General features: G+C 63.8%; 195 protein-coding genes, 9 tRNA genes, 6 other RNA genes, 12 pseudogenes and 1 riboswitch (2 of these 223 running past the window's edge). Of the genes and pseudogenes, 127 read left to right on the top strand and 95 right to left on the bottom strand.

The genetic code is table 11. The features are described 5' to 3' along the window. The 7 genes from ACCQ06_RS12545 to ACCQ06_RS12515 form a co-directional block, all read left to right on the top strand. A protein-coding gene (locus ACCQ06_RS12545; RefSeq protein WP_316686013.1) for a TonB-dependent receptor crosses the window boundary here: on the top strand, positions 1–2,076 show its 3' portion. Its footprint begins 903 nt before the window's first position; the window shows 2,076 of its 2,979 coding nt (coding positions 904–2,979); the start codon falls outside the window, past its left edge; the stop codon is at positions 2,074–2,076. A gap of 102 nt (positions 2,077–2,178) precedes the next feature. After that, positions 2,179–3,798: a glucoamylase family protein gene (locus ACCQ06_RS12540; RefSeq protein ID WP_104614623.1), complete on the top strand. Its 1,620-nt coding sequence runs from the start codon at positions 2,179–2,181 to the stop codon at positions 3,796–3,798. 3 nt (positions 3,799–3,801) lie between these two features. Further along, positions 3,802–5,166, top strand: a complete 1,365-nt coding sequence (locus ACCQ06_RS12535) for a sugar ABC transporter substrate-binding protein (protein ID WP_104614622.1) — start codon at positions 3,802–3,804, stop codon at positions 5,164–5,166. Then, entirely contained in the window at positions 5,163–6,047 is an 885-nt protein-coding gene (locus ACCQ06_RS12530) for a carbohydrate ABC transporter permease (RefSeq protein WP_104614621.1), read from the top strand. The genes ACCQ06_RS12535 and ACCQ06_RS12530 overlap by 4 nt, the downstream gene beginning before the upstream one ends. Continuing rightward, positions 6,044–6,880, top strand: coding sequence for a carbohydrate ABC transporter permease (locus tag ACCQ06_RS12525; RefSeq protein ID WP_005992271.1), 837 nt, complete (start codon positions 6,044–6,046; stop codon positions 6,878–6,880). Before ACCQ06_RS12530 ends, ACCQ06_RS12525 begins: the two co-directional genes overlap by 4 nt. 26 nt (positions 6,881–6,906) lie before the next feature. Continuing rightward, complete coding sequence (locus tag ACCQ06_RS12520; protein ID WP_316686006.1) at positions 6,907–10,044, top strand: discoidin domain-containing protein; 3,138 nt, start codon at positions 6,907–6,909, stop codon at positions 10,042–10,044. Positions 10,045–10,184: 140 nt separating this feature from the next. Next, positions 10,185–11,024, top strand: a complete 840-nt coding sequence (locus ACCQ06_RS12515) for an endonuclease/exonuclease/phosphatase family protein (RefSeq protein ID WP_372364370.1) — start codon at positions 10,185–10,187, stop codon at positions 11,022–11,024. Positions 11,025–11,141: 117 nt separating this feature from the next. Here ACCQ06_RS12515 and ACCQ06_RS12510 read toward each other — a convergent pair whose 3' ends face one another. From ACCQ06_RS12510 to ykgO, 6 genes are all read right to left on the bottom strand, one after another. Further along, on the bottom strand, positions 11,142–12,374 hold the full coding sequence (locus tag ACCQ06_RS12510) for a TraB/GumN family protein (RefSeq protein ID WP_372364369.1): 1,233 nt from the start codon (positions 12,372–12,374) through the stop codon (positions 11,142–11,144). Then, on the bottom strand, positions 12,367–12,894 hold the full coding sequence (locus tag ACCQ06_RS12505) for a GNAT family N-acetyltransferase (protein WP_104614618.1): 528 nt from the start codon (positions 12,892–12,894) through the stop codon (positions 12,367–12,369). The genes ACCQ06_RS12510 and ACCQ06_RS12505 overlap by 8 nt, the downstream gene beginning before the upstream one ends. A gap of 4 nt (positions 12,895–12,898) precedes the next feature. Continuing rightward, positions 12,899–13,783, bottom strand: coding sequence for a carbon-nitrogen hydrolase (locus ACCQ06_RS12500; protein WP_316685998.1), 885 nt, complete (start codon positions 13,781–13,783; stop codon positions 12,899–12,901). A gap of 114 nt (positions 13,784–13,897) precedes the next feature. After that, positions 13,898–14,932, bottom strand: coding sequence for an agmatine deiminase family protein (locus ACCQ06_RS12495; RefSeq protein ID WP_316685996.1), 1,035 nt, complete (start codon positions 14,930–14,932; stop codon positions 13,898–13,900). 229 nt (positions 14,933–15,161) lie between these two features. After that, entirely contained in the window at positions 15,162–15,503 is a 342-nt protein-coding gene (locus tag ACCQ06_RS12490) for a hypothetical protein (protein WP_316692588.1), read from the bottom strand. A 211-nt stretch (positions 15,504–15,714) separates the two neighbouring features. After that, positions 15,715–15,840: a type B 50S ribosomal protein L36 gene (ykgO, locus tag ACCQ06_RS12485; protein ID WP_005913193.1), complete on the bottom strand. Its 126-nt coding sequence runs from the start codon at positions 15,838–15,840 to the stop codon at positions 15,715–15,717. A gap of 172 nt (positions 15,841–16,012) precedes the next feature. Here ykgO and cmk point away from each other — a divergent pair, with 172 nt between their 5' ends. From cmk to ACCQ06_RS12435, 10 genes and pseudogenes are all read left to right on the top strand, one after another. Beyond that, complete coding sequence (gene cmk / locus ACCQ06_RS12480) at positions 16,013–16,696, top strand: (d)CMP kinase (RefSeq protein ID WP_316685871.1); 684 nt, start codon at positions 16,013–16,015, stop codon at positions 16,694–16,696. A 184-nt stretch (positions 16,697–16,880) separates the two neighbouring features. Then, the gene (rpsA, locus tag ACCQ06_RS12475) at positions 16,881–18,566 is read left to right on the top strand and encodes a 30S ribosomal protein S1 (protein WP_104614613.1); all 1,686 of its coding nucleotides are present in this window, start codon (positions 16,881–16,883) and stop codon (positions 18,564–18,566) included. A gap of 86 nt (positions 18,567–18,652) precedes the next feature. Next, positions 18,653–18,964, top strand: coding sequence for an integration host factor subunit beta (locus ACCQ06_RS12470; RefSeq protein WP_046962676.1), 312 nt, complete (start codon positions 18,653–18,655; stop codon positions 18,962–18,964). 67 nt (positions 18,965–19,031) lie between these two features. Next, positions 19,032–19,337, top strand: coding sequence for a lipopolysaccharide assembly protein LapA domain-containing protein (locus tag ACCQ06_RS12465; RefSeq protein WP_104614612.1), 306 nt, complete (start codon positions 19,032–19,034; stop codon positions 19,335–19,337). 6 nt (positions 19,338–19,343) lie between these two features. After that, positions 19,344–20,522 (top strand): lipopolysaccharide assembly protein LapB, encoded by a 1,179-nt coding sequence (lapB, locus tag ACCQ06_RS12460; protein ID WP_039409755.1) that lies wholly within the window; start codon positions 19,344–19,346, stop codon positions 20,520–20,522. Between the two features lie 266 nt (positions 20,523–20,788). Continuing rightward, entirely contained in the window at positions 20,789–21,763 is a 975-nt protein-coding gene (locus tag ACCQ06_RS12455; protein WP_316685870.1) for an MraY family glycosyltransferase, read from the top strand. A gap of 13 nt (positions 21,764–21,776) precedes the next feature. Then, positions 21,777–23,684: a polysaccharide biosynthesis protein gene (locus ACCQ06_RS12450; protein ID WP_228325539.1), complete on the top strand. Its 1,908-nt coding sequence runs from the start codon at positions 21,777–21,779 to the stop codon at positions 23,682–23,684. Next, positions 23,684–24,577 carry a UTP--glucose-1-phosphate uridylyltransferase GalU gene (gene galU, locus ACCQ06_RS12445; RefSeq protein WP_104614610.1) on the top strand — a complete coding sequence of 298 codons (894 nt, stop codon included), beginning with the start codon at positions 23,684–23,686 and terminating at the stop codon, positions 24,575–24,577. The genes ACCQ06_RS12450 and galU overlap by 1 nt, the downstream gene beginning before the upstream one ends. A gap of 168 nt (positions 24,578–24,745) precedes the next feature. Continuing rightward, a pseudogene (locus ACCQ06_RS12440) lies at positions 24,746–26,098 on the top strand (cation:proton antiporter domain-containing protein); the annotation flags it as partial. A gap of 818 nt (positions 26,099–26,916) precedes the next feature. Further along, positions 26,917–27,840: an IS110 family RNA-guided transposase gene (locus ACCQ06_RS12435; RefSeq protein ID WP_316685869.1), complete on the top strand. Its 924-nt coding sequence runs from the start codon at positions 26,917–26,919 to the stop codon at positions 27,838–27,840. Positions 27,841–28,286: 446 nt separating this feature from the next. On the opposite strand, the gene ACCQ06_RS12430 is transcribed toward ACCQ06_RS12435, so the two are convergent. Then, positions 28,287–28,607, bottom strand: a complete 321-nt coding sequence (locus tag ACCQ06_RS12430) for a DUF1244 domain-containing protein (protein ID WP_228324824.1) — start codon at positions 28,605–28,607, stop codon at positions 28,287–28,289. A gap of 49 nt (positions 28,608–28,656) precedes the next feature. Between ACCQ06_RS12430 and folD the strand changes: the two genes are divergently transcribed. From folD to guaA, 3 genes are all read left to right on the top strand, one after another. Continuing rightward, positions 28,657–29,541 (top strand): bifunctional methylenetetrahydrofolate dehydrogenase/methenyltetrahydrofolate cyclohydrolase FolD, encoded by an 885-nt coding sequence (gene folD / locus ACCQ06_RS12425; RefSeq protein WP_104615598.1) that lies wholly within the window; start codon positions 28,657–28,659, stop codon positions 29,539–29,541. Positions 29,542–29,633: 92 nt separating this feature from the next. Then, positions 29,634–31,091: an IMP dehydrogenase gene (gene guaB, locus ACCQ06_RS12420; RefSeq protein WP_104615599.1), complete on the top strand. Its 1,458-nt coding sequence runs from the start codon at positions 29,634–29,636 to the stop codon at positions 31,089–31,091. Between the two features lie 121 nt (positions 31,092–31,212). Then, positions 31,213–32,778 carry a glutamine-hydrolyzing GMP synthase gene (gene guaA, locus ACCQ06_RS12415; RefSeq protein WP_104615600.1) on the top strand — a complete coding sequence of 522 codons (1,566 nt, stop codon included), beginning with the start codon at positions 31,213–31,215 and terminating at the stop codon, positions 32,776–32,778. On the opposite strand, the gene ACCQ06_RS12410 is transcribed toward guaA, so the two are convergent. Continuing rightward, entirely contained in the window at positions 32,702–33,025 is a 324-nt protein-coding gene (locus tag ACCQ06_RS12410) for a hypothetical protein (protein WP_372364368.1), read from the bottom strand. The two genes, guaA and ACCQ06_RS12410, sit on opposite strands and share 77 nt — an antisense overlap. A gap of 85 nt (positions 33,026–33,110) precedes the next feature. Next, complete coding sequence (locus ACCQ06_RS12405; protein ID WP_316685868.1) at positions 33,111–33,752, bottom strand: TetR/AcrR family transcriptional regulator; 642 nt, start codon at positions 33,750–33,752, stop codon at positions 33,111–33,113. A 143-nt stretch (positions 33,753–33,895) separates the two neighbouring features. Here ACCQ06_RS12405 and ACCQ06_RS12400 point away from each other — a divergent pair, with 143 nt between their 5' ends. Beyond that, on the top strand, positions 33,896–34,705 hold the full coding sequence (locus ACCQ06_RS12400; RefSeq protein ID WP_316685867.1) for a glutathione S-transferase family protein: 810 nt from the start codon (positions 33,896–33,898) through the stop codon (positions 34,703–34,705). Positions 34,706–35,201: 496 nt separating this feature from the next. Further along, positions 35,202–35,765 carry a thioesterase family protein gene (locus tag ACCQ06_RS12395; protein ID WP_104615603.1) on the top strand — a complete coding sequence of 188 codons (564 nt, stop codon included), beginning with the start codon at positions 35,202–35,204 and terminating at the stop codon, positions 35,763–35,765. A 123-nt stretch (positions 35,766–35,888) separates the two neighbouring features. Here the strand turns inward: ACCQ06_RS12395 and ACCQ06_RS12390 are convergent, their stop codons facing one another. The 5 genes from ACCQ06_RS12390 to ACCQ06_RS12370 all read right to left on the bottom strand — a co-directional run bounded on the left by ACCQ06_RS12390 (position 35,889) and on the right by ACCQ06_RS12370 (position 42,044). Further along, complete coding sequence (locus ACCQ06_RS12390) at positions 35,889–36,059, bottom strand: hypothetical protein (RefSeq protein WP_316685866.1); 171 nt, start codon at positions 36,057–36,059, stop codon at positions 35,889–35,891. A gap of 65 nt (positions 36,060–36,124) precedes the next feature. Next, entirely contained in the window at positions 36,125–36,757 is a 633-nt protein-coding gene (locus tag ACCQ06_RS12385) for a DUF8082 domain-containing protein (RefSeq protein ID WP_104615605.1), read from the bottom strand. Positions 36,758–36,801: 44 nt separating this feature from the next. Further along, on the bottom strand, positions 36,802–37,929 hold the full coding sequence (locus ACCQ06_RS12380; protein ID WP_316685865.1) for a Cache 3/Cache 2 fusion domain-containing protein: 1,128 nt from the start codon (positions 37,927–37,929) through the stop codon (positions 36,802–36,804). Positions 37,930–38,317: 388 nt separating this feature from the next. After that, complete coding sequence (locus tag ACCQ06_RS12375) at positions 38,318–38,959, bottom strand: response regulator (RefSeq protein WP_104615607.1); 642 nt, start codon at positions 38,957–38,959, stop codon at positions 38,318–38,320. Continuing rightward, positions 38,952–42,044 (bottom strand): sensor histidine kinase, encoded by a 3,093-nt coding sequence (locus tag ACCQ06_RS12370; RefSeq protein ID WP_316692586.1) that lies wholly within the window; start codon positions 42,042–42,044, stop codon positions 38,952–38,954. Before ACCQ06_RS12370 ends, ACCQ06_RS12375 begins: the two co-directional genes overlap by 8 nt. A 462-nt stretch (positions 42,045–42,506) precedes the next feature. On the opposite strand from ACCQ06_RS12370, the gene ACCQ06_RS12365 reads away from it, so the two are divergent. The 6 genes and pseudogenes from ACCQ06_RS12365 to ACCQ06_RS12340 all read left to right on the top strand — a co-directional run. After that, on the top strand, positions 42,507–42,989 hold the full coding sequence (locus ACCQ06_RS12365; RefSeq protein WP_316685864.1) for a helix-turn-helix transcriptional regulator: 483 nt from the start codon (positions 42,507–42,509) through the stop codon (positions 42,987–42,989). Then, on the top strand, positions 42,986–43,642 hold the full coding sequence (locus ACCQ06_RS12360; RefSeq protein WP_104615610.1) for a hydrolase: 657 nt from the start codon (positions 42,986–42,988) through the stop codon (positions 43,640–43,642). Before ACCQ06_RS12365 ends, ACCQ06_RS12360 begins: the two co-directional genes overlap by 4 nt. Further along, positions 43,639–44,076, top strand: a complete 438-nt coding sequence (locus ACCQ06_RS12355; RefSeq protein WP_170068603.1) for a DoxX family protein — start codon at positions 43,639–43,641, stop codon at positions 44,074–44,076. Before ACCQ06_RS12360 ends, ACCQ06_RS12355 begins: the two co-directional genes overlap by 4 nt. 113 nt (positions 44,077–44,189) lie before the next feature. Further along, the gene (locus ACCQ06_RS12350; RefSeq protein ID WP_316685863.1) at positions 44,190–46,037 is read left to right on the top strand and encodes an amidohydrolase; all 1,848 of its coding nucleotides are present in this window, start codon (positions 44,190–44,192) and stop codon (positions 46,035–46,037) included. A gap of 85 nt (positions 46,038–46,122) precedes the next feature. Continuing rightward, entirely contained in the window at positions 46,123–47,751 is a 1,629-nt protein-coding gene (locus tag ACCQ06_RS12345) for an MFS transporter (RefSeq protein WP_316685862.1), read from the top strand. Between the two features lie 249 nt (positions 47,752–48,000). After that, positions 48,001–48,081, top strand: a pseudogene (locus ACCQ06_RS12340) (xapx domain-containing protein); the annotation flags it as partial. Between the two features lie 66 nt (positions 48,082–48,147). Here ACCQ06_RS12340 and ACCQ06_RS12335 read toward each other — a convergent pair. Together ACCQ06_RS12335 and ACCQ06_RS12330 are read right to left on the bottom strand one after the other, a co-directional pair. After that, positions 48,148–48,972: an alpha/beta fold hydrolase gene (locus ACCQ06_RS12335; protein WP_316692584.1), complete on the bottom strand. Its 825-nt coding sequence runs from the start codon at positions 48,970–48,972 to the stop codon at positions 48,148–48,150. 527 nt (positions 48,973–49,499) lie between these two features. Further along, complete coding sequence (locus ACCQ06_RS12330) at positions 49,500–50,834, bottom strand: Nramp family divalent metal transporter (protein ID WP_228324816.1); 1,335 nt, start codon at positions 50,832–50,834, stop codon at positions 49,500–49,502. A gap of 145 nt (positions 50,835–50,979) precedes the next feature. Here ACCQ06_RS12330 and mntR point away from each other — a divergent pair, with 145 nt between their 5' ends. From mntR to orn, 3 genes are all read left to right on the top strand, one after another. Then, complete coding sequence (gene mntR, locus ACCQ06_RS12325; RefSeq protein WP_039424111.1) at positions 50,980–51,447, top strand: manganese-binding transcriptional regulator MntR; 468 nt, start codon at positions 50,980–50,982, stop codon at positions 51,445–51,447. A gap of 56 nt (positions 51,448–51,503) precedes the next feature. Further along, on the top strand, positions 51,504–51,959 hold the full coding sequence (gene tadA / locus ACCQ06_RS12320; protein WP_211287682.1) for a tRNA adenosine(34) deaminase TadA: 456 nt from the start codon (positions 51,504–51,506) through the stop codon (positions 51,957–51,959). Between the two features lie 71 nt (positions 51,960–52,030). Then, positions 52,031–52,615: an oligoribonuclease gene (orn, locus tag ACCQ06_RS12315; protein ID WP_316685861.1), complete on the top strand. Its 585-nt coding sequence runs from the start codon at positions 52,031–52,033 to the stop codon at positions 52,613–52,615. Between the two features lie 171 nt (positions 52,616–52,786). On the opposite strand, the gene ACCQ06_RS12310 is transcribed toward orn, so the two are convergent. Together ACCQ06_RS12310 and ppsA are read right to left on the bottom strand one after the other, a co-directional pair. Further along, positions 52,787–53,755, bottom strand: a complete 969-nt coding sequence (locus ACCQ06_RS12310) for a mechanosensitive ion channel family protein (RefSeq protein ID WP_316685860.1) — start codon at positions 53,753–53,755, stop codon at positions 52,787–52,789. Continuing rightward, positions 53,755–56,133 (bottom strand): phosphoenolpyruvate synthase, encoded by a 2,379-nt coding sequence (ppsA, locus tag ACCQ06_RS12305; protein ID WP_316685859.1) that lies wholly within the window; start codon positions 56,131–56,133, stop codon positions 53,755–53,757. The genes ACCQ06_RS12310 and ppsA overlap by 1 nt, the downstream gene beginning before the upstream one ends. Positions 56,134–56,275: 142 nt before the next feature. On the opposite strand from ppsA, the gene ppsR reads away from it, so the two are divergent. From ppsR to ACCQ06_RS12290, 3 genes are all read left to right on the top strand, one after another. Continuing rightward, positions 56,276–57,097 (top strand): posphoenolpyruvate synthetase regulatory kinase/phosphorylase PpsR, encoded by an 822-nt coding sequence (gene ppsR, locus ACCQ06_RS12300; protein WP_104615680.1) that lies wholly within the window; start codon positions 56,276–56,278, stop codon positions 57,095–57,097. Positions 57,098–57,299: 202 nt separating this feature from the next. Beyond that, entirely contained in the window at positions 57,300–57,809 is a 510-nt protein-coding gene (locus ACCQ06_RS12295; protein WP_104615619.1) for a DUF1249 domain-containing protein, read from the top strand. 217 nt (positions 57,810–58,026) lie between these two features. Continuing rightward, on the top strand, positions 58,027–58,515 hold the full coding sequence (locus tag ACCQ06_RS12290; protein WP_228324812.1) for an NUDIX hydrolase: 489 nt from the start codon (positions 58,027–58,029) through the stop codon (positions 58,513–58,515). A 221-nt stretch (positions 58,516–58,736) separates the two neighbouring features. On the opposite strand, the gene ACCQ06_RS12285 is transcribed toward ACCQ06_RS12290, so the two are convergent. Next, complete coding sequence (locus ACCQ06_RS12285; protein WP_316685858.1) at positions 58,737–59,495, bottom strand: 3-hydroxybutyrate dehydrogenase; 759 nt, start codon at positions 59,493–59,495, stop codon at positions 58,737–58,739. Between the two features lie 83 nt (positions 59,496–59,578). Here ACCQ06_RS12285 and ACCQ06_RS12280 point away from each other — a divergent pair, with 83 nt between their 5' ends. The 5 genes from ACCQ06_RS12280 to ACCQ06_RS12260 all read left to right on the top strand — a co-directional run bounded on the left by ACCQ06_RS12280 (position 59,579) and on the right by ACCQ06_RS12260 (position 63,330). After that, positions 59,579–60,241, top strand: coding sequence for a CDP-alcohol phosphatidyltransferase family protein (locus ACCQ06_RS12280; RefSeq protein ID WP_316685857.1), 663 nt, complete (start codon positions 59,579–59,581; stop codon positions 60,239–60,241). A gap of 55 nt (positions 60,242–60,296) precedes the next feature. Then, on the top strand, positions 60,297–61,508 hold the full coding sequence (gene phaE, locus ACCQ06_RS12275; RefSeq protein WP_316685856.1) for a class III poly(R)-hydroxyalkanoic acid synthase subunit PhaE: 1,212 nt from the start codon (positions 60,297–60,299) through the stop codon (positions 61,506–61,508). Next, on the top strand, positions 61,505–62,581 hold the full coding sequence (locus ACCQ06_RS12270) for a class III poly(R)-hydroxyalkanoic acid synthase subunit PhaC (protein ID WP_316685855.1): 1,077 nt from the start codon (positions 61,505–61,507) through the stop codon (positions 62,579–62,581). The genes phaE and ACCQ06_RS12270 overlap by 4 nt, the downstream gene beginning before the upstream one ends. Positions 62,582–62,686: 105 nt before the next feature. Further along, positions 62,687–62,884, top strand: coding sequence for a PspC domain-containing protein (locus ACCQ06_RS12265; protein WP_029219975.1), 198 nt, complete (start codon positions 62,687–62,689; stop codon positions 62,882–62,884). Positions 62,885–62,889: 5 nt separating this feature from the next. Then, positions 62,890–63,330: a hypothetical protein gene (locus tag ACCQ06_RS12260; protein ID WP_316685854.1), complete on the top strand. Its 441-nt coding sequence runs from the start codon at positions 62,890–62,892 to the stop codon at positions 63,328–63,330. A gap of 193 nt (positions 63,331–63,523) precedes the next feature. Here ACCQ06_RS12260 and ACCQ06_RS12255 read toward each other — a convergent pair whose 3' ends face one another. Continuing rightward, entirely contained in the window at positions 63,524–64,735 is a 1,212-nt protein-coding gene (locus ACCQ06_RS12255; protein WP_228324808.1) for an NAD(P)/FAD-dependent oxidoreductase, read from the bottom strand. Between the two features lie 194 nt (positions 64,736–64,929). Here ACCQ06_RS12255 and ACCQ06_RS12250 point away from each other — a divergent pair, with 194 nt between their 5' ends. Then, positions 64,930–65,157, top strand: coding sequence for a hypothetical protein (locus ACCQ06_RS12250; protein ID WP_055854106.1), 228 nt, complete (start codon positions 64,930–64,932; stop codon positions 65,155–65,157). Between the two features lie 102 nt (positions 65,158–65,259). Next, entirely contained in the window at positions 65,260–67,623 is a 2,364-nt protein-coding gene (locus ACCQ06_RS12245) for a Tex family protein (RefSeq protein ID WP_316685853.1), read from the top strand. 559 nt (positions 67,624–68,182) lie between these two features. On the opposite strand, the gene ACCQ06_RS12240 is transcribed toward ACCQ06_RS12245, so the two are convergent. Both ACCQ06_RS12240 and ACCQ06_RS12235 read right to left on the bottom strand, forming a co-directional pair. After that, the gene (locus ACCQ06_RS12240) at positions 68,183–71,887 is read right to left on the bottom strand and encodes a PAS domain S-box protein (protein WP_372365808.1); all 3,705 of its coding nucleotides are present in this window, start codon (positions 71,885–71,887) and stop codon (positions 68,183–68,185) included. Positions 71,888–72,058: 171 nt separating this feature from the next. Beyond that, positions 72,059–72,439 carry a response regulator gene (locus tag ACCQ06_RS12235; RefSeq protein ID WP_228324805.1) on the bottom strand — a complete coding sequence of 127 codons (381 nt, stop codon included), beginning with the start codon at positions 72,437–72,439 and terminating at the stop codon, positions 72,059–72,061. A 138-nt stretch (positions 72,440–72,577) separates the two neighbouring features. Between ACCQ06_RS12235 and ACCQ06_RS12230 the strand changes: the two genes are divergently transcribed. Then, positions 72,578–72,664, top strand: a tRNA-Leu gene (locus ACCQ06_RS12230). Between the two features lie 333 nt (positions 72,665–72,997). Then, positions 72,998–73,174, top strand: a complete 177-nt coding sequence (locus tag ACCQ06_RS12225) for a hypothetical protein (RefSeq protein ID WP_228324804.1) — start codon at positions 72,998–73,000, stop codon at positions 73,172–73,174. A gap of 221 nt (positions 73,175–73,395) precedes the next feature. Here the strand turns inward: ACCQ06_RS12225 and ACCQ06_RS12220 are convergent. From ACCQ06_RS12220 to ACCQ06_RS12195, 6 genes are all read right to left on the bottom strand, one after another. Beyond that, positions 73,396–73,471: transfer RNA gene (locus tag ACCQ06_RS12220), tRNA-Glu, on the bottom strand. Positions 73,472–73,518: 47 nt separating this feature from the next. Beyond that, a tRNA-Ala gene (locus ACCQ06_RS12215) sits at positions 73,519–73,594 on the bottom strand. 690 nt (positions 73,595–74,284) lie between these two features. Then, positions 74,285–74,360: transfer RNA gene (locus ACCQ06_RS12210), tRNA-Glu, on the bottom strand. Between the two features lie 47 nt (positions 74,361–74,407). After that, positions 74,408–74,483 (bottom strand) — tRNA-Ala (locus ACCQ06_RS12205). Positions 74,484–74,584: 101 nt separating this feature from the next. Further along, positions 74,585–75,046, bottom strand: a complete 462-nt coding sequence (locus ACCQ06_RS12200) for a c-type cytochrome (protein ID WP_170068606.1) — start codon at positions 75,044–75,046, stop codon at positions 74,585–74,587. Between the two features lie 8 nt (positions 75,047–75,054). Continuing rightward, the gene (locus ACCQ06_RS12195) at positions 75,055–75,456 is read right to left on the bottom strand and encodes a c-type cytochrome (RefSeq protein WP_104615630.1); all 402 of its coding nucleotides are present in this window, start codon (positions 75,454–75,456) and stop codon (positions 75,055–75,057) included. Between the two features lie 204 nt (positions 75,457–75,660). On the opposite strand from ACCQ06_RS12195, the gene ACCQ06_RS12190 reads away from it, so the two are divergent. From ACCQ06_RS12190 to ACCQ06_RS12180, 3 genes are read left to right on the top strand one after another with little or no spacing between them, the layout of a single operon-like run. Then, positions 75,661–76,788 (top strand): efflux RND transporter periplasmic adaptor subunit, encoded by a 1,128-nt coding sequence (locus ACCQ06_RS12190; RefSeq protein WP_316685850.1) that lies wholly within the window; start codon positions 75,661–75,663, stop codon positions 76,786–76,788. Further along, positions 76,785–80,294, top strand: a complete 3,510-nt coding sequence (locus ACCQ06_RS12185; protein ID WP_316685849.1) for an efflux RND transporter permease subunit — start codon at positions 76,785–76,787, stop codon at positions 80,292–80,294. The genes ACCQ06_RS12190 and ACCQ06_RS12185 overlap by 4 nt, the downstream gene beginning before the upstream one ends. Further along, entirely contained in the window at positions 80,291–83,377 is a 3,087-nt protein-coding gene (locus tag ACCQ06_RS12180; RefSeq protein ID WP_228324801.1) for an efflux RND transporter permease subunit, read from the top strand. The genes ACCQ06_RS12185 and ACCQ06_RS12180 overlap by 4 nt, the downstream gene beginning before the upstream one ends. A gap of 1,007 nt (positions 83,378–84,384) precedes the next feature. On the opposite strand, the gene ACCQ06_RS12175 is transcribed toward ACCQ06_RS12180, so the two are convergent. The 5 genes from ACCQ06_RS12175 to zwf form a co-directional block, all read right to left on the bottom strand. Then, a complete protein-coding gene (locus tag ACCQ06_RS12175) occupies positions 84,385–85,044 on the bottom strand; it encodes a bifunctional 4-hydroxy-2-oxoglutarate aldolase/2-dehydro-3-deoxy-phosphogluconate aldolase (RefSeq protein ID WP_316685848.1) in 660 nt (219 codons plus the stop codon). 52 nt (positions 85,045–85,096) lie between these two features. Continuing rightward, complete coding sequence (gene edd / locus ACCQ06_RS12170; RefSeq protein ID WP_316685847.1) at positions 85,097–87,013, bottom strand: phosphogluconate dehydratase; 1,917 nt, start codon at positions 87,011–87,013, stop codon at positions 85,097–85,099. 226 nt (positions 87,014–87,239) lie between these two features. After that, positions 87,240–87,959 (bottom strand): 6-phosphogluconolactonase, encoded by a 720-nt coding sequence (pgl, locus tag ACCQ06_RS12165; RefSeq protein ID WP_115513088.1) that lies wholly within the window; start codon positions 87,957–87,959, stop codon positions 87,240–87,242. Next, positions 87,956–88,963 (bottom strand): glucokinase, encoded by a 1,008-nt coding sequence (gene glk, locus ACCQ06_RS12160; RefSeq protein WP_104615636.1) that lies wholly within the window; start codon positions 88,961–88,963, stop codon positions 87,956–87,958. The genes pgl and glk overlap by 4 nt, the downstream gene beginning before the upstream one ends. Beyond that, positions 88,960–90,390 (bottom strand): glucose-6-phosphate dehydrogenase, encoded by a 1,431-nt coding sequence (zwf, locus tag ACCQ06_RS12155; protein ID WP_316685846.1) that lies wholly within the window; start codon positions 90,388–90,390, stop codon positions 88,960–88,962. Before zwf ends, glk begins: the two co-directional genes overlap by 4 nt. 421 nt (positions 90,391–90,811) lie before the next feature. Between zwf and ACCQ06_RS12150 the strand changes: the two genes are divergently transcribed. Then, positions 90,812–91,900: an ABC transporter ATP-binding protein gene (locus tag ACCQ06_RS12150; protein ID WP_228324798.1), complete on the top strand. Its 1,089-nt coding sequence runs from the start codon at positions 90,812–90,814 to the stop codon at positions 91,898–91,900. On the opposite strand, the gene ygfZ is transcribed toward ACCQ06_RS12150, so the two are convergent. Continuing rightward, positions 91,897–92,769 (bottom strand): CAF17-like 4Fe-4S cluster assembly/insertion protein YgfZ, encoded by an 873-nt coding sequence (ygfZ, locus tag ACCQ06_RS12145; RefSeq protein WP_316685845.1) that lies wholly within the window; start codon positions 92,767–92,769, stop codon positions 91,897–91,899. The genes ACCQ06_RS12150 and ygfZ overlap by 4 nt on opposite strands. Between ygfZ and ACCQ06_RS12140 the strand changes: the two genes are divergently transcribed. From ACCQ06_RS12140 to lolD, 10 genes are all read left to right on the top strand, one after another. Beyond that, positions 92,671–92,979: a DUF1674 domain-containing protein gene (locus ACCQ06_RS12140; RefSeq protein ID WP_228324796.1), complete on the top strand. Its 309-nt coding sequence runs from the start codon at positions 92,671–92,673 to the stop codon at positions 92,977–92,979. The two genes, ygfZ and ACCQ06_RS12140, sit on opposite strands and share 99 nt — an antisense overlap. A gap of 56 nt (positions 92,980–93,035) precedes the next feature. After that, positions 93,036–93,428, top strand: coding sequence for a succinate dehydrogenase, cytochrome b556 subunit (gene sdhC / locus ACCQ06_RS12135; protein WP_104615640.1), 393 nt, complete (start codon positions 93,036–93,038; stop codon positions 93,426–93,428). Continuing rightward, positions 93,425–93,811, top strand: a complete 387-nt coding sequence (gene sdhD / locus ACCQ06_RS12130) for a succinate dehydrogenase, hydrophobic membrane anchor protein (RefSeq protein ID WP_316685844.1) — start codon at positions 93,425–93,427, stop codon at positions 93,809–93,811. Before sdhC ends, sdhD begins: the two co-directional genes overlap by 4 nt. Positions 93,812–93,845: 34 nt before the next feature. Then, on the top strand, positions 93,846–95,636 hold the full coding sequence (sdhA, locus tag ACCQ06_RS12125) for a succinate dehydrogenase flavoprotein subunit (protein WP_316685843.1): 1,791 nt from the start codon (positions 93,846–93,848) through the stop codon (positions 95,634–95,636). 9 nt (positions 95,637–95,645) lie between these two features. Continuing rightward, positions 95,646–95,849: a hypothetical protein gene (locus tag ACCQ06_RS12120; protein ID WP_211287678.1), complete on the top strand. Its 204-nt coding sequence runs from the start codon at positions 95,646–95,648 to the stop codon at positions 95,847–95,849. Positions 95,850–95,865: 16 nt separating this feature from the next. Beyond that, positions 95,866–96,648, top strand: coding sequence for a succinate dehydrogenase iron-sulfur subunit (locus tag ACCQ06_RS12115; protein ID WP_104615644.1), 783 nt, complete (start codon positions 95,866–95,868; stop codon positions 96,646–96,648). Between the two features lie 113 nt (positions 96,649–96,761). Then, complete coding sequence (locus tag ACCQ06_RS12110) at positions 96,762–97,010, top strand: FAD assembly factor SdhE (RefSeq protein ID WP_055854170.1); 249 nt, start codon at positions 96,762–96,764, stop codon at positions 97,008–97,010. Beyond that, the gene (locus ACCQ06_RS12105) at positions 96,961–97,413 is read left to right on the top strand and encodes a hypothetical protein (RefSeq protein ID WP_316685842.1); all 453 of its coding nucleotides are present in this window, start codon (positions 96,961–96,963) and stop codon (positions 97,411–97,413) included. Before ACCQ06_RS12110 ends, ACCQ06_RS12105 begins: the two co-directional genes overlap by 50 nt. A 23-nt stretch (positions 97,414–97,436) precedes the next feature. After that, complete coding sequence (locus ACCQ06_RS12100) at positions 97,437–98,678, top strand: lipoprotein-releasing ABC transporter permease subunit (RefSeq protein WP_316685841.1); 1,242 nt, start codon at positions 97,437–97,439, stop codon at positions 98,676–98,678. Then, positions 98,671–99,405 carry a lipoprotein-releasing ABC transporter ATP-binding protein LolD gene (gene lolD, locus ACCQ06_RS12095; protein WP_228324792.1) on the top strand — a complete coding sequence of 245 codons (735 nt, stop codon included), beginning with the start codon at positions 98,671–98,673 and terminating at the stop codon, positions 99,403–99,405. The genes ACCQ06_RS12100 and lolD overlap by 8 nt, the downstream gene beginning before the upstream one ends. 203 nt (positions 99,406–99,608) lie before the next feature. Here the strand turns inward: lolD and ACCQ06_RS12090 are convergent, their stop codons facing one another. After that, on the bottom strand, positions 99,609–100,673 hold the full coding sequence (locus ACCQ06_RS12090; RefSeq protein ID WP_316685840.1) for an SDR family oxidoreductase: 1,065 nt from the start codon (positions 100,671–100,673) through the stop codon (positions 99,609–99,611). A gap of 381 nt (positions 100,674–101,054) precedes the next feature. Here ACCQ06_RS12090 and ACCQ06_RS12085 point away from each other — a divergent pair. The 5 genes and pseudogenes from ACCQ06_RS12085 to lpxK all read left to right on the top strand — a co-directional run. After that, positions 101,055–103,586 (top strand): annotated as a pseudogene (locus tag ACCQ06_RS12085) (DNA internalization-related competence protein ComEC/Rec2); the annotation flags it as partial. Then, positions 103,480–104,142 (top strand): MotA/TolQ/ExbB proton channel family protein, encoded by a 663-nt coding sequence (locus ACCQ06_RS12080; protein WP_316685839.1) that lies wholly within the window; start codon positions 103,480–103,482, stop codon positions 104,140–104,142. The pseudogene ACCQ06_RS12085 and the gene ACCQ06_RS12080, both read left to right, overlap by 107 nt. A gap of 3 nt (positions 104,143–104,145) precedes the next feature. Continuing rightward, positions 104,146–104,601, top strand: a complete 456-nt coding sequence (locus tag ACCQ06_RS12075; protein ID WP_228324788.1) for an ExbD/TolR family protein — start codon at positions 104,146–104,148, stop codon at positions 104,599–104,601. Next, positions 104,598–106,367, top strand: a complete 1,770-nt coding sequence (gene msbA, locus ACCQ06_RS12070) for a lipid A export permease/ATP-binding protein MsbA (protein WP_316685838.1) — start codon at positions 104,598–104,600, stop codon at positions 106,365–106,367. The genes ACCQ06_RS12075 and msbA overlap by 4 nt, the downstream gene beginning before the upstream one ends. Next, positions 106,364–107,401 (top strand): tetraacyldisaccharide 4'-kinase, encoded by a 1,038-nt coding sequence (lpxK, locus tag ACCQ06_RS12065; RefSeq protein WP_055854190.1) that lies wholly within the window; start codon positions 106,364–106,366, stop codon positions 107,399–107,401. The genes msbA and lpxK overlap by 4 nt, the downstream gene beginning before the upstream one ends. A 147-nt stretch (positions 107,402–107,548) precedes the next feature. Here lpxK and ACCQ06_RS12060 read toward each other — a convergent pair. Then, positions 107,549–107,624: non-coding RNA, sX9 sRNA (locus ACCQ06_RS12060), on the bottom strand. Between the two features lie 264 nt (positions 107,625–107,888). On the opposite strand from ACCQ06_RS12060, the gene kdsB reads away from it, so the two are divergent. From kdsB to ACCQ06_RS12020, 8 genes are all read left to right on the top strand, one after another. Then, positions 107,889–108,668, top strand: coding sequence for a 3-deoxy-manno-octulosonate cytidylyltransferase (gene kdsB, locus ACCQ06_RS12055; RefSeq protein WP_316685837.1), 780 nt, complete (start codon positions 107,889–107,891; stop codon positions 108,666–108,668). Beyond that, a complete protein-coding gene (locus tag ACCQ06_RS12050; protein WP_316685836.1) occupies positions 108,665–109,129 on the top strand; it encodes a low molecular weight protein-tyrosine-phosphatase in 465 nt (154 codons plus the stop codon). The genes kdsB and ACCQ06_RS12050 overlap by 4 nt, the downstream gene beginning before the upstream one ends. A gap of 23 nt (positions 109,130–109,152) precedes the next feature. Beyond that, the gene (locus tag ACCQ06_RS12045; RefSeq protein ID WP_316685835.1) at positions 109,153–110,571 is read left to right on the top strand and encodes a hypothetical protein; all 1,419 of its coding nucleotides are present in this window, start codon (positions 109,153–109,155) and stop codon (positions 110,569–110,571) included. Beyond that, the gene (uvrC, locus tag ACCQ06_RS12040) at positions 110,568–112,424 is read left to right on the top strand and encodes an excinuclease ABC subunit UvrC (protein ID WP_316685834.1); all 1,857 of its coding nucleotides are present in this window, start codon (positions 110,568–110,570) and stop codon (positions 112,422–112,424) included. The genes ACCQ06_RS12045 and uvrC overlap by 4 nt, the downstream gene beginning before the upstream one ends. After that, on the top strand, positions 112,424–113,056 hold the full coding sequence (gene pgsA, locus ACCQ06_RS12035) for a CDP-diacylglycerol--glycerol-3-phosphate 3-phosphatidyltransferase (protein ID WP_046964068.1): 633 nt from the start codon (positions 112,424–112,426) through the stop codon (positions 113,054–113,056). Before uvrC ends, pgsA begins: the two co-directional genes overlap by 1 nt. 36 nt (positions 113,057–113,092) lie before the next feature. Beyond that, positions 113,093–113,168: transfer RNA gene (locus tag ACCQ06_RS12030), tRNA-Gly, on the top strand. A 68-nt stretch (positions 113,169–113,236) separates the two neighbouring features. Next, positions 113,237–113,310: transfer RNA gene (locus ACCQ06_RS12025), tRNA-Cys, on the top strand. Positions 113,311–113,388: 78 nt separating this feature from the next. Further along, positions 113,389–113,464 (top strand) — tRNA-Gly (locus ACCQ06_RS12020). Between the two features lie 538 nt (positions 113,465–114,002). Here ACCQ06_RS12020 and ACCQ06_RS12015 read toward each other — a convergent pair. Further along, a tRNA-Leu gene (locus ACCQ06_RS12015) sits at positions 114,003–114,086 on the bottom strand. Between the two features lie 140 nt (positions 114,087–114,226). On the opposite strand from ACCQ06_RS12015, the gene ACCQ06_RS12010 reads away from it, so the two are divergent. Continuing rightward, entirely contained in the window at positions 114,227–115,519 is a 1,293-nt protein-coding gene (locus tag ACCQ06_RS12010) for a nucleotide sugar dehydrogenase (RefSeq protein ID WP_316685833.1), read from the top strand. Here the strand turns inward: ACCQ06_RS12010 and ACCQ06_RS12005 are convergent. Together ACCQ06_RS12005 and ACCQ06_RS12000 are read right to left on the bottom strand one after the other, a co-directional pair. Continuing rightward, positions 115,503–116,765, bottom strand: a complete 1,263-nt coding sequence (locus ACCQ06_RS12005; protein ID WP_316685832.1) for a TIGR03862 family flavoprotein — start codon at positions 116,763–116,765, stop codon at positions 115,503–115,505. The two genes, ACCQ06_RS12010 and ACCQ06_RS12005, sit on opposite strands and share 17 nt — an antisense overlap. An 11-nt stretch (positions 116,766–116,776) precedes the next feature. Next, positions 116,777–117,208 carry an FKBP-type peptidyl-prolyl cis-trans isomerase gene (locus ACCQ06_RS12000; RefSeq protein WP_316685831.1) on the bottom strand — a complete coding sequence of 144 codons (432 nt, stop codon included), beginning with the start codon at positions 117,206–117,208 and terminating at the stop codon, positions 116,777–116,779. 59 nt (positions 117,209–117,267) lie between these two features. Here ACCQ06_RS12000 and ACCQ06_RS11995 point away from each other — a divergent pair, with 59 nt between their 5' ends. The 3 genes from ACCQ06_RS11995 to ACCQ06_RS11985 all read left to right on the top strand — a co-directional run bounded on the left by ACCQ06_RS11995 (position 117,268) and on the right by ACCQ06_RS11985 (position 119,415). After that, entirely contained in the window at positions 117,268–117,633 is a 366-nt protein-coding gene (locus ACCQ06_RS11995) for a DUF6164 family protein (protein ID WP_316685830.1), read from the top strand. 166 nt (positions 117,634–117,799) lie between these two features. Further along, a complete protein-coding gene (locus ACCQ06_RS11990; protein WP_316685829.1) occupies positions 117,800–118,561 on the top strand; it encodes a sulfurtransferase in 762 nt (253 codons plus the stop codon). A gap of 206 nt (positions 118,562–118,767) precedes the next feature. Further along, on the top strand, positions 118,768–119,415 hold the full coding sequence (locus ACCQ06_RS11985) for a response regulator (protein ID WP_104615660.1): 648 nt from the start codon (positions 118,768–118,770) through the stop codon (positions 119,413–119,415). Between the two features lie 767 nt (positions 119,416–120,182). Here ACCQ06_RS11985 and ACCQ06_RS11980 read toward each other — a convergent pair. Then, complete coding sequence (locus ACCQ06_RS11980; protein ID WP_316692583.1) at positions 120,183–123,932, bottom strand: Rne/Rng family ribonuclease; 3,750 nt, start codon at positions 123,930–123,932, stop codon at positions 120,183–120,185. A gap of 411 nt (positions 123,933–124,343) precedes the next feature. Here ACCQ06_RS11980 and ACCQ06_RS11975 point away from each other — a divergent pair, with 411 nt between their 5' ends. After that, on the top strand, positions 124,344–125,330 hold the full coding sequence (locus ACCQ06_RS11975; protein ID WP_055854226.1) for an RluA family pseudouridine synthase: 987 nt from the start codon (positions 124,344–124,346) through the stop codon (positions 125,328–125,330). A 162-nt stretch (positions 125,331–125,492) separates the two neighbouring features. On the opposite strand, the gene ACCQ06_RS11970 is transcribed toward ACCQ06_RS11975, so the two are convergent. From ACCQ06_RS11970 to ACCQ06_RS11955, 4 genes are all read right to left on the bottom strand, one after another. Continuing rightward, the gene (locus ACCQ06_RS11970; protein WP_316685828.1) at positions 125,493–127,304 is read right to left on the bottom strand and encodes a DUF3300 domain-containing protein; all 1,812 of its coding nucleotides are present in this window, start codon (positions 127,302–127,304) and stop codon (positions 125,493–125,495) included. A gap of 305 nt (positions 127,305–127,609) precedes the next feature. After that, on the bottom strand, positions 127,610–128,428 hold the full coding sequence (zupT, locus tag ACCQ06_RS11965) for a zinc transporter ZupT (RefSeq protein ID WP_228324777.1): 819 nt from the start codon (positions 128,426–128,428) through the stop codon (positions 127,610–127,612). Between the two features lie 239 nt (positions 128,429–128,667). Beyond that, positions 128,668–129,090 (bottom strand): energy transducer TonB, encoded by a 423-nt coding sequence (locus ACCQ06_RS11960; RefSeq protein WP_228324776.1) that lies wholly within the window; start codon positions 129,088–129,090, stop codon positions 128,668–128,670. Next, a complete protein-coding gene (locus tag ACCQ06_RS11955) occupies positions 129,087–129,443 on the bottom strand; it encodes a 4a-hydroxytetrahydrobiopterin dehydratase (RefSeq protein ID WP_228324775.1) in 357 nt (118 codons plus the stop codon). Before ACCQ06_RS11955 ends, ACCQ06_RS11960 begins: the two co-directional genes overlap by 4 nt. Before the next feature lie 88 nt (positions 129,444–129,531). On the opposite strand from ACCQ06_RS11955, the gene ACCQ06_RS11950 reads away from it, so the two are divergent. Then, positions 129,532–130,131 (top strand): NfuA family Fe-S biogenesis protein, encoded by a 600-nt coding sequence (locus ACCQ06_RS11950; protein ID WP_228324774.1) that lies wholly within the window; start codon positions 129,532–129,534, stop codon positions 130,129–130,131. A 13-nt stretch (positions 130,132–130,144) separates the two neighbouring features. Beyond that, a complete protein-coding gene (locus ACCQ06_RS11945) occupies positions 130,145–131,989 on the top strand; it encodes a transmembrane repetitive protein (protein WP_316685827.1) in 1,845 nt (614 codons plus the stop codon). Positions 131,990–132,326: 337 nt separating this feature from the next. Here the strand turns inward: ACCQ06_RS11945 and ACCQ06_RS11940 are convergent, their stop codons facing one another. Next, positions 132,327–132,812: a hypothetical protein gene (locus ACCQ06_RS11940; RefSeq protein ID WP_316685826.1), complete on the bottom strand. Its 486-nt coding sequence runs from the start codon at positions 132,810–132,812 to the stop codon at positions 132,327–132,329. 39 nt (positions 132,813–132,851) lie between these two features. Continuing rightward, a pseudogene (locus tag ACCQ06_RS11935) lies at positions 132,852–133,254 on the bottom strand (Tn3 family transposase); the annotation flags it as partial. Positions 133,255–133,440: 186 nt separating this feature from the next. On the opposite strand from ACCQ06_RS11935, the pseudogene ACCQ06_RS11930 reads away from it, so the two are divergent. Then, positions 133,441–133,714 (top strand): annotated as a pseudogene (locus tag ACCQ06_RS11930) (helix-turn-helix domain-containing protein); the annotation flags it as partial. A gap of 130 nt (positions 133,715–133,844) precedes the next feature. Here ACCQ06_RS11930 and xopAG read toward each other — a convergent pair. Then, positions 133,845–135,209, bottom strand: a complete 1,365-nt coding sequence (gene xopAG / locus ACCQ06_RS11925) for a XopAG/AvrGf1 family type III secretion system effector (RefSeq protein WP_316685825.1) — start codon at positions 135,207–135,209, stop codon at positions 133,845–133,847. Positions 135,210–135,453: 244 nt separating this feature from the next. On the opposite strand from xopAG, the pseudogene ACCQ06_RS11920 reads away from it, so the two are divergent. From ACCQ06_RS11920 to ACCQ06_RS11910, 3 genes and pseudogenes are all read left to right on the top strand, one after another. Further along, positions 135,454–135,546 (top strand): annotated as a pseudogene (locus tag ACCQ06_RS11920) (IS5/IS1182 family transposase); the annotation flags it as partial. A gap of 282 nt (positions 135,547–135,828) precedes the next feature. Beyond that, positions 135,829–136,916 (top strand): IS3 family transposase gene (locus ACCQ06_RS11915; RefSeq protein WP_316685824.1). Its coding sequence is split into 2 segments (ribosomal slippage): positions 135,829–136,069 and positions 136,069–136,916, totalling 1,089 coding nucleotides; the frame shifts between segments, so codons are not numbered across the junction. A gap of 74 nt (positions 136,917–136,990) precedes the next feature. Further along, positions 136,991–137,668: a peptidoglycan-binding domain-containing protein gene (locus ACCQ06_RS11910; protein ID WP_316685823.1), complete on the top strand. Its 678-nt coding sequence runs from the start codon at positions 136,991–136,993 to the stop codon at positions 137,666–137,668. Here the strand turns inward: ACCQ06_RS11910 and ACCQ06_RS11905 are convergent. Both ACCQ06_RS11905 and ACCQ06_RS11900 read right to left on the bottom strand, forming a co-directional pair. Then, complete coding sequence (locus ACCQ06_RS11905) at positions 137,657–138,481, bottom strand: IS3 family transposase (RefSeq protein ID WP_316685822.1); 825 nt, start codon at positions 138,479–138,481, stop codon at positions 137,657–137,659. The genes ACCQ06_RS11910 and ACCQ06_RS11905 overlap by 12 nt on opposite strands. After that, complete coding sequence (locus tag ACCQ06_RS11900; protein ID WP_316685821.1) at positions 138,481–138,798, bottom strand: DUF1153 domain-containing protein; 318 nt, start codon at positions 138,796–138,798, stop codon at positions 138,481–138,483. The genes ACCQ06_RS11905 and ACCQ06_RS11900 overlap by 1 nt, the downstream gene beginning before the upstream one ends. A gap of 40 nt (positions 138,799–138,838) precedes the next feature. Between ACCQ06_RS11900 and ACCQ06_RS11895 the strand changes: the two genes are divergently transcribed. Further along, positions 138,839–139,027 carry a hypothetical protein gene (locus ACCQ06_RS11895; protein WP_316685820.1) on the top strand — a complete coding sequence of 63 codons (189 nt, stop codon included), beginning with the start codon at positions 138,839–138,841 and terminating at the stop codon, positions 139,025–139,027. 206 nt (positions 139,028–139,233) lie between these two features. On the opposite strand, the gene ACCQ06_RS11890 is transcribed toward ACCQ06_RS11895, so the two are convergent. Next, entirely contained in the window at positions 139,234–140,190 is a 957-nt protein-coding gene (locus ACCQ06_RS11890) for a LysR family transcriptional regulator (RefSeq protein WP_316685819.1), read from the bottom strand. 113 nt (positions 140,191–140,303) lie between these two features. On the opposite strand from ACCQ06_RS11890, the gene ACCQ06_RS11885 reads away from it, so the two are divergent. From ACCQ06_RS11885 to ACCQ06_RS11860, 6 genes and pseudogenes are all read left to right on the top strand, one after another. Beyond that, positions 140,304–140,927 carry a flavodoxin family protein gene (locus ACCQ06_RS11885; protein ID WP_228325484.1) on the top strand — a complete coding sequence of 208 codons (624 nt, stop codon included), beginning with the start codon at positions 140,304–140,306 and terminating at the stop codon, positions 140,925–140,927. 33 nt (positions 140,928–140,960) lie between these two features. Beyond that, positions 140,961–141,296, top strand: a complete 336-nt coding sequence (locus ACCQ06_RS11880) for a superoxide dismutase (RefSeq protein ID WP_228325485.1) — start codon at positions 140,961–140,963, stop codon at positions 141,294–141,296. Positions 141,297–141,599: 303 nt separating this feature from the next. Beyond that, complete coding sequence (locus ACCQ06_RS11875; protein ID WP_316685818.1) at positions 141,600–142,340, top strand: type 1 glutamine amidotransferase domain-containing protein; 741 nt, start codon at positions 141,600–141,602, stop codon at positions 142,338–142,340. 106 nt (positions 142,341–142,446) lie between these two features. Continuing rightward, the gene (locus ACCQ06_RS11870; RefSeq protein ID WP_316685817.1) at positions 142,447–143,478 is read left to right on the top strand and encodes an amidohydrolase family protein; all 1,032 of its coding nucleotides are present in this window, start codon (positions 142,447–142,449) and stop codon (positions 143,476–143,478) included. A 332-nt stretch (positions 143,479–143,810) separates the two neighbouring features. Then, positions 143,811–144,521, top strand: coding sequence for a putative quinol monooxygenase (locus tag ACCQ06_RS11865; RefSeq protein ID WP_316685816.1), 711 nt, complete (start codon positions 143,811–143,813; stop codon positions 144,519–144,521). 57 nt (positions 144,522–144,578) lie between these two features. Continuing rightward, positions 144,579–144,872, top strand: a pseudogene (locus ACCQ06_RS11860) (IS481 family transposase); the annotation flags it as partial. Between the two features lie 44 nt (positions 144,873–144,916). Here ACCQ06_RS11860 and ACCQ06_RS11855 read toward each other — a convergent pair. Then, positions 144,917–145,234: a hypothetical protein gene (locus ACCQ06_RS11855; protein ID WP_316685815.1), complete on the bottom strand. Its 318-nt coding sequence runs from the start codon at positions 145,232–145,234 to the stop codon at positions 144,917–144,919. 466 nt (positions 145,235–145,700) lie between these two features. On the opposite strand from ACCQ06_RS11855, the gene ACCQ06_RS11850 reads away from it, so the two are divergent. From ACCQ06_RS11850 to ACCQ06_RS11835, 4 genes are all read left to right on the top strand, one after another. Beyond that, positions 145,701–146,006 carry a XapX domain-containing protein gene (locus tag ACCQ06_RS11850; RefSeq protein WP_316685814.1) on the top strand — a complete coding sequence of 102 codons (306 nt, stop codon included), beginning with the start codon at positions 145,701–145,703 and terminating at the stop codon, positions 146,004–146,006. A 296-nt stretch (positions 146,007–146,302) separates the two neighbouring features. Next, positions 146,303–147,193, top strand: coding sequence for a glyoxalase (locus ACCQ06_RS11845; protein WP_316685813.1), 891 nt, complete (start codon positions 146,303–146,305; stop codon positions 147,191–147,193). A 6-nt stretch (positions 147,194–147,199) separates the two neighbouring features. Continuing rightward, complete coding sequence (locus ACCQ06_RS11840; RefSeq protein ID WP_316685812.1) at positions 147,200–148,597, top strand: alginate export family protein; 1,398 nt, start codon at positions 147,200–147,202, stop codon at positions 148,595–148,597. Between the two features lie 221 nt (positions 148,598–148,818). Further along, on the top strand, positions 148,819–149,565 hold the full coding sequence (locus ACCQ06_RS11835) for an SDR family oxidoreductase (RefSeq protein WP_228325492.1): 747 nt from the start codon (positions 148,819–148,821) through the stop codon (positions 149,563–149,565). A 124-nt stretch (positions 149,566–149,689) separates the two neighbouring features. Here ACCQ06_RS11835 and ACCQ06_RS11830 read toward each other — a convergent pair whose 3' ends face one another. The 3 genes from ACCQ06_RS11830 to ACCQ06_RS11820 form a co-directional block, all read right to left on the bottom strand. Further along, positions 149,690–150,835: an MFS transporter gene (locus ACCQ06_RS11830; RefSeq protein WP_316685811.1), complete on the bottom strand. Its 1,146-nt coding sequence runs from the start codon at positions 150,833–150,835 to the stop codon at positions 149,690–149,692. A gap of 64 nt (positions 150,836–150,899) precedes the next feature. After that, a non-coding RNA gene (locus ACCQ06_RS11825) (sX9 sRNA) lies at positions 150,900–150,976 on the bottom strand. 203 nt (positions 150,977–151,179) lie between these two features. Further along, a complete protein-coding gene (locus ACCQ06_RS11820; RefSeq protein WP_211287734.1) occupies positions 151,180–151,791 on the bottom strand; it encodes a DUF1349 domain-containing protein in 612 nt (203 codons plus the stop codon). An 89-nt stretch (positions 151,792–151,880) separates the two neighbouring features. On the opposite strand from ACCQ06_RS11820, the gene ACCQ06_RS11815 reads away from it, so the two are divergent. The 3 genes from ACCQ06_RS11815 to ACCQ06_RS11805 all read left to right on the top strand — a co-directional run bounded on the left by ACCQ06_RS11815 (position 151,881) and on the right by ACCQ06_RS11805 (position 153,605). Further along, entirely contained in the window at positions 151,881–152,558 is a 678-nt protein-coding gene (locus tag ACCQ06_RS11815) for a TetR/AcrR family transcriptional regulator (protein ID WP_244907852.1), read from the top strand. A 200-nt stretch (positions 152,559–152,758) separates the two neighbouring features. After that, the gene (locus ACCQ06_RS11810) at positions 152,759–153,184 is read left to right on the top strand and encodes a YqaA family protein (protein ID WP_228325495.1); all 426 of its coding nucleotides are present in this window, start codon (positions 152,759–152,761) and stop codon (positions 153,182–153,184) included. Between the two features lie 145 nt (positions 153,185–153,329). Continuing rightward, a complete protein-coding gene (locus ACCQ06_RS11805; protein ID WP_228325496.1) occupies positions 153,330–153,605 on the top strand; it encodes a hypothetical protein in 276 nt (91 codons plus the stop codon). Between the two features lie 218 nt (positions 153,606–153,823). On the opposite strand, the gene ACCQ06_RS11800 is transcribed toward ACCQ06_RS11805, so the two are convergent. From ACCQ06_RS11800 to ACCQ06_RS11780, 5 genes are all read right to left on the bottom strand, one after another. Next, positions 153,824–153,899, bottom strand: a non-coding RNA gene (locus ACCQ06_RS11800) — sX9 sRNA. Positions 153,900–154,062: 163 nt separating this feature from the next. Further along, complete coding sequence (locus ACCQ06_RS11795; protein ID WP_316685810.1) at positions 154,063–155,124, bottom strand: Gfo/Idh/MocA family protein; 1,062 nt, start codon at positions 155,122–155,124, stop codon at positions 154,063–154,065. 168 nt (positions 155,125–155,292) lie between these two features. Next, positions 155,293–155,982, bottom strand: a complete 690-nt coding sequence (locus ACCQ06_RS11790; protein ID WP_316685809.1) for a thermonuclease family protein — start codon at positions 155,980–155,982, stop codon at positions 155,293–155,295. A 407-nt stretch (positions 155,983–156,389) separates the two neighbouring features. After that, positions 156,390–157,724 (bottom strand): PQQ-dependent sugar dehydrogenase, encoded by a 1,335-nt coding sequence (locus tag ACCQ06_RS11785; RefSeq protein ID WP_316685808.1) that lies wholly within the window; start codon positions 157,722–157,724, stop codon positions 156,390–156,392. Continuing rightward, a complete protein-coding gene (locus ACCQ06_RS11780; RefSeq protein ID WP_316685807.1) occupies positions 157,721–158,137 on the bottom strand; it encodes a hypothetical protein in 417 nt (138 codons plus the stop codon). The genes ACCQ06_RS11785 and ACCQ06_RS11780 overlap by 4 nt, the downstream gene beginning before the upstream one ends. Positions 158,138–158,647: 510 nt before the next feature. On the opposite strand from ACCQ06_RS11780, the gene ACCQ06_RS11775 reads away from it, so the two are divergent. From ACCQ06_RS11775 to ACCQ06_RS11765, 3 genes are all read left to right on the top strand, one after another. Then, positions 158,648–158,723: non-coding RNA, sX9 sRNA (locus tag ACCQ06_RS11775), on the top strand. Positions 158,724–158,743: 20 nt separating this feature from the next. Continuing rightward, positions 158,744–159,541 carry a carboxymuconolactone decarboxylase family protein gene (locus ACCQ06_RS11770; RefSeq protein ID WP_316685806.1) on the top strand — a complete coding sequence of 266 codons (798 nt, stop codon included), beginning with the start codon at positions 158,744–158,746 and terminating at the stop codon, positions 159,539–159,541. Between the two features lie 796 nt (positions 159,542–160,337). Then, positions 160,338–162,149 carry an EAL domain-containing protein gene (locus ACCQ06_RS11765; protein ID WP_316685805.1) on the top strand — a complete coding sequence of 604 codons (1,812 nt, stop codon included), beginning with the start codon at positions 160,338–160,340 and terminating at the stop codon, positions 162,147–162,149. Between the two features lie 109 nt (positions 162,150–162,258). Here the strand turns inward: ACCQ06_RS11765 and ACCQ06_RS11760 are convergent, their stop codons facing one another. The 4 genes and pseudogenes from ACCQ06_RS11760 to ACCQ06_RS11745 all read right to left on the bottom strand — a co-directional run. Beyond that, positions 162,259–163,179 carry a M14 family metallopeptidase gene (locus ACCQ06_RS11760; protein WP_316685804.1) on the bottom strand — a complete coding sequence of 307 codons (921 nt, stop codon included), beginning with the start codon at positions 163,177–163,179 and terminating at the stop codon, positions 162,259–162,261. A gap of 110 nt (positions 163,180–163,289) precedes the next feature. Then, a pseudogene (locus tag ACCQ06_RS11755) lies at positions 163,290–163,547 on the bottom strand (DUF892 family protein); the annotation flags it as partial. Positions 163,548–164,102: 555 nt separating this feature from the next. Further along, a complete protein-coding gene (locus ACCQ06_RS11750) occupies positions 164,103–164,360 on the bottom strand; it encodes a KGG domain-containing protein (protein WP_005990975.1) in 258 nt (85 codons plus the stop codon). Positions 164,361–164,871: 511 nt separating this feature from the next. Then, positions 164,872–165,087: pseudogene (locus ACCQ06_RS11745) on the bottom strand (ANTAR domain-containing response regulator); the annotation flags it as partial. 83 nt (positions 165,088–165,170) lie between these two features. Here ACCQ06_RS11745 and ACCQ06_RS11740 point away from each other — a divergent pair. After that, positions 165,171–166,175 (top strand): NAD(P)-dependent oxidoreductase, encoded by a 1,005-nt coding sequence (locus tag ACCQ06_RS11740; RefSeq protein ID WP_316685803.1) that lies wholly within the window; start codon positions 165,171–165,173, stop codon positions 166,173–166,175. Between the two features lie 266 nt (positions 166,176–166,441). On the opposite strand, the gene ACCQ06_RS11735 is transcribed toward ACCQ06_RS11740, so the two are convergent. From ACCQ06_RS11735 to ACCQ06_RS11725, 3 genes are read right to left on the bottom strand one after another with little or no spacing between them, the layout of a single operon-like run. Beyond that, on the bottom strand, positions 166,442–166,804 hold the full coding sequence (locus ACCQ06_RS11735) for a hypothetical protein (RefSeq protein WP_316685802.1): 363 nt from the start codon (positions 166,802–166,804) through the stop codon (positions 166,442–166,444). Next, positions 166,788–167,357: a molybdenum cofactor guanylyltransferase gene (locus tag ACCQ06_RS11730; protein WP_316685801.1), complete on the bottom strand. Its 570-nt coding sequence runs from the start codon at positions 167,355–167,357 to the stop codon at positions 166,788–166,790. Before ACCQ06_RS11730 ends, ACCQ06_RS11735 begins: the two co-directional genes overlap by 17 nt. A 34-nt stretch (positions 167,358–167,391) precedes the next feature. Next, positions 167,392–168,645 (bottom strand): molybdopterin molybdotransferase MoeA, encoded by a 1,254-nt coding sequence (locus ACCQ06_RS11725; RefSeq protein ID WP_316685800.1) that lies wholly within the window; start codon positions 168,643–168,645, stop codon positions 167,392–167,394. Between the two features lie 195 nt (positions 168,646–168,840). Here ACCQ06_RS11725 and ACCQ06_RS11720 point away from each other — a divergent pair. Next, positions 168,841–168,917: non-coding RNA, sX9 sRNA (locus ACCQ06_RS11720), on the top strand. Between the two features lie 169 nt (positions 168,918–169,086). Here ACCQ06_RS11720 and ACCQ06_RS11715 read toward each other — a convergent pair. The 6 genes and pseudogenes from ACCQ06_RS11715 to ACCQ06_RS11690 form a co-directional block, all read right to left on the bottom strand. Beyond that, a pseudogene (locus ACCQ06_RS11715) lies at positions 169,087–169,140 on the bottom strand (hypothetical protein); the annotation flags it as partial. 38 nt (positions 169,141–169,178) lie between these two features. Then, positions 169,179–169,256 carry an integrase core domain-containing protein gene (locus ACCQ06_RS11710; RefSeq protein ID WP_372365802.1) on the bottom strand — a complete coding sequence of 26 codons (78 nt, stop codon included), beginning with the start codon at positions 169,254–169,256 and terminating at the stop codon, positions 169,179–169,181. 134 nt (positions 169,257–169,390) lie between these two features. Further along, positions 169,391–169,666 (bottom strand): annotated as a pseudogene (locus tag ACCQ06_RS11705) (hypothetical protein); the annotation flags it as partial. Between the two features lie 31 nt (positions 169,667–169,697). Continuing rightward, positions 169,698–170,426 carry a carboxymuconolactone decarboxylase family protein gene (locus ACCQ06_RS11700; protein ID WP_316685798.1) on the bottom strand — a complete coding sequence of 243 codons (729 nt, stop codon included), beginning with the start codon at positions 170,424–170,426 and terminating at the stop codon, positions 169,698–169,700. Positions 170,427–170,482: 56 nt separating this feature from the next. Next, positions 170,483–171,541 carry an NAD(P)-dependent alcohol dehydrogenase gene (locus ACCQ06_RS11695; RefSeq protein WP_316685797.1) on the bottom strand — a complete coding sequence of 353 codons (1,059 nt, stop codon included), beginning with the start codon at positions 171,539–171,541 and terminating at the stop codon, positions 170,483–170,485. A 19-nt stretch (positions 171,542–171,560) separates the two neighbouring features. Further along, the gene (locus ACCQ06_RS11690; protein WP_316685796.1) at positions 171,561–172,118 is read right to left on the bottom strand and encodes a flavodoxin family protein; all 558 of its coding nucleotides are present in this window, start codon (positions 172,116–172,118) and stop codon (positions 171,561–171,563) included. 149 nt (positions 172,119–172,267) lie between these two features. Here ACCQ06_RS11690 and ACCQ06_RS11685 point away from each other — a divergent pair, with 149 nt between their 5' ends. Continuing rightward, positions 172,268–173,224 (top strand): LysR family transcriptional regulator, encoded by a 957-nt coding sequence (locus ACCQ06_RS11685; RefSeq protein ID WP_104616920.1) that lies wholly within the window; start codon positions 172,268–172,270, stop codon positions 173,222–173,224. 9 nt (positions 173,225–173,233) lie between these two features. Here the strand turns inward: ACCQ06_RS11685 and ACCQ06_RS11680 are convergent, their stop codons facing one another. Together ACCQ06_RS11680 and ACCQ06_RS11675 are read right to left on the bottom strand one after the other, a co-directional pair. Next, positions 173,234–174,451 carry an arabinose transporter gene (locus tag ACCQ06_RS11680; RefSeq protein WP_104616921.1) on the bottom strand — a complete coding sequence of 406 codons (1,218 nt, stop codon included), beginning with the start codon at positions 174,449–174,451 and terminating at the stop codon, positions 173,234–173,236. 108 nt (positions 174,452–174,559) lie between these two features. Beyond that, the gene (locus ACCQ06_RS11675) at positions 174,560–175,474 is read right to left on the bottom strand and encodes a LysR family transcriptional regulator (RefSeq protein ID WP_104616922.1); all 915 of its coding nucleotides are present in this window, start codon (positions 175,472–175,474) and stop codon (positions 174,560–174,562) included. Positions 175,475–175,659: 185 nt separating this feature from the next. Here ACCQ06_RS11675 and ACCQ06_RS11670 point away from each other — a divergent pair, with 185 nt between their 5' ends. The 5 genes from ACCQ06_RS11670 to ACCQ06_RS11650 all read left to right on the top strand — a co-directional run bounded on the left by ACCQ06_RS11670 (position 175,660) and on the right by ACCQ06_RS11650 (position 178,777). Next, positions 175,660–176,220 carry a hypothetical protein gene (locus ACCQ06_RS11670; protein ID WP_316685795.1) on the top strand — a complete coding sequence of 187 codons (561 nt, stop codon included), beginning with the start codon at positions 175,660–175,662 and terminating at the stop codon, positions 176,218–176,220. A gap of 68 nt (positions 176,221–176,288) precedes the next feature. Then, entirely contained in the window at positions 176,289–176,783 is a 495-nt protein-coding gene (locus ACCQ06_RS11665; RefSeq protein WP_104616923.1) for a hypothetical protein, read from the top strand. A gap of 312 nt (positions 176,784–177,095) precedes the next feature. After that, complete coding sequence (locus tag ACCQ06_RS11660) at positions 177,096–177,335, top strand: hypothetical protein (RefSeq protein WP_104616924.1); 240 nt, start codon at positions 177,096–177,098, stop codon at positions 177,333–177,335. A 36-nt stretch (positions 177,336–177,371) separates the two neighbouring features. Further along, positions 177,372–177,569, top strand: coding sequence for a Rossmann-fold NAD(P)-binding domain-containing protein (locus tag ACCQ06_RS11655; protein ID WP_211287740.1), 198 nt, complete (start codon positions 177,372–177,374; stop codon positions 177,567–177,569). 161 nt (positions 177,570–177,730) lie between these two features. Next, on the top strand, positions 177,731–178,777 hold the full coding sequence (locus ACCQ06_RS11650; protein ID WP_316692582.1) for an NAD(P)-dependent alcohol dehydrogenase: 1,047 nt from the start codon (positions 177,731–177,733) through the stop codon (positions 178,775–178,777). A gap of 188 nt (positions 178,778–178,965) precedes the next feature. Here ACCQ06_RS11650 and ACCQ06_RS11645 read toward each other — a convergent pair. Next, a pseudogene (locus ACCQ06_RS11645) lies at positions 178,966–179,109 on the bottom strand (transposase); the annotation flags it as partial. Positions 179,110–179,654: 545 nt separating this feature from the next. On the opposite strand from ACCQ06_RS11645, the gene moeB reads away from it, so the two are divergent. Together moeB and ACCQ06_RS11635 are read left to right on the top strand one after the other, a co-directional pair. Next, positions 179,655–180,797, top strand: a complete 1,143-nt coding sequence (gene moeB, locus ACCQ06_RS11640) for a molybdopterin-synthase adenylyltransferase MoeB (protein WP_316685794.1) — start codon at positions 179,655–179,657, stop codon at positions 180,795–180,797. A gap of 301 nt (positions 180,798–181,098) precedes the next feature. Further along, a non-coding RNA gene (locus ACCQ06_RS11635) (sX9 sRNA) lies at positions 181,099–181,179 on the top strand. A 16-nt stretch (positions 181,180–181,195) separates the two neighbouring features. On the opposite strand, the gene ACCQ06_RS11630 is transcribed toward ACCQ06_RS11635, so the two are convergent. From ACCQ06_RS11630 to ndk, 8 genes are all read right to left on the bottom strand, one after another. After that, the gene (locus ACCQ06_RS11630) at positions 181,196–182,416 is read right to left on the bottom strand and encodes a molybdopterin molybdotransferase MoeA (RefSeq protein WP_316685793.1); all 1,221 of its coding nucleotides are present in this window, start codon (positions 182,414–182,416) and stop codon (positions 181,196–181,198) included. A 163-nt stretch (positions 182,417–182,579) separates the two neighbouring features. After that, on the bottom strand, positions 182,580–183,977 hold the full coding sequence (gene der, locus ACCQ06_RS11625) for a ribosome biogenesis GTPase Der (RefSeq protein WP_316685792.1): 1,398 nt from the start codon (positions 183,975–183,977) through the stop codon (positions 182,580–182,582). Between the two features lie 10 nt (positions 183,978–183,987). Next, on the bottom strand, positions 183,988–185,205 hold the full coding sequence (bamB, locus tag ACCQ06_RS11620) for an outer membrane protein assembly factor BamB (RefSeq protein WP_316685791.1): 1,218 nt from the start codon (positions 185,203–185,205) through the stop codon (positions 183,988–183,990). Next, the gene (locus tag ACCQ06_RS11615; RefSeq protein WP_316685790.1) at positions 185,205–185,843 is read right to left on the bottom strand and encodes a YfgM family protein; all 639 of its coding nucleotides are present in this window, start codon (positions 185,841–185,843) and stop codon (positions 185,205–185,207) included. Before ACCQ06_RS11615 ends, bamB begins: the two co-directional genes overlap by 1 nt. 70 nt (positions 185,844–185,913) lie before the next feature. Next, on the bottom strand, positions 185,914–186,774 hold the full coding sequence (locus ACCQ06_RS11610; protein WP_228325230.1) for a RodZ domain-containing protein: 861 nt from the start codon (positions 186,772–186,774) through the stop codon (positions 185,914–185,916). Beyond that, complete coding sequence (locus ACCQ06_RS11605; protein ID WP_228325243.1) at positions 186,771–187,553, bottom strand: tetratricopeptide repeat protein; 783 nt, start codon at positions 187,551–187,553, stop codon at positions 186,771–186,773. Before ACCQ06_RS11605 ends, ACCQ06_RS11610 begins: the two co-directional genes overlap by 4 nt. A gap of 10 nt (positions 187,554–187,563) precedes the next feature. Beyond that, the gene (gene rlmN, locus ACCQ06_RS11600) at positions 187,564–188,769 is read right to left on the bottom strand and encodes a dual-specificity RNA methyltransferase RlmN (RefSeq protein WP_372364366.1); all 1,206 of its coding nucleotides are present in this window, start codon (positions 188,767–188,769) and stop codon (positions 187,564–187,566) included. An 18-nt stretch (positions 188,770–188,787) separates the two neighbouring features. Further along, positions 188,788–189,213 carry a nucleoside-diphosphate kinase gene (gene ndk, locus ACCQ06_RS11595; RefSeq protein ID WP_002812972.1) on the bottom strand — a complete coding sequence of 142 codons (426 nt, stop codon included), beginning with the start codon at positions 189,211–189,213 and terminating at the stop codon, positions 188,788–188,790. A 218-nt stretch (positions 189,214–189,431) separates the two neighbouring features. Between ndk and ACCQ06_RS11590 the strand changes: the two genes are divergently transcribed. The 3 genes from ACCQ06_RS11590 (at position 189,432) to ACCQ06_RS11580 (ending at position 193,807) form a co-directional block, all read left to right on the top strand. After that, positions 189,432–190,064 carry a TetR/AcrR family transcriptional regulator gene (locus ACCQ06_RS11590; RefSeq protein WP_007963815.1) on the top strand — a complete coding sequence of 211 codons (633 nt, stop codon included), beginning with the start codon at positions 189,432–189,434 and terminating at the stop codon, positions 190,062–190,064. Between the two features lie 24 nt (positions 190,065–190,088). Beyond that, positions 190,089–192,461 carry a 3-hydroxyacyl-CoA dehydrogenase/enoyl-CoA hydratase family protein gene (locus ACCQ06_RS11585; RefSeq protein ID WP_316685789.1) on the top strand — a complete coding sequence of 791 codons (2,373 nt, stop codon included), beginning with the start codon at positions 190,089–190,091 and terminating at the stop codon, positions 192,459–192,461. Positions 192,462–192,601: 140 nt separating this feature from the next. Beyond that, the gene (locus ACCQ06_RS11580; protein WP_316685788.1) at positions 192,602–193,807 is read left to right on the top strand and encodes an acetyl-CoA C-acyltransferase; all 1,206 of its coding nucleotides are present in this window, start codon (positions 192,602–192,604) and stop codon (positions 193,805–193,807) included. Positions 193,808–194,161: 354 nt separating this feature from the next. On the opposite strand, the gene crcB is transcribed toward ACCQ06_RS11580, so the two are convergent. Beyond that, complete coding sequence (crcB, locus tag ACCQ06_RS11575; RefSeq protein ID WP_055854372.1) at positions 194,162–194,563, bottom strand: fluoride efflux transporter CrcB; 402 nt, start codon at positions 194,561–194,563, stop codon at positions 194,162–194,164. Positions 194,564–194,676: 113 nt separating this feature from the next. Further along, a riboswitch (Fluoride riboswitch) is annotated at positions 194,677–194,745 on the bottom strand. A 2-nt stretch (positions 194,746–194,747) separates the two neighbouring features. Next, a complete protein-coding gene (locus ACCQ06_RS11570) occupies positions 194,748–196,121 on the bottom strand; it encodes a replication-associated recombination protein A (protein WP_316685787.1) in 1,374 nt (457 codons plus the stop codon). 242 nt (positions 196,122–196,363) lie between these two features. Here ACCQ06_RS11570 and xopZ point away from each other — a divergent pair, with 242 nt between their 5' ends. Continuing rightward, positions 196,364–200,446, top strand: a complete 4,083-nt coding sequence (xopZ, locus tag ACCQ06_RS11565; protein WP_316685786.1) for a XopZ family type III secretion system effector — start codon at positions 196,364–196,366, stop codon at positions 200,444–200,446. A 97-nt stretch (positions 200,447–200,543) separates the two neighbouring features. On the opposite strand, the gene lolA is transcribed toward xopZ, so the two are convergent. The 3 genes from lolA to ACCQ06_RS11550 form a co-directional block, all read right to left on the bottom strand. After that, the gene (gene lolA, locus ACCQ06_RS11560) at positions 200,544–201,215 is read right to left on the bottom strand and encodes an outer membrane lipoprotein periplasmic chaperone LolA (RefSeq protein WP_316685785.1); all 672 of its coding nucleotides are present in this window, start codon (positions 201,213–201,215) and stop codon (positions 200,544–200,546) included. A 57-nt stretch (positions 201,216–201,272) separates the two neighbouring features. Further along, a complete protein-coding gene (locus ACCQ06_RS11555) occupies positions 201,273–203,195 on the bottom strand; it encodes a DUF3857 domain-containing transglutaminase family protein (protein WP_316685784.1) in 1,923 nt (640 codons plus the stop codon). A 312-nt stretch (positions 203,196–203,507) separates the two neighbouring features. Next, positions 203,508–205,862 carry a DNA translocase FtsK gene (locus ACCQ06_RS11550; protein WP_316685783.1) on the bottom strand — a complete coding sequence of 785 codons (2,355 nt, stop codon included), beginning with the start codon at positions 205,860–205,862 and terminating at the stop codon, positions 203,508–203,510. A gap of 283 nt (positions 205,863–206,145) precedes the next feature. On the opposite strand from ACCQ06_RS11550, the gene trxB reads away from it, so the two are divergent. The 4 genes from trxB to infA all read left to right on the top strand — a co-directional run bounded on the left by trxB (position 206,146) and on the right by infA (position 209,379). After that, the gene (gene trxB / locus ACCQ06_RS11545) at positions 206,146–207,114 is read left to right on the top strand and encodes a thioredoxin-disulfide reductase (RefSeq protein ID WP_055854385.1); all 969 of its coding nucleotides are present in this window, start codon (positions 206,146–206,148) and stop codon (positions 207,112–207,114) included. Positions 207,115–207,168: 54 nt separating this feature from the next. After that, positions 207,169–208,287: a GNAT family N-acetyltransferase gene (locus ACCQ06_RS11540; protein WP_316685782.1), complete on the top strand. Its 1,119-nt coding sequence runs from the start codon at positions 207,169–207,171 to the stop codon at positions 208,285–208,287. 43 nt (positions 208,288–208,330) lie between these two features. After that, a complete protein-coding gene (aat, locus tag ACCQ06_RS11535; protein ID WP_316685781.1) occupies positions 208,331–209,080 on the top strand; it encodes a leucyl/phenylalanyl-tRNA--protein transferase in 750 nt (249 codons plus the stop codon). Between the two features lie 80 nt (positions 209,081–209,160). After that, complete coding sequence (gene infA / locus ACCQ06_RS11530; RefSeq protein ID WP_002813418.1) at positions 209,161–209,379, top strand: translation initiation factor IF-1; 219 nt, start codon at positions 209,161–209,163, stop codon at positions 209,377–209,379. Between the two features lie 413 nt (positions 209,380–209,792). On the opposite strand, the gene clpA is transcribed toward infA, so the two are convergent. Together clpA and clpS are read right to left on the bottom strand one after the other, a co-directional pair. Further along, positions 209,793–212,075, bottom strand: a complete 2,283-nt coding sequence (clpA, locus tag ACCQ06_RS11525) for an ATP-dependent Clp protease ATP-binding subunit ClpA (protein ID WP_316685779.1) — start codon at positions 212,073–212,075, stop codon at positions 209,793–209,795. 142 nt (positions 212,076–212,217) lie between these two features. Continuing rightward, positions 212,218–212,538: an ATP-dependent Clp protease adapter ClpS gene (gene clpS / locus ACCQ06_RS11520; protein WP_016901748.1), complete on the bottom strand. Its 321-nt coding sequence runs from the start codon at positions 212,536–212,538 to the stop codon at positions 212,218–212,220. A 250-nt stretch (positions 212,539–212,788) separates the two neighbouring features. Between clpS and ACCQ06_RS11515 the strand changes: the two genes are divergently transcribed. The 6 genes from ACCQ06_RS11515 to ACCQ06_RS11490 all read left to right on the top strand — a co-directional run bounded on the left by ACCQ06_RS11515 (position 212,789) and on the right by ACCQ06_RS11490 (position 217,678). After that, entirely contained in the window at positions 212,789–213,247 is a 459-nt protein-coding gene (locus ACCQ06_RS11515; RefSeq protein WP_104617305.1) for an NUDIX hydrolase, read from the top strand. Then, the gene (gene mnmA / locus ACCQ06_RS11510) at positions 213,244–214,380 is read left to right on the top strand and encodes a tRNA 2-thiouridine(34) synthase MnmA (RefSeq protein ID WP_316685778.1); all 1,137 of its coding nucleotides are present in this window, start codon (positions 213,244–213,246) and stop codon (positions 214,378–214,380) included. The genes ACCQ06_RS11515 and mnmA overlap by 4 nt, the downstream gene beginning before the upstream one ends. Then, the gene (gene hflD / locus ACCQ06_RS11505; protein ID WP_104617307.1) at positions 214,380–214,994 is read left to right on the top strand and encodes a high frequency lysogenization protein HflD; all 615 of its coding nucleotides are present in this window, start codon (positions 214,380–214,382) and stop codon (positions 214,992–214,994) included. Before mnmA ends, hflD begins: the two co-directional genes overlap by 1 nt. 144 nt (positions 214,995–215,138) lie before the next feature. Then, positions 215,139–216,329, top strand: a complete 1,191-nt coding sequence (locus ACCQ06_RS11500; RefSeq protein WP_055854408.1) for a methyl-accepting chemotaxis protein — start codon at positions 215,139–215,141, stop codon at positions 216,327–216,329. Positions 216,330–216,415: 86 nt separating this feature from the next. Continuing rightward, positions 216,416–216,703, top strand: a complete 288-nt coding sequence (locus ACCQ06_RS11495) for a hypothetical protein (protein WP_316685776.1) — start codon at positions 216,416–216,418, stop codon at positions 216,701–216,703. A 273-nt stretch (positions 216,704–216,976) separates the two neighbouring features. After that, entirely contained in the window at positions 216,977–217,678 is a 702-nt protein-coding gene (locus ACCQ06_RS11490; RefSeq protein ID WP_316685775.1) for a hypothetical protein, read from the top strand. Positions 217,679–218,112: 434 nt separating this feature from the next. On the opposite strand, the gene ACCQ06_RS11485 is transcribed toward ACCQ06_RS11490, so the two are convergent. Then, the gene (locus tag ACCQ06_RS11485; RefSeq protein ID WP_211287760.1) at positions 218,113–220,899 is read right to left on the bottom strand and encodes a bifunctional diguanylate cyclase/phosphodiesterase; all 2,787 of its coding nucleotides are present in this window, start codon (positions 220,897–220,899) and stop codon (positions 218,113–218,115) included. A gap of 119 nt (positions 220,900–221,018) precedes the next feature. On the opposite strand from ACCQ06_RS11485, the gene ACCQ06_RS11480 reads away from it, so the two are divergent. Then, a complete protein-coding gene (locus ACCQ06_RS11480) occupies positions 221,019–223,151 on the top strand; it encodes a sensor histidine kinase (RefSeq protein WP_316692462.1) in 2,133 nt (710 codons plus the stop codon). A gap of 3 nt (positions 223,152–223,154) precedes the next feature. Beyond that, positions 223,155–224,876: an EAL domain-containing protein gene (locus ACCQ06_RS11475; protein WP_104617311.1), complete on the top strand. Its 1,722-nt coding sequence runs from the start codon at positions 223,155–223,157 to the stop codon at positions 224,874–224,876. Between the two features lie 175 nt (positions 224,877–225,051). Here ACCQ06_RS11475 and ACCQ06_RS11470 read toward each other — a convergent pair whose 3' ends face one another. The 4 genes from ACCQ06_RS11470 to flgA form a co-directional block, all read right to left on the bottom strand. After that, a complete protein-coding gene (locus ACCQ06_RS11470) occupies positions 225,052–226,278 on the bottom strand; it encodes an ATP-binding protein (protein WP_104617320.1) in 1,227 nt (408 codons plus the stop codon). A 301-nt stretch (positions 226,279–226,579) separates the two neighbouring features. Beyond that, entirely contained in the window at positions 226,580–226,912 is a 333-nt protein-coding gene (locus ACCQ06_RS11465; RefSeq protein ID WP_055854424.1) for a flagella protein, read from the bottom strand. A 15-nt stretch (positions 226,913–226,927) separates the two neighbouring features. After that, on the bottom strand, positions 226,928–227,239 hold the full coding sequence (flgM, locus tag ACCQ06_RS11460) for a flagellar biosynthesis anti-sigma factor FlgM (RefSeq protein ID WP_104617313.1): 312 nt from the start codon (positions 227,237–227,239) through the stop codon (positions 226,928–226,930). Positions 227,240–227,305: 66 nt separating this feature from the next. After that, entirely contained in the window at positions 227,306–227,950 is a 645-nt protein-coding gene (gene flgA / locus ACCQ06_RS11455; protein WP_316692461.1) for a flagellar basal body P-ring formation chaperone FlgA, read from the bottom strand. Positions 227,951–228,338: 388 nt separating this feature from the next. Between flgA and ACCQ06_RS11450 the strand changes: the two genes are divergently transcribed. The 3 genes from ACCQ06_RS11450 to flgC all read left to right on the top strand — a co-directional run. Beyond that, entirely contained in the window at positions 228,339–229,283 is a 945-nt protein-coding gene (locus ACCQ06_RS11450) for a chemotaxis protein CheV (protein ID WP_003482947.1), read from the top strand. A 610-nt stretch (positions 229,284–229,893) separates the two neighbouring features. Further along, complete coding sequence (flgB, locus tag ACCQ06_RS11445; protein ID WP_104617315.1) at positions 229,894–230,295, top strand: flagellar basal body rod protein FlgB; 402 nt, start codon at positions 229,894–229,896, stop codon at positions 230,293–230,295. Positions 230,296–230,298: 3 nt separating this feature from the next. Then, a protein-coding gene (flgC, locus tag ACCQ06_RS11440) for a flagellar basal body rod protein FlgC (protein ID WP_005998243.1) crosses the window boundary here: on the top strand, positions 230,299–230,686 show its 5' portion. Its footprint extends 20 nt past the window's final position; 388 of the gene's 408 nt are visible here — the first part of the coding sequence; it begins with the start codon at positions 230,299–230,301; the stop codon falls past the right edge of the window.

Raw genomic sequence — 230,686 nt, 5'->3', positions numbered from 1 at the left:
GGCGCCACCTTCAGCGGCCCGATCCTCAAGGACAAGGCGCATTTCTTCATCGCCTATGAAGCCAAGGAATACACCACCCCCAACGTGGTGATTCCCGGCTCGATCTATTCCGACCGCATCGACCAACTGCCCGCGCAGTTGCAGCCGTTGGTGGCCACCTACAGCACCCCGTTCAAGGAAGACCTGTACTTCGGCAAGATCGACTGGACCATCGGCGACAACAACCTGTTCGAGCTGACCGGCAAGTACCGCAAGGAAGACGAGCTCAACGACGTTGGCGGCACCTCGACCCTCGAGCACGGCAGCGTCAACGGTCAGGAAGAAAAGCGCGCCAACCTGCGCTGGCAATACAGCGGTGCCAACTTCCTCAACGAAGCCAATCTGAGCTACGAGAGCGCGTTCTGGAACCAGGCGCCGCGGAACAATGGCAGCGGCTACGTGCTGAGTTATGCGCCGGTACGCGGTATCGAGGACGAAGTGCTGTCCGCCGGTGCCGGTGGCAGCTTTCAGCGCAAGGGCCAGAAGGGCTGGACCTTCCAGGACGATCTGACCTTGAACAGCCTGGAATGGCACGGCGCACACACCGTCAAGATGGGCGTGAAGTTCAAGAGCATCGATCTGGATTCGACCCAGTTCAACCCGGCCAATCCGCAGTACTACTACAACATCCTCAGCGATGTCGAAACGCCTTACCGTGTGCGCTTCGGCGCGCCGTTGACCGAAGGTGGCGGCTCGGTGGTGTCCACGAACAAGCAGTACGGCATCTATCTGCAGGACGACTGGGAGGTCAACGAGCACTGGACCCTCAACCTGGGCGTGCGCTACGACTACGAAGAAACCCCGGCGTTCCTGGACTTCGTCACCCCGTCCGATGTAGCCGGTGCGTTGCAGAACTGGCCAAACCTGCGCAACGCCAACTACAACATCAACAACTTCATCAGCACCGGCAACAACCGCAAGGCATTCAAGAATGCCTGGCAGCCGCGTCTGGGTGCCTCCTACGACCTGTTCGGCGACCAGGCCCACGTGATCTACGGCGGTGCCGGCCGTGCCTACGACCGCAACATCTTCGATTACCTGGCACTGGAGCAGCTCAACAACTCCTTCAACTCCTATAGCTACTACTTCACCAGCGCCAACAACGGTGCCTGCCTGGGCGACCCATGCACGGCGTGGAATCCGGCGTACAACAATCAGGAAGGCTTGAACACACTCACGGCCAACAGCACTGGCGGTGGCGGACGTGAGGTCTACCTGATCGATAACAACCTCAAGACCCCGTACTCCGACCAATTCAGCATCGGCATGCGCAACATGGTGCCGTTGTGGGGCCAGGACTGGTTCACCGATGTGACCCTGAGCCGTATCGAGAGCCATGACGGCTTCGCCTTCGTGCGCGGCAATCGCTTGCCGGACGGTTCATTCTTCCAGCCGGGCACCACCTCCGGTGCGCCGACCGATGGCCCGAACGGCTATAGCGCCATCGTACTTGGCACCAACGGCGTGGAGACCCGCAACAACCAGCTCGCGTTGCAGATCGAAAAGCCCTTCGATGAAGAATCCGGTTGGGGCCTGACCGTGGCCTACACCTATTCCGATGCCAAGGAAAACCGCCAGTTCGGCGAGCACTACGCGCTGGATCGCGAGCGCATCGAAGACTATGGCTGGCGTGAAGCCGGCGGCATCGCCAAGAACCGCCTGGTGGTCACCGGCATCTACGAGCTGCCCTACGAGGTCAAGCTGTCCGGCAAGCTGTCGCTGGCCAGCCAGACTGCGCGCTACGGCCAGAATTGCCTTGCCGGCAACGACCAGTGCGACATCATCCAGTTCAAGCCGGATGGCACGTTGGGCTACAAGGAGTTCAGCATTGCCGCCAACAAAGAATGGGATACCGGTGCAGGTGTCAAATTCAACGTGCGTGCGGATATCCTCAACGTGTTCAATTGGGTGAACTACGCCGACTTCAACGGCGACACCGGGACACTGGACGACTTGAACACGGCTTACGGCACACCGACCGGTGTGCTGGCGTCGCCGATGCGTACCTTCCGCCTGGCCTTCGGCCTAAACTGGTGAGGTACTCGACCGCCCTGGCATGAGGTCAGGGCGGTCGAACTCGGCGCTTGGATAGGGTAGGTTGGCGTGCGAGATGTAATCGATTACACAAGTGGGGGGCGGATGGACAGGGGCAACACGTCGCGTTGGTTGACGATTCCACTCTTGCTGGGCGCGCTGGTGCTGGCGTCCTGCAAACAGGCCGAGGAGCCCAAGGTGGCCGAAAAGAAGGCACCAGTGAAAGTGATCCTGATCGAGGCGCAGTTGCCGCCCAAGCCGGTCAAGCCACCGTTGCCACCGCTGTTTTCGGACATCGAACGCCGCACCTTCCAGTTTTTCTGGGACACCACCAACGAGCTCAATGGATTGGCGCCGGACCGGTTTCCGTCGCGCCCGTTCGCCAGCATCGCCTCGGTGGGGTTTGCATTGACCGCATATCCGATCGGCATCGAAAACGGCTGGGTCAGCCGCAATCAGGCGATCGATCGCACCCTGACCACACTGAAATTCTTCCGCGATGCGCCGATGGGGCCGCAGCGGACCGGTAGGGCCGGCTACAAGGGCTTCTACTATCACTTTCTGGATATGCAGCAGGGCAACCGTTACGACAGCTGGGTCGAGCTGTCGAGCGTGGATACCGCGCTGCTGATGATGGGCGTGTTGTTCACCCAGTCGTATTACGACGGCGACGACCCGCGCGAGAAAGAAATCCGCCAGATCGCCGACACGCTGTACAAGCGCGTGGACTGGCGCTGGCTGCAGCAGCGTGCGCCGCTGATCTCGATGGGCTGGTTCCCGGAGAGCGGCTTCATCGACCACGACTGGATGGGCTACAACGAGGCGATGATGCTGTACATCCTCGCGCTCGGCTCGCCCACCCACGGCGTCGACCCGGAGGCGTGGACCAGCTGGACGCGCACCTACAACAACGACTGGGGCGTCTACCAGGGCCAGGAATATCTGTCCTTCGGCCCGCTGTTCGGCCACCAATACAGCCATGTCTGGATCGACTTCCGCGATATCCAGGACCAGTACATGCGCGAACGCGGCATCGACTACTTCCTCAACAGCCGCCGCGCCACCCTGGCGCAGCGCGACTACGCCATCGACAACCCGATGAAGTGGAAGGACTACGGCGAAAACGTCTGGGGCCTGACCGCCGGCGACGGCCCGCAGAACACCAGCCAGGAATACCGCGGCGAGCAGCGCCAGTTTCGCCACTACTCTTCGCGCGGCGCCGGCCTGCGCGAGAACTTCGACGACGGCACCATCGCACCGACCGCAGCGATCTCCTCGATCGTGTTCGCCCCGGAAGTGGTGATCCCGGCCACCGAAGAGATGCACAAGCGCTACGGCGACTTCCTGTATTCCAGCTATGGCTTTCTGGATTCGTTCAACCCCAGCTTCAACTACGACATCCCGCTCAAGACCGGGCGCATGGTGCCGGACCGTGGCTGGGTGGCCAGCGATTACATCGCCATCGATCAGGGCCCGATCCTGGCGATGATCGCCAACTACCAGAACGAATTCGTCTGGACGGTGATGAAAAAGAACGCCTATATCCGCGCCGGTCTGGAGCGCGCCGGGTTCACCGGTGGCTGGCTCACGCCCGAGGGTGAGCCGCAGCCGCTGCCGCAGAAGGACGAGCAAAAGGCCGCCGCACGTGCGCTGGGCATGGCCGAATCGCGTGCCGCCGCCGCCCAGGCCCAGCAAGACCCCTCGCAACGCCAAAAACCCGAGTAATCCGTGCGCCTTTTGAAACTGTTGATGTTGGCCGCCGCCCTGTGTGCAGGTGCGGCGGGATGTAACCGCTCCGATCCCGCCAAGACCACCGTGCGCTTCTGGGCCATGGGCAAGGAGGCCGAAGTGGTGGCCGAGCTGGTGGCCGACTTCGAGAAGCAGAACCCGGACATCCAGGTCGATGTGCAGAACATCCCGATGACCGCAGCGCACGAAAAACTGCTCACCGCCTTCGCCGCCGACGGTTTGCCGGACGTGTGCCAGCTGGGCAACACCTGGCTGCCGGAATTCGCCCTGCTGGACACGCTGGAGCCGATGCAGCCCTACGTGGCGCGCTCGACCATCGTCGACCCGGCCGACTACTTCCCCGGCGTGTGGGACACCAACGTGGTCGATGGCACGCTGTACGGGGTGCCGTGGTATGTGGACACGCGGCTGCTGTTCTACCGCAAGGATCTGCTGCGCGAGGCCGGTTACAGCGAAATGCCCAAGACCTGGGCCGAGATGGAACAGGTGATGGCCGCGATCAAGCGCAAGGTCGGCCCCGACCGTTACGCCATCCTGATGCCGCTCAACGAGTTCGAACAGCAGCTCTCGTTCGCACTGCAGCAGGACGACCGCCTGCTGCGCGACCACGATAACTACGGCAACTTCCGCGGCGAAGGGTTCCGCAAGGCGCTGGCGTTCTACGACGGCATGTACCAGAAGGGCTGGGCGCCGAAGGTGTCCGAAACTCAGGTCTCCAACGTCTGGTACGAGTTCTTCAACGGCTACTACGCGTTCTATCTGTCCGGGCCCTGGAACGTGCGCGAGTTCAAGCTGCGCCAGCCGCCGGGCATGGAAGGCAAGTGGGGTACCGCAGCGTTACCCGGCCCGAATGGCTTGGGCGCCGGTATTGCCGGCGGTTCCAGCCTGGTGATCTTCAAATCGTCGCAGCACAAGGACGCGGCCTGGAAGCTGATCGAATATCTGTCCCAGCCCACGGTGCAGGCGCGCTTCCACGCCATCATCGGCGACCTGCCGCCGCGGCGCAGTACCTGGAAGCTGCCGTCGCTGGCCAACGACGAACTGGCGCATGCCTTCGGCGACCAGCTGGAACGGGTCAAGGCCACGCCCAAGGTGCTGGAATGGGAGCGCATCGTGCAGGAAATGCGCCTGGTCACCGAGCGCGTGGTGCGTGGCGGTCAATCGCACGAAGCCGCCGTGCAGGAACTGGATAAACGCGTGGACGACATCCTGGCCAAGCGCCGCTGGATCTTTGAACAGGAAGGCGGGCATGTTGGGCCGGCTGGCACGTCGGGCGCGCCTGCCACCGGGCCCACGCCGGACGCAGCAGCGGCTGCAGGCAGCGGCAAGGGAGCGGCACGATGATGAAGCGCAATTCCGTTGCCGGCTGGGTGTTCGCCGCGCCGTCGATCATGGTGCTGGGCATGTTCTTCGGCGTGCCGGTGTTCGCCGCGCTGGTGCTCAGCGTCACCGACTTCGACCTGTACGCGTTGGCCGACAGCAGCCACCTGCGCTTCGTCGGCCTGGGCAATTACATTGAGCTGCTGCAGACGCCGCTGTTCTGGAAGTCGTTGTGGAATACCACCTACTTCGTGCTGCTGGGCGTGCCGATGTCGATCGGCGTGTCGCTCGGCGCAGCGTTGCTGCTCAACGCCAAGGCCTCGCGTTTGAAGGCGGTGTTCCGCACCGCACTGTTCGCCCCGGTGGTGACTACGCTGGTGGCGGTGGCGGTGATCTGGCGCTACCTGTTCCATATCAAATATGGCCTGGTCAACTTCGGGCTGAGCCATCTGGGCATCGCCCCGATCGACTGGCTGGGCGATCCGCGTTGGGCGATGCCCACCATCATGCTGTTCGCGGTATGGAAGAACTTCGGCTACAACATGGTGATCTTCCTGGCCGGCTTGCAGGCGATTCCGCAGGACCTCTACGAGGCCGCGCGCATCGATGGCGCCTCGCGCTGGAAGCAGTTTCTGCACATCACCTTGCCGATGCTCGGCCCGGTGCTGATGGTGGTCGGGGTGATCACCATTTCCGGCTACTTCCAGCTGTTTGCCGAACCGTACGTGATGACCCGCGGCGACCCACTGCAGAGCACCGTCAGCGTGCTGTATTTCATGTTCGAAGAAGGCTTCAAATGGTGGAACCTCGGCCGCGCGTCGGCAGTGGCGTTCCTGTTGTTCCTGATCATCCTGGCGGTGACCACCGTGATGCTGCGCTTCGGCCGCAAGAGGGACCTGATATGAGTCGTGATGTCGGCGAGTCGCGCTGGAACGCCGTCCTGATCAATGGCGGCTTGCTGGTGCTGGCCTTGATCAGCCTGGCGCCGTTGCTGTGGATGCTGTCGGTGTCGTTCATGCCCACCGGCGAGGCCAGCCGGTTCCCACCGCCGATGCTGCCATCGGCGTTCACCCTGGCCAACTACCACGAGCTGTTCGCGCGCACCGGCATGGCGCGTAACTTCGCCAACAGCCTGCTGGTGTCCGGGCTGATCACGCTGGGCTCGTTGCTGATCAACACCATGGCCGGCTATGCCTTCGCCAAGCTGCAGTTCGTCGGCCGCGAGCGCATCTTCAAGATCCTGATGGCCGCGCTGGTGATTCCCGCGCAGGTGGCGATGCTGCCGCTGTTTCTGCTGATGAAGCAGCTGCATCTGGTCAACAACATCGGCGGGGTGGTGGTGCCAGCGCTGGCGACGGTGTTCGGCATTTTTCTGGTGCGCCAGTACGCGCGCAGCATTCCCGATGAGTTGATCGAAGCCGCGCGCATCGATGGCGCCAGCGAGATGCGGATCTTCTTCCAGATCGTGCTGCCGATGCTCAAGCCGGTGCTGGTCACCTTGACCATCTTCACCTTCATGGGCTCATGGAACGACTTCATGTGGCCGCTGATCGTGCTCACCGACCAGGAGCAATACACCTTGCCGGTGGCGCTGGCGGCGCTGTCGCGCGAGCACATCATGGACGTGGAACTGATGATGGCCGGCGCGGTGGTGACGGTGATTCCGGTGCTGCTATTGTTCCTGGCGCTGCAGCGTTACTACATTCAAGGTCTTCTGCTGGGGAGTGTGAAGGGGTGAAACCAGTGTTCCTGCGACTATGTGCCATGGCCGCTTTCGTCACGTCTGCGGGCGCGGTGCAGGCGCAGGAGCGCGTGCTCGACGGCTTCAACGACATCGGCGCCTGGCGCCTGGTGGTGTCCAACCAGGTCAGCGGCTCGTTGCGCCCGGTGGCGACGCCCTCCGGTGGGCATGCGCTGTGCCTGGATTACAACTTCAACGGCGTCTCCGGCTATGTCGGCATCCGCCGCGCGCTGCCGCTCGAATACCCCGAGAACTACCGCATCGGGTTTTCGCTGCGCGGCGAATCGCCGTCCAACGATCTGCAACTCAAGCTGATCGATGCCAGTGGCGATAACGTGTGGTGGGTCAACCGGCCGGGCTTCAATTTCCCGAAGAACTGGACCACGTTCAACTACCGCAAGCGCAACATCGAAAAGGCCTGGGGTCCGGGTGCGGACAAGCAGCTGCGCAGCAGCGCGGATGTCGAGTTCACCATCTACAACAAGGTCGGTGGCAAGGGTTCGGTGTGCTTCGACCGCCTGACGCTCACCCCATTGCCGCCGGAAGACACCTCGCCGCTCAAGGCCGAGGCCATCACCGACACGGCGCCGGCGTTGGAGCAACGTCTGGCCGATGGCAAGCCCGACACCTTCTGGCTCAGCGGCGCGGTCAAGCAACAGACCGTCACGCTGGATCTGGGCAAGGTGCGCGAATTCGGTGGCGCGGTGGTGCAGTGGGTGCCCGGCCTGCAGGCTTCGCAGTACGCGGTGCGTGCATCGGCCGATGGCCGCAGCTGGCGCGATCTGCGCACGGTCACCGCCGGTGCCGGCGGCACCGACTGGCTGGCCTTGCCCGATACTGAAGCACGCTATCTGCGTTTCGATCTGAAGGACGGCCCGAACTGGCGCTACGGCATCAAAGAGGTGCAGTTGCAGCCGCTGGCGTTTGCGGCAACGCCCAACGACTTCATCAAATCGCTGGCCGGTCAGTTGCCGCGTGGCAGTTATCCGCGCGGGTTTTCCGGCGAGCAGCCGTACTGGACCATCCTCGGTCTTGACGGCGGCACCGAGCAGGGCCTGATCGGCGAAGACGGTGCGGTGGAAGTGGGCAAGGGCGGTTTCAGCATCGAGCCGTTCGTGGTCACCGGTGGCAAGGTGCTGCACTGGTCCGACGTCAGCAGCGAGCAGAGCCTGCAGGACGATTACCTGCCGATTCCCAGCGTCGACTGGCATCACGACCTGATGAATCTGCGCGTCACCGCGTTCGTGCAGGGCACACCGGATCAGGCGCAACTGGTCGCGCGCTATCAGCTGCACAACACCGGCAAGGAGGCACGTGAGTTCACCCTGGCCCTGGCGGTGCGTCCGTTCCAGGTCAACCCCCCGTCGCAGTTCCTCAACACCCTGGGCGGCGTCAGCCGGATCGAGCAACTGGCGGTGGATGGCAGCCAGGTCAGCGTCAACGGCAAGCCGCGCGTCTTCGCCGCGCAACGTCCCGATGCCGGCTTCGCCAGCGCCTTCGACAGCGGCATGGATGTCAGCCATCTCACCGCCGCCACGGCGCCGACGGTCACCCAGGTCAAGGACGAAACCGGCCTGGCGTCGGGCGTGCTGCTGTATCGCTGGAAGCTGGAACCCGGCCAGAAGCGCGAAGTGGCGCTGGTGATCCCGCAGACCGGTGCGGCGCAATTGCCCGCCGGCTTCGATGCCGACGTCGCGCAGCAGCAGGTGGCTCAGCAATGGCGCGGCAAGCTCGATCGCGTGCGCATCAGCGTGCCGGCCGAAGGCAAGCCGGTGGTCGATACGTTGCGCACGGCGCTGGCGCACATGCTGATTTCGCGCATCGGCCCACGCCTGCAGCCAGGAACGCGCTCGTATTCGCGCAGCTGGATCCGAGATGGCGCGATGATTTCCGAAGGCCTGCTGCGGCTCGGCCGCGAAGACGTGGTGCGCGACTACGTGGATTGGTTTGCGCCGTATCAATTTGCCGACGGCATGGTGCCGTGCTGCGTGGACGACCGCGGCAGCGACCCGGTGCCTGAAAACGACAGTCACGGCGAACTGATCTACAACATCGCCGAGTACTACCGCTACACCGGCGACAGGCCGTTCCTGGAGAAGATGTGGCCGCATGTGACCGGCGCCTTCGACTACATGGAAAAACTGCGCGCCAGCGAGCGCACCGAAGACAACTTCATGCGTAACCCGGCGTTCTACGGAATGATGCCGGTGTCGATCAGCCACGAAGGCTATTCGGCCAAACCGGTGCATTCGTACTGGGACAACTTCTGGGCGCTGCGCGGTTACAAGGACGCCACGATGCTGGCCGGCGTGCTCGACAAGCCGGAGGACGTCACCCGTTTCAGCGCTGCACGTGACGAATTCAGCGGCGACCTGATCGCTTCGCTGGGTGCGGCGGTGCGCGAGCACACGCTCGATTTCCTGCCCGGTTCGGCCGAACTCGGCGATTTCGACGCGACCTCCACCACCATCGCGCTGACACCGGGCGGCGAGCAGCAGCGCCTGCCGCAGGAGCTGCTGACCAATACCTTCGAACGCTATTGGAAAGAGTTCTCCGATCGCCGCGACGGCAAGCGCGAGTGGAAGGACTACACCCCGTACGAATGGCGCAATGTCGCCGCGTTCGTGCGACTGGGCTGGCGCGAGCGTGCTTGGGATGCCACCGCATTCTTCTTCAAGGATCGCGCGCCGCAGCCCTGGAATCAGTGGGCCGAGGTGGTCTCGCGCACGCCGCGTACACCGTTCTTCGTCGGCGATCTGCCGCACGCCTGGGTCGCATCGGACTTCGTGCGTTCGGTGCTGGACATGTTCGCCTACACCCGCGAGTCCGACCAAAGCATCGTGATCGCCGCTGGCACGCCGACCCGCTGGTTCGAAGGCAAGGGCATCGGCATTGCCGAATTGCGCACGCCTTACGGCCGTCTCAACTACACGCTGCAGCGCACCGAAAAACAGCTATCGCTGCAGCTGCAACCCGGCCTGTTGCTGCCGCCGGGCGGCGTGGTATTTGTCTGGCCGTATCAGGGCGAACCCGGCAAGGCGAGCGTCAACGGCGAAACCGTGGAGTGGCAGAACGGCGAGTTGCGGATCCAGCAGATGCCGGCCACCGTGCAGATCGATGTGCCCAGCGCGGTGCGGCGGGCCGAGCGCGCCGCACAATGACGGCCGTGCCTTGGCCGGGACGGGCAGGGCAACGACGGCGCCGCGCCTGGCTGCTGTGTGCAGCCGTAGTCGCACTGGCGCCGTGCTGCGCACACGCGCAGGCCGGCCAGCCGCATCAGGCTGGGCGGTTACCCGCTGTCGTGCAGTCCAAGCAGGACGGCTCTGCAGCGGTCGGTGACCCGGCAGGGCAGGTCACCTCAGCTCCGTCTGCGCGCGGCCTGACCCTGGTTACGCTCAACCTGCATCACGACCGCGAAGACTGGCCGGCCCGCCGCGCCTACATCGCCAAGGAGCTCAAGCAACTGGCACCGGATGTCATTGCGTTGCAGGAGGTCATCGAGCGCCGCGGTAGCGTGGAAAACCAATCCACCTGGTTGGCGCGCAAGCTGGGCTACGCGGTGATCTTCGCCTCGGCCGATCCCCCTGGTGCCGCCAAGCGCTATGGCAATGCGTTGCTGAGCCGGCGCAAGGTGCTGGCGCGCCACGAGCGACTGCTGCACCCGTTGGACGACTACCGCGTTGCGGCGCATCTGCAGGTGGATATCGATGGCCAGCCGGTCAATGTCTACGTCACCCATCTCAACGAACGCGCCGATGCGCGCGGTACCGCAACGCGCACGCGCCAGGTCGGCGACCTGCTGGAGTTCATTGCCTCCACCAGCGCGCAGGCGCCGGTAGTGATCGCAGGCGATTTCAATACCGCCGCCGACGCGCTGGATCTGGAGGCGCTACGCAAGGGTTATGGCGATAGCTATGGCAGCGTGCACCGCAACAGCGATGCCACGGTCAGTACCTTGAATCTGCATGTCTTCGACACGCCGGCGCGCATCGACCACGTGTTCTTCCAGCAGAACCGCCTGCTTGCCCGCGAAGCCCGCATTCTGTTCGACACCCCATATGCCGAAGGGCGCTGGGCATCGGATCACTATGGCGTGTGGGTGCGTTTGCAGCTTGCACCGGATCAGTCCGCCGCTCCGTAACGCCAACCACGTAGGAGCGCACCCGGGCGCGACGGGCTTTACCGAGAACGTCCAATCGCGCCCAGGTGCGGTCCTGCAAGGCGTCGGGATACCGCAGCTTGCCGACTGCCTTCTCAATCACCCATTCAGGCGATTGAAGATCTGCACGCCTGCCAGCCACACTCCGGCCATGCTGCCGAAGTTGGTCAACAGAAACGTCAGCACCACGCGCGACACGCGATTGCGATACCAACCGCGCAGGGTCTGCGCATCGTCGCGCAGCGACAGGAAATCCCCATAGGCCGGCTTGCGCATATGCACTTCGACCAGCGCGGCGAACGCACCGGTCGGGACGCTCAGACGGAACGGTTTGAATGGGGCGACCACTGCAGCGGTCAGGATGCTCAACGGGTGGCTGCCGGCCAATAGACAGCCCAGTGCGGCCAGCCCGCCTGTGTACATCGCCCACTGCAGCAACAGGTCGGCGCCCATGCTCAGGCCGCCGCGCCAGAAGCCGATGCCGATCCCGGTAATGATCACCGCCAAAATGCCCAACGTGATCCAGGGCACGCGCTTGCGCTGCTGCACGTATTCCAGCGACTCGCGTAGCGGGCCGGGCGCATCGGTGTCCTGTTCCAGGTGCCGCGCAAGCCCGGCCAGATGTCCGGCGCCGACCACCGCCAGCACTTCATACTGCCCGGCACCGGCTTCTTCGCGCAGGCGCGTGGCCATGTAGCGATCACGCTCGGCAATCACCGTCTCGTACAGCTCCGGGCTCTCGCTGGCGAAATCGCCGAAGCTCGCTTCGAGCATGTCGCCTTGCTTGAGCTTTTCGATTTCCTCTTCGCCCACCTCGTCGGCGGCGAACAGGCCGCTGAGCAGACCGCCGGCAAGTTTCATCTTGCCGAAGAATCCCAACCGCCCGGACGCACGCTTGAAGGTCAGCCCGACTTCGCGGTCGATCAGATAGACCGGCAGTCCCTGCGCACGCGCCAAATTCACCGCCTCCTTCAACTCCGCGCCCGGCTCGATGCCCAACTGCTTGGCCAGGCGGCGCTGGTAGGCCGCCAATGCCAGATTGGCCGCAAACAGGGCCACGCGCCCCTTGCGGATCACCTGCACTAGATCCAGGCGGGCGAGGGCATCCGGGTCGCTGAGCGCCTGCAGGCGTTGCGCGTCCAGCTCCACCGCCACCGCGTCGTAACGGCCGCTGCCGATCGCCCGCTGCACCGCGGCGACGCTGGCCAGCGAGACATGGGCAGTTCCCAGCAAGGTGTAGCGCACGCCATCGCGTTCGACGATGCGGTGCGGCTGGCCGGACAGCGCATCGTCCAGAACGTGGGTGGTCTGCTCAGTCATGGGGTCATTCATCAGAAGGAGGGGCGGTGTTACCGGAGCCGAGTTGGCGCTGCATCTGCACGCCGTCCAACCAGCGACCTTGCTTGCGGCCGATACCGGTGAACACTCCGACCGTGCGAAATCCAAAACGTTCATGCAGCCGCAGCGATGCCTGGTTGCTCGCATCGCCGATCACCGCAATCATTTGCCGATCACCGCGCTGCTCGCAGCGCGCGATCAGTTCGCCCAACAGGGCCTTGCCGATCCCGCGGCCCTGCATGTCGGCGGCAAGATAGATCGAATTCTCCACCGTCCAGCGGTAGCCCGCACGTGCGCGATAGGCACTGGCATAGGCATAGCCGGCGACAGCGCCGGCATGTTCTGCAACCAGATACGGGTAGCCGGCATCCACGATCACGCGCATGCGGGCGTGCATGTCCGCGCTCGACGGCGCGCTGTATTCGTAGGTATTAAACCCGGCGATCTGCTCCGCATAAATCGCGGTGATCGCCGGGATGTCCGTATCGCGGACTGCACGCAGCTCGACGGCCATGCGATCAGTCGATGTAACGCTTGAGCAGGTCGCCGTACGCATCGATACGACGGTCGCGCAGAAACGGCCAGATGCGCCGCACATGTTCGCTGCGCTGCAGGTCGACATCGCAGATCAGCACGGTCGGCTCCTGGCCGGCTTCGGCGATGAACTCGCCCTGCGGCCCCAGCACATGGCTGTTGCCCCAGAACTGGATGCCGGACGCGCCCAGCGGCGAGGGTTCATGCCCGACACGGTTGCACGACAGCACCGGCACGCCATTGGCGACCGCATGCCCACGATGGCTCAGGATCCACGCATCGCGCTGACGCTCCTGCTCGGGTTGCTGATCGTCCGGGTCCCAGCCGATCGCGGTGGGGTAGAGCAGCAGTTCCGCACCGGCCAAGGCCATCAAGCGTGCTGCTTCCGGGTACCACTGATCCCAGCACACCAGCACGCCAAGGCGGCCCACCGAGGTATCGATCGGCGTAAAGCCCAGATCGCCCGGCGTGAAATAGAACTTCTCGTAGAAGCCCGGATCGTCGGGGATGTGCATCTTGCGGTACTTGCCGAGCAGGCGGCCGTCCTTTTCGAACACCACCGCAGCGTTGTGATACAGGCCGGCCGCGCGGCGCTCGAACAACGAGGCGACCAGTACCACACCATGTTGCTTGGCCAGCGCACTCAGGCGTTCGGTGCTCGGGCCGGGGATCGGCTCGGCCAGATTGAATTCGTCCACCGACTCGTGCTGACAGAAATACGCGCCGTTATGCAACTCCTGCAGCAGCACCAACTTGGCGCCCTGTGCGGCAGCCTCGGCCACGCGCGATTCGATGATGGCCAGATTGGCCTCGGCGTCGCCGTGGTTGCGCTCTTGAATCAGCGCGACGGAAAGAAGGTGACGGGACATGGCATCTCATCCTGCAAAGGTGCGCACTAAGGTAGCGCGCCATGGCATAACACCGGCCTGCCGGCCGGAACAAGAAACGACGCGCCACGTACGTAGTCGCGTCGAACGCACTGATCAGGCGGCGAGCAGGCCGGCCGGCAACTGCATGGTCAGGCAATGCAGGCTGCCGTTCTGCCAGATCAGCGCACGGCAGGGCACCGGCACGATTTCGTGGTGCGGAAACGCTTCGGCCAGCACCGCCTGCGCGGTCGCATCGGCCGGATCGCCATACGCCGGCATCAGTACCGCGCCGTTGACGATCAGGAAGTTGGCATACGACGCAGCCAGGCGACGGCCCTGATCCAGGATCGGCTCGGCCCACGGCAGCACGAACAAACGGTACGGCTGCCCGTCGGCGGTGCGCAGCGCGGCCAGCTCGTTGCCCATCGCCTGCAGTTCGGCGTAATGCGAATCGCCGGGCACATTGCAGCCCTGGTAGACGATCGTGTCCGGGCCGGCAAAGCGCGCCAGCGTATCGATATGCGCGTCGGTGTCGTCGCCTTCGAGATAGCCGTGGTCCAGCCACAGCACCCGATCCTGCGATAGCCATGCCGCAAGATCGCTGCTGAGCGATTCGCGCGTGCGCTGCGGATGCCGTTCGTGCAGGCAGGTCCAGGTCGTCAGCAGCGTGCCGGCACCATCGGTTTCGATCGCACCGCCTTCCAGCGCAAAATCCACCGTCTGCACCGGGGCGGGCACGAAGACCTGCGCCGCATCCAGCGAACTCACCAATTGGTCGTCCAGGCTGGCCTCGAACTTGCCGCCCCACCCGGTGAAGCGGAAATCCATCAGGCGGAAACCGTCATCCTGGCGCAGCGTGATCGGGCCGGAATCGCGCAACCAGGTGTCGTTGTAGGCGGCGATCACAAAACGCACCCGCGTCATGTCCACGCGCGCCGAACGCAGCCGCGCCTCGGCATAGATCTGCAGATCGTCATCGGCCGCGCAGACGACCACCGGCTCGAAGCGGGAGATCGCGGTAATCAGCGCGATGTAGGTCTCTTCCACATCGGCCAGGCGCTCGGCCCAATCGGTGCCGGCATGCGGCCACGCCAGCAACACGGCGGATTGAGGTTCCCATTCGGCAGGAAAGCGAAGATGGTCGGTCATGCGAGGCAATACTCATCTTGGTGTCCGGACAGCGGCCCAAACGTTCATCGATACCCCGCACTCGAGTGCAGGCTCTTGCGATCCTGGCGCACGTTGCCGCGCCAGGCTTGATGCAGATTCGCAGCAACGCATGTCCGAGTGCTGACGGACCACATACATGGTGCTGCGAGCGTTGGCCAGACGTGCAGCGAACGATGTCTGCACGCGCTGGCCGGGGTGATGTCGCGTCTTACTGGATCGGCGGTTTCGGCCCGATCTCGTTGGCATCGGCCTGATTGGCCACCACGTCGATCACCTTGCTCTTTTCGAAGTACACCGTGAATGCCGGATACACCCAGCGGTGGATCGTCGGCCACTGGCGCTTCTGGCCACCGCGCGGGTCGAGCTTCTGCTGCGGCGCACCGTAGCGGCCTTCGACCTGGCTCATGCTGTCGCCGCGCAAGGGCAGGGCGGCGGCGGACTTTTGCTGTACGCGATCGACCAGCAGCGTTTCGGCAGAAGCGGCGGCACTGATCCCCATCAGCGCGATTGTCAGCACGATCGGCGGCATCACAAACAAACGGTTGCGCATGTCATCTACTCCCCAGTGGACAAGATTCGGATGGTGATTACAGCAAAAAACCAGGACAAACGTCGGCGCGATGCGCACCAGTCGGGCGGTCACGCCAGCATGTGGCTGCAGATCGCTTCTCAACGCGCCACGCACGGCAGCGCATCAAGCATCGGCCAAGAAAAAACCGCCCGAAGGCGGCTTTCTCGGGTCTTGCACGCGCAGCAACTACTTAGCGCTGACGCGCCTTGAAACGCGGGTTCGACTTGCAGATCACGAAGACCTTGCCGCGGCGGCGGACCACCTTGCAGTCGCGGTGACGGGTCTTCGCAGACTTCAGGGAGGACAGGACTTTCATGGCACACCTCGGCGTAAACGGTTGGATTCGATGGGAGAGTGCGCGCAATCGAGGCTGCACCCGCAATTAAGCCGGCAATTCTAACCGGCTTTTCGTCGTGCTTTCAAGTGGTTGCATCCGAATCGCTGCGAGCGGCGCTACACTAGCGCCTGATGACCTTCCGGAAACCTGAATGACCGACCTTTCGCCCGTTCTCACCATCGATGGTCCCTCCGGCGCCGGCAAGGGCACGGTCAGCCGCATCGTGGCTGCCCGGCTGGGCTGGCACTACCTCGATTCGGGCGCACTGTATCGCGCGGTGGGTGTGGCGGCGAGCTGGGCCGATCTGGATGTGTCCGACCCGGCTGCGCTGGTGCGCTGCACCTTCGACACCAAGGTCGAGTTCGATGACGCTGGCGAAGCGGGCCTGCGAGTTTTGGTCAACGGCGTGGACGCAACCGGCGAACTGCGCCTGGAAACCACTGGCGCCCTGGCCTCGGCGATTGCGGCCATTCCCGAGGTGCGCAGTGCCCTCAAGGAGCGCCAGCGCGCATTCAGACGTGCCCCTGGCCTGGTGGCCGACGGGCGCGATATGGGCACGGTGATCTTTCCAGATGCCGCATTTAAGGTTTTCCTGACCGCCAGTGCCGAAGAACGTGCTGGCCGTCGTCATAAACAGTTGATGGAAAAGGGTGTTTCGGTTATCTTTGACGACCTGCTGCGCGAGATCATGGCCCGAGATGCCAGGGATGCCCAGCGGGTGGTGGCGCCATTACGGCCGGCCGAAGACGCCGTGCTGATCGATACCAGCGGAATAGGGATCGAGGATGTCGTCCAGCGTGTGGTCGGGGTGTTGTCCGATCGCACGTCGTCGTAAGCGTTCCGCAAACGGGCAGATCCCGCCGACCGTAAGGCGTTCCAAAGCTCCGTTGCGCATCCTGCGTGGCGGTTCTACTACTTCATAAACCGACTCGTTGTTGGGGTCGACCAACAGGCTGGGCGGTCCGTCTCTGTCGCAACCCGACGACCGGCGCCCGTGTGTTCAACTGAGTAAAATCCAAATGACAGAATCTTTTGCTGAACTGTTCGAAGCCAGTCAAGCCAATCTGGCCAAGCTGAAGCCGGGCTCGATCGTCACCGGTACCGTCGTGGAAGTGCGCGGCGACGTGGTGGTGATCAACGCTGGCCTGAAGTCCGAAGGCATCGTGCCGATCGAGCAGTTCCGTAACGACGCTGGCGAGATCGATGTGGGCGTGGGCGACCAGGTCAAGGTTGCGCTGGACTCCATCGAAAACGGCTTCGGCGAGACCGTGTTGTCGCGTGAGAAAGCCAAGCGCGCGATGGTGTGGGACGAGCTGGAAGAAGCGTTGGAAAAGAACGAAACCATCACCGGCCGCATCAGCGGCAAGGTCAAGGGTGGTTTCACCGTGGACATCAAGGATGTTCGCGCGTTCCTGCCTGGTTCGCTGGTGGATGTGCGCCCGGTGCGCGACCCGGCCTACCTGGAAGGCAAGGAGCTTGAGTTCAAGCTGATCAAGCTGGATCGCAAGCGCAACAACGTCGTGGTGTCGCGTCGTGCAGTGGTCGAGAGCGAGCATTCGGAAGAGCGCGAGCAGCTGATGGACAAGCTGCAGGAAGGCGCGATCCTGAAGGGTGTCGTCAAGAACCTGACCGATTACGGCGCATTCGTGGACCTGGGCGGTATCGACGGCCTGCTGCACATCACCGACATGGCCTGGAAGCGCGTGCGCCATCCGTCCGAAGTCGTGAACGTCGGCGACGAGCTGGACGTGCGCGTGCTGAAGTTCGATCGCGAGCGTAACCGCGTCAGCCTCGGCCTGAAGCAGCTGGGCGAAGATCCGTGGGACAACATCGCGCGTCGTTACCCGGCCAACAGCCGCGTGTTCGGCAAGGTCTCCAACGTCACCGATTACGGCGCATTCGTCGAAATCGAGCCGGGCGTCGAAGGTCTGGTGCACGTCTCCGAGATGGATTGGACCAACAAGAACGTCAACCCGTCCAAGGTTGTGCAGGTTGGTGACGAAGTCGAAGTGATGGTGCTGGATGTGGACGAGGAGCGTCGCCGCATCTCGTTGGGCATGAAGCAGGTCGCCGCCAATCCGTGGGAAACCTTCGCTGCGACCCACAAGAAGAACGACAAGGTGTCCGGTCAGATCAAGTCGATCACCGACTTCGGCATCTTCATCGGTCTGGACGGCGGCATCGACGGTCTGGTGCACCTGTCCGACATCAGCTGGAACACCACCGGCGAAGATGTCGTGCGCAACTACAAGAAGGGCGACACGCTGGAAGCCGTCGTGCTGGCAGTGGACCCGGAACGCGAGCGCATCAGCCTGGGCGTCAAGCAGCTGGAGCAGGATCCGTTCGGTCAGTACATGGCGTCCAACCCGAAGGGTTCGAAGGTCGAAGGCGTTGTGCGTGAAGTGGATGCCAAGGGCGCCACGATCGACCTGGCCGAAGGCATCGAAGGCTACGTCGCTGCACGCGATATCGCCAACGAGCGCGTCGACGATGCGACTCAGCACCTGAAGGTCGGCGACAAGATCGAAGCCAAGTTCGTGGGCATGGACCGTAAGGGCCGCACCCTGCAGCTGTCGATCAAGGCCAAGGACGATGCCGAAATGCGCGAGACGCTGGAGGAATATCAGTCCTCCGCTGCGTCGGGCGGCATGACCCAGCTGGGCGCGCTGCTGCGTGCGCAGTTGAACAGCAACAAGTCCGAGTAAGCGCGTAGCGCTCTCGCGAGCGTGATGGATCGGCCCGGGCTTGCCCGGGCCGATTCCGATGTGTCAGTCGAAAAAAGCAAGTTCCCATGACCAAGTCCGAATTGATTGAAATCCTGGCGCGACGCCAAGCGCATCTGAAGTCGGACGACGTGGATCTGGCGGTGAAGTCACTGCTGGAAATGATGGGGCAGGCGCTCTCCGATGGTGATCGGATCGAAATCCGCGGGTTTGGCAGTTTTTCTCTGCATTACCGTCCGCCACGTCTGGGCCGCAATCCCAAGACCGGCGAATCGGTTGCACTGCCGGGCAAGCATGTTCCGCATTTCAAGCCGGGCAAGGAATTGCGTGAGCGTGTCAGCTCCGTGGTCCCGGTCGATCTGGCCGATGCCGCCGAGTGACGACGGCTCTACCGCTGCGTTTATGTCGGCTCGGTTAAGCTAGGCGCCTTCCCGACGGAGTCGCGCGATGAAGGTGTTTCGCTTGCTGGTGATGCTGGCTTTCCTGTTGGTCGGCCTGATTATCGGTGCGGTCAATTCCCAGGACATCACTCTCGATTTCCTGTTTTCCAGTGTGCACACGAGTTCCGGGGTAGCGATCATTGTCGCGCTGCTGGTCGGTGTGTTGATCGGTGCCGGCATGGTGCTGGTCAGTGTGGTCATTCCTCTCTATTCCAAGCTGCGTCAGGCCAACAAGGCTGTTGCGGTCAGCCGCGCCGATGCCAGGCCGATCACGCCTGCCGCAGTCGAGCCGCGCCCTCTCGATGGACTCTAAGCACGTATGGACTTCCTGACCGAGTGGTTCTGGTTTTTCCTGTTTTTACCGCTGGCAGCGCTCAGCGGCTGGATCGTCGGCCGCCGTGGTGGCCAGCGTCATGGCGATACCCAGGTCAGCCGATTGTCCAGCACCTATTTCCGTGGTCTGAATTACCTGCTCAACGAGCAGCCGGACAAGGCGATCGAGCTGTTTCTGCACATCGCCGAGCTAGATAAGGAAACTTTCGAGACGCAGGTCGCGCTGGGTCACCTGTTTCGCCGCCGCGGGGAGGTCGATCGCGCCATCCGTCTGCATCAGGGCCTGGTGCAGCGTGCCGACCTGACCGACCAGCAGCGGGTCCAGGCCCTGCTTGCGCTGGGCGAGGACTACATGAAGTCCGGTCTGCTGGATCGCGCCGAAACGGTCTTCACCGAGCTTGCGCAGCTGGATCAACGCGCGCCGCAGGCGCTGCGCCATCTGATCGGCATCTATCAGGCCGAGCGCGACTGGGAAAAGGCGATCGACAACGCCACCCGTTACGAAGAAGTCACCGGCGAGCCGATGGGCAAGCTGATTTCGCAATTCGAATGCGAGCTGGCCGATCGGTACCGCGGCCTGGGCAAGGCCGATGAAGCCTTGCAGGCGATTGCGCGTGCGTACCAGGCCGACGGAACCTCCGTGCGCGCCGGCATTTTAGAGGGGCGCATCGAAGCCGAGCGCGGCCATGACGAGGCCGCCGTGCGGGCCTTCGAGCGTGCCGCACGCCACGATCCGGAATACCTGCCGGAAATCATTCCTGCCTTGATGGCCGCCTATCGACGGGTCGGCGATATCGCCGGTGCACGCAATTTCTTGTCGGAGATGACCGAGCACTATCGCGGTATCGCACCGGTGCTGGCGCTGACTCAATTGATGGAAGCGCAGGACGGAGTTGCGCCCGCGCTGGCCTATCTCGGCCGTCAGCTCAAGGACCGGCCATCGGTGCGCGGCGAGTCGGCGCTGATCGACCTGACGCTTGCCGAGGGCAGCGACCCGGTCGGTACCTTGAACGATCTCAAGCACATCACCGACCAGCTATTGGTGCGTAACCCCAGCTACCGCTGCACCCGTTGCGGTTTCGGCGCAAAGACCCACCATTGGCAATGCCCGAGCTGCAAGGAGTGGGGCACCGTCAAGCCGCTGTTGAACTACGCGGTGGTGTAAGGCGTGTCTTTGTCTTTTTGGCAATTTGCAGTGAGTCCGACCGACTCTGGGGTGGTGCGCCGTCGCAGCTTGCGTCGGCGTCGATCAGACTGTGGCGTAAGCTGCAGCTTCGCAGCGGCGCAGATGCAGCCAGGATTGCCACGCCGTGATCTGCCCAATGGCTTCGTTCTCGGCCGGGCCGGCTTGCCGCCGTGTTTTGTTGCTTTGCTTGCGTCGGACATGCGCCAAACCTGTGCCGATGTTTTCCAGAACGGTGATCCGCGCTGATGCCTCAGATCTGGCTCTGGTGCGCCTTGCACGTGACCGTTGCAGCGCTTGGAACGTGGCTGCTGCGGCGCTATGCCTTGCATCGTCGTCTGCTCGACGAGCCCGGCGAGCGACGCAGCCACGTGGTCGCAACCCCGCGTGGTGGTGGTATGGCGATCGTGGCGGCGATCCTGCTCGGTTGCATCGCGACCAGCCTGCTGTGGCCGGCTGTACGCCTGGTGGTCGGCTGGTTCGCCGTCGGCTTGATCCTGGTAGCGGGCGTGGGCTGGTGGGACGACCATCGGCCGTTGTCGGCCAGGTTGCGGTTTGCGATCCATCTGGCCGCGTCGGCATCGCTTGGATCGCTGGTCATCTATTCCACAGGTAACGTCGTGGACGGCATTCTCAGCGCGGTCGCGTCGGTCGTGCTGATCAATGTCTGGAATTTCATGGATGGCATCAACGGCCTGGCCGCGAGCCAGGCCGCGTTGGCCGCGTTGGCATTCGCTTTGGTGGTTCCGGCCGGCTGGTCGTTGGCCGGTCTGGCGGTGGCGGCAGCATGTCTGGGGTTTCTTCCATTCAATTTTCCGCGCGCGCGCATCTTCCTCGGCGACGGCGGTAGCGGTGCGTTGGGGTATGTGCTGGCGGCGCTGCTTGCACTGAGTGTTGGGGGCGGGCAGGTGAGCTGGTGGATCGGCTGGCTTCCGCTGACCGCGTTTCTTGTGGACGCCGGCTTCACGCTGCTGTCTCGCATGCTCGCGGGGCAGCGCTGGTGGGAGCCTCACGCCCAACACGTCTATCAACGTTTGGCACGACGGCTTGAGACGCACGTTCCGGTAACCGCTGTTTATTTCGCTTTCAGCGTCGCTGCCGTCTGCTTGTATGTGCTACTTCGTCATGATGTGTTTGGTCAGCAAGTCTGGGCAGCGGTGGTGTGGGGCCTGGGCGCGAGTGCCAGCTGGTATTTTCTGCGCGATGGACTGCGCAATTCCTGAGTAACGGATTCTTATGATTTCCTGGCGTGACCGTTTGACCAAGGCGCTGCCGCAAGTGGCAGTTGTGGTACACGACCTTCTGATGGTCTGGGTGTGCTGGCAGCTGCTGCATGCCGGCCGTTACTCGATGTTGCGCGAGCCGCCCGCTCTTCCGCTGTGGGACTGGCGCACCGCCGTGGTCCTCGTGGCACAGGGCCTGGTGTTCTGGAAGATGGGGCTGTACCGGGGGCTGTGGCGCTTTGCGTCGGTGCCCGACCTGTGGAATATCTTCAAGTCGAGTTTCCTCGGCTTGGTGGCCATCGTGCTGGCGTTGTCGTACGACCGCCTGGATGGCGTTCCGTTGTCGGTCCTGGTGGTCTATCCGTTTGCGCTGTCGGCGCTGCTCGGTACACCGCGGCTGCTGTATCGCGCCTGGAAGGATTATCAGATTGCGCACTCCGGCGATGCGGCGCAGCGCGTGCTGATCCTGGGCGCCGGGCGTGCTGCCGAAGGTCTGGTGCGCGACCTTCGCCGCACCGGTACCTTCGTGCCGGTCGGCTTTCTGGACGATGCCAACAACCTGCACGGCGCCAAGATCCAGGGCCTCAACGTGCTGGGCAATCTGGATCAGGCCGCATCGATTGCGAAAGAGACCGCCGCCAAACTGCTGGTGATCGCGATTCCCTCGCTCGATGCCTCCGGCATGCAGCGCGTGGTGGCGATCTGCGAGAGCACCGGTCTGCCGTTCCGGATGGTACCCAAGCTGATCAATGTGCTGGAAGGGCGCTCGCTGCCGGGCGAATTGAAAGAGGTCGCCATCGAGGACCTGCTCAATCGCAAGCCGGTGACGCCGGACTGGCGACTGATCCGCGATTGGCTGACCAACAAGACTGTGATGGTGACTGGCGCTGGCGGCTCGATCGGCTCGGAAGTCTGCCGTCAGTGCGCGCGCCATGGGGCGCGTCGTATCGTGCTGCTGGAAATCGACGAGCTGGCATTGCTGACCATCGATTCGGATCTGCGTCGTCTGTTCCCGGATATCGAAGTGGTGCGGGTGCTTGGCGATTGCGGCGACCCGGCCGTGGTGGCGCATGCATTGAACACCGCTGCTCCGGATGCGGTGTTCCATGCCGCTGCGTACAAGCAGGTGCCGTTGCTGGAAGAGCAGCTGCGCGAGGCCGTACGCAACAATGTGCTGGCGACCGAGAACGTGGCGCGTGCGTGTCAGCGTGCACGCATCGAAACCTTCGTGTTCATTTCCACCGACAAGGCGGTAGAGCCGGTCAATGTGCTGGGCGCAAGCAAGCGCTACGCAGAGATGATCTGCCAGAGTCTTGACGCGCGCGATGCGCCAACGCGCTTCATCACCGTGCGCTTCGGCAATGTGCTGGATTCGGCTGGCAGCGTGGTGCCGTTGTTCCGCGAGCAGATCCGCCAGGGCGGGCCGGTCACGGTGACGCATCCGGATGTGACGCGCTACTTCATGACCATCCCCGAGGCCTGTCAGTTGGTGATCCAGGCAGCTGCATCGGCGTCGCATGGCGCGATCTATACGTTGGACATGGGCGAGCCGGTGCCGATCCGCTTGCTTGCCGAGCAGATGATTCGGCTTGCCGGCAAGCAGCCGGGCAAGGATGTGGCGATTCTCTACACCGGTCTACGTCCGGGCGAGAAGCTGCACGAGACGTTGTTCTATTCCGACGAAGACTACCGCCCGACTGCGCATCCCAAGATTCTGGAAGCCGGTGTGCGCGAGTTCTCGCACGAGCAGGTACTGCAGCTGGTGACGCGTCTGCGTGAGGCGGTTAATCGCTATGACATCAACGCAATGGAGACTGTGTTGGGCGGCCTGATGCCGGATTTTGCGGCTGCTCGACGGAAAGTCGACGCGCGATCTGATACGGTCGTTCCATTCCCCGCACGTGAGGTCAGAAGACTGTAATGAGCCAGCGTATTCGCAAGGCCGTATTCCCCGTCGCAGGTCTTGGGACCCGCTTTCTTCCGGCGACCAAGACGGTGCCGAAGGAAATGCTGCCAATCATCGACAAACCATTGATCCAGTACGCCGTCGACGAGGCCATCCAGGCCGGCTGCGATACGTTGATCTTCGTGACCAATCGGTACAAGCATTCGATCGCCGACTACTTCGACAAGGCTTACGAGCTGGAGCAGAAGCTTGAGCGTGCAGGCAAGCTGGAGCAGCTTGAACTGGTGCGTCATGCATTGCCGGAAGGCGTTCGCGCCATTTTTGTGACGCAGGCCGAGGCGCTCGGCCTGGGCCATGCGGTGTTGTGTGCCAAGGCCGTGGTCGGCGATGAGCCGTTCGCTGTGCTGCTGCCGGACGATCTGATGTGGAATCGTGGCGCCGCCGCGCTGACCCAGATGGCCGATGTGGCCGAAGCATCTGGCGGCAGCGTCATTGCCGTGGAAGACGTGCCGCACGACAAGACCGCCAGCTACGGCATCGTGTCCACCGACGCATTCGACGGCCGCAAGGGCCGCATCAATGCGATCGTCGAAAAGCCCAAGCCGGAAGTGGCGCCGAGCAACCTGGCCGTGGTCGGTCGTTATGTGCTCAGCCCCAAGATTTTCGAGTTGCTCGAAGCGACCGGAGCAGGCGCCGGTGGCGAGATCCAGCTGACCGATGCGATTGCCGAGCTGTTGAAGAAAGAGCAGGTGGACGCATTCCGCTTCGAAGGCCGTCGTTTCGATTGCGGCGCGCACATCGGCTTGATCGAGGCCACCGTGCACTTCGCGCTTCAGCATGAAAAGCATGGTGGGCCGGCGAAGGAAATCTTGCGCAACGCATTGGCCCAGGCCGACGCGCGCGGCTGATCGCTTCGCCACTGTTCCATCGCGAACGACGCCACCCGGCGTCGTTCGTCGTTTGGGCCTCCCGATCAAAGCGCGAGGCCTTGGCGGAAACGATGGCGTCTAGACGGGTCGGTGCAACAAGCAAGCAGATGCAGGGCGTGGGCGCGTACGTGTCGTTAGAATCCGGGCGTGAGCCAGCCTGCTCATTCCAGTGAATTGATCAACGTGGTGGCTCTGCTGGGTGCTGCGATGGTGGCGATCCCTCTGTTCCGACGGCTGGGCCTGGGCTCGGTGCTCGGGTACCTGGCAGCAGGGCTGGCGATCGGGCCATTCGGACCGGGCCTGTTCGACGACCCGCAGGCGATCCTGCATGTCGCCGAATTGGGCGTGTTGATGTTCCTGTTCGTGATCGGTCTGGAGATACGGCCTTTGCATCTGTGGAGCCTGCGCAAGGAAATCTTCGGCCTGGGCACCGTGCAGATCTGCGTGTGCGCACTGGTGCTGACCGGGATCGGCATGTTGCTGAGCTTGTTCTTCCTGGGCATGGGCATGAGCCTGGACCTGCGCGTGGTTGCGGCCGATTGGCGGCTGATCCTCGTCGGTGTGTTGGCGCTGATGCTGGGCAAGGCGGTGTGCATCTATGCGGTGGCGCGGGTGATGCGCAGCGATCGTCGCCAGGCACTGGACCGCGGCGTGCTGATGGCGCAGGGCGGCGAGTTCGCCTTCATGCTGTTTGCGGCGGCCGCGGCATCGGGCGTGATCGATGCGCAGGTCAATGCCACCCTCACCGCCATCGTGGTGCTGTCGATGGCGCTGACGCCGTTGTTCGTGCTGGTGCAGCGGCGTTTGATGCCCGCGCCGGAGGTATCGCTGGACGGTGTGGAACCGGCCAACGGTCAAACCGGCAGCGTGCTGGTGATCGGCTTCGGACGCTTCGGCCAGCTGGCCAGCCAGTCGCTGCTGGCGCACGACGTGGACGTGACCATCATCGATAACGACATCGAGATGATCCAGAGCGCGGAAGAGTTCGGTTTCAAGATCTATTACGGCGACGGGACCCGGCTGGACGTATTGCATGCCTCCGGTGCGCATACTGCGCAGGCGATTGCGGTATGCATCGACAATCGCGAAGCGGCCAATCGCATCGTCGAGCTGGCAATGCGCGAGTTCCCGCATGCGCGCCTGCTGGTGCGCTCGTTCGATCGTGAGCATTCGCTGCAGCTGATCGCGGCCGGTGTGGATTATCAGATCCGCGAAACCTTCGAGTCGGCGGTGACCTTCGGCCAGATGGTGCTGGTCGAGCTGGGCGTGGACGAGGATGAGGCCGGCATGATCGGCCGCGAGATCCGCCGCCGCGATGCGGAGCAGCTGGAGCTGGAAATCGCTGCCGGGAATGTGCGTGCCGGTGCAGGGTTGATGTTCGGCAACATCACGCCGACGGTGCCCAAGCCCACGCCGTTTACGCCGCCGCGCCGGGAGAGCCGGTCGCTCAACCGCAATGCGTTGACGCAGGCTGATGAAGAGACTGCGGAAGAGACCAAGAGCGGCCGACAAAACGCCGTGATCGTCAGGTGGGCGTGGGGCTGCGCAGGCACCGAATGTGCAGGTGGGTGCAACTGGCGGCAGTGCAGTCTTTTGGCGCCTGTTGCCGTCAGCGGGTGGTCAGGTCGCGTCTTCGAGCGCGCGGTGCCCTCACCGCTTGCGGGACACGCTGTGAATCCATCCATGGACGCTCCGTGGCGGCATCCATGCCGCCACAGGGTCCCGCAAGCGGCGAGGGCACCGCGCCAGAACGTTGGTCGGTGAGCAGGTAAACAGCTGGCCTTACTGCGCTTCCACTTGGCGATGAAAGGTCAGTAACTAAACGGCGGTGCGCGTGCCTTGCTTGCAAGCGTGCACACCGACCATCTCTACCGGCCCTTGTCCGCCTGCCGGCACGGGCCCTTATGCGGCATGGATGCCGCATAGCCAAGACGTTGGTCGGTGAGCAGGTAAACAGCTGGCAGTACTGCACTTCACTTGGCGATAAAAAGTCAGTAACTAAACGGCGGGGCTGGTGCCTTGCTTGCAACCGTGCACACCGACCATCTCGACTGGAACTTGTCCGCCTACCGGCGCGGGACCTTATGCGGCATGGATGCCGCATAAGAGCCTTATCTGTTCGGAATCTGGCAGTTTAGGTGTCGAGAGCCGGCGTGGGCTGCCGTCAGAGCCTGGATCTCAGCGATCGCCATGTAGCTTGGTACCCACGCCGGATTCTCCCTTGATTCGCCCGAACAGTTGCCCGAGCTGACACTCGAAACGATAAGACTGGGCAAGCGAGGGAGCTCTCGACATTTTTAGCCTAGCGGAGATTTCCCATGAGCGGAATCGGGATCGATGTGTGCAAACACTTTCTGGACGTTGCCATTTTTCGAGGCCAAACCCGTCAGTTCACCAACACTGCAGGCGGTCATCGGAAGCGTGTCGATTGGCTGAAGACGCTGTCGGTGCGGCAGGTGGTGCTGGAGGCGACCGGGGGCTACGAGCTGGCAGCGCTGGATGCCTTGCATCACGCCGCACTGCCGGTAGCGCGCGTCAATGCACAACGGGCACGCAACCTGGCCAACGGTTTGGGACTGGCCAAGACTGACCGGCTGGACGCGGCCATGTTGGCCTGCATGGCCGAGAAGATGGAACTCCATCGGTATGTTCCACTGGAACCCTGGCAGCGCGATCTGGGCGAGCATGTACGTGCCCGTCGGCAACTGGTCGAACTGCTGAAAGCAGCAAGGCAGCAGTTGCTGCAGGTTGCGGAAAAAGCGCTACGAAAGATCCTGCAGGGCAACGTGAACCAGCTTGTGCGCAGCGTGGCGCGGCTAGACAACCTGATCGCCGGGCAGCTGAAGACGCTGCTCATCGAGCAACCGCACCTGGCCGCGTTGAAGACGCTCAAAGGGGTCGGTCCGGTGCTGCTGGCCGTGCTGGTGTCCCGGTTACCGGAGCTTGGGACGCTCAACGGAAAGCAAATCTCCCGATTGGTTGGCGTTGCCCCGCTCTCGCGCGACAGCGGCGCGATGCGTGGTAAACGGGGGATCGGCGGAGGCCGAGCCGATATCCGGCAGGCGCTGTATATGGCGGCGATGTCCTCGGCTCGGCACGAGCCAGGTCTGCGCGATTTTTACAGATCGCTGCGCACACGCGGCAAGGAAGGCAAGGTCGCCCTCGTGGCGGTGATGCGCAAGATGCTGGTCATCCTCAATGCGCGCGTGCGCGATCAAAGAGCCGCTCTGCAGCCCACCTGAGCGCGCTCGGCGGCCGTGAGTAAACGCAAAAGCGTGCTAGCCAGCGGCCGGCACCTACCGATGAACACGCCCGAAGGAAACTGATCAAAGGTCGCGGATTGAGGTCCTGACCAACACAGTTGCTCCATGGACGGATTCACGGCGTGTCCCGCGCCGGTAGGAGGACAAGGGCCCTGCAGCCAGCTCGCAGATCATGTGCTCTGCAATGGGTTTACCCATTGCGCCCAACTCTCTCAAGCAGCAAAAATTTCCGGATCTTGAGGTCATCGACAAGACATCGCTAGCAATAAGCACTTAGGTGGAAGCGATGCACGCAATGCCAGCGTGGACTAGCGCCACAGCCGCGAACCGCATCAAGGAGCAGCGCGCCGCCTGATGGCACGCAGTCTCAAGACAGGCACACCGGACGCGCAGCAGTCACTGCAGTCGCGCGCCCTGACCAGCGATCAGCTGTGCGCGCGCTGGGCCGCAGCGAATGCTTCGAGCTGTTCGGGAGTGGCGTCTTTTTGATGTTGCTGCTTCCACTGCGCGAACGGCATGCCGTAGACCGCCTCGCGTGCCTGCTCCTTGCTCATCGGCTGGCCCTGCGCCTCGGCCGCTTCGCGGTACCAGTCGCCCAGACAGTTGCGGCAGAAGCCGGCCAGGATCATCAGGTCGATGTTCTGCACATCTGTGCGCTCCTGGTTGAGATGCTGCAGCAGGCGGCGGAATGCGGCCGCTTCGATGGAAGTAGTGGTCGAATCGGTGTGCGAGGTCGTGTCGGTCATGATGGAATCGGGGACAATAGACGGCCTTCGACTCTACACCTGACGCCCCATGACCGCTTCCGCGCCAGCTGCCTTCGCTCCGGCCCGCCTTCTCGATGGTCGCCGCATTGCCGAGGACCTGCTCGACGGGCTGAAGTTGCGCGTGGATGCGCGCATGGCAGCGGGAAAGGCGCGGCCCGGGTTGGCGGTGGTGCTGGTGGGTGGCGACCCGGCGTCGTCGGTGTATGTACGCAACAAGCGACGCGCGGCGGAAAAAGTGGGCATCGAAGCGTTCGATTACGACCTGCCGCACGGCACCAGCGAGGCCGAGTTGGCGGCGTTGATCGATGAGCTCAACACCGATCCCAAGATCCACGGCATCCTGATCCAGCTGCCGCTGCCGGGGATTCCCGATGCCAACCGGCTGATCCAGCGCATCGATCCGCGCAAGGATGTGGATGGCTTCCATCCGCAAAATGTGGGGCATCTGGCACTGCGCGAATTCGGCCTGCGCCCGTGCACGCCGCGCGGCATCGTGACCTTGCTTGCGCATACCGATCAACCGGTGCGCGGGCGCAACGCGACCATTGTGGGCGTAAGCAATCACGTCGGCCGGCCGATGGGGCTCGAGCTGTTGATCGCCGGTTGCACGGTGACCAGCTGCCACAAGTTCACCCCGGCCGATGTGCTGGAGGCCAGCGTGCGCAATGCGGACATTCTGGTGGTGGCGGTGGGCCGCCCGGGGCTGATCCCCGGCGAATGGGTCAAGCCGGGTGCAGTGGTGATCGATGTCGGCATCAACCGCCTGGAAGATGGACGCCTTGTGGGCGATGTCGGCTTCGATGCGGCAGCAAAGCGCGCGGCCTGGATCACGCCGGTGCCGGGCGGGGTGGGGCCGATGACGGTGGCTACGCTGATGCAGAACACCCTGGAAGCGGCCGACGCTGCGGGTTGAGCAACCGGTGTAACGCAGCATTGCGGCTGCGTGGTGTCTTCGTGAAGGCTTTCAGGGTAAAATGCCGCGCTTCCCCAAACTCGGGTCCGCCGATGCTCCGCATCCAGGCTGAAGCTCTCACCTACGACGACGTCTCGCTCGTCCCCGCTCATTCGATCGTCCTGCCCAAGGATGTCAGCCTGGAAACCCGGCTGACCCGCGATCTGCGTCTGAAGTTGCCGATCCTGTCGGCCGCGATGGACACGGTGACCGAACACCGCCTGGCGGTGGCCATGGCGCAGTTGGGCGGCATCGGCATCATCCACAAGAACCTGACCCCTGCACAGCAGGCGGCCGAAGTGGCCAAGGTGAAGAAGTTCGAGTCCGGCGTGATCACCGAGCCGTTTACGGTGAGCCCGGACACCACCATCGGCGAAGTGATCGCGCTGACGCGCGCGCGCAACATCTCCGGCGTGCCGGTGGTGGACGGCAGCGAACTGGTCGGCATCGTCACCAGCCGCGACATGCGCTTCGAAAAGAAGCTCGACGATCCGGTCCGCCACATCATGACCAAGAAAGATCGCCTGATCACCGTGCGCGAAGGCGCCAGCGATGAGGAAGTACTCGAGCTGCTGCATCGCAACCGCATCGAAAAGATCCTGGTGGTCAACGACAGCTTCGAACTGCGCGGGCTGATCACGGTCAAGGACATCCAGAAGAAGACCGACAACCCCAACGCCGCCAAGGATGCGTCCACGCGGTTGCTGGTCGGTGCGGCGGTCGGTGTCGGTGGCGATACCGAACAGCGCATCGAGCTGCTCGCGGCTGCCGGCGTCGATGTGGTCATCGTCGATACCGCGCACGGCCATTCGCAAGGCGTGATCGACCGTGTGGCCTGGGTCAAGAAGACCTATCCGCACCTGCAGGTGATCGGCGGCAACATCGTCACCGGCGACGCAGCGCTGGCATTGATGGATGCCGGCGCCGACGCGGTCAAGGTTGGCGTGGGCCCGGGTTCGATCTGCACCACGCGTGTGGTTGCAGGCGTGGGCGTGCCGCAGATCACCGCGGTGGACATGGTGGCCGAGGCATTGCAGGACCGCATTCCGTTGATCGCGGACGGCGGCATCCGCTATTCCGGCGACATCGGCAAGGCGCTGGTGGCGGGTGCGTCCACGGTGATGGTCGGCGGTTTGCTGGCCGGTACCGAAGAAGCGCCGGGCGAAGTCGAGTTGTTCCAGGGCCGCAGCTACAAGAGCTACCGCGGCATGGGCAGCCTGGGCGCGATGGAGAAGGGGTCCAAGGACCGCTATTTCCAGGATTCCAGCGACGCCGACAAGCTGGTGCCGGAAGGTATCGAAGGGCGTGTGCCGTATCGCGGCTCGGTCGGCGGCATTATTCATCAGCTCATCGGTGGCCTGCGCGCGACCATGGGCTATGTGGGCTGCGCCACGATCGAAGAGATGCGCACCAAGCCGAAGTTCGTCACCATCACAGGTGCCGGCCAGCGCGAAAGCCACGTCCACGACGTGCAGATCACCAAAGAGCCGCCGAACTATCGCGCTGGATGATCGGGAATGGGGAATCGCGAATCGGGAATCGTAAGAGCCCGCCGCTTCCTCGTCCGATAGCGGCCGGCGCCGCGGTTGTTGTTGCGATTCCCCAATCCCGATTCTCGATTCCCGGCTCTCAATGACCAGCATTCATAACGACAAGATCCTCATCCTCGATTTCGGCGCGCAATACACGCAGTTGATCGCGCGGCGCATCCGCGAAATCGGCGTGTACTGCGAGATCTGGGCCTGGGATCATGATCCGTCCGAGATTGCCGGGTTTGGGGCCAAGGGCATCATTTTGTCTGGTGGCCCGGAATCGACCACCTTGCCGGGTGCGCCGGTGGCGCCGCAGGAAGTGTTCGACAGCGGCTTGCCGGTGTTCGGTATCTGCTACGGCATGCAGACGTTGGCTGCGCAGCTGGGCGGCGCCACCGAAGCGGCCGACCAACGCGAATTCGGCCATGCCGAGGTGGATGTCGTCGCGGCCGATGCGCTGTTTTCCGGCCTGACCGACCATGCCGGCGCCTCGCGTTTGAACGTGTGGATGAGCCACGGCGACCACGTGTCGCAGGTGCCGCCGGGCTTCACCATTACTGCGGTGACCGACCGCATTCCGGTGGCGGCGATGTCCAACGAGGACAAGCGCTGGTACGGCGTGCAGTTCCATCCGGAAGTGACGCACACGCTGCAGGGCCAGACCTTGCTGCGCCGCTTCGTGGTCGATGTCTGCGGCTGCCAGACGCTGTGGACGGCGGCCAACATCATCGACGACCAGATTGCGCGCGTGCGCGAACAGGTGGGCGATGACGAAGTGATTCTTGGTTTGTCCGGCGGTGTGGATTCGTCGGTGGTCGCGGCGCTGTTGCACAAGGCGATCGGCGACAAGCTGACCTGCGTGTTCGTCGATACCGGCCTGCTGCGTTGGCAGGAAGGCGACCAGGTGATGGCGATGTTTGCCGAGCACATGGGCGTCAAGGTGATTCGCGTCAATGCGGCGGACCGCTATTTCGCCAAGCTCGAAGGCGTGAGCGACCCGGAGACCAAGCGCAAGATCATCGGTAACCTGTTCGTGGACATCTTCGATGAAGAGTCCAACAAACTGGCCAACGCCAAGTGGCTGGCGCAGGGCACGATCTATCCGGACGTGATCGAGTCGGCCGGCAGCAAGACCGGCAAGGCGCACGTGATCAAGAGCCACCACAATGTGGGCGGCCTGCCGGAACACATGAAGCTGGGCCTGGTCGAACCGCTGCGCGAACTGTTCAAGGACGAAGTGCGTCGCCTCGGCGTGGAACTCGGCCTGCCGCGCAGCATGGTCTATCGCCATCCGTTCCCGGGCCCGGGCCTGGGCGTGCGCATCCTGGGCGAAGTGAAGCGCGAATACGCCGAACTGCTGGCCAAGGCCGATGCGATCTTCATCGACGAGCTGCGCAAGGCCGATCTGTACGACACCACCAGCCAGGCATTTGCGGTATTTTTGCCGGTGAAATCCGTCGGCGTAGTCGGCGATGCGCGTGCATACGAATGGGTGATCGCACTGCGTGCGGTGGAGACCATCGACTTCATGACCGCCCATTGGGCGCACCTGCCGTACGACTTCCTCGGCACGGTGAGCAACCGCATCATCAACGAACTGCGCGGCGTCTCGCGCGTGGTCTACGACATCTCGGGCAAGCCGCCGGCGACGATCGAGTGGGAGTGAGGTGAGGTCCTGCGGGAGGGTTGGCGATCAATACGGTCCGCGACGTATTGAGTGCAACCACATGCGTCGCGGCAGCTCCGGCTGACGAGTGCTGAGAGATGGCAGACTGCCCGACACGCAACCCGCTGACGGCGCGACCCACGGCAACAATCACTCCGGCAGCGGTGTAGCCGGGACCGCCGCAAGATCGGGTTCGGCCTGTCCGCCGATCCGCGATATCGCCGCCCTCGATGCTGATCGCCTCCACGCGGATCAGGACGCCGGACGTGGCTCCGGCAGTTCGGCAATGCGAAAGGATTCGGGTGCGCCGCCCGCATCGAACACCGCAGCTCTCATGCCTTAACTCCGGCAGGCGGGCGACCGCAAATCGCAATCACGGCGGCATGCACGATGTCCGTCAGCTCCTCGCGTCCGCTGCCGGTACGCGCCCGCACCGCCAAGGTCTGCAGCATGGCGGATGCGACGGCAGCCGCAGAGGCGGGATCGATCCCTCTGTTCAACTCCTCTTTCGAGCGCTCGAAGCGCTCGCGGAAGGCGAGGTCGACACCTTCGACATAGCTTGCCGCCACGGTGCGCGTTTCGGGGTCGCGAAGCGACTCGGTGACCGCCGTGCAGACGACGAAGCACCCGCGCGCTCCCATCTCGCCGGCCAGCGTGCTCTCTGCCGCAGCGAGAAAAAAGCTGCGCAGCACCTCGTGCAGCGGACCATCGCTGCCCATGTGCTGGCGAACCCCTGCAACGGACCACGCCTTGTTTTCCTCTAGTGCGCGCAGGTAGAGGGCGTGCTTGTCGCCAAACGTCGCGTAGAGGCTGGGGCGGTTGAGTCCCGTTGCAGCAGCCAGCTCGTCCAGTGAGGTCGCGGCGTAGCCATGGTTCCAGAACACATCGCGCGCACGTTCCAGCACGGTGGCCTCGTCGAACTTCCGCGGGCGTCCGCGGGGTCGCGCGGGGTCTTCGGTTGTTTTATGTACCATTTCGCAAAAAATCCTTGCTGGGTGATTTATGTCCGATATAGTACAAAAACAGGGCCGCGCTGTCATTGCCATCCGGCCCGTCGTATCCAGCTGCCGGTTCCCCGGCAATCCACACCCACCGACCCAGTGCTCAAGGAATTGAAATGCAGCAATACCCTGTTTATGAGAACCCGTACGACGCCCTCCATATCGATGCCGAGACGGTCCTGAACCTGCATGCGGTCACGCTCGGCGAGAACAGTCTGTCGGCTTACGTTGCCAGTCTTTCCCCCTATGCCGCCAAGTTGCAGGCGTATTTTCGGATGTTCGGTATCAAGCATGAGCTCGTTTCGGTACCGGTCCCGGACGTTGACCCACGCGGCAAGGTGCCCTTCATTAGCGTCGGCGACACCCGGATCGCCGACAGCAGCCTCATCATCGACTATCTCAAGGGCACGCTCGGCGACCCCGATGCACACCTGAGCGCAGAGCAGCAAGCGCTCGGCCAAGTAGTGCAGGGCACGCTCGAAGACCATCTCTACTGGATCATCATCTATTACGAGTTCTTCAACCAAGGCGGCTGGGACTTTTTGATGAAGACCATGGTTGGCGATCCGACGGCACTGCCGGAAGAGATCCAGGAAGCGCTCAAGACGCGTCGCGAAGACTTCCGCAAGCGCTGCTTCGATCAAGGCATTGCGCGCTTCACCGAAGCGGAGATCATCGACAAGGCCAAGAAAGACCTGAGCGCGATCGACGTGCTGATCGGCGACAAGCGCTTCCTGCTAGGCAGCGATCGCCCCAGTTCCTATGACGCGGTGGTCTTCGGCTTCACCCAAGCGTTCTTCCAGGCGCACGGCCTGCACCCGGAGATCACCGATTACGCCCGCACGCTTCCGAACCTGGGGCGCTTCATCGCCACCGTCACGGCGCAGTGGTACCCGGAGCTGAAGCTGGCCTTCCAGCCCAGCTAACCGCATCGCGTGCCTGGTGGGTGCAGCATGCTCTGCGTCCACCAGGAAGACGATGGCGCGCTGTCGCGCAGTCGCATCGATGGGCGGCATCTCCGCCCATTACGCTACCGATGACACACTCCCGTCTTGAATCAGGAGCTGCGCCATGAGCAATCGCTTTTGAGGCGCGTTGATGTGGTGTGGCAAGCGGGCATGCGCCGTGTTGGATGACGCGCATGCTGTTGGCACCTGCAGTGGCTAGTCCGATCACCCAGTGCCGTCTGCATAGGAGTAGGGCAGGCCGATGTCGCCACGGCTTCTGTCACCTGTATCGTCGACTGTGCGCGGATGATCGCGAAGACGTTGCTGCTGCAGTGCTGCATCGAGTCTGATGGCGTTTTCTTCGGCAGCGGGTGCGGCACCCATGGTGGTCGAGCATGGGTTTGGCGACCCATATCAACAAGCGACCGGCTCGATCGTCAAATTTCATCACTCTTTACCCATCGCAGGCATTGGAATGAATCTTTGGTTTCGCCTGATCCTCTTGTTGGTGACAAGTCTGTTCCGGCCGCGGATGCACGCGCGCTCGGACGTGTCGCGTCTCAGATTGCGCGTGCTGCCGAACGACATCGATGCCAACCTGCATATGACCAATGGACGCTACTGGACAATTTTCGATCTCGGGCGGCTGGACATGGTGCTGCGTACCGGCCTGGCCAAGGTGGCGCTGCGAGCGAAGTGGGCGCCGATTGTCGGTTCGGGAGCCATCCAGTTTCGAAGGGAACTCAAGCCCTTCCATGCATTCGATCTTGAAACACGGCTCATCGGCTGGAGCGGAACCCGCCTGATCGTCGAGCAGCGGATTTTTACCGGATCGGACAGAACCCTGGCTGCCAGGGGGCTACTGCTGATCGGTTTCTACGACCGTGGTAACCGCGCATTCGTGAAGGCAGAAACCGTGCTGCAGTCGATCGGCGTCGTGGATACGACATCACCGCCGCTGGGCGATGCGGCCAATGCATTGCTCGCCGCCGACACCGCTCTCAAATCGGAGATCGACGACTGGACAGCGCGACGCTGAGCGAGCTCGATGGGGAGCGTGCAGGCACTGATGCGGGCGCGAGAACGCGACCGCATGACATGGGCTCGGACCATCTTCAAGTTCACCGCAATTAGGCGCAGCGCCGCCGTAGACGTTGGTAGATCACCGTACCCAGCCCAGGTGCACGAGCATCAACAACAGCCGCTTGCGCCTGCACCGTCGCAGTGTGGCAGCGTCGCGAGCGCATAAAAAAACGAGCGCCAGGCGCTCGTCGGTGTCGATCGGAATCATTTGCAGCAATGCATCGAAGGCCGCTGAGATGGGATGCAGCATGCGCAGCCTGTGGCGTCGCATGCAGCAACAGCGAGCTGAAACGATCAGCTCGCCATCGATCCCGCTCAACGCACCCGGGCTAACGCGGTGCGTGCGTCGGCCATGAACTTCTGCGCTTCCTGCGGTGTGGCCAGGTTGGCGCCGAGCTGGCTGAGCACCTGCTCGATATCGCTGGACGCGTCCCAGGCTTCGTCGCAGAGCATGCCGGCGATGGGGCCGAGATAGTTCAGCGCGACTTTTTCCAAGGCATCGCGCACGCGATCGTCCGGCGCGCCGGCACTGGCGTTGCCTGACGGCGCGGGTGCTGGCGCCGCTGCCGCCACCGCTGCCGCCACCGGAGCAACGGCCGCCGGTGCCACGACGGCGCGCACCGGGGCAGGTGCACCGCCCAGATCCTGTTCGAAGCCGCCCATCAACCACTGGCGCGAGTCTTCGCTCAGCAACGACGGCTTGCCCATGCCGGCACCGGGGTCCACCTGGAAGCGTGCCTTCGCGGCACCGACCATGGTGAGGCGTTGTACCGCCTCGTCATTGCGCAGCATGCGGAAGACCACTTCTTCGATCTGTCCGGCGTTGAGGCGGACGATGCAGGAGTGGTTTTCTTCGGTGACGACAAACAGAAAGCCGGACGCCTTCTTCAATGCCAACGCCCTGAGCTCGCGCAGGACATCGATCAGCGGACGGAATTCATTGGACATGGCGTCTTCCTTGCATCATCTGGTACGAAATCGGGTGAAGCGGCTCAGCGTTTGCTGAGGCGCTCCATGGCCAACCGGACACTGTTGGACAGGCGGGAGATGGCGCGCGCCAGGGTACCAATTTCATCCTTGAGGTTGACCTCTTCGATGGTGTGGTTCCACTTGCCCAGGCTCAGTTCTTCGGCCACGGTGGTCAGATGCTGGATGGGGCGCAACACGCGGCTCCAGATCAGGGCCCACTGCAGGCCAAGCAACAGGACGCACACCAACAGGCCGATGCCGGCGATCCACAGCGACTGGCGCACGATCAGGCCATTGACGTCGCTCTTGGGATACGCCGAGACCAGGATGAAACCCCAGTCCGGCACTTCCTGCTTGACGACGACCCAGTCGTCCGGGCTGTCCTTGACGATGCGCTCGATGGTGGCGGTGTCGGTGGTGGCACCGGTGGTGGACTGAAAGCGCAGCTTGTTCTTGCTGTCGAACACGGCGATGAAGCCGGAATCGAGCACGCGACGGCTGCTGACCACGTTTTCCAGAGCCTGCGTGTCGGCCTTGTAGCCGACGTACCAGGCGCCGATGACGCGCTTGTCGTTGCCGGCAAAGATCGGCTCGTAGCCGGTGACGTACGGGTTGCCCAGGATGTCGACCACGCCGTAGAAGCTCTCGCCGTTGCGCAGCTTGGCCGCGGCCTGGCCGTTGGGATCGAGCACGGTGCCGATGGCGCGGCTGCCGTCTTCCTTCTTGACGTTGGTGGAGATGCGCACGAACTCATCGCCGGTCCGCGAGAACAGCGTCGCAGTGCCTTCGTGGATGGCGGTGACGTCGTCCAGCATGCTGAAGGAATTGGCCTGCGAGCGCTGGCCCAGCAGCAGGTCGTTGGCGTTGCGGTCGGCGACGCGGATATCGCTGCCCATGCTCGGGGCGCCCTGCGCATTGGCTTCCTTGCGCAGCTGGCGCATCGAGGAATTGACGCGGTCGAGCATCATCGAGCGGGTGACGGCGAACAAGGTCTGCAAGGACACCGACTGGCGCTCGATCGCGTCGCCGGTTTCGAACTTGACCCGGTTCGCTTCGGTAATGGCAAGAATAACCGTGAGTGCCACCACCACGACCAGCACCAAGGCCAGCACCGGCAACAGCAGGCGCACCCGCAAAGAGTGACGAAGCATCGCAATTCCCCTGAACGCGTTTAAATGATTGAATCGAGTGCCGCCGCAGCGCAGTGCGGCGGTCGGACCTAGCCGTTATCGGCTGCCAGACAAGATGCTGAAGCGGCCCCCATGCCGCTTAGCGGTGCATACGATAGCGCAAGCCGATCGATTTGACAGTGCGCCTCCATCGTCTTGTGCGCCTTGCGTTCAAGAATGGTGGACCGGGTTACACATGCTGGCGCTGGTGGGCACGGTGGGCAGCCGGGCGGGAGCCATCCGTGGGCGATCGATCGGCGTGGGGCTTTGACAGATCGCGGTTGCCACTGCCACGTCATGGCAGCGACCGGATGAAGCGTTGTTTGAGGAGCGACCGACCGGCGGTGCGATCTGCGCGGTCGCAGGCCGCTCAGGTTTCCAGCGACAGGATTCCGCGGCGCAGGGCAACGGTGACCGCGTGGGTGCGATCGCGTACGCCGAGCTTGGCCAGGATGTTCTTCATATGCGCCTTGACCGTTTCTTCGGAGATGCTCAAGGCATTGCCGATCTGCTTGTTGGAACATCCGGTGGCGACCAGACTCAGCACCTCGGTCTCGCGGGCGGACAACGCGTCGTCGAGCACGTGGGCGGCGATGTTTTCGGCCACCGACGCCGGAACATGCCGGCGCTGGCCACGCCGCACGTCGCGGATGGTGTCGACCAGCTCGCGGCGCAGCGCGCTCTTGAGCAGGTAGCCGCAGGCGCCTGCCTGCAGCGCACGCACCGCACGCACATCGCCGGTATAGGTGGTCAACACGATGACCTTGGCGGCGGGGTCGACACGGCGGATGCGCTGGATGGCTTCAACGCCATCCACGCGCGGCATCTGCAGATCCATCAGCACCACGTCCGGGCGCAGGCTGGTGTAGCAGGCCACTGCCTGTTCGCCGTCTTCGGCCTCGCCGACCACGCGCATGTCGTGTTCGGCGGCGAGCATGGCGCTGAGGCCGTCGCGCAGCAGCGGGTGATCGTCTACCACCAGCACGTCGGTCGGTTTGACCATGTCAGCCATTGGAACTCTCCGTGGATCGTGCAGGTCGAAATGGCCACCACCAGCGTGGCGGTGTCGCATAGGCGGTGCGGGCGGGAAGCGTGATCTGGATGGCGGTGCCGCTGCCAGGACGCGACCACAGCTGCATCTTGGCGCCGATGCGTTTTGCGCGTTCCTGCATGCCGGTCAGCCCCCAATGCCCGGTGCGCGCATGCCCATGCAGCACATCCGGATCCAGGCCGCAGCCATCGTCGCGGATGCGCAGCACGAAGTCACGTGAACCGTAACGCAGTTCCAGCGCGATTCGTGCGGCATTGGCATGGCGATCGGCATTGGCCAGTGCTTCGCGGCCCAGCTGGAACAGTTCGTCGGCCACCATCGGGCGCAGCGCCACCGGGCGGCCCTCCACCGACACCTGCAGTTCTGCCGCAGGCGGGGGCATGGTGGCTTCGCGCGAGCGTTGCAGTGCGGCGGCCAGATCCTGGCGCAGCGAGTAACTGTCGCGCAGGCCGTTGACGCGGTCGCGGCCTTCGACCAGTGCGTTTTCGGCCAGGTCGACCGCCTGTTCCAGCTCCAGGCGGCGCGGGTCGTTGCCGGGCAACGAGCGGCTGGCGGCATGCAGCCGCAGGATCAGCCCCTGGGTGCCCTGCAACAAGGTGTCGTGCAACTCGCGAGCGATGCGTTCGCGTTCGCGGTAGCGCTCTTCCAGCCGCGCACGCAGGCGTCCGGCAACATGCCGGGTGCGCATGCGCCAGAGGATCGCAAGCGTCAGCAGCAAGGCCAGCGCGACGCACACCTTGAACTGCCAGGTCTGCACGAAGGCCGCTTCGATCACGAAGTCCAGCGTGTCGCCGCGCTCGTTCCATACCCCGTCGTTGTTGGCGGCGGCAATGCGGAAGCGGTAACGGCCGGGCGCGAGGTTGGTATAGAACGCCTCGTTACGATTGCCGGCGTCCTGCCATTGCGCATCCACGCCTTCCAGCCGGTAGCGAAAGCGCACGCGCTCGGGGCGGGTGAGGCTGACCGCGTCGTAGCCGATGCGCAGGCGGTGGGTCCATTGGGGCAGGCGCAGGCCTGCCGTGCGCGGGTAGGGGCGGTCGTTGGCGACCACGTCGGTGATGAAGACCTCCGGCGCGGTGGGGTTGCGGTAGGTCTGCTCGGGATCTAGCCAAGCCAGGCCCTGGTTGGTGGTGAACCACAACAGGCCGTCGTCGGCGGCGATGGCCGTGGGCACCGGCGTGGCCTGCTGGGCGACACCGGGCAACCCGTCCATGATGTCGTAGAGGCGCAGCGCCGGGCTGACCACGCCCGCTTGCACGCTGCGCAGCAGCGCACGTTGACTGATCTGCACCACGCCTCGGTTTCCGTTCAACCACAGCGTGCCGTGGCGGTCCTGCACGATGCCGGTGATGCCTTGCAGCAGCGGATTGGTCTGATCGGGCACCTGCCGGAAACGGCCATCGGCGCCCAGCGCTGCCAGCCCGGTTTCGCCGGCGACCAGGGTGAGCGACGGGCGTTGCCAGATGGCGGTGACCGGCCCCACCGACAGGCCATCTTCGGCGCTGTAGTGCATCAACCGCCGGCCCTGCAGCAGGCGCACGTCGCCCTTGATGGTGCCTACCCACACGCCGCCATCCTGGGTATTGGCGAGCACCGTGCACGGGGTGTCCTGCAGATCGGCCAGCGGCTGCCAGGCGCTGCCGTCGAAGGCGTAGGGGCCGCTCGCGTCCGGGCAGACCCAGGGATGGTTGCGGCTGTCCACGACGAAGGCACGAATGGCGCCGGTGGTCAGGCCGAGCGGCAGCGCCACGGGCTGAATGCGGCCGGCCTGCAGACGCAGCAGGGCGTGCTCGCCAAGCACCCAGCCGTTGGCGGTCGCTGGCACATCCAGGATGTGGGGGGGCGCGCCATGCTGCAGGCCTGCGACGCGATCGCGGCTCAACGCCAGCAGCCGGCCATCGCGCAGACTGGCCAGGAGCGGGCGTGCGGAGGTGCCCGGGGTGGGATTGAAGGTCGCCACGGCCATCGCCTGGCCCGGCAGCAACGATGCCAACGGCAGCAACGCGCGATGCCGGAACCGGTTGAGGCCCAGATTGGTGCCTGCCCACAGATTGCCTTCGCGGTCTTCGAGCAACGGGCCGGCGGTGGCCGAGGTCAGACCTTGTACCGGTCCGAAGCGTTCCAGCACCGGCGTGGGCGATGTGGGCAAGGCAATCCGGAACAGGCCGTGCGCCGCGTAGTCGCTGCCCCACAGCGCGCCGTCGCGCATGAAGCGGATGCGCCGCGCGAATAACCCGGGAAATTGCAGCCGGGCACGCGCCGCCGCGGGCAGTACGTTGCCCTGCGCATCGGTCAACGCAAACACGCCGCGGTACGGGTCTGCGACCCAGATCGCTCCGTCCGGGCTTTCGGCCATGGTGACGTAGAGACCCACCTGCTGACCGCTGGGTGCGAACCGCTTGGCGCCAGCCCGCAACGACAGAATCTGGGTGCCGTCGCTGACCCACAGCGTGCCGCGCACATCGCGCAGCAACCAATGCGCGCGCTCGGCGGTGTAGCCCCAGTCGGCACCGGCACGCTGCCAGCGTTGGCCATCGAACCAGCACAAACCGCCATCGATGGCCGCCCACCAGCGTCCACTGCCATCGTGTTCGATGCGGAACACCATGCCGTCGGGCACGTCCTTGCCCGGGCGGAAGTGCGTGAGATGGCCGTCCGCGAGGCGATCGATACCGGCGTTGAAGTAGCCGATCCAGGCGGTGTCGTCCGGCGCCAGCGCAAGCGCGGTCATGTTGTGCGACGCGTAGGCCTCGCCATCCGGCGGCGCCTGCCGCGCGAAGTGGTCGCCATCGAACTGAAACAGACCGAAGCCGGTCGCCAACCATAACGGCCCGGCGTCGGCTTGCTGGATATCCCAGATGTCGGCCGGTGCGCCGCGCTCGGTGCTCCAGGCGGTGTGGTGGAATTGCAGCAGTCCCGCACGCGTGGCAGCGATGCCTTCGGCCCGCGCGGGCGGGCATGGCCACCAGCAACTGCACATCACAACGATCACCGCCGCGCACAGGCGCCACAGCGGGTGGAATCGGATGGCGGGCTCATGCGGCATCGCAGCATTGTCGGGCGAGATCGAGGGAAGCACCACCACCTCTTTCGGGGGAGGCAGATCGGGCAGTAAATCGAGTACGCATGGATCGGCGTGTTGCGTCGTGTGCGTGTCTTGGCGATGCAGTGTGCGCTGAGTTGGATGCGGTCTGTTGTGTGCAGCATCGAAGACGCTGCTTTTGTAGCGCGTCGTGCCACGCGCTGGCGTTCGCTTGGTTCGGGTGCGGTGTGGATGCCGAGTGGGGCACTGCATAGCGCGCACTCCACAACTGCGCGGTATCGCCGCTGCGTCGGCTTGCATGCATGCGTGCTCTATGTCACGGCAATGCACGCGCGAGATCTCATGCGTCCTTGTGCAGCAACCATGCCGCTCACCCGAAAGAGTGAGCGATCCGCCTCACCATCAGGGGTGGGGCGATCGGGATGTTCGCTCCACCATGGCGTCATTCCCCGCCAGAGACGTCATATGGCAAGTCTGATTGCCGCTGGTCGCCCCGATCTGCATGCAGGCAACTACAACGCACTGCACGCCTCACGCGCACGTGCCGTGGCAAGAGCGCTGCAGTACATCGACACGCATCTGTACGAGCCCATCGGCGTAACGCAACTGGCCGGCGCTGCCTGCATGAGCCGCTTCCATTTTGCGCGCGTGTTTCGCGATGCACTGGGCGCCAGCCCGATGGAGTATCTGCGGCGTCGTCGGCTCGAACGCGCACAGGCCATGCTGCGCGAAGGCCGCCACACCATCAGCCAGATCGCCACCGATCTGTGCTTCTTCGATCAAAGCCATTTTGTCCGCAGCTTCCGCAACGCCACCGGCTGCACGCCGGCGCGCTTTGCCGCGCAAGTGGCCAACGATTCCTGCGCCGCACGCCCCGCACGCCCCGCACGGCGTGCGCATCGGCATACCGCTGGTTCTTTTTCATCCTCCCTGGAGCATCACGCATGACCACCGCCACCGCCATCCCCGGTAAGTCCCTGTTGTCGCCCGGCGATCACGCGCTGATCCTGATCGACCATCAATCGCAGATGGCGTTCGCCACGCATACCATCGACATCTCGGCGCTGCGCAACAACGTGTCGCTGATTGCCAAGGGCGCCAAAGGCTTCAAGGTGCCTGTGATTCTGACCACTGTTGCCGAGAAATCGTTCTCCGGCCCGTTGTTTCCAGAACTGCCGGAGATCTTTGCCGGCGAGCCGGTGTTCGACCGCACCAGCATGAATGCCTGGGAAGACCAGGGCGTGATCGATCGCGTCAACGCCATCGGCAAGCAGCGGCTGGTGATTGCCGGGCTGTGGACCAGCGTGTGCATCGTCGGCCCGACGCTGTCGGCGATCGAGCAGGGGTTTGAGGTGTACGTGATCACCGATGCCTGCGGCGATGTCAGCGACGAAGCGCACGAGCGTGCAGTGACGCGTATGGTGCAGGCCGGCGCCGCGCCCATCACCAGCGTGCAGTACCTGCTGGAATTGCAGCGCGATTGGGCGCGTAGCGACACCTACGACCTGACCACCGGCATCGCGCGTGCGCATGCAGGCGGCTACGGCATCGGCATTCAGTACGCCAAGACCATGTTCGGGGCGCAGGAAGGCGGGCATTGAACGCATCGGCACTACGCGGCAACGCCGGTCTTGCGTGGGCGTTGTTGATGCTACGCATTGCCGGCGGCGGCTTCCTGCTGCCGCATGGCTTGGGCAAGTTGCTGGGATGGTTCGGTGGACCGGGGCTGCCTGGATTTGCCGCTGAATTGCAGCAATTCGGCTTTCCATCTGCACCGCCGTTGCCGTTGCTGCTGGCCTTGGTGCAGACGCTCTCCGGGCTGGCGGTGTTGCTGGGTCTGTGGACGCGTACCAGTGCCGCGCTGGCAGCGGTGTTCATCGCTACCACCGTGGTGGTGGCCGTGCCCAAGGGCTGGTTCTGGATGCACGGTGGCATGGAATACCCGCTGATGTGGCTGCTGGTGTTGCTGGCCCTGGTCGCCGCCGGCGCTGGCGCGTGGTCGCTGGATGGGCTGCGCAGGCGTGGTGTCGCATGAGCGGCGTACCGAATGATCACGATGCCGGACGGCGCCTGTGGATGCAGGGCGCCGCGGCCGGTCTTGCGTTGGGCGCATTGCCCGGCACTTCGTCTGCTTCAAGGAAGTCTCCGATGGTCGATCTTGTCGTTCGCAACGCACGCATCACCACGCTGGATCCTCGTCAGCCCAGCGCCACCGCCATTGCAGTGGCCGATGGGCGCATCGTGGCGGTCGGCGACGACGCACAGATCATGGCGTTGGCAAACGGCGCCCGCAGCATCGACGCACAAGGCCGCCGCCTGCTGCCCGGGCTCAATGACAGCCACACCCATCTGATTCGCGGCGGGCTCAATTACAACCTGGAACTACGCTGGGATGGCGTCCGTTCGCTTGCCGATGCGATGGCGATGTTGAAGGCGCAGGTCGACCGCACGCCAGCGCCGCAATGGGTGCGCGTGGTCGGTGGCTTCACCGCGCATCAGTTCGTCGAAAAGCGCTTGCCGACCCTGGACGAAATCAACGCCATCGCGCCGGAGACGCCGGTGTTTTTGCTGCATCTGTACGACCGCGCCTTGCTCAACCGCGCGGCCTTGCGCGCCTGCGGCTACGACAAGCAGACACCGGATCCGCCGGGCGGGCGTATCGAGCGCGACAAGTTGGGCAATCCCACCGGCTTGCTGCTGGCCAAACCCAATGCCTTGATTCTCTATGCCAGCCTAGCCAAGGGCCCGCGCCTGCCGCTGGAGTACCAGGCCAATTCCACGCGTCATTTCATGCGCGAACTCAACCGGCTGGGCATCACCTCGGTGATCGATGCCGGCGGTGGTTTCCAGAATTATCCGGAGGACTACCAAGTCATCGAGCAGCTGCATGCGGCCGACCAATTGAGCGTACGCATCGCCTACAACCTGTTCACCCAGAACAAGGGCAAGGAAGTCGACGACTTCCGCGGCTGGACCGAGATGCTGCCGGTGCGCAAGGGCGACGATCTGCTGCGGCATAACGGCGCCGGCGAAATGCTGGTGTTCTCCGCAGCGGATTTCGAGCAGTTCAGCGAGCCGCGCCCGGAGCTGCCGCCGGAGCTGGAGCCCGAACTGGAGCAGGTGGTGCGGCTACTGGTCGAAAAACGCTGGCCGTTCCGTATCCATGCCACCTATGACGAAAGCATCACGCGCATTCTCGATGTGTACGAAAAGGTCAACGCCGACATTCCGTTCGATGGCCTGCATTGGTTTATCGATCACGCCGAGACCATCACGCCGCGCAATATCGACCGTATCCGCGCATTGAACGGTGGTATCGCCGTGCAGCACCGCATGGCGTATCAGGGTGAGGCATTTGTCGAGCGCTATGGCGTGCAGGCTGCGCGGCACACGCCGCCGGTGCGTCGCATGCTGGCCGCCGGCGTGCCGGTGGGCGCCGGCACCGATGCGACGCGTGTGGCCAGTTACAACCCGTGGGTGGCGTTGTCGTGGCTGGTCACCGGACGCACGGTGGGTGGCCTGGCCCTGTACGGCGAAGAGAACCTGCTCGACCGTGAGCAGGCGTTGCGGCTGTGGACGCAGGGCAGCGCGTGGTTCTCCGGCGACGAGAGCCGCAAGGGCACGCTGGCGGCGGGGCAACTGGCCGACTTCATCGTGTTGTCGGACGACTACTTCCGTGTCGACGATGCCGCCATTGCCGACATCACCAGCGTGCTGACCGTGTTGGGTGGGCGCGTGGTGCATGGCGATGGCGACTTCGCCGCGCTGGCACCGACCTTGCCGCCGGCCATGCCGGACTGGTCGCCGGTCAATCGGTTCGGCGGCTATCACGTGGGCGGTGCGGTCAGTGGGCTTGCCAGTGCCACGCACATGCACACGCATGGCCACGGGTGTCGCGCGCACGGGCCGCATGGACATGCAGCGCAGCATGCTGCGCCTAGCGATGATCTGCGCGGCTTCTGGGGTGCATTGGGTTGCGCGTGTTTCGCTTTCTGAGATCGGCACTGTCTCGATGCGCCTGCCGGCGCATCTCATACCGTCACCTTGTTTGTTTCACCCCGTCAACTGGAGCCTTGCCGCGATGACTTCTTCTGCCGCACCCGCCGATGGCGGTGCCTGGGCGCCGCTGCGCGAGCCGATCTTTCGTGCGTTATGGCTGGCCATTTTAGGCAGCAACATCGGCACCTGGATCAACGATGTCGCCGCGTCCTGGGTGATGGCCGAACAGACCGGCTCGCCGTTGATGGTGGCGGCCGTGCAATCGGCCACCACCTTGCCGGTGGTGTTGTTCGCGCTGGTGGCCGGCACGCTGGCCGACATCGTCGACCGCCGGCGTTACCTGATGCTCACCCAGGGCTGGATGTTGCTGGTGGCCGGCGCGTTGGCCTTGCTGTCGCATCTGCAGTTGCTCACCCCGTGGGTACTGGTGGCATTGACCTTTGCGATGGGCATGGGCGCGGCGATGGCGATGCCGGCTCAGGCGGCGATCGTGTCGGAACTGGTGCCACGGCCGATGCTGGCTTCGGCGGTGGCGCTCAATTCGATCGGCATGAACATCGCCCGCTCGATCGGCCCGGCGGTTGGCGGTTTGATCGTGGCGCAATTCGGGCAGCCGTGGGCATTTCTGCTCAACGGCGTGACCTTCGGATTGATGCTGCTGGTATTGTGGCGTTGGCGTCGCGATGTGCATGCGTCCGCATTGCCGCCGGAGAGTTTCGGCGCCGGCCTGCGTGCCGGCCTGCGCTATGCCGCGCGCGCCGGGCGCCTGCAGGCGGTGCTGATCAAGGCCGCCGGGTTCTTCCTGTTCGCCAGCGCGTTGACTGCGTTGCTGCCGTTGGTGGTCCGTCGCGACATGCAGCTGGGTGCCGGCAGTTACGGCGTGTTGCTGGGCTGCATCGGCATCGGGGCGATCAGTGGCGCGTTGCTGTTGCCACGCCTGCGCGCGCGCTACGACCGTGACCTGCTGGTGTTCGTAGCCACCCTCGTGTGTGCGGTGTCGTTGCTGGGGTTGGCGTTGTCGCGTCAGGTCGGTGTGCTGTGCGTGGTGATGGTGGTCAACGGCCTGGCGTGGATCACCGTGCTGTCGTCCTTGCAGATCGCCGCGCAAACGGCGGTGCCTGCCTGGGTGCGCGCGCGTGCGTTGTCGCTCTACATCGTGGTGTTTTCTGCGGGCATGGCGACCGGTTCGCTGGTCTGGGGCGCGTTGGCGCAGCGCACTTCGATCGCGACCGCCCTACAGATCGCTGCCGTTGGTGCGGTGATCGCGGCGTTGCTGGTCAAGCGTGCACGTATTGCCGGCACCGAGCAGCTGGACCTTGCCCCCGGCGGGCACTGGCCTGCGCCGGCGCAATCGGATGCGGTCGAACACGATCGCGGCCCGGTGCTGGTGACGGTCGAATACCGCATCGCCGCCGACGCACGCGTCAGCTTTTTGCAGTTGATGACGCAACTGGGCAACGCGCGGCGTCGCGATGGTGCGGTGGTCTGGGGCATCGCCGAAGACGCCGCAACACCTGGCGTGCAACTGGAATATTTCATTGTCGCCTCGTGGCTGGAACATCTGCGCCAGCACGAGCGCGTCACCGGCGACGACCGCCAGCTGCAGGAGCAGATTCGCGCACTGCATCAAGGCGAACGCGCACCGTTGGTCCGTCATTTCGTCGGCGGCGGCGGTGTGGCCTTGCCGCCGCATGCGCATTCGGATATCTGAGAACTTCATCAGCGCGATACACATGATCGGCCTGGCACTGACACGGCCATCGATCTGGGCTGCGAGCGGCGGAAATTCCGTCGCCCGCAGCCACCGCGGTTGTGGGCACCTTGCAGGTGCTTGCGATGACCTGCGCAGATGCATTGCTGGAACACTTTCTCGCCAGGCGGACTGCGTGCAATCGCATTCCTTGCAGCGGCCCGACTTGCCGCACGGTCGGGTAGGGCAGGGCGATGCAAAAGTCTTGCACTGGTCGGCATATCGCTTGCGTTGCTGATCGGCATTGGCTGCCGATTGCTTGACCTGGACTTGCCGGCACCGCCACGCATCCACGCTTACCAACACAAAAGGCCGACTCTCACGAGCCGGCCTTTGTCTTATGCATTGACGCAAGAATCAGCTCTTGGCGAAGGCCAGCAGATCCTTGTTGAACTGATCGGCGTGGGTGACGGTTAACCCGTGCGGCGCGCCAGCGTAGATCTTCAGTTCGGCGTTCTTGATGATCTTGGCCGACAACTTGCCCGAGGCATCGATCGGCACGATCTGGTCGTCGTCGCCATGCACCACCAGCGCCGGCACATCGATCTTCTTCAAGTCGGCGGTGTAATCGACCTCGGAGAATTCCTTGATGCAGTCGTACTGGCCCTTGTGGCCGCCCAGCATGCCCTGCAGCCAGAACGAATCGCGCATGCCTTGGGTGACCTTGTTGCCGTCACGGTTGGCGCCGAAGAACGGCGTGGTCAGGTCCTGATAGAACTGCGAGCGGTCCTTGGCAACGCCGTCGCGGATGCCGTCGAACACGCTCATCGGCAGGCCACCGGGATTGGTCGGGCTCTTGACCATCTGCGGCGGCACCGCGCCGACCAACACCACCTTGGCCACGCGCTTGCTGCCATGGCGGCCGACGTAATGCGCCACTTCGCCACCGCCGGTGGAATGGCCGACCAGGATCGCGTCCTTCAGGTCCAGCGCGTCGATCACGGCGGCCAGATCGTCGGCGTAGGTGTCCATGTCGTTACCGTCCCAGGTCTGCGACGAACGGCCATGGCTGCGGCGGTCGTGCGCGATCACGCGATACCCGTGCTGACCCATGAACAGCATTTGCGGGTCCCAGGCATCGGCGCTGAGCGGCCAGCCATGTGCGAAGACGACTGGCTGGCCCTTGCCCCAATCCTTGTAGAAAATGTTGGCGCCGTCGGGACGTTTGACGAAATTGGACATCGGGTTGACTCCGTGAGTGGACGAGTGGGGTGGGGTGGAAGCGGGGGCGCGCGCGGGAGGTGCGGCAGTGGCGAACGCGGGCAACGACAACGCTGCCACGGCAACGGTGCCGGTGATGAGAAAGCTGCGGCGTCCGGCGTCGGCCGGATGCGCCTCGAACGGATCCATAAACACTCCTGGGGGCGAGGGGCATGCAGCCCGGCCAGTGGCACGATGCGATGCGCATCATGCTGGCGCGCGACCGCGCCGCGCAGCGCGAGGCGGGCCACGGGCGTGCCGGTGCATGCGAACAGTAGACCGCCTACGTCGCATTGCAGATTGCATCTGCGTGCGCTCTACAAACGTTATCGGCAACGTTGCGGATCAGATTGTTTGTTGTAGCCGATCCAACGTTGTGGATCTGCCCGCACTACAAGCGCAATCGGCGAATCACGGCGCCGCGCGCCGCGTCCACCGTGCATCAATACCGGGCTCTGCAACGCACGATGACGCAGCATTGCATCGACCAGACATGTCGCGCCCGCTGTTCAGTGCAGTGCGGTGTCCCACAGCAGCTTGCCATTCAAGACCACGATCACCGCCGCAATCACCCAGGCCAGGCGTACCAGCCAGGCCGGCGCCACCAGCGCGCCCATCAGGGTGCGGTCCGAGACAAAACGCACCAGCGGAATCACCGCAAACGGCAATTGCATCGACAGCACCACCTGGCTCAGCACCAACAGCCGCGCGGTGCCGGCCTCGCCATACAACCAGGTCACCACAACGACGGGCACGATGGCGATACCGCGGGTGAGCAAGCGGCGCAGCCACGGTGGCAAGCGCAATTGCAGGAAGCCTTCCATCACGATCTGCCCGGCCAACGTCGCGGTGACCGTCGAGTTGACGCCCGAAGCGAGCAGGGCGACCGCAAACAGGGTCGAAGCCAATCCCACGCCCAGCATCGGCGCGAGCAAGGCATGCGCCTGTTCGATCTCTTGCACATCGGTGCGGCCCTGCGCATGAAACACCGCTGCGGCCAGAATCAGAATCGACGCGTTGATGAACAACGCGAACATCAACGCAACGGTGCTGTCGGTGACGGCCCAACGCAGCGCCGAGCGGCGTCCGGCGTCATCGCGCGGGTAGGCGCGCGTCTGCACGATCGACGAATGCAGATACAGGTTATGCGGCATCACCGTGGCGCCGATGATGCCGATGGCCAGGTACAGCGCCTGCGGGTCGGTGACCACTTGCGCACGCGGAATGAAGCCGCCCAGCACTGCGGCGATCGGCGGAGCCGCCAAGGCGATCTGGATACCGAAGCAAACGAAGATGATCAGCAGCAACGCCATCACAAACGCTTCCAGCGCCCGGAAGCCGCGATTCATCAGCAACAGCACCAGCACCACATCGATCGCGGTGATGATCGCGCCCACGGTGAGCGGAATGCCGAACAACAACTTCAACGCGATTGCGGTGCCGATCACTTCGGCAAGATCGCAGGCGATGATCGCCAGCTCGCACAGTCCCCACAGCGCCAGGTTCACGCCTCGTGGGTAGCGCGCACGGCAGGCCTGCGCCAGATCCAGCCCGGTGGCGATGCCCAGCCGTGCCGACAGGCTCTGCAACACGATCGCCATGATGTTGGACAACAGGATCACCGACAGCAGCAGGTAGCCGAACTGCGAGCCGCCGGCCAGATCGGTGGCCCAGTTGCCCGGGTCCATGTAGCCCACCGACACCATGTAGCCGGGGCCCAGAAAGGCCAGCAACCGGAACCACCAATGGCCGTTCTTGGGCACGGCCACACTGGCGTGATGGTCGCCTAGCCCGCCGTTGGTGGACGCGGGAGAACGCGCAGGGGGGAAGGTGTCGGTGGACATGCAAGGCAGGCAGCGAGGGCGGTCAGACGGATAATATAGCAAGTGCTATGCTGTTGAGCATTGGCAAACTCAATCGTATTGATCGGCTGCGTGCTTCACACTACGTACCCCGGCACCGATGCCGGACGCGACGACGAGGATGCGGGTGGGCAAGAGCGAAAAGCTGGAGGCGGCCACGCCGTCCCTGATCGATGCGCAGGTGCATATGGAGAGCTTCCGCCAGGTGCGCGAAGCGCGCCGTGCCGAGCTGGTCGAGGACTATGTGGAACTGATCTCCGATCTATTGGTCGACGGCGGCGAAGCGCGTCAGGTCGATATCGCCGCGCGCCTGGGCGTGGCTCAGCCCACCGTGGCCAAGATGCTCAAGCGCCTGGTCCGCGACGGCTGGGTCGTGCAGCGCCCGTACCGCGGTGTGTTCCTGACCCCGGCCGGGGAGGCGTTGGCGGCTTCCAGCCGGCAGCGGCATCAGATCGTCGAGCGCTTCCTGCTTGCACTGGGCATCGACGAAGCCACTGCGCGTCGCGATGCGGAAGGCATCGAACACCATGTCAGCGAGGCGACCGTTGCCGCATTCGCCGCGTTTCTCGATCGCCAGGGCGGCCTGGCGAAGTGAGTGTGCCGGCCACACCGCTGGTCGATGCGCCGCAGGCGGCCATCGATACGCGCTGGATGCAGCACGCCCTGCAACTGGCCGAGCGTGCCGAGCGCGACTATGACGAAATCCCGGTTGGCGCGGTGTTGATCGATGCCGATGGCAACGTGCTGGGCGAGGGCTGGAACTACAACATCGCCAGTCACGACCCCAGCGCGCATGCCGAGATCATGGCCATGCGCGAAGGCGGACGCCGTCTGGCCAATCACCGCCTGATCGGTTGCACCCTGTACGTCACCCTGGAGCCGTGCGCGATGTGCGCCATGGCCATGATCCACGCGCGCATCGCACGCGTAGTGTTCGCCGCCAGCGACCCCAAGACCGGCGCCTGCGGCAGTGTTTTCGACCTATTGGCCGACCCGCGTCACAACCATCGCGTGCAGACGGCAGGCGGCGTGCTGGCGGCAGAGGCAAGCTTGCGGCTCACCAATTACTTTCGCGCCAAGCGTGGCAAGCCGCCGCTCGTACCCTGAGCGGCATGGCCGCGGTATGATGCGCGCCCTTTCAGTACCCCGGCCGGCAACGGCCTCCACAGGACGGTGATATGGCAGACAACGTTGCGGGCAACGACCGACTGATCTGGATCGATCTGGAAATGACCGGCCTGGATACCGATCGCGATTCGATTATCGAGATCGCCACCATCGTGACCGATGCGCAGTTGAACGTGCTTGCCGAAGGCCCGGAACTGGCCATCGCCCATCCGCTGGCCACGCTGGAAGCGATGGACGAGTGGAACCGCAACCAGCATCGGCGCTCTGGCCTGTGGCAGCGTGTGCTCGACAGCCAGGTCACCCATGCTCAGGCCGAAGCGCAGACGGTGGCGTTTCTGGGCGAATGGATCCGTGCCGGTGCCTCGCCGATGTGCGGCAACTCGATCTGCCAGGATCGCCGCTTCCTGCACCGCCAGATGTCGCGCCTGGAGCGCTATTTCCACTACCGCAATCTCGATGTGTCCACCATCAAGGAGCTGGCGCGCCGCTGGGCACCGACGATGGCCAACGGATTCGCAAAGAGCTCGGCGCACACTGCGCTCAGCGATGTACGCGATTCCATCGACGAACTGCGTCACTACCGCCAGTTCATGGGCGCGCTGGGCGGTGATACCGAGCTCGGCGCCCAGGGTTGATCCTGCAGAACCAACCACGCAATGTGTTTCGCGCGTCGGCAGTCCGTCGCGCCAGCGCCAAGGCGCCAAGGCAACCTTCGTAATCGCAGGAACATCGCAGCGCGCGGTGACACAACATAAAGGCCGCATCTTTCGATGCGGCCTTTTGCTTTTTACAGATGACGCAGACGTTCAGCGCGCCAACGGCGGCCCCTTGGTCAGGTCGCCGTCGTCGGCGATGCCCTTGCGCAACAGATCCGAGATCGGCTTGCCATCGGCATCGTGGTGATAAACATGCAGGTCGCGCTGCGGGTACGGAATGTTGAGCCCGTTTTCCAGCAGCTGGTTGCGGATTTGCTCCAGCGTGCTGCTCTTGGCCGCACCAAAATTGCCATTGGTGGCGTAAGCGAACAACATCAGATCCACCGTGCTCTCGCCCAGGTTGGTCACCTGCACGAACGGTGCGGGTGAATCCAGGACGTTCGGATTGTCCTTGGCGATCTGCAGCAACAACTGCTGCGCTTTTTTCAGATCATCCTGGTAACCCACGCCCACTGTCACTTCCAGGCGGCGGTTGGGCAGGGTGCTGTAGTTGATGATGGGCGCCGTGGTGATGGTGCTGTTGGGCAGGGTGATCATGCGCTCGTCGAAGGTCCGCAGACGGGTCTGAAAGATCCGGATCTCATCGACAATGCCTTCCTGGCCCGCGATCGCCACATGGTCGCCATCGCGCATCGGCCGCAGCACGATCAGCATGACGCCGGCGGCGATGTTGGACAGCGAGTCCTTCAACGCCAGACCGACTGCCAGGCCCGCCGCACCGAGCACCGCAATCAACGAGGTCGGCGGTACGCCGATCTTGCTCAACGCGCTGACGAACACCAATACCAGTAGCAATGCGTAGACCACATTGCGCAGGAAATTGGTCAGCGTGATTTCGATGCGCGCACGGGTCAAAGCACGGTGCAGCCACTGGCTCAGCTGCTTTGCCAGCCACATGCCCACGACCAGAATGACGAGCGCAACTCCCCAGTTCAGCAGGATTTGCGCCCAGTCGACCTTGTCCCATCCCGTCGGCTGTTTTGGGACGGCGGCTACCGTTTTGGTGGTTGCAGCAGCTGCTCCCGCAGCTGCTGCCATCACTGCACCCAACAGTCCCATCAGCTCTCGCTCTTGAGCTTGGCCAGACGCAGCCAGGTATCGACCACGGTGTCGGGATTCAACGACACCGACTCGATCCCTTCCTGCATCAACCACTCGGCCAGTTCCGGGTGATCCGACGGCCCCTGGCCGCAGATGCCCACGTACTTGCCCTTGGCGCGCGCCGACTTGATCGCCATCGACAGAAGCTTCTTGACCGCCGGGTTCCGCTCGTCGAACAGATGCGCCACGATCGACGAATCGCGGTCCAGGCCCAAGGTCAGCTGGGTCAGGTCATTGGAACCGATCGAGAAGCCGTCGAAGATCTCCAGGAATTCATCTGCCAGCAGCGCGTTGGACGGCAGCTCGCACATCATGATGATCTTCAGCCCGTTCTCGCCTCGCTTGAGCCCGTTCTGCTCCAGCACCTCGATGACCTTGCGGCCTTCTTCCAGCGTCCGCACGAACGGGATCATCACCCAGAGATTATCCAGGCCCATCTCGTTGCGCACCTTCAACACCGCCTTGCACTCCAGCGAGAACGCCTTGGTGAAGGACGGGTCGACATACCGGCTGGCGCCGCGGAAGCCGATCATCGGGTTCTCTTCGTGCGGCTCGTAGCGTGAGCCGCCGATCAGGTTGGCGTACTCGTTGGACTTGAAGTCCGACAACCGCACGATCACCGTGTGCGGCGCCACCGAGGCGGTCAAGGTGGCGATGCCTTCGGCCAGACGGTTGATGTAGAAGCTCACCGGGTCGCCGTAGCCGGCAATCTTGGCGTCGATCTTCTTGCGGACGTCGGCATCCTGCTTGTCGTACTCCAGCAGCGCGTTCGGATGGATGCCGATGTGCGCGGCGATGATCATCTCCAGGCGCGCCAGGCCGATGCCGGCGTTGGGCAGCTGACCGAAGTCGAAGGCACGCTCCGGGTTGGCCACGTTCATCATGATCTTGAGCGGGGCCGGCGGCATGTTGCCCAGGTCGGTGGTGGTGCGCTCGAACGGCAGCAGGCCGTCGTAGATAAAGCCGGTATCGCCTTCGGCGCAGCTCACCGTCACTTCCTGACCGTCGCTGATCATGTCGGTGGCGTTACCCGAGCCGACCACGGCCGGCACGCCGAGCTCGCGCGCGATGATCGCCGCGTGGCAGGTACGGCCGCCACGGTTGGTCACGATCGCCGATGCACGCTTCATCACCGGCTCCCAATCCGGGTCGGTCATGTCCGCGATCAACACGTCGCCCGCCTGCACGCGGTTCATGTCCTCCAGCGAGCGCACCACGCGCGCGACGCCGCTGCCGATCTTGGCGCCGACCGCGCGGCCTTCGACCAGGATCTTGGCGTCCTTGGCATCGAGCGAGAAGCGCTCGATCTGGGTGGCATGGCTGCGCGACTTCACCGTTTCCGGGCGCGCCTGCACGATGAACAACTTGCCGCTCACGCCGTCCTTGGCCCACTCGATGTCCATCGGGCGGCCGTAATGCTTTTCGATCACCAGCGCCTGCTTGGAAAGCTCCTGCACATCTTCGTCGCTGATCGAGAAGGTATTGCGCAGCTCCACCGGGGTGTCTTCGGTGCGTACGCGCTCGCCGGGCACATCCGAATAGACCATGCGGATCGCCTTGCTGCCGAGCGAGCGACGCAGGATCGCCGGCTTGCCTGCCGTGAGCGTGGGCTTGTAGACGTAGAACTCGTCGGGATTGACCGCGCCCTGCACGACCATTTCGCCCAGGCCGAAGCTGGAGGTGACGAACACCACATCGCGGAAGCCGGACTCGGTGTCCAGCGTGAACAACACGCCGGCCGCGCCGACGCCCGAGCGCACCATCAGCTGCACGCCTGCCGACAGGAACACGTCCTCGTGCTTGAAGCCATGGTGTACGCGGTACGCAATCGCGCGGTCGTTGTAGAGGCTAGCGAACACTTCCTTGACCTTGTGCACGACATCGTCGGCGCCGGTCACATTGAGGAAGGTTTCCTGCTGGCCTGCGAAGGAGGCGTCCGGCAGGTCTTCCGCCGTTGCAGAAGAACGCACCGCCACGGCGACGTCGCCGCCGCCGTTCTCTGCGCACAGCTGTTCGTAAGCGGTGCGGATGTCGCGGTCCAGTTCCGGCTGCAGCGGCGCATCGATCACCCAGCCGCGAATTTCCTTGCCGGCCGCAGTGAGGGCGGTGACGTCTTCGACGTCCAGCGTTGCGAGCTTGTCGAAAATCCGCTTGGACAGATCGTTGTGCGCGATGAAGTCCTTGAATGCTTCGGCAGTGGTCGCATATCCACCGGGAACCGAAACGCCCAACCCGGCCAAGTTGCCGATCATCTCGCCGAGCGAGGAATTTTTACCGCCTACGCGGGCCAGATCGACCAGGCGTAGCTCATGCAACCACAGGATATTCTCGTTCAAGCGCGATGCTCCGTAAGGCCATCGCCCGAGCGGGCTGAATGGCCGCGACCGTAGGAAGAAGCCGCTATGATGCAGTGCACAGCGGAACCTGCACAAGCATGAACCCGTAAGTTTTGGACACTAGTTCAAAGAGGTGGTCTTGATGTCAACAATCCGGCCGGTGTTTTACGTCTCCGATGGAACCGGTATCACCGCTGAAACGATTGGGCATAGCCTGCTCACCCAGTTCAGCGGTTTCAACTTCGTCACAGACCGCATGTCGTTCATTGATGATGCAGAAAAAGCGCGCGACGCCGCGATGCGGGTGCGCGCTGCCGGCGAGCGTTACCAAGTGCGCCCGGTGGTGGTCAATTCGTGCGTCGATCCGCAGCTGAGCATGATCCTGGCCGAAAGCGGTGCGCTGATGCTGGATGTGTTCGCGCCCTTCATCGAGCCGCTGGAGCGCGAGCTCAACGCGCCGCGACACTCGCGCGTGGGCCGTGCGCACGGCATGGTCGATTTCGAGACTTACCACCGCCGCATCAATGCGATGAACTTCGCGCTGAGTCACGACGACGGCATTGCGCTCAACTACGACGAGGCCGACGTGATCCTGGTGGCGGTGTCGCGGGCGGGCAAGACGCCCACCTGCATCTACCTGGCCTTGCATTACGGCATTCGCGCCGCCAACTATCCGTTGACCGAAGAAGATCTGGAAAGCGAACGGTTGCCGCCGCGGTTGCGCAACTACCGCAACAAGTTGTTCGGCCTGACCATCGATCCGGAACGGTTACAGCAGATCCGTCAGGAGCGCCGCGCCAACTCGCGCTACAGCGCGGCAGAAACCTGCCGCCGCGAGGTCGCAACCGCCGAGCGCATGTTCCAGATGGAGCGCATCCCCACGCTGAGCACCACCAACACCTCGATCGAAGAAATCTCCAGCAAGGTGTTGTCGACCTTGGGGCTGCAGCGCGAGATGTTTTGAGGCCGGGATTCGCCGGGCGGGATTCGGGATCGGGCAAGCAAGCTGCGCGTCCACAATCCGGGGAGCTGTCGCGACGCGGCTGACGGCTTGCTGGCAGCCCAAGAAAAATCAAGCGGGCGGGGCAGGGCTCCGCCAAGGTAGGCCTGCCATTGGGCCCTCGTCAATGCTGCCCGTGCGGCAGCGCAGCGTGTAGGATCGGCGCATGGCCCAAGCATTGAGCAAACTCGAGATCATCCCCCGCCTGAGCCGGTTCGGCTGGCTGATGGGGTTGTACGCAGAAAACTTCCAGCATCTCACCCGGCTGTTCGCGCCGGCCGATCTGGCGCCTGGCTCGTATGTGTCCTCGATCGGCGATGGGCTGAACCTGCGGCTGGACGTGATCGAATGCCATCGCTACACCGTCGAGCTGCGGCTGACCTACGACCTGTGCGACCCGGTGACCGGTGAGCCGGATCCGTCTGCGTATGTGCGTCTGTACCGCGATGCGCGTCAGGCCGAGACCACGCATTGTTATGTGGGCCGTCGCTGGCAGGATGTGATGGGGATGTTCCCGCCGCCGGCCGAGCTGATCAGTCACCGCATGCGCATGAATACCTTCCTGGGCAAGTGGCTGGAGTACCTGGCCGAACGCGGCCATGGCGTCGCCACCCTGCGGCTGGACACCGACTACGTTGCGCCGCCGCGGCCCAGCCCGCAGGTGGTTGTCGGTTAAGTGCAGTAGGTAGATGGCGCGTGCGCATCGTTAGCGAGCGCGGCTGTTAGCCAGAAATGGCCAGTGACCGGCATGCGGGTGGAACTTGCCGATGGCTTGGCGCACCGTTCACCGGAGTCGTTCAAGGCACGACCGCATAGCGCCCAATCACCGCTAGCCACCACGCTAGACGCATGTCATCGGTCATACTGATGCGCTTCGTTGCAGATCGCGCGCCATGCCCTATACCCCGATTGTCGCCACGCTTGGCTATCTGTTGTCGCCCGACGGCACGCAGGTGCTGATGATCCATCGCAATGCCCGTCCCGGCGATCAACACCTGGGCAAGTACAACGGGCTCGGTGGCAAGGTGGAGCCGGACGAAGACGTGCTGGCCTGCATGCGCCGCGAGATTCGCGAAGAAGCCGGCGTCGCGTGCGGCGACATGCAATTGCGCGGCACCATCAGCTGGCCCGGGTTCGGCAAGCAGGGCGAGGACTGGCTGGGCTTCGTGTTCCTGATCCGCAGCTTCGATGGCACGCCCCAAACCTCCAACCCGGAAGGCACGCTGGAGTGGGTGCCTCTCGCGCAGATGGAGCAGGTGCCGATGTGGGAGGGCGACCGCAACTTCCTGCCGCTGGTGTTCGATGGCGACCCGCGCCCCTTTCATGGAGTGATGCCGTATCGCGACGGGCGCATGCAATCGTGGAGCTATTCGCGCGTCTGATCCGCTGGCGTGCGGGCCGCGCTCCGGGCCGCCGGCATGCCAAGTCGCACTCGTCCGGCTCACTCGTGCCTTCGGCCATCTCCGCACTCAGTCAAGCGAGATTGCCCGCACAGTTTTCCACATCCCCTGTGGATGGACGCTGCGCAAGTCTGTGGACAAGTCCGCAAGCCGCCTGCGGCGCAACGCGCTCGCACCGGCTGGTCAAAATTTCGCCAGTCCGATTATTGGGCGGTCCAGCCACCATCGATGGCGATGGATTGCCCGGTGATGTTGCGTGCCGCATGCGACATCAGGAACGCCACCGTGCCGGCCAGCTCGTCGTACTCGATGAAGGCGCCCTTGGACATCGGCTTGAGCATCACATCGCGGATCACCGCCTCTTCGGCAATGCCGCGCGTGCGCGCCTGGTCGGCGATCTGGCGCTCCACCAATGGCGTGCGCACATAGCTGGGGCACAGCGTGTTGACGGTGATGTCGCAATCGGCGGTTTCCAGTGCGATCACCTTGGCCAGGCCGACCAGGCCATGCTTGGCCGCCACATACGCGCTCTTGTAGGGGCTGGCGACCAGCGAATGGATACTGCCGATATTGACGATGCGCCCGTAGCCTGCCGCGCGCATGCTCGGCAGTACGGCACGGCTGAGTCGCGCAGCGCCGGTCAGCATGACGTCGACCAGCAGGGCCCAGCGCTGCATCGGGAAGTCTTCCAGCGCGGCGACCTGCTGCAAGCCGGCGTTGTTCACCAGCACTTGCGGCGGCTGCGAGGCGCCGGCCAGCGCGTGCGCAATGCTGTCGTCGTCGGTGACATCCAGCACCAGTGCTTCGGCCGAGCCGCCGGCGTCGCGCACGCGCTGGGCCGTGTGCTCGGCGGCGGCCAGGTCCATGTCGCTGACCAGCAAATGGTGGCCGTCGCTTGCCAGGTGGGTGGCGATGCCGGCGCCAATGCCGCTGCCCGCGCCGGTGATCAGGATGCTGCGCATCGGGTGTCCTTCACTGTGATGCGCAGCCGGGAGCGGCCACGCTGATCGCCAGCCTAGCGGAGGACGGGCAAACGGTCGCCTGCATGGCGCGCGCGCGTTACCCTTCGCACCTCGCTCTGATCAGGTTCCGCATGAAACGCCATTTTTCGATGCTGCGCGATTTCCAACTTGCGGACTGGTTCACGCTGGCCAATGCCTTCTGCGGTACTGGGGCAGTGTTCGCGGCGATGCGGTTCCTGCAGGAAGGACACAGTGGGGACCTGTTGCTGGGTATGGCGCTGATCCCGTTGGCGTTCGTGTTCGATGCGCTGGACGGGCACGTCGCGCGTTGGCGCAAGGCGTCTTCCACCCTGGGGCGCGAGCTGGATTCGCTGGCCGACGTGATTTCCTTCGGTGTGGCGCCGGCGGCGCTGGGTTATGCCTGCGGCATGCGTGGCGGCTGGGACTGGCTGGTCCTGAGCTATTTCGTCTGCTGCGGCGTGAGCCGGCTGGCACGCTACAACGTCACCGCCGAAGAGATCGCCGGCGAAGCCGACAAGGTGCCGTACTTCGAAGGCACGCCGATTCCGACCAGCCTGGTGCTGGTGATCCTGCTCGCGGTCGCCGCCAGCAGCGGCCATATCGGGCAGACCCTGTGGTGGGGCCAGTGGCAGCTCGGGCCGTGGCAGTTTCACCCGCTGGTGCTGCTGTTCGCCATCTCCGGCTCGCTGATGATCAGCAAGACGTTGCGGATCCCCAAGCCCTGAGCGGCACGCTGAGTCACACGCGGTAGGATGGCTTGGTGGATCGTCACAGGAGGGCATGATGGCAAGCAGCGGTTCGGACAACGGCAATGTCGAGGACAAGGCACGCCAGTATTGGGCCGCCTGGGGAGACGCCATGCGCCACGGCCAGTCTGGCTCCGCTGCGCAGCCACCGCCGGCATCCGGCGGCGACGCCCCGCAGGACTGGAGAAAGGCAGTGTACTGGTGGTCGCAGCTGATGCCGACCCAGGCCGCGCCGCAGGCGCAGGAAGCCATCGACCGCTTCCGCACCCAGGCTGGCGGCTGGTTCGGCACCATGCAGCAGGTGGCCGGGCAGTTCGCCGGCCGCGACACCTCCGCCAACGAAGTCTCCGATGCCTGGAGGCGCGCCGTGCAGGGGCAGGGCGAGCAACTGATGCAGTGGACGCTGGGCTCGCTGCGCGGCGGCAGCCCCGGCGGCTTCGACCCGTGGCTGCAGCAGGCGGCGCAGGCCCTGGGCAAATGGCGCGAAGAGAACGCGCCATGGTTGGACATGCCGGCCTTCGGATTGAACCGCAATCATCAGGCGCGCCTGCAGAAACTGGCCCGCGCGCAGCAGGACTATCAGGCGCAGTCGCAGGCCTACGGCGAGCAACTCAAGGCAGCGATCGAGCAGGCCTTCACCCGCTTCACCACCAAGTTGAGCGAGCACGAAAGCAGCGGCAGCCAGCTGACCAGCGCGCGCGCCTTGTTCGATCTGTGGATCGAGGCGGCCGAAGAGTCCTATGCCGACGTCGCGTTGTCGGATCGGTTTCGCGACGTGTACGGCGGGTTTGCCAACGCGCATATGCGCTTGCGCGCGGCCTTGCAGGAGGAGGTCGAACAGCTCAGCGAGCGCTTCGGGATGCCGACGCGTTCGGAGATGGATGCTGCGCATCGCCGTATCGCAGAACTGGAACGCGCGGTGCGCCGGATGCTGCGCACCGCCGCCGCCGCCGCCGGCACCAAGGCGGCTGCCAAGCCTGCCGAAGCCACCACGGCAGCCGATCCGCAGGCCTCGTCCACGCCCAAGCGCGCAGCGCCGCCCAAAGCTGCGGCTGCACGCACGCCGGCCGCTCCAACCAGTGCAGTAAAGAAGACCGTGGCCAAAAAAGCTGGGCCCAAGAAGAGCGCACCTGCAACACCTGCGATTAAAAAGAGCGCCACAGCGAAAGCCGCATCGAAACTCTCGTCCGGCAAGGCGTCCGGCAGCAAGCCGGTCGCACGCACCCCACGTGGAGCCAAGGCATGAAAGGGCCGTTGGGATTCAGCGCCGAAGACCTGATGCAGGAAACCCTGTCGCTGCAACGCAAGCTGCGCGAAGGCCTGAAGCTGCTGCCTGGTGTGGAAGACGTCGACTACGGCGTCACCGAACGCGAAGAAATCTGGCGCGACGGCAAGGTGGTGCTGTATCGCTTTGTCGGCGAGCAGGCGCCGGTAGCCAAGACGCCGCTGCTGATCGTGTATGCGTTGGTCAATCGTCCGTACATGGTGGACCTGCAGGCCGATCGATCGCTGGTCAAGGGCCTGTTGAGTCACGGCCAGGATGTCTACGTGCTGGACTGGGGCTACCCGGACCGCTCCGAGCGCTATCTCACGCTCGAGGACTATCTGCTGCGCTACATCGATGGCGCGGTGGATCACCTGCGTGCGCAATCGGGGCTGGCCGCGGTGGACGTGCTCGGCATCTGCCAGGGCGGCACCTTTTCGTTGTGCTACGCCGCGCTGCAACGGCACAAGGTGCGCAACCTGATCACCATGGTCACGCCAGTGGATTTCCACACTCCCGACAACATGCTGTCCAACTGGGCGCGCATGGTGGATGTGGATCTGTTCGTGGACACCATGGGTAACGTGCCGGCGGATCTGATGAACGCCAGTTACCTGATGCTCAAGCCGTTCCGGCTCAATTTGCAGAAGTACGTCGGCTTGCTGGACATCCTCGACGACAAGCAGGCGCTGGAAGATTTCCTGCGCATGGAAAAGTGGATCTTCGATTCGCCGGATCTGGCGGGCGAGGCGTTCCGCGAATTCGTGACCTTGTTCTACCAGCGCAATGGGTTGGTCACCGGCCAGGTGAGCATCGGCGGGCAGGCGGTGGATCTGCAGGACGTCGATATGCCGGTGCTCAATATCTATGCCGAACACGATCATCTGGTGCCGCCGGATGCCTCACGTGCACTGCGTGGGCTGGTGGGCAGTGACGACTACAGCGAACTGAGTTTTCGTGGCGGACATATCGGCATTTATGTGTCCGGACGTGCCCAGCGCGAGGTGCCGGTGGCGATCCATCGCTGGCTGCAGGAGCGCGACCGCAGCGTCTGATGCGTGTAACCGCGCAGGCCTGCCTGCGATCGCACAGCGCCGTCCCTCACGGCCTGCTGCTGCCCGGCTTTTTAGACTGCTCGTTACGTTTCAAGGAGCCTTCCCATGGCCACCACTGCACTGTCCCGTTCCCTCAATGACCGCATGATCGCTGGCGTCGTCGGCGGTATCGCGCGTCGTTTCGGATGGAGCTCCACCCTGCTGCGCGTTCTGTTCGTGATCGTCTCGATCGCCTCGGCCGCGTTCCCCGGCATCCTGGTTTACCTGATCCTGTGGCTACTGATCCCCAATCAGGCCGATTGAGCCCGTTGCGGCACGCCCCGTCGCTATTGCTGGTGCTGGGAGCCGTGTGGACGCTGCCCAACACCGCGCTTGGCCTGTTGATCGGTGCCATCGGCAGTTGTTTGGGCGCCCGCCCGCGCTGGTCGGCTCACGAGCTCGCGCTTGTCTTTCATGCCTGGCCCTGGGGGCCGGGCGGGGCGATGACCTTGGGTAATGTGATCCTGCTCAAGGGCGCATCGCTGGATCTGCAATGCAGCACATACGCGCACGCGGCCGGCCGCTGCGCGCATCCGCCGGTGCGCCTGGGCGATCACGAGCGCGCACATGTGTATCAATACATGCTGCTCGGTCCGCTGTTCCTGCCGGTGTATCTGATGTGCGGCGGCATCCATGTGCGCAACCCGCTGGAACGGGCGGCCGATGCGTACGCGATGCATGGCCGCGGTTGGTGGCCATGGTGGTCGTAGCCATCACATCAACTTCGAGCGGCTAACAAAACGATTGCGTTGACCGCCTGGACGGCGCGGCATGGATCCCGCGCGTATACCCCGGTGTTGAGTGCGTTCTCCACGCTCTCCTGACGATCGCTCGCGATGTTTGTCAGCCGTTCTTGGTGCCAGCAGCGCACTCAGCGGCTGCATCGCAACACGGCAGCCGCTCTCAACCCAATCGCGAGAACCCGAACAGTTCAGACAACGGATGCGGTTTGCCTTCCAGCTGCGCACGCAGCAGGCCCGCACCGATTGCGCTGTAGGTGATGCCGTTGCCGCCGTAGGCCATCGCAAACAAGACGCGCGGGTCTTGCTCGGCATGCGCGCCGAAGAACGGCAGGCCGTCGGCGGTTTCGGCAAACGTACCGCCCCACGAAAACACCGGGCGCAGACGCACGTCCGGCATGGTCTTGCCGATCTTCTTCAGCAGCGTCTTCAATTTGCTTTCCACGCGCGCATCGCGGCGCGCCGGAATGTCCACGTTGTCGTCTTCACCGCCTGCAACGACACGGCCGTCGGGCGTGCTGCGCACGTACAGATACGGGCGTGCGGTCTCCCACATCATGGTGTGTTTGAGCGCGCCGATCTCGTTGTCGTGCAGCGGGTCGGTGACGAAGGCATAGCTGCTGCGATTACGTGCCACGCGCTGCGACAGCCACTGCTGGTTGCCGTAGCCTGCGGCCATGATCACGTGCTTGGCGCGTACGACGACGCCTTCTTGAGTACGTAATTCCACGTGCTGATCGTGCGGGACAATGCTAGCGATCGTGGTGCGATCGAAGATGCGTCCGCCGTACTGCTCGCTTTCGGCAAATAGGCGATAGCACAGCCGATACGGGTCGACGCTGGCGGCCAGGCGGCTAAGGATGGCGCCGTCGGAGCGCACGCCGTAGTCGTGCCACAACACCTCGCGCTCGACCCATTCCACCGGCAGCCGATGGGTCTGGCGTGCCTCGAGCTCGCGCCGCAGGTCTTTCAGATCGCGCGCACGGCTGGCGTAGTAGAGGCTGTCCTGGCGGGTGAAGTCGCAGCCACCCACGCTGTCGCACAGGTCCTGCAGATCGACGATGGCCTGCGCACAGGCGCCGTAAGCGAGCGCGGCAGCCGGCATGCCGTGTTGTTTGGCCAGATCGACCATTGGCGTGTCGATTTCGTATTGCAACAGCGCAGTGCTGGCGGAGGTACTGCCCCAGCCGATCTCGCGCTGTTCGACCACCACCACTTCATGCCCGTTGCGCAGCAGGTCGTGCGCGATCAGCGCGGCGGTCACGCCGCCGCCCACGATGACGACCTCGGCCTGGGTGTCTTGCTCCAGGCGTGGATAGGCGCGCATCAATCCATTACGGATCGACCAGAACGGGTAGCCACTTTTGAGGTCCATGCGATGTCGTGAGAACGGGTGAACCAGGATTGGACGGCCAAGCGGGGTGAAGTGGTCGTGAGGCGCGCCCGGCCATGAGGCCGTCACCAAACCGCAAACAGCCGGCGTTAACGTGCGTGGAAAGCTCCTCACGGCGCGCTCGTTATGCTCGCTCCCCCCCAATGCAGCAACTGCAACAAGCAAGAGGGTGTGGTATGTCGATTGTCCTGTACGTCGGTGGCAGCAAAGATGGCGACAAGGGCGTTGTGCCTTACGGGTTCAGCAAGTCGCGGGCAATGACTGACGCCGGCCCTGAGATCTATGTGGAACGCATGGTGCCGCTGAAGAACGTCGGCAAGATCCGTGTCATGGCCCTGGAATCCATGCACGAAAGCATTCTGGTCGAGCGCGCCGCCACCCATTACGCGCACCGCGCCAGTTGAGCGCGGCGGCATAGGTTTACTGCGGCGCTGTCAACGGGTTTCCGTGGCGGGCCCACACTGCGAAAATGCTTTTTTCAGTGAAGCGGTTTATGCCGCGCCGCCATGCACGATAGCCAGCTTGCCCAGCAGATCGCTCGCACCATCGCCGACGAGATCGGTGCCCAACCCGCCCAGGTGCGCGCCGCCATCGCGCTTCTCGACGAAGGCGCCAGCGTGCCGTTCATCGCCCGCTACCGAAAAGAAGTCACCGGCGGCCTGGACGATACCCAGCTGCGTAACCTCGAAACGCGTCTGACCTATCTGCGCGAGCTGGAAGACCGCCGCGCGGCGATCCTGTCCAGCATTGGCGAGCAGGGCAAACTCAACGACGAACTGCGCAACGAGATCGCCGCTGCCGACACCAAGTCGCGGCTGGAAGATCTATATCTGCCTTACAAGCCCAAGCGCCGCACGCGTGCGCAGATCGCGCGCGAAGCCGGGCTGGAGCCGTTGGCCGATGGCTTGCTGGCCGACCCGACGCAGGCGCCGGAGGTGGCCGCCGCCGCCTTCATCGACGCCGACAAGGGCGTTGCCGATATCAAGGCCGCGCTGGAAGGCGCCCGCGCGATCCTGATGGAGCGCTGGGGCGAAGATGCCGCGCTAGTCGGCGAACTGCGCAGCTGGCTCAACGACAACGGGGTGATCCGCGCACGCGTCGCCGAGGGCAAGGAAGAGGCCGGTGCCAAGTACCGCGATTACTTCGACCATGCCGAAGCGCTGGCGAAAATTCCGTCGCACCGCTTGCTGGCGCTGTTCCGCGCGCGCCGCGAGGAATTTCTGTATCTGGACCTGGACCCGGGCACCGATGCCGAAGCCGGACATCAGTACGCCGAAGGCCGGGTGGCGCGCAGTGCCGGCATTTCCAACCAGGGCCGCCCGGCCGACCGCTGGTTGCTGGACGCCTGCCGGCTGACCTGGCGCGCCAAGCTGCACATGCACCTGCTGCTGGACCTGTTCAACCAGGCCCGCGAGAAGGCCGAGGCCGAAGCGATCGCCGTGTTCGGCGACAACCTCAAGGACCTGATGCTCGCCGCGCCAGCGGGCCCGCGCGTGGTGCTGGGGCTGGACCCGGGCATCCGCACCGGTTGCAAGATCGCCGTGGTCGATGCCACCGGCAAGCTGGTGGCGACCGAGACGATCTACCCGCACGAGCCCAAACGGCAATGGGACCAGTCGCTGCAGACGATCAAGAAGCTGTGCATGCAGTACAACGTGGAGCTGATCGCGATCGGCAACGGCACCGCCAGCCGCGAAACCGACAAGCTGGCCGGTGAGGCGATCGCGTTGTGCGGCGCGACCAAGTTGCAGAAAGTCGTGGTCAGCGAAGCGGGGGCGTCGGTGTATTCGGCGTCCGAGTTTGCCGCCAAGGAATTCCCGGAGCTGGATGTCTCGCTGCGCGGCGCGGTGTCGATCGCACGGCGGCTGCAGGACCCGCTGGCCGAGCTGGTCAAGATCGAGCCCAAGGCAATTGGCGTGGGCCAGTATCAGCACGACGTGGATCAGTATCGCCTGGCCAAGGCACTGGAGGCGCGCGTGGAAGACTGCGTCAACGCCGTGGGCGTCTACGTCAACACCGCCTCGGCAGCGTTACTGTCGCGTGTCTCCGGCCTGTCCAGCACGGTGGCCGAGAACATCGTGCGCCACCGCGACGACAACGGCCCGTTCAAGCGTCGCAAGGATCTGCTCAAGGTGCCGCGTCTGGGCGACAAGACCTTCGAACAATGCGCCGGTTTTTTGCGCATTGCCGATGGCGACGAGCCGCTGGATGTGTCCGCCGTGCATCCGGAAGCCTATCCGGTGGTCGAGCGCATCGTCGCCAACACCGGCAAGCCGATCAAGGCGTTGCTGGGCGATGGCAGTTTCCTGCGCGGCTTGAAGCCGGAGCTGTTCACCGATGCGCAGTTCGGTGTGCCGACCGTGCGCGACATCCTGAAAGAGATGGAAAAACCCGGCCGCGACCCGCGTCCGGAGTTCAAGGCTGCGCAATTCGCCGAGGGCATTGAAGACATCAAGCACCTCAAGCCGGGCATGGTGCTGGAAGGCGTGGTCAGCAACGTGGCCGCGTTCGGCGCCTTCGTCGATATCGGCGTGCACCAGGATGGACTGGTGCATATCTCGGCGCTGTCGGACACCTTCGTCAAGGATCCGCGCGATGTGGTCAAGGCCGGCGATATCGTCAAGGTCAAGGTGCTGGAAGTGGATGTGCCGCGTAAGCGCATCGCACTGACCTGCCGCCTGTCCGACACGCCGCCGGCGGCGGATGGCACGGCGCAGTCGCGCGATGCACGCGGCAATGGCGGGCCGGGGCAGGGCCGTCGCGACGGCGGTGGACGTGGGCCGGCACCCGGCAACAGCAAGCCGCGGACCACTGCGCCACCGGCCGATAACGCACTGGCTGCCGCATTCGCCCGCGCCAAACGCAGCTAAGTCATGCTGCCTGGGGCAGCGACTGCCTTCGAGTGATTGGGCAGCAACGTTGCAGATCAGTCGTAGAGCGACTGCTTTGCAACGTTACAGCAGGGCCTTTGCCCGCCCACCATCGCGGGACACGCCGCAAGGACGTCCTTGTTGGCTCTTCTACGGCATCCATGCCGCATAAGGTCCCGCGACGGTGGGCGGGCAAGGACCAGTCGAAATGGTCGGTGTGCATGTTTTCAACAACGTTCCAATCTGGTGCGGTGTCCTCGCCGATTGCGGGACCCTGTGTCGGCATGAATGCCGCCACGAATGGATTCACGACGTGTCCCGCAATCGGCGAGGGCACTACGCCCTCGACGACCTGAGCTTTTGACTGCATCCAACAAGCGACGCGACGACTCCAATCCCGTTGTGCAGATGCAGCCGGGAATGCAGTCGGGCGGCAATTGAAGCGCGCCGGGCGATCAGACGGTGCGCTCCTGCAAGAAATTCTGCATTCGCGATCAGGGCATTGGCATTTTTCCTGCTCCCTGCCTGCATTCTTTTTATCAGCCGCCGTCGGGCGATCTCACGCCCTTCCCGGCACTGCGCGCGTCGGCACCACCAAGCCTTCGATCAGGTCGACCAGTCCGGGGGGCTCCACCGGCTTGCCCATATGCGCATCGAAACCGGCCGCCACCGCACGGTCGCGGTCTTCTTCGCGCACATAAGCAGTCAGCGCGATTGCCGGAATATGCCGTGGCAGATCGGCGCGACCGGCACGCACGGTGCGGATCAGGTCGTAACCATCGCGCAGCGGCATCGCGATATCGCTGACCAATACATCGAATGCCGCAGCGGCCAGATATTGCTCGGCGGCATCCACCGAGCCGGCCGCCTGCACCTGTGCGCCGGCAAATAGCAGAAACTGCAGCACCGCCTCGCGCGAATCCTGATCGTCGTCGACCAGCAGCACCCGCACGCCGTCCAGCCGCCCATGGCAATCAGCCGGAAGTGGCCCATGCTGGCTCGACTCCACCGAAGGCGGGCGCAGGCCACTGACCCCATGCTGGAACGGCAGCACGATGGTGAACATCGCGCCCTTGCCTTCGCCAGCGCTGGAGGCCCCGAGGCTGCCGCCATGCAGGTCCACCAACTGACGCGAGATCGACAACCCCAGCCCCAGTCCGCCAACCCGACGCGTGGTGCCGGCATCTGCCTGCCGAAACCGATCGAACACGTGTGGCAGAAATTCCGGCGCGATGCCGATCCCGCTGTCCTGCACGCATAGCCGCAGGCGCCCGTCCTCCGCATCCAGGCCCACGCGTACGGTGCCACCGGGTGCGGTGAACTTGAGCGCGTTGCTGAGCAGATTGGTGAGCACCTGCTGCAAGCGCCCGGCATCGCCAAAGAACCACAGCTCGCTCCCAGCCGGTGCATCCAGTTCCAGTGCAATGTCGCGCGCCAGCGCGGCCGGCTGCATCAGTTCTACTGTGCTGTGCGCCAACCCGGCAATGTCGAAATGCTCGGACTGCAAACGGATCTTGCCGGACAGGATCGCGCTCATATCCAGCAGGTCTTCGATAATCTGCGTCTGCGCGCGCGCGCTACGCTCGATGATGACCAGACCTTTTGTGAGGTTCTCCGGCGCGAAGCTCTGCGACTGCATCAGTCGCGACCACCCCAGGATCGCGTTGAGCGGTGTGCGCAATTCGTGGCTGAGCGTGGCCAGGAATTCGTCTTTGACCCGGCTGGCATGTTCGGCCTGACCGCGTGCAGTGGTTTCCGCCTGCAGCGACAGCTTGAGCTTGGCATCCACGCGCGTGCGCTCGATCACGATGCCGGCCAGGTGCGATGCGGAGCGCGCCATTGCCTGTTCGCGCAGCGAGGGCAGATACGGACGGTCGTAGTAGATGTTGAGCGTGCCCAACACCTGACCATCGCTGGACAAGATCGGCGTGACGCAGCACGCCACGATGCCCAGCATCGCCGAGACCGCATGGTGAGGGCCGAAGCTTGGATCGGCCTGGAGATCGGCACAGATGACCTGCCGGCCAAGATGTGCGGCACGCGAACAAGGCGGCCCATCCGGACCGATCGGCACCGGCTCGAAGTTGCCGTGATACGCAAGCGGAAAGTGCGGCGCCGAGCCGAAGCTCAAGGTATGCCGCACCTCGTCCAGCACCATCACCGAGCAATACAGCCCAATCTCACCGCGCGCCTCCACGCTCAAGGCAATCGCATCCAGCACCACCGGCAACGGTGCGCCGGTGGTGATCAGGCTCAGGATTGCGCGGTCGGACGCGGTGGCATCTTCGATGTGCTTGCGTTCGGAGATATCGGTGAGCGAGCCGATATGCCCGAGAAAACGCCCATCGCTGGCGAAATGCGGCGAGGCAGTATCGATGCACCAGCGGTACTGGCCGTCGTGGCGGCGCACCCGGTATTCGGCCAAAAATTCGCCGTGCCGTTCCAGTGCCTGTTCGAACGCCAACCGCACGCGTCCGGCATCGTCCGGATGCATCACATCCCACCAGCCCTGATCCAGCGCCTGATCTTCGGCTTGTCCGGTGAAGTGGTACCAGCGCGGGTTCCAGTAAACGCAATCGCCTTGCGCGTCTGACATCCAGATCATGGCAGGCACCATCTCGCACAGCGCACGGAAGCGGATTTCGCTCTCGCGCAGTTGCTGCTCGAAGGTCCGGCGATCGTGAATGTCGGTGTAGGTGCCGATCCATTCGCTGATGCCGCCATCGTCGCCACGGACGGGCAGGGCGCGCACCAGATGCCAACGCACCTGGCCATCGTGGCGCAGCAATTCGCACTCGATCTCGTAGGGGCGCGCGTCGAACAATGCGTCCTGCCATGCCTGCACCGACAGCTGCAGTCCGTCGGTGGTGTGGGCCCGATGCCACGCGGCGCTCTCGTTGTCGCTCGGATCCAGCCCGGTGTATTCGTACCAGCGTTGATTGAAGTAGTGCGGCTGCCCATCCGGCCCGGCGATGAAGATGATCTGCGGCAAGGTGTCGGCAAGCCGGCGCAGACGCGCTTCGCTGGCGGCCAGTTGCTGCTGCGCCTTGGCCCGCTGCATCGACTCCCAACAGCGCGCCGCCACCAGCCGCACCAGCTCGATCTCGGTCGACAACCAGCGTCGCGGTGCGCGTTGATGCACGCCGATTGCCGCGACCAGCCGGCCATGTTTATGCAGCGGGATTGCCAACGACGCGCGCAAGCCGGAGTGGCGATACTGCTCGGCCACATAGTCCGGCGCACCCGGCGCCATCGCATCGGTGGTGAACCACGGCCGGTTCGCCAGCAGCGCATCGCGCAGGCCTTGGGCCACTTCCATCGGGAAGTCGCCTTGCAGGCTCGGCATGTCCTGCACATGGTCGCTGATTACATGCATGGTGCTGCCATCTTCGGCCGCCAGTCCGAACGCACAGCGATTGGCCTGCAGATGTTCGCCAAGCAGGCGCACGCTGGTGTCGATGACGTGCCGCGGGTCCGAGACATGCTGCAAGGCGTCTTCGAGCATCAGCAGAAAACTGTCGCGACTCTCGATGCGTCGCTGCGCAGTCACATCGAACCCGTGCACCAGAATCGCATCGACGCGACCATCGCTGTCGCGCATCGGCTGGTACAGAAAGTCGACGAACGTTTCGTCGAGCGTGCTGCCGGGTGTGCGCTGCAGATAGGCCGTCATCGATTCGCCGATGAAAGGCTGGCCGCTACGACGGACCTCGTCGAGCAGGCCGAGATAGCCTTGATCGGCGATCTCCGGCATCGCCTCCAGCAAGGGGCGGCCCAGCAATGGACGCTCGCCGACAAGATCGTGGAAGCGTTGGTTGACGCTTTCGATGACGTAGTCAGGCCCACGCAGCACTGCCATGAACGCCGGCGCTTGGTCGAGCACGGGCGGCGCTGCAAGCGACACCGCGTCGCTACGCCGTTCGCGCGCAGTGCGTGCAGGCGCAGTGGCCACATACAGCGCGCCTACCTGCTTGCCGGCATCCAGGATAGGACTGCACGACCATGTCGACAGATCCAATGCAGCGCCTGCGCCGCCGGGCAGGTCGCCAGCCCCGGGGATCGCGTTGAGTTCCGCAAGCGGCTGGCCGAATGCAGCAGGGTGCCGTTGGCCGAACGACGCGATGCAGGCGTCGTTGTAGATGCAGCGTGCGTGCTCACTCCAGACCAACAGCATCGGGTGCTGTGCGTGCAGACACACCGACAGCGCGGTGCGCAGTGCCTGACTGCTGCAGAGCAGCGGGTCGTCGGCGCATGCGGACGCCACGACCAATGCTGCAGTTTCGCTCGTCTCCGGTAACAGGCCGGCAAACGGCGAGGCGGCATTCTCCATCCAGCAACCACCTGCAAATCTTCGATGGGTGATTCTAGTGACAACCGCTCCGGTGGCAACCGCAGCCGACACCCGGTCAGGTGGCGACGAGGCAGCGCGGTACGGTCAGCTACTGGCGCTGCTCAGCTGCCGCGCACGCGAGAGGGCGCCGACAAGTTCTTCGGACAGATAGGGCTTGGTCAGAATGACCCCGCGTTCGAAGCCGGTGGGAATGCTGCCGCTGGCAACGCCGGTCGCCAGCACAAAGGGAATTCCGAGTTCCGACAGCAGGCGAGCAACCGGCTCGCTGGTCTGGCCATTGCCCAGGCGATAGTCCAGCACGGCAATATCCGGCGCGTCGGCCCGGATCAACTGCAGCGCATCCTGCACCTCGCCGACAGGGCCGACGACGGCCGCACCGGCATGGACAAGCTGCAACTCGAGCAGCATGGCATTCATGTCATCGTTTTCGACCACGAGTACCCGAACTCCACGCAACACCGACATTGCTTACTCCTTCACCAGGTCGGCCAGTATATCCAGGCTGGTCGGCCAAGGCGCTGCCGACGCCGCTTGCACCTGAATTCGTCAGGAGCGTCCTGACACTGTTCGTTTCATTCGCAAGCCGCTATACTGCGCGGCCACGCCGAAGTGGCGGAATCGGTAGACGCAGCGGACTCAAAATCCGCCGCCCTTAAAAGCGTGTGGGTTCGAGTCCCACCTTCGGCACCAAGATGTTGCGGTAACAGCGAAAGCCCTTCCGGCGCAATCCGGAGGGGCTTTTTGCTGTGTGCTGTGGTGCCACGGCAAGGCTAGGGATTGACGCCAGCGCGAAGTCCGATGCGCATGCGATCGCTAGCCGTCTGCGCGCAGCAGGCATGCGCTTGTTCGCAGGTCATCGCGTTGCATGTCGTCGGTTTCGGCGCATTGCCTCATCGCCGTGGTCATGCGCGGCTAAAAGATGCGTTTGTTCCTTACGCAACTGTGGTCTCCGGTGGCGTTGCAGGCACGCAACCATCACGCCCGGTCGGTACCGTGGAGCTCCCCTTCAAGTAGGTAGCCACCATGGATTTCGATGCTTCGCAGCAATTGCGCATTCTTCGCGATATCCACGACACCAAGCCGGTGTCCGATGAAGAAGGAAATTGGGCGGTGCGTGCAGGCTATGCCACGCAAGCCGAAGACGGCGACATCGATCTGACCCACGAGGGTCGCAAGGCGCTGGACGAGGGCCAAGCCTGACCTTGTCATGCAAGTGTTGTGTGGCGATGCGTGTGTGCCTGTGCTCGATCGAGATCGCAACCTGATGGCCGGGCGCGCCACACGCGGGTTGCATTTGCGTGGTAATCCAACGCTTGCAGAGATCGAATACTTCACTCCAACCAAGCGGTACTCGGCGCCACTGCTGAGCACTGCAAACATGCATAAAAAAAGCCCCGGCAGAGCCGGGGCTTTTGGATGATTGGCGTCCCCACGGGGATTCGAACCCCGGTGTCCACCGTGAAAGGGTGGTGTCCTAGGCCTCTAGACGATGGGGACGCGTATCAAAACCTCGTTGTCCAATCCAGACGGCCTAATGTCTGAAGTGGTGGAGCCAGGCGGGATCGAACCGCCGACCTCCTGCATGCCATGCAGGCGCTCTCCCAGCTGAGCTATGGCCCCGCGTTGCTGCGAGCCGGCAATCATAGCGACTGAAGACGGCTTTGGGAAGCGGTCTGTGCAAAAAAGATCTCCGGTGCTTCGGCGCGTCGATCTGGATTGCGTGATCAGCACGAAGCTGCGCATGCAGCCAATCAATATGTCTCTTCTTGCGAGGGACCTTGCGATCAATCCGATGGCCTGAATGATTCGTCGTCGTCGTCGTTTCGTAGTAGGCAAGTGCTGCGGACGTCGTCTCGTGTCAGTGCATGGGCGGCAGCATCGAAGCGCAGCCTTCAATCATCAACATCGTGATCAGCAGCATCAAGCGCCTGCATTCGCAACCGACGGTGCAGTCGACGTTAGCGACCAATGCTCCACGTCCATGCTGTGCGCGGCGTTCGTTGCGCGACCGCATGTGGCACTCGATGCCGAGCTTGGGTCGCCGCTGACGAGACGGGCGAGTGATCGATGCCACTGCTTGCGCATGAGATCTGCGCCACGCTCGCGCAGGCCGGTTCCAGTGAGCCCTCGCTCTGTACGTCGCCGACAGTGTCGATACACATTCGAGGCCGTGCGCAACGCGACGGCACTCGAATTTTTGACACGTCCATGGCGGCAGCGAGGCTGCTACCGAGACATAGCGCAAGCGCTCATCACTGCAAAAAAACACGCAAAAAAAAAGCCCCGGCAGAGCCAGGGCTTTTGGATGATTGGCGTCCCCACGGGGATTCGAACCCCGGTGTCCACCGTGAAAGGGTGGTGTCCTAGGCCTCTAGACGATGGGGACGCAGATCAAAACCTGAGTCGTCATTTCAGACGGCCTAATGTCTGAGATGGTGGAGCCAGGCGGGATCGAACCGCCGACCTCCTGCATGCCATGCAGGCGCTCTCCCAGCTGAGCTATGGCCCCACGAAACTGAGAACGAAATAATAGCGACCGGTTAATGTTCGCGCAAGCGCTTTTTCATTCCGATTGAGACAGCGCGTGCGCTCGGCAACGCTGCCTGACACTCACTTGACGCCGTGCAGATCGCGCAGCTGCGTCGGCCGGGCGCCGAAATAGGCGGCTAGGTCGGCGATGTCCTGATCGCTCAATGCAGTGGCCTGCGCCGTCATCAACGGGTGCTGGCGGTCGCCACTGCGATACGCCTGCAGCGCATGCGCAAGATAGTCGCCGTACTGGCCGCCTAGCTTGGGATAGCTGGGGTCGATCGGCGCATTGCCATCGGCACCATGGCAATCCACGCAGCTCTGGCCGGTGGCCTTGCCTTTGGTATGCGCGAGTTTGTCGCCAGCCTCGGCGCGACCGGTGGGCAAGCCGGCAGAGGAGCCAGAGCCGTGCTCGCCGCTGGCATGGCCGGCATCGCCGGCGGAGTGATCGGTGGATTCGACCTGGGATTGAGAGCAGGCCGCCATCGTGAGGGCAGCGACCAGGACGATGGCTAGACGCGGAGCGTGCAGGGCGTTCGGCATGTGGGCGCTTACTTGAGGGTGGACAGGAAGGCGGAGATGTCGGCGATGTCCTGCTCGGAGAAACTCTGCGCCTGCGCCTGCATGGTCGGGTGTTTGCGCTTGCCCTGGCGGTATTCGGTCAGCGCCTGGGTCAGATACTGACTGGACTGGCCGCCGATCTTGGGCACGCGGTAACTTGGGTAGGCGTTCTTGTAGCCGGTCACGCCGTGGCAGCCCTGGCAGGTATACGCCAGCAGGCGGCCATTGGAGGGATTACCGGTCGGCGCTATGGGCGCAGCGGCAGCCGATGCGGCGGCGGCAGGCGCCGGCGTGGCCGGTACGGCTGGCGTGACTGACGGTGTCGCTGATGCGCCCCCAAACGGCAGGAAGACGACCAGAGCGAGACAAGCGGCGAGCGGCTGCGGGCGCATGGTTTCGTATCCGGAAGACTGATTGAGCGTCCGCACGTGGGGGCGTGACGGAACCGGACCGAGTATGCCTGCGATTTGGCGTGGCGCAAACGGGGTGAATACGCGAAGTTGAACAGACCATGACCTTTGGCGCATTGGCGACATGCATGCCGAGGTGGTTTACTTGCCTACAACACCTGTTCACGCATCCACTAGGACACGACGATGTCGCCACGCTCCTTCTTGCCCGGCCGCAGTGGAATCTGCGCCGCAGTACTGATCTCCACCAGCCTTCTGCTGGGCGGCTGCAAGACCAGCGATGGAGAGGCCAAGGCCGCAGAAGAAAAAAAGGCCGTGGATGCAGTGCCGGTGGAAATCGCCAAGGCAGCGCGGCGCGCGGTGGCCGCCAGCTATACCGGTACCGCAGCGCTAGAGCCGCGTGCGGAAGCGCAGGTGGTCGCCAAGACCTCCGGCGTGGCACTGGCGGTGATGGTGGAAGAAGGCCAGAAGGTGTCGGCCGGCCAGGCGCTGGTGCGACTGGATCCGGATCGCGCGCATCTGGCCGTTGCGCAGAGCGAAGCGCAACTGCGCAAGCTGGAAAACAGCTACCGCCGCGCCACGCAATTGGTCGGTCAGCAGCTGGTGAGCGCAGCCGATGTGGATCAGCTCAAGTTCGATGTGGAAAACAGCCGCGCGCAGCATCGGCTGGCATCGTTGGAGCTGTCCTACACCACCGTGCAGGCGCCGATTTCCGGCGTGATCGCCTCGCGTTCGATCAAGACCGGCAACTTCGTGCAGATCAACACGCCGATCTTTCGCATCGTCGACGACTCGCAGCTGGAAGCCACGCTCAATGTGCCCGAGCGCGAACTGGCGACGTTGAAGTCGGGCCAGCCGGTGACCTTGTTGGCCGATGCGCTGCCGGGCCAGCAGTTCGTGGGCAAGGTGGATCGCATTGCGCCGGTGGTGGATTCGGGCAGCGGCACGTTCCGTGTGGTGTGCGCCTTCGGCAAAGACGCCGAGTCGCTGCAGCCGGGCATGTTCGGGCGCATCCGTATCGATTACGACCAACGCAAAGACGCATTGGTGATTCCGCGCCTAGCGCTACTCGATGATGGTGAACCTGCGGTGTTCGTGGTGCGCAATGGCAAGGCCAGCCGCGTCCCGGTGAAACTTGGTTACGCCGAAGGCCCGTGGCTTGAAGTGCGGCAGGGCTTGAAGGAAGGCGATCAGGTGGTGACCGCCGGCAAGGTGGCGCTACGCGATGGCACTGCCGTGCAGGTGATTGGGCAGCCCGATCGCAAGCCGGTTGCCGCTGCCCCGGCTGCTGCGCGCGATGAGACGCACGCATGAGCGACCACGGCAACGCGCACGGCTCCCTGCACGACCCACACATGCCAACGCCTGGCGGCGGCGGGCTGGTGGTCTTTGCGACACGGCGGCGCGTGACCATCGCCATGATCACCGTGACCATGCTGTTGTTCGGCGTGATCGCGCTGCGTAGCCTCAAGGTCAATCTGCTGCCCGACCTGAGCTACCCCACGCTCACCGTGCGGACCGAATACACCGGCGCGGCGCCAGCGGAAATCGAGACGCTGGTGACCGAACCGGTGGAAGAAGCCGTCGGCGTGGTCAAAAATCTGCGCAAGCTCAAGTCGATCTCGCGCACCGGGCAGAGCGATGTGGTGCTGGAATTCGCCTGGGGCACCAACATGGACCAGGCAGGCCTGGAAGTGCGCGACAAGATGGAAGCGCTGTCGCTGCCGCTGGAAACCAAGCCGCCGGTGCTGCTGCGCTTCAATCCATCCACCGAACCGATCATGCGGCTGGCGTTGTCGCCCAAACAGGCGCCGGCGTCGGACGCAGATGCGATTCGTCAGCTCACCGGTCTTCGCCGGTATGCCGACGAAGATCTGAAAAAGAAGCTCGAACCGGTGGCCGGTGTGGCCGCGGTCAAGGTCGGCGGCGGGCTGGAAGACGAGATCCAGGTCGATATCGATCAGCAGAAACTGGCGCAGCTCAATCTGCCCATCGACAACGTGATCACCCGGCTCAAGGAGGAGAACGTCAACATCTCCGGCGGCCGGCTGGAAGAAGGCTCGCAGCGGTATCTGGTGCGCACGGTGAACCAGTTTGTGGATCTGGACGAGATCCGCAACATGCTGGTCACCACGCAGAGCAGCAGTAGCAGCGCCGCCGATGCAGCGATGCAGCAGATGTATGCGATTGCCGCGTCCACCGGCTCGCAGGCGGCGCTGGCGGCAGCGGCGGAAGTGCAGAGCACTTCGTCGGCGTCCAGCAGCAGCATCGCCGGCGGCATGCCGGTGCGGCTGAAAGATGTGGCCGACGTGCGCCAAGGCTACAAGGAGCGCGAGGCGATCATCCGCCTGGGCGGCAAGGAAGCGGTGGAGCTGGCGATCTACAAGGAAGGCGATGCCAACACCGTGTCCACGGCCGCCGCACTGCGCGCGCGACTGGAGCAGCTCAAGGCAACCGTGCCGGGCGATGTGCAGATCACCACCATCGAAGACCAGTCGCACTTCATCGAACACGCGATCAGCGATGTCAAAAAAGATGCGGTGATCGGCGGTGTGCTGGCGATCCTGATCATTTTCCTGTTCTTGCGCGACGGCTGGAGCACGTTCGTGATCAGCCTGTCGTTGCCGGTGTCGATCATCACCACGTTCTTTTTCATGGGCCAGCTTGGCTTGAGCCTCAACGTAATGTCGCTGGGCGGGCTGGCGCTGGCCACCGGCCTGGTGGTGGACGATTCGATCGTGGTGCTGGAGAGCATCGCCAAGGCCCGCGAACGTGGGTTAAGCGTGCTGGATGCGGCGATTGCCGGTACCCGCGAAGTGAGCATGGCGGTGATGGCGTCCACGTTAACCACCATCGCGGTGTTCCTGCCGTTGGTGTTTGTCGAAGGCATTGCCGGGCAGCTGTTCCGCGATCAGGCGCTGACGGTGGCGATCGCCATTGCGATCTCGCTGGTGGTGTCGATGACGCTGATTCCGATGCTGAGTTCGCTCAAGGGCGCGCCGCCGATGGCGTTTCCGGATGAGCCGGACCACCCGGATTGGACGCCCGAACAGCGCTGGCTCAAGCCGGTGGCTGCCGGCCGTCGCGGGGCGGGGGCCAGCGTGCGCTACGCGTTCTTCGGCGGCGCGTGGGTGGTGGTCAAACTGTGGCGCGGCATCGCACGGGTGGTGTCGCCGGTGATGCGCAAGGCCAGCGACATTGCGATGGCGCCGTACGGCCGTGCCGAGCGCGGCTATCTGGCGATGTTGCCGGCAGCGTTGCGTCGGCCCGGTCTGGTGCTGGGATTGGCCGCCGCCGCGTTTGTCGGCACCCTGTTGTTGGTGCCGATGCTGGGGGCGGACCTGATCCCGCAGCTGGCGCAGGATCGCTTCGAGATGACCGTGAAACTGCCGTCCGGCACGCCGCTTGCGCAGACCGATGCGCTGGTGCGCGAGCTGCAACTCGCGCACGACAAAGACCCCGGCATTGCATCGTTGTATGGCGTGAGCGGCAGCGGCACGCGGCTGGATGTAAACCCCACCGAAAGCGGGGAGAACATCGGCAAGCTTACCGTGGTGATGGCTGGCGGCGGCAGCCCCGAAGTGGAAGCGGCGGCGACGCAGCGGCTGCGCAGCAGCATGGTCGGGCACCCTGGTGCGCAGGTGGATTTCGCGCGGCCGGCGCTGTTTAGTTTCTCCACTCCGCTGGAAGTGGAATTGCGCGGGCAGGATCTGGGTGAGCTGGAGCGGGCCGGGCAAAAACTGGCCGCAATGCTGCGCGCCAATGGGCACTATGCCGACGTCAAATCGACGGTGGAAGAGGGATTTCCGGAGATCCAGATCCGCTTCGATCAAGAGCGCGCCGGTGCACTGGGCTTGACCACGCGGCAGATCGCCGATGTCATCGTCAAGAAGGTGCGTGGCGATGTGGCCACGCGCTATAGCTTCCGCGATCGCAAGATCGATGTGCTGGTACGTGCGCAGCACAGCGACCGTGCCAGCGTGGATGCGATTCGCCAGCTGATCGTCAATCCGGGCAGCAGTCGCCCCGTGCGCCTGGCCGCCGTGGCCGAGGTGCTGGCGACGACCGGCCCGAGCGAGATCCATCGCGCCGACCAGACCCGCGTGGCGATCGTGTCGGCCAGCCTGAAGGACATCGACCTGGGCGGTGCGGTGCGCGAAGTGGAAACGCTGGTGCGCAAGGACCCATTGGCTGCCGGCGTCGGCATGCATATCGGCGGGCAGGGCGAGGAGCTGGCGCAGTCGGTCAAGTCGTTGTTGTTTGCGTTCGGGCTGGCGATCTTTCTGGTCTATCTGGTGATGGCGTCGCAGTTCGAATCGCTGCTGCACCCGTTCGTCATCCTGTTCACCATCCCGCTGGCGATGGTGGGCGCGGTGCTGGCGCTGCTGATGACCGGCAAGCCGGTCTCGGTTGTGGTGTTCATCGGCTTGATCCTGCTGGTGGGCCTGGTGACCAAGAACGCGATCATCCTGATCGACAAGGTCAACCAGTTGCGCGAAGAAGGCGTGCCCAAGCGTGAGGCCTTGATCGAAGGCGCACGCTCGCGTCTGCGGCCGATCGTCATGACCACGCTGTGCACCTTGTTCGGCTTCCTGCCGCTGGCGGTGGCGATGGGCGAGGGCGCGGAAGTGCGCGCACCGATGGCGATCACCGTGATTGGCGGCCTGCTGGTGTCCACGCTGCTGACGCTGCTGGTGATTCCGGTGGTGTACGACTTGCTGGATCGCCGCGCGGACGCGTACTACCTGGAGCGCGGCCGGCGCATGGCGCGGCAGCAGGCGCAGACGCGTGAAAACACAGACGGACTGGAGGCGCTATGAGCGTTGCGGCCTTCAGCATTCGTCGCCCGGTCACCACCATCATGTGCTTCGTGTCGTTGGTGGTGGTGGGCCTGATTGCCGCATTCCGATTGCCGCTGGAGGCATTGCCGGACATCTCGGCGCCGTTCCTGTTCGTGCAATTGCCGTACACCGGCTCCACCCCTGACGAGGTGGAGCGCAACCTGGTGCGGCCGGCCGAAGAAGCCTTGGCCACGATGACCGGCATCAAGCGCATGCGCTCCACCGCCACTGCCGATGGCGCCAACATCTTTATCGAGTTCTCCGATTGGGACCGCGATATCGCCATCGCCGCATCGGATGCGCGCGAGCGGCTGGATGCGATTCGCGACGATTTTCCTGATGATCTACAGCGCTTCCATATCTTCAAATGGTCCAGCAGCGACGAGCCGGTGCTCAAGGTGCGCCTGGCCAGCCAGACCGACCTGACCGGCGCGTACGACATGCTCGACCGCGAGTTCAAGCGGCGCATCGAACGCATTCCCGGCGTGGCGAAGGTCGAAATTTCCGGTGCCCCACCCAACGAGGTGGAGATCGCCATCGCGCCGGATCGCCTCACCGCGCACGACCTCAGCCTCAACGACCTAAGCGAGCGGCTGGGCAAGCTCAATTTCTCTGTCTCTGCCGGGCAGATCGACGACAACGGGCAGCGCATCCGGGTGCAGCCGATCGGCGAGTTGCGCGACCTGCAGGAACTGCGCGATCTGGTCCTCAATGCCAAGGGTTTGCGTCTGGGCGATATCGCCGAGGTACGCCTCAAGCCCACGCGCATGAACTACGGGCGGCGGCTGGATGGGCGCCCGGCGATCGGTCTGGATGTCTTCAAGGAGCGCAGCGCCAATCTGGTGGAAGTGTCCAAGGCCGCGCTGAAAGAGGTGGAAGACATTCGCGCCGAGCCCGCGATGCGCGATGTGCAGATCAAGGTCATCGACAACCAGGGCAAGGCCGTGACCTCGTCGCTGGCCGAACTCGCCGAAGCCGGGGCGGTGGGCCTGTTGTTGTCGATCACCGTGCTGTTCTTTTTTCTGCGGCATTGGCCATCGACCTTGATGGTGACCCTGGCGATCCCGATCTGCTTTGCGATCACGTTGGGCTTCATGTATTTCGTCGGCGTCACGCTCAACATCCTGACGATGATGGGTTTGCTGCTCGCGGTGGGCATGCTGGTGGACAACGCCGTGGTGGTGGTGGAAAGCATCTACCAGGAGCGCGAGCGCATGCCCGGGCAGCCGCAACTGGCGGCATTGCTGGGTACCCGCAGCGTGGCGATTGCGCTGAGCGCAGGTACCTTGTGCCATTGCATCGTGTTCGTGCCGAATCTGTTCGGCGAAACCAACAACATCTCCATCTTCATGGCGCAGATCGCGATCACCATTTCAGTGTCGTTGTTGGCGTCGTGGCTGGTGGCGATCAGCCTGATCCCGATGCTGTCGGCACGCATGAAGACGCCGCCGATGGTGACCTCCGACCATGGCGTAATCGCCAGGCTGCAACAGCGCTATGCGCGGGTGCTTGCATGGACGCTGGCCCACCGCGGCTGGAGCGTGGCCGGGATTATCCTGGTCAGCGCCATCAGCCTGGTGCCGATGAAACTGACCAAGGTCGACATGTTCGGCGGCGATGGCGGCAACGAGGCCTTCATCCAATATCAGTGGAAGGGCTCGTACACGCATGAGCAGCTGGGCGAAGAGATCGGGCGAGTCGAGAATTACCTGGAAGCCAATCGCGAGAAGTACCACATCACCCAGGTCTATTCGTGGTTCAGCGAGGTGGAAGGCAGCAGCACGACGGTGACCTTCGATGCGAGCAAGGTCAAAGACCTGCCGCCATTGCTGGAGCAGATCCGTAAGGCGTTGCCGCGTTCTGCGCGGGCTGACTACAGCATCGGCAATCAGGGCGATGGTGATAGCGGCAACCAGGGCGTGCAGGTGCAATTGGTTGGCGACTCCACCGAGGCGCTCAAGTCGCTGGCCGATGAGGTGGTCCCGCTGCTGGCGCAACGCAAGGAGTTGCGCGACGTGCATGTGGATACCGGCGATCGCACCAGCGAGCTGGCGATCCGCGTCGATCGCGAGCGTGCTGCCGCGTTCGGTTTCAGTGCGGAGCAGGTGGCCAGTTTCGTGGGGCTGGCACTGCGCGGTACGCCGCTGCGCGAGTTCCGTCGTGGCGACAATGAGGTGCCGGTGTGGGTGCGTTTTGCCGGCGCCGAGCAAAGCAAGCCGGAAGATCTGGCCGGCTTCAGCGTCCGCACCAAGGATGGCCGCAGCGTGCCGCTGCTGAGTCTGGTCGATGTGCAGATCCGCCCGGCGGCCACGCAGATTGGGCGCACCAATCGCCAGACCACGTTGACCATCAAGGCCAATCTGGCCGAAAAAATCACCGTGCCGGAAGCACGCGCGGCGATGGAAAAGCCGCTCAAGGCAATGAATTTTCCTGCCGGTTACAGCTACACCTTCGATGGCGGCAACTATCAGAACGACGGCGAAGCGATGGGCCAGATGGTGTTCAACCTGGTGATCGCGTTGGTGATGATTTACGTGGTGATGGCGGCGGTGTTCGAATCGCTGCTGTTCCCGGCCGCGATCATGAGCGGGGTGCTGTTTTCGATCTTCGGTGTGTTCTGGCTGTTCTGGATCACCGGCACCTCGTTCGGCATCATGTCCTTCATCGGCATACTGGTGCTGATGGGTGTGGTGGTGAACAACGGCATCGTGATGATCGAGCACATCAACAATTTGCGCCGTCGCGGCATGGGACGCACGCAGGCGCTGGTCGAGGGCTCACGCGAGCGGTTGCGGCCGATCATGATGACGATGGGCACCGCGATCCTGGCGATGGTGCCGATCTCGCTGACCAGCACCACGATGTTCAGCGACGGCCCGCCGTACTTCCCGATGGCTCGCGCCATCGCCGGCGGGCTGGCGTTTTCCACCGTGGTCAGCCTGCTGTTCCTGCCGACGATCTACGCCATTCTCGACGACATGAGCAACGGCGCTGCGGCACTGGTGCGCCGCGCGCGTGGTGTGCCAAAGACGCCGCCCGTGAGCGTTGCGTTGGAGTCTTGAGCAGTCAACGGCGCTGAAGTTTTCACGGCGTAAGGCATCTACCAGTGTGCTGGAGCCTTGAATGGCATAAGGCGCACAAAGCCCCGCTCCCCTCGGGCGAGGAGGCACAGCTTGCGCGCCATGGGCGCGCGTGCCTTGGAGCGCCCGCGCCGCAAGCGCGGGCCAGGGCGTGGAGCGGGGGGTATGGTGAGGGTACGGGTTCTGCGGGCACTGCCAAGCACCCGGCTGTCAGTTACTGGCTTCGGTGAGGGGCAGCAGCGCGGCCGGGAATCGGCTCCTCGGCTCGGTCAGACATCCTGTCTGACTCGCCGCCGCGGCACATCCATGTGCCGCTCTCCGCCAATCCCCGGCCACGCTGCCGCCTCGGTACGTCGTTGTCATGACTTTGAGCGACTACAACGGCAGCGTCGCCATTGTTCGGACTCTGTATTTATTGCTCGTAAACTAAGAGCGGCTAACAAAACTTAGCGAACGGCCGCCTGGCGGCCACGCAGTAATTTTGTTAGCTGCTCTGAGTTCCCGAGCACTTGTGGTTATTTGAAGAGCACACAGGCCTTTTTCTCGCAGCTTTTTCATAGAGCGAGCAGGTCCTTGCTTCACGCCACGACGCAATTAATGACGCCTGCGGACGAGCATGTGTTTCGCAGAAAGCCGAGCTTTCCGTTCCGCCAATGCCGCAATTTCGAAGAGCGGTCCGCGGGCGCCGGGGTAGGACCTTACACGACAGGGATGTCGTGTAAGAGCCCACATGGATGGGTTCACGGCGTGTCCTGCCCCGGCGCCCGTGGACCGCTCCCACGCACAGAATCAAGGCGCCAGCCAACCATGCGTTCCTTAAGCCAAGATCAAAGCACCAGCAAACTGGGCTTTCCTCAATCGAAACGAAAGCGCCAGCTGAAAAAGTTTTCTTCGGCCAACCGCATTTCTTCACCAGATCAGCGTTCCACAGCCAAGCGGCTCTCCTCGGTAACTCGGCTTTTCAACTCTCTGCATGCGGCGCCCAGACATCAACCCGCACGCACCTGCCGAACGATCGCTGCGGCCTTGGCCGAGCTTTCCTTGACCTTGTCCCATTGGCCCTGGGCCAGCCAGTCCTTGGGCACCATCCACGAGCCGCCGATGCACAGCACGTTCGGCTGCGACAGAAACTCTGCTGCGTTCGCTTCGCTGATGCCGCCGGTGGGACAGAGCTTGAGCTCGGACAGCGGGCCTGCGAGGCCCTTGAGCATTTGCAGGCCGCCGACGGCAGTGGCCGGGAACAGCTTGCACACGCGAAAGCCCAGGCCCATCAGGGTCAGCAATTCGGTGGGGGTGGCTGCGCCGGGAACGGCCGGGATCGGCGCATCGGCCAGCAGGCGCGCGAGCGGGGCAGGCGTGCCCGGCGTCACCAGGAAATCCGCGCCGGCATCCACCGACTGACGAAACTGCAGTTCGCTCAGCACGGTGCCGGCGCCGATCACGATGTTGGGCAGTTCGCGCTTGAGCATGGCCAGCGCTTCGATCGCGATCGGTGTGCGCAGAGTGAGCTCGATCGCAGGCAACCCGCCTTCGAGCAGCGCATCGGCCACGCGGCGCGCCTGGTCCAGCGTATCGACAGTGACCACCGGCAGGATGCCGGCGTCGCGCAGCAGTTGTTCGGCGGTGTTCTGGGTCTGGGCAATCGTCATTGCAACTCCATTAGACGGCGACCGCCGGGGCAGTCGCTGAGAGGGAAGGGGATCAGGCGTCCTTGGACTCGTGCGGGGCGGCGGCTGCGGCAGCATCTGCGCCGAGTTCGTACTCGGCGTCGTAGCTCCACAGTGCACCGTCCGGATGCGTCGGGCCGCAGGAAATCGAGATCGCGCCCTGGTCGGCGGGGCCGACCACCTGGCGGTTGATCGCGAACAGGTTGCGGCCCAGGTCGTTGCCGGCCACGGCGGTATTGGGCGCCACTTCGCGCGATGCCCATTCTTCGGCCGAGACCAGCACTTCCAGCGTGCCGGCTTCGCCGTCCAGGCGCACCATGTCGCCCTCGCGGACGCGCCCGATCGGGCCGCCACGCGCGGCTTCCGGCGTCATGTGGATCGCGGCGGGGAACTTGCCCGAGGCACCGGACAAACGGCCGTCGGTGACCAGCGCCACACGCCGGCCCTGGTTCTGCAGCAGGCCGAGCAACGGGGCCATCGAATGCAGTTCCGGCATGCCGTTGGCACGCGGGCCCTGATACCGCAGCACCACCACGAAATCGTGCGGCAGCACGCCGGCGGCATGCAGCTTGTTGAGCACCTGCGGCGTGTCGATCACCACCGCAGGCGCTTCGATCTTGCGGTGTTGCGGCTTGACTGCCGACAGCTTGATCAGCGAGCGGCCCAGGTTGCCGCGCAACAGGCGCAGCCCGCCTTGCGATTCGAATGCATCGCTGACCGGGCGTGCCACGCTGTCATCGGCGGTGGTCGCGGTGCCGGGCACATAGGTGACCTTGCCGTCCTGCAACCGCGGCTCGTTGGCGTAGGCACGCATGCCGCCTTCGACCACGGTGGGCAGATCGTCGTGCATGTAGCCGGCGTCCATCAGCTCGCGGAAGACGAACGCGGTGCCGCCTGCGGCCTGGAAGCGGTTCACGTCGGCTTCGCCATTGGGGTAGATGCGGGTCAGCAACGGCACGGTCTGCGAAATCAGGTCCATGTCGTCCCAGGTCAGCACGATGCCTGCAGCACGCGCCACGGCGATCCAGTGGATGGTGTGGTTGGTCGAGCCGCCGGTCGCCATCAGCGTGACCACCGCATTGACGATGGCGCGTTCGTCGATCAAACGGCCGAACGGGCGGAAGTCATCGCCCAGTGCGGAGATCGCCAAGGCGCGTGCGGTGCCCTCACGGGTCAGTGCATCGCGCAGCGGCAATTCCGGGTTGACGAACGAGGCGCCGGGCAATTGCACACCCATCGCTTCGAGCAACACCTGGTTGGAATTGGCGGTGCCGTAAAAGGTGCAGGTGCCGGGCGAGTGATACGACGACGCCTCGGCTTCCAGCAATTCGGCGCGGGTGGCTTCGCCGGCGGCATAGCGCTCGCGCACTTCGGCTTTTTGCTTGTTCGGGATGCCCGGCGTCATCGGGCCGGCCGGCATGAATAGCGCAGGCAGATGGCCGAAGGCCAGCGCGCCGATCAACAGACCCGGCACGATCTTGTCGCAAACCCCCAGGTACACCACGCTGTCGAACATGTCGTGGCTGAGGCCGATCGCCGCAGCTTGCGCGATGTTGTCGCGCGAAAACAGCGACAGCTCCATGCCGGCGCGGCCCTGAGTCACGCCGTCGCACATCGCCGGCACGCCACCGGCTACCTGCGCGGTGGCGCCGAGCGCACGCGCGGCATCGCGAATCAGCTGCGGGTAATGCTCGAATGGCTGGTGCGCGGACAGCATGTCGTTGTAGGCGGTGATGATGCCCAGGTTAGGCGTGGCCGCACCGCGCAGGCGTGATTTGTCGGTCGGCTCGGAGGCGGCAAAGCCGTGCGCAAGATTGCCGCAGCTCAGACGGCTACGGAACGGACCCTCACGCAGGGCGGCATCGAGACCGGCCAGATACGCCGCGCGCGACGGCGCGCTGCGCTTACGGATACGGTCGGTGACAGCTTGGATGTTCGGATGCAGGCTCATTGGCTACCGGCTATGAGAAACGGGGAGAAAGAAAACACACTGTTTTTTTAGTTTAAATACCCGCATATGGAGGTGCGGGCTGGTGCGAGGGACTCGCATTGGATCGGCTGTTGCCAGGGACTCGCATCGAATCGACACTCGCGAAGAACTCGCATCTAAGCGGATGTCGCAAAGCTCTCGCATGCGAAGCAATCACAGCGTATCCGCTCGCAGCAACCGCTCGCACTCAACCGCACCAATGCACCCGCAAACGCGGACCGGGCTGCTGGAGTGCGACCCGAATCGGGTACTCGCTGATGTCTTCGCCAGCGAGCGCGGCTTGCAGCACATCGAGCTTCTGCTTGCCACGCAGCAGCAGCAGGCGGGTGGGAATCGCGGCAAGGCCGGTCGGCGTCAGCGTGATCCGCAGCGGCCACTGGTTCGCGCCCGGGCAACCGGTCGCATCCAGCGACGCATACGGCTGCGGGCTGGCCAGCGCCTTGGGCAGATCGGTCGAGCCGGGGAACAACGAGGCGGTGTGTCCGTCGCCGCCCATTCCCAGCACCGCCAGACACGCCGGTTCGGCATGGGTGGCCTGCAGGTTGGCGGTGTGCACGCACTCGGGCAATTGCTTGCCGGGACGCACCAACGGGATGAAGGTCGCAGCCGGCGCATGGGTCAGGAAGCTGTGATTGACCAGCCACGCGTTGCTGTCCTGATCCTGCGGCGAGAGCCAGCGCTCATCGACCAGGCCCACCTCCACCCGCGACCAGTCCAGCGGACGGTGCGCCAGCGATTCGTAAACCGGCGCCGGTGTGGTGCCGCCGGAGAGCAACATGCGCGCCTGCCCGCGGCGCGAAATCTCCTGTTCCAGCAGATCGGCCATTTCGCCGGCCACCGCCTCGGTCCACTCGGCGGGATCTTCGTAGCGCACCAGGGTGATGCGCGGGTTGTCCTGCAGGTTCATCGCTGCTCCCCCGGATGCTGACGCTGCGCATCCACCGCATACGCTGCGGCGCCCAACAGGCCGGCATGCGGATGCATGACTGCCAGCGAAGGCACGCGCGACATGATTGCGGAGAACCGGCCCTTGTGTTCGAAGCGCTGGCGGAAGCCGGAGTGCTGCAGCGACTCCAGCACCTTGGGCACCAGCCCGCCGGTGAGGAACACGCCATCCCACGCACCCTGCATCAGCACCATGTCGCCAGCGATCGCACCGAAGATGGCGCAGAACAGGTCGATGGTGCGCGCCGAGCGCGGGTCGCCGGCCGCCGCACGTGCGGTGATGTCCTTGGGTTCCAGCGGGCCCGGGTCGATGCCGGCAATCTCGCTCAATGCGCGATGGATGTTGACCAGGCCGGGGCCGCAGATCAGCCGCTCGTTGGAGACCCGGCCGAACTGCTCGGAGAGGATTTCCAGCACACGGATTTCTTCCGGCGTGCCGGGCGGAAAGCTGACGTGGCCGCCTTCGGTTTCCAGCGGAAAACAGCGCCCGTTGCGAATGATCAGCCCACCCACGCCCAGGCCGGTGCCGGGACCGATCACGCCGTAGTTGCGCGGTTGATCGATCGGCGCCGGCCGCCAGCTGGCACCGCCCACCTGCACCACATCCTGCGGACGCAGCAGGCTGATTGCCATGGCCTGCGCGGCAAAGTCGTTGATCAGATGCAAGGTGCTGAAGCCCAGCATGGCGGCGGTGCGCGACCGCGAGATCACCCACGGATGATTGGTGATGCGCGCTTCGTCGCCATCGACGCGGCCGGCCACGGCGAACACGCCCTGGGTGGCCTGTACGCCGATCTGGTCGAGGTAATACCGCGCGGCTTCACCGAGCGAAGCGAACTCCACCACCGCGAACTCGCGCGAGGTGTCATCCAGCAACGGGACCGATGCATCGACATCGGCCAGCGCGAACCGCGCGTTGGTTCCGCCGATATCGGCAACCAGCACCGGTTTGGAAGGAGCGCTCATGCGGTGTTTCCCTGTGCGTCGGTGGCAGGAGGCAGGAACGGTGCGGCAGTGTCCGGGCCCCAGCTACCGGCGGGGTAGGGCTGCAGCGGCAATTGCGCCGCGGCCCAGGCATCGCTGACGCTGTCGATCCACGACCAGGCAGCCTTGACCTCGTCGTCGCGCACGAACAGTGCCGGGTTGCCGTTGAAGGCATCCACGAACAGCCGCTCGTAAGCGATGCGACGGTGCAGGCCGGTCGGCACCGACAATTCCAGTTCCAGCGGTTGCAGCTCGATCGCGCCCCATTCCGGGCCGGCCAGGCTGCTCATCAGGCCGAGCTCGATGTTTTCCTGCGGCTGCAGCTGGAAGGTCAGGCGGTTGGGCACCGCGTTCTGGCGATCCGGGCGCTCGAACAACCAGTGCGTCACCGGCTTGAGCGTGACCACAATGCGGGTGGAACGCTCGGCCAGCCGCTTGCCGGTGCACAGATGGAACGGCACGCCGGCCCAGCGCCAGTTGTCGATATGTGCGGTCACCGCGACGAAGGTTTCCACGTCGCTGCCTTCCGGCGGGTGATAGGCCTGCGCCGGCTGGCCGTTGATGGTGCCGGCGGTGTAGCGGCCGCGCACACTGTCGTGTGCGGAGTGTTCGGCGGTCATCGGGCGCAGCGCACGCAGCACCTTGACCTTCTCGTCGCGGATGCGGTCGGCTTCCAGCGAGGCCGGCGGCTCCATCGCCACCAGACACAGCAACTGCAGGATATGGCTCTGCACCATGTCGCGCAGCGCACCGGAGCGTGCGTAATACGCATCGCGTCCGTCCACGCCCTCGCTTTCGGCGACCAGGATCTGCACCGACTCGATGTAGGTCCGGTTCCAGACTGCTTCGAGCAGCGTATTGCCGAAGCGCAGTGCGATCAGGTTCTGCACCGCTGCCTTGCCCAGGTAATGGTCCAGGCGGAACACGCGGTCTTCGTCGATCAGCGCGCCGATCGACTGCAGGATCTCGCGAGCGCTATCGGAGTCGTGGCCGATCGGCTTTTCCAGCATCAACCGGTGCGGCGCAGCCAAGGCGCCGCCCAGGGCCAGGCCCTGGCAGGTGCTGATGTACAGCCCCGGCGGGATCGCCAAGTAGCTCACGATCTGGCGGCTGGCCAGCTCGCGGACTGCATCGGCTACCGATTCGGCATTGCGCAGGTCCACCGAGCGGTAATCCACCCGCTGCAGCAGCGTCTGGATCTGCTCCGGGGTGGCAATCGGCAGCGCTTCGGTCAGGCGTGGCCGCAGCACTTCACGGAAGGCCTCGGTATCGTGCGGCGACAATGCCAACGCACGGATACGGAAGTCCTCCGGCAGCAGGCCGTCGACGAACAGACGCAGCAAGGAGGGAAAGAGATAGCGCTGGGCGAGATCGCCGGTAGCGCCGAACAGGATCAGGGTGTTGTGCATGGACCGAGTTTCAGATTCTGGGGACATCGTTATCAGCGGCTTCGCGGAAAGGCGCCGGACAGCCGGCGGTCGGTACGTCTGTTCCTGAGCGACACTTGCGTGCGCGCAGCGGGGGATGGACGCTGAGGCCCAATCCCCGATTGTTGCAGCAACTGGCGGTCAGCGGTTAGCGCGTGGGCGGCATACCTGCACATGCTTGGCGGAATGCCCGCCCGCGCAATGCAGGTAACGTCGCCGGGAACGGCGGCGTGGGTCGGTAGCGGCATGGTCCCTCCCGAGATCGATGTTGCCATGTGAAAACGATTACATGTCAGAATAAACCAATGCATTCGTTTGCAGGGGATTTCCTCGCAGACGGGTCGGTCGTCATTGCCATCGGGAGGGCCGAGGGCAGGGCGCATACAAACGTTGAGGCCGAACGATGGCGAAAGTGCAGTTGGAAGGTGTCCGCAAGGTCTATGAAAACGGCCAGGTGGCGGTGCAGGGCGCAAGCTTCGAGGTGGCCGATGGCGAGCTGATGGTGCTGGTCGGGCCGTCCGGCTGCGGCAAGTCGACGCTGTTGCGCATGATCGCCGGGCTCGAGGACATCAGCGCGGGCACGCTCAAGATCGGCGAACGCGTGGTCAACGACGTGGCGCCGAAGGATCGCGACATCGCCATGGTCTTTCAGAGCTATGCGCTCTACCCGCACATGACCGTGGCGGAAAATCTGGCCTTCGGGCTCAAGCTGCGTGGTCACCCGAAGCAGGTCATCGCCGAGCGCGTCAATAACGCCGCCGAGCTGCTGGGCCTGACCCCGATGCTCGACAAGTTGCCCAAGGCGATGTCCGGCGGGCAGCGTCAGCGTGTGGCGCTCGGGCGGGCGATGGTGCGCGAATCGTCGGTTTTTCTGCTGGACGAACCGCTGTCCAATCTGGATGCCAAGTTGCGCCACAGCGTGCGCACCGAGATCGCGCAGCTGCATCGCAAGCTCGGCACCACCATGATCTATGTCACCCACGATCAGGTCGAAGCCATGACACTCGGTCAGCGCATCGTGGTGCTCAAGGATGGCGTGATCCAGCAGATCGACAGCCCGATGGCGCTGTACGACCGTCCGACCAATCTGTTTGTCGCCGGTTTCCTCGGCAGCCCGGCGATGAATGTGCTCCAGGGGCGGCTGGACGAGCAGGACGGCCTGCATCTGGTGATGGCCGACGGCTGGCGGGTGCCGCTGGGCGACGCGCAGGTTGATCGCCGCTGGTTCGGCCAGGACGTCATCGTCGGCGTGCGCCCCGAGCATCTGCAGCCGTCCAGCGATGCGCAGTTGGGCTTCGATGCGCAGGTGGAGGTCATCGAGCCGGTCGGCAACGAGATCTTCCTCAACCTCGATCGCAGCGGGCAGCCGCTGGTGATCCGCGTGGCGCCGCAGGCGCTGCCGGCGGTCGGGCAGCCGCTGCGCCTGGCATTGCGCAGCGATGCATTGCATTTCTTCGACCCGGCAACCGGGCAGCGGCTTGAGCCGGCTTAACGCTCCAGCCCGGGAGCGATGGCAAGCGGGCGCGCGGCGTGCCCGCCTGCTTGCAGTGTGGTGTTGGCGTCCACGGTCAATTCCAGCGGTAACACCGCTAGCGCCAGATCGCCGGCAACGCTGACCACCGTGCCGATGGCGGCGCCGTCCAGTTCGACGCTATCGCCCGCCTGGGCAGCGGCTTCAGTCTCCAACAGTTGCAACGCCCGCTTCGCCTTGCCCAGAAAATGCGTGCGCGCAACGATCTCCTGACCCGGGTAGCAGCCCTTCTTGATGCTGAAAGCCTGCAAGCGGTCCAGCGCCAGTTGCTGCGGCGTCCATTGTTCGCGCTGCGCATCCGGCAGACGTACCAGACCCAGTTGCAGATCTGCGCGGCGCCATTGCGCGTCCATGTCCGGCAATTCGATAGGCGCTGTCAATGTGTTGTCGGTCAGCAGCAACAGCGTGCGCGCTAGGGCGGTACTGCCCATATCCAACGCGATACGCTGCGTTCCGATGTCGGCCCGTGCGCCTTGCGCGTGTTCTGGCGCTTCAAAGCCGGCATACGCAAGAAGCGCCACCGCGTTGATTTTCAGCTTGCGCCGGAACACGAAACGGCAGAGTTCTGCGGCGATCTCGTTTGCGTGGCCGTCCGGCAACAGCATCAGCAAGTGGGTGTCGTCCTCACGCAGGAGTGCGAAGATGGCGAGTACGCGCCCCTTCGCCGTCAACCACGCATTCCACTGCCACTGCCCGATCGCCAGCGCCTGGACGTCATTGGCGAATTGGGCATGCGCAAACGCCACTGCATCCGTACCGACGAGTCGGACGTATTGCATATCGTGCAGGGAGCCAAAACCCTGTGGAATAAGATTCAGGTTGTCAGCCATGGAAGGGCAGGACTAAAATCGCAAAGTTGTGAGACCACTATGATAGGCCATCCAACCCCCACCCCAGCGCAGGATTCCGAGACGCAGCCTTCCCCTCAGGAGCAGATTCCCGAGAAGAAGCCACTGCCGAAGGAAATTGGTGGACGCGACGGCCCCGAGCCAACGCGCTACGGCGACTGGGAAAAAAATGGACGCTGCATCGATTTTTGAGCAGCTTTTAGCCACAGCGGCCTAGTGCCGCCCAGCCGAGTAAACGAGCCCAGCGAATGGCGATCCGCGAACGTCCCACTTCTCCACATCTTCAGGTCTACCGCTGGCAGATCCAGATGGCGACCTCGATCCTGCATCGAGCCACCGGCGTCATTCTTTCCGGAGGCGCGCTGGTCATCGCCGTCTCGCTGCTGTTGCTGATGCTAGGTGAGGACCACTGGAATTGCCTGACCCAGCATCTGGGCGCCTGGTACGGCCAGTTGTTCCTGTTCGCTTGGTCATGGGCGTTTACCTATCACTTGTCCAACGGCATCCGCCACATCGTCCAGGACTTCGGCCGCGGCTTCAGTATTCCTGCCTTTATCCGCAGTAGCTGGACATCGGTGATCGCCAGCCTGGTGCTGACCGCTGCGATCTGGGCGTATGTCCTCACCGGAGCTTCCGCATGAGCCGCTATCGCACCCCGTTGAAAAATGTACGTGGTCTGGGCGCGGCCAAGACCGGTACCGAACATTTCGTGATGCAGCGCCTGACCGCGACAGCGCTGGTCGTTCTGGCGATCTGGTTCGTGGCGTTCGTGCTGAGCCTGCTCGGTTCCGACTACATGACTGCGGTCACTGCGGTCTCCAAGCCGTGGAATGCCGTGCTGCTGGTCGGTTTTCTGGTGGCGATGTTCTGGCATGCGCAGCTTGGCCTGCAGGTCGTGCTCGAGGACTACATCCACAATTCGTTGCTAGCGCTGGCGTTGCAGACGACGGTGAAGTTCATCGCCGTGCTTGGCGCGCTCGTCAGCATTTTCGCAGTGGCGCGCATCGCGCTGGGCGGTGCCTGAGTCATCGGGCACACAGAACAGGAATCCAGATTAGATGTCCGCTTACAAGATCACTGAACACAAGTACGACATGGTCGTGGTGGGTGCCGGCGGCGCCGGCCTGCGTGCCACGTTCGGCCTGGCCCAGAAAGGCCTGCAGACGGTCTGCCTGACCAAGGTCTTCCCGACCCGGTCGCACACCGTGGCGGCGCAGGGCGGTATTTCCGCCGCGCTCGGCAACATGGGCGAAGACGATTGGCGCTACCACTTCTACGACACCATCAAGGGCTCCGATTGGCTGGGCGACCAGGATGCGATCGAGTACATGTGCCGCGAAGCGATTCCGGCCATCATCGAGCTGGAACACTATGGCGTGCCGTTCTCGCGTACCGAAGAGGGCAAGATCTATCAGCGCCCGTTCGGTGGCATGACCACCAAATACGGCGAAGGCCCGTCGGCGCAGCGTACCTGCGCAGCAGCCGACCGTACCGGCCACGCCATGCTGCATACCCTGTATCAGCAGTCGCTCGCCCATAACGCGCGCTTCATGATCGAGTACTTCGCACTCGACCTGATCTTCGACGAAGAGGGTGTCTGCCGCGGCGTGCTGGCGCTCGACATGGCCGAAGGTTCGTTGCATCTGTTCCGCGCCCATGGCGTGGTGCTGGCCACCGGCGGCTATGGCCGTGCCTACTTCAGTGCCACCTCCGCTCACACCTGTACCGGTGACGGCGGCGGCCTGGTGATGCGTGCCGGTTTGCCGGTGCAGGACATGGAGTTCGTGCAGTTCCATCCCACCGGCATTTACGGTGCGGGCTGTCTGATCACCGAAGGCGTGCGCGGCGAAGGCGGCATTCTGCGCAACAGCAACGGCGAGCGCTTCATGGAGCGCTATGCACCGCATTACAAGGATCTGGCTTCGCGCGACGTGGTGTCGCGCTCGATGACCGTGGAAATCCGCGAAGGCCGCGGCGTCGGCGAGCACAAGGACCACATCCTGCTCGACCTGACCCACCTCGGCCCGGAAGTCATCAACGAAAAGCTCCCCGGCATCGCCGAGAGCGCCCACATCTTTGCCGGTGTGGACGTGACCAAGCAGCCGATTCCGGTGCTGCCCACTGTGCACTACAACATGGGCGGCATTCCGACCAATTTCTACGGCGAAGTCGTGCGCAAGCAGGGCGACGACCCGGATGCGGTGGTGCCCGGCCTGTACGCGATCGGCGAAGCCGCCTGCGTGTCGGTGCACGGTGCCAACCGTCTGGGTTCAAACTCGCTGCTGGATCTGGTGGTGTTCGGCCGTGCGGTGGCAAACCGCTGCGCCGAGACGGTCAAGCCCAACCAGCCGCACAAGACGTTGCCGGCTGATGCCTGCGACAAGGCGCTGGGCCTGCTGGATAAGTTGCGCTATGCCAACGGCTCCACGCCGACCTCGGTGATCCGCGACAACATGCAGCGCACCATGCAGTCCGACGCTGCGGTGTTCCGCACCAGCAAGACGTTGAAAGAAGGCGTGGACAAGATGGCCGAGATTTTCGCCACCTTCGAAGACGTGAAGGTGTCCGACCGCTCGCTGGTGTGGAACTCGGATCTGATCGAGACCTACGAATTGAACAACCTGCTGCTCAATGCAGTGGCGACGATCAATTCGGCCGAGCAGCGCAAGGAAAGCCGCGGCGCGCACTCCCACGAAGACTTCCCGGACCGCGACGACGTCAACTGGCAGAAGCACACGCTGGTCACCGTCGACGACAAGGGCAAGTGCGAGTTCGAATATCGCCCGGTGCACATGTACACGCTGAGTCAGGACGTGGATGTGGTCCCGCCGAAGCCGCGCGTCTACTGATCGATGCGCATGCAACGCTCCCTCGCTGCATTGAAGCCAGTCGCCGGGTCGTCCTGGCGTGGCGGCAACCGCTTGCAGCGGTCGGGGCGTTTCATCGCGCAGGGGCAGCGCCGGCAATACGCCGGTCGTTGCACCGCCGCTTCGGTGGCGGCATCCATCGTCTTTACCTTCATGCGCACGGTGCGGCTGTCGTTCGCACCGCGCATCGCCTGAGCCAACGAGAGCAGCTATGGCAGAGTTCACCCTCCCCAAGAATTCAAAGATCGGCAAGGGTAAGCATTACCCTGCGCAAGGCGCCAAGAACACGCGCACCTTCAAGGTCTACCGCTGGGATCCGGATGGCGACGCCAACCCGCGTACCGACAGCTACGAGATCGATCTCGACAAGTGCGGCCCGATGGTGTTGGACGCGCTGATCAAGATCAAGAACGAGATCGACCCGACGTTGGCGTTCCGTCGTTCGTGCCGCGAGGGTATCTGCGGCTCGTGTGCGATGAACATCGACGGCACCAATACGCTGGCCTGCACCAAGGCGATCGGCGACTGCGGCAAGGCCGAAGTGCCGATCTACCCGCTGCCGCACATGGATGTGATCAAGGATTTGGTACCCGACCTGACCCACTTCTACGCGCAGTACGCGTCGATCAAGCCGTGGATCCGCACTCAGACCCCGCCGCCCCCGGATCGCGAACGCCTGCAGTCGCCGGAAGACCGCAAGAAGCTGGACGGCCTGTACGAGTGCATCCTGTGCGCGTGCTGTTCGACCAGCTGCCCGAGCTACTGGTGGAATGGCGAACGTTACCTGGGCCCGGCCATCCTGCTGCAGGCGTACCGCTGGATCATCGACTCGCGCGATGAAGACACCGGTGCGCGTCTGGACGATCTGGAAGACCCGTTCAAGTTGTATCGCTGCCACACCATCATGAACTGCGCACGGACCTGCCCGAAGGGGCTCAATCCTGCGTTGGCGATCGCCGAGATCAAGAAGTTGATGATGGCGCGTCGCGCCTGATCGCAAGGCACCGAGGTCTCGCATTGGCGGGATGTGGTTCGCAGCGGCACCGGCCCGATGGTCAGGTGCCGCTGTCGTTTTCGCCCCCGCCGCAGGGCAGGGTGGAGAGAGAGATGGACGAAGAAACCTTGTTGAAAAAGCTGCGCTGGCGTTGCCGGCGTGGCATGCGCGAGCTGGATCAGCTGTTCGGGCGCTATCTGGATCAGCGCTGGGCGCAGGCTTCCGAGTCAGAGCGCGCGGTTTTCCTACAGCTGCTGGATTGCGAAGACGATAAGTTGTGGCGCTGGTTCATGGGTTACGAGGCTTGCCCGGATGTCGCCAACGCCGCACTCATTGCCGATATCCGCGCCTTGCCGGCTTGAGTGGCGGCCTTCGCGCGGGCTTGTTTGCGCACTGAGCCTGCTCGCGGTGCTGGCACTGTGCGCCGTCTGGCGTAGCGGTGTGCCGCTCTGGCTGGCTGGAATGCTGTTCATCGGCGTACCGGCATCGGTTGCGAGGTCGCTTTGGCTGTTGTTGCGCTCGCCAGTGCGGCAGTTGGTGGTGCCGTGGAGCGAGAGCCCCGCCAGCATTGACGGCACCCAGGTGCAGAACCTGCAGGTTGCCTGGCGCGGGCCGATTGCGGTGGTGTCGTGGACGGGGCTGGATGCGCGTCGCGAGCGCCTGCATTTCTGGCCGGATACCTTGCCGGCGCCGCAACGACGTGAACTGCGTCTGGCCGCCCAGGCACACGCGATTTCGTCCGGGCGTCCGCAAGTGTCACCATAGCGTCCCTTTTCTGGTTGAACCGCATGTTCAAACCTATCCCGGTTGCCATCGGCTTGCGCTACCTGCGTGCCAAGCGGCGCAATGGCTTCATCTCGTTTATCTCGATGGCATCGATCCTGGGCATCGCCCTGGGCGTCACCGTGCTGATCACCACGTTGGCGGTGATGAGCGGTTTTCAGAAGGAAATCCGCGACCGCCTGTTGCAGATGGCCGCGCACGCCACCGTCAGCGCCGAAGGTGCGCCGATGCGCGACTGGCAGCATGCGGTCGAGGTCGCCATGGCCGACCCGCGCGTTGCCGGCGCCGCACCGTATATCGAAACCGAATCGCTGCTGCAGGGCCCGCGCAAGCAGCCGGCCATCGTGCGTGGCATCGTTCCGGCCGAAGAGAACAAGGTGTCGGTGTTGGCCAAGAAGATGCAGCAGGGCTCGGTCGATAGCCTGACGCCGGGTTCCTACAACATCGTCATCGGCAAGGAGCTGGCGCTCTGGCTGGGCGTGGATGTGGGCGACAGCATTGTGGTCTTGCTCAGCGACACGCAGGCCACGCCGCTTGGCGCGATGCCGCGGCTCAAGCGCTTCACCGTCAGCGGCATTTTCGAAGCCGGCTACAACGAGATCGATCGCGGCCTGGCCGTGGTCAACATGCAGGATCTGGGGCGGGTCTTGCGCATGGATGGCGTCACCGGCGTGCGGCTGCGCCTGCACGACATGGATCAGGCCTGGAACGTCGCGCGCGATCTGGCGCTGAAGTTGCACGGCCCGTACCGGGTGAGCGACTGGACCCAGGAAAACGCCAATCTCTATCACTCGTTGAAGATGGAAAAGACCGTAATGGGCATCCTGCTGTCGCTGATCGTGGCGATGGGGGCGTTCAATCTGGTGTCGTCGCAGGTGATGCTGGTGACCGACAAGCAGGCAGACATCGCGATCCTGCGCACGCTGGGCTTGTCGCCTGGCGGAGTGATGCAGGTGTTCATGGTGCAGGGCTCGTTGATCGGCTTTATGGGCACGATCATGGGGGTGATCGGCGGCATCGTGCTGACGCTCAATCTGGAGCGCATTCTCGGCCTGATCGAGGCGATCTTCAGCGTCAAACTGCTGCCCGAAGATGTGTACTACATCACCGGCCTGCCCACCGACATGCAAACCCAGGATGTGGTGGTGATCACCTTTGTGGCCTTGGTGATGAGTTTCCTGGCGACCTTGTACCCGGCGTGGCGCGCCTCGCGTACCCAGCCGGCGGAGGCGTTGCGTTATGAATGAGATCCTGGAATCGCGCGTGCACAAGTCAACTCCAGCAGATGTGGTGATCCGCGCCGAGGCGCTGGCCAAGACCTACGCCGAAGGCAAGATGCGCACGCCGGTATTCGATGGTCTGGACCTGTCGGTGGCGACCGGCGAGACGGTGGCGATCGTCGGCGCGTCCGGCGCGGGCAAGAGCACGTTGCTGCATCTGCTCGGCGGGCTGGATATTCCGACGTCGGGCGAGGTGTATGTCGCTGGCAGGCGCATGTCTGCGCTGTCCGATGGCGAGCGCGGCAGGCTGCGTAACCAGGCGCTGGGCTTCGTGTACCAGTTCCATCATCTGCTGCCGGAATTCACCGCGCTGGAAAACGTGATGATGCCGGTGCTGCTGTCGGGCAAGGAGGTGGCGGTGGCGCGCGGGCAGGCATTGCAGTTGCTGGAATCGGTCGGGCTCGGCCATCGCATCGAGCACAAGCCCAGCGAGCTGTCCGGCGGCGAGCGTCAGCGCTGTGCGGTGGCGCGTGCGCTGGTGAACAAGCCGGGATGCGTGCTGGGCGACGAGCCCACCGGCAATCTCGACGACAAGACCGCCGGCACCGTATTCGAGCTAATGCTGGAACTCAACCGCGCACAGCGCACCAGCCTGGTGTTGGTCACTCACGACCGCAGCCTGGCACGTCGCCTGGATCGTGTGCTGGAGCTGCATCAAGGCAAGCTGCGCGAGCTGGCACCGTCGGCAGTGTGAGTGCGGTCGACGCGATCGGGTTGCCGGTCGTGTCGCGCAATAAGCAAACATATTTCGGGCCGCATATCGCTGCGTGCGAGATTCGCAGCGCGGCCGTTTGGTGGTGAGCACAGTCGTTGTGTTAGCTGCTCCGAACCTCTGGACTCCACCTCTATCCACATCACTGCAGGTCATTGCGACCTGCAGTGATGCCTTGGCATCGATCAGGGAATGATGCGCAGGGCCCGCAACCGGGTGAACAGCTCAAAGAAGGAGGCGCGGCTGTCGTAGAAGTCCAGGAAGCCCAACTCGCGGCTCTTGGTCATATCGTTGACGCACTCGATCTCGCGGCCCAGGTCGGCATCGGTGTGCCACCACGAGGCCAGACGATTGACGTCCGACTCCACCAGATTGTGCTGCGCTGCCAATTCGGCCCACAGCGCCGGTGCGGTGTCGGTCAGGCGCGCTTCCAATGGCTGCGGCGTATCGGGGCAGGGGACTGCATCGAGGTCGAAGAACGCGGCGATCTCGCCCCACACCCAGCGCCAGCGGAATACATCGCCATTGACGGTATTGAATGCCTGGTTGCGCGCCGCCGGGCTGAGACCTGCCCAGGCCAGCTGACGGCCGAGCAGGCCGGCGTCGGTCAGATCTGTGAGGCTGTTCCACTGCGCCTGCGAGCCCGGAAACACGAATGGCTGGCCGGTGTGCTTGCACAGCGAGGCGTAGACCGCCAGCGTCACGCCCATGTTCATCGCATTGCTGCCATTGGCCATGCCGATCATGGTGTGCGAGCGATGTACGCTCCACCCGAAACCATGCCGCTCCGCGTGCGCGAACAGCAGGTCTTCGAGCGTGTAGTAGAAATTTTCGCCCGGCTGGCGCGGCTCGCTCTCGCGGAACGGCGTTTCGGCCTTGCCGCTGCCGTAGTTTTCGAACGCGCCCAGATAGTGCTTGGTGCCGGTGACCAGCGCCATGTGCTGCAGCGGCGCGTCGCTCAAGGCATCGCACAGGTGCCGCATCATCGCGCCATTGGCCTCGACGTTCTCGCGTTCGGTGTCGCGACGCGTCCAGGTACAGAAAAAGACGTGGGTGATCGGCAGACCGCGCAGCGCGTTGTTGGTGCTGTCGGCGTCCAGCAGATCGGCGGCGACAGGAATGACGCCATCGTGCTGCAGCGGGCGGCGCGCCAGGCCGTAAACGGTCCAACCGTCGGCTACCAGCACGTTGGCCAGGTTGTAACCGGAGATGCCGGTCACGCCGACAATCAATGCAATGCCTTTACGCATGTGGGGAACTCCTCAAAGACAGCGTCGAACATAGCCCGTTGATCATGAAATCGAGGCGAATGCCGGGCTGCGTGACCTGCTGAAAGCCTCAGGCGCTTCGCATCGGCCCTGTCTCATTGAACTACACGGTTCTACGTGTTCGCCTCGGCCGAACGGACGCGCGGACGTCAATCGATCAGACCGTGAGTTTCATCACCGACGGTTTTGGCCGCACGCACGCCTCGGCGTTTGGCATGCGCACCCAGTAGTGACATGCCGGCAATGTGCTACAGCAGATCCGGTCTCTTCTGACTGTCTTGCGCGCAAACCACCGCTGTCGGCAACGCAGTGATTGACTTAGCGTTGCTTCCTGGATCAGGAGGATCAGGATTGAGCAGCAACATGGATGTGTCAGGCCACGCAGCGCCATTGCCGCGCCTTGCATCGGCAGTGCCAGTGGCAGTCGCGTTGCTGCTGGGCGTGGTCGTTTGTGCGTGGTCGCCGGCGCTACTGCCGCAGGCGCTCTACGCCGCCTGCCTGTGGGCGGGGGCGCTGGGCATCGCGCTCGCCCGGTGGCTGCGTCCGTGGCGAGCTGCGTGGATGCTGGTGCTTGCGACGGCTGGGGCGGGCTTCGGGCTGACTGGCTGGCAAGTCGCCGAGACCTTGCAGGCGCAATTTCTGCCGCGTGACGAAGCGCGCGAGATACGCGTGCGTGGCCGCATTGTCGGGCTGCCGGTGGCCGAGCAACGGCGTACGCGCTTTCAGTTGCGCGTCGATCATGATCAAACGCAGCCGACGGCCCTGCGCGGCAAGCTGTTGCAACTGGCGTGGTACGACCCCTTCGGCGCCGATCAGATCGGGCCGCGTGTTGCCTTGCGTGCCGGGGCGGACTGGCAACTGCAGCTCAAGCTGCGAGCGCCGCGCGGTCTGCGTAATCCGGGTGGGTTCGATGCGGAGCGTCAGGCGTTGGCGCAGCGCATTGCGGCCACCGGGTATGTGCGCGATCTCGGCGCTGCACGCGAGCTTGCCGCTCCGCGCGGCGTGGATGCCTGGCGCGACCGGATGTCGCTGCGGATTGCCGAACAGGTCTCCGGTCCTTCCGCGCCTTACCTGCGCGCACTTGCATTGGGCGACACGCGCGGACTGGACGATGCGGCATGGGCGACCCTGCGCGCGACCGGGCTGAGTCATTTGATCGCCATCTCCGGATTTCATGTCGGCCTGGTTGCCGCGTTCTTTGCATTGGCGGTGGCCGGCGTGTGGCGATGGCGGCCGGGTTTGGGTCTGGTGATGCCGCGCGTGCACGCTGCGGCCATCGCCGCGCTACTCGGCGCGGCTGCGTACGCGGCGTTGGCAGGGCTGGCGCTGCCCACGGTCCGCACCGTGCTGATGATCGCCGTCGTCGCACTGGCGCGGGTCGCGCGGCGACGCGCCACAACCGCGCAGATTCTCGCGCTGGCCTTGTTCGCGGTGCTGGTATGGGACCCGCTGAGCGTGCTGGTGGCAGGCTTCTGGCTCAGTTTTGCCGGCGTTGCCTGGCTGGTGTGGTGCCTGCCCGCAGATGACCGGAGCATTCTGCGCGGCTTCCTGTCCGCGCAGACCGTCGCCACCGTCGGCTTGCTGCCGCTGACGGTCAGTTTGTTTGGGCAGGCATCGCTGGTGGGGCCGTTGGCCAATCTTGTCGCCATTCCCTGGTGGACCTTTGTCGTGGTGCCGCTGTGTCTGCTGGGAACGGCGCTCGAAGCACTGCAGGCTGGTGCGGGCCTGTGGGCGTGGCAATTGGCCGGCTGGTGCTTCGAGCTGACCTGGCCTTCGTTCGTCTGGCTTGGGCAGACCACGCTGGCGTTGTGGTGGGTGCCCGAATCCGACGGGATTGCGCTGATTGCAGCGTTGCTGGGCGCGTTCTGGCTATTGCTGCCGCGAGGCACGCCGGGCAAGGCCGTGGCGATGCTGCTGTGGCTGCCGCTGTTGTGGCCGGATCGCGCGTTGCCCGGCGCTGGCGAAGCCGACCTGCAAGTGCTGGATGTGGGGCAGGGTCTTGCGGTGTTGGTGCGCACGCAACGGCACGCGCTGCTGTTCGATACGGGCCCCGCAGTACGCGACGGGTTCGACGCCGGTGAGCGCGTGGTGCTGCCCGCCTTGCGCGCGCTCGGGGTGCGTCAACTGGATGCACTCGTGCTCAGTCATGCCGATGCCGATCATGCCGGTGGCTACCCAGCAGTGCGTGCAGGGCTGCCGGTCGCGATGACGGCAGCGCCGCCGGGCGCGCCGCTGGACGTCAGTGCGCGCTGCCAAGCCGGCCAGCAGTGGGAGTGGGATGGCGTGCGCTTTCGCTTTCTGCATCCAGGCGCGGATTTCCCGTACCTGCGCAATCAGTCCAGCTGCGTGCTGCGGGTTGAGACGCGGCATGCCAGTGCGTTGTTGCCAGGCGATATCGATGAACTCATCGAGCATCGGTTGATGCGCGAGCAGGTTGCCGGGCTGCGTGCCGAGGTGGTGGTGGTACCGCACCATGGCAGTGCGGATGGCTCCCACGCCCGCTTCGTTGCCGCCACGGGCGCGCGGCTGGCGCTGGTGTCCTCCGGGTATGGCAACCGTTTCGGCCATCCCCGCGCGCAGGTGGTCCAGCGCTGGCAGGGCAATGGCGCGGAATTGCTCGACACCGCCCGGTCCGGTGCGATCAGGGTGTGGCTGGGCGCGGATGGCCTGCAGGTCCGCGAACGACGGCGCTGGCAGCCGCGTCTATGGGATGCTGCGGAACGGCGGCGGTCGACTGCTATCCTATCGGCCAGCGAATAGGCGGCCGCGTCGCCGGAGGAATCGAATCGTGTTGGAGCTGGTCAAGGCGGGCGGTTGGCCGATGGTGCCGTTGCTGTTGCTGGGCGTGATCGCCCTGGCGATCGTGCTGGAGCGTCTGTGGACCCTACGCCGCAACGAGGTGACGCCGCCTGGGCTGGGCGAAGAGGTCCGTAACTGGGCCGCGCGCGGCAAGCTGGATCCCACCCATATCGAGTCGCTACGGCGCAATTCGCCACTGGGCGCGCTACTGGCTGCTGCACTGGATGTCCGTGGCCGTCCGCGCGATCTGGTCCGTGAACGTATCGAAGACACCGGTCGCCATGTGGTGCATCGCATGGAGCGCTATCTGAACGCGCTGGGCACCATCGCGTCGGCAGGCCCGCTGTTGGGGCTGCTCGGCACGGTGGTCGGCATGATCCAGATGTTCCTGGGCATCCTCGATCACGGCGTGGGCGATGTGAACCAACTGGCCGGCGGCATCGGCAAGGCGCTGGTGTGTACCGCCACCGGCATGATCATCGCGGTACCTGCGCTGATGGCGCATCGCTTCTTCAAGGGGCGCATTGCCGGCTATATCATCGAGATGGAGCAGGAAGCCACGCTGTTGCTGGACACCATGGAAGGCCGCGGAGCGCCTGTGGCCGCAGCACCGGCAGCGGCCGGCAGCAAGCCCGTCATGGCAAAGGGCTGACGGATGCGCATCGGCAGCGACCGAAGCCAGGACGAGCCGCAGATCGACCTGGTGCCGTTGATTGACGTCATTCTCGTCCTCATCATCTTCTTCGTGGTGACCACGACCTTCGACGCACGTTCCACGCTGCAGCTGCAATTGCCGACCGCCAGCGACCAGAACACCAGCGCGCCGCCGCGCTCGCTCAGCGTGCTGGTCAATGCCGACGGGCATTACTTCATCAACGACCAGGAAGTCCTGCGTGCGGACGTGGAGTCGCTGAAGCAGACCATTGCTCAGATCGCCGGCGACGACCGCGAGCAGACGGTGTTGATGCGCGCCGATGCGCGTACGCCGTATCAGGCCGTTGTCACCGCGCAGGATGCGTTGGGTCAACTTGGCTTTCGGCGCATCGCCATTGCGACTGCGCCCCAGACCGGCGCCGCCGGTAAAACAAGCAAGAACGGAACCCGCCAGTGACCACCACCAACGACCGCCCGGCGCCAGTGTCGTCCTGGCGCACGTACCGTCGCCTATTGGCTTTCGCCAAGCCGTATCGGCTGTTGCTGATCGCCGCGCTGATTGCCGCATTGGTCGAAGCCGCAGGTACCACCGGCTTTTTGGCGTTGATGAAGCCGATCACCGACGAAACCTTCATTTACAAGAACGCCGAAGTCAGTCGCTGGCTGCCGGTGCAGATCATCCTGCTGTTCGTGGTGCGTGGCATTGCCGGCTATATCACCGACATGGCGATGGGTAAATCCGCACGTAGCATCGCGCGCGATCTGCGCGTCAAGGTGATGGCCAAGTATCTGCGCCTGCCAGGTTCGCGCTTCGATTCCGAACCGGTCCCGTCGATGCTGATCCGCCTGGGCTCGGACTCGGATCAGGTTGCACAGGCTGCGGTGGATGCGGTCAAGGTGATGATCCAGCAGTCGCTGCAGGTGATCGGCGCATTGGCGCTGATGCTGTGGCATAGCTGGCAGGTCACGCTGACCATCCTGGTGCTCGCACCGGTACTGGCGTGGGTGATGGACAAGGTGGCACGTCGGTATCGACGCATCAGCCACAGCATCCAGGAAAGCGGCGCGCATCTGTTGCAGGCCGCCGACCAGACCTTGTCCAGCCACCAGGAGGTCAAGATCTACGGCGCCCAGCAGACCGAGATGGAGCGGTATGGCGCGCTGGCCGATCGCAATCTGCGGCTGGCAATGAAGGTGGAATCCACCCGCGGCATTTCTACCGCCACTGTGCAAATGATCGGTGCGATCGGGTTGTCGGCGCTGCTGTTCGTCGCCGGTGCCCAGGCCTTGGCGGGACGCCTGACCGCTGGCGACTTCGTGGTGCTGATGACCTCGATGCTGACGATCATCCCGGGCCTGAAGCAGCTCACCAATGTGCAGAACATGGTCCAGCGCGGCCTGGCCTCGGCCGAGCGGCTGTTCTCGGTGCTCGACAGCCCGGACGAGCCCGATCAAGGCGTCGTGCCGCTCACGCGCGCGAAGGGTTTGATCGAGTTCCGCGATGTGACCGCGCGCTATCCGGGGCAGGTGAATCCGGCGCTGGCCGAGGTCAGCTTCGTCGCGCAGCCCGGCACGGTGACGGCGATCGTCGGCCGCTCCGGGAGCGGCAAGTCCAGCCTGATCAAACTGATCCCGCGTTTCTACGAGGCCGAGGCCGGGCAGATCCTGCTCGACGGCCACCCGGTGCAGGCGTACTCGTTGGCCGACCTGCGCCGCCAGATCGCGCTGGTCGGCCAGCAGGTCATGCTGTTCGACGGCAGCATCGCCGACAACGTGGCCTATGGCGAAATGCGCACGGCAGATGCCGGCCAACTGGAGCGCGCGATCCTTGGCGCCAATGCGATGGAGTTCGTGGCGCAACTGCCCGAGGGCCTGCAGTCGCATGTCGGCACCAAGGGCGGGCGGCTGTCCGGAGGGCAGCGCCAGCGCCTGGCGATCGCACGCGCGATGCTCAAGGATGCGCCGATCCTGATCCTGGACGAAGCCACTGCGGCGCTGGACAACGAGTCCGAGCGACTGGTGCAGGATGCCTTGCACAAGTTGATGCCGGACCGCACCACGTTGGTGATCGCGCACCGGCTGTCCACCATCGAGCATGCCGATCAGGTGCTGGTGATGGATCAGGGCCGCATCGTCGAGCGCGGCACGCACAACGAATTGCTGGCGCAGGGTGGGTTGTATTCGCATCTGCACGGCATGCAGTTTCGCGAACGTCAGGCATGAGCAAGCGCGGCACCCGCACCCCGGGGTATTGGTACGACAATGCGCCGATTCCGCTACCGGCGCGTTTATTGGCACCCATCTATGGCGCCGCCATCGCATTGCGGCGCGGCCTGTACCGCCGCGGCTGGCGCAAGCGGCATGGCGTGCCGGTGCCGGTGATCGTGGTCGGCAATGTCACTGCCGGTGGCACCGGCAAGACTCCGCTGACCATTGCCTTGGTATCCAAGCTGCAGGAAGCCGGCTGGACCCCAGGCGTCGCCAGCCGCGGCTATGGCCGCGATGATTCCGGCACTGCCCGGTGGGTCGATGCGGACACGGCAGTCGCACTTGGCGGCGACGAGCCTGTGTTGATCGCCTGGAAGACCGGCGCACGCGTGCGCGTGGATAGCGACCGTGTCGCCGCTGCGCGCGCACTGGTCGAGGCGGGGTGCGACATCATCGTCTGCGATGACGGGTTGCAGCATTACCGGCTGGCACGCGATGTGGAAATCGAAGTGGTCGACGGACAGCGCCGCTATGGCAATGGCCGCCTGCTACCGGCCGGACCGTTACGCGAACCGGCCGCGCGCGCGCACGATTGCGACTTCCGCGTGGTCAATCTGGGCCAGGCCAGCGCCACCACAGCGCCACAGACAATGGACGACGCCGGTTTCGGCGAATGGCAGATGCGCCTGAGCATCGACAGCGTGCAGCCGATGGACGGCAAACGTGCGCAACCGCTGAGCATGCTGGCCGGCCAGCGCGTGCACGCCGTGGCCGGTATCGCGCACCCGGAGCGCTTTTTTGCCATGTTGCGCGCCCGCGGTATTGGCGTCGTCCCGCATGCCTTTCCCGATCATCATGTGTATCGCGCGGCAGATTTCAGTTTCGGTAGCCGCCTGCCGGTGCTGATGACCGAAAAGGATGCGGTGAAGTGCCGGCCATTCGCCGACGAGTGGCTGTATAGCGTGCCGCTTAAGGCAGAGTTGCCGGCGGCGTTCTGGGTGAGTCTGCTGGATCGGCTGGACAAGTTGGCCAGCCGGCAGGGCGTTTGATCTTGGCGGTGTGTCGTGCGGCGCTCGCTGCGGATGCAGGAGCGGTTGCGCGTCGCCCTTGGGGTTCGCCCGATGATCAATGCCGCTTCAGACCGGACAGCGATGGGCTTGCTGAGACACTGCGCAGGCACGCGCCGCGCGTGGAGCGGCTGACAACACGGTGCGAGCAGTCGTCAGGTGGGGCGGGCCGTGCGCTCAGAACCGCACTGTACGCGTGGGACAAGCCACACCGGGCACCGGCACGCGCCGGCCTGGCGCTGAGCGCGGGAATGGTGTTCGCCGCTCCTGTTCCAGCTCGAGGGCTGCATCCTTGCGCGGCCGCACCAGCGACAGTGGCTATACGACTGCTGGCGCCATGCTGTACTGCTGCAACCGTAGCCACCCGTCGCAGCGCGGCAGTTTTCGCCGGCGCTGCTGATGCAAGAGTGCGATGCATGCTAGATGGTCCCGCCGTTCCAACACTCCTTGCTGCCGAGAGCGCAACCACATGACCAACACCCTGTCTGCCGATTTCGTCGTCGCCATTCCGGCGCGCTACGCGTCCACGCGCCTGCCGGGCAAGCCGCTGCAGTTGATCGGCGATCGTCCGATGATTCAGCACGTGGCCGAGCGGGCATTGTCGGCAGGCGCACGCGAGGTATGGGTCGCAACCGATGACGTACGAATTTCAGACGCGATCGAGGGCGTGCCCGGCGTGCACGTGGCGATGACCGGCAGCGACCATGTCTCCGGCACCGATCGCCTGGCCGAATGCGCGCGCATCGCCGGCTGGGACACCGACACCTGCGTGGTGAATCTGCAAGGCGACGAACCGTTTGCGCCGGCTGCCGGCATTCGCGCGGTCGCCGAGCTGCTGCTGCGCTCCGGCGCGGAGATGGCTACGCTGGCCGCGCAGGTGGAGAGCGCGCACGATCTGTTCGATCCGAATGTGGTCAAGCTGGTGCGCAGCGCGAGCGGGGATGCACTGTATTTCAGCCGTGCGCCGATTCCCTGGCACCGCGACAGCTTCGCCAGTCAGCGCGACCGCTTGCCCGAGGAGGGGCAATGGCTGCGTCATATCGGCATCTACGCCTATCGCGCCGGGTTTCTGCAGCAGTTCGCAGCGATGCCGCCCGGCCTGCTGGAACGCATCGAATCGCTGGAACAGCTGCGCGCGATGGAAGCCGGTCATCGCATCGCCGTTGCGTTGACGCCCGAGCAATTTCCGCCGGGCATCGATACGCCGGACGATCTGGCACGTGCACAAGCGCGGGTGGCATCGGCATGAAGGTCTTGATCGTGTGCCTGGGCAATATCTGTCGTTCGCCGATGGGCGAGGGCGCCTTGCGCGCGCGGCTGGACGAGGCACGCGTGTCGCGCCGCATCGAGGTCGATTCGGCCGGTACCGGCGATTGGCACGCCGGCGATCCGCCCGACCCACGCGCCATCCGTTGCGCACGCGGACACGGCGTGGATATCTCCGGCCTGCGCGCACGGCAGGTGCGCGACGAGGATTTCGATCACTTCGACTGGCTGCTGTGCGCCGACAATAACAATCTGCGCGATCTGCAGCGTCTGGCGCCGGCAGCGCAACGCGACAAGGTCGCGTTGTGGTTACCGTGGGCTGGCGTGGATGCGCGCGACGAAATTCCGGACCCGTACACCGGCGGTAGCAAGGATTTCGAGGACGTCTGGCAACTGGTCGATACCGCGGCGCGACAGACGGTCGCCAGACTCACCCGCGGCTAATCGCGCTTGGGCATAATTACCGCATGACTGCCCAGCTCACCCAGGAACTGCCGGAATTTCCTACCTGGCTCAATGCCAGGCCATCTACCTTGCAGGAGCATCGCGGCCGCGCGCTCGTGCTGGCGTTCGTCAATGCCAGCTCGGTGTGGTGCGCCGAGCGTCTTGCCGAGCTTGCGCAATGGCAGGCGCGTAGCCCCGGGCGGCTGCAGGTGATCGTGGTGCAGGTGCCGCGCTTCGATAGCGAACGCCTGCCGCAACGCTCGCTCAAGCAACTGCGCGGGCACGGCGTCAGCGCGCCGATCCTGCTCGACAAGGACTGGGAAACCTGGCGCCGCTTCGGTATCGAATCCTGGCCCACCCTGGTGTTGCTGGATGCCTATGGCCGCGAGCGCCAGCGCCTGGTGGGTGTCACCGCTGATCTGGACAAGGCCCTGGCCGCATTGTGCGAAGGCCAGCAACCGCCTTCCGACGCCGACTTGCAAGGCATTGCAGAACGCGACCCCGAGCCGCGCCTGGCGCTGCGCTTTCCGACCGGTCTTGCCGCGACCGAAGACCGTCTGTACATCGCCGATACCGGGCACCACCGCGTGCTCGAATGCACCCATGGCGGCCGGGTGCTGCGGCAATTCGGCCACGGCAATGCAGATCTCATCGATGGCGGTACCGGCGAGGCGGCCTTTAGGCGCCCGCAGGGTCTGGCGCTGGAGCGCGATCAGCTGTACGTCGCCGACACCGGCAATCACGCATTGCGTCGCATCAACCTGCGCAGCGGGCAGGTGGACACCTTATGCGGCACCGGTCGCTCAGCCGAGCCGGTGGAAGGGCCGTTGGCCTTTGCCGGTGCGTCTGCACTGAACTATCCGCAAGGTCTGGCCATTGCCGACAACCAGGTATTGATTGCCATGGCCGGCGACAACCGCATCTGGAGTTACGACCTGGGACGCGCTGCACTGAGCGCGCGTGCCGGCACCGGGTCCCTTGAAATTCGCGACGGCAGCGGTCATCTCGCGGCCTTCGCGCAACCGGCAGGGTTGGCGGCGGTGCAGCAGGTTGCCTACGTGTGCGATGGGTTGGGCTCGTCGATCCGCACCATGCAGCTGCGCGGCGATCTGGTGCAGACCTTGGTGGGCGGGCAGGGCATCTGGCATTTCGGCGATGAAGATGGCCCCCGCGGCACCGCGCGCCTGCAATTTCCGCAAGCCATCGCATTGGGCGCCGACTCGCCGATGCTGTGGATTGCCGACACCGGTAACGGACGGCTGCGCTGCCTGCGTTTGGGCGGCGGCGAACTCACCACGGTCGAACTGCCGCGACGTCTGCACGGCCCGGCCGGGCTGGCTGTCGCCGCCGGTGCAGTCTGGATTTCCGAAACCGATGCCCATGCCGTTTTACGTTACGACCTTGCAAGCGGCGCACTGAGTGATGTTGCGATAGACGAATGAGCGCAAGGCCCCAAGCCGACTTCGATGGAAAAGCGTTTGCTGCGCAACTGAGCACCGCGCCCGGCGTTTACCGCATGTATGCGAGCGACGACACCTTGCTGTACGTCGGCAAGGCCGGCGCGTTGCGTAAGCGTGTAGGCAGCTATTTCAACGGCACGCCAAAGAATGCGCGGCTGACCTCGATGCTGTCGCAGGTCGCGCGTATGGACGTCACCGTGACCCGCAGCGAGGCCGAAGCGCTGCTGCTGGAAAACCAACTGATCAAATCCTTGTCGCCGCGCTACAACGTGTCGTTGCGCGACGACAAAAGTTATCCATACGTCCTGCTGACGCGCGAAGACTGGCCGCGTATCGCGTTGCACCGCGGCCCGCGTGCGGTGCAGGGGCGCTATTTCGGCCCCTACACCGGCGTGACCGGCGTGCGCGAAACGCTGAGCCTGATGCACAAGCTGTTCAAGCTACGCAGTTGCGAAGACAGCGTGTTTCGCAACCGCTCGCGACCGTGCCTGCAGTACCAGATCGGCCGTTGCAGCGGCCCGTGCGTGGATCTGGTGGCCGCGCCCGATTACGCCGAATCGGTACGACGCGCCACCATGTTTCTGGAAGGCAAGAGCGATCAGCTCGGCGAAGAGATCATGCAGTCGATGCAGCAGGCCAGCGAAGCGCTCGAATTCGAGCGTGCCGCGCGTCTGCGCGATTTGCTGTCGTCGCTGCGCGGTATGCAGAACCGCCAGTACGTCGACGGCCGCGCCGCCGATCTGGATGTGCTGGCTTGCGCCACCCAGTCCAGTCAGGCTTGCGTGTTGCTGCTGAGCTTCCGCGACGGCCGCAACCTGGGCACGCGCTCGTTCTTTCCCAAGACCAACGGCGAAGACAGCGCCGACGAAATCCTGGCGGCCTTCGTCTCGCAGTACTACGCCGAACATTCGCCGCCGCGCGAGATCTTGCTGGATCGCGAGATTCCCGACGCCGAACTGATCGAGGCCGCGCTCAGCACTGCCGCCGAGCACAAGGTAGCGCTCAAGTGGAACGTGCGTGGCGAGCGCGCCGGCTACTTGTTGCTGGCGACCCGCAACGCGCAGCTGACCCTGGTGACCGAGCTCACCAGCCAGAGCGCGCAGCACGCACGCAGCGAAGCGCTGCGCGAGATGCTGGGCTTGGCCGAGCAGGTCAAGCGCGTGGAATGCTTCGATATCAGTCACACCATGGGCGAGGCCACGGTGGCGTCGTGCGTGGTGTTCGACGCCAGCGGCCCGGTGCGCGGCCAGTATCGCCGCTTCAATATTTCCGGCATCACGCCGGGCGACGATTACGCGGCGATGCGTCAGGCGATCGAACGGCGGTTTCGGCGTGCAGTGGAAGAAAACGGCGTCCTCCCCGATGTGCTGCTGATCGACGGCGGCGCCGGCCAGCTGGCGCAGGCGCAGGCCGCATTGGCCGACCTTGGCGTGGAGAACGTCGTGCTGGTCGGCGTGGCCAAGGGCGAGGAGCGCAGGGCAGGGCACGAGGCGCTGATCATGGCCGACGGCCGCGAACTGCGACCGGGCGCAGCCTCGCCGGCACTGCAATTCATCCAGCAGGTCCGTGACGAAGCGCACCGCTTTGCGATCACCGGCCATCGCGGGCGCCGCCAGAAAGCGCGCATGACCAGCAAGCTCGAGGATATCCCTGGCATCGGGCCACGCCGCCGCGCGAGCCTGCTCAAGCATTTCGGTGGCCTGGTCGGTCTCAAGGCGGCCGGCGAAGCCGAGATTGCGCGGGTGGACGGGGTCAATGCCGCACTTGCTGCGCGAATCTACGCTAACCTGCACGGGCTGGCGCTTCCCGATGCGGCAGGCGAGTCGAGTCCGTAATGAAGTTGACCATCCCCACGTGGCTGACACTGCTGAGGATCCTGATGATCCCGGTGTTGGTCGTGGTCTTCTACCTGCCATACACCTGGACGAACTTCGCTTCGGCCGGTGTGTTCGCGCTGGCCGCCATCACCGACTGGCTGGATGGCTGGGTCGCGCGGCGGTATCACCAGTATTCCGCGTTCGGCGCGTTCCTCGATCCGGTTGCCGACAAGTTGATGGTCGCCGTCGCCTTGTTCCTCATCGTGCAGGGGCATCCCACGCCGTGGATGGCGTTCTGGGCGGCCGTCATCGTGGGCCGCGAGATCGCAGTCTCCGCATTGCGTGAGTGGATGGCCGAGATCGGCCAGCGCGCCAAGGTGCGCGTTGCAGCGATCGGCAAGATCAAGACCACGGCGCAGATGGTGGCGCTGCTTTGCCTGCTGTATTCGGTCACTCCTGGCCAGATGCCCACGCATGAAATCTGGCTGGGCAATCTGATCTTCCGTGCCGGCTATTGGACACTGGCGATCGCTGCACTGCTGACATTGTGGTCGGGTTTTCAGTATCTGCAGGCGGCATGGCCGAGTCTGCGTGCGGACGAAAAAGCGGCGATCAGCAACAAGCCGAAAAAAATCGAAAGCAACAGTTGACAGCTATCCTGTTCGCTGTAGAATTTCGCCTCCCAAGCGGGAATAGCTCAGTTGGTAGAGCGCAACCTTGCCAAGGTTGAGGTCGCGAGTTCGAGTCTCGTTTCCCGCTCCAGATTTAGACAAGGCCCCCTGTCCGAGGTCTCGTTGTTTCAAGGCAGGATGCCTTGGGTTTGATGTTTCGGCCTGGTGGTAGAGTGGTTATGCAGCGGACTGCAAATCCGCGTACGCCGGTTCAATTCCGGCCCAGGCCTCCATATGCAGTCGCTGTCTCGCATCGGCAACGATAGCGGGGCTAGCGCAACGAAGTGACAAGCTGTACAATTTAGTTTCACGCGGGAATAGCTCAGTTGGTAGAGCGCAACCTTGCCAAGGTTGAGGTCGCGAGTTCGAGTCTCGTTTCCCGCTCCAAATTCAAACCCCGGATGTCCTACGATATCCGGGGTTTTTGTTTTTTGTCGTAAAGAGCCTTTTGTTTGGTGACACGCTGTCGTGAAACCTGGCTTTTGGCTTAAGAAAGCTGCTGGATGACGCTAAAGCCAATAGTGCGTGTGCGTACGCGGCAGGCTTGCTCACGTAGCTGGTGGTTGGCGCCAGGTCGAGCGGGCACAGGTCGTGCCTCGATTCACTTTGCGGCATGTGCGAATGCGATCGACATCTTGCTTGACGGCCCGAGCTTGGATATCACGTGTCGACTGCAGTGCAGTGAGACGCCTGCAAGAGAATTTCGCAGGTCATTGCGGAGATGGAAGGCGCGGACGCATTTCTGTACATGAAACATGCGTTGCCGCTTGCCCGCGCATTGCAGGCTGCACGCGTCGCAGTGATTGCGGGTGGGTGGTGTTGCTCCCTGACATGCCGACTGCAGGGAGCGTCTTCATCGCGGCAGGGAAGCATCCTTAAAGAGGCAGCGTCATCGCGTCTTGCGGCAAAGTCACTTGCCTGAGTGTGCCCGGGGCGGGGGTCGAACCCGCATAGCCTTGCAGCTGAGGGATTTTAAGTCCCTTGCGTCTACCAATTTCGCCACCCGGGCATTGCGATAGCGTGCCTGATTGCGCGGCGATTGTGAATCTCCAAGCGACGATTCTTCCCAAGGCCTGAGACATGCCGCGTGCGCTATGCTGCCGCCGCACAGCCGCGCGGTACCCACCGCACACGATCCCAAGGAACCGCATGTCAGGCAACACGCTTCTCCCACTGCTGCATGCACGCATTGCCGTCATCGGACTCGGCTACGTGGGCCTGCCGTTGGCGGTGGCGTTTGGCGAGCACCGCGACACCCTGGGCTTCGACATCGATGCGCAGCGGGTCGCGCAGCTGCACGACGGTCACGATGCCACGTTGGAGCTGGACGCCGCCGAGTTGGCCGCGGCAACGCAGTTGCGCTACAGCGCAACCGCCGCTGAGCTGGCGAGCTGCAGCATTTTCATTGTCACCGTGCCGACACCCATCGACAGTTTTGAGCAGCCGGACCTGGAGCCGTTGCGTAGCGCCACGACCTTGATTGCCGCCGCGCTCAAGCCCGGCGATCTGGTGATCTACGAGTCCACCGTGTATCCAGGTACCACCGAAGAAGTCTGCGTGCCGCTGCTCGAAGCCGCCTCCGGTTTGCGCTTCAACCAAGACTTTTTCTGCGGCTATAGCCCCGAGCGCGTCAATCCGGGCGACCGGCAGCGGCGCCTGCGCGATATTCGCAAGATCACCTCCGGCTCGACGCCGCAGGCTGCCGACATAGTCGATGCGCTGTATACCAGCATCATCACCGCAGGCACGTGGCGCGCGTCGTCGATGCGCGTGGCCGAAGCGGCCAAGGTGGTGGAAAACATCCAGCGCGACGTCAATATCGCGCTGGTCAACGAGCTGGCGCTGATCTTCGACAAACTCGGAATCGACACGCTCGACGTGCTCGAAGCGGCCGGAACCAAGTGGAATTTCCTGCCGTTCCGTCCCGGCCTGGTCGGCGGCCACTGCATCGGGGTGGATCCGTACTATCTGATGCACAAATCCGAGAGCGTGGGTTACCACCCGGACCTGATCCACACCGCGCGCCAGGTCAATAACCGCGTCGGCCGGCATGTCGCCGAGCGCGTCTGCGGCGTGTTGGCGCTGCGCGGCGTAACGCTGGCGCAGGCGCGGGTGTTGGTGCTGGGTGCCACCTTCAAGGAGAACTGCCCGGACCTGCGCAATAGCCGGGCGCTGGAGTTGGTACAGCTGCTGCAGGCGGCCGGCGTGCACGTCGATACCTGCGACCCGTGGGCAGACCCGGCCGAAGCCCTGCAGCATGGTGGCGTGCAGCTCTGCGAGTCGCCGGACGAGGGGACCTACGATGCGGTCGTGCTGGCAGTCGCTCATGCGCAGTATCGCGATTACGACGTGGAGCGCATCGCCGCACTCGGCAAGCCGGGCGCGGTGGTGTACGACGTCAAGTCGGTATGGCCGCGCGCGGCCGTCAGCGATCGCCTGTGACGCGATTGTGGCGGTGTTGCAGCCAATCCACGGCGCCGAGCGCGGCGCGTCGGCCGCTGGCAAAACACGCGGTCAGTAGATAGCCGCCGGTTGGCGCTTCCCAGTCGAGCATTTCGCCGGCACAGAACACGCCAGGTTGCGCGAGCGCCATCAGCTGCGTGTCCAGCGCTTCCAATCGCACGCCACCGGCTGAACTGATTGCCTCGGCCAGCGGGCGCGTCCTCAGCAGGCGCAGCGGCAGGTGCTTGAGCGTCCGTGCAACCCGCGCAAGATCGTCGCCGGCCTGTTTGCCCAGGTGTTCGTACAGCAGTGCGGCCTTGACGCCTTCGATGCCGACCTGGCGACGCAAATGCTCGCTGAAACTGCGCCCCTTGCGTGGCAGGGCCAACTCTGCGCTCACTCGTTCCAACGTGCGTCCAGGCACCAGATCAAGGCCAAGCTCGGCGTGGCCGTGTGCATCGATCTGGTTGCGCAACTCTGCGGCGATTGCATAGATCAAGCTACCTTCGATTCCGTTTCCGGTCGCGACGCATTCGCCCTGCAACGCGTGCTGCACGCCGGCGCCATCGCGCCAGTGTGCGACGACCGGCTTGAGCGGCGCTCCCGCATGCCGTTGCACAAAATGCGCGCTCCAGTCGATATCGAAACCGCAGTTGGCAGGCACTAGCGGCGCAACGGCGATGTCGTGCTGCTGCAGCGTTGCCTGCCACCGCCCATCCGAGCCAAGCTGTGGCCAACTGCCGCCACCCAGCGCCAGCACCACTGCATCGGCATGACATGCGATCTCGCCCGCAGCCGTTGCGAACTGCAGCGCGCCGTCGTCGTTCCAGCCCAACCACCGGTGCTGCACATGGAAGTTGATGCCCTGTTCCTTGAGTCGGCGCACCCAAGTGCGCAGCAGCGGCGCAGCTTTGCGATCGATCGGGAACACCCGCCCAGAGCTGCCGACATAGGTCTCCACACCCAGGTCGCGCGCCCAGGTACGCAAGGCGTCCGCATCGAAGTCCTGCAGCCACGATGCCACCGCCGAGGTGCGCTCGCGGTAGCGCTGCGCAAACAGCGGCATCGGGTCGGAGTGGGTGAGATTCAGCCCGCCCTTGCCGGCAATCAGAAACTTGCGCCCCACCGACCCCTTGGCTTCGTAGAGATCGACCGCGATGCCGGCAGCGCCCGCGACTTCAGCGGCCATCAACCCCGCAGGCCCGCCGCCAATCACCGCCAGCCGCGGTCTGTTCGCATCCATCATTGCTCAGGCACTCAGCGCGGCTGTACGCCGAGCAGCTCCACATCGAACACCAGCGATGCACCGGGCGGAATCACGCCACCTGCGCCGTTATCGCCATACCCGTAGTCCGGCGGAATCATCAAGGTGCGCTTGCCACCCACACGCATACCGGCAACGCCGTCGTCCCAACCCCGGATCACCTGGTGACCGCCCAGCACGAACTGGAAGGGTTCTGCGCGATCGAGCGAGCTGTCGAATTTCTTGCCGTGCTTGTCGGCCGCTTTTTCGTCGTACAGCCAGCCGGTGTAGTGCACGGTAACCATCGCGCCCGGAGTAGCTTCCGCGCCGGTGCCGACGGTGCGGTCGATCCGCTCGAAGCTGGCGATGGTGCCACCGGACGGCGGCAGAGCAGGTGCACAGCTGGCGAGCAGCAAGGCGGCACAGAGCGTCAACAGAAGGCGCATGGGGTGATCCATGAAGGAAGGACGCCATTATCGCACCTGGCTCCCGTTATCATCGCGCCATGGCCAAGCTGCTGCTCAATCTGCGTAATGTTCCCGACGACGAAGCCGACCAGGTCAGGGCATTGCTGCGCGAACACCTGGTGCAGATCTACGAGACCCGGCCCAGCAACTGGGGCATTTCTGCCGGCGGCGTCTGGCTTAGCGACGATGCCGACTACCCGCGCGCCAAGGCGGTGCTGGATGCGTATCAGGCTCAGCGTGGCGCGCTGGCGCGGGCGCAGCGGCAGGAAGCGATTGCTGCGGGCACTGCAGAGACGTTTGGTGCATTGCTGCGCAAGCGACCGGTGTTCGTGATCGTCACGCTGCTGGGGATGCTGATCGTCGCATCGTTGGTGCTGCTGCCATTTTTGCTGCTGCGCGGCTGACGGCACTCAGCGCCGTGAGCGGCGATGGTGGTGGGAGCGGGGCACATCCGTATACCTGTTGTCCTGACGCGCATTGAGTCAGCGCGGTCTGCGCCCGCTGCCTGCAGGTAGATGGATCGTTCGACAAACGCTCGCCACCCAGGATCGGGCACCTTAAAATACCCGCATGATCACCAATACCGCGGCGTATCACTTCGTCACCGTCCAGGACCCGCAGCAGCTGGCAGACAGCGTGCTGCTGTACGCCGAGCAGCAGCAGCTGAAGGGCTCCGTGCTGGTGGCTGAAGAGGGTATCAATCTGTTTCTGGCGGGCGCCGCCGAGCGGATCGGCGCGTTTTATCGCTGGCTTCAGGCCGATCCACGCTTTGCGCAGATGCGCATCAAATACAGCCAGAGCGCGCACCAGCCGTTTGCGCGGCTCAAGGTCAAGGTCAAGCCGGAGATCATCAGCTTCCGTCGCGGCGATGCATCGCCGCTGCAAGGCCGTGCGCCGACGGTGACGCCTGCGGTGCTGCGCGAGTGGATCCGCAACGGGCGAGATGAGAGCGGTCGCCCGCTGGTGCTGCTGGATACGCGCAACGCACAGGAAGTGGCCTATGGCACGTTCCAGGGCGCACTGACCTTGCCGATCGACAAGTTCACCGAGTTGCCCGCAGCGCTTGAATCGCATCGTGCAGCATTGGCCGATGCCACGGTGGTGAGCTTCTGCACCGGCGGTATCCGTTGCGAGAAGGCGGCGCTGTGGATGCAGGCCGACGGGATGGATAACGTGCTGCAGCTGGAAGGCGGAATCCTGGGCTATTTCGAAGAAGTCGGCGGCGAAGGCTATGACGGCCGCTGTTTCGTGTTCGATGAGCGCGTGGCACTCGATCCGGCCTTGCGCCCTCTGGTGGACGATGCGCGGACCGCCGAACCCGGAAAAGTCTGACCGGGCGCGACTGCATTGCCCGATGCAGCCGGTCTTGCAGGTACTTGCATCATGCGACCACACTGCAGCGGCACATCGCGCAGTGCGACATGCGAAAAGAGAGCGCTTTTCGCTCTAACTTTTATGTAATACGTCGCATCGAGCTTGCCCTGAATTATTCACGGAGCTAGGCTGCACCAGCCAGCCGCACAGCGAGGACAACAAGGATGACCATCAGAGTTTTTCTGATCGACGATCATGCACTCGTGCGTACCGGCATGAAGATGATCCTGTCCAAGGAAGTGGACGTCGATGTCGTGGGTGAGGCAGAGAGCGGCGAAGCGGCATTGCCGCAGATTCGTCAGCTCAAGCCAGATATCGTGCTGTGCGATCTGCATTTGCCCGGCGTCAGTGGCTTGGAAATCACCGAGCGCATCGTCAAGGGTGATTACGGCACGCGCGTGATCATCGTGTCGGTGCTGGAGGATGGCCCGCTGCCGAAGCGTCTGCTCGAAGCGGGCGCATCCGGATATGTCGGCAAGGGCGGCGACGCGCATGAGCTGTTGCGCGCAGTACGCGAGGTTGCATTGGGGCGGCGCTACCTGGGTAATACGATTGCGCAGAATCTTGCGCTGTCCAATCTGGAAGGTGGCAGCTCGCCATTCGACGCATTGTCGCCACGCGAGCTGGAAGTTGCCTTGTTGCTGACACAAGGCCTGCGACAGGAAGACATCGCCAAGCGGCTGAATCTCAGCGCCAAGACGATCAACACGCACAAGGCGCGCTTGTTCGAAAAGGTCGGCATCCAGGACAACATCGCACTGGCGCGCCTGGCCAATCAGTACGGCCTGACCGATCCTGCTCGCACGATGTAGCGCTTTAAACCGCCTGTATGCGCTTTTGCGCACTGCTTGAGCGTAGTTGAGTGATCCGCCGCGAATAATCGCCCATTCGCGGCTTCGATGTTTATGCGTGTTGGCCAATGTGGCTAACGATCCATGGCGAGCAGTCGTCAGGTAGCTGAGCTAGCACGGATGGGTTTTAGTGCGCCAATGGTGTGCGCGACCTAACCGCATGCCAGCGTGCCGATCCTTTGAACGGCGTAGGCGACCGGAACTACCGGACCGACTGCTCTATCGCAGCCAGCCGAAATGCGTGGTTGCAAGCGTCGCTTGATCGACGTGCGGCGCATCCGCCGGGCCGCCGCGCAGTGCATGTCCGATCCTGACTCAGAACCGCGCGTATCTGGCTGTTACGCAGGTGTTTTATTGACGCTCCATGTGCCGTCGTCATTGGCTTTGCCGGTTTGCCAGATTTCTTCATCGCGTTGATGCGGGGCAGGGTTGAAACCGCTGGATAACGTCGAGGCCGGTCCTGTTGAACCCGGTCTTTCTCCACTTGATCAGGCGGGCAGAGTGGTCCTGTCCGCAGAGCGGTGGGACATCCCGTCCCTGGTGAGCAACAAGCGATCGACGCTGCGTCGAACATTTGCGTGACCCGGAATGCATCCAGGCGCTTGGATGCATTGCACAAGTGTTGTCGTGGCGAATCGCGCACAAAAACAAAGCGGCCCGAAGGCCGCCGTGTTTGACGTAGATCTGGCCCGAGCCATCCAGGCCAGATCGGGCAGGCGTTGCAACGATCAGTGATCGTTGCGAGGCTTGTTGGCGTCGTCTTCCTGCGCTGATGCACTGTCGTTGTCAGCGGACGGCGCTGCAGGCCTGGTCGCTTCGGTGACGACCACGGTCGGCTTCGGCGTGTCAGCTGCCTGTTCCTGCACAGGTGCTGGTGCCTGCGGTGCTGCTGGCGTCGACTGCTTTGGCGCCTTCTGCGGTACCGGCGTTGCGGAGGCTGCCGGAGCAGGTGCTGCGTCAGCCTTTGGAGCCAACGCGTCCAGCATGGTCGTCTGCACCGGGGCATACGGCTTGCGAACCGGAGCGGCCGGCGCATCGTCAGATGCTGCAGCAGTCTGCGGCACCGTAGCGGTGGGTGTCACAGCGACGTCTACCGAGAGCTTGACCGCATTGGTCGGCTCGATATGCGGCGCCTCGGCTTTGACCACGGCCTGTGCCGCAGATGGTGCGGTTGCCGCGGGCGTCTGCTGTTCAGCAACAGGCGTTACCGCTGCCGGCATCACAGGCTCCGATTGCACTGCAGGTGTTGCAGTGACAGCTGAAACAGCACGTGCTTGCAAATCGGCCGACGGTGCCGTAGCTGCAGTGTCGGTCGGTGCCTTCGGCACCGGCTTTGCCTGCGTGTCGGTGATCGCTTCGGCGGTCGACGCACTCGGCGCAGAAGGCTCGACAGGCTTGGTGACCGCAGCCGGTGCAGTTGATGCCGCGTCAGCATTCGGCGCTGCAGGTATCGCAGCTGCCACCGGATGGTCGACAGAAGTCGATGCAGTCGCAGCCGGAGTGACACTCGGCGTTAGGTCAGCGGTCGGAGCTTGCTTGACGGCCGGCGCAGGTGCCGATGCTGCAGTATCAGTCGCAGCGGCAGCCGGGGACGACGCAACCGACGGAGCTGCACCGGTCAGCTGTACCGCCGTGGTAGCCGCTGCGGTTGCATCACCACGTGTCCGATCCGCTGCATCGGCAATCGGTGCAGATGCCTGCTGGTCGAACGAGGGTGCGGCGTTAGACACCGGTGCGGTCGTCGACGTCGTGCCGCTGTCCAACTGCGGTTCTGCACGGTCCTTGGGAACCGGACGCGGCTTCATCGCTGCCGTTGCATTGGCTTCGGGCTTGGTGCGGGCGGCTGGAGCCGGGGCGTCATCGTCGAAGTCGAACTCTGGTTGGCCTGCACGTGGAGCGGCGGATCCCGGGTTCTGCGTACCGGCATCGTCGCCCTCATTGTCGCCATCGAGATCGCCGTCGGCATCACCGTCCAGATCGTCCGTGTCCAGACCATCAGCGCTGCTGCCGCCTTCACCGCCCTCACCGTTTGCACCGGCGCCACGACGACGACGACGACCGCCACGACGACCGCGACGACGACGGCTTCCACCTTCGCCATTTGCCGCATCGTCGCCCGACGCGTCCTGGGTCTGGCCATCCGCACTCGCTTCGGTGCCGTGCTCGGCAGCCGACTCGTTCACCACAACCTCGACCGGGTGGCCCTGGTTCGCTTCGTTCGCGGTGATTGGCGTATTGGTCGCTGCGGCGGTGTCGGCAATGGCAGCGGCGACGGTCGAGGTGGTTGCCGTTGCTGCGGTCGACGCCAGCGTCTGCGCCGCAGCGGTGCCCTCATCCTGACGTGCCGGGCGCGGCTGCCGCTCGGACGGCACGCCATCCTGCTGTGCGGGTGCACGTGGCGGACGCGGGGTCTGGTTCTGCTGCTTGGGCTTCTGCTGCTGTTGTTGTTGCTTCGGTGCCTGCGCTTCGTTGCGCGGCGGCTTGGGTACCTGCACCTGCTGCTGGGCCTGGGCGCCAGTTTGTGCGACCTGGCCGTTCTGGCCGTTGGCCGGCTGGCGGCGCTCGTCGCGACGCTCCTTGTTGGCACCGTTGCCGTTGCTGCCGTTGCCGCGCTGCTGATTGCCACCGTTGCCGTTGCGGGCATCGCGACCATCGCGACGTTGACCGCCACGCTCGCCGCGCTCGTTGCGATTGTTGCGGCCTGCATCGTTCTGACGCGGACGCGGAGTCGACTCGGCTGCAGGAGCGACCGGCTCGACGCCACCGAAGATGCGCTTCAGCCACCCAACCACGCCGGTGACCGGTGCCGGAATCGGCACGGTCACGACCGGGGCCGGCGCGGGAGTCGGTGCGACCGGGGCAGGGGCCTCTTCACGCACCGGAGCCGGCTGGCTCGGCTTGATCGAGGTGACCGCAGGCGCTGCCGGAATGTTCAACTGCGCCTTGGTCAGCGCGTGCACCGGCAACTTGCGCGGGGTGCCGCGCTGATAGCTCGGCTTGCCGCTGTCTTCGCCCAACTCGTTCTCGCGCAGGCGCGTGACTTCGTAATGCGGCGTGTGCAGCTGCTCGTCGGCGACGATGATGATCGGCGAGGCGTGGCGATTTTCGATCTCGCGCAGCGCGCTGCGCTTCTCATTGAGCAGGTAGTTGGCGATTTCCACCGGGGCCTGCACCAGCACCTGTCCGGTGTTCTCCTTCATCGCGTGCTCTTCGGCCACGCGGATGATCGACAGCGACAGCGATTCGACGCTGCGCATGCGGCCATGTCCATCGCAACGCGGGCACACGATCTGGCTCGATTCGCCCAGGCTCGGGCGCAGGCGCTGGCGGCTCATTTCCATCAGGCCGAAGCGCGAGATGCGGCCCAGCTGCACGCGTGCACGGTCGTACTTGAGCGCGTTCTGCAGCTTGTTTTCGACTTCGCGCTGGTGCTTGGACGAGGCCATGTCGATGAAGTCGATCACCACCAGGCCGCCGAGGTCGCGTAGGCGTAGCTGGCGGGCGACTTCTTCGGCCGCTTCCAGGTTGGTCTGGAACGCGGTTTCTTCGATATCGCTGCCCTTGGTGGCGCGCGAGGAGTTCACGTCGACCGCCGTCAAGGCTTCGGTCTGATCGACCACGATCGAGCCGCCCGAGGGCAGACGCACGTTGCGCTCGTAGGCGCCTTCGATCTGCGATTCGATCTGGAAGCGGTTGAACAGCGGAATGTCGTCGGTGTAGTGCTTGAGCTTGCGCAGACTCTGCGGCATCACCTGCTGCATGAATTCCTGGGCGTCGGCATACAGCTCCGGCGTATCGACCAGAATTTCGCCAACGTCGGCGCGCAGGTAGTCGCGCAGTGCGCGAATGATCAGGCGCGATTCCTGGTAGATCAGGAACGCAGCCGGCTTGCTCAGCGCCGCCTCGGCGATCGCCTTCCAGGTCTGCAGCAGGTAATCCAGATCCCACTGCAGTTCTTCGGCATCGCGTCCGACACCAGCGGTGCGGATGATCACGCCCATGTCGTCGGGGATATCAAGCTTGTCCAGCGCTTCTTTCAGCGCGGCGCGGTCTTCGCCTTCGATCCGACGCGAGACGCCACCGGCGCTCGGCGAATTGGGCATCAGCACCATGTAGCGGCCGGCCAGCGAAATGAACGTGGTCAGGGCAGCGCCCTTGTTGCCGCGTTCTTCCTTGTCGACCTGCACCACGATTTCCTGGCCTTCGCGCAACAGCTCGCGAATGGTCGACTTGTTGTGGTCGACGCCGACCTGGAAGTAATCGCGGGAGATTTCCTTCAGCGGCAGAAAGCCATGGCGCTCTGCGCCATAGTCCACGAACGCCGCCTCCAGAGAGGGCTCGAGCCGGGTGATACGGCCCTTGTAGATGTTGGACTTCTTTTGTTCCTTGGACGGCTGTTCGATGTCGATGTCGTACAGGGTCTGGCCGTCCACAATCGCCACGCGCAGTTCTTCTGCCTGCGTTGCGTTGATCAGCATTCGCTTCATTGTTGCGTTCCTCACGCGCTCTACCGCGCGGAACGCCGTGACGTTTCGCCTCTGGAACAGCTTGTCGGCCCTTCGCGCAACGCGCGGACAGGCCTGACCAGGGTTTCCAGCGCTGCAACACCACGGCAGGCCGCGGGAGCGCTTGTCTTTAAGTTTTATAGGTGTTTCAGGGCCGGCAGCCGCGTCCGGACGGACCGGGGCAGCGCACGGGACATGTTCAGCGCAACGGTCAGAAACCGCCGGCGATGGCCGGGTAGGCCGGTGAGCCGCTAACATGGCCGCCCCTGGGGCGGTGGTCGCGCACTGTGCCGGAATCATCGGAAGTCAGGCTTCTGGCCTATCAACTTCCAACGAAATCAAACCCTTATCTCGCTCGCCGAGTGTAACAGAATAAAGAGCCGGATGACCGACCCCCAGCCCCCCAAGCCGCCTGCCGACCGTGTGGGCGTGCGTATTCTCAAAGTTCCGGAAGACCGCGCTGGGCAGCGGCTGGACAATTTTCTGCTCGGCCAGCTCAAGGGGGCGCCGCGCAGCCTGATCTACAAGCTGGTCCGCAGCGGCCAGGTGCGGGTGAATGGCGGGCGTGCCAAGGCCGAGCGCAAGCTCGAAGGCGGCGAGGAAGTGCGCATTCCCCCGGTGCGGGTCAACGAGGAGGGCGACAAGGCAGCGCCGCCGTCTTCGTTTATGGCGCGGCTGGAGGCGGCGATCGTGTTTGAGGATGCGCGTCTGCTGGCGCTCAACAAGCCGACCGGCGTCGCCAGCCATGGCGGTAGCGGCATCAGCTTTGGCGCGATCGAGACCTTGCGCGCGTTACGTCCGAACCAGACCCTGGAACTGGTGCACCGGCTCGATCGCGATACATCCGGCCTATTGATCGTGGCCAAGAAGCGCTCGGCGCTGACCGAATTGCAGGCGCTGATGCGCGAGGACGACCGCGTCGAAGGACGCGGCATCACCAAGCGCTACCTGACCTTGCTGGTGGGGCGGATGCCGGACGGCGTCATGACGGTCGACGCACCGCTGCATATCGGCCTGCGCCAGGGCGGCGAGCGGCACGTGCAGGTCAATGCGATCGGCAAGCCGTCGCTGAGTCACTTCAAGCTGCTGGAACGGCGCGGCGGGCACTCGTACTGCGAAGTGCGCATCGAAACCGGCCGTACTCACCAGATCCGCGTGCATGCCCAGCACCTGGGCCACCCGGTCGCTGGCGACGATAAATATGGAGAGGCCGAGGTCAACAAGCGCCTGCGCGATCAGCTGGGGCTGAAGCGGCTATTCCTGCATGCCGCCTCGCTGGAGTTCGCCTTGGATGCGGGCAAGACGCCTTACGTGCTGAGCGCGCCGCTGGCCCCGGAGCTGGCCGAGGCGCTGGATCGGCTGGGGCGCTGACGCAGTCATTTCAGGCGCGCTTCTCAGGAGCGCTTCAAGTATCTGCCGCGTGATGACTGTGGCTCAGCGGACCTGGGCGGTGCCGGGGTCTCAGCGTGGTGAGACCCCCATGGGCAGCGGCCGCCACAGCCGGCCACTACGTCGAAGCTCTGTCAGCCACGCTTAGCTATCGTGATGGTGGTCGCGATGCTGCGGTGCCTGTGCACGAGCGGGCGGACGTTGCGCATGCATTTCTGCCGGGTGGGCAGGAGTCGGGCGCGGAGGTGCGAAGGAAACCATGCGCTGCGGGTGCTGTTGCGGCTGGCTCTGGGGGAAAGGCCGTGGTTCCTGGCGCGGCGGTAGTGATTGCGCACGTTCCATCCGTTGCGGTCGCGCCAAGGCCGCTTGCTGAGGTGACGCAGTCCGCTGCTGCTCGTGCACCTGTGGAAACTGCAATTGCGCCGCTGTTGGCGCACGATGAGGGGCATCGTGTGGGTCGCGGTTGGCAAACGCAGCGTGTGCAGTGAGTGCTGGAGGTGTTTGACGGGTCGCTTCGAACGCCGGGACACGGGCCGCAGTGCTCGCCTGATGCAGCGGCTGCAGTTGCGCCATACGCTGTTGTGCAACCGGTGGCGCGGACATGCGGACGGCCGGACGCGCGCCAGAGGCGAGCATCGGTGCGGGGATATTCGGTGCGCGTAACGTTGTCTGCGCTTGCGATGGCATGTTCGTCGGCGTCGGCACTGCAGCGTGGGCTGCCACCGGGCGGCCAGGCTGCAGCATCTGCCGGTCAAAATGTGGCGCTGACAAGTGCGCATAGTCGGGCGGACGTGGAGCGTTGGCGGGCGAGGGCGCTATGCGGTTGGGGCGCTGCAGGTTTCTGAGCGACTGCACACCTGCTGCCGCGGCGATCGGCAAGTCCGCGCGGTTGACCGGCAGCGCTGTCGGCGCCAATCCGGAAGCCGGTGCAGATGCCGCAGTGCTGTTGGGCCCATACCGCTGGTTCTGCCGCACGTAAGAGCGTGCGTCGATATAAGTGCTGCGGTTGTTGTTGATGATGGTGGTGCGCGGTGCATAGACGTGGTTCTGATACACCACGTAATGCGGTGCGGCCGGCGGCGCGTTCCAGTCCACGCCCCAGCTGTTCCAACCCCAGTGGTGCCACGCCGGTGCAGGTGCGGCCCAGCCGAACCAGCCGTGGTGGTGCTCCAGCGCGCTGCCGACCAGCACGCCGACGCCGAAGGACACCACCCCGGTGGTTACCACATCGCCCTGGTCGTACCAGCGCACCGGGCGATAGCGATAGTCTCGATAGACATCGACCGGCGTGCCGTACACCACGCCCGGGTCGTAGCGCGGCACATACACCACCTCTGGCTGCGCCGGTTCGATGGTGATGACTTGCGACGGCGGCGGAACACGTTCGCCATCCAGGATCGGCGTGACCACCACATGCCGCGCCACCTGGACCTGCTGTTGCGGCGTGCTGCGCAGGTGGCCGCTGGCTTGAGCGCGCTGGCGCATGATCTGCACCGCGTTGAGGACATCGTTGGGGTCATGCGCGTACGCATCGCCGAGCGCGCGGGTCCAGTCGAGATTGCCGGCCAGCTGGTCCATCACATCGGGGAAGGCGGTCAATGCCTTGATGCTGGGATCCCACGGCTGCGACACCGTGGCCTGCGCGCGGTCGGCGGCTGCCAAGTTGCGATTGCTGTGCAGCCAGTCCTGCGCGGTGAGCACCTGGTCCGGGTAGACCGATGCCGCCAGGGTCTGGGCCAACAGCTTGTCGGGAAACAGGGCGATCGGCGCGACCAGTCGATAGAGCTGATCGGCTGTCGGCGGCGTATAGGCCGGCGCGGCGGAGGCGGGGGGCTCGGTTGGAGCCGCTGCGGTTGCCGAAGGTGCGCTGCGTTGGCAGCCGACCAGTGCCAAGGCGCCGCTGGACGCGATTGCCAGCGCCCAGCCAAGGCGCCCCTGTGACCATGTGCGTTGCATACGGCACCTCGCTGTGTGCGCGTTGATGACGCGCGTACGATGCGCCGCATTCGATGTCTGGAAGCTTGATGACGTGGCGCCGGCAATGGCCTGGCACGGCAGCGTTCAGCAGGACTGCGCGTTGACGAATTGCAGCGCCGCAGAACGTGCGCAAGGCCGCCTGTGCGTCACAACGTCAGGGCAGTATTTGGCCGCACGCGCACACGGTGCCTAGCAGCGTGGACCCGGGCCAAGCTTGCATGCGGAAAGCCTCAGCCCTCACAACAAGCAACACCGGTTGTTGCACACGATCGGCGCGCCATGCCTCACGGCGCTGCGAAGCGAAACAACACCAGGCTGATCGCCAGCGTGCCCATACCCGATACCAGCCCGTAGACCGTTTCGTGGCCTTGTGCGTAGCGCTTTGCCGCGGGCAACAGTTCGTCCAGCGCCAGGAACACCATCACCCCGGAGATCAGCCCGAACACCGTGCCGAACACCGCTTCGGACAACACGCTGGACAGCGCCAGATAGCCGATGCCGGCGCCAATCGGCTCGGCCAGGCCGCTCAGCAGGCTGGCGCCGAAGGCATAGAACTTGTTGCGCGTGGCGAAGTACACCGGCACCGCGATCGCGATGCCTTCGGGAATATTGTGGATGGCGATGGCGAATGCCAACGGCATGCCCACTGCCGGGCTTTCCAATGTGGCGAAGAACGTCGCCAGCCCTTCGGGGAAATTATGCGCGGTGATCGCAATGGCCGTCATCAGGCCGACACGGCGAATGTAGGCGCGGTTGTCGTCGCGAAATTGCGGGTCGTCGGTGGACAGGCTCTGGTGCGGGTTGGGCACCAGGCGGTCGATCACCATGATCAGCAGCATGCCGCCGAGAAAAGTCAGCGTGCCGAAGGTAAAGCCCAGCTTGTCGTTGTAGGCGTTGGAAAATGCGGCGATCGACTTGTTGAGGATCTCCGACAACGACACGTACACCATCGCGCCACCGGCAAATGCCAGCCCGAACGCCAACAGGCGCGGATTGGGCTTTTTGGCGAACACCACCATGAGACTGCCGAGGCCGGTGGCAAGTCCCGCTGCCAGGGTGACTGCCAGCGCGGTCCAGACATTGTGTGTTGACACCTCAAGCATGCGACGCGACGACCTTGTGGAGTGGGGAGCGATCCTGCGGTGGTCAACGCAATCACAAGACCACTGGCGGCAGCAGGATGGTCAGGCATGGATGACGAAGCGTGGTGTCGGAGCGGAGCACATGTTCATGCGCAAGCACCGGCCAAGGCGACCGGTGTCGATGCGCGATGCATTGCGGTGGCAAGCGTCTTGCCCGTCGCCGCTGAGTCAGCGCCGCTGCAGCAGGCTGACTGCAGCGCTCAACCGCCGCGGCGCGCGCGTTCTTCGATGGCGAAGCATTCGTCCGGACGCGGCACCGGCGGCTTGAAGGCGACGGGCACCTGGATGGTTTGCGGCACGGCCTGGCCATTGCGGGTGGCCGCCTTGAACTTCCATTCGCGCACGCGCTTTTGTGCAGCCTCGTCCAGCACCGGCTGGCCGCTGCTCTGGGTCACCGCCACGTCAGTCGGTGTGCCTTCGGTACCGACGACGACCTTGAGCACGGTGGTGCCGCCAACGCCGGCGCATGCAAGCTCCGGTGCGTACTCCGGCGGCGGCGTCTTCAGCGCGGCAAGTTCTGTGGGGGCCACCGAAGGCGCGGCAGCCTGTTGCGGCGACTTGCCGCAGCCGCTGAGGCCGGCCGCCAGACACAGGCCGGCGAGGGCGGCGCGAGAAATGCTCATGCAGTGACTCCCTGATCGTAGAGTTGCGAGGTCTTGGCCGCGCAGATGAAGTCGTTTTCGCTCAGCCCGCCCACGTCGTGGGTGGAATAACGCACCACCACGCGGTCGTAATGCACGCCCAGATCGGGGTGGTGATCTTCGCGGTGGGCAATCCAGGCCAGCGCATTCACGAAGGCGAGGGTGCGGTAATAGTCCGCAAAGCGGAAGGTGCGCGTGATGGCCATGCCGGCCTCGGCCAGCTCCCAGCCGGGTATCTGCGGCAACAGCTCGGCCAGGCGGGCCTCGCCAAGTTTGTGGTCGCTACCCTTGCGCGGAAGGCAATGGGCCTGCTCCAGGGGAATCAGATCGGTCATGACGGTCTCGCAGGGGTGGCGGACGGCGCACCCACCAGGATCACGGTGTTCCATGAGCGAGGGCGCTTTGAGCGGTAGAATAACCCGCATGATCCAGATATCCGACAAAGCCCAAACCTATTTCCGCAAGCTCATCGAACGCGAAGGCGTGCCCGGCATGGGCGTGCGCCTGAGCGCGGTGGACCCGGGCACCCCTCGCGCAGATGCCAGGCTCGAGTTCGCAGAGCCTGCGGACCTGAGCGGCGACGAGTGGGCCATCGACTGCGACGGCTTCACGTTATATGTCGCCGCCGCCAGCGTGCCGTGGGTGGATGGTGCCGAGATCGACTACGTCACCCAGTCCACCGGCAACCAGCAGTTGACCATCAAGGCGCCCAAGATCAAGGGCGAAGCGCCGGCCGACTCTGCTTCGATGGTGGAACGCGTGCGCTGGGTGGTGGAAAACGAGATCAACCCGCAGCTGGCATCGCACGGCGGACGTGTGGCTGTGCAGGAAGTCTCGGCCGACGGCGTGGTGCTGCTGCGCTTCGGCGGCGGTTGCCACGGTTGCGGCATGGCCGATGTCACGCTGAAGCAGGGCATCGAAAAGACCTTGATGGGACGCGTGCCTGGCGTGATCGCAGTGCGCGATGCCACCGACCACGCCACCGGCGACGCACCGTACATTCCGCGCGATAGCGCGGCCTGATTCCGCGTCACCGGTGACAACGGCTGCCGATTTGCTGCATGCGCTCCGCGCGCGCATGCCGGGCAAGCTCATTCTGGATCGGCGCACCGGCCTGCCATATGGCTGGGCGATCTGGATGCGCAACCGCGACGACGCGGCGGCACCGTTCAACGACGACCAGGTGATGGATGTGCTGTTGGCACGTCCATCCGCCGTCCATGGTGCAGGTTCTGCTGCAATATTGACGCCGTTCCAGGCGTTTCGCAGCCTTTGGTGGCAGCACTGGGAGCCACGCCCGACCGATCAGCGCCGGCAACACTGGCTTGCGCTGCTGGGCAGTCTGTTGATCCACATCGGCTTCATTGCGCTGCTGATCTGGGTCGTCACCGTGCGCTGGGCGCCGGACGAGACCAAACCCGGCGAAGAGTCGCGCGTGCGCATGACCTTCATAGGCGACGGCGCAGCGGAGCAGGGGGGAGGGCAGGCAGAACCTTCGGCGGGAGCACAGGCGGCGTCTGCCGACGCGGCCGCCGTGCAGCAAGCCAGTGCGGATGCGTCGCCTGGAGAGCGGTCACAGCCGACGACACCCGCATCGAAAGCACCGCCGCCGCTGGCCGCCGAGCCTGTCGATGCGACCAGCACTGCGCAGGCGCAGGAAATCGCCCCCGAGCCGGTTGCCGCCGCTGCCAGCGAGCCGGTGACACCCGACGTGCCGCAAGTGACGGTGCAAGTGCCGCCGGCGACCCTCGATTCGCCGCTACAGGTGACCGAAACTGCGGTCGCCACCAACGAGTTTGTGGTTCCTCCACCGCCCAGCATCACTGTGGCGCCCCGGGCAATGACGCCGACCGCGCCGCAGGTGGAGGTGCGTCAGCGCGAGATTCAGACCGTGACCGACCGGCCGCAGCTGCACGAATTGCAGCGCCCGGCCGCAGCCGTCGCCGTGCGATCTGCCGATGCACCTGCCGTGCGCGAACGCGAAGTCGTGGTGCCGGACAGGCCGCAGGTTGCAGCACCTACGATGCATCCCAGGGAAGTCACCCCAACCGTGCGCATGCCCGAGGTGCCGGTGCGCACCACGGAACTGCCCAACGTGCCGGAGCCGGCATCTACGCCGGCGCCTATGGCGCCAGCCGCACCGGCAACTGCCGCACCGACGTCGGCAGCGCCTACATCGACAGCGAATGCCTCTGTTCCTCAGCCTGCACCCGTTACATCCGCGCCACAGGCAACAGCGTCCCAGGCCAAATCCGAGCAGTCCAGCAACAGCGCTGCCGCAGCATCTTCGTCAACCAAGCCCGCGACCAATACCGCTGCCGGGCCAGCAGCGGCGGACCGCAGCGGCGGCTGGGACGTCGCTGTCAATGCCGACGACTGGAGCAAATCCGACCGCAACCGTCGTGGTGAAACCACCGGTGCCAACGGCCAGCGCGATGGCATGTTCAACAGCGACGGCAGCGTGCGCGTGGCAGGGGCAGGCGATGCCGGCAAGGGAGCCGGCGACCGCGGACCGCCCGGCAGCGACACCGACACCTGGACCCGCGACCAGATCGCCCAGGGCGGCACCTGGCTCAAGCGCCCGCCTTACGGCTACACGCCGACCTCGCTGGATAAGTACTGGATGCCCAACCAGTCGCTGCTGCAGGAATGGGTGCGCCGTGGCTTGAAGAAGATCGAGATCCCGATCCCGGGCACCACCACCAAGATCAGCTGCGTCGTGTCGTTGCTGCAATTTGGCGGCGGCTGCGGCCTGAGCGACCCCAACCTCAACGATCAACCTGCCACCGCACGCCCGCCGCCGGATGTGCCGTTCAAGCGGGAGTTACAGGAGGACAAGGGGGCGGTGCGCCATGAGGGCGAAGAGCGGCGGCGGCCGTGAGCTTCTGAAATGGCTGGCTGCCGTTTCCATGACTGCGGCCACGCCTTGAAGATCCTGGGACTGGGTTACGTGGGAGACCGAGCGCAGTAGAAGCATGCTAATCCTCTAAATCCTGTAAGTGCGGATACTCTGACATAATATACATTATGCGAAATGGCGTGTTGACGCTCCTGTACGCCCTGGCGGCCTATCTGTCAGTTTTTTAAATTCGTGTCCTTTTTGCTCGGATCGTGCCCCGCCTTGATTTTTAAGGACTTTTTCTCTTCCACGGGACACGATCCTAAGTAAACCTAGGTGCTCACCGCGTAGTCAGCACGACACCATGCCTTGCTTGGCATCAGGGAGCCACCTTGCAGCGACTTCGCTTAGAGCGCAGAGGTTTTGGATGCTTAGGCTGACTCCGCCCCACATGCTGCTGCCAAGCTGCTTCAAGTGCTGCCGGCAGATCGTTCAATTTGACCAGTTGTGCTTCAAGCGCATCTGCGCGTGCCTGTTGGATCGTGAGGTCTTGGCGGAGCTCGGAAACATTGCCTTGTGCGCGCTCTAGCGCTTCCTCAAATCCGCGCTTAGCAAGCGCCGCCTCTCGCTGGTTGGTAGCTAGCTGCTGCTTGGCCTGCTTTGATTCCTGGCGCGCATGATCGATCTCCGCATGTGCCCGGTCCTCGGTGGCACGCATGTGTTGGGTCAATGTGTCGCGCTCGGCACGCGCCGCATCCTGCAATTCCTGGAGTTGGATACGCAGCATTTCATTGGCGCTTTCTGCACCGGTGGCACGCAAAGCTGAGGCGTCGCGCTGACCAAGTTCCGCCAGTTGACGCTGCAATTGTATCAGTGAGTTAGCGGATATTTTGAGGCAACAAAACTACACCGCCAACGCCAGTTCAGTCTCATACGGTTCCGGGATCGCCTCCACGTCAATGAGGTAATCCCCGAAGCGCTTTATATGGCTGGTCACGTACGGGCTGAGGAAGGCCACGTCCTCCCCTGTGATCTTCCACCCCTGCCGCATCAGTGACTTCATGATCCGAGTCTGTTCGACCACGTTGTAGAAGATGACGGCATTGGAGACCAGGTCGTTGTACTTGACGGCTTTCTCTTGCTCCACGGGGGGCGTTGTCTGCAATCACTCCTTCCCCGCCGAAGAAGAAATACTTCGCGAAGCCGTTGTAGGCTTCCACCTTGTTCGTCGAGGCCATGATCTGCTCGCGCAGCTGGCGGTTGGAGATGTACTGCAGCAGGAACAGGGTGCGCACGGCCGAATCGATCCGGAGTGCCCTGGGCAGGATCCAGCTGCTTTACAGCAGATACAAATCCAAACGCAGCAAGTTGATGACCAAGTCCGTGAAAAAGTTCTGCGCTGACAGCAAGTTAGCGCAATTTTTGCTGTTTTTTACACAAATCCCTGCCGACCCTCCTTTTGGCTGTTTTTACATGAATCCCTGCCGACCCTCATGTTGTTGCGTATTGCCCTACAGATCGCTCGCGACGACTATGAAGACCGCCGCGAGCATCAGCGTCAGGGCATTGAGCTGGCGAAGGCCAGAAACAAGTACCGTGGCCGCCCGGCCGATCCGGCCGTACATGCTCGCATCGTCGCATCGTCGCATCGTCGCGTTGCGCGGTCGTGGGGAGACCATCGCCAACACTGCGCGCCTGGCAGGTGCGAGCGTCACCACCGTCAAGCGTGTGTGGGCCGCTCACTGCGCGCAAGGTCACGGGAATTGACTGCTGTGCAGGACTTGAGGGTCGGCAGGGAATCGTGTAAAAGACCTTTACTGACAGCGAGTTAGCTCACTTTTGGCTGTTTTTTTTACACGAATCCCTGCCGACCCTCTTCTTGAGCGCCTTGCCCCAGTCACTGCGGGTTATTAGGGCTTGAACGGGATTTTTCGGAGGCGACTCCTTGGCTGCTCTTGGCCGCCCTGAGCGCTTCTCCGCCATAAAACTCCCGTGCGGAATCCTTACATACATCTTTGTAAAAAGCTTCAGCGTCCTCCACTTTGTAGCCAGCGCCGACAAAACACCCATGCGCAATTTCTCTAAGTGTATGACGCTCGCTACTGGCGTTGTCGTAAACAGCGTTCAGGCATCCAACTATGGCAACAACGTCTTGCTTGGAAAGCCTATCTTCGCCACTTAATAAGCGCGCATGATTGATATATGCCGACACGTTGTATCCGGTAAACGAATCAGCCAAGCCGGAAGAATCCTCAAAACCTGAGCAATCATCATTCATTTTGAAATGACAAATTGGGATGTACTTCATCTCTCCTAATTTTTTAGACCTAAGATCGCTCATCGACTCTTCATCTTTCTTATAAATCGACTTCTGTATCACCATGTTAAACTCATGGAGAAGCGGCCCAGCGACGCTCGTATTACGCCGGGCAACTCCTTTTTCGATGTCAGAGCGCTTAAACGGCCTAGTTTCGCCAAGACGTTGATTTTCACGGGCGGATGCCAGGCCTTTTTCCTCGAGAAAGGGCATTAGCACCTTGTGAGCGTCCCCCCAGGTTTTTGGGCCGCAGTACAATGGTCGAAGAATCAAAAATGCCTGCCCGGCCCGGAACTGGGCTTCCGGCATAAGTGATTCGGAATTCTCCAGCAGTGGTTGCAATGCAGCGATGCAGGCTTTTGGTGTCAACGCCCGGTCACTGGCGATTGCTTGGTCGTGATGTTTTTCGCCCTTCTCAATAAAAGGGTTGGAAATCGATCGTGATGCATAGCCGTAGGAACCAGTATCGTGGTTTGGAACACCTGAAAGCGAATATTTGTTTTTACCTTCAAAACCACCCTCCTTGGTTATATCGAAGTCAACGGGAGCTTGAGCAACTCCATGCTTGGTGAGCAGGGTTGGTTTTATGCGCTCACCAAGAATGCATGATATATTCAGCGCAATAGAGTCACGCGCCTCCTTGCTATTGATTAATTCTTTCATGTGAACCTTGGTGGCCGAGCGAAAATCTAACATCGTGACGAAAAGATTTTCTCCGACAAGCGTTGGCCATAATGAAGTGCGCGCCACCTCAACTTTTTCAGAGCAATCATGAGCATGGAATTCAGTATAATTAGCTTCTGCCTTTTTCTCCGCCTCCTGCAAGCGACAGTCACTGGTAAATCCTTGCTTCCCATCATGCAGTGATGTTGTTGAAAGAAAGAATCGGTTGGCGGTGTTGTCATAGACATAAGCAGCACCGGCAGCTCCTGCAACATATTTCATGGCGGTCTTTGCAAGACTTGCCATTCCTCTCGGATTTCTACTATTCGAAGATGTGTGGTTTGCATTCTTTGGAAAAGATACGAGTCCTGAGAGAATTCCATTCGAACTATTCGCTTCACCTATCGTTTGGGCTGAAGTGGGCGCACTCTTGCCAGACTCATTTATTAGCGCTGACGAAATCTTTTTCACATTATTTTTAGTTAATCGCATTGCCGGACACCTAAATATTAGAGTTAATTGGGAAATCCGCTTTGAACGCCGGATCGATATCCATCTAGCCTGGCTATCGCTTGCTTGCTCCATCATCTGCCTTCGCCATCTTCCTGGGTTTTGTTAGTTGCAGGAAATCCGAAAGCTGCTTGGCTCAATGCACATTGCCTATCTCAGTTGCAACCTGTCTGGCAAGCCTCAACTTATTGGAAGAGGCATGTCGGCAGGTAGATTGTCACCCGTATTAACTGGGCAGAAATAAGTTTGGCGCGGAGCGTTCTGACTCGCTTCGCCTTACCGAAGTCATGGCTGGGACGGCGAAGGCATTGATGTAATGACCCACTGAAGGGTTCACCCCCGTTACCACGGGCACTTACGAGAAGGCCGATTTAGGCCATGAGGAGTGTTCATGTCGAAGCGAAGGAAGTTCAGCGCAGAGTTCAAGCGCGGTGCCGTTGAGCAGGCCAGCCAGCCTGGCGTCAGTTGCGCCCAGGTCGCGCGCGAGCTGGGGATTCGCGACACCCTGCTGACCCGCTGGAAGCGGGAGGCCCAGGGCCAGGGGGCGGTGGCCTTCGGTGGCAGCGGGACGCCTAGGGATGAGGAACTGGCCCGTCTCAAGCGCGAGCTGGCCCGGGTAAAGAAAGAGCGAGATTTTTTGCGAGAAGCGGCGACGTTCTTTGCCAAGGGATCATCCTGAGGTATCGGGTGATCGAACGTTGCCGCGACGAGTTTCCGATTCGACTGATGTGCCGCTGCCTGAAGGTCTCGGCCAGTGGTTACTACGCCTGGAGCCAGCGACTGCCTAGCGCCCGGGAGCTGGCCAACCAACGCCTGACCGGGCCGATCCGCGAACTGCACGAAGACAGCCGGGGCACCTTGGGGGCCGGTCGCATGCGCGAGGACCTGGCTGATCAGGGCGAGAAGGCCAGCTTGAACCGGGTGGCGCGGCTGATGGCGGCCGAGGGCCTGCAGGGCTGTCCGCGGCCAAAGCGTCGTGGTCCACGCTCCCGGCCGGCACTGACACCGCCGGGCGTGCGCAACCTGATCGAGCGGGACTTCACCGCGCAGGAGCCGGAGAACAAATCGGTCACCGACATCACCGAGATCAAAACCAGCCAAGGCAAGCTGTATCTGTGCATCGTGCTGGATCTGTTTGACCAGCGTGTGGTGGGCTGGTCGATGTACCCCCGTCAGGACCGACAGATGGTGATCCGGGCCGTCCAGATGGCGGTGTGGCAGCGCCAAGGCGAACACAAGGCGATCCTGCATTCTGATCGAGGCAGTCAATTTCGTAGCGGCGACTACCAGCGGTATCTGGTGGCCAACAAGCTGGTGTGCTCGATGAGCGCAGTAGGTCACTGCGGCGACAACGAAGCGTGCGAAGGCTTCTTCGGCCTGTACATAGAACGGCGGCACAACCCGAGGATGCGCCGAAGGGTCGCCAAGCAAGACAACAAGTTCAAAGCCCTTTTACAACCGTCCGTGTTTTCGGGGTAGAACCCACCGTGTGGCCCGCAAACATGGCAGCTGGTGCTTGAGAGGTTTTTCAGGGGCGACCTATTACACACCCGGTGACCGACCGGCCGCGCACACTCGCCGAAAGACAGTTTAAGCACGGCCAGCCGCTGTCGCCTGACAAGCACTACGGGTCCAACACCGAGCACGCCGTGCGCGAGTTCCAAAAAGCCAACGGCCTGACAGAGGACGGTAAGGCTGGCCAAAACACGCTTGATGCGCTGGACAATGCAGTGCGCCAGCAAAGCAATCCCGGGCCGGTCCCCGTTACACCTGCTGACCGCCCCGCTCCCGCGCCTGCGGCACCGTCCGCACCCGTGCAGGAACAGGCCGCACCGGTCCGTGACCTTTCGACCGGCGAGCGCATCCGAGTGGTCGAGCCGATGGGGAGCGCCGACAACAACGCCAATCGGACCATCCCACATGGCACTTCGGGCGAAGACGCGTTCCGCGACATGCAGATCCACCACCCCAAGGCCAACCGCGAGGCCGTACGCACGGGCAATGCTGCACTGGCCGACCGCTCGTCGGGAATGGTCGAAGGGGAGTTGGAAACCGTCCGTACCAGGGGCGACCGCAATGGCATTCCACTGGTTCACAAGGACCTGATCCTGACTGATCAGGAATGGCGTCGTGACGTGATGATCCCCAATCCGGTCGCCGGCTGTGTGGAGGTCAATGAGAACAAGTGGAATGTAATGACCCATCGGTTTCTGCACAGGTCAGGTGGTTAATGTAGCGGCATAGGCTTGGTCAGGCGTCATCATCTTCAGTGCCTGATGCGGCCGCTGCCGGTTGTAGAACCCAATCCAGTCGCCAATGACGCGTAGGGCGTGGGCCAGGCTCTCGAACCGGTGCCGATGGACGCACTGTTCCTTGAGTGTTCGGATGACGCGCTCGACCATCCCGTTCTGCTGCGGACAGTGTGGCGTGATGAACTCCTGCTTGAGGCCGTAGCCGGCGACCAGGCGGGTGTAGTCGCGGCTGGTGAAGACCAGGCCATTGTCCGAGCGCAGCAGGAACGGCTCCTTGACCTTGCCCAGCGTGCCGAAGCGGGTGATCAGCGCCTGCTCCAAGGCCGCCACGGCGGTGCTGGCCCTGCCTGTGCGCGAGAGCTGCCAGCCCAGCAATTGCCGGGTATGGCAATCGATCACCAGGGCCAGGCTCAGCCAGCCGTCCTTGCCGCCCCAGACCCGACACAGATCGGTGGCCCAGCGTTGATTCGGCGCGCTGGCCACCGAGGGCAAGGCCTCGATCCGCGGTCGCTTGCCCACGGCCCGCTTGCGCACCTGCCAGCCCTTGATCTGAAAGATCCGCTGCACCGTGTTCTTGTTCATCCCCAACAGTCCGGCCACCGTCCGATACCCGAACGACGGCTCGGCCTCGATCATGGCTTCGATCGGTGCGGCCAGCTCCGGCTTCACCTTCGGCACTGCCTTGCGCGGCGTGTAGTACACGCTGCGCCGGGCCACACCGAACCAGCGGCACAGCTTGACCATCGAGACGTCGAACCCGTCCTCCTTCAGGCCCTGCTGGATCGAGACCATCAGCTCTCGTCCTTGCCCAGCAGGGCTGACAACTTTTTTCGGGCGCGCAGTTCCAGCATGGCCTCGCCGTAGGCTTCCTGCAGGTCCTTGAGCTGGCGTGCGTACTGCTCGCGCACGTCTTCTGGTTTGGCCCGCAGCGCGTTCTCCAGCCCGCGCTTACCTTCCTCGACCCAGCCTTCGATCTCATTGGGCGTCAGGTCGAATTGCCGGCTGGCCAAGGCCACCGTCGTCTTCCCCTGGATGATCTCCAGCACCAGCGCCGACTTGCGCCGGGCCGTCCAGCGCTTGATCTGTTCTTCGTCCATCACTGCACTCATCGATGTCTCCTCTGAAAACTAACACCTGAGCAGAGTTTCAGTGGGTCTTTACAGGAACTCCATCAGCATCTGGAGCCAACCGGCGGGTCACCCGAACCGCGAACTGCTCGGCCAGGTGCTGCACGGTGAGCGCGGCAGCTCGCCGTACAAGACCGGCGACTACGTCGAGTACGGCAAACCGCTGAACCAGCAGCGCGAACAGGAACAGAATCGCGCGCGCGGAATGTAATCCGCATGGGCTGCCAGTGGCGACGTATGCGCTACCGGCAGCCCGCAATGCGTTGAGGGGTGTTGGCGGCGTTGTTGGCTTCAGACGCGGACCCGGCGGCCGACGAGTCCATTGAAGACTTGCACGCACTTTCCGAGTTCGGCGCCACTGCACCCAAGCACTACGCTCGGCCCCCGAGGATGCGACAGCACCATGCGTCAAGTCGCTCAAATCGCATAGGCATCCAGCATCTTCAATGGCACGTGCAAGGTCTTATCTGCGGAAAACGCCTCCAGCAGGTAGTCCACCGTGACCCGCACACGCGGAGCGATCAGGGCGCGGTGGGGATACTGGATGACCATCTCGTAGCTGCCGGGGTGGTACTGGCGGTGCAGCACGATCTTCAATCTGCCCGAGACCAGTTCCTCCCATGCCAGATGCACCCCAACCTGTGCAATGCCGATGCCGTCGCGTGCGGCTGCGACCAGGCTTGCCGGTGCCGACAACGTCAGCAACGCAGTGTCGGATGGATCGAGGGTGACGATGCCGCCGTCTGTCGCGCGGAAACTCCATGTCGCCACCGCACCGCCCAGGAAGCGCCGCGCGATCAGCCTGTGCTGGCGCAACTCGCTGGGATTGCGCGGTACGCCGTGGCGCGCCAAATAATCGGGCGAAGCGACGAGGACGGTGTTCAGGCGACAGACCGGGCGCGATACCAGCGCGGAATCGCGGATGTTTCCCCCGCGTAGCGCCAGGTCGTAACCGCCGCGCACGAAATCGACGACGCGGTCGTCGAAGTCCACCTCCACCGACAAGCAGGGATACCGCGACAACAGGCCCGGCAGCACGGGCATCAGATGTTCCTGTCCGAACGAGACGCTGGTGGTGATGTGGACACGCCCGCTGAGCTGCTCGCGCTGTATGGCAACGGCATCGACGGCTGCGTCCAACGCTTCCAGCGCCAGCCGTGCCCGCCGCAGGAACGCGACGCCCTCGTCGGTGAGCTTGAGCGTGCGCGTCGTGCGGTTCATCAGGCGCACGCCCAGCACCTTTTCCAGCGTGGCGACGTTCTTGCTGACCGCAGCGGAGGTCACGCCAAGCGTGCGCCCGGCCGCCGCGAAGCTGCCGCCGTCGGCTGCGTGCACGAAGGAAAGAATGGCGCGGACGCGGTGTGGCGAATCCATGCTGTGCTCGGATGGCGGCGGCATGCCGGAAACCCGATTATCAACTGCAGGTTGATAGACGATCAACCAATTGACGACTTCTGGTTTAGAGATGCGCCGTGCATGATGCCGGCATGTCATCGACAAGCACTCCCCCGCCGAGCATCTGCGTCGTCTACGACAGCGGCTACGGCCATACACGCAGGCAGGCCGAGGCCGTCGCCGAAGGCATTCGCCGCGTGTCTGGAACCGAAGCGCGGTTGATCGCGATCTCCGACGGACCGATTCCCTGGCCGGCCCTCGCCGCCAGCGATGCCATCGTGTTCGGTGCCCCCACCTACAACGGCGCGCCCAGCGCTCGCTTCAAACAGTTCTGCGAGGACTCCACCGCGGTCGCCTGGAACGCGATGAAGTGGCGCGACAAGATCGCTGCCGGCTTCACCAATTCCGGTGCGCAAAACGGCGATAAGCTGCATTCGCTGATCCAGATGGCGCTGTTCGCCGCGCAGCACGGCATGGTGTGGGTGGGATTGGACCTGAAACCCGGCAATGACAGCAGCCGAGGCAGCGTGCACGACCTCAACAGACTCGGAAGCTGGCTGGGCGCGATGGCGCAATCCAATGGCGACCAAGGCCCGGACGACACCCCCATCGCAAGCGATCTAGAAACGGCCGCCTACCTTGGACAGCGCGTGGCCGAGACCGTATGCCGGTTTGGTTCCGTCGGACCTGCATCCGCCCGCGCTGAATCCGCCTGACGCACCTCCATCGATTTCCCACAAGGACCTGCCATGAAATTCCTCTGCCTCGACACGCCTCAGCCCGGCGCCAGCCTGGAGAAGTACCAGCCGCACATGCTGGACGAAGCCCGCCATTGCTGGCAGGACTACAAAAGCGGCTTCGTCCGCGATATTTATTTCCGCCAGGATCGCCCCGGCGTTGCGATCATTGCCGAAGCCGACTCGGTCGAAACGGCGCAAAAAGCACTGAGCGCGTTTCCGCTGGCCAAGGCCGGACTGATCGGCTGGGAGGTGATCCCGCTCGGTCCGTTCACGAACTGGGAAATGCTCTTCGCATCCGGAAACGCCCGAGTCCTGATGAACACCGATGGCCCAGCCGTCCCCTAAACCTACAGGGCAATTCCAGCGAGGACAGCAATTTTCCGGTGCTGGTCGGCATTCGCCCTGCCGGCGGTCTCGACCTTCTACACCTTGCCGGAGCCGCCGCCGCCACTGCTGGTCGCCGGCAGCAGAGCGTTATCAAGCAAGCGCTACAGCGACCAAGCCGATGCGCTCACCAAGGAGCCAGGCCGCTGTGGGTGATCGCAGGCACCACCCACATCGCACTGTCCGAGCTGCCGCACGACATCGATTCGACGGTTGCGGCGCTCGCGCATTTTTCGACAAGCACCTCGCCCTCGATGGAGTCGCTTGACCATCGACCAGAGTTCGCTCGAACACAGGAATCCCAAGACCATGCCCAAGCACGCCTCAGACCTCCTGCCGGTCCTCTTCGTCGTCACCAGCTGCGCGGTGAAGGGCGACACAGGCATTCCCACCGGCTACAACCTTGCCGAAGTCACCCATCCGCTGGAAAAACTGCACACGGCCGGCATCAAGGTGGAATTCGCCTCGATCCAGGGCGGCGACGCGCCGCTGGACGGGATGGAAGACCTGCACGATCCAGTCATCGCGCACTATTGGGCCGATGCGCAATTCCGCCATGCGATCGCCAACACGGTGCGCCTGGACGCGGTGAATCCCGCGCGCTACTCGGCGATCTTCTTCGCCGGTGGCCACGGTACGATGTGGGACTTCCCCGACAGCGCCGCTGCGCAGAACGCGATCCGCGAGATCGATGCGGCGGGCGGAATCGTCTCGGCGGTGTGCCACGGCCCGGCGGCGCTGGTGAACGCGACCCGTGCCGACGGCAGCCTAGTGATCGCCGGCAAGCAGATCGCCGCCTTCACAGACGACGAGGAAGAGGAAGTGGAATCGACGCACGTCGTGCCCTTTCTGCTGGCGTCCATGCTCAACGCACGTGGTGCGCATCATCAGAACGCATCCAACTGGGCCGACAACGTGATCGTCGACGGCCGGCTCATCACTGGCCAGAACCCGCAGTCTGCGGCGAGCCTGGGCGTGGCACTGCGGGACGCGCTGCTGGCGTGATCGCATGCGCGTACGGCCGCAGGCATTCACGCACTGCGCGAACTGCGCGCGTTGCCACTGACGACCATGGCTGTCTGCGTCCGATCCCTCTTTCAACCGGAGCATCATGAAACTGATCTGCGTCGAAGAACACGTGCTCGATCCAGCGATCGGACAGGCCGCGCAGGCGCGCGTACGCGCCGAGGCGCCTTACCTGGCCGACTGGGGCCGCCGCGTGGTCGATGGCCGGCAGGTGACCGATCCCAGTCGCCCGCATGTCATCGCGCCTGCCGAGTCCGCGCGCAAGGCGCTGGAGATGGGCGCGTCGCGCCTGGCCGATATGGACGCAGCCGGCATCGACATGCAGGTGCTGTCCTACGGCGGATTTCCGCAGCTGTTGCCGGCGGCCGACGCCATCGCGCTCAATTGTGCAGCCAACGACAGGCTGGCGGAGGCGGTGCAGTCCCACCCCACCCGCTATGCCGGTTTCGCCACCCTGCCCTGGCAGGCGCCAGACGCCGCGGCACGCGAGCTGGAGCGTGCAGTGAAGGAACTTGGCCTCAAGGGCGCGCTGATCAACGGCCGCCCTGGCCATACATTTCTGGACGACACCCGCTACGCGCCGATCCTCGCCGCGTTGGACGCGCTGAAGGTGCCGCTGTACATCCACCCCGGCCTGCCGCTGCCCGCGGTGCAGGCGCCCTACTACGGCGGCCTGGATTCCGAGCTGAGCGCACGCCTGTCCATGTTCGCCTGGGGCTGGCACAACGAAGCCGGCATCCAGGTCGTGCGCATGCTGCTGGCCGGGGTATTCGACCGCCATCGCAACCTGCAGGTCATCAGTGGCCACTGGGGCGAGATGGTGCCGTTCTTCCTGCAGCGGCTGGAGGATTCCATTCCGCAGCAAGCCGCGGGTCTGGAACGTTCCATCGTGCAGACCTATCGCGAACACGTGTACGTTTCCCCCAGCGGCATGCTCACCCTGCCGCACTTCCAGTTCGTGTACGCGCTGATGGGCGCGCAACGCATCCTGTATTCCATCGACTACCCTTACCAGAGCCTCGATGGCGCGCGCGCCTTCATCGACAACCTGCCTATCAGCGATGCGGAAAAGGCGCTCATCGCCCACGGCAACGCGGCGCGATTGCTGAGGCTGTGAGTCGGTCATGTCGAGCACGACGCCACCGCCTAGTAGGCACACGCTGCGCCAGGCAAACCCGCGTCAGCGGCCTACGCCTGGTGATGAACGCAAGCGTGGGCCGCACATCGAAATGATGCGGACGGCGGCAGGCAACATGGTCCGGTGCGCGTCTGGCATCACGCACTGGTCAGACGCGCGCCGTCCCGGCAACGCCCGTATTGTCGGCACCGGAAGACAGGAATGCCCGAACGACGATCAGTACCACCGTCGACGCGGCGCACCATGAATATTTCAATTTGTAAGCGCCCGTCGAACCAAGGTGGACTGACGTGAACTGCTGGAGAATTCTATTGACCACGGCAACGATGTTGCTCGCCCCTATCGCCGCCGCGCAGCCGGTGGTGCGTCTCTTCGAATTGCAGACCGATCCTGCGCGGGCGCAAGTATTCGATGTTGCGGGCCGGGACAACATGCAGGCCTCGCTCCGCGACGAGCCCGGTGTGCTGGCGATGCATGCGGTCGCCAGCCTGAGCACACCCGGCCTGGCCTACGTGCTCGAACTATATGCCGACCAGGCAGCCTATCGGCGCCACGTCGAGACGGCCCATTACCGGCGCTTCCTCGAATCGACGCGGTCGCTGGTCACAGACAAGCGCCTGGTCGAGATCGATCCAATGTTCCTCGCGGAGCAGCCGGCTGCGCTGTCGATCCTGCAGCGCGGCAGAACGCCGGAAGCGCGCATCGTCGAGGTGACGGTGAAGCGCGAAGACCTCGCCCAATTCCATCGCATCGTCACCAAGGAGATGCGCAAGTCCATGCAGGTCGAGCCTGGCGTGCTTGCCATGTATGCGGCCACCCGCAAGGGGCGGCCGGATCAATGGATCTTCTTCGAGATCTACGCCGACGCCGCAGCCTATGCCTCGCATCGCCAGACACCGCACTTCAAGGACTACCTGCGCCTGACCGGCGACATGCTGGTGGAAAAGAGCCATGTCGAGGTCGAAAACATCGCGCTGCAAAGCCGCGGCGGATTGCGGTTTGATCCACCGGCGAGTGACTAGGTGTTTGATCCCAGACATTGAAAGTGCACTCTTTCCCCACGACTGGAAGCAAGCACGATGGGCCAGGTTCTGCCCGGGAGCGCCACCACGGCAGAGGCAATGCGTCGAGCGAAACAACATCGTCAAGCAAGGCTGAGCGCGCTTTCCAAGCGCTACGGAATCAATCAAAAGACCGTGGCGAAGTGGAAGAAGCGGACCGCGGTTGCGGAGTTGCCCACCGGTCCGAGGCAGCCGCGCTCCATCGTTTTGTCCAGTGAGCATGAGGCGGCGATCGTTGCCTTGCGCATGCACACCCTACTGTCGCTGGACGACTGTCTCAACGCACTGCAGCCGACCGGTGACAACATGACTGGCTTGCGCCAAATCGCCGAGTGACTTGTGATTGGCCGCTTGGATCACGACTCATCGATCTGCAGCGCCCAATGCTGCGAGCAGTCCGCGTTAGGGTAGGAACGCCAGCAGCGGATCGCGAAAGGCACCAGGAAGTCGCTGATCTCCACGCCTGTGTTCTCCCCCACCACCGCAATCACCGCACGCGCGCGATTGAAGCGAGCGCGATAGGCGGGGATCAACGCGTCCTCGGTTGATGTGTCACTCGATGTCGCTGCTGTAAGTGGCGTCGCCTTCGATGGCGGCGCTGCACATCCGGCCGGCAAGACGCATGCAGCCAACATGGCGTGCCGAACCAATCCAGGGAAGATGCCAGTTGCCATGGTGCTGCTGTAAATGGGTGGTATGCGTGCATTATTTGCCCACTTCCCCGCAGCAACAATGCCGCTGTTGCGTCATTTCCTGCCATGCATCGATGTTGATCTGCCGTGCTGGTTGATGTCACCTGATCCAGCCTGCTGTACAGGACGCATGGTGGCGGCGCGCCGTGCGGTGCGCGCGCATCCCCCGAACGAGTCATCGGACCCTGCCCCGACGCGGTGTTCTGGATTCGGCCCGAGGCGTCCAGCATGAACCACATCGCTGGCGTCACTCGACGCCATGACCCAGCGATTCCCCCTCCAGAGAGATCGCGTCCATGACGATGTCTGATGTGTCGGGCCAGCGCCACGCGCTCGCTGGCAGTGCACTCCCCTCGCCCTGCAACCAGGCACATTGGCGTGCATTGGCGCGTAGACGCCCTGCCTTGCCGACCTGCGCAGCCAGTGCTTCAAACCAAGGGGTCGCACGATGAAGCCCTATTTGTTCTCGCTTGGCGCTGGCCTGCTGGTGGGTGTGATCTACAGCCTGCTCAATGTGCGCTCGCCAGCGCCGCCGGTCATTGCGTTGGTCGGTTTGCTTGGCATCCTGGTCGGTGAGCAACTGCCGCCACTTGTGCGCCAGCTGACAACGCGCAGCCAGGCCGAGGCCTGGTGGATCGGCCATCAGGTCAAGCCGCATATGTTTGGGCATCTGCCAGAAGGCAAACGCGTGCCGCCGGCTGCGCCGCAGGTGCCATCACCGCCACCCGCGCGCACCGACGAGGGCGATGCGTGAGCGCGCTCGTCCATGCGATCTGGTGGTGCATGCCGCCTGCGCATGGCTGAGTAATTCGCCGGCCAAAGTTCTGGAAAAACGGCGTGTCGATTCTTCTGTTTGGCGATGCGCGGAGCTGCAAAGCAGATCGCACGCGTGATCAAGCAACTTGGCAACAAACATAGCGCGATGCGGGCGGCGTCCTAGTCCAACCGGCACGCAAAAACGATTCAACTACATCCAACCACTACCGCAAATGCATCGACTGCCCATGGCCGGAGGTGCCGTCGCTGCCCTCTTTCCCCAAAGGAACTTCCATGCGTCCGCTACTTTCCCTGAGCCTGTCCGCCGCGCTGATGTTGAGCGCGGTCCTCCCGGTCCTTGCCGATGCTGCAGCGCCGGTGTCGGTCGGCCCGCAGTACGACACTACGCACGTTTATGTGGCACCTGCCGATGTGGATGCGTTTGCGCGCAGCTTCGCCGCGACCTTCGGCGGACAAAGCACGCGCCAGGTGATTGCCACGGTCACGCCAACCCCTAGCAGTACCAGCTCGCAACTGGTGCAGACGCCGGCAGGCACCGTGTCGTTGTTTGGATTTCGTACGCCGGTGCCTCACCCGTTCGGCAGCGAACGCACCGGCTACTTGGTGACCGACATGCAGAAGGCAATCAGCGCCGCACGCGCTGCCGGAGCGGAGGTGCTGGTTGCGCCGTTCAAGGATCCTATCGGGATGGATGCGGTGATCGCCTGGCCTGGCGGCGTCAACATGCAGCTGTACTGGCACGACACCCCACCGCATTACGCACCGCTGGCGACGATTCCGGAGAACCGCATCTACGTCTCGCCAGACCGCGCCGACGCATTCGTTAAAGGCTGGCTGAAGTTCTCGCATGGCAAGGTGCTGCACGATGACCGCCGTGCGGACGCAACGCTGATCGGCCGGCCTGGCGTCACTTACCGCAGCATCATCATCAGCTCCGGCTTCGGTGCGCTGCAGGTGTTGGTGACTGACGGCCACCTGCCCTATCCGTACGGCCACGAGCTCACCGGATACGCAGTGGACGACCTTGCGGCAACGCTCGCACGCGCCACCGCGTCCGGCGCAAAAGTGTTGGTGCCTGCGGTGACCGCGTCGGGTCGGCAGTCGGCGATGGTGGAGTTCCCCGGTGGCTATGTCGCCGAGCTGCACGCCGAACTCCACTCCTGATCGCACATGTCGTTACGCCTCACGCTGCCCTTGATATTGGTCCTGTGCCCGTGCGCCGATGCGTGGGCGCAGTCTTCGGTCGATGCCACCTCCGCCACACCGGTACGTCCTGTCATCAATTCGAACCGTTGGCAGGAAGACTGGTCGCCGCTTGCTGACCCGGCGCTGCGCACGCACCCGTTCGATCGCCTGAAATATGTGCCGCTTGGCGACGTGGGCTACGCATCGTTCGGCATCAACCTGCGCGAACGCTTCGAAAGCAACCACACGCCTGCGCTGGGTATCGGCCGCGAGAGCGACAGCTATCTGTTGCACCGCCTGCAGGCGCATCTGGACGTGCGGGTTGGCGAGCACTTGCAGCTCTTTACCCAACTGGAAGACGTACGCGCAGTACACAAACGCCGTATCGGCACGGCCGATGCCAATCGTGCCGATCTGCGCATGGCGTTCGTCGCATACACCGCGCCACTGGCCGATGGCGAGATAAAACTGCGCGTGGGCCGGCAGGAGTTTGCCTTCGACCTGCAGCGATTCGTCTCGCTGCGTGATGGCCCGAACGTGCGCCAGTCCTTCGACGCGGTATGGGTCAACTATGAGACCGGCCCATGGCGCTGGATTGCGTTTGTCAGCCAGCCGGTGCAATACGCCGATGTGCGCAGCTTCGATGACCTCTCCAATCGACATCTGCGCCTTGATACCGTGCGCGTCGAACGCCACGTCCTAGGCAGCGACGAACTGTCGCTGTATTACGCACGCTATCGGCAGGATGACGCCAGCTTTCTGGATGCGGCCGGCAACGAGCGCCGCGACATTGTCGATGCCCGCTTCGCAGGTGTGCGCACTGCGTTGGACTGGGATCTTGAGGCGATGGGGCAACGCGGAAAGGTCGGTAACAGCCGCGCGCGTGCCTGGGCGCTAGGCCTCAAGGCCGGCTACACCTGGCAGGACACCGCGTTGACGCCGCGTCTGGGGCTGCAGGTCGATACCGCCTCCGGCGACCGACATCCGGGCGATGGACAGCTTGAAACCTTCAACCCGTTATTCCCGAACGGCGCGTACATCAACCTGGCCGGCTACACCGGCTACAGCAACTTGCTGCAGATCAAACCGATGCTCACCGTGCGGCCCACCACGCAGCTGAGCGTTACTGCCTCGCTCGGCCTGTTATGGCGGCAAAGCACCGCCGACGCCGTGTATGTGCAGCCGGACATTCCGCTGGCCGGCACTGCCGGCACCGGCAGTCACTGGACCGGCCGCTATCTGCAGCTGCGCGGTGACTGGAAGCTCAACACACACCTGCAAACCGCCATCGAAGCGGTGCATTACCAGGCCGGCGACACCGTGCGTACCGCCGGCGGTCATGACAGCAATTACCTTGGCTGTGAGATGAAGTTCATGTGGTAGCTGGTGCTGGATCACCAGCGACTGTGATGAACTTGCTGATGACCAGGCATGCATGGCGAACGAATGCGCGCGTGCGACGAAAGCCAATGGATATTGATGAAGCACCTGCATGAGCCCATCCAATCCGTGGGTACCAATCCGCCTGTTTTTCTCGGCTAACGTTGTCGGTGGACTCGGTGGCGATGGTGTCTCCGTGTTGGTCTAGCTATCGGAGAAAGCGCATGAGTAGTGGTATCCAAGGCAAAGTCGTTGTCATCACCGGGGCTTCCAGCGGTATTGGTGAAGCCACCGCGCGTCATCTGGCGGCGCACGGCGCCAAAGTGGTTCTAGGGGCGCGGCGGGCGGAACGCCTCAACTCCCTCGTCGCCGAGATCGTCGATGCTGGCGGTGACGCTGTCGCGATCGCAACGGACGTCACCCGCGCGGAAGAGGTGACCCGGTTGGTCGACACAGCTGCCGAAACATTCAGTCGGGTCGACGTGTTGATCAACAATGCAGGGGTCATGCCGCTGTCGAACCTGGAAAGCCTCAAGGTGGCAGAGTGGAATCAGATGATCGATGTGAATATCAAGGGCGTGCTGCATGGCATTGCAGCAGTGATTCCGCATATGAAGCGGCAGAAGTCGGGACAGATCATCACCACCGCCTCGGTTGCCGGGCATCTTGTGTTCCCGGGGTCCTCTATCTATTCCGGAACGAAGTTTGCTGTGCGTGCGATTTGCGAGGGTCTACGGCAGGAAGTGAAGGCCTACAACATCCGCACCACGATCCTGAGCCCGGGTGCGGTGAAGACCGAACTGCTTGATCATATTTCGGACGAAGCGGTCAAATCAACGAACAGCGATTACGTGGCGAAGGTCGGCATTCCGGCCGACAGTTATGCCCGCATGGCGGCGTTTGCCATCAGTCAGCCGGACGATGTCGACGTCAATGAAATCATCTTCCGCCCCACTGCCCAGACACTTTGAGTGAGCGGTAGTACGTCTCCCGTGCGGCCTGCATTAGGTAGTCGGCTTGTTTTCACCTAGGAGGCAGTGGCAATCCAGCCTGCTTTCCATGATGACCGAGGCGTTGGCCTAACCCTCCCCCACCCTACTCAGCGTCACCCAATCGCAACCAGCGAGCAGAAATGGCAACCGCACACATCGCGGCAGCAACGAGCATCAGCGCGGCGGTCAGCCCCCAGCCGTGGGCGGCGAAGCCGATCAAGGCGGGGCCGGCCAGGACACCGGCGTAGCCAAGTGTCGTCATTGCGGTGATCGCCATTCCCTCGGGCATGGCGCGCTGTTGTCCTGTCATCGAAAACAACGCCGGTGCGATGTTGGCGCATCCCAACCCGATCAGCGCATAGCCCAGTAGCGAGAGCTGCCACCACGGCGTCAACACGGCAATCAGGAAACCCGCGCACGCGCACAGTCCACCGACCATGATGGATCGGACACGGCCCACGCGTTCCACCAGTGCGTCGCCAAACAGCCGCGTGGCGGTCATGGTCAATGCAAAGATCACGTAGCCTGCGCCGGCCTTGGTGGCATCGACATTGCGAACCTGCGTCAGGAAGACGGCGCTCCAATCCAGGATGGTGCCTTCGGCCAGAAACACGACAAAGGCCAGGATGCCGATCAACAACACGCTGCCCCGCGGCCAGGCAAGCAGCGGGCCTTGCTGGGTGCCCTGCTCCGCTCTCCAAGACGGGGCGGCGAGCGCGGCGACGATCAGGATGGTGAGTACGCCGATCGTCGACGCGATTGTCGGTGCGATGCCGACGCTGAGCAGTACAGTCATCAGCAAGGCGCCGGCAAAGCCGCCGATGCTGTAGAAGGCGTGGAAGCCCGACATCATCACTTTGCCGCTCTCGCGCTCGACAACGACCGCCTGCAGGTTCATCGTGCAGTCCATCGCACCAACGCCAGCACCGAACAGAAACAACATTGCGCCCAATGCTGCCGCCGACTGCATTGCGCTCAAAAACGGCAATGCAGCGCACATCAGGGCGACGGTGACCAGCATGATGCGCCTACAGCCTGCGCGCGATGCCCATACGCCAGCGATGGGCATTGCCATCAGCGACCCGGCGCCAAGGCACAGCAGCACCAGTCCGAGCCTCGCTTCATCCAGTGCCGACTGATTCTTGGCGAACGGAACCAGCGGTGCCCAGATCGACACGGCGAATCCAGGAATAAAGAACGCGGCGCGGGTTGCGTGCTGTTGCGCACAGTGTGAAGCACGAGACGTCATCAATCATCCAACTGCGAAGACACCGGCTGCCACGCGATAGACAGCATGAAGAGTCACTAAGAGCAGCTAACAAAACGCAGCGGTCAGTGGTCAGATGGATGCGGACGGCGCGCTCAGAACCGGGATGTACGCGTGGTACATGCCGCTCCGAGCAGCGGTCGCCACCGCCTGGCGGTAAACGCAGTCGTTTTGTTGGCCGATCTAGGAAAGCACAGCGAATAGTCGTCAGGTCGATGTACACAGTGCACTCAGAACCTGAGTGCACCTATGTCATGTGCCGCACCGAACATCGAACACGTCCGCCTGGCGGTGAACGCAGCTATTTTGTTGGCTGCGCCAAACCCTCAGGACAGATCGTGCAGATCCTTGCCGAGCACCGGGCCGAGCTTCCAGTCGGAGAAGTGCACCTTCAAGCCCTCGCGCTCTGGCGTGCAGGTCATCGGACCAACCAGATAGGTGCTGGCCACCGGGAATGGGCACAGCCGCACGAGCGGCCAATACGTGCCGTCCTTGGAGACCTGCAGACGCAGCACACCCTTGTCGACGGTGGCGCGGATCCAGAAGTCGGACGGGTCAGCTTCGTACGGACCTGTTGCCCAATCCGATGTGCCATCTGTCAGCACGCTGCTGAGCATCGCGCGACCGTCGCTGAGCTCGATGCCCGCCTTGACCCACTGCCGCTCGTTGACGCGGATCATGAGGCCGGCCTGGTCGTAGAGCTGCTCGAACTTTGCGCGGACGCGCAGCTGGCAGGTAAATGCTGCCGGCGCCGCGATGCCAAGAAAATGCCCGCTATCGCGGGTGAACCCGTAATGGGTTTCGCGCCAGAAGTCGGTGCCCTTGTCGGTGACGACCTCCAGCACATCGCCGCCCAGGATGCGGTGCGATTTGGGTTCATTGAGCCATTTGCCTTGTTGCCAATGGCTGGATGGCGCCGCACCTGCACCGGTTGCCATGACCACGCCGCCAGCAGCCAAACCGCCCAGCGTCGCCCTGCGGCCAACATCGACCTGGTGTTTTTCCGAACCCGTCATATCTAGTCCTCGTGACGAAAAAGCAATGCTCTCCGGTGCCTTCGTGCGGGCAGCGTAAAGCCAGCTGCGTCAATTTGTACATCTGTACCAATTGGCAAGTCAACTCTGGATTACCATCGCTCTGGTCGATACATGGGCAAAGACAGATGAGCGGCAGGACCTGGCAGCAAGACCCACATCGAAAAGAACACATCGAGCAGGCCACCTTGCAGGTGGTTGTCGACCATGGCGTGGCGGGGACGACCTTCCGCAAGGTTGCAGAACACGCGCAGGTGCCGCTGAGCGCGACCACCTACTACTTCGGCTCCATGCATGAGCTGCTGATCGCGGCATTCACCCGCTTCTCGCAGGAGGTCTCGAAGAACTTCGCCGCCGAGATCCGCGCTGCGAAGAACCGCGACCAAGCCTGCGATGCTGTGGTGAACATCATCTTCGCCGACAGTACCGCCTCGCCGCGGATCCTGCTGCTGAGCTACGAGCTGTACGCGTTTGCCCGGCGCCACCCGGAGATGACAGCGATCATGGAGCAATGGATGGCACGCAGCCGCGCGGCGCTGGAACTGCATTTTTCCAAGCCCGCTGCCAGTGCGATCGATGCCTTGATCGAAGGTATGACGATCCATCGTTCGGTGGTGCGTATGACCAAGAAGAGCGTGCGCAATGCGGTGGGGCAGCTGGCTCTACTGTGATGCATGCTGGGCGCTGCATAATTGAGCGGTGCGTGCATCGCGACCTCCACTGCATGGCGACGAATTGATCGATTCATACTGAATTTACGAGGTGATGTTTTGCGGATGTCGCTGCCGCTCGCGCAGCAACGCATGCGTGAGTCAAAGGTCTCCATCTTCCGCTGAATCTCAAAACGCCATGACCAACCCATAGGCTGCCCTTGACCTATCTCTCGCTGTTCGCGCTGTCGTTGATTGCCGCTACGCTGCTTCCCGCGCAGTCGGAGGCGGCATTGGTTGCGTTGTTGCTGGATGGCGGTTCGGTGGTGGGGCTTGTGGCGGCTGCGAGCGTCGGCAACGTGCTGGGCTCGCTGATCAATTGGTGGATCGGGCGCGAGCTGGTTCGCTTCCAGGGCCGGCGCTGGTTTCCTGTAACCCCAAACGCCTTGGCGCGTGCGCAGGCCTGGTATGGCAGATACGGCAAATGGTCGCTACTGCTGAGTTGGATGCCGATCATTGGCGATCCACTGACGTTGGCGGCCGGGGTCATGCGCGAACCGTTGCGGGTCTTCCTGCTGTTGGTGGCGATCGCCAAGGTCACGCGCTACTGCGTACTCGCATGGGCAACGCTGGCGCTTGTCCGGTAATGCCAGGACGTGGAACCTGCATGACGTGTAGTGCAGGTGGCCGCGCACGGGTTCTTAACGTGGCACGCCTATGCTGTCGGCGCGCTGCAACACATCTGCCGCGCATCCAGGGACATTGCACAATGGACATTGCAAAGGAGATCGTATGAAGAAGCTGCACAGCATGTTGCTCGCCGGATGCCTGCTCGGCCTGAGCACCCAGGCCTGGGCCGAAGTGGCCAACCTGACCAATAGCGCCGATGGCGCCAACCGCGAAGCCGGCATTGCCGCGGTGAAGAAAAAACTTCAGGATGCCTGCACCTCACGCAAGGGCAAGGTAGACATGGCCTCGTTCGAGGTGGTGTTCGAAAAAACCAGCACCAATCCCGACGTTCCCAAGCCGTATTACGTGGACGGCAAGATCAAGTGCGATCTGCCGTGATCACGGCGCTGGCGTAGCGCACTGGCTTGCGCCGCCGCATGCATGACAGCAAGGCCCCGCAAACGCGGGGCTTTGCATTTGTGGTAATGGTGCGTTGCAGTCGCCGTCGTTGGTGAATCGGCCAGACGCTGCGCAGCCACCATCAGCGCCATGCCGCAACTGCTGCAGGGCATAGAGTTGCGCGCGCAAGACAGGTACGCTGCCGGTCTACTAAGAGTGGCCAACAAAATGTAGCGAGCAGTCGTCAGGTAGGTGTGGACGGCGCGGAGGAACCGGAGTGTACGAGCGGTACATGCCGATTTCGAGCACCGGCCACGCCCGTCTGGCGGCTGCGCAGTCGTTTTGTTAGCTGCTCTAAACGCGATGCCGCTATGTGAGATGCGGCGCAGCGTAAGCATCAGGCACCTGGCGAGATGCGCTGTATCGGCTTCGCTGTCGCTGACAACGGTGATGCGCATCAAGCGGTATCAGCACCAGCCGTTGCAGCAGCCGCGTGCAGCTGTGCGCGCGCCACGTCCAGCGTTGTCATGATCTGCACCACTTCGTCGAGCGGATGCAGCGGCGACTCGCTACGGCATTCCCCGATATAGCGTGCGGCGGCGTTTGCCTGCCATGACAGCCCTTCATAGCCCTTGATGCCGGTCGGGTCGGTCCATTCGAGCGGCGTGCTGGCGTCGTCGTTACTGCCAATCCGCAGCGTGGTGGGATTGTGGAAATCGCCGGCCATGTCGATGCGCCCTTCGGTGCCGGTGACATAGGCCATCGAACTGCTGCGCGCGACGATGGAGCTGATCAAGGTGGACTGCGCCTGCGCGCGATGCGACAGCACGATGGTGGAAAAAGCATCGACGCCGGTGTCAGTGAGCTCACCGACGGCGGTGATTGCGGTGGGCGCGGACAGGATCATCGAGGAAAATTGCACGGCGTAGACGCCCAGGTCCAGCAGCGCGCCACCGCCAAGTTCGGGACTGCGTTGCCGATGTGCAGGGTCGCTGGGTCCACGCTGGCTCAGGTCGGCAAACACCTGGCGTACATCGCCCAGCGCGCCATCGGCAAGCAGTTTGCGGATCACCGAGGTCTGCGGCAGGTAGCGGCTCCACATCGCTTCCATCAAAAACAGGCCGCGTGCACGCGCTTCCTGCACGAGCAGGCGCGCATCGTCGGCGCAGGTGGTGATGGGCTTTTCGATCAGCACATGTTTACCGGCGCGTAGCGCCAGCAGCCCATGCTCCAGATGCTCGCTATGCGGCGTGGCGATGTAGACGATGTCGACGTTCGGGTCATCGACCAACGCCTGATAGCTGTCGTACGCGCGCTCGATCGCCCAGGTCTTCGCAAACGCATTCGCACGCTCACTGCTACGCGAGGCAACTGCCACCGGGCGTTGGCGGGTATTGCTGCGTAACGCACGCACGAATGCGGATGCGATCACGCCGGGCCCCAACACGCCCCAGCGCAGCGATGGCTCGCCTTGGCCAGGTACGAACAGATCGGGCTCGGGGATGTGGAGCATTGGCATGGGGTCGCTGCGTTGTCGTGGAGCGATCCATGCTAGCAAACCACGCGTTTTGATCTGCGCGGCATGGCTTGTTTCGCGCAGGACTGCAGCGGCGCAAAGCGGACGCGGCCAGTGCGCGTGCTATATGCGCTTGCATCTCGCGCTTGGCCTACTCATCCCCTTCCCCGCCTAGCGTGCGGCGCGCCGCCAGCCGGCATTGAGCGCATCCTGTGCCGAGCAGAAATAGCGCTCGCCCTTCTCGGTCGAAATGCGGGTGCGCGCGTAGTCGCGTTGACCAGGCATGTGGAAGATCTTGCTGCCCTTGCCCGAAATATTGCCCTTGATGGCGCACTTGCCCGGCACAGCTGCCGGCGCAGTTGCTGCTGCTGCGCGCGATGTAACGTGATGGCGTTTATTGCGGCGGTAGTCGGCAGGCTGCTGAAAGGTTCCCTGCCAGAGATTGCGTTTTTGCTGCTGCGCGATGCGCTCGTCGGCAATAAACGCGGTGGCGTATTGGCGATACGCCACCGCCCAGCCGTTGCGCACCATCCAGCCGTTGAGCGATTGCCCTTGCACGAAGCAGTCGGCAACGACGCGTCCGTAACGATCGGTATCCTTTTGCTGACACCGCACGGTCTTGTCCACCAGATATTCGTCCAGCGCGGCTGCAGAGCGACGACCGCAGGGCCATGGACGTCCGCCCGGATCATTGCACTGCTGTGCGCTTTCCGGCGCATCGATTCCCCATAACCGGATGCGTTTGTGCGCCACGCTGATGGTATCGCCATCGGTGACGGCGGCCCGACCGACAAGCTCTGCTGCGCCGGCAGGCAAAACGAGTAAGACACCCACAACACCCAACACCCATCTGAACAACATCGACAACAACGTCCCTTGGCGATCGGTAGAAGTCGTCCTTGCGTTCTTCCCGTGTGTGCATTCTTAGCCGGATGGCATTGTCCGACGCTATCCTGACGCCCGACGTCCACGCGGCAGTGCCGACGCAGGGCCGGCACTGTATGCGAATGCGATGGGGATGGCTATCTCTTGCGGGTTTCGCGTAACGATCTTCGGACGAGACAGTGCGCGGAGATGCACACAACCCTTCGCGAATCATCGTGCTTACAGCACGCACTTGTCCGCATGCATTGCGGTGCTGCGCCTCTGCCCTGCGCTACTCGGCGCACTGCCAAACGTCTGGCTGACTCGCCGTCTCGTGTGATCAGAAGGGCAAAAGAAAGCCCGCCCGGCGCATCATGCAACCGGGCGGGCTCTCGCGTTACTGCTTACTGTGGCGCGGCTGCAGTCGCCGCTGCGGGCGCGGCTGCAGCAGCCTCTGGCGTCACGCGCCAGATGATGTTGGCCAGGTCGTCGGCCACGATCAAGGCACCGCGCGGGTCGACGGTGACTCCCACCGGGCGGCCACGCGTCTTGCCGTCATCGCCATGGAAGCCGGACACGAAGTCGCTCGGCTGACCTGCCGGGCGACCGTCGCGGAACGGCACGAACACCACCTTGTAGCCCACCGGCGGGTCGCGGTTCCAGCTGCCGTGTTCGCCGACAAAAGCGCCGTCGGCAAACTTCGCGCCCATCACCGGCGAGGAGAACGCCACCCCCAACGCGGCGACGTGCGAGCCCAGCGCGTAGTCGGGGGTGATGGCAGAGGCCACTTTCTGCGGGTCCTGCGGCATCACACGTGCATCCACGTTTTTACCCCAGTAGCTGTAAGGCCAGCCATAGAAGCCGCCTTCGCGTACCGAGGTCAGATAGTCGGGCACCAGGTTCGGGCCGATTTCATCGCGCTCGTTGACGACTGCCCACAGCGCGCCGGTGCCGGGCTGGATCGCCAGTGCGGTGGGATTACGCAGACCGGTTGCGTATGGCTTGTGCGCGCCGGTTGCCGCGTCTACTTGCCAGACCTGGGCGCGATCGACCTCCGCCACCATGCCGCGCTCGGTGATGTTGCTGTTGGAGCCGATCGCCACATACAGGTAACGGCCATCCGCGCTGGCAGTGAGCGCCTTGGTCCAATGGTGATTGATGGCCGATGGCAGGTCGCTCAGCTTGCTCGGCGCGCCGCTGGCCTTGGTCTGGCCCTCGCGATAATCGAAGCGCACCAGCGCATCCTGATTGGCGACGTAGAGCGTATTGCCGATCAGCGCAAGCCCGTAGGGCGCGTTGAGCTTGTCGGCAAAGACCGTCTTCAATTCATAGGTGCCATCGCCGTCGGCATCGCGCAGCAAGGTGAGACGATTGCCGCTCTTGGCCTTGGACGTGCCCTTGGCCTTGATCGGGCCGGCGATGATGTCCTTGGGCTTGAGATTTGGCGCAGAGCCGCCGCGGCCTTCGGCCACCAGGATGTCGCCATTCGGCAGCACCAGCGTCTGGCGCGGAATGCCCAGGTCGGTGGCAATGGCGGTAATGCGATAGCCCGCCGGGACGGTCGGCTTGCGGTCGCCCCATGCACTTGGTTCGGCGATCGTCATGTCGGGCAGCACCCCGCGATCCGGGGCCGGCAGCTCTGGCGTGGCGCCATGCTGATCGAGCTCGGGCGCCTTGCCGCAGGCGGCCAGTGCAGCCGCAAGAACGGAAACGGCAAATACACGTGTGTAACGGCTCATCGTGCACCTCCCACGCGCAAACCCGACAGCCCCGACCAGGTAGCGACCAACGCGAACAATGTGGCGATTGCCGACAGCGTCAATGCCGCCGGCATGATGGCCCAGGCATCGCGCGCGTGATGCAGCGCGTCGAAGAATCCTACGATCCAGGTGGCTACCAATGCGATTATATAAATGAGGTTGCGGCTGCCGCGCACCAGCGCGACGATGGCGGCCACGAGCGCGATGGTGGTCACCACCATGGCACCGACCAACAGCCAGGACGCGAAGTTGCTCCATTGAATCTGGTAGCTGCTCCAGTAGGCGTAATCGCTCAACAGCGCGCCAAGGAACAAGGGCCACACACCGCCTAGCACGGCTGCATGGAACGGATGGATGGCCCAGCGACGGGGTGGAACGACGGCTGCATTCATGGCGGACTCGTTGGGGGCAATGGCGAAACGTGCGCCGATGCTGCCAGCTGGCGTGTGATGAGAAAGGCGATATTCAGCGCCTCACATCTCTACACGCCACGAACGCACTGTTGCACGCGCCAGGCTGTTGCGCTGTTGCGCTCGGCGATGCGGAGAGACCGCATGGCATCGTTATGGGATTGGTATGCGTCGACCGGCAGCCCGCATCGGCGCAGTTCACCCAAGTACCCCCGCTCATCCCGCCACACGATCACTGGACCGGCAGCCTGACCACCCGTCAAGGTGTTGCGGACACTCGCTGATGAGTGCATCTCATAACTGCATGCGGCGCACGCGGATGGAACAGCCATGCGGATACGGCATGCTGGCGCACTGCCCTGTCGAGCCCTGCAACGGTGCGTGCATGTCGTGTTCGCGCAGTGCGCCTGGCCTGCAGGTAGCGATTCACCAAGAGCACCGACAACACGACTGCGCGACGACCCAACGGGGCTGCGGGTGCTCGGAATCGGCATGTACCGCTCGTACATGCCGGTTCCCGTGAGCCGGCCATACCCGCCTGGCAGCCGCCCACGACGTTTTGTTGGCCACGCAACAGGAGGTTAACGCTTGGATTTCACCGTATTGATCCTTAGATCTGGATCTGAGAGACCGATCAATGCGCCTCGTCGGCCCCCTTTGATCGCTCGCCTAGTGGTCTGCGTCCTTGGCGCGGCCGCTGCCTGTGTCGTTGCCCCCTCCCCCGCGGCAGCACGTTCCCCGGAGTCCATCGGTATGCCCATCTCAGAGAGTCTCTCGCCCCGGCAGCAAGCCATCGCCCCGATTGCCGCGTTTGCGGCAACCGGCGATATCGACCGTTTGAAGAATGCGTTGGAGGCAGGCCTAGATGCCGGGCTGACCATCAACGAATGCAAGGAGCTGTTGGTGCAGGTTTACGCCTATGCCGGCTTTCCGCGCAGCCTCAATGCGCTTGCGGCGTTGATGCAGGTGGTCCAGGCGCGACAGCAGCGCGGTGTGACCGACGCGCAGGGCGCGCTGCCCGGACCGATACCGACCGGGCCAGAACTGCTTGCATTGGGTACCGCCAATCAGACGCAATTGGTGGGGGCTGCGGTGTCGGGACCGCTATTCGACTTCGCACCTGCTATCGATGCGTACCTGAAGACGCACCTGTTCGGCGACGTTTTTGCGCGCGACAACCTCGATTGGATGAGCCGCGAACTGGCAACGGTGAGCATGCTCGCAGCGCTGGAGGGTGTGGATTCGCAATTGCAGTCGCATTTGAAGATCAGCATGAACATCGGTGTGAGCAGCGCGCAGCTCAATGCGCTGGCGCAGGTGCTGGATAAACGGGTCGGTGCTGCGGCCGGCACTCGCGCCAAGGCCGCCCTGGCCAAGACGCAGTGAGGGTGCTGACGGGCTGATGCCGTCATGGCGAAGAGCGGCTAACAACACCTAGCGACCAGTCGTCAGGTCCGAGCACCGCCCACGCCCGCCTGGCGGCTGCGCACGCGTTTTGTCAGCCGCTCTACCCATCACGCGCTTGGTTCGCTGCTTGGCTGCAGGCGGGGTGACACGTGTCCGCCATGCGCGTGTCAGCTTACTGATCCATTAGCCAATGTGGCGCTCGGGACGTTTGCTGGCGATCTGCAGCATCAACACGGTTTTTAAGTCGCGATGACAATAAAAACGCTATAAACCATTCACCTGGCTGGACACGTTTGCGCAATCGGCACCTTCACGCAGTCCATTGCGAACAATCACACGACGTCAGCGACTGCCTGGAGCTTTTTAGGCGCCCAAGCGCGCGACAAACGCCCTGCGGCAGTTGAAACCACAGTACAGGTCGCCTGCTGGCCGCCACTCCTAAATAGTTGAGTCCGTATCGTCAAGCAAGCTGCCATGCACCACCTTGTCGGCTAGACAGCCCAAGCTGATGAATGGGCGCAACCCGATTATTTTGTCCAGGATCAGAATGGCGTCCTGCTCTAACGGTGTGCTTGAGTTCGTTTTGGATCGATATACCCGATTGACGGTCGACGCTGGTCGGTGGAATGCGGTATTTCTAGAGCCAGCAAAAATGCGCAAACTCACTGTTGCCGGTCATTTTGAGTATGCGCATGGACGCGGCCGCTTGATGGCGGCATGGTCGGGCTCTTTATCCTTCAGTGACCTCGATTGAGGTCGAGTCGCCCCGCAGTGTGTGATCTTCAACACGGAACTTGACGACATGACGCTTGCGCTGGGAGACAAAATACAGGAGCGCCACTTCGACTGGTCCGGCGTGCCGGTCGATCTCGGCGGGATGGAGCCGCTCGAACAGATCGCTCGCCTGCTGTGCCATGCGCTGGTCGCACCGGCGGCGGCGCTGACCATTACCGAGGCCGGCCGCATGCGGGTACTCGCGTCGCGCGGCATCAACACCCACCAGATCGAGCAAGCCATTGCGCTGTGTCAGCGTGCACCGGCCGCCGCCAATGGCGTGACGGAATTGATCGAACACGCTGCACTGGCGCCGATTCAACTGGGCGACGCCGCTTTCCCCGGGCTGCCTGCACGCTTTATTGCCTGCGTGCCGGTCGGTGCGCCGCAAGCCGGCATTACCGGCACGCTATGCGTGATCGACACGCGCGAGCGCCGCCTTGCCAGTCAGGAACATCAGCAGCTGCTGATGTTTGCCAACGTGACCGCTGCGCAGCTGGAGCTGCAGTTCGGCGCGGGCCGGCGTGAGCCGCACAGCGGTCTGCTCAACGCGCGGCAGCTGCAATCGGATCTGGATGCCCTGGCCTTCGGCAGCCACAGCGTGCCGACCATCGCGGCCTTCATCGAGGTCTACGACACGCAGGCGGCCAACGAGGCGCGCCAGGCGCTGGGCATGCAGCCGCTGGAAGAGCTGATCCGCCATGCCAGCTACGTGCTGACGCGCGCGCTGCGCGGCAAGGCTACCGTCTATCACGTTGCCCCAATGCGCTTTGCGTTTTTCCTGCTCAATTCCGCGCCCGACGAAATGGAAGACCTGTTGCTGGATTTGCGCGACATGCTGCACAAGCCTGTGGATGCCGCCGGGGTGCCGATGTCGCTGACCTTCCATGCCGGCGTGGTGCGCTTTGCACCGCAACAGCCAGATACCAACGATGTAATGCGCAAGGGCCTGGTGTCGCTGGGCGATGCCATCGGCAACAACGCGGTGGTGTGCTGGTATAGCGCCTCGCAGGACGATGCCATTCAGCGCTCGTATCGGTTGGCGCTGGATGCGGAAAAGGCGTTGGAAGCCGGCGATTTTCGGCTGGTGTTCCAGCCGCGTATCGATCTGCAGGACCTGTCGGTCGTCGGGTTCGAGGCACTGCTGCGTTGGCGGCATGCCAACCTGGGCCCGATCGGCCCGGACGAGTTCATTCCGTTGTTCGAAAAGACCGCTTTGATGTGCACGGTCACCAATTGGGTGATCGAAAGCGCGTTGCTGCAGTTGGCGCAATGGCGAGCGCAAGGCCTGGATTTTTCCATCTCGATCAATCTGTCGTCGCGCGATTTCGGCAACATCAATCTGGCCGCCGATGTGATCGATCGCTGCAAGGACCTGGCCATCCCCACCAACCGGATCGAGCTGGAAATCACCGAAGGTCGCTGGTTGCGCAGCAACGTCGAGGCCATCCCGCGCCTGCGCGCACTGCGCGACGCTGGCGTCAGCGTGGCCATCGACGATTTCGGTACCGGCTACAGCAATTTCGGTTACCTCACCGAATTGCCGGTCAATGTGCTCAAGCTGGATCGCTCGCTGGTCACCGGCATTGCCAGCAAGACCGGCATGCAGATGCGCGCAGAAGCGGTGGTGCGACTGGCCAGCGCGCTGGGCTACCGCACCGTTGCCGAAGGCATCGAGCATGCCGACGAAATTGCGTTGCTGCGTAGCTGGGGCTGCGATGAGGCGCAGGGATATCTGCTGTGCAAGCCGATGGAAGCGCAACTGGTTGCGGCGTATGTGCAGGACGCCAGGGCGCAGCAACGCCTGCGTTAAGCAAAAGCCGCGTGGTTGCGCTGGATCACATGCCAGTCGGCACCGCTTGCAGCACGCAGGCTGCTAAAGCGCGTCGCATGCCCGCGCCCACGCGGTGGCCTGGGTGTTTTCATCCCGCCGAGAGTGCGTAATCCAGTGCCGCACAAATCGCCGTGACCTGTGCAGCGTTGCACTGCTGCGGCGTGGCGCGCGGGCTGTCCGGGTACACCTCGGTGGTGGTGCGATAGCGCGCAGCGGTGACGCCGGCACATAGGCCAAGGCGTCGCACCGGGTAGTTGATCACCCCATGACCCGTAACCGGCGCACCGATGATCTGCCCCTGCGCATCGGCCGGTGCGATATGCGTGACCTGCTCCACCGCCGCGATCACCGCCTGCTGAAAGCCAGGCTGCGGGTCTTCGCTGTCGCCCACCAGGTAGAACCCGTCCGGAATGCTGCCAGGCACGAACGCCACGCCATCGCGTGCCGCCAGCGCGGGACGGAACTCGCTTTCATCGCTGTCGGTGGTTTCGTGCAGATCGATATGCACCAGCATGTTGCCAGTAGTCGCGGCAACCAGTTGCATCAAGGCCGCCGATTCTGCGGCTGGACTGTTGACGCGAAATGAGCGGTTCGGATCGACCGCGTCTGCGTTCCAGCGCTGGATCCGCTCATAGCCCCAGGGATTGACACATGGCGCCACCAGCAGGTTGACCCTGCCCGCATACTCTGCAGCGCGTTGCTGCAGAAACAGCAGTGCGCCTTGCACGCCACTGGTTTCGTAGCCGTGCACGCCGCCAGTCACCAATGCGCACGGCAGCGTGTTGTCCCACGCGGCACTGCGCAATGCCAGCAGCGGGTAATGCGCAGAGTCTGCCTCGATGGTGCCGTAGTGCACGCGTTGATAACGCTCATCCAGTGCATCGACGACCTGCACGACTTCGGCGGCGTAACTGCGCCGCATTAGTTGATGTGCGCGCCATGCATTGCGTTCGCCATCGCCCCACGGCTGGCCAGGAGTACCGATCGGATAATCGAGCTGCGTTGTCATAAGCGAGCCGCGTTGCCAAAGAGCATTTAAGGGTAAGCGCTCGCCGCGCAGAAATAAAAAGCCCCGTAGTGCGGGGCTCTCGTGGGGCCGACTGTACTGGCGCCGGTGGCTTACTTCTTGGCCGTCACACCTGGGGAGGCGTCGCGCGCCAAGAAGCCTTCGGTCAACTCGCGTAGATGTGCGAGCAGCTGGTCGGCCATGGCCTGCTCCTGCGGCAAGATCTGCTCGCAGACGCGCCGCGTCTCCACATCGCCCACCGTCTTGGCTGCGCCCAGTCGCGCGGTATCCGTGGCGATCTCAAGATGCTCGAACACGTCGCCGGCCATTGCGCCCTTGACGATCTCATCGGAGGTTGTCACGCCGGCAAGAAAATACGGCGGCTCCAGGTGAACGGTGTGTGGGGCGTGCACATGCCGATGATGCGTCGGTTGATGTGCATGCGCATTGCCCGCATGCACGCTGAATTGTGCAGCACCTGCAATCGCGCCGCACACTGCGTTTCCTTGCTCGCAAGGCGTGACACGCGGGCGGCGAGTTCGTCACTGACTAGCGCCCGTTGGCGAAACCTCTGAGCGTGTCTCGCCACACTGCAGACTTTGCGAGGCCTGCAAATTCTGCCGCCACTGAGGTGTGCGGTAGCGAAAGTCGGAAAATTTACCCTGCAATCGATAGTGGGCACACCCAAAGCTGCAGAAATTTCCGAAGCGTTAGGAATGCGTTGTGCTTCAAACAGTTATGGGCCCAGTCGTGCAGATTCCTTACCAGTCGCCTCCACCGAGGTCATCCAGGTGCAATCGATTGCTGGTTGGCGCACGCAGTTGGCGGGGCGTATGCCTGAAAAACAGCAGGCCCTGCGCCATCACAGCGCAGAGCCTGCGTCCCCTGAATCACTGACGGCACACTATTGCGTGCCGTGCCGTTGATTACGCGGATTCTTCCTGTGGCTTGGCCTGCTTGGACCGCCCGCCCTTGCTGCCGATGCGCGACATATGATCGCGGTCGCGGCTCACTGCCTGGCCACCCTTCCGACCTGCTTCGCGTGCCTCGTCGCTGGTGAATTCGTGTGCGTTGCCGCTAGCGTGCGCAGCTTTGCCACCGCTACTGGCCAACACGCGACGCTTCTCCGGGTCCAACGCGGCGAAGCCGCGCCGGCTACGAGTACTGTTCTGTCCGTCTTCCACTGTGCCTCCTCTCGATGCATCGGGTACGTCATTCGGTGAGGGGCTTAACGCAACATTCGTGCCAACCCTAAACACAGGCCAAATGGTGGCAAACGAACACATGCAGGAAAAAACGGCTGCGCTCGCTGCGCAAATCTTGCACACCTTGCTTGCAGGAAATGCCTTCTCGCATCGTGAGATAGATAGCGCTACCAGTGAGAGCGCCATGGCTGTCCAAGACTTGTCGTCCACCTCGTGGCATGCACCCATACATCTTTGGGGAACGGCATTGTCTGCGGGGTGCACATTTCGTAGCGATGTACTCGGTGCTGCACCCCGCCGTACCGGGTGGCTGGCGCATGCACAGGATGCGCCGACAGCACGCAGCGCCATTGCTTGATGCGGCCCACCCGCAGGATCGTTTTGAGTGCATCGCAGGTACTGGCTTCAAGCCACCGCCGCGCGGCCGACGCCCGTGGTGTGTGCCGCATCCGAGCCGTGTGACCGGTCGATCAGCGATCGCCACCAGAAGCGGCGCATGCGCATGCAGCATCGACACGTGCTCCAGCGTATCGCGCGAAGGCGAATCTACGTCGATCACCACCATATCCGGCTGCTGGCTCTGCACCGCATGCAGCAATGCACTTACCGATGCCACATCGTCGAGCACCGTGTAGCCGGCGCGCGTCAGCGCCTGGCGCAGTTCGCCAATGGGCTTTTCGGTATCGTTGACCAGCAAAACACGCATTGGCGGCAGCGAGGCGTGTGGACGTGGCCCGCTGGTGCCATGCAACATGCCGTCGGTGCGAGTCATCTTTCGGAGTGAACCTGATGCCGTTGTTCCCGTTGTTCGCAAATCTGCAGGGGCGTGCCGTGCTGGTGATCGGCGGTGGCGAGGTCGCCACGCGCAAGGTGCTCGCGCTGCTCAAAGCAGGCGCGCAGATCCGACTGTATGCGCACGCGCTGTCGCCCGAGCTTGCGGAGTTGATGCAGGCCGGGCGCTTCGAGCAACTGGGCGGCGAGTTCGACCCGGGCTGGATCGACACGGTGTGGCTGGTGGTCGCGGCCACCGACGACACCGACTTGAATCAACGCGTTGCTGCGGCCGCGGGGGCGCGTCAGCGGCTGGTCAACGTGGTGGACGATGCCGAGCTGTCGACGTACCAGGTGCCGGCGATCGTGGATCGCGACCCGTTGGTCATCGCCATTTCATCGGCCGGCGCGGCGCCGATGCTGGCACGCCGCCTGCGCGAGCGGCTCGAGCGCGAGCTGGATGCATCGGTGGGTCGCTTCGCTGGTTTGTTTGCGCGCTATCGCGAGCGTATCCGCAGCCAGTTTCCCGATATGAACCGGCGCAGGCGTTGGTTCGATCGCGTGATCGATGGGCAGGTGCCGTTGCTGCTGCAGGCCGGCGACGATGCCGCAGCCGACGCTGCGTTCAACGCGGCATTGAACGATGCTGATACCGTCCCGGCGCGCGGCAGCGTGCAGCTGGTAGGCACCGGCCCCGGCGATCCAGGGCTGCTGACCTTGAAGGCCTTGCGTGCAATGAATCTGGCTGATGTGCTTCTGGTCGGTGCGGACGTGCCGGACGCGATCCTGGAACTGGCACGCCGCGACGCCTCGCGGCGCGCCCTACCGCCCGAGCCGCAGGCACAACATGCGCTGCTACTGGAACTGGCAAGCGAAGGCCTGCATGTGGTCGCGCTGCGCAGCGGTACCGGCTACTGCGCTATGGCAGCGGCCCCGATCGAAGCCGCACTGCAGGAACGCGGACTGGCCTGCGAGCGCGTACCTGGCATTTGCACCGAACGGTGCAAGCGGCTCACGCCCTGACTGAGCGCGGCTAACAGAAACGACTACGCACCTACCAAGCGGGCACGATCGGTGCTCTGAGTGCGTGTGTATCGCCAATGCACTCAGCTTCCTGTGGGCCGTCCCCACCCGCCTGACGACGACTCGCTACATTTTAGCTGCTCTGATTCACAAGCAGACTGCAGCCGGGTCGGTGCTGGCCAGACCGCAGGACGAGCGCTTACCGCATTCCATCCCTGTGTCGGCCCATCACGCGCATGCAGCAAAGGCGCATCTAAGAAGTCAACTCACTGCTTCGGAAACCGCTTGCGCGCACTGTCGCGCACATCGATATCGAAGGTTACGTGCAGCGCCATGTGTTCTGCATGCCCGGCGCCCGCATCGAAACTGAAGCTCAATCCCTCGCGGCTCGGAAGTTGGCGGGCGTGGTGTTCCAGTGCGTCGCGCGGCACCAGCAATTGCCAGTGATCGGTGGCGCAATTGCACGCAGCATGACCGCCGGTAAGGCTGACGCTATGCCGCACTAGCCGCGCGCCCTGCCCGCTTGGAAGGCGGCTGAGATTGTCGACGCTGTGCCCGGCAAACAAAGCAGCCAGCTCGTCTTCGTCGATACGGAACCGCACCTGCTGACCTTCAATCTGGATTTTCATGAATGAGCTGACTCCACTGCTCGGGCGTATTGCAATTGACGAACGCGGCGCGTTCGCTGTCTGTGACAGTCACGCGATGGCACTGCAGTGAACGCTGCAGGGCGCGCAGCGAGCGTGACGCTGCAGCACCATGCATCAACGTCGACAACGCTTCACGCACGGTGGCATCGATGCATAGGCGCATCGGCAACATCTGCTCTTCGAAGGCGACACAGCGCTGCTGCGCGGGTGCCAGCAATCGCTCTATCAACTGCGTGGAAAGCAGCGGCATATCCACCGGCACCACTACCAGCGTGGTCAGATCGGCGACCTGATCGATCACGCTGACCAACCCACCGAGCGGCCCCAGATCCGGCTGCGCGTCGGCGATGCCGTCATAGTCCGGGCGCTGGCCGCTGATCAGTACATCCTGCGCACCCGCATCGCGTAGCAGCGCCTGCATCTGCGCAATCAAGGGACGCCCGCGCCAAAGCAGCATGGCCTTGTCCTGCCCCATCCGCGACGAGCGGCCGCCGGCCAGCACCACGCCAGTCCATGGAGATGCGGCGCTCATGCCGTGCACACGCCTGTGTGGCCCGCGTAGCGGTTCATGCCATCAACACCGGGGCTGCCGGTTGCAGATGGCCCAATCCGAACACGTCCGCCGTCATGCATGGCGCATCAGCATCGTCTTGCGGCTCCAGCACGGCCCAGACATTGGCCTGCAGCAACGGCGCTACCCGGAACGATTCCTGCTGCGGCAGGATCTGCACACGCAGCGCGCCCAGCGCGTTGCAATACAAGCGCGCACGCAGATGTTGGCGCCAGATCGGCCGCGCTTGCAGCGGCGTCTCCAAGGTCACGCGCAGGCTGCGCTCGGCTGGCATGCCCAATAATCCGCGCAACGCCGGTTCGACAAAAAAACGCAGCCCGGCCGCGCTTGCCATGGGATTGCCCGGCAGGCCGACATACAACACGCCGTCGGCAAACCGTGCCAGCAACACCGGCTTGCCCGGTCGTACCGCGACCTTGTGAAACAGCAGACGCGCTGCGTGCCGTGCCAATGCATCGGGGACAAAATCATAGCGACCGCGCGACACCGCACCGGTACTCAGGACCACATCGGCGCCAGCGTTGCGCGCCTGTGCAAGTGCGGCGTCGAACGCCGCATCGTCGTCACCGACCTGCCCTTGCCACACCAACTCTGCGCCCGCTGCGTGCACCTGGCTGCGCAGATAGCTGCTGGTGCCATCGCGGATCTGTCCGGGTTGCAGCGGTTGCGTGGGGTCGCTGATCAACTCGCGGCCGGTCGCGATCAGCGCAACCCGTGGTCGCCGCATGACCTGAACTTGCGCGCATCCCAGACCGGCCAGCACCATCAAATGCGCACCACGCAACACAGTCCCCGCTGCGATCACGACATCATGCAGGCGCACATCTTCCCCACGGCGGCGGATGTGCTGCCCCGCAAGCACATCGGCACGCAGACGGATACGGCTGGGCCGTGCGTCATGCTGCGCAAGCACTTCCACCTGCTCGATCGGCACCACTGCATCAGCGTCCGCAGGCACCCCGGCGCCGGTCATGATCTCCCACGCCGCGCCCGGCTCCGCCGCATCCGCATCGATCCCTGCTGGAACAGTGCCAGCCACCACATGCTCGCTGCCTGCTGCCGCACCAAGCCCGCGTGTGGCGATGGCAAACCCATCCATGGCGCTGTTATCGAACGGAGGCAACTCGGCCGGGCTCGACAACGCCTGTGCAAGCACACGGCCTTCGGCATCGGTGCTATCCACCCATTCGCTGGCCAGCGTGGCGACCTGTTGGTGCACGATGGCAAGTGCTTGGGCGTAGCTGATCATGAGCAATGCATTGCCGACCGATAAATGACCTGGCTAGGATACCGGCCTGCAGTGTGGCCGGTACAGCGCCGCTCGTCGCGTCACCGCGATGCCGTCAGTGGATCAAGCATCGTCGTCTGCGTCGTATCGACTAAGAGCAGCTAACAAACCTACTGTGCAGCCGCAAGGTGGGCGCGGCCGGTGCTCGGAATCAGCATGGACCACTCGTACACTCCGGTTCCTGCGTGCCTTCCAGACTCACCTGACGACTGCTTGCTACGTCTTTGTTAGCCGCGATTAGCAACGCCAAGAGCTTTGGAGCTTTGGAGCATCCGACGTCCCCCGCCCTAAGTAGTGATCGGTTCTAGAGTCCGGAGTTGATGTGCCCTACCCCCGATTCCAGGGCCATTAGCTAGTAGAGGTTTCGGCCTGATTTGGCTCCTGGGAATTCGCTTGGGACCCTTAATTTGGGGCGATTTCTTCAGGGGTTTTCCATGCCAATGCACTGTGGGGACGTTCCTCGTTGTAGAAGCGCCGCCACGCTTAAATTTTGCTCAGTGCATCTGCCACGGACAGAACCAGTGCTCGTTTAGGCACTCCTGCCGCGGCCGGCCATTGAAGCTTTCCACCATGGCGTTATCCGTCGGCGTCCCGCGTCGAGAAACGTCCAGCTCGACACCGTTTTCGTAGGCCCGCGGTCCATCACTTTGCCGGCAAACCCGCTGCCGTTATCGACCTTGATCGCGGCCGGCTTGCCGCGTTGGGCGACCAAGCGGGTCACCGCCTCGGCCACATCGTCAGCGCGCATAGACTGGTCTGCAACGATATCCAAGCACTCATGCGTAAATTGGTCCAGCACCGGCAACAGCCGAAAGCGACCGCCGTCGAACAACGCATCACTGACAAAAACCCATGCCCCATAGAGCGTTGGGCGCTGCCGCGATCTTGATCGGTTGCCGGCGAAGGCTGCTGCGGCTGCGCCGCGGCCGACAATGCCGCAGTGACAGGCCTTCTTTTTTGTAGATGCGATGGATCCCCCCATCTCTCTCGGGAAGAATGAGGCAGTTCTGGTTTCACACTGATCGGCGAATTTCGTAGTACCGCGTCAAGACCCCTGCTGCTTGAATCGCGTTGCCCCATCCGCTGTAGAAAGCGACATGGGCCAGTAGCTCACCGACCTCCTGCTCGGTCACTCCGAGGGTCAGCGCGTGTGCCAGGTAGGTCGGCAGCGACGCCAACTGCCCTTGGGCGGCAAAAGAGGCGATCATCGCCAGCGAACGGTCACGCGCTGCCAAGCCCGGACGACGCCAGACTTCGCCATGCAGCGGTTCTTCGGTGAAGTGCCTCAGTGCCTCGGAAGCCGGTGCGACGTTGGCCGCCAGGAACGCAGTGCGCTCAGCCGCGTCGGGCAAGACATCTTCCGTCGCCAGCAGCGTGGGCGAAGTACCTGGCAACTGATAGACGCCGATACCGCGCTCATCGAAGATGCCCTTGAGCACGCCGATCGCCCCGAATGCGTAGGCAAAGCTGGCATAGAACGCCAGGTGTGCGAGAAGCTCGGACAGTTCGGCTGGCTCAAGGCCACTGTCCAGCGCCTTGTTCATGTAGTGGGGATAGGCGCCGCCGGCGTTGCGCGACACCAGGATCGCGACCGTGACGAGGGCGCGTTCCCGTGGCGCAAGATCCGGCCGGCTCCAGAGTTCATCGACGATTCGATCCTTGGTGTAGGGCACTAGGACCGAGGCGACGGCACCGATCATCCGAAACAGTGGATCGGTTTGTTGGACGTCAGGGTTGCTCATGTTTCGTGCCTCTTCTTGCCAGGGCCTGTGCCGCGGCACAGGCCGTCGTGTTCATCTCACGCCTTCTTTGGCTGTAGCGATGCCATGTCGATGACGAACCGATACTTCACATCGCTCTTGAGCATGCGCTCGTAGGCTTCGTTGATCTGCTGGATCGAGATCACCTCGACGTCCGAGACGAGGTTGTGCTTGCCGCAGAAATCGAGCATTTCCTGGGTCGCCGCGACCCCGCCGATGAAAGAGCCGGCGATGGCCTTGCGGCCGAACACCAATGCCCCGGCCGCCACCGGCTCGTTCAGCGGCCCCATGTAGCCCACCAGTACCAGCGTGCCGTTGAAGGTCAGTGTCGGCAGGTACGGGTTGACGTCGTGCTCGTAGGGAACGGTATCCACGATGAGGTCGAACTGGCCGGCGACGGCCGCCATCTGCTGCAAATCGCTGGACAGCACCACGTGATCGGCACCCAGGCGGCGCGCATCTTCTTCCTTGCCAGGCGAACGGGTGAACAGCGTGACCTCGGCGCCGAGAGCCTTGGCCAGCTTCAGGGCCATGTGGCCCAGCCCGCCCAGGCCGACGACGGCGACCTTCTTGCCGGGACCCGCGCCCCACTGGTGCAGCGGCTCCCAGGTGGTGATGCCGGCGCACAGCAGCGGCGCCGCGCCGGCCATGTCCAGTCCGTCCGGGATGCGCAGGACGAACTTTTCGGACACGACCATCTGCTTCGAGTAGCCGCCGAAAGTCGGCAGGTGGTCGTGGCGGTCGGTGCCGTTGTAGGTGAACACGGCGCCTTCCATGCAGTGCTGCTCGTAGCCGTGCTGGCACGGATTGCAATGCTGGCAGGAATCGACCATGCAGCCGACGCCGATGGTGTCGCCGACCTTGAAGCTGGTCACGGCGCTGCCGACTTGCCTGACCCGCCCGATGATTTCGTGCCCGGGCACGACCGGATAGCGCGTGTAGCCGCCGTGGTTGCGCGCGATGTGCAAGTCGGTGTGGCAAACGCCGCAATACAGGACGTCAAGCACGACGTCATCGGGCCGCGGTTCGCGTCGCTCGAACTGGAACGGGGTCAGCGCGTCGGTCGCGGATTGTGCTGCATATCCCAAGGTGTTCATGGTGAAGTCCTCTCTGGTGTCAGCTGCGTCCGGCGACGAACTGTTGGGTTAGCTCGGCGACGCGCTTGCCCAGGTGCCGGGCCGTGTCCAGGTCGCTCCTGATGGGGGACAGATCCGGCGATTCGTCCTTGGAGAACGCCATCGCGCCTAGCCAGCCGCCAACGCGGTTAAGCTCGTCGTCGCTCTTGCCCGGGAACAGGTCCAGGCCGACCCAGACCATGCCGTGCTGGGCCGCGAACAGCGCCAGGGTGACGAGCGAATTGAGCTTGTCGCCGTGCATCGAGCCGGAGTTGGTGAAGCCGGCAGCGATCTTGTTGCGCCAGGTCTGCGGCACCCAGGCGGTCCGGGTCGAGTCCTCCATGAACTTCTTGAAACGCGCGCTGATGGTGCCGTTGTAGGTGGGCGAGCCGAAGACGATGGCGTCGCTGGCAGCCAGTGCCTCCCAATCGATCGGGCCGTCGGCCACGGCCAGCAGGTGGGCCTCGGTGCCGGGAACGCTGAGGACACCTTCGGCGATGGCTTCGGCCTGCTTCTTGGTGTGGCCGGTGCCACTGTCGTAGATGATGCAAACAGACATGGGATCTCTCCTTTTCAGAATCTGGTTTGCATGGTGCCGATCCTTACAATTAACTAGAAGTAGATAGTTGGTTGTTTTACTCTCAATATTAAGTTGACAATTGATGAAGTCCGCCACCGCTAGGATGGTCGGCCGCTCGGGGAGAACACATGGATTCATCACATCGGGTCAGAGCGATCCTTTCGTTCGTCCAGGCGGTGGATACCGGCAGCTTTGCGGCGGCCGCGCGCGTGCTGGGGGTGACATCCGCCGCCGTCAGCAAGAACGTCGCCAGCCTGGAAGCCGCACTGGGGGTTCGTCTGCTGAATCGCACGACGCGAACCCTCAACCTCACGGATGAAGGCAATGTGTTTCTTCGGCAGGCACGGGTCGCCCTCGAAGCACTCGATGCCGCGGTCGATGCTGTCGCGGCCCAGCGCGCCGAACCGAATGGCCGGGTGCGCATCTCGACCAGCGCCGCATTCGGTAGAGAGCAGTTGATGCCCATCCTCCCTGGCCTCCTGGCGCGCTACCCTGGGCTGTCGATTGCGGTGGATTTCGACGACCGCGTGGTGGATCTGGTTCGTGACGGCTATGACCTGGGCCTGCGGGGTGGCCACATCCGGGACTCAGCGCTGGTATCGCGTCCGGTGTGTCACCTCAATACGGTGCTGGTCGCATCGACCGACTACCTCGCTCGCCAAGGCCTGCCGCGCACGGTCGAGGACTTGCGTCAACACCGACTGGTTGCTCGGCGCTTCCTGAGCGGCGCGGTCGATGCCTGGAGTTTTCAAGCTTCCGACGGCAGCATCACCACGCTCGATCCGACGGACTCGGCGGTCTTGACGCTCTCCGCACCGGAGACCCTGGTCGAGGCCGCATGCGATGGCATTGGCGTGGCCCAGGTCGCCGTCCATCTTGCCTGGGAGCATTTCGTGTCCGGCAGATTGAAGGTCGTACTGCATCGGCAACATCATCCGGGGAGCTATGAGATGGTGATCCAGTACCCGCATCGCGCGCTGATCGCTCCTCGCGTGCGGGTCGTCGTGGATTACCTGCTTGAAGCATTTGCCGGCAACAGCACATTGCATGTGCCGCTGGATATTCTGGCTGAGTACGCAGGCTGACCTGGCCCCTCAATGGCACTTGCTTGTCGGTGTACATGCGAGATCCGGCGTGATCCTGCGGGCCGGATGTGAACCGAGCCACGCCGCAATCGGCACGGCGCAAAGCGCGAGCAGCGCGGTGATGAGGAAAATCTGCTGCAGTCCGATCACATTGGCGAGCAGCCCAAGAAGCGGCGCGAACAGGCCAAGCGCCAGGTCGATGAAGGCCGTATAGGCGCCCATGGCGAGGCCGCGCGCCTCGGCCGGCGCCCTTGCAACGGCCTCCATGCCGAGACTCGGGTACACCAGTGCGTACCCGAAGCCTGCGATGGCAGACCCGAGAAAGGCAAGCCACGCATAAGGGGAAAGCCAGATGAGGGCCAGCCCCGCGCTATGGATGACGATGAAGATCATCGCGGTTCGCGCGCCGCCCAGGCGATCCGGCAAGGGGCCGAAGAAGACACGCGCCACCATCAGGGCGACGGCAAAGGCTGTGAAGGACAGCCAAGCGGGTTGCCAGCCCTTCTGTACGAACAGCAGCACGGCAAATGCAGTCATGATGCCGTAGCCCACACTGGAGAAAGCCATCGCCAGCCCAGGTATCCAAACCGCCTTGAGAACCTGCCTGGTGGACTTGGGACACTTTGGCGCGGGTTGGACGGCGGGAATGAAGACGATCATCAGCCAAGTGGCCATGGCACCGGCAAGCGTTGCCCAGCCGATCGACGCAAAGCCGAAGGTCGTATACAGCATGCTCCCCAGCGGCGCGCCCAAGGCCAGAGCGACGAACATCGCCGTGCCGATCCACGCGATCATCTTGCCGACGTTGCCGGGACCTGCGAGCGACAGGCACCAGCTCTGCGCGCCAATCATGATGAAGCTCTCAGCGCCTCCGAGCGCCAGTCGGCCGGCTAACAGGATCATGATCGACAACATGGGGTTGCCGGCGGCCAGCATCGAGGCGACATAAAGCAATCCGGCGAGCGCCGCAAGCGCGACCCCTGCCACCACAGCAAACTTGGGGCCTCGCCGATCCGAGATCGTGCCAGACCATAGGCGGCAAAGCAGCGCCGCGGCGAACTGCGCGCCCGAGACCAGACCAACGACGAAGGCACTGAAGCCAAGGTCGCCATGGATATGCAGCGGCAATGCGGGCAGTGCTGCGCCCGTAACGAGAAACACGACAAACACGCAGGCCATCAGGGATAACAGCGTGTGATCAATAGATGGACGCGGAAGCTGAAGCATGGTTCTCGGCAGTGTATTTTCGTCAGGGAGCGGCGCGTCACGAGGTGGGCTATGTGGCTCCCGGCAGGAGGGGTCGCCAGATGCCGCACTGGAGCATGCCACGAGGGTTTAACGCCGCTTCGGGCCTGGTTGAGGCGTCACGCGCAGTGCGTTGACCACCAACGAAAAAGCATGCGAAGGCTGACGTCGGCTCGGGTAGTAGAGGTAGTAGCCGGGGAACGGCGGGCACCAGTCGCCCAACACACGTACCAGCCGGCCATCCTCCAGGTGTGGTGCGAATTCTTCTTCCGGCAGGAATGCGAGGCCCAACCCCGCAACGGCCGCCTCAACCATGCTCAGTGATGTGTTGAAGATGAGTTGTCCGTCCACCCGCACATTCAATTGCTGACCCCTGCGCTCAAAGTCCCAGACATAGAGGCCTCCTGCGGACTGCATGCGCATGTTGATGCAGTTCTGCTTGATCAGGTCGCGTGGCGTCTTGGGGATCGGATGGATCTCGAAGTACGCAGGCGAAGCCACGACGGCCATGCGCAACTGCGTGCCGATCGGCACCGCGATCATGTCCTTGTCGATGGTGTCGCCGAGCCGCACACCCGCGTCGAAGCGGTCGGCCACGATGTCCCGGAATCCGTAGTTGATGTCGAACTCGATCTTGATGTCTGGGTATTGGAGCATCAAGGGAGTGAGCTTGGGTAGCAGCGTAGTCCGAAGGATGTGCTCGCCGCACGTGATGCGCACCGTGCCTGCCGGCTTGTCACGCATCTCCGTCAGTTCATCCAGCTCCGCGTCAATCTCGTCGAAACGGTGGCCGATGGCATTGAGCAGGCGCTCTCCGGCCGCCGTGGGTGACACGCTGCGCGTGGTGCGCGTGAGCAGCCGGATCTCTAGCCGCGCCTCCAGGCCGCTGATGGCCTGGCTGAGTGCCGATTGCGTGACGCCCAGCAGCGAAGCGGCGCGAGTGAAGCTGCCTTCCCGCGCCACCGTCACGAAATACAGGAGATCCTTGAGGTTGCGCTTGACCATGGCAGCAGTTTCCCATGGAGGATTGATTAGTGAAAATAATATGCTCTTTAAGATTTAATTAGCTATTCAAGTTGACTTCCGCCCGCCAAAATTCGTGACATGCAAAGCTAAACACGCGTGCCTCTGGACTGGCCAAGACGCACGCTGGCCTCCCGTTGCAACCGATGAAAGTGGAGAGATTGAAGATGGCTAATACCGATCAGAAACACATCCACAAAAATCAAAACGTATCGCGCGGCCGCCGGCGCATGATCCTCGGCGCTGTCGCGCTGGCGGCGGCTTCGCTTCTGCCGGCCCTGCCGGCGTTCGCGCATCACGGGTGGTCCGGCTTCGACACCGACCATCTCGTCTATATCGCGGGAACGGTCTCTTCGGATGGTGTGTGGGGCAATCCGCACTCGCTCTTCGATGTCACCCTGGATAGTAATCTGCCCGCTCGCACTCCCAGACTGGCGATTCCAAAGGAGTTGCAAGATCCCGAGGACAGCACCCGAGTCAATGCCGCGCCCTCGTACAAAGGCCCCAACCAGAAACTGGAGATCATCATCGCGCCGCCAACTTGGTCGGGCAGGTGGGGCCTGGGTCGCGCGCTGAAGATCGGGGAGCGTTTTCAGGCGGTCGGCTACATCAATCGAACAGACGGCGGCCTGTTTCGGCCAGTCGTGTTCTGGTACGGGAATGACGCAGTGCCTGTGAATCAGGTGCTAGGTAATACGCTGCCGGTAAGAGCGCCGCTGCCGAAATAAGGCTTCTGCGACAGATGCGCGCGGTTTACGCCACCTACGCCATCACACCCGACGGAATTGAATGAGCTATGCCTGAACTGCTCAACGCGTTGCTGAAGCTGTTGCAGGGCTCTGCGCTCGGCGAGGCGGTGCGCAGCGCCGAATACCTCTATCCCGTGCTTGAGGCCAGCCACATCCTTGGGATCGCGCTCCTTGTCGGCCCAGCCTTCACCTTCGACCTCCGATTACTGGGAGTCGGACACCGCGTCGTATCGGTCACCACGGCTGCGCGCAGTCTACTTCCCGTCTCCCACATCGGCTTTGCCATCGCCGTTCTCACGGGCGTCGCACTGCTCAGCTCACAGGCGACCGTCGTCGCTGGTACTGGAGCTGCGCCTTGGAAGTTCGGCATGTTGATCCTGGCTTGCACCAACGTGCTCGTGTTCCACTGCGGTATCTACCGCCGCGTCAATGAGTGGACGGATGCCGCCGCGCCCCCTTTCGCCGCCCGCGTCGGGGCAAGCGTGTCATTGATCGCATGGACGGGCGTGACCTTCGCCGGCCGACTTCTGGCCTACACCTGATCTTCGAAGCGCCAGCATCGCCTCCAATCCTCCACCTATTCGCCTCGGCGCAGTGGAGATCGGACTGCTCGCGCTGCAACGCCCCGGGCCGCTGCAGGTCAGGATCGAGCGCATGCCCGACTGACCGTCTCCGCGCCGAGAGCCATCCATCCCCTCATCCACATTCAACTTGAAAGCCATCGAGCATGAGCACGCCAAACATCAATGATCGCGAGACCACAGAAGAGTCCAACGCCCCCCCGGGCGCGGCTTCCTGAAGGCGGCAGGCATTGCAGAGCTGCGTGCGCGGCGCTGCCGATCGGTGGCGCATCGTTGGCAAATTCGCCCTCGGCACAGACCACGCAGGCCCGTGACAGCAGTGGCCAGTCGTACATCATCTGCAAGCGCAAGCTGGGCAAGCTGAAAGTCTCGGAACTGGGCTTCGGCTGCATGCGCAACAGCCCCGGACACTGTGGCCCGGGCATGGGCCGCGCGATCAGCATCCGCGTGATCCGCGATGCCTACGATCGCGGCATCCGCTTCTTCGACACTGCCGGGGTCTATGACCCCTAAGCGAACGAGGAACTCGTCGCCGAGGCGCTGGGGCCGGTGTGGCTGACCGACGAGCCGACCGAGGTGTTCCAACTGACGCAGAAGAGCGAAGTCTTCAAGCGCACAGAAACCTCGCGCGCGAGCATCGGCCGCTTCTTGGCCGACCTCGTGAAGGACCTGCAACGCTACGCCAACCAGAACCTGGGCATCAGCAAGCCCGACACCGACGGCGAAAGGCTCGCATCGTACAGCTGAGGCCTACCGGATAAATCCACCATCTACGGCAAAGGAAAAAGTCATGAACCAAGCCACCCATGGGAACCATGAATATTCAGCGGCGAACCGCCCTCAAGGGCTTCGTCCAAGGCACGACGCTTGAAGTATCTGAAGGGCTGAGCCAATCAAAGGAAACGCACATGACAATCAAAGCCTACGGCGCCTATGCCGGCGACAAGCCCCTCCAACCCCTGGAGATCGCCCGCCGCGCGGTAGGCGAACACGACGTGCAGATTGACATCGCCTACTGCGGCGTATGCCACTCCGACCTCCACCAGGTGCGTGCCGAATGGGCGGGCACTGTGTATCCCTGCGTGCCGGGCCACGAGATCGTGGGCCGGGTATCGGCGGTGGGTGTCTATGTAGAGGGCTTCAAGAGCGGCGATCTGGTTGGCATCGGCTGCATCGTCGATAGTTGCAAGCACTGCGCCGACTGCGACGAAGGACTGGAGAACTACTGCGACGGCATGGTCGGCACCTACAACGGCCCCACGCCCGACGCGCCAGGCCACACCCTGGGCGGTTACTCCCAGCAGATCGTCGTGCATGAACACTACGTGCTGCGCGTGAGCCACCCCGAGGCGCAGCTGGCCGCCGTGGCGCTGCTATGCGCCGGCATCAGTACCTGGTCGCCGCTGCGCCACTGGAATGCAGGCCCGGGCAAGAAGGTCGGCATTGTGGGCATCGGTGGCCTGGGCCACATGGGTATCAAGCTCGCACACGCCATGGGCGCGCACGTGGTGGCCTTCACTACTTCCGAGTCCAAGCGCGCGGCCGCCAATGCCTTGGGCACCGACGAAGTGGTGGTGTCGCGCAACGCCGAGGAGATGGCGGCGCACGCCAAGAGCTTCGATTTGATCGTCAACACCGTAGCGGCACCACACGACCTCGATCCCTTCCTGGCCCTGCTCAAGCGCGACGGCACCTTGACGCTGGTTGGGGCGCCGGCCTCGCCGCATCCATCGCCCGAAGTGTTCAGCCTGATCTTCAAGCGCCGCGTGATCGCCGGCTCAATGATCGGCGGCATCGCCGAGACCCAGGCGATGCTCGATTTCTGCGCCCAGCACGGGATCGTCTCGGACATCGAAATGATCCGCGCCGATGAAATCAACGAAGCCTACGAACGCCTGCTCAGAGGCGACGTGAAGTACCGCTTCGTGATCGACAACGCTTCATTGGCGGCCTGACTTCCAAGGAGGCAGTCATGCGCGTTACCTACGAGTTCACGGGACAGGTCACCCTCGTCACCGGCGCCGGCTCAGGCAGCGGGCTGGATACGGCACGCGCCTTTGCGAAGGCAGCGGGGCCGTGGCCACGCTGGCCGACCTTGAATAGGCTCCGCTGCTCAAGGCGGTGGACGTCGATCGGCCACCTATGCCGTCGTTACCGTAATGGCGTGTGGCAGACCCTGGGTGTCTACCGCGATATGCCGCTTGATCCCCGACACCTTCTTGCCTGCGTCATCGCCCTTCTGACCCGCCGTGTCCGCGTTCTTCACGCTCTGCGCGTCCAGGATCAAGTAAGACCAAACGGCGTTGACGTTGACGCAATCACGCGCATTTCAGAGATCGGCCACACCGGCTGAGGCGCATCCACCGCATCGCCATGCCTGCACGCTACCGCTGCCTCGGTGAGGCCGATGACAAATGCTCCCATGCAACGTCATAGGCGCGAACGAAAACCAGGGTGCGAAGCCGTGCCGGCAATGCGATCTCGCACCTGACATCTCCACGACCAGGACAGGACGTCGTTGTTGGTCGAAGCTCACCGCCGTTTGGCCGCCTCGCAAAGCAGCGCTGTCTTGTTGAGCTCGTTATTGCACGTCACCTCCAGCCACTTCGTGAGTCTGGGTGCTCTGCCCTGACATGCCCTCCGAAATTATCAGGGCTCCCCACACAGTCTCCGCGCCAACTGCGGGCGGTCGTCGGACGGTCATACGCAAGTCAACGTTGTAAGACGCGCTTGGTGACGGGGCTTAACGGCGGCAGGATCGGCCTGCATGCGTCCAATTCCACAGTCAGCCAACACGCATCAAAACCCCGATATTTGCGCGACAATAGCGCCATGAGCAGCCATGACCTTCCCCCCGCCGACGCGCGCGCGCGCGCCCTGCAAGGCGCCCTGCTGATCGATATCCGGCAACTGCATGAGCGCGCCAATGGCCAGGCCGAAGGCGCGTTGGCGATTGCCCAACACGATCTTGAAACCGCACCCACCGAGCATCTGCCCGACCATGCACGCGAAATCCTGTTGATCTGCCAGAGCGGCAGACGCTCCGCGCACACGGCAGAGGTCTTGCGTGCACAGGGATACACCCAGGTTGCATCGGTACTGGGCGGGACCACGGCATGGACGAGCCATGGCCTGCCGCTGGTGCGCCCGACCCTGCCGGCGGACGAGCAGGATTTCCTTGAGCGCTATTCGCGGCATTTGCGCTTGCCGCAGGTCGGCCTGCAAGGCCAGCAGCGGCTGGCACGTGCGCGTGTACTGCTGATCGGCGCTGGCGGGCTGGGCTCGCCGGCTGCGTTTTATCTCGCTGCCGCAGGTGTCGGCCACCTGCGCCTGGCCGACGACGATGTCGTCGATCGCAGCAATCTGCAGCGCCAGATCCTGCACACCGAAGACAGCGTCGGCATTGCCAAGGTCGACTCGGCGGCGCAGCGCATCGGCGCGCTCAATCCGCGCGTGCACGTCGAGGCGGTGCAGACACGCGTCACCGCCGACAACGTGGAAGCGTTGTTGCAGGATGTCGATGTGGTGGTCGATGGCGCCGACAACTTTGCTTCGCGCTACCTGCTCAACGATGCCTGCGTCAAACTCGGCAAGCCGCTGGTGTACGGGGCGGTGCAACAATTCGAAGGTCAGGTGAGCGTATTCGATGCCGGCCGCCATCGCGGACAGGCGCCCTGCTACCGCTGCCTGTTCCCCGAACCGCCGCCGCCGGAATTCGCGCCCAGCTGCGCGGAGGCCGGCGTGCTTGGCGTCCTGCCCGGGGTGATCGGGCTATTGCAAGCCACCGAAGCGCTCAAGTTGCTGCTCGGCATCGGCGACGGCCTGAGCGGCCGCCTGCTCAGCTTCGATGCGCTATCGATGCGGTTTCGCGAGATCCGTCTACCGCCAGATCCGCACTGCCCGGTGTGCGCGCCGGGTGTCGCATTTCCCGGCTATGCGGACTACGCGTCCTTTTGCGGCAGCGCAGTCGGTTGAGTGAATCTTTCGAAGCGACATTGCAGGTCTGCAACGTCCGATCAGCGCCCTGATCGCGATAGCGACGCTAATCCGCCGGCGCGACTCGGCGGCCAATCAACGTCGGTTGAAACGCTAGCTCATCGCGCGGATCCGCCTGAAGCTCCTGCGTACCAGGGCTGCTTTTCCAGCACGGAGAAGTGAGCGGCACACGTGCTCCGCGCCGCTTACTTCTTGGCCTCGCGACAGCAGCGTCGCCGCGCAGACGAGTCATTTAGAGCAGCCAGAAAACGACGTTGCAGCCGCCAGACAGGCGCGGCGCATGCTCGGAATCACTCGTACACACGGATTCTGAGCGCGCCGTCCACACCACTTGACGACTGCTCGCCAGGTTTTGTTAGCCGCTCTTGGTCATATGCCTACAGCGCGTACGGAATCACCCGCACGATCTCGCCCGCCTCGAAGCGACGCGCCTGCTCCGGCAAGACGATCAGGGCATTGCTATCGGCCGCGCCACGCAGCAGATGCGAGGCGTCGCCACGATGCGGCTGCGCGCTCAGGCGTCCATCGGCACCACATTCCAATCGGCCGCGCAGGAATTCCAGGCGCTCGTGACGTTTTTCCCAGGGACTGGCAAGCGCGGCGTGCCACACCGGGCGCGGCTCGCTGCGTCCCTGCAACCCGTCCAGCAACGGCACACCGTAGGCGATCAACGTTGCCAGGACGGACACTGGATTACCCGGCAGGCCCAACACCAGGCAGCGCCCGATCTGCCCCAACACCGCCGGCATGCCCGGGCGCATGCGCACGCGCCAGAAATGGATCTGCCCCAGTTCCTGGATCAGTCCCGGCAGGTAATCCTTTTCGCCGGCCGACACACCGCCGCAGGTAATCACCACATCGAAGGCGGCCGCCGCATCTTCCAGCATGGTGCGGATGCGCTGCGGATCGTCCGGCAAGGTCGGCCACGCGGTCGGCGCATAGCCCAGCGCCCGCAGCTGCGCCATCAGCATGTCGCGGTTGCTGTTGTAGATCTGGCCGGGGCCGAGCGGCATGCCCGGCTCCACCAACTCATCGCCGGTGGCCAGCACCGCGATGGTCGGCCGCGGCGCCACCGCCAGCCGCGATATGCCCAGCGCCGCGGCCAGGCCGATACGTGCGGGAGTCAGCACCTGCCCGGTCTGGATCACCAGATCGCCTGCACGCACATCGCTGCCGGCCAAGCGCACCGATGCACCCGCACTCGGCGCCGACCGGATCGTCACGAAGCCGTCGCGCTCCTCAGTGTCCTCCTTGGGTACCACAGTATCGGCGCCCGCCGGCAGGAGAGCACCGGTGGTGATCCGCAGGCACTGCCCTTCGGCAAGCGTGCCGTCCCAGTGCTCGCCGGCAAACTGCTCGCCGACAAGCTGCAGGCGCGTTTGCGCGCCAGCCAGATCGGCATGCCGCAACGCAAAGCCATCCATCGCACTGTTGGCGAATGGCGGCAACGCCAGTGGCGCAATCAGGTCGGCGGCACAGATGCGGCCATCGGCACGCGCGGTGGCAATTGTTTCGTCGGGCGGACGATTGGCACCGGCGACGGCGTGCAGAATCTGCAACGCCTGCGCGTAAGCAATACGGGTGGGATAGTCGTTCATGGCACGAAGGATACCAGCGCGCCATCACTGCTCGGGGCCTACCGGGTAGGCCTGTCATCCAGATGCCGCATGCGGGCGCATTACCCGCCGCTCGCTACCCAACACATGCTGCTGCAATCCATCGATGCCACGGCGCCCAGGCGCCATGGCATACGGCAAAGACTTACTTGCCCTTGACGTGCCGCATCAAACGCCGCTTGCGCGCAACCTGACGGTCCGAAAGCGTGTTCTTCTTGCCCTCGTACGGATTGGCGCCTTCGCGGAAGATGAAACGCACCGGCGTCCCCACCAGTTTGAAGCGCTTGCGGAAGAAGTTTTCCAGATAGCGCTCGTAGGATTCCGGCAGCACCTTCAAGCGCGTGCCGTGCACGATGAAGGTCGGCGGATTTGCGCCACCCGGATGCACATAGCGCAACTTGGACACGTGACCACGAATGCTCGGCGGCGGATTGGTTTCGTAGGCGATTTCCAGCGCCTGATTCACTTCGCTGGTGCTGAACTCATGCGTGGCCGATGCATGCGCACGGTGGATCGCCTGGAACAGCTCGCGCATGCCCGAGCCATGCAGCGCAGAAATCCGCACCGCCTCGGCCCAGCTGACAAAGCCCAGCTTGCGCGACAACAGGTCTTCGGCCTGCGCACGTTGATAGTCGCTTTGCCCATCCCACTTGTTGATCGCAACAACCAATGCGCGGCCGGCATCCAGAATCGCGCCAAGAATGGTCGCGTCCTGATCGGTGACGCCTTCGCCGGCATCGAGCATCAGCACTGCAACCTGGCATTGTTCGATCGCCTGCAGCGTCTTGAACGCGCTGAATTTCTCCACCGCCTCTTCGACCTTGCCCCTGCGACGCAGGCCTGCGGTGTCGATCAAGCGGTATTGGCGACCGTCGCGATCCATATCTACCGCAATCGAATCGCGCGTAGTGCCCGGCACTTCCGAGGCGATCATGCGCTCTTCGCCGAGCAGGCGATTGACCAGCGTCGACTTGCCCACGTTCGGGCGACCGACAAAGGCAATGCGCACGCGTGCCGGATCGGTATCCAGCAACTCGCCGGCACCTTCCGCAGGCAGACGTGCACCGACTTCCTCGAGCAGTTCGTCGATCCCCTGCCGATGCGCAGCAGACAGCGCAACCACATCGGAGAAACCGTAGCGCGCAAATTCCGAACGCACGGTCTCTTCGTCGGTGCCGTCGATCTTGTTGATGACCAGCACAGTCGGCCTTGCCAGCTTGCGCAGCCAGGCCAGGATTTCGTCGTCCAGCGATGAGGCGCCTTCGCGGCCATCGACCACGAATAGCACCAGATCGGCTTCGCCTGCGGCAGCGCGTGCCTGACGCGCAGTGGCACCGGCCAGGCCTTCCTCATCGCCGGCGATACCACCGGTATCGACCACGATGAAGGGGCGCTCCTCGTCGAGACGGCAGACGCCGTAGTTACGGTCGCGGGTGACGCCGGGCTGGTCATGGACCAGCGCGTCACGGGTGCGCGTCAGCGCATTGAAGATGGTGGACTTGCCGACATTGGGCCGTCCAACCAGGGCGACCAGGGGCAGCATCGCAAGGTCCTTATTGTGCCAACCGGAAGGCGGTGAGATCGCCGTCGGTGTTTTGTACCAGCAGAATGCCATCGACGACTATCGGCTGCGCCAGCAGCGTGTCGCGTCCAGCGCGAGCGCGCGCGGCCAGTGCACCGTCGCTGAGTTTCAGCCAGTGCAGATACCCCTTGTAATCGCCAACCACCGCGTAATCGCCCTGGATGGCCACGCCGGTCAGCGAGCGACGCGCCAAGGCAGCCTGCGACCACATCGCCGCGCCAGTACTTTTGTCCAGGCCCCACACCGAACCGGTGTTGTCCGAGACCACCACCACCGCCGACGACACACCGACGCCACCGGCGCCGCCGTGATCGCGCGTCCATAGCGGACGGCCGCTCGGGCCTTCCAGGGCGAGGGTTTCGTTCTTGAAGCTGGTGGCGTAGAGCGTGGTGCCGTCTACCACCGGTGCGCCGTCCACGTCTGACATGCGCTCCAGCTCGGTGCGGCCTTCCGGCACGCCAATGGCCTGCTCCCACAACGGGCGGCCATCCTGCAGCGCCAGCGCACTCAAGGTGCCGCTATCGTTGCCGACGAACACCACGCCCGGGCCGGTCACGATCGGCGCATTGCCACGGACCGACAGGGTCGGGCCTTCTTCGGCATGAAACCAGCGACGCTCGCCGGTCGCCGCATCGAAGGCGCTGACGCGACCGTCGTTGCTGCGCACCAGTACCAGACTCTGTGCAATGGCAGGCGCGGCGATCACCTCGTTGGGCACCTTGGCGCGCCACTTCTCGGTACCGTCGGCCTGGTTCAACGCAATCACGTCGCCAGACAGCGTCCCGATCACCACCAGGCCTTCGCCAACACCCGGGCCACCGGACAGGCGCTGCTTGAACTTGCGATCGTTACGTTCTTCTTTCTTGGGCTTGTACTCCCACACGCGCTTGCCGGTCTGCAGGTCCAGCGCCTGCACGCCGCCGGTGATCGCTGCGGCATACACCTTGCCATCGGCCACGGCCGGGCGCTGACGCACGCCGATATGGCCTTCACCCTTGCCGATGCCGGTAGACCAGATCTTGTCGACCTTGACCGACGGCTCGAACTTGACCAGCTCGGCAGGTTCCTGCGCCTTCTTGGCAGCAGCATCCTTACCGGCAAACCAGCCCTTGACGGTGCTGCAACCAGCTAACGACATGCCCATCAGGGCGATCAACGCAATGCGCTTGTACATGGTGTCCTGCTTCATCAAATCTGCTCCGCCGGATCGGGCGCTTTGCCGCCCACATCCATCAGCTTGGTTTCCAGCAACCGGCGCTGCGGCGAGGCCACATCCACCGTGGTCAATGCCTTGGCGTACAACGCACGCGCTTCGTCGGTCTTGCCCTGCACGACCAGCGCATCGGCGCGGATCTCCAGGCTGGTGTGATCCTGCGCATCGGCCAGCAGCTTGATCGCCTCGTCGGGCTTGCCGCTTTCGGTCAGCACGCGCGCCAGACGCTGCTGCACGATGTGCTTGAGCTCGCCTTGTGCAGGCACGTCGCGTAGCGTCTTGATCGCTTCGGCATTCTTGCCGGCATCGACCTGCGCCTTGGCAAGACGTAGTGCGGCCAACTCGGCGTAGATACCGCCCTTGCCGTCGTCGAGCGCCACGATGTCCTTGGCCGCCTTGTCCAGGTCCTTGCCCTGGATCGACTTCACCACCGCTTCGTAACGCGCGTTGGCTTCAACCAATTCGGTGTTGGTGTGCTTCTGCCACCACTGCCAGCCCAGAATCAGGGCCAATCCGAGCAGGACGCCACCCACCAGTCCCGCGCCATTCTTTCTCAACCAGGAACGAACGCGTTCGCCTTGTTCGTGTTCGTCCAGCAGATCGTCGATCGCCATGCGTACTCTCGCTCCGTCGTCCCGGAGGCGCGGAACATCAAAAGGGGAAAATGAAAAACCGCAGTCCGCTTCACTCGGAAGCAGGTACCACGGAGCCGTCGGAGGATACCGCAAAACGTGCCACGTTAGCGCGCTGGAACGGTTTCACATCGACGATACTGCCGCCTTGCTGAACCTCTACCGCCGACGCATTGCCCAGTACGATGCGGCCCACCTGCCCCGGCGAATAGTTGCGGCGCTCGCCGGCGCGGATCAGCGCTTTTTCCACCGCACTGCCATCCGGTGCCAGGATCTGCACCCAGCTGTCGCCACTGAAACTCAGCGAAAGGCTTTTGCCGGCGCCCGCCACTGCCGGTGCTGCCTCGGTTTCCGGCGTTGCACGCGGCACAGGCGTCATCGACGCAATGTACGGTGCCGGCTGCTCGCGCGGCGCTACGGCCGGCTGCGCTGCAGGGTTGGTCGGCGCGCCTGTCTTCGCCGCGACCGGCATGCTGTCCAGCGACACCGTGCTCGGCCCCTTGCCGTCCAGATGCGAGCGTGTTGCGTACCAGACCGGCACCGCAAACACACCGGTGATGACGACATACATCGCCTTGCGTGCGGTACTTTCGAGAATGCGGCGAGCACGTGGCGTGTGGGTGTGGCTGACCAGCTTCACCGGTTCGATCGGTGCGATGCTGGCTTGCTGCAGCGACGGCTCCAGATCGATATGCAGCAGCCGCGCATAACTGCGCAACTGACCGCGCACAAAAACCGGAGCGCCCAGGCGCTGCCAGTCTTCTTGCTCTAGCGACCGCACCACGTGCACCGGCATACGCAACTTGCCGGCGACATCATCGATGCTCAGGCCCGCTGCTTCGCGTGCCTCGCGCAACTGCGGCCCGCAGCCCTTTTCCTGCTCGAAAGGGTTCGGATTGGAATCACTGATCACAATGCATTAGCCCCGGGGTTAGCGGTCGCTGCGTCAGGAAATTCCTTGACCAACCGCTGTTGGTAACGGCTGGCAGCTACCTTGTCGCCTAGCCCTTGCTCAATCTGAATGGCGAGTTGTAACACGGAAGCCGTTGCCGGTGCAGCCGCAAGCCGTCGTTCGATAAAAGCGCGTGCTTCGAAATACGTTTTCTGGCCGACCTCGTCACGCGCCATCGATTCGAGTGCATACGCGTTGGATGGTTCGAGTTCCAGTGCCTTGCGCAAGTCCCGTAAAGCACGCTCACGCTGACCGGCCTGCAACGCGCATCCACCGGCATTGGCGAGCGCCGGTGCCGGCGCATAACTTGCATCCTGCAGAGCGCGATCGAACCAGCCAAGCGATTCTGCCGCCTGGCCATTTGCGCACAGCCACGCCCCATAGTTATTGAGCACATCACCGCGCTGTGGCGCCAATTCGGCGGTACGGCGGTAGGTTTCTCCAGCAGCGGGGCTGCCTTGGCCCTGCTGGATCACGCCAAGAAACATCAGGGCATCGACCGAGTTGGGCGTTTTTTTCAATACATCGCGCACCAACTGCTCGGCAGCAGCGTAATCGCCGCTCTGCAGACGGTTATTAGCAAGCCCAAGCTTCTGCTCTAGTGCAAGCCGATCACGCGTTGCCGAGCTGTCGCGAAAGTCGTAAATGGGCGCAACTTGCTCCACGCTTTTGATCTTTCCCGGCTTGGCATTGCGACCACCGCAGCCGACCGCGCACAACGCGATCGCCACGGCCGCCATTAACGCAAGTTCACGCTGCCGCATCTCGATCGGCCTGCCCTTCCAATGTGCGGCGGAATTCCGCCTGGCGACGGGTGCGGTCCATGACCTGCCCCTTGAGCTGTCCGCACGCCGCATCGATGTCGTCGCCACGCGTACGGCGAACCATCGTCAGCACCTGCGCGTCGAGCAGAATCTTCTGGAATGCGCGGATCTCCGTTTCCCCCGAGCGCTCGTAGCGCGTACCGGGGAACGGGTTGAACGGAATCAGGTTGACCTTGCCGGCGTCCTTGGACTGCACCGCATTGTCGAACTGCCGCATCAGCCTGGCCAACTGGCGCGCGTGCTCCGGCTGGTCGTTGATGCCCTTCATCAAGGTGTATTCGAAGGTCACCGAGTCGCGCTTCTTGTTGCCACGCAGATAGCGCGCGCACGACTCCATCAACTCGGCGATCGGGTACTTCTTGTTCAACGGCACCAGGCTCTCGCGCAGCGTGTCGTTGGCGGCGTGCAACGAGACCGCCAGCGAGACATCGCTTTCGGTGGATAGCCGGTCGATCATCGGCACCAGGCCGGAGGTCGACAGCGTCACCCGCTTGCTGGCCAGGCCGTAGCCCAGATCGTCGCGCATCACGCTCATCGCGCGCACGACGTTGTCGAAATTCATCAACGGCTCGCCCATCCCCATCATCACCACGTTGGTGAGGCGGCGCTGCTGGTGCGGAACGTTACCCAGATGGCGCGCCGCCACCCAGACCTGCCCGACGATCTCGGCGGTGGTGAGGTTGCGATTGAAGCCCTGGGTGGCGGTCGAACAAAACGTGCAGTTCAACCCGCAGCCGACCTGGGAGGACACGCACAGCGTGCCGCGGCCCTTGTCGGGGATGTAGACCGTTTCGATGGCGTTCTTGCCGTCGGTGCCCATGGCCAATAGCCATTTATGAGTCCCATCGGTGGACGGCTTGTCGAAGACGACATTTGGAACCAGTACCTCGGCATGCTGGTGCAACTTCGCACGCAATGCCTTGCCGAGGTCGGTCATCTGGTCGAAATCGGTGACGTAGCGATGGTGAATCCACTTCATCACCTGATGGGCACGGTAACGCGCTTCGCCGAGCGTGTCGGCGAAGAAGCGCTCCAGTCCCTCGCGATCGAGGTCGAGCAGGTTCTGCTTGCGCAGTTCCGGGATACGGACAGGAACGTCCTGCAACACGGAGGGGATCACGACCTCATTCACGATTCGACTCTCTCGGCCTCAGCGCGAGACCACTTCGGTGGCGGCAAAGAAATACGCAACTTCGTTGGCAGCGTTCTCGACCGAGTCCGAGCCGTGGGCGGCATTGGCATCGATCGAATCGGCGAAGTCGGCGCGGATGGTACCCGGCGCAGCGTCCTTGGGATTGGTCGCGCCCAGCAGGTCGCGGTGTGCGGCAACGGCGTTTTCGCCTTCCAGCGCCTGGATCATCACCGGGCCGGAGATCATGAACTCGACCAGCGCGTTGAAGAACGGACGCTCGCGGTGCACGGCGTAGAAGCCTTCGGCTTCGCGGCGCGACAGCTGCTTGTACTTGGCGGCCACGACCTTCAGGCCAGCCTTCTCGAAGCGGCTGTAGATTTCACCGATGACGTTCTTGGCGACGGCGTCGGGCTTGATGATGGACAGGGTGCGCTCCAGCGCCATTGGGAATTCTCCGTTGGGCGGGCCACTGAAGGCCCGAGGTTATCATGAAAAAAACCCGCGTCAAAACGCGGGCTTAGGCTTCTTTGCGATAGCCAATTCTATCTCTTCGCCACCGTGTTTGCACACCACCCCCTGAATCGTGCTGCATTGCCGCATGACCGGCTCGCAACCAAACCCGTAGACTCAAACAATCGTTTGATTGAGTCCGACCCCAGCGCATGCCCAAGCCCGCCCACTTCTCCACCAAGGACCGCATCCTCGGTGCCGCCGAGGAGCTGTTCGCCCAGCACGGGTTTGCCGGCACCTCGCTGCGGCAGCTGACCACCCAGGCCGACGTCAACATCGCCGCAGTCAACTACCACTTCGGCTCCAAGGAAAACCTGGTCAACGAGGTGTTCCGCCGTCGCATGGACGAAATGACCGCTGCGCGCCTGCAACAGCTGGAGGCGGCGAAGAAATCGCAGCCCGGCGAACTCACCGCGGTGCTGGCCGCTTTCGTCGAGCCGGCGCTGGCGATGGCGCAGGACCGCCAGAACGGCGGCGCCTTCGTGCGGGTGATCGCACGCGCCTACGCGGAAAAGAACGACAACCTGCGCAAATTCCTGTCCGACCACTACGGCCATGTCCTGCGCGAATTCGGCAAGGCCATCGCCGGCTGCGTACCGGGCCTGAGCAAGGAGGAGCTCTATTGGCGGTTGGACTTCCTGGCCGGTGCGCTCACCTACGCCATGGCCGACTTCGGGCTGATCAAGCGCCCGGCCGGCGTCAGCGAGGCCGACCACCGTGCGCGTGCCGCGCGCGAACTCATTCGTTTCGCGGAACCTGGTTTCCGCGCTCATTCCACACCGTAAACGCTCCACAAGAGGCTAATTGCTATGTCCAATCCGTTGCTAGTTCGTCGCGCCGCCGTGCTCGGTGCCGGCGTCATGGGCGCGCAGATCGCCGCGCACCTCACCAATGCCGGCGTCGACACCGTCCTGTTCGACCTGCCTGCCAAGGAAGGTCCGGCCGACGGTGTCGTGCTCAAGGCCATCGCCAATCTCGGCAAGCTCAGCCCTGCCCCGCTCGCCAGCAAGGCGCTGGCCGAGGCGATCACGCCGGCCAACTACGAGAGCGGCCTGGAACAGTTGCGCGATTGCGACCTGATCATCGAAGCGATCGCCGAGCGGATGGACTGGAAGCAGGACCTGTACAAGAAGATCGCCCCGTTCGTGGCCGATCACGCCGTACTTGCCTCCAATACGTCGGGCCTGGGCATCAACAAGCTCTCCGACGTGCTGCCGGAGCAATTGCGCCACCGTTTCTGCGGCGTGCATTTCTTCAACCCGCCGCGCTATATGCACCTGGCGGAGCTGATTCCGGCCAAGGGCACCGACAAGGCCGTGCTGGAAGGCCTGGAAGCGTTCCTGGTCACCACGCTCGGCAAGGGTGTGGTGTACGCCAAGGACACCCCCAACTTCATCGGCAACCGCATCGGCGTGTTCTCGATCCTGGCCACCATCCATCACACCCAGGAATTCGGCCTGGGCTTCGATGAAGTGGACGGCCTGACCGGCCCGCTGGTCGGCCGCCCGAAGTCGGCAACCTACCGCACCTCCGATGTGGTCGGCCTGGACACCATGGCGCACGTGATCAAGACCATGGGCGACACGCTGCCGGACGACCCGTGGCACCAGTATTTCAAGTCGCCGAAGTGGCTGGACGCGCTGATCGGCAAGGGCGCGCTCGGCCAGAAGGTCGGCGCCGGCATCTTCCGCAAGGTCGGCAAGGACATCGTGGTGCTGGACCTGCAGAAACAGGATTACAGAACCGCTGATCGCACTGCCGCACCGGACGTAGTCGAGATTCTCAAGATCAAGAACCCGGCCGAGAAGTTCGCCAAGTTGCGCGAAAGCCAGCACCCGCAGGCGCAGTTCCTGTGGGCCACGTTCCGCGACCTGTTCCACTACAGCGCTTATCACCTGGCCGACATCGCCGAGACCGCGCGCGATGTGGATCTGGCGATCCGCTGGGGCTACGGCTGGTCGCTGGGGCCGTTCGAAACCTGGCAGGCCGCCGGCTGGAAGCAGGTGGCGCAGTGGATTGCCGAAGACATCTCCAGCGGCACGAGCATGAGCAGCGCGCCGTTGCCGAATTGGGTGTTCGATGGCCGCGACGGCGTGCATGGTGCTGAAGGCTCGTACAGCCCGGCGCACGACGCCAAGCTGCCGCGTTCGGCACTGCCGGTCTACAAGCGCCAGCGTTTCCCCGATCCGCTGCTGGGCGAGCAGTTCTCGCCGGGCGAGACCGTATTCGAAAACGACGGCGTGCGCATGTGGCATGACGGCGACGACATCGCGGTGGTCAGCTTCAAGACCAAGATGAACACCGTGTCCGACCACGTGCTCAACGGCTTGCAGGAAGTCGTCGGCCGCGCCGAGAAGGACTTCGCCGGTCTGGTGATCTGGCAGCAGAAGGAGCCCTTCTCCGCCGGTGCCGATCTGGCTGGCGCGCTGGGCCTGTTGCAGGCCGGCAAGGTGGACGCGTTCGAAGCGCTGGTCGCCAACTTCCAGGCCACCAGCCAGCGCATCAAGTATGCGCAGGTACCGGTGATTTCGGCCGTGCGCGGCCTGGCACTGGGCGGCGGTTGCGAGTTCCAGATGCACAGCGCCAAGACCGTCGCGTCGCTGGAAAGCTATATCGGCCTGGTCGAAGCCGGCGTCGGCCTGCTGCCGGCCGGCGGCGGGTTGAAGGAGATCGCGGTGCGTGCCTCGATCGCTGCAGGTCCGGGCGGCGACGTGTTCGCCGAACTGAAGAAGACCTTCGAAACCATCGCGATGGCCAAGGTTTCCAATTCGGCGGTCAACGCCCAGGAACTGGGCCTGTTGCGCGCCACCGACAAGATCGTGTTCAACAGCTTCGAGGCGCTGCACATCGCCAAGGCCGAAGCGCGTGCACTGGCGGAGGGCGGCTACCGCGCCCCGCTGCCGGCACGTCGCATCCAGGTCGCCGGCGACGTCGGTATCGCCACCTTCAAGATGCTGTTGGTCAACATGCTGGAAGGCCGCTTCATCAGCGAATACGACTATGAAATCGCCACCCGTATCGCCACCGTGATGTGCGGCGGCGAAGTCGATCGCGGCGCGCTGGTGGACGAAGAATGGCTCCTCAAGCTGGAGCGCAAGCACTTCGTCGAACTGGCCCAGCAGGAAAAAACCCAGGCGCGCATCGGCCACATGCTCAAGACGGGCAAGCCGTTGAGGAACTGATTGAAGCCGGGACCGGGGACCCGGGACCAGGGACTCGGGAAAGCAGGAGCAGCCAGCGCGCGCTTTTGACTTTTCCGGGTCCCCGGTCCCCGGTCCCCGGTCCCGAACCGCTAACTTCCCGCCATTCGAGACCTTATTCAATGAGCAAGCAGATTCAAGAAGCCTACATCGTTGCCGCCACCCGTACGCCGGTCGGCAAGGCGCCGAAGGGCGTGTTCCGCAACACCCGTCCCGACGACATGCTGGCGCACGTGCTGCGTGCGGTGGTGGCGCAGGCGCCGGGTATCGATCTGTCGCGGATCGACGACGCCATCATCGGCTGCGCGATGCCCGAGGGCGAGCAAGGCATGAACGTGGCGCGCATCGGCGTGCTCCTGGCCGGCCTGCCCGATACCGTGGCTGGCCAGACCATCAATCGCTTCTGTTCGTCCGGCATCCAGGCCGTGGCGATGGCGGCCGACCAGATCCGCCTGGGCAATGCCGACCTGATGCTGGCCGGCGGTACCGAGTCGATGTCGATGGTGCCGATGATGGGCAACAAGGTGGCGATGTCGCCGAACGTCTTCGCCGACGACCACGTGGCCATTGCCTATGGCATGGGCATCACCGCTGAGAAGGTCGCCGAAGAATGGAAGGTCTCGCGCGAAGATCAGGACGCGTTCGCGCTGGCCTCGCATCAGAAGGCGATTGCGGCCATTGCCGCAGGCGAGTTCCGCGATGAAATCACCCCTTACGAAATCCTCTCGCACCAGCCCGACCTGGCCGGCAACGTCATCGCGCTGCGCAAGCGTCTGGTCGACACCGATGAAGGCCCGCGTCCGGACAGTTCGCTGGAAGGCCTGGCCAAGCTGCGTCCGGTGTTCCGTAACGGGCAGTTCGGCGGCAGCGTCACCGCGGGCAACTCCTCGCAGATGAGCGACGGCGCCGGCGCGGTGCTGCTGGCCTCCGAGCAGGCGATCAAGGATTACGGGCTGACTCCGCTTGCGCGGTTTGTCAGCTTCTCGGTGGCAGGCGTGCGCCCGGAAGTGATGGGCATCGGCCCGATCGCGGCAATTCCCAAGGCACTCAAGCAGGCCGGCCTGACCAAGGACCAGATCGACTGGATCGAACTCAACGAAGCCTTCGCCGCACAGGCGTTGGCGGTGATCCGCGACAGCGGGCTGGACCCGTCCAAGGTCAATCCGCTAGGTGGCGCGATCGCACTCGGTCATCCGCTCGGTGCGACCGGCGCGATCCGAGCGGCCACGCTGGTGCACGGCCTGCGTCGTCGTCAGCAAAAGTACGGCATGGTCACCATGTGCATCGGCACCGGCATGGGTGCGGCGGGCATCATCGAAGCGCTGTAAGTCGTTTTCGTCCGGGATCGGCCACCGCGCCGATCTCGCGAACGCGATGAAGAGACGACCGAAGGCGTGCGCGAGCACGCCTTCTTTCTGGGCGGCTGAAAACCGCCGTCGGCCGGATCTGGATCGCATGCGAATTCGTATTCGCCAGTCGATGCACCCGGTGAACGCACCGCTTATACGCACCCGTGCGAACGTTGAGCGGACGCTCTTGGCGCGATCGCGGGAACTACCGCACGATCCAGGACGCACATCCGGACAGGATCGCCGCGCGCAATGCGCAGCGCAGCGCAGCGGGCAGAAACCGACGCCCGCACTATTCAATCGCTATAAAAATCTTGCAGCCAACGTGGCGGTCTAGCGTGCCACCAGCCACTGGCCTGCACGCGCACCGGCAAACATCAGCGCCAGCCCGGCCACCAGCGTCACTGCCAGATACACGCCGATCATCGTGGAGCGATCGGTGCGCGCAAACACCAGACACTCCATCATCAGCGAGGAAAAGGTGGTCAGCCCGCCCATCACGCCGACGATCAGTAGCGCACGCAGTGGCCAGCTCGACGGACCGCGTGCGTCCAGCCAGACCAGCAGCACGCCGGCGACGAACGAGCCAAGCAGATTCACCGTCAACGTTCCCCACGGGAAGCCGGCGCCAAAGCGCTGCAGCAGCGCTGCACCGATCGTAAAACGCAGCCCGGAGCCCAATGCGCCGCCGGTCATCGCCAACAATAATTGCTGCCACCACACCGGTGCGTTCATGGACGTACTCCGCAACCGCCCAGTGGGGTGTTCGAAAAAAACGTATGCGTGTTCGGCATCATCAATCCTGAGTCGAGAAGCGATGCCGGGTCACAGGCCTGCCGCCCCGGCGGGGGTGGACAGGCATCATCAGCGCGCAGACTGCGTGCGGTTCAAGGAGGAATGCCATCTCCCGTATCGCCGATTATGCCGTGGGCTTTCCTGCCTTGTCAGCCCGTGCCTGCGCACGCGCCTCGCGCAGCCGGTCGAGCTTTTCCTTGAGCTTGATTTCCAGTCCACGTGGCACCGGCCTGTAATACACCTGCTCGCCCATCGCGTCCGGAAAGCCGGTCTGGTCGAGCGCGACGCCGCCCTCGGCATCGTTGTCGTATTGATAGTCCTGACCGTAACCGAGCGTCTTCATCAGCTTGGTCGGCGCATTACGTAGGTGCAGCGGCACCTCTTGGGTGCCGGTGGCGCGCACCTCGGCCCTGGCTTGATTGAAGGCCGCGTAGCCTGCGTTGGATTTGGCGGTGCTGGCCAGGTACAGCACCAACTGTGCAAACGCCAGCTCGCCTTCCGGGCTGCCTAGGCGCTCGTAAATATCCCAGGCTTCAAGCGCCATGCTCTGCGCGCGCGGGTCGGCCAAACCGATATCCTCGATCGCCATGCGGGTCAGGCGCCGCGCCAGGTAAGACGGGTCGCAACCGCCGTCGAGCATGCGGGTGAGCCAGTACAGCGCCGCGTCCGGATTGGAGCTGCGCACCGATTTATGCAGTGCCGAGATCTGGTCGTAGAACTGTTCGCCGTTCTTGTCGAAACGGCGGGTGCGGTCGGCCAGCACCTGCAGCAGCGTCTGCGGCGTGATCTCCCCGCCCTCGCCGCCTGCCAGCTCGGCGGCGATTTCCAGCAGGGTCAACGCACGCCGCACATCGCCATCGGCCGCGCTGGCGATTTCCAACAACGACGCGTCGCTGACCTGGATCGTCTCCTGTCCCAGCCCGCGCTCGGAATCGTGCAATGCGCGTTGCAGCGCTTCGACAATGTCCTGCGGCGACACCGATTCGAGCACGTGCACGCGGCAACGCGACAGCAATGCGGAGTTCAATTCGAAAGACGGATTTTCCGTAGTCGCGCCGACGAACAGGATGGTGCCGCGCTCGATGTGCGGCAAAAATGCATCCTGCTGCGCCTTGTTGAAGCGATGCACCTCATCGACGAACAACACTGTGCGTCGGCCGCTGGCAAACCGTTGCGCGGCCTCGGCCAATACCTGACGCACCTCGGGCAGCCCGGACAACACTGCAGAAATGGCCTTGAATTCGGCATCGGCGTAATGCGCCAGCAGCAAGGCAAGCGTGGTCTTGCCGCAGCCCGGGGGGCCCCACAGGATCATCGAATGCACGCGGCCGGATTCGACTGCCCGCCGCAATGCGCTAGCAGGAGCCAGCAAACGCTTCTGCCCCACCATCTCGTCCAAAGTGTGCGGCCGCATCCGCTCCGCCAGCGGCCCCATCGCGCTGCGATCAGCATGCAGGAGATCGGGAGTACCCAAGTCGGGACGTTTGCGTTTGCTCACCTTTGCATTCTACCGCCTACGTCGGCTGCCCGCTCCACAACGCAGTGTTCGACGATCGCCTGCACACACGCCGACGTTCTCTTTCCAAGCGACTACTTCGCGCGCCCGCAAGGCATCGAACAAGCAGCATCATAGTGTTACTTAATAACGAGCAAGCGCGCGCAGCCATAGCTAGCCTGCACCCTGCATCTGCCGCGAGCGGCGCTCGCGCAATCAAAACGTTCAGCGCACGGATTTCCAACATGCCCCGCATTTCGCTCCGACCCTCTGCCATCGCTGCCTGTCTTCCAGGAATGGCCGAGACCATCGCTCATCCATCCAAGCCCTCGGCAAAGCGGCAGACGCACAACAAGTTGGCGACCCCCGATCCATGCGCCTTCGAAGCCGAATTGATCCAGGCCCAGGACGACCCGTTGGTTTGGTCTGCGGCGCTGCTGGAGCAGGCGACGCAAGCAAGTATCGTCGAACCCAGATTGAAAGCCGCTCCCAGACGCAAACACAAACTCCTGCGTCCCTTCCGGAAAGCCGCAGAGCTATTGGGCATAACTAGCGGCGCCCCGGAACCGCACGCAACCTTGCTGCGCTATTCCTCGGTGCAACTCGAACGGGACGGGCCAACCGTTCGGCCGGAACGCAGCGCCAATCATCCGATGCCTTCCTCACCGTTACCGAATGCCACACGTGATCTCAACGCCGCACTGATATCCCGCCTGAATCAGTCAAATCGAGGCCTGGCCGCTCGCATTTCCCAGCGTCGCTACGACGAATTAAATTATGCGCATGCACGTACGCTACAGGCCGCGCGCGAGAAGCTGGCGCTGGGAGCCCGGCGCGCCTGCAATCTCAGCGACAGCATCAGCGCGCTGACGCGCGAAGGCGCCGAGTTGCTAAAACAGCTGCATAGATGCAACGGGCAAGCCGACGGGGTAGTGGCAGCTATGCGCGAGCTCGAGTCGAAGATCGCCGCTGCGCGCGCCGCGCTTGACGTGCCACCAGGCGATCCCCAGTCGCTCGCTGTCGCAGCCGACCCCGAGCCATCGCCCGCCAGCGGACGCCAAGAGGCCAAAGCCTCGCCGCTGGAGCTCGCCGGCGCTCGCATTGAGAACGAGCTGCAAGCAGCGCGCGCGCGCGGCGATGCACCGTCCAAGGCGGTCTTCTTCGGCCACGGCTCGGCACAGGCAGATCACGCAAGCAGCTCTGCAGTTGCGCCGCCGCGTCGCTCGCTTGCGTCTCATCTTCTCGCCGAGCGCAAACAGGAAATCGAGGCACAGCGCATGCAGCTCAAGCGCGACGAAAATATGCTGTCCCTGCAACGCGCGCATGCAGAGCGTTGCCAGCGGCATGCGCGGCGCCTGCAGGAGCGCATCGCCCAGATCGACGCAAAACTGAAACAGGCACTGCATTCGTCGCAGGTCAATACAACCGAGCTGTGGCAACAGGAACAAACGGTCAGCGCGCTGGAAGCCGCGCACGACGAAATGCAGCGCGCGGTGGAAAACGCATCCGCACAACCGCCGCACATGCAGTCGCCAAACGATGAAACTCAGTCCGCTCACCCCGATGGCGCCACCACAGCCCTGGCGAACCTGCTCGATGCCCTACCCGGCTTCCGCGTCGAGACGATCAACCACATGAGTCGGCACGTCATACACGCCTGGGCAGACACTCTGCATGTCCGCAGCGCGGCGTTCGGAGTCGACGCCATGCAGCCTTTCGACACATTGAGCATCGCCCTGCAGGCCTTATCTATCGCCAGCGCGGGCGATGCCGCGGCCGCGGCAGCCGTACTGCAACGCCTGAGCGCGCTGCAGCTGCGCGAGCTGATTCCGCCGCCAGAGGTCTCCATCGCTGCCGAGACGGTTCCGTCCATGGATGCCGTCGCCGCCTGCCTGGGCTTGTTGGTCAGCGTGCCGCGCGGCATGCAGGTCCTGTCGCAGATGCTGCGCGAAGAGCCGACGCCCCCATCCAAAGAATGGCTAGAGGCGGCGCAAGTGCATCTGCGCGCCAGCCACCGGCTTTCACTGACGCCGGAAACAGAACAAGCCGAACAGGCCTGGTTGGGCGATGCGCAGATGGGAGCGCGGCATGCCGTGCATGGCGCCTCGCCGCAGCAGGGCTTGCAGTACGCGACCGATGCCCAACGCAGTGCATTCCACGCATTCCGAAACGGCTTCGAAACCACCCGTGCGGGTTCGCCTTATGCACGCGCCAATGCGTGCCTGCAGATGTTCGCGCAATGGGCCGGGGCTGGCAGCGCTATGCGGGGCGATCGCACCCTCAATCCCTTCAACGCACTCGGGCTGGGAATGAAGGTTGGCGCCTCCGAATCGCTGCCGACTGCTAGGCGGCGCGCCAACGAAGCCTTTCGTGAGGCCGCAGGCCACTTGACCAGCTGGCTCGCAGCGCGCCGCCAGATACAGCAGGCATACGGGCAGCTACCGTCGCAAGATGAGCTGGCGATGCAGGCGCTTTCCGAATACGTGCAATGGCTCCCGCACGAACAGGACGCAACCGACTTGATCTTCACTAGCAAGGTGCTGGGCAAGATCGAGCAGCGCGCCCTGCATCTCCAGCGATCGGCTGCTGCGTCCGTGAGCGAGACCCACGATCTGCAACTGGCGGCCTGCCATTCTGGGATCGCCTCCGCCTGGGCTGCGCTACGCACAGGCCGCATGCGTCTACCCGAAACGCTGCGCCTGATCCAACGCGGCCTGCTCGACCACCCCGCGCATCCGCTCGGTATCCCTGTCGGCGCGGCGCCCTTGCATGAGGCGCTGGCGGTAGCCGCGCGTCACAACTTTCATCAGGCCGTTGGTAGCGCCAGTCGCTTTCTGCATGAGGGTGACTCATCCCGCGTCAGGTCGCCACGCGCGCTGTTTGAGTGCCTGCGCAACCTGATGGAACGACTGGAGTGGCGCGACAAGCTGCGTATCACCGAGCAACGTGTGATAGGACTCAATACAACGCCGCTGTCCGCCGCGCTTGCGGTCATCCCGAGCGGGCTAGGGCTGAAATTGTCTGCGGGTGGTCAAACCAGTTCTGATCGTACGTTGGAAATTTACATGGGACGTACCGGGCTGTCGCTGCAGATCGGACGGCAGAAGACGCGGCAGTTTCAGGCCACGACAGGCATCAGTGCGGGCGTCATGCTGCCCGGCACCGAAAACGCACCGGTGGGTATCACCGGATCGGCGGACTGGCGCATCAAAAAGGAATCAGGCATCGAGCACGGTATTCAGATCCGCGTTCCACGGCGTGGCAAGGGTCATGAACTAGAGCAGCGTGCTCAATTCCTCGCCATGTTCGAGCACCTGCTGCGGCTTGCCGAGCAATCCGGCAGCGATGGCGTCCCGCTAGCCGAGCGCGACTTTCTAGCGGAATTGCTGGCGCACCACCCGAGCATCACCACCGGCCTGATCGGACATGCCGAGCGGAACTCCTCGGTAACCGAATCCAGCATCGGCGTCGCCGCGGGTGTGCGTGTGGGGAACATGGACGGTCAACCGCGGCGCGCGACGTTGGGTGTTTCGATCGGCCTCAAGGCAAAACGGGAGACCTCTCGTTCGCAGACGCCGATCGAAGGCTACATGACAATGGTGTTGAAGGATTCGAGTGCGCAATCCAGGGTCGAAATCGCGGCGCGCGCATCGGCCAGCATCGTGGCCCAGCAGTGGACGCGCCCCAGCGGCGGCAATGCGTCGCCCACGCCCGTCGCGCGCCTGTCCACGTCCATGCTCGACCTCGGCTACAGCAGAGAACTGCACTCGGCCGGCAGCACGACATTCTCTACCTTGTGGATGTTCAATAATGAAATCGATCCTGTCCGTACCGATCGCGGCATCGAATTCTTTAGCTTCGCTACATTCGAACACGAAGTGCGGCGGAACTGGCAGTTATGGGTCAACTACGGGATCTCCAAACTGCAAGGCATCGTCGACGACCAGCGGCTGTACATGGTGGCAGAGCACCAATTGAAGGACTTCGTGGACAGGGTCCGCATCTACATGCAGGACAACAAGTTCGCCTCGCTAATCGTAGACTGGGCGCTACAGGCGGAGGCAGCGCCCCGCCTCGATGCGTTGCGTGCGCAGTCCCAGTTGTTGCGAGCCGCCGGATGCGAAACGCAAGCTGCCGACACCGATCGCGCCTTCGATGAACTGATCGGCGACCCAGGCATTTGGGAACCGACCATCCTCATCCTGCGCGAAAAGGGAAAACACCACCGCGAACGCGGGATCGATTTCTTCGTCAAGCGCCAGACCAACCAATCGGCCGAGGCGATGCGTACGATCGGCCAATGGACGCCTTATGAACCGGTCCCGTAGCACTACTGCAGCCCCGCGTAGGGAAGGCGCTGCTTCCGCAGCGTGACAGTACTGCAGGGCACCATGAATGGCGCCACCAGGCATGCCGCGGTTACGCTTACTGCGCGTCTCCCACCACATCCACGCCTTTGGCCGGGGTGTAGCGGAAGGTGTCGGCCGCAAACGCGGGGTTGCGCTTCCAGCCGCTGAAGCTGATCGCAGTGCGCTGCCCCACCGCATCGACCACCTCCATCTTGGCCAGGCCGTCCTTGCCGAAACCGAGCGAGGCCATCTGGAAGCTGGCTTCGGTGTCGACCTTGGGCGTCAACGACAGCCATTGCAGGCCATCGCGCGGCGCTGCTTCTTCGCTGACGTCGTATTGCTTGTCCAGACGTGCGGGGTCGATCAACGCCACCAGCGGGCTGTTCTGCTCTTCGTTGCCCTGCGCGCGCACGGTCACCTGCTCCAGGTCGGGGTCGAACACCCACACCTTCTTGCCGTCGGCCACGATCAATTGCTTGTACGGCTTGGCGTATTCCCAGCGGAACTGGCGCGGTTGCGACAATGCGACCCGCCCGCTCGAACGCTCCTTGACCCGGCCGCTGGCATCGGTGACCTGCTGATCGAACTGCCCATCCAGGCCCTTGAGGCCACGGGTGAACGTGTCCAGCTCCTGGCGCGCACCGGCAAACGCGGTGCCGGCAAACAGAGCGGTGGCGAGGACGGCATAACGGAGCTGGCGATGCATCGCGGTCTTCCAGAAAGGAGTGCGCCAATTCTGAAGCTTCATAGATGAATGGGCGAGCGTTATCGCAAGGACGCGTTCATGCAGCGGCGGCGGCCTGGCTCAGTGCGCGGTCTGCACCTTGGACAGATCGCCGTAAACGATCTGCCCACGAAAGCCGCGTCGCACCTGCTGATACAGCTCGCGAAACGCACGGTAATCCTGTGGCTGGCACAAGGCCTGCGGCCCGTGCACCGCCGCGCGTTGCAGGCGATGGACTGCAGTGACCGTCTGTCCCTGGCGCGACCAGTCCACTGCGTATTCGCCAGCCGTGTTGCGAAACCTGCTGCTACGCGGGATGGCAATGATCGGCACCGTGTCGGGGAAGGTCACCACATAGGTTTCCTCACGCACGCTGTCGTTGCAGTAGAACGGGGTCAGATTGTCTTCGGCCGAGGTGGTGGTGTAGATCCCGCGCGTCGATTCGGCACCGGGCATGTCGGGCAAGGTCATGCCGCCGACCACCGAAAAATCCACCGCATCGTTGGCCTGGAAGCTGTAGCGATAGTTGAACGGCGTCTCCAGATCCAACGGATCGCCCTGAATCAGCAGATCGCCGGTCCCGACGAAACCGGACTGGGCAATGATCGATTCCTCGATGCGGTTGCGGTTCTGCGCATTGAGTTGCACGAACATCGCGCGCAGCCCCACCTCGCCGGTCTGGCCGCTGTCCAGGGTCGTCAGGCCCTGCAATCCGCCCTGTGGCGTGAAGCGGTACTCGGTCCGGGCAACGTAGCGATTGACCTTGCGATCGTTAGGTGGGGTCTGGGTGACCTTGCCGTCGCGCGTATGCACCACCGGCGCGCCAAGATCGCTGGCCGGCAGCTGGCCGAAGCGCGCGTACGGGTTGGTCGAATCGACGTAAAGATCGAATGCCGGGATGTAGGTGATGGCGTGATTGAAGCGCCCCAGCACCGGGATTGCCGGCAATGTCGGCCCGCCCTCCGCGCCGATCAGCACCGGTGTGCTGGCGATGCCCTTGGCCGCCAGCAGCGCCTCCAGAATCACGGTGTGGTCCTTGCAGTCGCCATAGTGATTGGCCAGGATGCTGTCGGCACTGTTGGGCTCCAGACCGCCATTGCCCAGGTACACCGCCACGTAGCGGATATTGCGCGCGACCCAGGCATACAACGCCGCCGCCTGTGCCCGCGGCTCATCGATTCCCTTGGTCACCTGGTCGGCCAATGTCTGGATCGCCGGTGTGACTGCGGCGGCGCGCCCGCCCTTGACGTGATACGCCAGGCCCATCTGCGACCAGCTGTCGAAGGTGCTGGCCATCAGCGTGGGGCTGAATTCCCAGGTCGCCGCGCTCCAGTTCTGGTTTTTCATCGGTGTGGCACGCTGGTAACGCCATTCCCAGCGCGCCTGATCGCCACGCACCACCGGCTTGGTGCTGCCCTGCAGACCACGTGCGGACAGATGCATCGGCAGCGACTTGGGCGCAACCAAGGTGACCACCGCATCGTCGTACTGCGCGAACACGCTGAAGGTTTCCCACAGACTGAAATAACCTGGGAAGTACGGCGTGTTCTGTGCGCGTCGCACGCGATAGACGATGCGCGCACCCGGCGCCAGATTCGGGAACACCACCACCTTGACCTTGCGGTCGGCGTACATCGCCGCCGAGGCGCTGGAATAGCTTTCCTGGGTGTAGATCTTGTCGGCGGCCACGTCCTGGCGCAGCCCTTCGGCGGTGACGGTGTACGCCTCCAGCACGTCGAGCGTCTCCATCTTTTCGCTATAGCTCAACCGCACCTGGCTGAACTGCTCAATCGCCGACTTGGTCTTGAGCAGGATCTCGTACTCGTCGGTTTCCACGCTGCTGGCATCGGCGCGCACTTCATAGTCGGCGCGATAACGCGCAAAGCTGTAATTGGTATCGGCCTGGGTACGCGCCGCCGCAGCAGGCGCGGGTCGCTGTTGCGCGTAGGCAAGCAGCGGAGCGGAGATCAACAGCGCGAGCAGCAACAAGGGACGACGCAGCATGGGTCTCGATCACGACGGGCCGGAGCGGCACTTGTCCGCTAGGGTAGCCGGTGTGCCCGGCAATGACAGGTATCGACTTCCAACAATGCTGCATTGGCAGGTATGGCAGCGCGCGTTGCGGCGACTACGCGAGGTGGATGCGACATGCGCCGTTTCGCACTGGAGTGTGTATGCCGATGCGGGGAGATCGAAAAGCGTCTTGCGACAAAAGCGCCCTGCGGCTAGTCGGACCCAGGCACTTAGTCGGACCCAGGCACTGGCCCTTTCGCCCCACTGCTCCACTGCAACGCGCAGCGACAACAGCCACCGCGGTTACTTCGGCGGCGGCGGCGCCAATACCGTGCGATCGCCGTTGTGCTCGGGCTGGCTGACCACACCGGCCGCTTCCATCGCCTCGATCAAGCGCGCAGCACGGTTGTAGCCGATCTTCAGGCGACGCTGCACACCGGAAATCGATGCGCGCCGGGTTTCGGTGACGATGCGCAGTGCCTCGTCGTACAGCGGGTCGGACTCATCCCCACCGCCGCCACTGCTCTCCGGCAAGCCGGTTGCGCCCACCACGGTGCCATCGCCCATGGTCTGCACTTCGTCGAGCACGCCTTCGACGTAGGACACCGGCCCGCTGGCCTTCAGATGCTCGACCACCCGATGCACTTCTTCGTCGCTGACGAAAGCGCCGTGCACACGATCCGGCAGCGCAGTGCCAGGCGGCAGATACAGCATGTCGCCATTGCCCAACAACGCCTCGGCGCCGGACTGGTCCAGGATGGTGCGCGAGTCGATCTTGGAGCTGACCTGGAACGCGACGCGGGTCGGGATATTGGCCTTGATCAGACCAGTGATCACGTCCACCGACGGCCGCTGCGTTGCCAGGATCAAGTGAATGCCGGCCGCACGCGCCTTCTGCGCCAGGCGTGCGATGAGCTCTTCGACCTTCTTGCCGACGATCATCATCATGTCGGCGAATTCGTCGATGAAGATAACGATGAACGGCAGCGTCTCCAGCGGCCGCGGCGCCTCGCCCAGCTCCGGATTCGGCTTGAACAGCGGGTCCATCATCGGCTGGCCGGCGTCGATGGCGTCCTTGATCTTCTTGTTGAAGCCGGCCAGGTTGCGCACGCCCACCGCACTCATCAGCTTGTAACGGCGTTCCATCTCCGCCACGCACCAGCGCAGGCCGTTGGCGGCCTCCTTCATGTCGGTGACCACCGGCGCCAACAGATGCGGGATGCCCTGATAGACGCTCAATTCGAGCATCTTCGGGTCGATCATCAGCATCCGCAGTTCCTTGTGCGAGGCCTTGAACAACAGGCTCAGCACCATCGCGTTGACCGCCACCGACTTGCCCGAGCCGGTGGTACCGGCCACCAGCAAGTGCGGCATGCGCGCCAGATCGGCCACGGTCGGGCGCCCGGCGATGTCCTTGCCCAGCGCAAGCGTCAGTGGGCTGGCCGACTTGTCGTATTCCTTGGAACGCAGCAGCTCGGACAGAAAGATCATCTCGCGGGTGACGTTGGGGATCTCCAGACCCACCACCGACTTGCCCGGAATCACGTCCACCACACGCACCGACTTGACCGACAGCCCGCGCGCGATGTCCTTGTCCAGCGAGCTGATCTGGCTGACCTTGATGCCCGGCGCCGGCTCGATCTCGAAGCGGGTGATCACCGGACCGGGATAGGCCCCGACCACCTGCGCCTCGATGCGGAAATCCTTGAGCTTGAATTCGATCTGCCGCGACAGCGTTTCCAGCGTCTCTTCCGAATAGCCCTTGGTCTGGGGCTTCGGATCGTCCAGCAATGCCAGCGGCGGCAGATCCGAGCCGTCGGTGCTCACGCCCTGGAACATCGGGATCTGGGTGTCGCGCTTGGCGCGCTCGCTCTTTTCCACCACCGGTGCCGGCGGAGGTTCGATCTTGACTGGCTCGCGCCTGGCCTGCTTGACTGCATCGACCTTGCGCACTTCCTCGCGTTCTTCGCGCATCACGCGGGTCTGTTGCCACTCGGTGGCCTGGTGGGTCTTGCGCTGCATCAACGGGCCCAGCGCCAGCACCCACCTGCCGATGCGCTCCATCACCACAAACCACGACAACCCGGTCGCCAATGTGATCGATACCAACAGCAGCACTATCACGAACAGATTGGCGCCCAGGGCACCAAAGCCCGAGCTTAGCGACCCACTGACCAGCTTGCCGAGAATGCCGCCGGCCTCGGCGACCTCGCCCTGGAACAGGCGCAGATGCAAAAAGCCGGTCGAAGAGATCAAAAAGCCCACCATGCCGACCAGCCGCAGCGCCGGCCCCAGATCGCTCTGGCTCTGCTCCTCGCGCTCGCCGATCAGCGCGATCCACGCCACCGCGCCCAGGATCACCGGCAGCAGGAAGGCCACATAACCAAACAGCTGCAGCAACACATCCGCCGCCATCGCGCCGAATCTGCCGCCCATGTTGTGGATCGGCGCGACCAGATTGCCGGTGCGCGACCAGCCAGGATCGGTTGCCGAATAGGTAAACAGGCTGGCCAGCAGATACAGCAACAACGGCGCCACCGCGATCAATGCCAGATCGCGCCAGAGCTTTTGCCGACGCGGATTGTCCGCCACCGCCGTCTTGCGCGACGACGATTTGCCCTCTGCGGGCTTGCTGCGTTCGGGAACCTGCTTTGCCACCTGTAGCCAGACCTTAGAAAAATGCTGTTAGTGGTTGATAATAAACGACTGAGGCCACGGTTTCAGCAGTTGAATGAGCACCGGCTGCCGGGGCGCCCGGCCGCCAACGAAAAACGCCGCACAAGGCGGCGTCGAACATGCAATCAGGGCGGACCATGCCATCTGCGGTTCAAGCAGTTCCATCGCGCCGCCTTGATTCACCGGGTGGGGACCGCCACTCTATGCCGCCACGGGGGCGCAATTCATCAGCGCCGTCCCTACCACTCCTAGACCGCGAGTATACATGAGCGCCTCATCTGCCAGTCCCGCCAAGCATTCCCGCCTGCTGATCCTGGGCTCCGGCCCGGCCGGCTGGACCGCCGCGGTCTACGCCGCCCGCGCCAATCTCAAGCCGGTGGTGATCACCGGCCTGCAGCAGGGCGGCCAGCTGATGACCACCACCGAGGTGGACAACTGGCCGGGCGACCCCCACGGCCTGATGGGCCCGGACCTGATGAACCGCATGCAGGCGCATGCCGAGCGCTTCGAGACCGAGGTCATCTTCGACCACATCCACACTGCCGATCTGTCGCAGCGGCCGTTCCGGCTGATCGGCGATAGCGCCGAGTACACCTGCGACGGGCTGATCATCGCCACCGGCGCCACCGCCAAGTACCTGGGCATCCCCAGCGAAGAGGCCTTCAAGGGCCGGGGCGTTTCCGCCTGCGCCACCTGCGACGGGTTCTTCTACAAGGACCAGGACGTGGTGGTGGTCGGCGGCGGCAACACCGCGGTCGAAGAAGCGCTGTACCTGTCCAACATCGCGCGCAAGGTGTACCTGGTGCACCGCCGCGACACCCTGCGCGCGGAAAAGATCATGCAGGACAAGCTGTTCGCCAAGGTCGCCGCCGGCAAGATCGAAACCGTCTGGCACCACGCCATCGACGAAGTGCTGGGCAACGATGCCGGCGTGACCGGCGTGCGGGTCAAGTCCACCCTCGACGGCAGCACCCGCGATATCGACGCGCACGGCTTCTTCGTCGCCATCGGCCACCACCCCAATACGCAGCTGTTCGACGGCCAGCTGGCCATGAACAACGGCTACCTGGAAATCCGCTCCGGCCTGAACGGCGCAGCGACCGAGACCTCGGTGGCCGGCGTGTTCGCCGCCGGCGACGTGGCCGACCAGCACTACCGCCAGGCCATCACCTCGGCCGGTTTCGGCTGCATGGCCGCGCTGGATGCCGAGCGTTATCTCGACAAGAGCGCCTGAGATGGCTGCTGACCGCCGGCCGCGCCGCGCGGACAGCACCAACGGGCCGCGCGCATGAGCGTGACGGCCCGCTGGTGTCGCCGGCTGGACGAGCTTCCTGCCGGTGCCTGGGATGCGCTGCACGACGGCCGCCATCCCTTTGTCAGCGATGCATTTCTGCAAGGCCTGGAACGCGAAGGCTGCCTGCGTCCGGATTGGGGCTGGAATCCGCTGCACCTGACCTTGTGGACCGGCGACACGCTGGTCGCCGCCGCGCCGGGTTACCTGAAAAACAATTCGCACGGCGAGTTCGTGTTCGACCATGCCTGGGCGCATGCGTATGCACGCTACGGGCAGGAGTATTTCCCGAAGTGGCTGTGCGGCGTGCCCTACTCGCCCGTCACCGGCCCGCGCCTGCTCGGCGCGCCCAAGTGGCGTGGGCACTTGTTGGCCGCGATGCGCGAACTGGTGGAGCGCAGCGGCTTGTCTTCGGCGCATGTGAATTTTCATCTGGCCGATGAAGATGCCGCATTCGATGCCGACTGGCTGGAACGCAACGATCTGCAATACCACTGGCACAACGCCAGCGGCTGGAGCGACTTCGAAACGTTTCTGGCGGCGATGGACCACAAACGCCGCAAGAACATCCGCCAGGAACGCGCCAAGGTGCAGCGCGCCGGCGTGCAGCTGCGCGTGGTGCATGGCGATGAGGCCAGCGAGGCGGACCTGGACGCCATGTACGGGTTCTATCTCAAGACCTTCAACGAGTACGGCAATTCGCCGGCACTGACTCCCGAATTCCTGCGCCACCTGGCGCAACACCTGCCGCGTCAGCTGGTGATGTTCCTGGCCGACCTCGATGGGCAAGCGATTGCCGGTGCGCTATGCCTGCGCGGCCACGACACGCTCTACGGCCGTTACTGGGGCGGCGAAGCCCTGCCTGGCCTGCACTTCGAAACCTGCTATTACCAGGGCATCGAATACTGCCTGCGCGAAGGTCTGAGCCGCTTCGAGCCTGGCGCACAAGGCGAGCACAAGATTGCGCGCGGCTTTCTGCCGACAGTGGTGCGTAGCCGTCACTGGATCGCCGACCCCGGCTTCCGCGAACCGCTGGCGCAATGGTGCGCCGACGAACGCGAGGCCGTCGCGCGGCACGCGGTCGAACTGGCAGACCACAGCCCGTTTCGCGACTGACCCAATGCGCACCGCCCGCACGCAGCACCGCTAGACTCACTCCATGTCGCGCGCCCTGCCCCACCTGCTGTCACAGGACCCTGCCAGCCCGTTTCCGCCGGTCGAGCGCGCCTTGCGCGAGCCCGACGGCCTGCTCGCCCTCGGCGGCGACCTGCACCCGCAACGCCTGCTCAACGCGTATGCGCACGGCATCTTTCCGTGGTTTTCGGAAGGGCAACCGATTCTGTGGTGGAGCCCGGACCCGCGCATGGTATTTCGCACCGATGGCGTGCGCCTGTCGTCGCGCTTCAAACGGCAGCTGCGCAACTGCAACTGGACCCTGCGAGCCGATACCGCATTTGCGCAAGTCATTGCCGCGTGCGCGTCCAGCCCGCGTCCCGGACAGAACGGCACCTGGATCACCGCGCAGATGCAGGAGGCCTATGTCGACCTGCACCATCGCGGCCACGCGCACTCGCTGGAAGTGTTCGACGGCGCGCGCCTGGTGGGCGGCATCTACGGCGTGGCGATCGGCCAGATGTTCTTCGGGGAAAGCATGTTCAGCGCAATCAGCGGCGGCTCGAAAGTGGCGTTAGCCGCCCTGGCCGCCGACCTGCATGCGCGCGGCTGGCCGCTGCTCGATGCGCAGGTGGAAAACCCGCACCTGCTCAGCCTGGGCGCGCAGCACATGCCACGCGCGGAGTTTGTGCAACACGTGCAGCGCCAGGTAGCCCTAGTGGAACCGGCCGGTAGCTGGTCCGAACGCTACGGTGAGCGGCCCGTCACGGCGCTGGGTGAAGCCCACTTAACATAAAATTTGCACCACGGGGAGATGGAGCGTAAAATGCCGTCCCTTACGGCCCTTCCGGGCCAGCTTTGATTGCACAGGATTACATGTCGAAAGACGACTCCATTGAATTCGAAGGCAGCGTCAGCGAGACGCTTCCCAACACCACGTTCCGGGTCAAGCTGGAAAACGGGCATGAAATCATCGCCCACATCTCCGGCCGTATGCGCAAGAACTACATCCGCATTCTGACCGGCGATCGGGTCAAGGTTGAGATGACTCCGTACGACCTGACCAAAGGCCGTATTACCTACCGCATGAAGTAAGCGGTTCTGGTGCTGAGACGCAAGGCGGCCCATGGCCGCTTTTTGTCGTGCCTGCGATTTGGTGAGGGACGTACCTTTCAGCAGCGCGAAGGGCAAAGCGTGGCGTATTCCTGGGCGAAAGCAATACGGCAGACGCGCCGCTGCCGGACATCCAATCGCGAGCCGACCTCTATCCGCGCGCTCGGAATTTCGCCCCTGAAAAATGCAGGCATGCGCTGATGCGGCAACACAGTGCTTATCTTGCGCCTTGGTTATCTTGCGCCGCTACACCCTGTTGCAGACGCCGGGTGTTGCGCTAAGCAATGTCGGGCACTGAAACGACGACTCGTTGTTCGCGCAGTATCGCGCTCCGGACATAAAAAAGCCGCTCGTTCGAGCGGCTTTTTCCAGTACACGTCAACCAGCTGCATCGATCAGTCGACGGTTGCCGGCAACAGACGCTCCGGCTCCGGATGCGCTTCCACCACCAGCTCGCCGTCCTTGACGTCGATATTGACCCGCCCGCCTTCCACCAACTTGCCGAACAGCAGCTCGTCGGCGAGCGGACGCTTGATCTTCTCCTGGATCACGCGCGCCATCGGGCGTGCGCCCATCAGCGGATCAAAGCCGTGCTGGGCCAGCCAGTCGCGCGCGGTCGGGGTGGCCGACAGCGAGACGTGCTTTTCCTGCAGCAACATTTCCAGCTCGATAATGAACTTGTCCACCACGCGCAGGATGTGGTCGAAGCCCAGCGCCTGGAACTGCACGATCGCGTCCAGACGGTTGCGGAACTCCGGCGTGAACCCGCGGCGGATCGACTCCATCGCATCGGTGGAATGATCCTGCTTGGTAAAGCCGATCGACCGACGTGAGGCCTGCGTGGCACCGGCGTTGGTGGTCATCACCAGGATCACGTTCTTGAAGTTTGCTTCGCGCCCGTTGGTGTCGGTGAGGATGCCGCGGTCCATGACCTGCAACAGGATGTTGAAGATGTCCGGGTGCGCCTTCTCCACCTCGTCCAGCAGCAATACGCAGTGCGGCGTCTTGACGATCTTCTCGGTCAGCAGGCCACCCTGATCGAAGCCGACATAGCCCGGAGGCGCACCGATAAGGCGGCTGATCGAATGCGCTTCCATGTACTCGGACATATCGAAACGCACCAGCTCGATGCCCAGCTGCAGCGCGAGCTGCTTGGTCACCTCGGTCTTGCCGACACCGGTGGGGCCGGCGAACAGGAAGTTGCCGATCGGCTTTTCCGGGTTGGCCAGGCCAGAGCGCGCCAGCTTGATCGAGCCGGCCAGCGTTTCGATCGCCGGGTTCTGCCCGAAGATCACCATCTTGAGGTTGCGCTCCAGGTGCTGCAGCACGTCCTTGTCGGTCGCGCTGACCTGCTTGGCCGGGATGCGCGCCATCTTGGCGACGATGGTTTCGATCTCCTCGATGTCGATCAGCTCCTTACGCACGCCATCGGGCAGCAGGCGCTGACGCGCACCTGCCTCGTCCATCACGTCGATGGCCTTGTCCGGCAACAAACGATCGCCAATGTGCTTGACCGACAGGTCCACCGCCGCCTGCAACGCATCGTCGGCATAGGTCACGCCGTGGTGCGCTTCGTACTTGGGCTTGAGGCCCTGCAGGATTTCGAAGGTTTCGCCGACGGTCGGCTCGACGATATCGATCTTCTGGAAGCGCCGCGCCAGCGCCCGATCCTTCTCGAAGATGCCGCGATATTCCTGGAACGTGGTCGAGCCGATGCAGCGCAGCTCGCCCGACGCCAACGCGGGCTTGATCAGGTTGGAGGCATCCATGGTGCCGCCCGAGGCCGAGCCGGCGCCGATGATGGTGTGGATCTCGTCGATGAACAGCACCGCATTGGGCACCTTCTTCAACGCGGTCAGCACGCCTTTCAGGCGCTTTTCGAAGTCGCCGCGGTACTTGGTGCCGGCAACCAGCGCGCCCAGGTCCAGAGAGAAGATCACCGCGTCGGCAAGTACTTCCGGCACGTCGTTATCGACGATGCGCTTGGCCAGGCCTTCGGCTATCGCGGTCTTGCCCACGCCGGCCTCGCCCACGTACAGCGGGTTGTTCTTGCGGCGGCGGCACAGCACCTGGATGGTGCGCTCGATCTCGTCGGCGCGGCCGACAAGCGGGTCGATCTTGCCATTGCGCGCCTGCTCGTTGAGGTTGGTGGCGTACTCGGCGAGCGCGTCTCCCTTGGCCTCGCCCTCCCCGCCCTCGCTCTTGGGCTCACCATCGGACGCAGACGGCTGCTCGCCGTCTTCGCCGAGCTTGGCAATGCCGTGGGACAGGTAATTGACGATATCCAGGCGGGTGATGTCCTGCTGATTCAGGAAGTACACCGCATGCGAGTCTTTTTCGCCGAAGATCGCGACCAGCACGTTGGCGCCGGTAACCTCCTTCTTGCCCGAGGACTGCACGTGGTAAACCGCACGCTGCAGCACACGCTGGAAGCCCAGGGTGGGCTGGGTGTCGCGGCCATCGTCTTCGGCCAGACGCGAGACCGAGGCCTCGATCGCCTGTTCCAGGTCGTTGTGCAGCCTCAGCTGGTCCGCCCCGCAGGCCTTGAGGACGGCTTGCGCGGAAGGGTTGTCCAGCAGCGAGAGCAGCAGGTGCTCGACGGTCATGAACTCATGACGCGCCTCGCGTGCTCGCTTGTAGCACTGGCCGATTGTTTGCTCTAGGTCTTTGCTGAACATTGGTAACTCCGAACGGCTGTTGCCAACAATATGCGGCTTTTGTTGGGATTTTCCACAACCCTATCGGATAGGCATGTTCAGACGGCGTTAGCACGTGATTGCAGCCACACTGTTGCACTGCTGGAACGGCCGTCAAGCTCGCTCAGGTCTGCTCCATCGTGCACAGCAGCGGGTGCTGGTTCATGCGCGAAAATTCGTTGACCTGCGCCACCTTGGACTCGGCCACTTCGCGGCTGTAGACCCCGCAAACGCCGCGCCCACGCGTGTGGACGTGCAGCATGACCTGGGTGGCCCGCTCCAGATCGAGGTTGAAAAACTGCTGCAGCACGGTCACCACGAAGTCCATCGGGGTGTAGTCGTCGTTGAGCAGCAACACCTGATAACGCGGCGGTGGCGCCACTTCAGGCTTGCTGGCTTCGACCGTGAGGCCATGATCGTGTTCGTGAGATGTCTTCCGAGGCATCGGGCCATTATACGGTTCATCGCCGCACGCATTGGACGATTTGCGCCGCGGCCCGCACAATTTGTCTCCGATTCCCCGGCTGGCCCTTGATGACCGATACCCCGACCGCGCTGCGACTGGCGCCGTCCTCCTCAGCATCCCGGCATGCCTGCGCGCCCCTGCACCCGTTGCGCGGTCGTGCGGGTCGCCTTGGCGCCGATGCGATGACGGGCGCAATGGCCGGCCCCTCCCCCGCCCAGGAGCACGACCGATGAGCACGTCCGAACAGCGCTGGCACCCGGATGTCACCGTGGCCACGGTGGTGGTGCGCGACGGCAAGTTCCTGCAGGTGGAAGAAACCATCGCCGGCAGGCTGTTGTTGAACCAGCCCGCAGGCCATCTGGAGCCGAACGAAAGCCTGCTGGATGCGGCGGTGCGCGAAACCCTGGAAGAAACCGGCTGGGACGTACACCTGACCCATTTCATCGGCACCTACCAATGGGTGGCGCCGAGCGGCCAATGCTTCCTGCGCTTTGCTTTCGTCGGCGAGGCGGTGACCCATCACCCCGAGCGCAGCCTGGATACCGGCGTGGTGCGTGCGCTGTGGATGACACCGGATGAATTACGCGAGGCGACCGATCGGCTGCGGAGCCCGTTGGTGTGGGAAGTGGTGGCCGACTTTCTGGCCGGACAGCGTCACCCGCTGGCATTGGTGCGGCACGTCGCATGAGCACGCCGCGCATCGTGGTGGGGGTGTCCGGTGGCGTGGATTCGTCGGTGGCGGCGTGGAAACTGGCGCAGCAAGGCGAGTCGATCGCCGGGTTGTTCATGCAGAATTGGGCCGACGACGGCAGTGGCGATTGCCGCGCCGAAGACGACCGTCGCGATGCGGTCGCGGTGTGCGGCGTGCTGGGTATCCCGTTCCACTTTCGCGATTTTTCGGGCGCATACTGGAGCGGCGTGTTCGAGCACTTTCTGGCCGAATATGCCGCCGGACGCACGCCCAACCCGGATGTGTTGTGCAACCGCGAGGTCAAGTTCAAGCATTTCCTGGACGCTGCCCAGGCGCTGGGCGCCGAGCGCATCGCCACCGGCCATTACGCGCAGGCGGCCTACAGCGGAGGACGCTGGCGGCTGCTGCGTGGGGCGGACCGTGGCAAGGACCAGAGCTATTTCCTGCACCAACTGGGGCAGACCCAACTGGCCGCAACCCTGTTCCCGATCGGCGATCTGGAAAAGAGCACGCTGCGCCGCATTGCCCAGGACGCCGGTCTGCCGACCCACGCCAAGAAGGATTCCACCGGGATCTGCTTTATCGGCGAGCGCGACTTCCGCGAATTTCTGGGGCGCTACCTGCCCGCCCGCACCGGCGAGATCCGAGACCCGCAGGGGCAACGCATTGCCGACCATCCGGGGGTGTTCTACTTCACCCTGGGTCAGCGCGAGGGCCTGAATATCGGCGGCGTGCGTGGCCGGGCGGCAGCGCCCTGGTACGTGGTCGGCAAGGATGTGACCAGCAACGTGCTGTACGTGGATCAGGACCGCGACAGCCCATTGCTGCAGTCGCGCTGGCTGCAATCCGAGCAGGCCCATTGGGTGACCGGCGCGCCGCCTGCGCGTCGCTTCAGCTGCACGGCGCAGACCCGCTATCGGCAGCCGGACGAGCCGTGCACGGTGGACGTGCAGGACGACGGCAGCGTGCAGGTGCGTTTTGAGCGGCCGCAGCGGGCGGTAACGCCCGGGCAGTCGCTGGTGTTGTACGACGGCGAGGAATGCCTGGGCGGTGGGGTCATTGCCGCCACCGATGCGCCGCTGGAACGCCAGCTGGCGGGATCTTCTTTTCCTCTTGAGGGTGTGGCTTGATGAGTGTTTCCATGGATCACCGTGTGCTGGCCCTTGCCGGCGTCGCCCAGGCCTTGCAGCAGGTGCGGCGGATTGCCGAGACCGGCCATTCGGAAGCGGCGACGGTGCGCACCGCCATGGACAGTGTGTTCCGGGTGGATGCAGCCTCGCCGGAGGCAGTTTACGGCTCGGCCGCGGCGGTGGCGCCCGGTCTGCGCCTGTTGCACAACTACTTCCGCAACCAGGCTCAGGACGATGTGCTGCCGCGCCTGGCGCTGGCGGTGCTGCAACTGGAGCGCCGCTTCGTGCGCGACACCACGACAGTGTCCACGGTGTCCGGCGGCATCGAGGCCGCTGCCCGCCAGGCGCAGAACCTGAACGACAGCGCTCACCCGGATGTGCTCAGTGCACTGGGCGGGTTGTACGCGCAGACCATCAGCCACTTGCGCCCCAAAGTCATGGTGCAGGGCAACCCGCATTACCTGGGCCAGGCAGGCGTGGTGGCGGAAATCCGCGCATTGTTGCTGGCAGCGGTACGCTCGGCGGTGCTGTGGCGGCAGATGGGGGGCAGCTTGTGGGATTTTTTGTTCGCCAAACGCGCGATGAGCGAAGCGGTGGACCGCGCGCTGCGCTAAGCGACGCAAATGCGGTTTCAGGCGCCCGCAAAGGGCGTTAGCGCCCACCGACCGCAAGCGCATGGGCAAGACGAGATGGCGATCGTCGCTAAAGACCACGGGGGTAGTGCCGATACAGCAACCGTGACTCTGCCGAGAACGCCCATGTATTCACGTCCACTCATCCGTCTAGCCGCTCCTTTGGCCCTGACCTTGCTGTTTCCCTTCGCTGTCGGATTCGACTGGCCCGCCTCGGTGCGCTGGGCGATCCTGGCGACCATGACCCTTAGTTGGTTGGTTTTCGCTGCCTGGGTGACGTATTCCCAGTTCCGGCGCAACCCGGACCAGACCCGCATCCTGCGCGAGCAGGACCAACTGCTCAACGAACTGCGTACGTTCGTCAGCAACGAAGTCGATGGTTCGCGCTCGGAAGTCGAGCGTGCCCGCGAACTGATCCGCCAGGCCGTGTCCGGTCTTGGTGGCAGCTTCGAATCGATGAACCGCAAGTCGCGCCAGCAAAGCCAGGCACTGGCCCGCATCGTCGACCGCGCAGGCGACGATGGCAGTGCCGGCGTCGATGTCGCCCGCTTCGCCCAGCACGCCAGCTCCCGCATGGAGCAATTGGTGGAAGCGCTGGAACAGGTGAGCGGCCAGAGCACCAACACCGTCCATCACATCGATGAGATGGCGCAGCATCTGGATGGCATCTTCGCGTTGCTGGAAGACGTCAAGTCGATCGCCGACCAGACCAACCTGCTGGCGTTGAACGCCGCCATCGAAGCAGCACGTGCCGGTGAAGCCGGTCGCGGCTTCGCGGTGGTCGCCGACGAGGTGCGCAACCTGTCCGAACGTTCCACCACCTTCAACGAACAGATCCGCAAGCTGGCACACAGCTCCAAGGAATCGATCGCCAAGGTGCGTGAAACGGTCTCGCAGCTGGCATCGCGTCACATGGACCGCTCCCGCGAGGCGCGCCATGAATCGGCCGCCATGCTAGAGAACGTCGCTCAGATCAACGCCTCGTTGGGCGATGGCATGCGCGAAATCTCCGAGTGCGCTCGCTCCATCGACGGCAGCGTGGCCGAAGCCGTCCGCGCCCTGCAGTTCGAGGACATCGCCACGCAGACGTTGAGCGGCATCCACACCCACCTCGATCGCCTCACCGCGATCAACCGTGAGGCGGTGGCGCTGCAGGAACTGCTGCATCGCAATGGCGGCGTGTACGACAGCGACCTGGTTGCGTCGCTGGCCAAGGTGTCCAGCCGTCTGCGCGACATGCGTGTGGAGTGGGAACGCCCGCCGCACAAGCCGGTCGCACAGCAGGGCATGGGTGCCGGCACGGTCGAGTTGTTCTAAGACCGATGGCTGCCCGCAGCTTCTGATCCCGACATTCCCCGGCCTTCCGGGGATTTGTCGTTCCGTAACGACCCGGTGTTCCGCTCATGACGCTTCTTGCCCCCACCCTCGATACCGACCCCAATGCCGCACTGCAGGCAGCAGCCTTGGCCACCGCCCATGCCGAGCGCATCGCGCAAAGCGAAGCGGCCAAGCCGGTGCTGAGGCGAGTACGGTTGCCGGCCGCACTGGAACGGCTGGAGCTGGCCGCCCGCGCGGAAATCAAGGCCTTGATCAACCCGCGCCGCGATTGCAGCGAAAACGACCTGCTGTTTGCGACCGTGGCGTGGGATCTCGGGCTGGACGGCGCCGCCGTCGGCGCGTCGGCACGCTGATCCCGTCAACGGCGGGGCGTGCCTCGGCAGGCGCCCCGCCGGTTGTTTTGAACTGCCCGATCTCAGGCTCGCCGGCTGTCAGTTGCCCCGGGCAACACGGCACTGCGCCGACCGCGCGCGCCGAACTGCAGCGCCTCCTGACCGATACGCAAACACGACCCAGGGCTCGTCAGCCACATGGACGAGGTCGCTCATCACTCTCGGAGCGCCGCCCCATTGCCGATCAGCATGGGAAGATCGCGTTCGTCCTCAGGTTGAGCGTGCTGGATATCCATGAACGCAAGTCGTTTGGTTTTATTGGCTGCAGCAGCGCTCCAGCCCGCGGTCGCAGTAGCTGCCGCCGCTGCGGCAAGCGAGAGTGTCTATCTTGAATTCCTCTGGGAGGCCCGGCCGCCTCACTCGATTGCACGCCAGCAAACCAACCAATTCCTGACCAATGGTCAGCACCATCACCAGGTCTGTGTCGCAACCGATCTTGCCGATACCGATGTGGGCGGGTTGGTGTTGAAGGCCTTCGACGCATCCGGGCAGGAAGTCTCGAGCCATCAGTACCCTGACTATCGTGGCGCAAAGCAGTGCTACGGCGCCGATCTGGGCCACGGGAGAGCGCCAGGCCTATGGACCTTCCAAGCAAAGACCGGCGACGGACGCATTGGGGAAAGTACGGTACGGGTCCATGCCAGGCTTGAAGATTCGCCACTGTCCACCGACCCTGGAATGCCTTATGTCGTGGGCCGACCGAACTATGATGCATCGATTCCCCAGAGCCAGTGGAGTGGCCGCCTTGTGTGGGACATGACGGTCGATGCGCAAGGCAAGGTGACCGCCGTATCCGTGTCGACCGCAGAAGGCGTCGGTCTGAAACTCCGCGACCGCGCCATCGCAGCAGGCTATTTATCCCTGTTCTTCCCAGACAAACAAAGAGAAACAACGCCGCTGATCTGGAGGCGCGAACTTTTATTTGCGCCGGAATGAAAACTGCGCCGGAGCGGTTGAGCGGGCTGGCTTGCGGATTTCACGTGCACCACTGACAACACGCCAGGGCGGCATGCGGATGCGATCACTGAACGTGCCGGACATCGGCCATGACGGTTGGCGCCGCGGCGCAGCCGGATCCGGACTGATGGTCTAGCAGGACGCTATCGCAGATAGCCATGACGGTCCGGATAGCAGTGACATCCACTGCGAGGCGCGCATCCAATCGTATGCGGTGTTGTGCGAAAATGCGCGTCTACCGGCGCGTGGGGCAAATGTGATGGGACACTCTTGCGCATCCACTCAGTCGCTTGCGCTAGGCGAGCTTGAAACCTGTCGTAATGAGCGTATGCCGCATCGGCGTATCAAGCAGCGACACACCTCTGCCACCATGTCGCACCATCAAGGCTGCCGGTGACAGCTAGGCCTATGCCTCAGCTGGCGATCACCAAGCGCGCACCCAGACGCATGCCGGCTTCGGCTTCGCGCAGCCACTGCGCCATGTCGCGCGGCGACAACGGGCGCGAGTAGAAATAGCCCTGGATCTCGTCGCAGCCCTGCTGGCGTAGCAAGGCGTCTTCCTGCACGGTCTCCACACCTTCGGCGACGACCTGCATGCCCAGCGCGTGGCCAAGATGCACGATGGCCTGGGTGACCTCGGCGGTGTTGGCATCGTCGAGCATGCCCTGTACGAAGCTGCGATCGATCTTCAGGCGCTGCACCGGGAAGCGGTTGAGGTAATGCAGGTTCGAAAAGCCGGTACCGAAGTCGTCCACCGCCAGCAGCACGCCGTTCTGCTCGAACAATTCGAAACAACGGCGCAGCGAGTCCGAATCGCGAATCAGCGCAGATTCGGTCAATTCCAGTTCCAGCCGCGACGGCGGCCAGCTGTTGTCGCGGCAGATTTCAAGCACGCGCTCGGCAAAGCCGCGTTCGCGCAACTGCACGGCCGAGACATTGACCGCGATGCGGCTGAAATGGAGCCCGGCGCGGTCCCAGACCACCGCCTGGCGGCAGGCCTCGCCGATCACCCATTCGCCAAGACGCACGATCTCGCCGCACTCTTCGGCGATCGGAATGAATTCGACCGGGCTGCACGGGCCATGGCCTGGGCGATTCCAGCGCATCAGCGCTTCGATCGCCGGCGATGCGTCGCCCACGGTGTTGACCAGCGGCTGATAGACCAGCGTGAACTCTTCGCGCTCGAGTGCACCTTGCAGCGCATGCTCGAGCTCCAGACGGCGCTGCGCACGCAGCAGCACATCCTGGCTGTAATAGTGGAAGGTGTTGCGGCCGGATTCCTTGGCCGCATACATCGCCGCATCGGCGGCGCGCAGCAGGCTGTCGAAGTCCGACAGACCCTCGCCCTGCAGCGCAATGCCGATGCTGGCGCCGAGTTTGAGGGTGACATGGTCCTTGCGCAGCGGCTCGCCGAGCGCGCTGATCAACTTGCGCGCAACGTGGCCGGCATCTTCCGGCTCGGAGAGATCGCTCAGCAGCACGATGAATTCGTCGTCGCTGAAACGTCCGAACAGATCGCTGTTGCGCAGATGCTGATGCAGGCGCGCCGAAGCGAGCTTGAGCAGGTTGTCGCCGGTGGCATGGCCGAACGAGTCGTTGATGCTCTTGAAACCATCCAGATCGATCAGCAGCATGGCCAGTACCTGGCCGCGCTCGTTGGCCTCGCGGATGGCGTTTTCGGCCTGCTCGCGCAGCAGAAAGCGGTTCGGCAGCCCGGTCAGGCGGTCGTAGTGCGCCAGCAGCTCGATACGCTCGTTGGCTTCGCGCTCGCGGGTGACATCGCGGAACAGGGCGACAAATCGCGGCGGCAAGCCTTCACGGCGGTCAAGTTCGATCAGCACCTGCACCCAGATGCGTTGACCGGAGTTGCGATAGAAGCACAGCTCCAGCTGCTCGGGCAGGCCGCCATCGGAAATGCGTAGCAGCGCCGCTTCGAAGGCGTCGCGCGAATCCTGGGTGTACAGCGCAAGCGCCTGCTCCAGGGTGATGTTTTCCTTGCGCAGGCCGTGGATGCGGTAGCACTCCTCGGTCCACTGCATGCGACGGGTATCGACCTCGATTTCGCAGCCGCCGATCCTGCCCAATGCGGAAACGCGATTGAGCAGTTCGGTGCGCCAGCGAATCAGCGCATCGGTCTGCCGCTGTTCGGTGACGTTCTGCAGCTGGCCGAGCACACGCACCATGCTGCCGTCGCCATCGAACACCGGTTGCGCCCAGACCCGCAGATGATGCGGATTGACGCCGAGCAGGCCGTTGACCTCCAGCTCGAAATCCACCGGCAGGCCTTCGTGCTTGATCTTGCGCCAGGCACCGCGCAGTTGCGCAATCGAGGGCCTGGCGAGCAGACGCAGCAAGTCGCGAATCCCATGCAGGGGCAGCTGGGTCATGCCCAGCTGCTGCAGGAAATCCTGCGAGATCCACAGCTGGTCCTTCAGCGAATCCCAGCTCCAGCTGCCCATGCTGGCGATGCGCTGGGCCTCTTCGAGCTGGGCCTGCTGCTCGCGCAGTTGCTGCTCGAGCAATTTTTGGTGATGCACGTCGGTATGGGTGCCGACCATGCGCAGCGGGCGGCCATCGGCGGTGCGCGAGACCACGCGGCCGCGATCAAGGATCCAGCGCCATTGGCCGTCGTGCTGGCGCAGCCGGAATTCGGCCACGTAGGTATCGGTACGCCCATCCAGATGCGCCTGGACGGCAGCGCTGACCTGCGCGTGGTCGTCGGGATGAATCAGCCCGGACAACGCGGTGAGATTGTTCGGCAGCGGTTGCTCGGAATAGCCGAGCATCCGGGTCCAGCGCTCCGAGCGGTACACCACGTCGGCGGGGATGTCCCAATCCCACAACCCGTGGTCGGCGCTGTCCAGGCCTATTTCCCAGCGGCTGGTGCCATCGGCGCCCATCGGCTCGGGAATGCTCAGGGTGAAGGCCATGATCTGACCATGCTCGTCGCAGACCGCGCGCAGCCAGCCTTCCAGCCGTCCGCCGCCAGTTCTCGGCAACACACAGGCCGCCATGCCACCGGTGTCGACCACCTGGGCACGGCTGCTCTCCAGCACTTCGGCATACGCACCAAGGGTTGCCGGCAGCCCGAGGGACTGCGCAACGCGATTGGCCGCCAGGGGCTGGCCATGCGCATCCAACAACACCACCGCTGAGGTCAGCGGGTGCTGCAGCATGCTTGCAATGACGCCTGAGTCCACTCTGGAACACTCCGAAGAATCGACCCCTGCCTCGGGGTCGCAATGGATAACGGCCGTCCAGCGGATTAGTTGAGGCAGGTGTGTCCAGCGCGACCGAACCGTGACGAGTTACGGCTAATATGTCGACATCGCCAGCTTCAAAGGTCGTCCGCGGACCCATGCACCAACCTGTCGCAGCGCCCGCGTTCTCGTCCCCTCCCGTGTCCCGACTTCGCCTGGCCGAACGCTTGCAGCAAGGCCTGTGGACGCTGACCGGGCTGTACCTGCTGATCGGGGTGGTGTGGCTGTTGCTGGGCAACCGATTGCTCAACCTGGCTGGCGCGGCGGTACCGGAGCGCTGGTCCGATGCCAGCTTCCTGCTGGTGTCGAGCATCGTGATCCATCTGGTGCTGCGGCGCTTCATGACCTTGATCGTGGAAGAGCATGCGCAACTGGCGCAGTCCGAAGCCCTGCTGCAGGCCAAGTTCCTGGCCCTGCCCAGCCCGGCCTTCATCTACGACCTGGCCACCATGCGCATCCTCGACGCCAACCCGGCGGCGCTGGAGTTCTTCGGCTGGGAGCGCGACGAATTCCTGCAGCAGACGCTGCAGGCGGTCTGGCCCAACGCCGATGGCGCGCGGCTGGAAGACATCATCACGCAGATCCGCGGCAAGGGCGATGCCACCTGCGTGTTGAACGAAGACCTGCTGACCCGCAGCGGGCTGCGGCATGTCGAGGTGCGCAGCAATCAGTTGCATCTGGCCAGCGGCCCTGCCCGTCTGGTGGTGACGGTGGACCGCAGCGAAGAACGCCAGGCGCAGCATCTGCGCGACGAAGCGCTGGAGCGCCTGGAAGAAGCCCAAGGTATCGCGCGCCTGGGTTCGTGGCAGCTGGATCGCGCCACCGGCCTGGGCCGCTATTCGTCGGCGGTGTATCGCATCCTGGGGCGCAGCGTGCCGATGCATCGGCGCGAACATCGGCTGGAAGAGCTGCTGACCGCATCCGACACCGCCACCCAGACGCGCATCGAACGCATGATCGAAGACATGTGTACCGGCGGCGATGTGCAGATCGATGTGCTGCTACCGCTCACCGGTGGCGACTCGCAGCCGCGCACCGTGCATCTGCGGGCTGAAAGCGTGACCCTGCCCAGCGGCGCAAGCCATGTGCACGGCACCTTGCAGGATGTCAGCGAGCGCGAACAGTCGCGGCGTCTGCTGCGCGAGCGCGAAGAACAGTTCCGCGAGTTGGTGCGGGTGCTGCCGGACGGCGTGCTGATCCTCGCCGACGAGCACGTGATGTACGCCAATGCCGCCGGCTCCACGCAGTTCGGCTTTCAGGGAGAAACCATTCTGGGCGAGCCGCTGCAGACGCTGGTCGGCGATTCCGACCTGTCGGTGGTTCGCGAGTATCTGCGTGCCGGCAGCGATCGCAATGAGCCGGTGTCCAGTGCGCGGGCAATGCGCCGTCGCGATGGCAGCACGTTCTACGCGGGCCTGTCGGCCGGCGATATCCGTTACGGCGGGCGCAGCTGCAAGCTGCTGGTGGTGCGCGATCTGAGCGAGCCCGAGCGCATTCGCGACGCGCTGGCCGAGAGCAATGCCGAATTGCAAGCGATGGCCAAGCGCCTGTTCTCGCTGCAGGAAGACGAACGCCGCGCGATCTCGCGCGATCTGCACGACGACATCGGCCAGGCGATCACCGCGATGAAGTTGTCTGCGCATGCGGCGCTGGACGAGCTCGACCCGGTCGCGCGTCGCGAAGATTTGCTGGAAGTGGTGTCGCTGGCCGATTCCACCGTGACCAAGCTGCGCAATCTGTCGATGCTGTTGCGTCCGCCGCAACTCGACGCGCTGGGGCTGGAAGCGGCGCTGCGCTGGCAGGCGTCGATGCTGTTCCGCGCCTCGCAAGTGCGCCTGGAACTGGACATCCAGGCGCTCGACGTGCGCCCGGGCAACGAGATCGAGCAGGCCTGCTTCCGGATTGCGCAGGAAAGCCTCACCAATGCCTTGCGGCACGCATGCGCCGGCGAAGTACGCATGAGTCTGCAATCGATCGACAGCGAGAGTTTCCGTCTGGAAGTCAGCGATGACGGCGATGGCTTCGAGCCGGAAGGCCCGCGCGGACTTGGACTGATCGTGATGCGTGAGCGTGCGCAAACCGTCGGTGGCGTGCTCGCGATAGACTCAGCCCCCGGAGCAGGCACGCGCGTGACGTTGCGCCTGCCCTATCACCCGGCCGGCGAGTCCGTCCACGAAGATGGTGGACGTTGAGTCATGTGGAGCCCTGTCATCCCGCCCGGATTGGAAATCGTCAAACCGACACGCCTGGGCGCAGGCAATCCCGAATTGCTGCATCTGGTCGACGCGGCGGCATCCGGTGGCCAACCGCTGATGATCTTCCATGTCGATATCGACCACTTTGCCTCGATCAACGAGAACATGAGTGGTGAGGTCGGCGACCAGGCACTGACGCTGGTGGCACGCCGCCTGCAAGAATTTCTGGGGACGCGCGGCAAGTTGTGGCGGCATGGCAGCGACGAGATGATCATCGTGGCGGTGCGCCGCGACGACACGCCGCTTCCGGAGGATTTTGCCGAAGAGATTCGTCAGCAGCTGGAATTACCGCTGTCGGTACTGCCATATACGTTGTTCATGACCGGCAAGGTCGGTATCAGCCTGTGTCCGGAACACTCGACCTCGCTCTCGATCCTGCTCGATTACGCCGAAGAAGCCAGCTACCAGGCCGCGCGCGAAGGCGGCAACACGGTGCGCCTGTACACGCGCAATTCGACCACCAACGCGCATAGCGAAAGCATCATTGCGCGGCAGATCGTCGATGCGATCCCGCATGGCGAGCTGCGCCTGCGTTATCAACCGCTGGTCAGCGCACGCGACGGCCGCATCGTCGGCATGGAGGCGCTGCTGCGTTGGCAATCGCCCACGCTGGGCATGCTGGTGCCGGAGCGCTTCATGCGCACAGCCGAGCGGCTGGGCGTGATCGTACAGATCGGCGAATGGGTGCTGCAGAACGCAGTACGCCAGGCGCGGCTGTGGCGCGACCAGGGCTTCGACGATTTCAGCATTGCGGTCAATGTCTCCACACTGCAATTGCTGCGGCCGGGCTTCTTCAACGAAGTGATGGCGATGCTGCAGACCGCTGGCGTGCCGGCGCAGTTCGTGACGCTGGAGATCAACGAAAGCGCGTTGACCAACAACGTCAACTTCGTCCACGAGACGATGGCCAACCTGCGCAACGAAGGCATCAGCCTGAGCCTGGACAACTTCGGCACCGGCGATTCCAGCCTGAGCGCGTTGGTGCGTTATCCGGTCGACCGCTTGAAGATCGACCGCAGCTTCATCAAGAGCGCGCCGGCCGGCAGCCGCGAGGCGGCAATTGCGCGCGCCATCATTGCGATGGGTCACCAGCTGGGCATGACGGTGATCGCCAATGGCGTGGAATCGCAGGCGCAACTGGGCTTTTTGCGACGCAACGATTGCGACATCTTCCAGGGCTATCTGTTCGGAGAACCGATGTCGGCCGAATCGGCCGGCATGGCCTTGCGTCGGCGTTATCTGCGTCCGGAATCGTTCGCCGAAAGCCGCCCCGACCGCACCCTGCTGCTGCTGGACGACGAAGAGAACGTGCTGCGCTCGCTGGTGCGCCTGTTTCGCCGCGATGGCTATCGCATCCTGGCGGCCGGCAACGTGCGCGATGCCTTCGACCTGTTGGCCACCAACGATGTGCAGGTGATCCTGTCGGACCAGCGCATGAGCGATATGAGCGGCACCGAGTTCCTGGGCCGGGTCAAGATGCTCTACCCCGACACCGTTCGCCTGGTGCTGTCCGGCTACACCGACCTTGCCACGGTGACCGAGGCGATCAACCGCGGCGCGATCTACCGCTTCCTGACCAAACCCTGGAACGACGACGAACTGCGCGAGCATATTCGCCAGGCCTTCCGCACCCATGACGAGCTACGCAACGGCCGGGAATAGGGAATCGGGAATGGAGAATTGGTAGAGCAGATATCTACCGCTTGACTCTCCGCGTGCCAAATCGTGCCTCAAAATCAGAGCACCAAATCGTGCCTCAAAATCAAAGCACCAGCGCATGCCGCTCTCCCGATTCCCTACTCCCGATTCCCGATTCCCGATTCCCAGCGCGTCAGCGCTACTTCGGCTGCCGGATCGGCAACACGATTCGGAAGCTGGCGCCCTGCCCCGGCACGCTTTCCACGTCGATGCGGCCGTGGTGCTTGTTGATGATGCCGTAGGAGATCGACAGGCCCAGGCCGGTGCCGCTGCCGACCGGTTTGGTGGTGAAAAACGGGTCGAAAATGCGCTGCAGCAGGTCCGGGGCGATGCCGGCGCCGCTGTCCTGGAACTGGATCCAGACGTTTTCCGCTTCGTCGCGCCCGGTGGTGACGGTGATCGTACCCCGCTCGACAATCGCCTGGCCGGCATTGAGCAGCATGTTCATGTAGACCTGGTTGAGCTCGGACGGCAGGCACTCCACCAGCGGCAGCTCGGCGTAATTGCGCTCCAGGGTCACCTTGTACTTGAGCTCGTTCCAGATGATGTTGATCGTGGATTCGAGGCCGGCATGCAGGTCCACCATCTTCCACGACTCGGAACGGTCCGAGTACGAGAAGTCCTTGAGGTCGCGCACGATGCGGGTCACCCGCTCGATGCCTTCGCGCGATTCGGCCATCAACTGCGGCAGATCGCGGCTGATGAAGTCGATGTCGGCACGGTTGCGGATTTCGTCGATCTCCGGAATCAAGGCCTTCGGGTCCGGCGCCTGCAGCGCGCGCTCGTAGGCTTCGATCAGCGTAAACAGGCTGCGCAGGTATTCCTGCAGGCTGCCGAGATTGGAGTGCACATAGCCGATCGGATTATTGATCTCGTGCGCCACGCCGGCGGCCAGCTGGCCGATGGAGGCCATCTTTTCCGACTGCAGCAGTTTGTCCTGTGCGCCGTTCAAGCGCATGTAGGCCTGGCGCAGTTCGGCGTGGCGCTGTTGCAGCTCGCGCTCGTAATCCTGCTGGCCTTCGATGTTGTGGAACAACGCCAGAAAGTGGCCAACGCCCTGCTCTTCGTTGTAATACAGGTGCGCGATGACCACGCGGTCGGCTACCGGCAAGCTGCCGGTCCAGCTGCCCTTGCTGCGCGCCTGATTCAGTGCATCCGATGGCAATACCTGCGAGATCCGCTCGCCAAGATTGCGATCATCGGCGGGGTCTTCCTTGCACAGGCTCTGACGCGCAACGGCGTTGGCCAGAATCAGCTGTCCATCGGCGCGGAACAGCAACACGCCCTCGAGCATCTGATCGCCGAATGCGCGCAGGGTGGTCGGGGACGGCAACAACGATTGATTGAGAAAAAACTTGGCGGTCACGGGACACGGCGGCAGCAAGGACGCCTCAATATACGCCGAACCCTTGGGCGGCCGCATCGCCGCTTGGTCTTGGGGTCGCTAACAAAACGACCGTGCGCACCGCCAGGCGGGCGCGGCCGGTGATCTGCATCGGCGCGCGTGCGTGATCTGACGACGGTGATTGCACGGCGCTGTTGTCTGTCGGCATTGCAACACGCCTGCCAGCCGGCTTTTTCGACGGCAGCAAACCCGCATCGCTTTGCCAAAGCATCCATCTGCGCGCACCACACAAGCTGCGTGCGCGCTATGCCGGAGGGCTAGCTCAGGCAACTGCCAGCGAACGTCCGCCGCGCAGCACGTTGGATTGGCCCTTGGCATCGTACGAGGGCGCGCTTTCGGTTCGCCCAAGGTGACGCAATGCCCAGTTCACTTCGCGGCGGCGGCGTGCCAGCAGCGCACCATTGGCGCGGTTGGCTTCGGCCAGCTCACGCAGACGCTCTTCTTCGCCTTCGGGCATTCGCGCTTCAAGCGCGCGCAGCGCCGATAGCTTGTCCTGCGTGTGCCGCATCAACCCGTCGATGTCGTTCTCGAGTAATGCCTGGCGTTCGCCGGCCAGCGCATCGCTGAGACGTTGCAGGAACTCGTTCACGTTCATCCTTTAAGTCGGGAATCAACCCGCCAGTTGCTGATTCAGATCCATCATGCGGCTGGCGATGGCATCCGGGTTGATGGAGTAGCTGCCGTTCTGCAAGGCTTCTTTCACCGCCTGGACGCGACCGGTGTCGATCGCCGAGGACTGCGAAAGCTCGCGCTGCAGGTTCTGCAGATTGGTGGCCTCGCCGGTCAGCTTGACGCTGTCGGTGGGCGGTAAGGCTGCAATCGGGGACGCGCGATCTTCGCCGGCCGGAACGATCTTGCTGCTCGTGGCCGCGGTGCGAAGAGTGGCAGCGGTCGGTAGATTGCCTTCGATTTTCTGGGTCATGTCAGGAACTCCTCTACAGGTCGTAGGGGATAACGGCACCCGGAAAAAAAACTTTATAGAAAATTTCTACCTGGAGACCAAAACGGTTCCGCTCGCTTCAACAATCCCGTGCACCACACGGTGGGACGAGGAATTTTCAACCGAAACCCGCTCGTTTTCGCCGGCATCGGAGAGTGCGCGACCGCTCATGCGCACCTCCAGACCGCCGTTGCGCGACACCAGCGGGACGGTGTCGCCGCGCCGGACCAGCCGCTGCGTCACCAGATCATTGGCCGAGAGCAGCGAGCCGGCCGGCAGGACGCGGCGGGCGGACTTGCCCACTGCGGCCACCGGGTCGGCCAGTACCGCACCGACGATGCGGGCGGCGTCACGCTTCTCGATACTGATATCGGCCAGCGAGATGGTTTCTCCAGCGCTGATGCCCCGACGCAGCACCAGTACATCCTGGTTGCGGCGCACCTTCAACGGCACGAACAGGCGCCAGCCGGCCGGCTGCGGGCAGGCCACTTCGACCGTATTGGTGCCGGTGGGCTGGGCTTGCAACGCGATGGGACAGGCCGGCATGCGCAGACCCGGATCGAGCGTGGCCTCGGCTTCGGCATCGGGGCCAACCGTGGCCAGCGCCGCTGCGCGAATGGAATCGACCGACTGATACCCATCGGCCCAGGCCGGGGCGGCGACCAACAAAACAACAAGCAGGAGCAGGCGCATGGGACCAGATCCGGAAGAAGACGCGGAAGCTCATGCAAGCGGTGTGCCTGTTTTTGCCGGGATTGGAGATTGGCTAGAGCGGGCTGTTGCATGTCTGCAAGGTTGCGGTGATTGCAGCCGGGCCTGCGTGGGCGCCTAACTCAAGTGAGTGGTGGTACCCAGACCAGGACATCGTCCGGCAGCCCGTCGCGGCTCAATCGCCAGATCCCTGCTCCAGCGCAGGCTTTAGCTTTAGAGCTTGATCCTGCTCCAAAACCAATCCCCACTCCCGAATCACCAATGCCCGCCTCCAAGCGAATCGCAAATCCCGACTCCCGAATCCAGACAGCGCCCCTCCGCCAACCACAAAGCCCTCAAGTTTCCGGGCGGCGCTGTCGATATCTGCCCCATGACCCACGATCTGCTCAACCGCATCGACCAGCGCACCCGACTGGCTGGCCACAACCGACTGGCGCTGCTGCTGTTTAGGCTGGGCGGACGCCAGCTTTTTGGCGTCAACGTCTTCAAGGTCCAGGAAGTGCTGCGCCGGCCGGAACTGTTTCAGGTGCCAGGCTTGCCCACCGAGTTCGCCGGCGTTGCCGACGTGCGCGGGCGCTCGGTGCCGGTGCTGGACTTAGGCCTGGCGATCGGCCACCCGGAACGCGATTCGCACTCCGAAAACGGCCCCGGCTATCTGGTGGTGGCCGAGTTCAACCGATCGGTCCAGGGATTTTTGGTCAGCGGCGTGGAGCGCATCGTCAATATTGCGGTGGAAGATATCCACCCGCCGCCGGAACTTGGCGCCGAAGCCACTTATTTGACGGCGGTGACGCGGTTCCAGGGCGAGCTGATCCAGGTGATCGACGTGGAAAGCGTGCTGGCCGACATCGCCAAGGTCAGCAAGGACGTGCAGCTGGACCCGTCGCTGCAGCTGGTGGCCTACGACCGTCAGTTCCAGGTGTTGGTGGTGGACGACTCGCGGGTGGCGCGTCAGCAGATCCGCAGCGTGCTCGACCAGCTGGGGGTGTCGGCAACCTTGTTGTCCGACGGCCGCCAGGCGCTGGATCACCTGCTGCAGGTGGCCGCGTCGGGCGAAAACCCGGCCGACCGCTATGCGATGGTGATCTCCGATATCGAAATGCCGGCAATGGACGGTTACACGCTGACGACGGAAATCCGGCGCACACCGGGCCTGCAAGGCCTGTACGTGCTGCTGCACACCTCCTTGTCGGGCGTGTTCAACAACGCCATGGTCGAACAGGTCGGCGCCAATGCCTTCGTGGCCAAGTACAGCGCCCACGAGCTGGCCGACTACGTGCTGGCACGCCTGAAAGTGGTTGCCGAAGCGGCCTGAGCAAGAGATCGACTGACCGGTTCGCCGGCGGCGGGGCGTTCGCAGCGCGCGGCCGCAGGTGCCGATGGCAATGAGAAAGAAGGAATGCCTCGCAGGCGCTCCTGGCGTCGGAGTTCAGGCGACACCCAAGCCGCCTTGGCGGCGCGCTCTGGATGGATTGCCAGCCTGCTGTTGGCGTGAATTACCGCCAACAGCGACTCATCACGACTCCCGACCTATCTCGTCACGTAAGACGATCGTCCGCAGCAGCGCGCCATCTTCGGCAACGCGCTCGATTTCCAAGGCGGTCGCATCCGTTGTAAGCAGCGCCTTTCTAGGGCTGCGAGCGGTCGCCGCTGCCACCTGACTCTTCCCGCTGGCCCCGACCGTTGCCGGCCGCGGCCGCTAGCCACGCGGAGCCTCGCACAGGACTTGCATAAGGTTTTTCGATAGCGCGCGAGGGGCCGAACCGGTCTTTGCAGGTTTGCCTTCCTCGCTGAAAGCGCGGCCCTGACCCATCAAGGCCCCACCAGGGCGCTTTCACCGCCCTCCCCGCGCAGCGGGTTCCGCCATACCCCTGATTTGGCACAAACATTGCTTCTTCCCTGGCAACACTTCGCGGGAGAGCACCGTGTCCAATCCCTTCTCGTCCTTCCTCGGCGTCCACGGCGACGCATTGTCGTTGCGCGAGCAGCGCATGAAGCTCATTGCCAGCAATCTGAGCAATGTGGACACCCCTGGGTACAAGGCCAAGGATCTCAACTTCGAAGCGGCGCTGAAGTCGGCCCAGGGCGTGCAGGACGGCGGCCTGATGCAGGCCACCGACGCCAAGCATTACGAAGTGGGTGGCGCCGCCGGGCTCAATCCGTTCCAGATCACCCGCGAGGCCGACCAGCCCAGCCTGGACGGCAATACTGTCGATCCCGATGCAGAACGCGCCGCCTACGGCCGCGCCGCGCTGGAATACCGCGCGTCGCTGAGCTTCCTCGAATCCAAGGTGCGCTCGATGCTCACCGCGATCACGGGCCAATAAGTCATGAGCAACCTTCCCATTTTCGATGTAGCCGGCTCGGCGCTGCATGCGCAGTCGGTCCGCCTGAGCACCATCGCCTCCAACCTGGCCAATGCCGACTCGGTCGCCGGTTCGGTCGAGGCGACCTACAAACCGATCGAGCCGATCTTCCAGGCCCAGCAGAGCCGTCAGGACCCCAGCCTGACCTCGGTGAACGTCAAGGAGATCACCACCACCAACGCGCCGCCGATCCGTCGCTACGAGCCCGGCCACCCGCTGGCCGATGCCGACGGCTACGTGTTCTCGCCCGACGTGGACCCGGTCTCGCAGATGGTCAACATGATTTCCGCCTCGCGCAATTACCAGGCAGGCGTGGAAATGCTCAATACCGCCAAGGAACTGGCGCTCGCGA

The organism is Xanthomonas sp. NCPPB 4467, assembly GCF_041475665.2.
Lineage (GTDB): Bacteria > Pseudomonadota > Gammaproteobacteria > Xanthomonadales > Xanthomonadaceae > Xanthomonas > Xanthomonas dyei.
This window is presented reverse-complemented; position numbering and strand designations above follow the sequence as displayed.

Coding starts and splice junctions, on each gene's coding strand:
- ACCQ06_RS11835 (WP_228325492.1), top strand. CDS start 148,819: ATGAGTAGTGGTATCCAAGGCAAAGTCGTTGTCATCACCGGGGCTTCC.
- ACCQ06_RS11905 (WP_316685822.1), bottom strand. CDS start 138,481: ATGGTCTCGATCCAGCAGGGCCTGAAGGAGGACGGGTTCGACGTCTCG.
- ACCQ06_RS12450 (WP_228325539.1), top strand. CDS start 21,777: ATGATTTCCTGGCGTGACCGTTTGACCAAGGCGCTGCCGCAAGTGGCA.
- ACCQ06_RS12430 (WP_228324824.1), bottom strand. CDS start 28,607: ATGACCGACACGACCTCGCACACCGATTCGACCACTACTTCCATCGAA.
- der (WP_316685792.1), bottom strand. CDS start 183,977: ATGCTGCCCCTGGTCGCCCTGGTTGGACGGCCCAATGTCGGCAAGTCC.
- ACCQ06_RS11780 (WP_316685807.1), bottom strand. CDS start 158,137: ATGAATGCAGCCGTCGTTCCACCCCGTCGCTGGGCCATCCATCCGTTC.
- clpA (WP_316685779.1), bottom strand. CDS start 212,075: ATGTTCAGCAAAGACCTAGAGCAAACAATCGGCCAGTGCTACAAGCGA.
- crcB (WP_055854372.1), bottom strand. CDS start 194,563: ATGAACGCACCGGTGTGGTGGCAGCAATTATTGTTGGCGATGACCGGC.
- ACCQ06_RS11615 (WP_316685790.1), bottom strand. CDS start 185,843: ATGGCGATCGACGATCTGCTGGACGAACACGAACAAGGCGAACGCGTT.
- xopZ (WP_316685786.1), top strand. CDS start 196,364: ATGCCCCGCATTTCGCTCCGACCCTCTGCCATCGCTGCCTGTCTTCCA.
- ACCQ06_RS11845 (WP_316685813.1), top strand. CDS start 146,303: ATGCGTCCGCTACTTTCCCTGAGCCTGTCCGCCGCGCTGATGTTGAGC.
- ACCQ06_RS11480 (WP_316692462.1), top strand. CDS start 221,019: ATGTCGACATCGCCAGCTTCAAAGGTCGTCCGCGGACCCATGCACCAA.
- pgl (WP_115513088.1), bottom strand. CDS start 87,959: ATGAACCTGCAGGACAACCCGCGCATCACCCTGGTGCGCTACGAAGAT.
- moeB (WP_316685794.1), top strand. CDS start 179,655: ATGAGCAGCCATGACCTTCCCCCCGCCGACGCGCGCGCGCGCGCCCTG.
- galU (WP_104614610.1), top strand. CDS start 23,684: ATGAGCCAGCGTATTCGCAAGGCCGTATTCCCCGTCGCAGGTCTTGGG.
- ACCQ06_RS11605 (WP_228325243.1), bottom strand. CDS start 187,553: ATGGCGGCCGTGGCGATCGCGTTGTGCGCGGTCGGCTGCGGTGGTCGC.
- ACCQ06_RS12185 (WP_316685849.1), top strand. CDS start 76,785: ATGAGCGACCACGGCAACGCGCACGGCTCCCTGCACGACCCACACATG.
- flgM (WP_104617313.1), bottom strand. CDS start 227,239: ATGACCCAGAAAATCGAAGGCAATCTACCGACCGCTGCCACTCTTCGC.
- folD (WP_104615598.1), top strand. CDS start 28,657: ATGACCGCTTCCGCGCCAGCTGCCTTCGCTCCGGCCCGCCTTCTCGAT.
- hflD (WP_104617307.1), top strand. CDS start 214,380: ATGAGTGTTTCCATGGATCACCGTGTGCTGGCCCTTGCCGGCGTCGCC.
- mnmA (WP_316685778.1), top strand. CDS start 213,244: ATGAGCACGCCGCGCATCGTGGTGGGGGTGTCCGGTGGCGTGGATTCG.
- ACCQ06_RS12395 (WP_104615603.1), top strand. CDS start 35,202: ATGAATCTTTGGTTTCGCCTGATCCTCTTGTTGGTGACAAGTCTGTTC.
- ACCQ06_RS12455 (WP_316685870.1), top strand. CDS start 20,789: ATGCCTCAGATCTGGCTCTGGTGCGCCTTGCACGTGACCGTTGCAGCG.
- cmk (WP_316685871.1), top strand. CDS start 16,013: ATGACCGACCTTTCGCCCGTTCTCACCATCGATGGTCCCTCCGGCGCC.
- ACCQ06_RS12295 (WP_104615619.1), top strand. CDS start 57,300: ATGGCCCAAGCATTGAGCAAACTCGAGATCATCCCCCGCCTGAGCCGG.
- ACCQ06_RS12050 (WP_316685836.1), top strand. CDS start 108,665: ATGAAGGTCTTGATCGTGTGCCTGGGCAATATCTGTCGTTCGCCGATG.
- ACCQ06_RS12350 (WP_316685863.1), top strand. CDS start 44,190: ATGGTCGATCTTGTCGTTCGCAACGCACGCATCACCACGCTGGATCCT.
- lpxK (WP_055854190.1), top strand. CDS start 106,364: ATGAGCAAGCGCGGCACCCGCACCCCGGGGTATTGGTACGACAATGCG.
- ACCQ06_RS11695 (WP_316685797.1), bottom strand. CDS start 171,541: ATGAACACCTTGGGATATGCAGCACAATCCGCGACCGACGCGCTGACC.
- ACCQ06_RS12365 (WP_316685864.1), top strand. CDS start 42,507: ATGGCAAGTCTGATTGCCGCTGGTCGCCCCGATCTGCATGCAGGCAAC.
- ACCQ06_RS11870 (WP_316685817.1), top strand. CDS start 142,447: ATGAAACTGATCTGCGTCGAAGAACACGTGCTCGATCCAGCGATCGGA.
- ACCQ06_RS11995 (WP_316685830.1), top strand. CDS start 117,268: ATGGCCAAGCTGCTGCTCAATCTGCGTAATGTTCCCGACGACGAAGCC.
- tadA (WP_211287682.1), top strand. CDS start 51,504: ATGCAGCACGCCCTGCAACTGGCCGAGCGTGCCGAGCGCGACTATGAC.
- ACCQ06_RS12380 (WP_316685865.1), bottom strand. CDS start 37,929: ATGCTTCGTCACTCTTTGCGGGTGCGCCTGCTGTTGCCGGTGCTGGCC.
- ACCQ06_RS11955 (WP_228324775.1), bottom strand. CDS start 129,443: ATGACCGATCTGATTCCCCTGGAGCAGGCCCATTGCCTTCCGCGCAAG.
- edd (WP_316685847.1), bottom strand. CDS start 87,013: ATGAGCCTGCATCCGAACATCCAAGCTGTCACCGACCGTATCCGTAAG.
- aat (WP_316685781.1), top strand. CDS start 208,331: ATGTCGCGCGCCCTGCCCCACCTGCTGTCACAGGACCCTGCCAGCCCG.
- ACCQ06_RS11495 (WP_316685776.1), top strand. CDS start 216,416: ATGACGCTTCTTGCCCCCACCCTCGATACCGACCCCAATGCCGCACTG.
- ACCQ06_RS12110 (WP_055854170.1), top strand. CDS start 96,762: ATGGACGAAGAAACCTTGTTGAAAAAGCTGCGCTGGCGTTGCCGGCGT.
- ACCQ06_RS11690 (WP_316685796.1), bottom strand. CDS start 172,118: ATGTCTGTTTGCATCATCTACGACAGTGGCACCGGCCACACCAAGAAG.
- ACCQ06_RS11630 (WP_316685793.1), bottom strand. CDS start 182,416: ATGAACGACTATCCCACCCGTATTGCTTACGCGCAGGCGTTGCAGATT.
- ACCQ06_RS11710 (WP_372365802.1), bottom strand. CDS start 169,256: ATGGTGGAAAGCTTCAATGGCCGGCCGCGGCAGGAGTGCCTAAACGAG.
- zwf (WP_316685846.1), bottom strand. CDS start 90,390: ATGCACAACACCCTGATCCTGTTCGGCGCTACCGGCGATCTCGCCCAG.
- ACCQ06_RS12270 (WP_316685855.1), top strand. CDS start 61,505: ATGAAAGGGCCGTTGGGATTCAGCGCCGAAGACCTGATGCAGGAAACC.
- ACCQ06_RS11790 (WP_316685809.1), bottom strand. CDS start 155,982: ATGTTGTTCAGATGGGTGTTGGGTGTTGTGGGTGTCTTACTCGTTTTG.
- ACCQ06_RS12010 (WP_316685833.1), top strand. CDS start 114,227: ATGTCAGGCAACACGCTTCTCCCACTGCTGCATGCACGCATTGCCGTC.
- ACCQ06_RS12390 (WP_316685866.1), bottom strand. CDS start 36,059: ATGCTGCATCCCATCTCAGCGGCCTTCGATGCATTGCTGCAAATGATT.
- ACCQ06_RS11960 (WP_228324776.1), bottom strand. CDS start 129,090: ATGAGCATTTCTCGCGCCGCCCTCGCCGGCCTGTGTCTGGCGGCCGGC.
- glk (WP_104615636.1), bottom strand. CDS start 88,963: ATGAGCGCTCCTTCCAAACCGGTGCTGGTTGCCGATATCGGCGGAACC.
- sdhA (WP_316685843.1), top strand. CDS start 93,846: ATGTCCGCTTACAAGATCACTGAACACAAGTACGACATGGTCGTGGTG.
- ACCQ06_RS12335 (WP_316692584.1), bottom strand. CDS start 48,972: ATGTCCAATTTCGTCAAACGTCCCGACGGCGCCAACATTTTCTACAAG.
- ACCQ06_RS11590 (WP_007963815.1), top strand. CDS start 189,432: ATGCCCAAGCCCGCCCACTTCTCCACCAAGGACCGCATCCTCGGTGCC.
- ACCQ06_RS11900 (WP_316685821.1), bottom strand. CDS start 138,798: ATGAGTGCAGTGATGGACGAAGAACAGATCAAGCGCTGGACGGCCCGG.
- ACCQ06_RS11805 (WP_228325496.1), top strand. CDS start 153,330: ATGAAGAAGCTGCACAGCATGTTGCTCGCCGGATGCCTGCTCGGCCTG.
- ACCQ06_RS12140 (WP_228324796.1), top strand. CDS start 92,671: ATGCGCAAACGCCACTGCATCCGTACCGACGAGTCGGACGTATTGCAT.
- ACCQ06_RS12400 (WP_316685867.1), top strand. CDS start 33,896: ATGCAGCAATACCCTGTTTATGAGAACCCGTACGACGCCCTCCATATC.
- ACCQ06_RS11990 (WP_316685829.1), top strand. CDS start 117,800: ATGATCACCAATACCGCGGCGTATCACTTCGTCACCGTCCAGGACCCG.
- guaB (WP_104615599.1), top strand. CDS start 29,634: ATGCTCCGCATCCAGGCTGAAGCTCTCACCTACGACGACGTCTCGCTC.
- ACCQ06_RS12175 (WP_316685848.1), bottom strand. CDS start 85,044: ATGACGATTGCCCAGACCCAGAACACCGCCGAACAACTGCTGCGCGAC.
- ACCQ06_RS11700 (WP_316685798.1), bottom strand. CDS start 170,426: ATGAGCAACCCTGACGTCCAACAAACCGATCCACTGTTTCGGATGATC.
- ACCQ06_RS11950 (WP_228324774.1), top strand. CDS start 129,532: ATGATCCAGATATCCGACAAAGCCCAAACCTATTTCCGCAAGCTCATC.
- ACCQ06_RS11475 (WP_104617311.1), top strand. CDS start 223,155: ATGTGGAGCCCTGTCATCCCGCCCGGATTGGAAATCGTCAAACCGACA.
- ACCQ06_RS11855 (WP_316685815.1), bottom strand. CDS start 145,234: ATGGCAACTGGCATCTTCCCTGGATTGGTTCGGCACGCCATGTTGGCT.
- ACCQ06_RS11465 (WP_055854424.1), bottom strand. CDS start 226,912: ATGAACGTGAACGAGTTCCTGCAACGTCTCAGCGATGCGCTGGCCGGC.
- ACCQ06_RS12045 (WP_316685835.1), top strand. CDS start 109,153: ATGACTGCCCAGCTCACCCAGGAACTGCCGGAATTTCCTACCTGGCTC.
- ACCQ06_RS11665 (WP_104616923.1), top strand. CDS start 176,289: ATGCCTGAACTGCTCAACGCGTTGCTGAAGCTGTTGCAGGGCTCTGCG.
- ACCQ06_RS12090 (WP_316685840.1), bottom strand. CDS start 100,673: ATGCGTAAAGGCATTGCATTGATTGTCGGCGTGACCGGCATCTCCGGT.
- ACCQ06_RS11585 (WP_316685789.1), top strand. CDS start 190,089: ATGTCCAATCCGTTGCTAGTTCGTCGCGCCGCCGTGCTCGGTGCCGGC.
- ACCQ06_RS12105 (WP_316685842.1), top strand. CDS start 96,961: ATGTCGCCAACGCCGCACTCATTGCCGATATCCGCGCCTTGCCGGCTT.
- ACCQ06_RS12370 (WP_316692586.1), bottom strand. CDS start 42,044: ATGCCGCATGAGCCCGCCATCCGATTCCACCCGCTGTGGCGCCTGTGC.
- ACCQ06_RS12245 (WP_316685853.1), top strand. CDS start 65,260: ATGCACGATAGCCAGCTTGCCCAGCAGATCGCTCGCACCATCGCCGAC.
- ACCQ06_RS12360 (WP_104615610.1), top strand. CDS start 42,986: ATGACCACCGCCACCGCCATCCCCGGTAAGTCCCTGTTGTCGCCCGGC.
- ACCQ06_RS12470 (WP_046962676.1), top strand. CDS start 18,653: ATGACCAAGTCCGAATTGATTGAAATCCTGGCGCGACGCCAAGCGCAT.
- ACCQ06_RS11985 (WP_104615660.1), top strand. CDS start 118,768: ATGACCATCAGAGTTTTTCTGATCGACGATCATGCACTCGTGCGTACC.
- lapB (WP_039409755.1), top strand. CDS start 19,344: ATGGACTTCCTGACCGAGTGGTTCTGGTTTTTCCTGTTTTTACCGCTG.
- ACCQ06_RS12195 (WP_104615630.1), bottom strand. CDS start 75,456: ATGCGCCCGCAGCCGCTCGCCGCTTGTCTCGCTCTGGTCGTCTTCCTG.
- ACCQ06_RS12375 (WP_104615607.1), bottom strand. CDS start 38,959: ATGGCTGACATGGTCAAACCGACCGACGTGCTGGTGGTAGACGATCAC.
- ACCQ06_RS12235 (WP_228324805.1), bottom strand. CDS start 72,439: ATGTCGGTGTTGCGTGGAGTTCGGGTACTCGTGGTCGAAAACGATGAC.
- trxB (WP_055854385.1), top strand. CDS start 206,146: ATGAGCGCCTCATCTGCCAGTCCCGCCAAGCATTCCCGCCTGCTGATC.
- ACCQ06_RS11675 (WP_104616922.1), bottom strand. CDS start 175,474: ATGGTCAAGCGCAACCTCAAGGATCTCCTGTATTTCGTGACGGTGGCG.
- ACCQ06_RS11555 (WP_316685784.1), bottom strand. CDS start 203,195: ATGCTGCGTCGTCCCTTGTTGCTGCTCGCGCTGTTGATCTCCGCTCCG.
- ACCQ06_RS12505 (WP_104614618.1), bottom strand. CDS start 12,894: ATGGCCGTCGAGCTGCGTGCAGTCCGCGATACGGACATCCCGGCGATC.
- ACCQ06_RS12465 (WP_104614612.1), top strand. CDS start 19,032: ATGAAGGTGTTTCGCTTGCTGGTGATGCTGGCTTTCCTGTTGGTCGGC.
- ACCQ06_RS11975 (WP_055854226.1), top strand. CDS start 124,344: ATGACCGACCCCCAGCCCCCCAAGCCGCCTGCCGACCGTGTGGGCGTG.
- lolA (WP_316685785.1), bottom strand. CDS start 201,215: ATGAAGCTTCAGAATTGGCGCACTCCTTTCTGGAAGACCGCGATGCAT.
- ACCQ06_RS12495 (WP_316685996.1), bottom strand. CDS start 14,932: ATGACCGACCATCTTCGCTTTCCTGCCGAATGGGAACCTCAATCCGCC.
- ACCQ06_RS12115 (WP_104615644.1), top strand. CDS start 95,866: ATGGCAGAGTTCACCCTCCCCAAGAATTCAAAGATCGGCAAGGGTAAG.
- ACCQ06_RS12310 (WP_316685860.1), bottom strand. CDS start 53,755: ATGGGACTGTTGGGTGCAGTGATGGCAGCAGCTGCGGGAGCAGCTGCT.
- ACCQ06_RS11490 (WP_316685775.1), top strand. CDS start 216,977: ATGAACGCAAGTCGTTTGGTTTTATTGGCTGCAGCAGCGCTCCAGCCC.
- infA (WP_002813418.1), top strand. CDS start 209,161: ATGTCGAAAGACGACTCCATTGAATTCGAAGGCAGCGTCAGCGAGACG.
- bamB (WP_316685791.1), bottom strand. CDS start 185,205: ATGAAGCAGGACACCATGTACAAGCGCATTGCGTTGATCGCCCTGATG.
- ACCQ06_RS11760 (WP_316685804.1), bottom strand. CDS start 163,179: ATGACAACGCAGCTCGATTATCCGATCGGTACTCCTGGCCAGCCGTGG.
- ACCQ06_RS12290 (WP_228324812.1), top strand. CDS start 58,027: ATGCCCTATACCCCGATTGTCGCCACGCTTGGCTATCTGTTGTCGCCC.
- ACCQ06_RS12075 (WP_228324788.1), top strand. CDS start 104,146: ATGCGCATCGGCAGCGACCGAAGCCAGGACGAGCCGCAGATCGACCTG.
- kdsB (WP_316685837.1), top strand. CDS start 107,889: ATGACCAACACCCTGTCTGCCGATTTCGTCGTCGCCATTCCGGCGCGC.
- ACCQ06_RS11735 (WP_316685802.1), bottom strand. CDS start 166,804: ATGAAAATCCAGATTGAAGGTCAGCAGGTGCGGTTCCGTATCGACGAA.
- ACCQ06_RS12190 (WP_316685850.1), top strand. CDS start 75,661: ATGTCGCCACGCTCCTTCTTGCCCGGCCGCAGTGGAATCTGCGCCGCA.
- ndk (WP_002812972.1), bottom strand. CDS start 189,213: ATGGCGCTGGAGCGCACCCTGTCCATCATCAAGCCCGACGCCGTCGCC.
- ACCQ06_RS11785 (WP_316685808.1), bottom strand. CDS start 157,724: ATGAGCCGTTACACACGTGTATTTGCCGTTTCCGTTCTTGCGGCTGCA.
- ACCQ06_RS11670 (WP_316685795.1), top strand. CDS start 175,660: ATGGCTAATACCGATCAGAAACACATCCACAAAAATCAAAACGTATCG.
- ACCQ06_RS12180 (WP_228324801.1), top strand. CDS start 80,291: ATGAGCGTTGCGGCCTTCAGCATTCGTCGCCCGGTCACCACCATCATG.
- ACCQ06_RS11820 (WP_211287734.1), bottom strand. CDS start 151,791: ATGGCAACCGGTGCAGGTGCGGCGCCATCCAGCCATTGGCAACAAGGC.
- pgsA (WP_046964068.1), top strand. CDS start 112,424: ATGAAGTTGACCATCCCCACGTGGCTGACACTGCTGAGGATCCTGATG.
- ACCQ06_RS11880 (WP_228325485.1), top strand. CDS start 140,961: ATGAAATTCCTCTGCCTCGACACGCCTCAGCCCGGCGCCAGCCTGGAG.
- zupT (WP_228324777.1), bottom strand. CDS start 128,428: ATGCTTGAGGTGTCAACACACAATGTCTGGACCGCGCTGGCAGTCACC.
- ACCQ06_RS12225 (WP_228324804.1), top strand. CDS start 72,998: ATGGATTTCGATGCTTCGCAGCAATTGCGCATTCTTCGCGATATCCAC.
- ACCQ06_RS11540 (WP_316685782.1), top strand. CDS start 207,169: ATGAGCGTGACGGCCCGCTGGTGTCGCCGGCTGGACGAGCTTCCTGCC.
- rpsA (WP_104614613.1), top strand. CDS start 16,881: ATGACAGAATCTTTTGCTGAACTGTTCGAAGCCAGTCAAGCCAATCTG.
- ACCQ06_RS11850 (WP_316685814.1), top strand. CDS start 145,701: ATGAAGCCCTATTTGTTCTCGCTTGGCGCTGGCCTGCTGGTGGGTGTG.
- ACCQ06_RS11725 (WP_316685800.1), bottom strand. CDS start 168,645: ATGATCAGCTACGCCCAAGCACTTGCCATCGTGCACCAACAGGTCGCC.
- ACCQ06_RS12005 (WP_316685832.1), bottom strand. CDS start 116,765: ATGATGGATGCGAACAGACCGCGGCTGGCGGTGATTGGCGGCGGGCCT.
- ACCQ06_RS11980 (WP_316692583.1), bottom strand. CDS start 123,932: ATGCTGATCAACGCAACGCAGGCAGAAGAACTGCGCGTGGCGATTGTG.
- ACCQ06_RS11730 (WP_316685801.1), bottom strand. CDS start 167,357: ATGAGCGCCGCATCTCCATGGACTGGCGTGGTGCTGGCCGGCGGCCGC.
- ACCQ06_RS12385 (WP_104615605.1), bottom strand. CDS start 36,757: ATGTCCAATGAATTCCGTCCGCTGATCGATGTCCTGCGCGAGCTCAGG.
- ACCQ06_RS12490 (WP_316692588.1), bottom strand. CDS start 15,503: ATGCGCAACCGTTTGTTTGTGATGCCGCCGATCGTGCTGACAATCGCG.
- ACCQ06_RS11515 (WP_104617305.1), top strand. CDS start 212,789: ATGAGCACGTCCGAACAGCGCTGGCACCCGGATGTCACCGTGGCCACG.
- ACCQ06_RS11970 (WP_316685828.1), bottom strand. CDS start 127,304: ATGCAACGCACATGGTCACAGGGGCGCCTTGGCTGGGCGCTGGCAATC.
- ACCQ06_RS11830 (WP_316685811.1), bottom strand. CDS start 150,835: ATGACGTCTCGTGCTTCACACTGTGCGCAACAGCACGCAACCCGCGCC.
- lolD (WP_228324792.1), top strand. CDS start 98,671: ATGAATGAGATCCTGGAATCGCGCGTGCACAAGTCAACTCCAGCAGAT.
- guaA (WP_104615600.1), top strand. CDS start 31,213: ATGACCAGCATTCATAACGACAAGATCCTCATCCTCGATTTCGGCGCG.
- ACCQ06_RS11685 (WP_104616920.1), top strand. CDS start 172,268: ATGGATTCATCACATCGGGTCAGAGCGATCCTTTCGTTCGTCCAGGCG.
- ACCQ06_RS11840 (WP_316685812.1), top strand. CDS start 147,200: ATGTCGTTACGCCTCACGCTGCCCTTGATATTGGTCCTGTGCCCGTGC.
- clpS (WP_016901748.1), bottom strand. CDS start 212,538: ATGCCTCGGAAGACATCTCACGAACACGATCATGGCCTCACGGTCGAA.
- ACCQ06_RS12285 (WP_316685858.1), bottom strand. CDS start 59,495: ATGCGCAGCATCCTGATCACCGGCGCGGGCAGCGGCATTGGCGCCGGC.
- ACCQ06_RS12150 (WP_228324798.1), top strand. CDS start 90,812: ATGGCGAAAGTGCAGTTGGAAGGTGTCCGCAAGGTCTATGAAAACGGC.
- ACCQ06_RS12120 (WP_211287678.1), top strand. CDS start 95,646: ATGCAACGCTCCCTCGCTGCATTGAAGCCAGTCGCCGGGTCGTCCTGG.
- ACCQ06_RS12500 (WP_316685998.1), bottom strand. CDS start 13,783: ATGTCCCGTCACCTTCTTTCCGTCGCGCTGATTCAAGAGCGCAACCAC.
- ACCQ06_RS12530 (WP_104614621.1), top strand. CDS start 5,163: ATGATGAAGCGCAATTCCGTTGCCGGCTGGGTGTTCGCCGCGCCGTCG.
- ACCQ06_RS12330 (WP_228324816.1), bottom strand. CDS start 50,834: ATGTCCACCGACACCTTCCCCCCTGCGCGTTCTCCCGCGTCCACCAAC.
- ACCQ06_RS12540 (WP_104614623.1), top strand. CDS start 2,179: ATGGACAGGGGCAACACGTCGCGTTGGTTGACGATTCCACTCTTGCTG.
- ACCQ06_RS11890 (WP_316685819.1), bottom strand. CDS start 140,190: ATGGATTCGCCACACCGCGTCCGCGCCATTCTTTCCTTCGTGCACGCA.
- flgA (WP_316692461.1), bottom strand. CDS start 227,950: ATGCGCCTGCTCCTGCTTGTTGTTTTGTTGGTCGCCGCCCCGGCCTGG.
- ACCQ06_RS11580 (WP_316685788.1), top strand. CDS start 192,602: ATGAGCAAGCAGATTCAAGAAGCCTACATCGTTGCCGCCACCCGTACG.
- sdhC (WP_104615640.1), top strand. CDS start 93,036: ATGGCGATCCGCGAACGTCCCACTTCTCCACATCTTCAGGTCTACCGC.
- ACCQ06_RS11740 (WP_316685803.1), top strand. CDS start 165,171: ATGCCGTTGTTCCCGTTGTTCGCAAATCTGCAGGGGCGTGCCGTGCTG.
- ACCQ06_RS12000 (WP_316685831.1), bottom strand. CDS start 117,208: ATGCGCCTTCTGTTGACGCTCTGTGCCGCCTTGCTGCTCGCCAGCTGT.
- ACCQ06_RS12265 (WP_029219975.1), top strand. CDS start 62,687: ATGGCCACCACTGCACTGTCCCGTTCCCTCAATGACCGCATGATCGCT.
- ACCQ06_RS12345 (WP_316685862.1), top strand. CDS start 46,123: ATGACTTCTTCTGCCGCACCCGCCGATGGCGGTGCCTGGGCGCCGCTG.
- ACCQ06_RS12435 (WP_316685869.1), top strand. CDS start 26,917: ATGAGCGGAATCGGGATCGATGTGTGCAAACACTTTCTGGACGTTGCC.
- ACCQ06_RS12100 (WP_316685841.1), top strand. CDS start 97,437: ATGTTCAAACCTATCCCGGTTGCCATCGGCTTGCGCTACCTGCGTGCC.
- ACCQ06_RS11795 (WP_316685810.1), bottom strand. CDS start 155,124: ATGCCAATGCTCCACATCCCCGAGCCCGATCTGTTCGTACCTGGCCAA.
- ACCQ06_RS12200 (WP_170068606.1), bottom strand. CDS start 75,046: ATGCCGAACGCCCTGCACGCTCCGCGTCTAGCCATCGTCCTGGTCGCT.
- ACCQ06_RS11500 (WP_055854408.1), top strand. CDS start 215,139: ATGTATTCACGTCCACTCATCCGTCTAGCCGCTCCTTTGGCCCTGACC.
- xopAG (WP_316685825.1), bottom strand. CDS start 135,209: ATGAAATATGTTGCAGGAGCTGCCGGTGCTGCTTATGTCTATGACAAC.
- ygfZ (WP_316685845.1), bottom strand. CDS start 92,769: ATGGCTGACAACCTGAATCTTATTCCACAGGGTTTTGGCTCCCTGCAC.
- ACCQ06_RS12525 (WP_005992271.1), top strand. CDS start 6,044: ATGAGTCGTGATGTCGGCGAGTCGCGCTGGAACGCCGTCCTGATCAAT.
- ACCQ06_RS12255 (WP_228324808.1), bottom strand. CDS start 64,735: ATGGACCTCAAAAGTGGCTACCCGTTCTGGTCGATCCGTAATGGATTG.
- uvrC (WP_316685834.1), top strand. CDS start 110,568: ATGAGCGCAAGGCCCCAAGCCGACTTCGATGGAAAAGCGTTTGCTGCG.
- phaE (WP_316685856.1), top strand. CDS start 60,297: ATGATGGCAAGCAGCGGTTCGGACAACGGCAATGTCGAGGACAAGGCA.
- ACCQ06_RS11650 (WP_316692582.1), top strand. CDS start 177,731: ATGACAATCAAAGCCTACGGCGCCTATGCCGGCGACAAGCCCCTCCAA.
- sdhD (WP_316685844.1), top strand. CDS start 93,425: ATGAGCCGCTATCGCACCCCGTTGAAAAATGTACGTGGTCTGGGCGCG.
- ACCQ06_RS12520 (WP_316686006.1), top strand. CDS start 6,907: ATGGCCGCTTTCGTCACGTCTGCGGGCGCGGTGCAGGCGCAGGAGCGC.
- orn (WP_316685861.1), top strand. CDS start 52,031: ATGGCAGACAACGTTGCGGGCAACGACCGACTGATCTGGATCGATCTG.
- ACCQ06_RS12405 (WP_316685868.1), bottom strand. CDS start 33,752: ATGGTACATAAAACAACCGAAGACCCCGCGCGACCCCGCGGACGCCCG.
- ACCQ06_RS11885 (WP_228325484.1), top strand. CDS start 140,304: ATGTCATCGACAAGCACTCCCCCGCCGAGCATCTGCGTCGTCTACGAC.
- ACCQ06_RS11680 (WP_104616921.1), bottom strand. CDS start 174,451: ATGCTTCAGCTTCCGCGTCCATCTATTGATCACACGCTGTTATCCCTG.
- ACCQ06_RS12510 (WP_372364369.1), bottom strand. CDS start 12,374: ATGAATGACCCCATGACTGAGCAGACCACCCACGTTCTGGACGATGCG.
- ACCQ06_RS12280 (WP_316685857.1), top strand. CDS start 59,579: ATGGCGCGCGCGCGTTACCCTTCGCACCTCGCTCTGATCAGGTTCCGC.
- ppsR (WP_104615680.1), top strand. CDS start 56,276: ATGTCAACAATCCGGCCGGTGTTTTACGTCTCCGATGGAACCGGTATC.
- ACCQ06_RS11450 (WP_003482947.1), top strand. CDS start 228,339: ATGACCCACGATCTGCTCAACCGCATCGACCAGCGCACCCGACTGGCT.
- ykgO (WP_005913193.1), bottom strand. CDS start 15,840: ATGAAAGTCCTGTCCTCCCTGAAGTCTGCGAAGACCCGTCACCGCGAC.
- ACCQ06_RS12250 (WP_055854106.1), top strand. CDS start 64,930: ATGTCGATTGTCCTGTACGTCGGTGGCAGCAAAGATGGCGACAAGGGC.